The organism is Vagococcus fluvialis bH819 (assembly GCF_900163795.1).
Lineage (GTDB): Bacteria > Bacillota > Bacilli > Lactobacillales > Vagococcaceae > Vagococcus > Vagococcus fluvialis_A.
On record NZ_FWFD01000013.1, the window covers coordinates 1 to 208,849 of the forward strand.

192 protein-coding genes, 1 tRNA gene, 1 pseudogene, 2 riboswitches and 1 other annotated feature are annotated in these 208,849 nt (G+C 32.4%); of the genes and pseudogenes, 161 read left to right on the forward strand and 33 right to left on the reverse strand.

The window, feature by feature from the left end; translation table 11 throughout:
• Positions 1 to 133 precede the first annotated feature (133 nt).
• Entirely contained in the window at positions 134 to 1,192 is a 1,059-nt protein-coding gene (tnpC, locus tag FM121_RS08275; RefSeq protein WP_086951698.1) for an IS66 family transposase, read from the forward strand.
• Between the two features lie 60 nt (positions 1,193 to 1,252).
• On the opposite strand, the pseudogene FM121_RS14765 reads toward tnpC, so the two are convergent.
• From FM121_RS14765 to FM121_RS08285, 3 genes and pseudogenes are all read right to left on the reverse strand, one after another.
• Positions 1,253 to 1,321 (reverse strand): annotated as a pseudogene (locus FM121_RS14765) (transposase); the annotation flags it as partial.
• Between the two features lie 379 nt (positions 1,322 to 1,700).
• Entirely contained in the window at positions 1,701 to 2,015 is a 315-nt protein-coding gene (locus FM121_RS08280; protein ID WP_086951699.1) for a transposase family protein, read from the reverse strand.
• 67 nt (positions 2,016 to 2,082) lie between these two features.
• Positions 2,083 to 2,643: a hypothetical protein gene (locus FM121_RS08285; protein ID WP_086951700.1), complete on the reverse strand. Its 561-nt coding sequence runs from the start codon at positions 2,641 to 2,643 to the stop codon at positions 2,083 to 2,085.
• A gap of 265 nt (positions 2,644 to 2,908) precedes the next feature.
• Here FM121_RS08285 and FM121_RS08290 point away from each other — a divergent pair, with 265 nt between their 5' ends.
• The gene (locus FM121_RS08290; protein ID WP_086951701.1) at positions 2,909 to 3,382 is read left to right on the forward strand and encodes an Rrf2 family transcriptional regulator; all 474 of its coding nucleotides are present in this window, start codon (positions 2,909 to 2,911) and stop codon (positions 3,380 to 3,382) included.
• A 14-nt stretch (positions 3,383 to 3,396) separates the two neighbouring features.
• Positions 3,397 to 6,030, forward strand: coding sequence for a YhgE/Pip domain-containing protein (locus tag FM121_RS08295; protein ID WP_086951702.1), 2,634 nt, complete (start codon positions 3,397 to 3,399; stop codon positions 6,028 to 6,030).
• Between the two features lie 94 nt (positions 6,031 to 6,124).
• Here FM121_RS08295 and dhaS read toward each other — a convergent pair whose 3' ends face one another.
• The gene (gene dhaS / locus FM121_RS08300) at positions 6,125 to 6,640 is read right to left on the reverse strand and encodes a dihydroxyacetone kinase transcriptional activator DhaS (RefSeq protein WP_086951703.1); all 516 of its coding nucleotides are present in this window, start codon (positions 6,638 to 6,640) and stop codon (positions 6,125 to 6,127) included.
• A gap of 168 nt (positions 6,641 to 6,808) precedes the next feature.
• Here dhaS and dhaK point away from each other — a divergent pair, with 168 nt between their 5' ends.
• The 6 genes from dhaK (at position 6,809) to FM121_RS08330 (ending at position 14,349) form a co-directional block, all read left to right on the forward strand.
• Positions 6,809 to 7,795 carry a dihydroxyacetone kinase subunit DhaK gene (dhaK, locus tag FM121_RS08305; RefSeq protein WP_086951704.1) on the forward strand — a complete coding sequence of 329 codons (987 nt, stop codon included), beginning with the start codon at positions 6,809 to 6,811 and terminating at the stop codon, positions 7,793 to 7,795.
• Positions 7,796 to 7,809: 14 nt separating this feature from the next.
• Positions 7,810 to 8,391 carry a dihydroxyacetone kinase subunit DhaL gene (gene dhaL / locus FM121_RS08310; protein ID WP_086951705.1) on the forward strand — a complete coding sequence of 194 codons (582 nt, stop codon included), beginning with the start codon at positions 7,810 to 7,812 and terminating at the stop codon, positions 8,389 to 8,391.
• A complete protein-coding gene (gene dhaM, locus FM121_RS08315; protein WP_086951706.1) occupies positions 8,391 to 8,759 on the forward strand; it encodes a dihydroxyacetone kinase phosphoryl donor subunit DhaM in 369 nt (122 codons plus the stop codon). Before dhaL ends, dhaM begins: the two co-directional genes overlap by 1 nt.
• Before the next feature lie 30 nt (positions 8,760 to 8,789).
• On the forward strand, positions 8,790 to 9,917 hold the full coding sequence (locus tag FM121_RS08320) for a glycerol dehydrogenase (protein ID WP_086951707.1): 1,128 nt from the start codon (positions 8,790 to 8,792) through the stop codon (positions 9,915 to 9,917).
• Between the two features lie 142 nt (positions 9,918 to 10,059).
• Positions 10,060 to 11,049 carry a DhaKLM operon coactivator DhaQ gene (dhaQ, locus tag FM121_RS08325; protein ID WP_086951708.1) on the forward strand — a complete coding sequence of 330 codons (990 nt, stop codon included), beginning with the start codon at positions 10,060 to 10,062 and terminating at the stop codon, positions 11,047 to 11,049.
• A 219-nt stretch (positions 11,050 to 11,268) separates the two neighbouring features.
• A complete protein-coding gene (locus FM121_RS08330) occupies positions 11,269 to 14,349 on the forward strand; it encodes a bifunctional metallophosphatase/5'-nucleotidase (RefSeq protein ID WP_179203830.1) in 3,081 nt (1,026 codons plus the stop codon).
• A gap of 69 nt (positions 14,350 to 14,418) precedes the next feature.
• Here FM121_RS08330 and FM121_RS08335 read toward each other — a convergent pair whose 3' ends face one another.
• Positions 14,419 to 15,213 (reverse strand): hypothetical protein, encoded by a 795-nt coding sequence (locus tag FM121_RS08335; protein WP_143597072.1) that lies wholly within the window; start codon positions 15,211 to 15,213, stop codon positions 14,419 to 14,421.
• A 172-nt stretch (positions 15,214 to 15,385) separates the two neighbouring features.
• Here FM121_RS08335 and FM121_RS08340 point away from each other — a divergent pair, with 172 nt between their 5' ends.
• From FM121_RS08340 to FM121_RS08350, 3 genes are read left to right on the forward strand one after another with little or no spacing between them, the layout of a single operon-like run.
• Positions 15,386 to 15,577 carry a helix-turn-helix transcriptional regulator gene (locus FM121_RS08340; RefSeq protein ID WP_086951710.1) on the forward strand — a complete coding sequence of 64 codons (192 nt, stop codon included), beginning with the start codon at positions 15,386 to 15,388 and terminating at the stop codon, positions 15,575 to 15,577.
• The gene (locus tag FM121_RS08345) at positions 15,577 to 16,065 is read left to right on the forward strand and encodes a DUF3278 domain-containing protein (RefSeq protein ID WP_086951711.1); all 489 of its coding nucleotides are present in this window, start codon (positions 15,577 to 15,579) and stop codon (positions 16,063 to 16,065) included. Before FM121_RS08340 ends, FM121_RS08345 begins: the two co-directional genes overlap by 1 nt.
• A gap of 20 nt (positions 16,066 to 16,085) precedes the next feature.
• Positions 16,086 to 16,595 (forward strand): DUF3278 domain-containing protein, encoded by a 510-nt coding sequence (locus FM121_RS08350; protein WP_086951712.1) that lies wholly within the window; start codon positions 16,086 to 16,088, stop codon positions 16,593 to 16,595.
• A gap of 81 nt (positions 16,596 to 16,676) precedes the next feature.
• On the opposite strand, the gene FM121_RS08355 is transcribed toward FM121_RS08350, so the two are convergent.
• On the reverse strand, positions 16,677 to 17,321 hold the full coding sequence (locus tag FM121_RS08355; protein ID WP_179203831.1) for a pentapeptide repeat-containing protein: 645 nt from the start codon (positions 17,319 to 17,321) through the stop codon (positions 16,677 to 16,679).
• A gap of 142 nt (positions 17,322 to 17,463) precedes the next feature.
• Positions 17,464 to 17,605, forward strand: a sequence feature (ribosomal protein L20 leader region).
• Between the two features lie 22 nt (positions 17,606 to 17,627).
• Between FM121_RS08355 and infC the strand changes: the two genes are divergently transcribed.
• The 13 genes from infC to nrdG all read left to right on the forward strand — a co-directional run bounded on the left by infC (position 17,628) and on the right by nrdG (position 29,743).
• A complete protein-coding gene (infC, locus tag FM121_RS08360) occupies positions 17,628 to 18,149 on the forward strand; it encodes a translation initiation factor IF-3 (protein WP_086951714.1) in 522 nt (173 codons plus the stop codon).
• A 24-nt stretch (positions 18,150 to 18,173) separates the two neighbouring features.
• Entirely contained in the window at positions 18,174 to 18,374 is a 201-nt protein-coding gene (gene rpmI, locus FM121_RS08365) for a 50S ribosomal protein L35 (RefSeq protein ID WP_086951715.1), read from the forward strand.
• A gap of 63 nt (positions 18,375 to 18,437) precedes the next feature.
• The gene (rplT, locus tag FM121_RS08370; protein ID WP_086951716.1) at positions 18,438 to 18,797 is read left to right on the forward strand and encodes a 50S ribosomal protein L20; all 360 of its coding nucleotides are present in this window, start codon (positions 18,438 to 18,440) and stop codon (positions 18,795 to 18,797) included.
• A 249-nt stretch (positions 18,798 to 19,046) separates the two neighbouring features.
• Positions 19,047 to 20,234, forward strand: coding sequence for a hypothetical protein (locus FM121_RS08375; protein WP_086951717.1), 1,188 nt, complete (start codon positions 19,047 to 19,049; stop codon positions 20,232 to 20,234).
• 565 nt (positions 20,235 to 20,799) lie between these two features.
• Positions 20,800 to 21,192, forward strand: coding sequence for a tautomerase family protein (locus FM121_RS08380; RefSeq protein ID WP_086951718.1), 393 nt, complete (start codon positions 20,800 to 20,802; stop codon positions 21,190 to 21,192).
• 40 nt (positions 21,193 to 21,232) lie between these two features.
• On the forward strand, positions 21,233 to 22,150 hold the full coding sequence (locus tag FM121_RS08385; protein ID WP_086951719.1) for an AEC family transporter: 918 nt from the start codon (positions 21,233 to 21,235) through the stop codon (positions 22,148 to 22,150).
• Positions 22,151 to 22,360: 210 nt separating this feature from the next.
• Positions 22,361 to 22,801, forward strand: coding sequence for a hypothetical protein (locus tag FM121_RS08390; RefSeq protein ID WP_306298135.1), 441 nt, complete (start codon positions 22,361 to 22,363; stop codon positions 22,799 to 22,801).
• Between the two features lie 219 nt (positions 22,802 to 23,020).
• On the forward strand, positions 23,021 to 24,052 hold the full coding sequence (locus FM121_RS08395) for a lipoate--protein ligase (RefSeq protein WP_086951720.1): 1,032 nt from the start codon (positions 23,021 to 23,023) through the stop codon (positions 24,050 to 24,052).
• The gene (locus tag FM121_RS08400) at positions 24,045 to 24,767 is read left to right on the forward strand and encodes an ATP-binding cassette domain-containing protein (protein WP_086951721.1); all 723 of its coding nucleotides are present in this window, start codon (positions 24,045 to 24,047) and stop codon (positions 24,765 to 24,767) included. Before FM121_RS08395 ends, FM121_RS08400 begins: the two co-directional genes overlap by 8 nt.
• Positions 24,764 to 25,435, forward strand: coding sequence for a methionine ABC transporter permease (locus tag FM121_RS08405; RefSeq protein ID WP_086951722.1), 672 nt, complete (start codon positions 24,764 to 24,766; stop codon positions 25,433 to 25,435). The genes FM121_RS08400 and FM121_RS08405 overlap by 4 nt, the downstream gene beginning before the upstream one ends.
• On the forward strand, positions 25,432 to 26,268 hold the full coding sequence (locus FM121_RS08410) for a MetQ/NlpA family ABC transporter substrate-binding protein (protein WP_086951723.1): 837 nt from the start codon (positions 25,432 to 25,434) through the stop codon (positions 26,266 to 26,268). The genes FM121_RS08405 and FM121_RS08410 overlap by 4 nt, the downstream gene beginning before the upstream one ends.
• A 652-nt stretch (positions 26,269 to 26,920) precedes the next feature.
• Entirely contained in the window at positions 26,921 to 29,104 is a 2,184-nt protein-coding gene (nrdD, locus tag FM121_RS08415) for an anaerobic ribonucleoside-triphosphate reductase (protein ID WP_086951724.1), read from the forward strand.
• Between the two features lie 57 nt (positions 29,105 to 29,161).
• The gene (nrdG, locus tag FM121_RS08420; RefSeq protein ID WP_086951725.1) at positions 29,162 to 29,743 is read left to right on the forward strand and encodes an anaerobic ribonucleoside-triphosphate reductase activating protein; all 582 of its coding nucleotides are present in this window, start codon (positions 29,162 to 29,164) and stop codon (positions 29,741 to 29,743) included.
• Positions 29,744 to 29,851: 108 nt separating this feature from the next.
• Here the strand turns inward: nrdG and FM121_RS08425 are convergent, their stop codons facing one another.
• Complete coding sequence (locus FM121_RS08425) at positions 29,852 to 30,625, reverse strand: hypothetical protein (RefSeq protein WP_086951726.1); 774 nt, start codon at positions 30,623 to 30,625, stop codon at positions 29,852 to 29,854.
• Positions 30,626 to 30,752: 127 nt separating this feature from the next.
• Here FM121_RS08425 and FM121_RS08430 point away from each other — a divergent pair, with 127 nt between their 5' ends.
• The gene (locus FM121_RS08430) at positions 30,753 to 31,079 is read left to right on the forward strand and encodes a DMT family transporter (RefSeq protein ID WP_086951727.1); all 327 of its coding nucleotides are present in this window, start codon (positions 30,753 to 30,755) and stop codon (positions 31,077 to 31,079) included.
• A 47-nt stretch (positions 31,080 to 31,126) separates the two neighbouring features.
• Here FM121_RS08430 and FM121_RS08435 read toward each other — a convergent pair whose 3' ends face one another.
• Both FM121_RS08435 and FM121_RS08440 read right to left on the reverse strand, forming a co-directional pair.
• Complete coding sequence (locus tag FM121_RS08435; RefSeq protein WP_086951728.1) at positions 31,127 to 32,167, reverse strand: sensor histidine kinase; 1,041 nt, start codon at positions 32,165 to 32,167, stop codon at positions 31,127 to 31,129.
• Positions 32,168 to 32,172: 5 nt separating this feature from the next.
• A complete protein-coding gene (locus FM121_RS08440) occupies positions 32,173 to 32,847 on the reverse strand; it encodes a response regulator transcription factor (protein WP_086951729.1) in 675 nt (224 codons plus the stop codon).
• A 202-nt stretch (positions 32,848 to 33,049) separates the two neighbouring features.
• Here FM121_RS08440 and FM121_RS08445 point away from each other — a divergent pair, with 202 nt between their 5' ends.
• From FM121_RS08445 to FM121_RS08465, 5 genes are all read left to right on the forward strand, one after another.
• On the forward strand, positions 33,050 to 33,556 hold the full coding sequence (locus FM121_RS08445; RefSeq protein ID WP_086951730.1) for a hypothetical protein: 507 nt from the start codon (positions 33,050 to 33,052) through the stop codon (positions 33,554 to 33,556).
• Between the two features lie 163 nt (positions 33,557 to 33,719).
• The gene (locus FM121_RS08450; RefSeq protein WP_086951731.1) at positions 33,720 to 34,487 is read left to right on the forward strand and encodes an ABC transporter ATP-binding protein; all 768 of its coding nucleotides are present in this window, start codon (positions 33,720 to 33,722) and stop codon (positions 34,485 to 34,487) included.
• A complete protein-coding gene (locus tag FM121_RS08455; protein WP_086951732.1) occupies positions 34,474 to 36,540 on the forward strand; it encodes an ABC transporter permease in 2,067 nt (688 codons plus the stop codon). The genes FM121_RS08450 and FM121_RS08455 overlap by 14 nt, the downstream gene beginning before the upstream one ends.
• 165 nt (positions 36,541 to 36,705) lie before the next feature.
• The gene (locus FM121_RS08460; protein ID WP_086951733.1) at positions 36,706 to 39,318 is read left to right on the forward strand and encodes a YfhO family protein; all 2,613 of its coding nucleotides are present in this window, start codon (positions 36,706 to 36,708) and stop codon (positions 39,316 to 39,318) included.
• Between the two features lie 5 nt (positions 39,319 to 39,323).
• A complete protein-coding gene (locus FM121_RS08465; protein WP_086951734.1) occupies positions 39,324 to 40,409 on the forward strand; it encodes a M42 family metallopeptidase in 1,086 nt (361 codons plus the stop codon).
• A 201-nt stretch (positions 40,410 to 40,610) separates the two neighbouring features.
• Here FM121_RS08465 and FM121_RS08470 read toward each other — a convergent pair whose 3' ends face one another.
• From FM121_RS08470 to FM121_RS08495, 6 genes are all read right to left on the reverse strand, one after another.
• Complete coding sequence (locus tag FM121_RS08470) at positions 40,611 to 41,597, reverse strand: ABC transporter ATP-binding protein (RefSeq protein ID WP_086951735.1); 987 nt, start codon at positions 41,595 to 41,597, stop codon at positions 40,611 to 40,613.
• Positions 41,578 to 42,369: an ABC transporter permease gene (locus FM121_RS08475; protein ID WP_086951736.1), complete on the reverse strand. Its 792-nt coding sequence runs from the start codon at positions 42,367 to 42,369 to the stop codon at positions 41,578 to 41,580. The genes FM121_RS08470 and FM121_RS08475 overlap by 20 nt, the downstream gene beginning before the upstream one ends.
• Before the next feature lie 3 nt (positions 42,370 to 42,372).
• Positions 42,373 to 43,176, reverse strand: coding sequence for an ABC transporter permease (locus tag FM121_RS08480; protein ID WP_086951737.1), 804 nt, complete (start codon positions 43,174 to 43,176; stop codon positions 42,373 to 42,375).
• A gap of 165 nt (positions 43,177 to 43,341) precedes the next feature.
• Positions 43,342 to 43,938, reverse strand: a complete 597-nt coding sequence (locus FM121_RS08485) for a TetR/AcrR family transcriptional regulator (protein ID WP_086951738.1) — start codon at positions 43,936 to 43,938, stop codon at positions 43,342 to 43,344.
• A 78-nt stretch (positions 43,939 to 44,016) separates the two neighbouring features.
• Positions 44,017 to 44,697, reverse strand: a complete 681-nt coding sequence (locus tag FM121_RS08490; RefSeq protein ID WP_086951739.1) for an ABC transporter ATP-binding protein — start codon at positions 44,695 to 44,697, stop codon at positions 44,017 to 44,019.
• A gap of 4 nt (positions 44,698 to 44,701) precedes the next feature.
• Positions 44,702 to 45,778: an ABC transporter permease gene (locus tag FM121_RS08495; protein WP_086951740.1), complete on the reverse strand. Its 1,077-nt coding sequence runs from the start codon at positions 45,776 to 45,778 to the stop codon at positions 44,702 to 44,704.
• Positions 45,779 to 46,055: 277 nt separating this feature from the next.
• Between FM121_RS08495 and FM121_RS08500 the strand changes: the two genes are divergently transcribed.
• Together FM121_RS08500 and FM121_RS08505 are read left to right on the forward strand one after the other, a co-directional pair.
• Positions 46,056 to 46,793, forward strand: a complete 738-nt coding sequence (locus FM121_RS08500; RefSeq protein WP_086951741.1) for an MBL fold metallo-hydrolase — start codon at positions 46,056 to 46,058, stop codon at positions 46,791 to 46,793.
• Positions 46,794 to 46,804: 11 nt separating this feature from the next.
• Entirely contained in the window at positions 46,805 to 47,812 is a 1,008-nt protein-coding gene (locus tag FM121_RS08505) for a lipoate--protein ligase (RefSeq protein WP_086951742.1), read from the forward strand.
• 184 nt (positions 47,813 to 47,996) lie between these two features.
• On the opposite strand, the gene FM121_RS08510 is transcribed toward FM121_RS08505, so the two are convergent.
• Together FM121_RS08510 and trpS are read right to left on the reverse strand one after the other, a co-directional pair.
• Positions 47,997 to 48,566, reverse strand: a complete 570-nt coding sequence (locus FM121_RS08510) for an ATP-dependent Clp protease proteolytic subunit (RefSeq protein ID WP_086951743.1) — start codon at positions 48,564 to 48,566, stop codon at positions 47,997 to 47,999.
• 63 nt (positions 48,567 to 48,629) lie between these two features.
• Positions 48,630 to 49,643, reverse strand: coding sequence for a tryptophan--tRNA ligase (trpS, locus tag FM121_RS08515; RefSeq protein ID WP_086951744.1), 1,014 nt, complete (start codon positions 49,641 to 49,643; stop codon positions 48,630 to 48,632).
• A 356-nt stretch (positions 49,644 to 49,999) separates the two neighbouring features.
• Here trpS and spxA point away from each other — a divergent pair, with 356 nt between their 5' ends.
• The 3 genes from spxA (at position 50,000) to FM121_RS08530 (ending at position 51,892) form a co-directional block, all read left to right on the forward strand.
• Complete coding sequence (gene spxA / locus FM121_RS08520) at positions 50,000 to 50,398, forward strand: transcriptional regulator SpxA (protein WP_086951745.1); 399 nt, start codon at positions 50,000 to 50,002, stop codon at positions 50,396 to 50,398.
• A gap of 201 nt (positions 50,399 to 50,599) precedes the next feature.
• Positions 50,600 to 51,289, forward strand: coding sequence for an adaptor protein MecA (locus FM121_RS08525; protein ID WP_086951746.1), 690 nt, complete (start codon positions 50,600 to 50,602; stop codon positions 51,287 to 51,289).
• An 87-nt stretch (positions 51,290 to 51,376) separates the two neighbouring features.
• Positions 51,377 to 51,892 (forward strand): GtrA family protein, encoded by a 516-nt coding sequence (locus FM121_RS08530; RefSeq protein ID WP_179203832.1) that lies wholly within the window; start codon positions 51,377 to 51,379, stop codon positions 51,890 to 51,892.
• Positions 51,893 to 52,019: 127 nt separating this feature from the next.
• On the opposite strand, the gene nrdF is transcribed toward FM121_RS08530, so the two are convergent.
• From nrdF to nrdH, 4 genes are read right to left on the reverse strand one after another with little or no spacing between them, the layout of a single operon-like run.
• Complete coding sequence (gene nrdF / locus FM121_RS08535; RefSeq protein WP_086951748.1) at positions 52,020 to 52,982, reverse strand: class 1b ribonucleoside-diphosphate reductase subunit beta; 963 nt, start codon at positions 52,980 to 52,982, stop codon at positions 52,020 to 52,022.
• Positions 52,983 to 52,996: 14 nt separating this feature from the next.
• Positions 52,997 to 55,159: a class 1b ribonucleoside-diphosphate reductase subunit alpha gene (gene nrdE, locus FM121_RS08540; RefSeq protein WP_086951749.1), complete on the reverse strand. Its 2,163-nt coding sequence runs from the start codon at positions 55,157 to 55,159 to the stop codon at positions 52,997 to 52,999.
• Complete coding sequence (gene nrdI / locus FM121_RS08545) at positions 55,140 to 55,526, reverse strand: class Ib ribonucleoside-diphosphate reductase assembly flavoprotein NrdI (RefSeq protein WP_086951750.1); 387 nt, start codon at positions 55,524 to 55,526, stop codon at positions 55,140 to 55,142. Before nrdI ends, nrdE begins: the two co-directional genes overlap by 20 nt.
• Position 55,527: 1 nt before the next feature.
• Positions 55,528 to 55,761, reverse strand: a complete 234-nt coding sequence (gene nrdH / locus FM121_RS08550; protein WP_086951751.1) for a glutaredoxin-like protein NrdH — start codon at positions 55,759 to 55,761, stop codon at positions 55,528 to 55,530.
• Positions 55,762 to 56,234: 473 nt separating this feature from the next.
• On the opposite strand from nrdH, the gene FM121_RS08555 reads away from it, so the two are divergent.
• The 11 genes from FM121_RS08555 to FM121_RS08600 all read left to right on the forward strand — a co-directional run bounded on the left by FM121_RS08555 (position 56,235) and on the right by FM121_RS08600 (position 70,283).
• Positions 56,235 to 56,711 carry a FeoA family protein gene (locus FM121_RS08555; protein WP_086951752.1) on the forward strand — a complete coding sequence of 159 codons (477 nt, stop codon included), beginning with the start codon at positions 56,235 to 56,237 and terminating at the stop codon, positions 56,709 to 56,711.
• On the forward strand, positions 56,711 to 58,861 hold the full coding sequence (feoB, locus tag FM121_RS08560; RefSeq protein ID WP_086951753.1) for a ferrous iron transport protein B: 2,151 nt from the start codon (positions 56,711 to 56,713) through the stop codon (positions 58,859 to 58,861). Before FM121_RS08555 ends, feoB begins: the two co-directional genes overlap by 1 nt.
• 9 nt (positions 58,862 to 58,870) lie before the next feature.
• Positions 58,871 to 58,996: a FeoB-associated Cys-rich membrane protein gene (locus tag FM121_RS14355; RefSeq protein WP_143597073.1), complete on the forward strand. Its 126-nt coding sequence runs from the start codon at positions 58,871 to 58,873 to the stop codon at positions 58,994 to 58,996.
• Positions 58,997 to 59,274: 278 nt separating this feature from the next.
• A complete protein-coding gene (locus FM121_RS08565) occupies positions 59,275 to 59,814 on the forward strand; it encodes a hypothetical protein (RefSeq protein WP_086951754.1) in 540 nt (179 codons plus the stop codon).
• A gap of 95 nt (positions 59,815 to 59,909) precedes the next feature.
• Positions 59,910 to 59,982 (forward strand) — tRNA-Lys (locus FM121_RS08570).
• Positions 59,983 to 60,169: 187 nt separating this feature from the next.
• Complete coding sequence (locus tag FM121_RS08575; protein WP_086951755.1) at positions 60,170 to 64,360, forward strand: bacterial Ig-like domain-containing protein; 4,191 nt, start codon at positions 60,170 to 60,172, stop codon at positions 64,358 to 64,360.
• A gap of 405 nt (positions 64,361 to 64,765) precedes the next feature.
• Positions 64,766 to 65,470, forward strand: coding sequence for a response regulator YycF (gene yycF, locus FM121_RS08580; RefSeq protein WP_086951756.1), 705 nt, complete (start codon positions 64,766 to 64,768; stop codon positions 65,468 to 65,470).
• 13 nt (positions 65,471 to 65,483) lie between these two features.
• Positions 65,484 to 67,310 (forward strand): cell wall metabolism sensor histidine kinase WalK, encoded by a 1,827-nt coding sequence (gene walK / locus FM121_RS08585; protein WP_086951757.1) that lies wholly within the window; start codon positions 65,484 to 65,486, stop codon positions 67,308 to 67,310.
• Positions 67,310 to 68,593 carry a YycH family regulatory protein gene (locus FM121_RS08590; RefSeq protein ID WP_086951758.1) on the forward strand — a complete coding sequence of 428 codons (1,284 nt, stop codon included), beginning with the start codon at positions 67,310 to 67,312 and terminating at the stop codon, positions 68,591 to 68,593. The genes walK and FM121_RS08590 overlap by 1 nt, the downstream gene beginning before the upstream one ends.
• The gene (locus FM121_RS08595) at positions 68,593 to 69,417 is read left to right on the forward strand and encodes a two-component system regulatory protein YycI (protein WP_086951759.1); all 825 of its coding nucleotides are present in this window, start codon (positions 68,593 to 68,595) and stop codon (positions 69,415 to 69,417) included. The genes FM121_RS08590 and FM121_RS08595 overlap by 1 nt, the downstream gene beginning before the upstream one ends.
• A gap of 62 nt (positions 69,418 to 69,479) precedes the next feature.
• Complete coding sequence (locus FM121_RS08600) at positions 69,480 to 70,283, forward strand: MBL fold metallo-hydrolase (protein WP_086951760.1); 804 nt, start codon at positions 69,480 to 69,482, stop codon at positions 70,281 to 70,283.
• Positions 70,284 to 70,526: 243 nt separating this feature from the next.
• On the opposite strand, the gene FM121_RS08605 is transcribed toward FM121_RS08600, so the two are convergent.
• The gene (locus tag FM121_RS08605) at positions 70,527 to 71,900 is read right to left on the reverse strand and encodes a S1C family serine protease (RefSeq protein ID WP_373385077.1); all 1,374 of its coding nucleotides are present in this window, start codon (positions 71,898 to 71,900) and stop codon (positions 70,527 to 70,529) included.
• Positions 71,901 to 72,217: 317 nt separating this feature from the next.
• Here FM121_RS08605 and rlmH point away from each other — a divergent pair, with 317 nt between their 5' ends.
• From rlmH to FM121_RS14360, 12 genes are all read left to right on the forward strand, one after another.
• A complete protein-coding gene (gene rlmH, locus FM121_RS08610; RefSeq protein WP_086951762.1) occupies positions 72,218 to 72,697 on the forward strand; it encodes a 23S rRNA (pseudouridine(1915)-N(3))-methyltransferase RlmH in 480 nt (159 codons plus the stop codon).
• Between the two features lie 64 nt (positions 72,698 to 72,761).
• Positions 72,762 to 73,706, forward strand: a complete 945-nt coding sequence (locus FM121_RS08615; protein ID WP_086951875.1) for an EcsC family protein — start codon at positions 72,762 to 72,764, stop codon at positions 73,704 to 73,706.
• A 173-nt stretch (positions 73,707 to 73,879) separates the two neighbouring features.
• Positions 73,880 to 75,703, forward strand: a complete 1,824-nt coding sequence (locus FM121_RS08620; RefSeq protein WP_086951763.1) for an ATP-dependent nuclease — start codon at positions 73,880 to 73,882, stop codon at positions 75,701 to 75,703.
• Positions 75,704 to 75,824: 121 nt separating this feature from the next.
• A complete protein-coding gene (locus tag FM121_RS14450) occupies positions 75,825 to 75,986 on the forward strand; it encodes a hypothetical protein (protein ID WP_179203833.1) in 162 nt (53 codons plus the stop codon).
• Between the two features lie 147 nt (positions 75,987 to 76,133).
• Complete coding sequence (locus FM121_RS08625) at positions 76,134 to 78,521, forward strand: glycoside hydrolase (RefSeq protein ID WP_086951764.1); 2,388 nt, start codon at positions 76,134 to 76,136, stop codon at positions 78,519 to 78,521.
• Positions 78,522 to 78,942: 421 nt separating this feature from the next.
• Complete coding sequence (locus FM121_RS08630; protein WP_086951765.1) at positions 78,943 to 80,172, forward strand: PASTA domain-containing protein; 1,230 nt, start codon at positions 78,943 to 78,945, stop codon at positions 80,170 to 80,172.
• A 27-nt stretch (positions 80,173 to 80,199) separates the two neighbouring features.
• Positions 80,200 to 82,395, forward strand: a complete 2,196-nt coding sequence (locus FM121_RS08635) for a transglycosylase domain-containing protein (RefSeq protein WP_086951766.1) — start codon at positions 80,200 to 80,202, stop codon at positions 82,393 to 82,395.
• 14 nt (positions 82,396 to 82,409) lie between these two features.
• Complete coding sequence (locus FM121_RS08640) at positions 82,410 to 83,339, forward strand: helix-turn-helix transcriptional regulator (RefSeq protein ID WP_086951767.1); 930 nt, start codon at positions 82,410 to 82,412, stop codon at positions 83,337 to 83,339.
• Positions 83,340 to 83,431: 92 nt separating this feature from the next.
• The gene (locus tag FM121_RS08645) at positions 83,432 to 84,364 is read left to right on the forward strand and encodes an alpha/beta fold hydrolase (RefSeq protein WP_086951768.1); all 933 of its coding nucleotides are present in this window, start codon (positions 83,432 to 83,434) and stop codon (positions 84,362 to 84,364) included.
• The gene (locus tag FM121_RS08650; RefSeq protein ID WP_086951769.1) at positions 84,361 to 84,918 is read left to right on the forward strand and encodes a YdeI/OmpD-associated family protein; all 558 of its coding nucleotides are present in this window, start codon (positions 84,361 to 84,363) and stop codon (positions 84,916 to 84,918) included. Before FM121_RS08645 ends, FM121_RS08650 begins: the two co-directional genes overlap by 4 nt.
• An 82-nt stretch (positions 84,919 to 85,000) precedes the next feature.
• Positions 85,001 to 85,774 (forward strand): type 1 glutamine amidotransferase domain-containing protein, encoded by a 774-nt coding sequence (locus tag FM121_RS08655; RefSeq protein WP_086951770.1) that lies wholly within the window; start codon positions 85,001 to 85,003, stop codon positions 85,772 to 85,774.
• Between the two features lie 854 nt (positions 85,775 to 86,628).
• Positions 86,629 to 92,838 (forward strand): DUF1542 domain-containing protein, encoded by a 6,210-nt coding sequence (locus FM121_RS14360; protein ID WP_143597074.1) that lies wholly within the window; start codon positions 86,629 to 86,631, stop codon positions 92,836 to 92,838.
• 181 nt (positions 92,839 to 93,019) lie between these two features.
• Here FM121_RS14360 and FM121_RS08715 read toward each other — a convergent pair whose 3' ends face one another.
• Positions 93,020 to 94,831, reverse strand: coding sequence for an alpha/beta fold hydrolase (locus FM121_RS08715; protein ID WP_086951771.1), 1,812 nt, complete (start codon positions 94,829 to 94,831; stop codon positions 93,020 to 93,022).
• Positions 94,832 to 94,887: 56 nt separating this feature from the next.
• Complete coding sequence (locus FM121_RS08720; protein ID WP_086951772.1) at positions 94,888 to 95,472, reverse strand: TetR/AcrR family transcriptional regulator; 585 nt, start codon at positions 95,470 to 95,472, stop codon at positions 94,888 to 94,890.
• Positions 95,473 to 95,596: 124 nt separating this feature from the next.
• Here FM121_RS08720 and FM121_RS08725 point away from each other — a divergent pair, with 124 nt between their 5' ends.
• Entirely contained in the window at positions 95,597 to 96,424 is an 828-nt protein-coding gene (locus FM121_RS08725; RefSeq protein ID WP_086951773.1) for a DUF4767 domain-containing protein, read from the forward strand.
• Positions 96,425 to 96,459: 35 nt separating this feature from the next.
• Here the strand turns inward: FM121_RS08725 and FM121_RS08730 are convergent, their stop codons facing one another.
• Positions 96,460 to 97,362 (reverse strand): LysR family transcriptional regulator, encoded by a 903-nt coding sequence (locus tag FM121_RS08730; protein ID WP_086951774.1) that lies wholly within the window; start codon positions 97,360 to 97,362, stop codon positions 96,460 to 96,462.
• 119 nt (positions 97,363 to 97,481) lie between these two features.
• On the opposite strand from FM121_RS08730, the gene FM121_RS08735 reads away from it, so the two are divergent.
• From FM121_RS08735 to FM121_RS08750, 4 genes are all read left to right on the forward strand, one after another.
• Positions 97,482 to 98,048 (forward strand): DapH/DapD/GlmU-related protein, encoded by a 567-nt coding sequence (locus FM121_RS08735; RefSeq protein WP_086951775.1) that lies wholly within the window; start codon positions 97,482 to 97,484, stop codon positions 98,046 to 98,048.
• Positions 98,049 to 98,158: 110 nt separating this feature from the next.
• Positions 98,159 to 98,866, forward strand: a complete 708-nt coding sequence (rluF, locus tag FM121_RS08740) for a 23S rRNA pseudouridine(2604) synthase RluF (protein WP_086951776.1) — start codon at positions 98,159 to 98,161, stop codon at positions 98,864 to 98,866.
• A 115-nt stretch (positions 98,867 to 98,981) separates the two neighbouring features.
• The gene (locus FM121_RS08745; protein WP_086951777.1) at positions 98,982 to 99,449 is read left to right on the forward strand and encodes a MarR family transcriptional regulator; all 468 of its coding nucleotides are present in this window, start codon (positions 98,982 to 98,984) and stop codon (positions 99,447 to 99,449) included.
• Positions 99,450 to 99,540: 91 nt separating this feature from the next.
• Positions 99,541 to 100,767 (forward strand): MFS transporter, encoded by a 1,227-nt coding sequence (locus FM121_RS08750; RefSeq protein ID WP_086951778.1) that lies wholly within the window; start codon positions 99,541 to 99,543, stop codon positions 100,765 to 100,767.
• Positions 100,768 to 100,772: 5 nt separating this feature from the next.
• Here FM121_RS08750 and FM121_RS08755 read toward each other — a convergent pair whose 3' ends face one another.
• Positions 100,773 to 101,684: a PocR ligand-binding domain-containing protein gene (locus tag FM121_RS08755; protein WP_086951779.1), complete on the reverse strand. Its 912-nt coding sequence runs from the start codon at positions 101,682 to 101,684 to the stop codon at positions 100,773 to 100,775.
• A gap of 164 nt (positions 101,685 to 101,848) precedes the next feature.
• On the opposite strand from FM121_RS08755, the gene FM121_RS08760 reads away from it, so the two are divergent.
• From FM121_RS08760 to FM121_RS08780, 5 genes are all read left to right on the forward strand, one after another.
• A complete protein-coding gene (locus FM121_RS08760) occupies positions 101,849 to 103,015 on the forward strand; it encodes an iron-containing alcohol dehydrogenase (protein ID WP_086951780.1) in 1,167 nt (388 codons plus the stop codon).
• A gap of 176 nt (positions 103,016 to 103,191) precedes the next feature.
• On the forward strand, positions 103,192 to 104,052 hold the full coding sequence (locus FM121_RS08765; protein ID WP_086951781.1) for an AraC family transcriptional regulator: 861 nt from the start codon (positions 103,192 to 103,194) through the stop codon (positions 104,050 to 104,052).
• Between the two features lie 102 nt (positions 104,053 to 104,154).
• Entirely contained in the window at positions 104,155 to 106,077 is a 1,923-nt protein-coding gene (locus FM121_RS08770) for an FAD-dependent oxidoreductase (protein ID WP_179203834.1), read from the forward strand.
• Between the two features lie 190 nt (positions 106,078 to 106,267).
• Positions 106,268 to 106,858, forward strand: coding sequence for a hypothetical protein (locus FM121_RS08775; RefSeq protein WP_086951783.1), 591 nt, complete (start codon positions 106,268 to 106,270; stop codon positions 106,856 to 106,858).
• A 121-nt stretch (positions 106,859 to 106,979) separates the two neighbouring features.
• Complete coding sequence (locus FM121_RS08780; protein WP_256958435.1) at positions 106,980 to 107,762, forward strand: aminoglycoside N(3)-acetyltransferase; 783 nt, start codon at positions 106,980 to 106,982, stop codon at positions 107,760 to 107,762.
• Between the two features lie 297 nt (positions 107,763 to 108,059).
• Here the strand turns inward: FM121_RS08780 and FM121_RS08785 are convergent, their stop codons facing one another.
• Complete coding sequence (locus tag FM121_RS08785) at positions 108,060 to 110,585, reverse strand: phosphatidylglycerol lysyltransferase domain-containing protein (RefSeq protein ID WP_086951785.1); 2,526 nt, start codon at positions 110,583 to 110,585, stop codon at positions 108,060 to 108,062.
• A 232-nt stretch (positions 110,586 to 110,817) separates the two neighbouring features.
• On the opposite strand from FM121_RS08785, the gene FM121_RS08790 reads away from it, so the two are divergent.
• From FM121_RS08790 to FM121_RS08805, 4 genes are all read left to right on the forward strand, one after another.
• On the forward strand, positions 110,818 to 111,636 hold the full coding sequence (locus FM121_RS08790) for a GNAT family N-acetyltransferase (RefSeq protein WP_086951786.1): 819 nt from the start codon (positions 110,818 to 110,820) through the stop codon (positions 111,634 to 111,636).
• Positions 111,637 to 111,897: 261 nt separating this feature from the next.
• Entirely contained in the window at positions 111,898 to 114,567 is a 2,670-nt protein-coding gene (locus FM121_RS08795; protein WP_086951787.1) for a cation-translocating P-type ATPase, read from the forward strand.
• 270 nt (positions 114,568 to 114,837) lie between these two features.
• The gene (locus FM121_RS08800) at positions 114,838 to 115,230 is read left to right on the forward strand and encodes a RidA family protein (RefSeq protein ID WP_086951788.1); all 393 of its coding nucleotides are present in this window, start codon (positions 114,838 to 114,840) and stop codon (positions 115,228 to 115,230) included.
• A gap of 247 nt (positions 115,231 to 115,477) precedes the next feature.
• Positions 115,478 to 117,190 carry an acyltransferase family protein gene (locus tag FM121_RS08805; RefSeq protein ID WP_179203835.1) on the forward strand — a complete coding sequence of 571 codons (1,713 nt, stop codon included), beginning with the start codon at positions 115,478 to 115,480 and terminating at the stop codon, positions 117,188 to 117,190.
• 73 nt (positions 117,191 to 117,263) lie between these two features.
• Here the strand turns inward: FM121_RS08805 and FM121_RS08810 are convergent, their stop codons facing one another.
• Complete coding sequence (locus FM121_RS08810; RefSeq protein ID WP_179203836.1) at positions 117,264 to 118,646, reverse strand: HAMP domain-containing sensor histidine kinase; 1,383 nt, start codon at positions 118,644 to 118,646, stop codon at positions 117,264 to 117,266.
• 8 nt (positions 118,647 to 118,654) lie between these two features.
• A complete protein-coding gene (locus FM121_RS08815; RefSeq protein WP_086951791.1) occupies positions 118,655 to 119,314 on the reverse strand; it encodes a response regulator transcription factor in 660 nt (219 codons plus the stop codon).
• Positions 119,315 to 119,477: 163 nt separating this feature from the next.
• On the opposite strand from FM121_RS08815, the gene FM121_RS08820 reads away from it, so the two are divergent.
• From FM121_RS08820 to FM121_RS08980, 33 genes are all read left to right on the forward strand, one after another.
• Entirely contained in the window at positions 119,478 to 121,424 is a 1,947-nt protein-coding gene (locus FM121_RS08820; protein ID WP_179203837.1) for an ABC transporter ATP-binding protein/permease, read from the forward strand.
• Positions 121,425 to 121,441: 17 nt separating this feature from the next.
• Positions 121,442 to 122,941 (forward strand): hypothetical protein, encoded by a 1,500-nt coding sequence (locus FM121_RS08825; RefSeq protein ID WP_086951793.1) that lies wholly within the window; start codon positions 121,442 to 121,444, stop codon positions 122,939 to 122,941.
• A gap of 318 nt (positions 122,942 to 123,259) precedes the next feature.
• A complete protein-coding gene (locus tag FM121_RS08830; RefSeq protein ID WP_256958436.1) occupies positions 123,260 to 124,519 on the forward strand; it encodes an MFS transporter in 1,260 nt (419 codons plus the stop codon).
• 58 nt (positions 124,520 to 124,577) lie between these two features.
• Positions 124,578 to 125,780, forward strand: a complete 1,203-nt coding sequence (locus FM121_RS08835; RefSeq protein WP_086951795.1) for an amidohydrolase — start codon at positions 124,578 to 124,580, stop codon at positions 125,778 to 125,780.
• A 151-nt stretch (positions 125,781 to 125,931) separates the two neighbouring features.
• Positions 125,932 to 126,903 (forward strand): polysaccharide biosynthesis protein, encoded by a 972-nt coding sequence (locus tag FM121_RS08840; protein WP_179203838.1) that lies wholly within the window; start codon positions 125,932 to 125,934, stop codon positions 126,901 to 126,903.
• 1 nt (position 126,904) lies between these two features.
• A complete protein-coding gene (locus FM121_RS08845; RefSeq protein ID WP_086951797.1) occupies positions 126,905 to 127,951 on the forward strand; it encodes a UDP-N-acetylglucosamine--N-acetylmuramyl-(pentapeptide) pyrophosphoryl-undecaprenol N-acetylglucosamine transferase in 1,047 nt (348 codons plus the stop codon).
• Positions 127,952 to 128,124: 173 nt separating this feature from the next.
• A complete protein-coding gene (locus tag FM121_RS08850; RefSeq protein ID WP_256958437.1) occupies positions 128,125 to 128,985 on the forward strand; it encodes a metallophosphoesterase in 861 nt (286 codons plus the stop codon).
• Positions 128,986 to 128,997: 12 nt separating this feature from the next.
• Positions 128,998 to 129,642, forward strand: coding sequence for a response regulator transcription factor (locus FM121_RS08855; RefSeq protein WP_086951798.1), 645 nt, complete (start codon positions 128,998 to 129,000; stop codon positions 129,640 to 129,642).
• Positions 129,642 to 131,009, forward strand: a complete 1,368-nt coding sequence (locus FM121_RS08860; protein WP_086951799.1) for a sensor histidine kinase — start codon at positions 129,642 to 129,644, stop codon at positions 131,007 to 131,009. Before FM121_RS08855 ends, FM121_RS08860 begins: the two co-directional genes overlap by 1 nt.
• Positions 131,010 to 131,028: 19 nt before the next feature.
• Positions 131,029 to 131,781 (forward strand): NAD-dependent epimerase/dehydratase family protein, encoded by a 753-nt coding sequence (locus FM121_RS08865; protein WP_179203839.1) that lies wholly within the window; start codon positions 131,029 to 131,031, stop codon positions 131,779 to 131,781.
• Between the two features lie 233 nt (positions 131,782 to 132,014).
• Positions 132,015 to 132,539 (forward strand): RNA polymerase sigma factor, encoded by a 525-nt coding sequence (locus FM121_RS08870; protein ID WP_179203840.1) that lies wholly within the window; start codon positions 132,015 to 132,017, stop codon positions 132,537 to 132,539.
• On the forward strand, positions 132,532 to 133,938 hold the full coding sequence (locus FM121_RS08875) for a hypothetical protein (RefSeq protein ID WP_086951802.1): 1,407 nt from the start codon (positions 132,532 to 132,534) through the stop codon (positions 133,936 to 133,938). Before FM121_RS08870 ends, FM121_RS08875 begins: the two co-directional genes overlap by 8 nt.
• Before the next feature lie 725 nt (positions 133,939 to 134,663).
• On the forward strand, positions 134,664 to 135,044 hold the full coding sequence (locus FM121_RS08885; protein WP_086951804.1) for a GrdX family protein: 381 nt from the start codon (positions 134,664 to 134,666) through the stop codon (positions 135,042 to 135,044).
• 101 nt (positions 135,045 to 135,145) lie between these two features.
• Positions 135,146 to 136,432, forward strand: coding sequence for a glycine/sarcosine/betaine reductase component B subunit (locus FM121_RS08890; protein ID WP_086951805.1), 1,287 nt, complete (start codon positions 135,146 to 135,148; stop codon positions 136,430 to 136,432).
• 27 nt (positions 136,433 to 136,459) lie between these two features.
• Complete coding sequence (gene grdA, locus FM121_RS08895; protein WP_086951806.1) at positions 136,460 to 136,927, forward strand: glycine/sarcosine/betaine reductase complex selenoprotein A; 468 nt, start codon at positions 136,460 to 136,462, stop codon at positions 136,925 to 136,927.
• A gap of 83 nt (positions 136,928 to 137,010) precedes the next feature.
• A complete protein-coding gene (gene grdB, locus FM121_RS08900; protein ID WP_086951807.1) occupies positions 137,011 to 138,312 on the forward strand; it encodes a glycine reductase complex selenoprotein B in 1,302 nt (433 codons plus the stop codon).
• Positions 138,313 to 138,345: 33 nt separating this feature from the next.
• Positions 138,346 to 139,308, forward strand: a complete 963-nt coding sequence (locus FM121_RS08905; protein ID WP_179203841.1) for an NAD(P)/FAD-dependent oxidoreductase — start codon at positions 138,346 to 138,348, stop codon at positions 139,306 to 139,308.
• 20 nt (positions 139,309 to 139,328) lie between these two features.
• On the forward strand, positions 139,329 to 139,652 hold the full coding sequence (gene trxA / locus FM121_RS08910) for a thioredoxin TrxA (protein WP_086951808.1): 324 nt from the start codon (positions 139,329 to 139,331) through the stop codon (positions 139,650 to 139,652).
• A gap of 16 nt (positions 139,653 to 139,668) precedes the next feature.
• Positions 139,669 to 140,136: a glycine/sarcosine/betaine reductase complex selenoprotein A gene (grdA, locus tag FM121_RS08915; RefSeq protein WP_086951809.1), complete on the forward strand. Its 468-nt coding sequence runs from the start codon at positions 139,669 to 139,671 to the stop codon at positions 140,134 to 140,136.
• Positions 140,137 to 140,321: 185 nt separating this feature from the next.
• Positions 140,322 to 141,857, forward strand: coding sequence for a glycine/sarcosine/betaine reductase complex component C subunit beta (gene grdC / locus FM121_RS08920; RefSeq protein ID WP_086951810.1), 1,536 nt, complete (start codon positions 140,322 to 140,324; stop codon positions 141,855 to 141,857).
• An 11-nt stretch (positions 141,858 to 141,868) separates the two neighbouring features.
• On the forward strand, positions 141,869 to 143,026 hold the full coding sequence (grdD, locus tag FM121_RS08925; RefSeq protein WP_218778629.1) for a glycine/sarcosine/betaine reductase complex component C subunit alpha: 1,158 nt from the start codon (positions 141,869 to 141,871) through the stop codon (positions 143,024 to 143,026).
• Positions 143,027 to 143,538: 512 nt separating this feature from the next.
• Positions 143,539 to 144,672: a tyrosine-type recombinase/integrase gene (locus FM121_RS08930; protein WP_086951811.1), complete on the forward strand. Its 1,134-nt coding sequence runs from the start codon at positions 143,539 to 143,541 to the stop codon at positions 144,670 to 144,672.
• Between the two features lie 352 nt (positions 144,673 to 145,024).
• Positions 145,025 to 148,117 (forward strand): SpaA isopeptide-forming pilin-related protein, encoded by a 3,093-nt coding sequence (locus FM121_RS08935; protein ID WP_179203842.1) that lies wholly within the window; start codon positions 145,025 to 145,027, stop codon positions 148,115 to 148,117.
• Entirely contained in the window at positions 148,114 to 148,791 is a 678-nt protein-coding gene (locus tag FM121_RS08940) for an LPXTG cell wall anchor domain-containing protein (RefSeq protein ID WP_086951813.1), read from the forward strand. The genes FM121_RS08935 and FM121_RS08940 overlap by 4 nt, the downstream gene beginning before the upstream one ends.
• 29 nt (positions 148,792 to 148,820) lie before the next feature.
• Positions 148,821 to 150,410, forward strand: a complete 1,590-nt coding sequence (locus FM121_RS08945) for a SpaH/EbpB family LPXTG-anchored major pilin (protein ID WP_256958438.1) — start codon at positions 148,821 to 148,823, stop codon at positions 150,408 to 150,410.
• Positions 150,411 to 150,552: 142 nt separating this feature from the next.
• Positions 150,553 to 151,722 (forward strand): class C sortase, encoded by a 1,170-nt coding sequence (locus FM121_RS08950; protein WP_256958439.1) that lies wholly within the window; start codon positions 150,553 to 150,555, stop codon positions 151,720 to 151,722.
• Positions 151,704 to 152,831 carry a class C sortase gene (locus FM121_RS08955; RefSeq protein WP_086951814.1) on the forward strand — a complete coding sequence of 376 codons (1,128 nt, stop codon included), beginning with the start codon at positions 151,704 to 151,706 and terminating at the stop codon, positions 152,829 to 152,831. Before FM121_RS08950 ends, FM121_RS08955 begins: the two co-directional genes overlap by 19 nt.
• A gap of 357 nt (positions 152,832 to 153,188) precedes the next feature.
• Complete coding sequence (locus FM121_RS08960; protein WP_086951815.1) at positions 153,189 to 154,946, forward strand: flavocytochrome c; 1,758 nt, start codon at positions 153,189 to 153,191, stop codon at positions 154,944 to 154,946.
• A 162-nt stretch (positions 154,947 to 155,108) separates the two neighbouring features.
• On the forward strand, positions 155,109 to 155,429 hold the full coding sequence (locus FM121_RS08965; RefSeq protein ID WP_086951816.1) for a DsrE/DsrF/TusD sulfur relay family protein: 321 nt from the start codon (positions 155,109 to 155,111) through the stop codon (positions 155,427 to 155,429).
• A gap of 199 nt (positions 155,430 to 155,628) precedes the next feature.
• Positions 155,629 to 156,345, forward strand: coding sequence for a YebC/PmpR family DNA-binding transcriptional regulator (locus tag FM121_RS08970; RefSeq protein ID WP_086951817.1), 717 nt, complete (start codon positions 155,629 to 155,631; stop codon positions 156,343 to 156,345).
• 193 nt (positions 156,346 to 156,538) lie between these two features.
• Entirely contained in the window at positions 156,539 to 156,688 is a 150-nt protein-coding gene (locus FM121_RS14455) for a hypothetical protein (RefSeq protein WP_179203843.1), read from the forward strand.
• A 180-nt stretch (positions 156,689 to 156,868) separates the two neighbouring features.
• A complete protein-coding gene (locus tag FM121_RS08975) occupies positions 156,869 to 157,846 on the forward strand; it encodes an NADPH:quinone reductase (protein ID WP_086951818.1) in 978 nt (325 codons plus the stop codon).
• Between the two features lie 3 nt (positions 157,847 to 157,849).
• Positions 157,850 to 158,173 carry a hypothetical protein gene (locus FM121_RS08980; RefSeq protein WP_086951819.1) on the forward strand — a complete coding sequence of 108 codons (324 nt, stop codon included), beginning with the start codon at positions 157,850 to 157,852 and terminating at the stop codon, positions 158,171 to 158,173.
• A 68-nt stretch (positions 158,174 to 158,241) separates the two neighbouring features.
• Here the strand turns inward: FM121_RS08980 and FM121_RS08985 are convergent, their stop codons facing one another.
• From FM121_RS08985 to FM121_RS08995, 3 genes are all read right to left on the reverse strand, one after another.
• Positions 158,242 to 159,981: an ABC transporter ATP-binding protein gene (locus FM121_RS08985; protein WP_086951820.1), complete on the reverse strand. Its 1,740-nt coding sequence runs from the start codon at positions 159,979 to 159,981 to the stop codon at positions 158,242 to 158,244.
• Positions 159,982 to 160,122: 141 nt separating this feature from the next.
• Complete coding sequence (locus FM121_RS08990) at positions 160,123 to 160,677, reverse strand: BMC domain-containing protein (protein ID WP_086951821.1); 555 nt, start codon at positions 160,675 to 160,677, stop codon at positions 160,123 to 160,125.
• A 2-nt stretch (positions 160,678 to 160,679) separates the two neighbouring features.
• The gene (locus FM121_RS08995) at positions 160,680 to 162,032 is read right to left on the reverse strand and encodes a 4Fe-4S dicluster domain-containing protein (protein WP_086951822.1); all 1,353 of its coding nucleotides are present in this window, start codon (positions 162,030 to 162,032) and stop codon (positions 160,680 to 160,682) included.
• A gap of 289 nt (positions 162,033 to 162,321) precedes the next feature.
• Between FM121_RS08995 and FM121_RS09000 the strand changes: the two genes are divergently transcribed.
• From FM121_RS09000 to FM121_RS09270, 55 genes are all read left to right on the forward strand, one after another.
• Positions 162,322 to 163,434: an oxidoreductase gene (locus FM121_RS09000; RefSeq protein WP_086951823.1), complete on the forward strand. Its 1,113-nt coding sequence runs from the start codon at positions 162,322 to 162,324 to the stop codon at positions 163,432 to 163,434.
• 40 nt (positions 163,435 to 163,474) lie between these two features.
• Entirely contained in the window at positions 163,475 to 163,819 is a 345-nt protein-coding gene (locus tag FM121_RS09005) for a BMC domain-containing protein (protein WP_086951824.1), read from the forward strand.
• Between the two features lie 19 nt (positions 163,820 to 163,838).
• A complete protein-coding gene (locus FM121_RS09010; protein ID WP_086951825.1) occupies positions 163,839 to 164,279 on the forward strand; it encodes a EutP/PduV family microcompartment system protein in 441 nt (146 codons plus the stop codon).
• A gap of 2 nt (positions 164,280 to 164,281) precedes the next feature.
• On the forward strand, positions 164,282 to 164,845 hold the full coding sequence (locus tag FM121_RS09015) for a cob(I)yrinic acid a,c-diamide adenosyltransferase (protein WP_086951826.1): 564 nt from the start codon (positions 164,282 to 164,284) through the stop codon (positions 164,843 to 164,845).
• A 64-nt stretch (positions 164,846 to 164,909) separates the two neighbouring features.
• Positions 164,910 to 165,058, forward strand: a riboswitch (adenosylcobalamin (AdoCbl) riboswitch).
• Between the two features lie 274 nt (positions 165,059 to 165,332).
• Positions 165,333 to 166,445, forward strand: a complete 1,113-nt coding sequence (locus FM121_RS09020; protein WP_086951827.1) for a 1-propanol dehydrogenase PduQ — start codon at positions 165,333 to 165,335, stop codon at positions 166,443 to 166,445.
• Positions 166,446 to 166,511: 66 nt separating this feature from the next.
• Complete coding sequence (locus FM121_RS09025; protein ID WP_296746054.1) at positions 166,512 to 166,856, forward strand: BMC domain-containing protein; 345 nt, start codon at positions 166,512 to 166,514, stop codon at positions 166,854 to 166,856.
• Between the two features lie 44 nt (positions 166,857 to 166,900).
• Complete coding sequence (locus FM121_RS09030) at positions 166,901 to 167,473, forward strand: ANTAR domain-containing response regulator (protein ID WP_086951829.1); 573 nt, start codon at positions 166,901 to 166,903, stop codon at positions 167,471 to 167,473.
• Entirely contained in the window at positions 167,466 to 168,881 is a 1,416-nt protein-coding gene (locus FM121_RS09035; protein ID WP_086951830.1) for a sensor histidine kinase, read from the forward strand. Before FM121_RS09030 ends, FM121_RS09035 begins: the two co-directional genes overlap by 8 nt.
• A 117-nt stretch (positions 168,882 to 168,998) precedes the next feature.
• Positions 168,999 to 170,432 carry an ethanolamine ammonia-lyase reactivating factor EutA gene (gene eutA / locus FM121_RS09040; RefSeq protein WP_218778630.1) on the forward strand — a complete coding sequence of 478 codons (1,434 nt, stop codon included), beginning with the start codon at positions 168,999 to 169,001 and terminating at the stop codon, positions 170,430 to 170,432.
• 50 nt (positions 170,433 to 170,482) lie between these two features.
• A complete protein-coding gene (locus tag FM121_RS09045) occupies positions 170,483 to 171,850 on the forward strand; it encodes an ethanolamine ammonia-lyase subunit EutB (RefSeq protein WP_086951831.1) in 1,368 nt (455 codons plus the stop codon).
• An 18-nt stretch (positions 171,851 to 171,868) separates the two neighbouring features.
• Positions 171,869 to 172,777 carry an ethanolamine ammonia-lyase subunit EutC gene (gene eutC / locus FM121_RS09050; protein WP_086951832.1) on the forward strand — a complete coding sequence of 303 codons (909 nt, stop codon included), beginning with the start codon at positions 171,869 to 171,871 and terminating at the stop codon, positions 172,775 to 172,777.
• 30 nt (positions 172,778 to 172,807) lie between these two features.
• Positions 172,808 to 173,464 (forward strand): ethanolamine utilization microcompartment protein EutL, encoded by a 657-nt coding sequence (gene eutL / locus FM121_RS09055; RefSeq protein ID WP_086951833.1) that lies wholly within the window; start codon positions 172,808 to 172,810, stop codon positions 173,462 to 173,464.
• Between the two features lie 33 nt (positions 173,465 to 173,497).
• A complete protein-coding gene (locus FM121_RS14770; protein WP_218778631.1) occupies positions 173,498 to 173,959 on the forward strand; it encodes a BMC domain-containing protein in 462 nt (153 codons plus the stop codon).
• Between the two features lie 14 nt (positions 173,960 to 173,973).
• Complete coding sequence (locus FM121_RS09065) at positions 173,974 to 175,452, forward strand: acetaldehyde dehydrogenase (acetylating) (protein ID WP_086951834.1); 1,479 nt, start codon at positions 173,974 to 173,976, stop codon at positions 175,450 to 175,452.
• Positions 175,453 to 175,510: 58 nt separating this feature from the next.
• The gene (eutM, locus tag FM121_RS09070; RefSeq protein WP_218778632.1) at positions 175,511 to 175,789 is read left to right on the forward strand and encodes an ethanolamine utilization microcompartment protein EutM; all 279 of its coding nucleotides are present in this window, start codon (positions 175,511 to 175,513) and stop codon (positions 175,787 to 175,789) included.
• Between the two features lie 53 nt (positions 175,790 to 175,842).
• Positions 175,843 to 176,499, forward strand: a complete 657-nt coding sequence (locus tag FM121_RS09075) for a hypothetical protein (RefSeq protein ID WP_143597075.1) — start codon at positions 175,843 to 175,845, stop codon at positions 176,497 to 176,499.
• Between the two features lie 57 nt (positions 176,500 to 176,556).
• Positions 176,557 to 177,189: an ethanolamine utilization phosphate acetyltransferase EutD gene (gene eutD, locus FM121_RS09080; RefSeq protein ID WP_373385078.1), complete on the forward strand. Its 633-nt coding sequence runs from the start codon at positions 176,557 to 176,559 to the stop codon at positions 177,187 to 177,189.
• Positions 177,182 to 177,787 (forward strand): hypothetical protein, encoded by a 606-nt coding sequence (locus FM121_RS09085; protein WP_086951837.1) that lies wholly within the window; start codon positions 177,182 to 177,184, stop codon positions 177,785 to 177,787. The genes eutD and FM121_RS09085 overlap by 8 nt, the downstream gene beginning before the upstream one ends.
• Positions 177,788 to 177,789: 2 nt before the next feature.
• Positions 177,790 to 178,059, forward strand: coding sequence for a EutN/CcmL family microcompartment protein (locus tag FM121_RS09090; RefSeq protein WP_086951838.1), 270 nt, complete (start codon positions 177,790 to 177,792; stop codon positions 178,057 to 178,059).
• Positions 178,060 to 178,100: 41 nt separating this feature from the next.
• The gene (gene eutH, locus FM121_RS09095) at positions 178,101 to 179,207 is read left to right on the forward strand and encodes an ethanolamine utilization protein EutH (protein ID WP_086951839.1); all 1,107 of its coding nucleotides are present in this window, start codon (positions 178,101 to 178,103) and stop codon (positions 179,205 to 179,207) included.
• Between the two features lie 2 nt (positions 179,208 to 179,209).
• Positions 179,210 to 179,665: a cupin domain-containing protein gene (locus FM121_RS09100; protein WP_086951840.1), complete on the forward strand. Its 456-nt coding sequence runs from the start codon at positions 179,210 to 179,212 to the stop codon at positions 179,663 to 179,665.
• Positions 179,666 to 179,682: 17 nt separating this feature from the next.
• The gene (eutJ, locus tag FM121_RS09105) at positions 179,683 to 180,516 is read left to right on the forward strand and encodes an ethanolamine utilization protein EutJ (protein ID WP_086951841.1); all 834 of its coding nucleotides are present in this window, start codon (positions 179,683 to 179,685) and stop codon (positions 180,514 to 180,516) included.
• Positions 180,517 to 180,532: 16 nt separating this feature from the next.
• Positions 180,533 to 180,994, forward strand: a complete 462-nt coding sequence (locus tag FM121_RS09110; protein WP_086951842.1) for a GNAT family N-acetyltransferase — start codon at positions 180,533 to 180,535, stop codon at positions 180,992 to 180,994.
• A 106-nt stretch (positions 180,995 to 181,100) separates the two neighbouring features.
• Positions 181,101 to 181,279, forward strand: a riboswitch (cobalamin riboswitch).
• 154 nt (positions 181,280 to 181,433) lie between these two features.
• Positions 181,434 to 181,949 (forward strand): ECF transporter S component, encoded by a 516-nt coding sequence (locus tag FM121_RS09115; protein WP_086951843.1) that lies wholly within the window; start codon positions 181,434 to 181,436, stop codon positions 181,947 to 181,949.
• Positions 181,950 to 181,951: 2 nt separating this feature from the next.
• Positions 181,952 to 183,034, forward strand: a complete 1,083-nt coding sequence (gene cobD, locus FM121_RS09120; RefSeq protein WP_086951844.1) for a threonine-phosphate decarboxylase CobD — start codon at positions 181,952 to 181,954, stop codon at positions 183,032 to 183,034.
• Positions 183,015 to 183,902, forward strand: a complete 888-nt coding sequence (locus FM121_RS09125) for a GHMP family kinase ATP-binding protein (RefSeq protein WP_086951845.1) — start codon at positions 183,015 to 183,017, stop codon at positions 183,900 to 183,902. Before cobD ends, FM121_RS09125 begins: the two co-directional genes overlap by 20 nt.
• A gap of 3 nt (positions 183,903 to 183,905) precedes the next feature.
• On the forward strand, positions 183,906 to 185,279 hold the full coding sequence (locus FM121_RS09130) for a cobyrinate a,c-diamide synthase (protein WP_086951846.1): 1,374 nt from the start codon (positions 183,906 to 183,908) through the stop codon (positions 185,277 to 185,279).
• On the forward strand, positions 185,276 to 186,226 hold the full coding sequence (gene cbiB / locus FM121_RS09135; RefSeq protein WP_086951847.1) for an adenosylcobinamide-phosphate synthase CbiB: 951 nt from the start codon (positions 185,276 to 185,278) through the stop codon (positions 186,224 to 186,226). Before FM121_RS09130 ends, cbiB begins: the two co-directional genes overlap by 4 nt.
• A 33-nt stretch (positions 186,227 to 186,259) precedes the next feature.
• Positions 186,260 to 186,904: a cobalt-precorrin-8 methylmutase gene (locus FM121_RS09140; protein WP_086951885.1), complete on the forward strand. Its 645-nt coding sequence runs from the start codon at positions 186,260 to 186,262 to the stop codon at positions 186,902 to 186,904.
• Between the two features lie 2 nt (positions 186,905 to 186,906).
• A complete protein-coding gene (cbiD, locus tag FM121_RS09145) occupies positions 186,907 to 188,031 on the forward strand; it encodes a cobalt-precorrin-5B (C(1))-methyltransferase CbiD (protein ID WP_086951848.1) in 1,125 nt (374 codons plus the stop codon).
• Positions 188,028 to 188,636, forward strand: coding sequence for a cobalt-precorrin-7 (C(5))-methyltransferase (locus FM121_RS09150; RefSeq protein WP_179203844.1), 609 nt, complete (start codon positions 188,028 to 188,030; stop codon positions 188,634 to 188,636). Before cbiD ends, FM121_RS09150 begins: the two co-directional genes overlap by 4 nt.
• Complete coding sequence (locus tag FM121_RS09155) at positions 188,626 to 189,183, forward strand: decarboxylating cobalt-precorrin-6B (C(15))-methyltransferase (RefSeq protein WP_086951850.1); 558 nt, start codon at positions 188,626 to 188,628, stop codon at positions 189,181 to 189,183. Before FM121_RS09150 ends, FM121_RS09155 begins: the two co-directional genes overlap by 11 nt.
• Entirely contained in the window at positions 189,184 to 189,942 is a 759-nt protein-coding gene (locus tag FM121_RS09160) for a cobalt-precorrin-4 methyltransferase (RefSeq protein WP_086951851.1), read from the forward strand.
• Positions 189,942 to 190,991: a cobalt-precorrin 5A hydrolase gene (locus tag FM121_RS09165; protein WP_086951852.1), complete on the forward strand. Its 1,050-nt coding sequence runs from the start codon at positions 189,942 to 189,944 to the stop codon at positions 190,989 to 190,991. The genes FM121_RS09160 and FM121_RS09165 overlap by 1 nt, the downstream gene beginning before the upstream one ends.
• Before the next feature lie 4 nt (positions 190,992 to 190,995).
• Positions 190,996 to 191,721 carry a precorrin-3B C(17)-methyltransferase gene (cobJ, locus tag FM121_RS09170; RefSeq protein ID WP_086951853.1) on the forward strand — a complete coding sequence of 242 codons (726 nt, stop codon included), beginning with the start codon at positions 190,996 to 190,998 and terminating at the stop codon, positions 191,719 to 191,721.
• On the forward strand, positions 191,718 to 192,467 hold the full coding sequence (gene cobK, locus FM121_RS09175; RefSeq protein ID WP_086951854.1) for a precorrin-6A reductase: 750 nt from the start codon (positions 191,718 to 191,720) through the stop codon (positions 192,465 to 192,467). Before cobJ ends, cobK begins: the two co-directional genes overlap by 4 nt.
• Entirely contained in the window at positions 192,464 to 193,891 is a 1,428-nt protein-coding gene (gene cobA / locus FM121_RS09180; protein WP_086951855.1) for a uroporphyrinogen-III C-methyltransferase, read from the forward strand. The genes cobK and cobA overlap by 4 nt, the downstream gene beginning before the upstream one ends.
• A complete protein-coding gene (locus FM121_RS09185; protein WP_086951856.1) occupies positions 193,891 to 194,667 on the forward strand; it encodes a sirohydrochlorin cobaltochelatase in 777 nt (258 codons plus the stop codon). Before cobA ends, FM121_RS09185 begins: the two co-directional genes overlap by 1 nt.
• Positions 194,668 to 195,372: a cobalt-factor II C(20)-methyltransferase gene (locus FM121_RS09190; protein WP_086951857.1), complete on the forward strand. Its 705-nt coding sequence runs from the start codon at positions 194,668 to 194,670 to the stop codon at positions 195,370 to 195,372. It begins immediately after the preceding gene.
• A gap of 15 nt (positions 195,373 to 195,387) precedes the next feature.
• The gene (locus tag FM121_RS09195; protein WP_086951858.1) at positions 195,388 to 196,122 is read left to right on the forward strand and encodes an energy-coupling factor ABC transporter permease; all 735 of its coding nucleotides are present in this window, start codon (positions 195,388 to 195,390) and stop codon (positions 196,120 to 196,122) included.
• A complete protein-coding gene (locus tag FM121_RS09200; RefSeq protein WP_086951859.1) occupies positions 196,119 to 196,415 on the forward strand; it encodes an energy-coupling factor ABC transporter substrate-binding protein in 297 nt (98 codons plus the stop codon). The genes FM121_RS09195 and FM121_RS09200 overlap by 4 nt, the downstream gene beginning before the upstream one ends.
• Positions 196,402 to 197,082, forward strand: a complete 681-nt coding sequence (gene cbiQ, locus FM121_RS09205) for a cobalt ECF transporter T component CbiQ (RefSeq protein WP_086951860.1) — start codon at positions 196,402 to 196,404, stop codon at positions 197,080 to 197,082. The genes FM121_RS09200 and cbiQ overlap by 14 nt, the downstream gene beginning before the upstream one ends.
• 14 nt (positions 197,083 to 197,096) lie before the next feature.
• Positions 197,097 to 197,900, forward strand: coding sequence for an energy-coupling factor ABC transporter ATP-binding protein (locus FM121_RS09210; protein ID WP_086951861.1), 804 nt, complete (start codon positions 197,097 to 197,099; stop codon positions 197,898 to 197,900).
• A 6-nt stretch (positions 197,901 to 197,906) separates the two neighbouring features.
• The gene (locus tag FM121_RS09215) at positions 197,907 to 199,412 is read left to right on the forward strand and encodes a cobyric acid synthase (protein ID WP_086951862.1); all 1,506 of its coding nucleotides are present in this window, start codon (positions 197,907 to 197,909) and stop codon (positions 199,410 to 199,412) included.
• A complete protein-coding gene (locus tag FM121_RS09220; protein ID WP_086951863.1) occupies positions 199,413 to 200,006 on the forward strand; it encodes a cob(I)yrinic acid a,c-diamide adenosyltransferase in 594 nt (197 codons plus the stop codon).
• Entirely contained in the window at positions 199,987 to 200,427 is a 441-nt protein-coding gene (locus tag FM121_RS09225; protein WP_179203845.1) for a precorrin-2 dehydrogenase/sirohydrochlorin ferrochelatase family protein, read from the forward strand. The genes FM121_RS09220 and FM121_RS09225 overlap by 20 nt, the downstream gene beginning before the upstream one ends.
• A gap of 6 nt (positions 200,428 to 200,433) precedes the next feature.
• Positions 200,434 to 201,708 (forward strand): glutamyl-tRNA reductase, encoded by a 1,275-nt coding sequence (hemA, locus tag FM121_RS09230; RefSeq protein ID WP_086951865.1) that lies wholly within the window; start codon positions 200,434 to 200,436, stop codon positions 201,706 to 201,708.
• Position 201,709: 1 nt separating this feature from the next.
• Complete coding sequence (gene hemC / locus FM121_RS09235) at positions 201,710 to 202,687, forward strand: hydroxymethylbilane synthase (protein ID WP_256958440.1); 978 nt, start codon at positions 201,710 to 201,712, stop codon at positions 202,685 to 202,687.
• On the forward strand, positions 202,635 to 203,369 hold the full coding sequence (locus FM121_RS09240; RefSeq protein WP_086951867.1) for a uroporphyrinogen-III synthase: 735 nt from the start codon (positions 202,635 to 202,637) through the stop codon (positions 203,367 to 203,369). Before hemC ends, FM121_RS09240 begins: the two co-directional genes overlap by 53 nt.
• On the forward strand, positions 203,347 to 204,324 hold the full coding sequence (hemB, locus tag FM121_RS09245; protein ID WP_086951868.1) for a porphobilinogen synthase: 978 nt from the start codon (positions 203,347 to 203,349) through the stop codon (positions 204,322 to 204,324). Before FM121_RS09240 ends, hemB begins: the two co-directional genes overlap by 23 nt.
• Position 204,325: 1 nt before the next feature.
• The gene (gene hemL, locus FM121_RS09250; protein WP_086951886.1) at positions 204,326 to 205,639 is read left to right on the forward strand and encodes a glutamate-1-semialdehyde 2,1-aminomutase; all 1,314 of its coding nucleotides are present in this window, start codon (positions 204,326 to 204,328) and stop codon (positions 205,637 to 205,639) included.
• The gene (locus FM121_RS09255; RefSeq protein ID WP_086951869.1) at positions 205,626 to 206,360 is read left to right on the forward strand and encodes an AIR synthase related protein; all 735 of its coding nucleotides are present in this window, start codon (positions 205,626 to 205,628) and stop codon (positions 206,358 to 206,360) included. The genes hemL and FM121_RS09255 overlap by 14 nt, the downstream gene beginning before the upstream one ends.
• A gap of 15 nt (positions 206,361 to 206,375) precedes the next feature.
• Entirely contained in the window at positions 206,376 to 206,969 is a 594-nt protein-coding gene (gene cobU, locus FM121_RS09260; RefSeq protein ID WP_086951870.1) for a bifunctional adenosylcobinamide kinase/adenosylcobinamide-phosphate guanylyltransferase, read from the forward strand.
• Positions 206,966 to 207,724: an adenosylcobinamide-GDP ribazoletransferase gene (cobS, locus tag FM121_RS09265; RefSeq protein WP_086951871.1), complete on the forward strand. Its 759-nt coding sequence runs from the start codon at positions 206,966 to 206,968 to the stop codon at positions 207,722 to 207,724. The genes cobU and cobS overlap by 4 nt, the downstream gene beginning before the upstream one ends.
• Positions 207,721 to 208,272: a histidine phosphatase family protein gene (locus FM121_RS09270; RefSeq protein ID WP_179203846.1), complete on the forward strand. Its 552-nt coding sequence runs from the start codon at positions 207,721 to 207,723 to the stop codon at positions 208,270 to 208,272. Before cobS ends, FM121_RS09270 begins: the two co-directional genes overlap by 4 nt.
• Positions 208,273 to 208,305: 33 nt before the next feature.
• Here the strand turns inward: FM121_RS09270 and FM121_RS09275 are convergent.
• A partial coding sequence (locus FM121_RS09275) for an LPXTG cell wall anchor domain-containing protein (protein ID WP_143597076.1) occupies positions 208,306 to 208,849 on the reverse strand: 544 nt, incomplete at its 5' end.

A 208,849-nucleotide genomic window follows, 5' to 3' on the forward strand; every position in this document is an offset into this window, starting at 1 on the left:
TCGTCTTTTAATCTAGCAGAGACAACTGAAGAAAAAACCGTCTTTGAGGAAATTAGTTATCAACGGAAAAAGAAAAAGGGCTACAAAGCAGCCCTCACAAAAGATTTACCTATAAAAGAAGTTCATTGTCAGCTTGGAGGAGAAGATTGCACTTGTGATTGGTGTTGTTCCTAAACAGCCAATTACTCATAGCTTGGCGTCCGCTTCAATCTTAGCTCACTTATTTCATCAAAAAATAGAAATGAGTTTGCCTTTTTATCGACAAGAAAAGGAGTGGGAATCTTATGGATTACGAGTGCCACGTCGCACACAAGCAAACTGGTTCATTACCTCATGTGAAAAATGCTTAACACCTATTTGGAAGGAACTCAAAAAGAAACTAGTTAAAGAAGAGCTCATCCATGCGGATGAAACTTACTATAATGTTTTATCCAGTGAGAAACAAAAGTCTTACTTTTGGCTCTTTCGAACCATCGAACAAGCAGAGCATCCAATTATCTTATATTATCATGATCTCAGTCGTAAAAGTAGTGTCGCACAACAATTTTTAGCTGAATTCTCAGGCTATTTACATTGTGACGGTTACTCGGCTTATAAATCCATTGAGAAGACAACATTGGTTAATTGTTGGGCTCATGTCAGAAGGAAATTCTTTGAAGCTAAAGATTCCTCTTCTAAAAACACTCCAGCGAGCCAAGGGGGTGCCTATTGCGATCAACTCTTTCATATCGAAAAAGAAATGAAAGAATTAAGCCATCAAGAAAAATATGATTTACGGTTGGCAAAAAGCCAACCCATTCTTAATGAATTTTGGCAATGGATCGCTTCTTTTAATGCTCTTCCAGGTTCGAAACTAGGAAAAGCGGTTAACTATGCGCTTAACATGAAGGCAGGTTTGATGAATTTTCTGAAGGATGGACGGTGTGCGTTGTCTAATCATTTAGCTGAGCGAAGTATTCGCCCAACAACGATTGGCAGAAAGAATTGGCATTTTTCTGCGAGTGAACGGGGAGCTACAGCTAACGGGATAGCTTATTCTATCATTGAAACGGCTAAAGCCAACGACTTAGTTCCTGTGAAGTACTTAGAATATTTGTTTATTCATCTTCCTAATTTAGAAGATAATTCAACTTCTAACGCTCTCGAGGTTTATTTACCTTGGTCAGAACAAGTTCAAGCTACGTGTCGATAAAAAATAAGGAACCACTTATCATAGTATGACATAGCGATTCCTTATTTGGCATATACTCGATTACCTCCCGCTTACATTACGATAGCCATATGCTACTCGTTTTATTACATTAATTTTTTTATTAATACCTTATTAGGAAACACTTTTTTAATAGTTGATCATAACTGGCATTCATATCCATGACTAAAAATTTTACCTTTAATCACGATGCTCTTGAATACTTCATGAAATATTCGATTAATAATTGAAGTCTTCTATCAGGTAAAATATCAATTATTTTTTTAGATTGTGTGTCAGCACAAATAAAACTCATTCTTGTATGACAACTAGAAGTAAAGTTAAATTCACCCACACAAAGTGCCGTAGGCAAGAAATGAAAATTAGGTCGACAACTATTAGTAAATGAGAGTAACACACGTTGAATAGTATTCTCGGAAACGTGAAGAGATTGAGCGATTTCTTTACGTGTCCTGTTTTCTTTTAAATTAAAAGCGATTTGATACTTTAACTATTTAGAAATCTGACAATAATCATCAACTAAAGAAGTGGTAGCGCTAGAAGTGGCGCCACAATTTTTACAAAGATATCGTTCTTTTTTTAATTTTAAATAAGTCGGTTGACGATTAATTTCAGGTAATTGACTAATGGTTTGGTAAGTTTCATTTTTAAAACATTGAGAAAAGCCACAATGCGGGCATTTCTTTTCTTTACCGCTTATCATATTGACTGAACGATTGCGTCTGGCTTCAATAGATAACCAATTTTCTTCAAAAATTAAGGATTCATCTGTTAATTTAAGTGATTTTCTAGTATTATTTTCCATAGGGCATTCTCCTTTGTAATTTTGGTTGGTGTATACCCCATAAATGACAAAGCAAATTATCGCTGTTTTATCTTTCTTTTTTGGCTTTTTTTATTTTGTGGAAGTAAAGATCAGAACCAGACGTATAAATACTAAAAATAAGCCAGAAAGTAATAATCAGCCAATTAAACTCTTGCGTAAAAAGAAAAGTTATTGAGATTAAACTAATCATCAATAGAACGGTCTCAGATAGAAATAAGATGAGATTGGAAGCGTTGGGCAGTTTTTTTCTAACCCATTTAAAAATTCTGTCCTCTTCGACTTTATTCTTTCTTCCGTGAGCGATAATAAGAGTAAATAGTCCAGAAAAAAAGAGTGAAAAAATTCCTGTTAACAAGTAACTTGTCCAATCCACCATCGAAGCAGGGTCACTAAAACTCATCCATATAAACCAAGTCAGAAACAAAATAAGAAAGAGACTCCAGTTAGGTAGCTTAGTTTTATACCCAATGGAATTAATAAGTAAAAAAGGTAGTAACGCCGATAAGTTTTCAAAAAGATTAAACTCTGGATTAGTAAGAAATTGAAACAGTACCAAAATAAGCAATAATATTGAGAAAAATAAGCCATCGCAAACTTCTTTTTTCATAGGAATCCTCCTTTTTTTTGTTCATAAAGCTGCTGTTTTCTATAAAAATAAACTTTGTATTGAAACTATACCAAATGTTTTTATTTATAAACAAAGTATGTATAATAAAAGTGTATCATACGTTATACACCAATACCAATTTGTGGTAAAAACTTTTTTAGACAATTTTTTTAAAGTAAACAAATAATTCCGGTTAAATCAATTGCTTTGTGGATAAAAAAAGTCTATAATAGCTATTTGAAGTAGAGAAAGGAATGAAACTTTCATGAAATTAACGAATGCAACTGAGCAAGCATTGGCTATCATGGCTATCTTAGCGACACAAGATGAAGATGTTCCTGCTTCTTCCCAAGCTATTTATCAAAAATTATCAGTTTCTCAGTCCTATGTCAAAAAACTATTAAGAAAATTAGTCGTCTCTAAATTGATAGAAGGTGTTTCAGGAAACAATGGTGGTTTTTATATAGAAAGAGACTTGAATGAAATTTCTTTATTAGATATAGTAGAAGCTATTGAAGGTCCACTTCATTCATTTCCTCATATCGGCGTTTTAGAGCAAGCTTTTTTTGATTTTAATGAAATTGCTCAAAACGGTAATGAAAAAATCACTCAAGTTTTTACGCAAGCTGATTTAGCATGGGATGAAGAATTAAGAAAAGTAACAATTCAAGCAGTACTAACAAATGTTTTCGAACATTATGGAGAAATTCCTAGAAAAGATTGGAATCAAATCGTGTAAGGTGGGATAAAATAATGAAAAGAAGAATAAAGAACGTTTTAGAGTTGTTCAAATTAGATTGGACACGGATTTACAAAAATAAATTAACCTTTGTATTAATCATTGCGTTAATGTTTATCCCGTCACTATATGCTTGGTTTAATATTGCGGCATTATGGGATCCTTATTCCAATACAAGTGATATCAAAATTGCCATTTACTCAGATGATAAAACAGCTGAGGTGATGGGGGAGGAAGTCAACATTGGGGATAAGATTGTTGATAACCTAAAAGATAATAAAAATATGGGCTGGCAATTTGTTAAGTCAAAAGCTGAATTAGATAAAGGTGTTGAAAGTGGAAAATTTTATGCAGGTATTTATTTACCTGAGAATTTTTCGGAAAATTTGGTTAGCTTTGTCAGTGGTGATATCAAACACCCAGAAATTGATTATAGTGTGAATCAAAAGATTAATGCTATTGCACCTAAAATTTCAGATAAGGGTGCAGGAACGATTAAAGACACAATTTCAGATGAATTTGTGACGACAGTTAGTAAAACGTTAATGGAGATTTTAAATGAGATTGGTTTTGACTTAGATAGTAATCTTCCTTCTATTAGAAAGATGACGAGTAAGGTTTTAGAAATCGATGATCATTTAGATGAAATTGATGGCTATACAAAAGAAGTTGTCGATCTTAATAAAAAAATGCCTGAATTAAAAGGTAAATTAAATCAAGCCAATGAATTTGTTGATATGATTCCTGAATTCAATCAAATGACGAAAAAAGTTATTTCACTAAATGAAAAAATGCCGGAAATTGAAAAATATGGTGGAATGGTTTATCAAGTACAAGATAAAATACCACAAATAAAAGATGCAGGCCGTCAAATTAATCAAGTGGATCAAGATTTTGATCAAGTTGTTCAAATGATGGATGATGCAATTAATGAGGCTAAAAAAGGTTTAGGAATTATTTCAGATGCTCTACCTAGTATCGCTAGTGGTGTTAATTCAGGAATAACGATTGTCCAAGTTGTTTCAAATGAAACGATCGTTATTACAGATGGATTAATCAAAATTATTGGTGACAATGAGCTTTCAGCAGATGAAAAAGCACAGTTAAAAAATGAATTAGTTTCTTTATCTAATCGTTTAGGTGGGCAAAGTGAAATGATTCAAGGTATTATCGAGTTACTTCAAAACTTGCAAGCTTTAACTGGATCTAATCGTTTAGATGGTGTCATTGCGAAATTACAATCAGCCAAAGTAGCAGTAGACGGTGCTAAATCCAGAGTGGATAATGTGATTGCCAATTTTGATACTTTAGCAGAGAGTCCAGAACAATTAAAACAAGCACTTAATGATATCAGAAATGAAGCAGTAAATATTAATAACATTGTAAGTAGCATTGATGTGAACGCTATTCAAGCAGATGTTGATGTGTTAATTAAAGAAGCACAAGATGTCTTAACAAAAGCAGGTAATATTACCAATTCTGTGATTTCAGATGATTTAATTAATCGCTTAGATAGTCTAATGACAAGTACATCAAAAACAATCACACAAGCGATTGGATTCTTAGAATCATACCAACAAGAATTACCAGCCATTCAAGCGGAAATTCATTCAGCTAATGAGTTATTAAATGGCAATATGGACTTAATTGTCGGTGGTATTAATAACGGGGCAGCATTCTTTACAAATGATTTCCCAGTACTTAAAAATAAATTAAATAAAGCCTCAGATTTTATTCAAAAAGATTTACCTGGCGTTGAATCAGACGTCCAAAAAACAATGAAGATGGTTAATGAAAAAGCGCCAAAATTCGAAAGTGCATTAGCGTCTGGTGTGGATTTAATTAATAACGACTGGCCAAAAATCAAAGAAAGTATTGGTAAGGCAAGTAAATTAATTAGAGATGGACAAAAAGATGTTAACTTAGAAGAGATAATTAAATATCTTAAGAATGATGCAAATAAAGAAAGTAGTTTTATTTCTAGTCCAGTTAAATTAAAACAAACAGATGTGTATCCTGTTCCTAATTATGGTTCAGCCAGCACACCGTTCTATACAGCCCTTTGTTTATGGGTAGGAGCTGTTCTATTTTCAAGTATCGCTTCAACTAAATTCCATTTAGATGAAGAACAAAAGAAAAAATATACTAAACGTGAACAATTTTTAGGACGGATGATGACTTATTTAACAGTCGGTTTCTTCCAAGCATTAATCGTAGTCTTGGGAAATCAATGGTTACTAGGTGCTTATACAAAACATCCTGTCTGGAATATCTTATTTGCTTTATTAATTGATTTTGCCTTTATGATGATGGTGTATGTTCTAGTCGCTTTGTTTGATAATCTCGGTAAGGGAATCGCGATTATCATCCTAGTGCTCTCCATATCAGCAGGTGGAGGTAACTTCCCAATTGAAATGTCTGGTCCGTTCTTTAGAGCAATTCATCCGTTTATTCCATTTACTCATGCGGTGAATTTACTAAGAGAATCAGTTGGAGGTATTTATTGGCCTTCAGCAATTAAAGCTATTTCAATATTGGTAGGTGTAACAATCGGCTTCTTTGTCGCTGGTTATATTCTATACCCTAAAGCAGATCGTTTATTCAGAAAAGTAAACGAAAACTTATCAAAAGGACGCATATTACATTAAACTAAAAAAATGAGTTGTTCTCCAAAAGTGGAGTTCAACTCATTTTTTAGTTTACCTCCATCCATTTGGAGCTAAATGCTATTTTTTTATCATTCTAGCCTTCTGAAAGGGATAGGATCATCTTATTAAGTGATGCTGCTAATTCTGTTTCATCTTGAATACAGTCAGTCATCAACCATTCTTTTATATAACCAGCCACTCCAAATGAAAGAAATTTGATCGTTTCATTTGGAATATCTTCATCAATATTTTTCAAAATCAATTGAATTTGACTGACAAAGTAAGTTTCAAATCCGATAGGTTCGGGCAATAATAGTATTTTTTGGTAAAATAATTGATTTTTTTTTAAGTAAGATAGCAGTCGTAGAATAATTTTTTGCCAGTGTTCATATTGTAAAAGATGTTCAGTGACCTCTTTGATATCTTGTTGATAACACCACTCTAAAAGCTCATATTTATCTACAAAATGGTCATAAAAAGTTTGTCTTCGGTAATCAGCATGACTCATTATTTCTTTGATTGATATTTTTTGAAAGTCTTTTGTCTTCATTAAGTCTTTGAATGAATACGCAATAACTTTTTTAGTGATTAAAGAGCCAGTTGATACCATCTTTTCACATCCTTTAACTGTACCTATTAAGAATAACAAGGAATATCTCAAATGACAAATAAAAATAAAGCGGACACATTTAAAAATTTGTCCATTACATAGAAAAGGTTTTCATTCTATACTGTAAGAGTAGATGAGAACGTTACCAAAAGAAAGGAAGAATATATAATGAAAAAAATAATTAACCAACCAGAAGAGATTTTGAATCAAATGCTTGAAGGTTTGACGTATGCTTATAGCGATTTAGTTGAACGTGTGAATGAAACCGATGTCATTGTAAGAAAAGACTTAGGAAAAGGTAAAGTTGGTTTGGTCAGTGGTGGTGGTAGTGGTCATGAACCTTCTCATGCTGGTTTTGTTGGTCGTGGTATGTTGAGTGCAGCTGTTTGTGGCGAAATATTTACTTCTCCAACACCTGATCAAGTCCTTGAAGGAATTAAAGCGGCTGATACTGGTGCAGGTGTGATGTTAATTATTAAAAATTATTCTGGTGACGTCATGAACTTTGAAATGGCTAAAGACATGGCTGAGATGGAAGGCATCGAAGTTGAAACAATCATTGTTGACGATGATATTGCTGTTGAAGATAGTACGTATACAGCTGGTCGTCGTGGGGTTGCAGGAACTGTCTTGGTACATAAAATTTTAGGAGCTTACGCAGATCAAGGTAAATCATTAGCTGAAGTGAAAGAAATAGCAGACAAATTAATCCCTAATATTAAAACAATCGGAGTTGCTTTAACTGGTGCAACTGTTCCAGCAGTTGGAAAACCTGGATTTGTTTTAGAAGATAACGAAATTGAGTACGGTGTAGGGATTCATGGAGAACCTGGTTACCGTAAAGAAGAGTTAAAACCTTCAAAAGGATTAGCAAAAGAATTAGTTGAAAAATTAAAAGCTGAATTTAAATGGCAAGCAGGAGACCAATTTGGTGTTTTAGTGAACGGTTTAGGAAGTACGCCTTTAATGGAACAATTTATCTTTATGAATGATGTGAAAGAATTATTAGCTGAAGAAAATCTAACCATTGAATTCAAAAAAGTCGGAGATTTAATGACTGCTATTGATATGTCAGGTCTTTCATTAACAATGATTAAATTAGAAGATGAATGGACAGAGCAATTAAATTATCCAGTAACAACAATTGCTTGGTAAGAGGAGGAAATATAATGACAAACGAACAATTAAAACAGTGGTTACAACTGTTTACAGATAAAGTGGTAGAAAACAAACAATATTTAAGTGATTTAGATACGCCAATTGGCGACGGAGATCATGGCGCTAATATGGCTCGTGGAACAACTGAGATGATGAAAGCTATCACAGAAAAAAATCCAGAGACAGTCACAGACACATTGAAATTATCAGCTATGACGCTTATTAGTAAAGTCGGGGGTGCATCAGGTCCACTTTATGGTTCTGCTTTTATGGGTATGACGAAAGCATCTATGAAATCTGAGGACATTGTGGAAATTTTAGAAGCTGGTTTAGCAGATATTCAAAAACGTGGGAAAGCAGAAATTGGTGAAAAAACGATGGTTGACACTTGGGCTCCAACTATTGACGCCTTAAAAAATAATGAATTAACTGTCGAAAAAATTCAAGGATTTACGGAAGCAACGAAAGAGATTAAAGCATCAAAAGGTAGAGCATCCTATCTAGGAGATCGTTCAATTGGTCATATTGATCCGGGCTCAATGTCAAGTGCGTACCTATTTGAAACAATGATTGAAGCAGGGGTGATTAAATAATGAGTTTAGGAATTGTGATGGTTTCCCACGTATCTGATGTGGTGAAAGGAATCCAACGTTTAATTAATGAAGTAGCTAAAGATGTATCGGTTACAACAGCCGGTGGTACAGAAGAAAACGGTGTGGGAACAAGTTTTGAAAAAATATTAGCCGCTTTTGAAGAAAATGAATCCGATAAAATATTAGCCTTCTATGATTTAGGGAGCGCTAAAATGAATTTAGAAATGGCAATTGAAATGACAGACAAGGAAGTCATTTTATATGATACAGCCCTTTTAGAAAGTAGTTATACTGCAGCTGCCTTAATTCAAGCTGGAGCGGATTTGTCAGCAATAGAAGAACAATTAGCACCATTAAAAATCAAATAGTAAATAAAAGAAACCAGGAGAGTGTCAGTCATGAGAAAAGCATTTATTTGTCCAACTAAATACGTACAAGGTGAAGATGAAATTTTGAACTTAGGTTATTTTGTTAAAACATTTGGAAAATCAGCTTTATTAATAGCTCACCAAGATGATATTAACCGTGTTCAAAAACAATTAGATGAAACAGCTGAAAAATTTGGTATTGAAATCGTAGCCAGTCATTTTAATGGTGAATGTTCTCGCCAAGAAGTTGCTAGACTTCAAGCAGTAGCCAAAGAAAAACAAACAGACTGTGTGATTGGTCTTGGTGGTGGTAAAGCCATTGACACATCTAAATGTGTGGCAGAAGGTGAAGCTTTAATCATTGTTCCAACGATTGCCGCAACAGATGCTCCAACATCACATTCAGCCGTTCTTTATACTGAAGAGGGTGAATTTGATGATTATGCTTATTTCAAACAAAGCCCAAGTGTGGTTATGGTGGATACAAAAATCATCGCTAATGCACCGACACGTTTCTTAGTAGCAGGTATGGGAGATGCTTTATCGACTCTTTTTGAAGCTCGTGCCACATCTCGTTCTTTCTCAAATGTTAATGCAGGACTTCCAAATGGTTACCAAACCAAAGAAACATTACCAGCTAAAAATACCATTGCAGCTTATACCTTAGCTAAAGTTTGTTATGAAACATTATTAGAAAATGGTTATAATGCTAAGATTGCTTGTGATAACAATGTGGTAACACCAGCTTTAGAAAATATTGTTGAAACGAATATTTTATTATCAGGTTTAGGCTTTGAAAGTAGTGGTTTAGCAGCAATTCATGCCATTCATGATGGATTAACAGCTTTAGAAGGAACGCACCATTATTTCCACGGTGAAAAAGTAGCCTTTAGTGTGATTTGTCAATTAGTGTTAGAAAATGCACCAGTTGAAGAATTACATGAAGTACTAGATTTTAGTTTATCAATTGGCTTACCAGTTTGTTTAGCTGATATCGGAGTTGAATCGATTACCTTTGAAGAAGCAATGGAAGTGGCTGAAAAAGCCTGTATTCCAGAAGAATCAATCCATTCAATGCCATTCCCAATCGTTGTTGAAGAAGTAGCGCAAGCAATTATGGCTGCTGATAAAATTGGTCGTGACTATAAAAATAAATAAATAATAGTCTAGGGGAGACAGATGATTTACTTTTTCGATTGAGAAAGTAGATCATCGTTTCTCTTTTTTATTTGACTCAATCTATTGTAAATGAAGGGTTTATGTTACACTAAATAAAGTTGAATCTGGAGGCAGAAGAATTATGACCCAAATTATTAATAAACCAAAAGACACTGTTTCTCAAGTATTAAATGGTGTAGCATTTATTCATCAAGAGAAATTGGTGAGAATAAAAGATACTGGAATTATCAAAAAAAAGAATAATGAAACTGATTGTGTGGCTCTAATTAGTGGTGGGGGAAGTGGACACGAACCCGCTCATTTTGGATATGTAGGCAGTGGCATGTTGAGTGCTAGTGTGAGTGGACCTATTTTTATCCCACCAAAAACCAGTGATATTTTAGAAGCGATTAAACAAGTGGCAACCCCTAGAGGAGTTCTATTAATTATAAAAAACTTCGAAGCTGATGTGAGTAACTTTTTAGAAGCTGAGAAACAAGCAAAAATGTCAGGAATACTAGTAGACCATGTGATTGTAAACGATGATTGTTCTATTGAAGAAGGCAGCTACAAAAAAAGACGTCGTGGCGTGGCGGGGACGATTTTTGTTCATAAAATATTAGGAGCAGCAGCTAGAGACGGCTTATCATTAACGGAGCTAAAAGAACTAGGTGAAGAGGTTATTTTAGCGACTAACACATTAGGAGTTGCCTTAGAAAGTGGTAAAACAATTGGTAGCGAAAAAGCAATTTTTGAATTAGAAAAAGGGCAAATTTCGTATGGCATTGGAATACATGGAGAATCTGGTTACCGCGAAGAACCTTTTTATTCTTCCGAATATCTGGCCAATGAATTGATCAATAAATTATTAATTCAGTATGATCATGGTCATTCTACTTCATTTGCAGTCATGATCAATGGCTTAGGTGCAACAACAATAATGGAGCAATATATCTTTGCTAATGATGTGAAACGTTTATTGCAATTGGAAGATATAGAAGTTGTGTTTCAAAAAAGTGGCAATTTTATGACTTCAACGAATATGGCAGGGATATCTTTAACTTTTTTAGAAGTAAAAAAGGAGTCTTGGTTAAATTATTTAAAAGAAAAAACAGATGCATTTGCTTGGTAATAAAAGTACTTTTTACTAAAAGTTATAGTGAAAAGTACTTTTATTTATTTGTTTTAATAAAAACTGTCCGCAAAGTATGAGTAGTATTGTTTAAAAAGGCTATTTTAAAAACATTTTATATATATAAAATGTTTTTTTTAATCAAAATTCAGCTTGAATAGTTTTATCTTTAGAGGTAAAATGATAACGATTACATTAATAATAAGGAGGAGAAATAGAGTGAAAAGTAAAAATTCATTGTTTATTGCATTATCATTATTGTGCCCACTAACGTTGTCAGCTACTCATGTAATCGCAGAAGAGGCAGCAACAACTAGTTCGAGTAACGGGGTACAAATAACAGAATCAACAAAAGAAGCAGAAGCTAATAAAAATATTCCTGTTCAAATGTTAGGTGTCAATGATTTCCATGGCGCCTTAAACACAACTGGTACCGCTTATTTAGAAAATGGTAAGTTTACTAATGTGGGTAGAGCATCAGTTTTAGCAGCATATCTAGATCAAGCTCAAAATGAATTTAAAACTAGTACAGGTTCAACTCATACAGAACGTGTTCAAGCAGGGGATTTAGTTGGAGCAAGTCCCGCTAATTCAGCTCTTTTAAGAGATGAACCAACGATGCGTGTCTTTAATGAGATGAACTTTACAATTGGTACATTAGGTAATCATGAATTTGATAAAGGATTAGGCGAGTATGTTCGCATTCTTAAAGGTGAAAAACCATCAAGAGAAGCAATGGGCAGTATTAGTGATGAACTTTGGGAAGCTATCAATGGTTATCCTAGAGAAAAAAGCACTCAAGATGTAGCAATTGCTAATATTACCAATAAAGTAGATGGCCCTCAAGGTAAAGCAGGTGCGCAACCGTATGATTTACCACCTTACATTGTTAAAACATATGGTGAAGGAACTGAGGCTGTTAAAGTTGGTTATATTGGTGTGGTAACAAAAGAATTTCCAAACCTAGTTTTAGCAGAGCATACAAAAGATTTTAATGTTATTGACGAAGGTGAAGCTGTAGCAAAATATACAAAAGAATTACGTGAAGATCACGATATCAATGCTGTAGTAGTCGTTTCACACGTTGCAGCAACAAGTAAAGATGATCTTGTCCAAGGCGAAGTTGTTGAAATGATGAAAACTGTTGATAACTTAGATCCAGAAAATGGTGTCGACGTTGTTTTTGCAGGTCACAATCACCAATATACTAACGGTTTAATTAAACGTGAAGGTAAAAAAGATGTTCGTGTGGTTCAAAGTACATCACAAGGTAAAGCGTATATCGATTTACAAGGTGAGTTAGACCCAGTAACAAAAGACTTTAAAGAAACACCAAAAGCTGAGATTATTCCAACTGACGGAAGCAAAATTACTCCAGATGGAAAAATTCAAGAAATTGTAGACGAAGCATCAGATTTGATTAAACCAATTACTAATGCTTCAATTGCTAAAGCAGACTTAGATAAAGTATCTGAAGTAGATGGTAAAAAAATGATTACTCGTGGTACAAATGAACATGATGAGTCTGAACTTGGTAATTTGATTACAGACGGTCAATTGTATATGGCGAATAACTCTGATTTAAAAGATGCTAAAGGAAATGCAGTTAAAGCAGACTTTGCTATGACTAACTCAGGTGGTATCCGTGCTGACTTATTATTAGACGGCGAAGGTAATATTACATGGGGGGCTGCTCAAACAGTTCAACCATTTGGTAATATTTTACAAGTTGTTGATATGACAGGAAAAGATATCAAAGAAGCATTAAATCAACAATACAATAACGGTAAAACAGGTTATACGTTACAAGTTTCAGGTTTAAAATATGACTATGCTGGTACTGCAAAAACTGGTGATGGCACATTTAAAGTAGAAAACGTAAGATCTGATATTGATGGAATGTTATTATCAGATGAAAAACACTATAACGTTATCATCAATGATTTCTTATTTGGTGGTGGTGATGGATTTACAGCCTTTACTAATGGTAAGTTAGTAACTGCTATGGATACTGATACAAATACATTTGTTAATTATTTTGAAGCTAAAACAGCTAAAAAAGAATTAATCGAAGCACCAAAAGTTGATCGCAAAACTAAATATGTGATATCAGCGGACGAATTAAAAGCAGCCTCAAAAGTTAACCCAATTAAAAAAGGTGATACTGTTATTTCAGGTGTGACAGCACCAGAAGCTTTAGTTGGATTTACTAAAACTGATAATACTGTTTTAGGAAAAGCTCAAGCAGATAAAGAGGGTAAATTTGAAGTTAAATTATCTGAAAAAGTAAGTGAATCAGTTGTTAATTTCCATGCTGCTTTAGGTTTAACTAGATTGGAAGAATCTATTTCTGTAACACTTCCACAAGGTCCATATATTGAATATGGTAAATACGTTAAAGTTGTGAAGAAAAATTACAGCCTATGGTCAAATTTTGATTGGAAAGAAAGAAATAAATCTAATAACGTATTAAATGAAGTATTCACTGCACGTGGTAAATATAATCATGACAATGGTGCTACTTACTTATCTCTTTACGATAACAAAGGTAAATGGCAAGGATATATCAATGAAAATGCAACTGAGTTAGTGAAAGACCCACAAGGACCATATATTAAAGATGGTCGTTATGTAACAATTAACCGCACTGGTTATAGTACATGGTCAAACTTTGATTGGAAAGAAAGAAATACAACAGATAAATTAGTTGGTCAAACATACCAAGCTAAAGGTCATTATAAACATGCTAATGGCGCAACCTACTTATCATTATATGATGGAAATGGAAAATGGCATGGTTATGTAAATAAAAATGCTGTTAAATTTGGTGAAGGTGCGCAAGGTGCTTACATTACTGATGGAAGTTATGTAACTATCTCTAAAGATAACTATGATGTATGGTCAAACTTCAATTGGAAAAAACGTAATACAAGTAAAAAATTAATGAATCAAACATACCAAGCTAAAGGTCGCTACCAACATATTAATGGCGCAACTTACTATTCACTTTATGATAATAAAGGTAAATGGCAAGGATACATTAATGCTAACGCAGTTAAAGTTGGAAATGGTAAACAAGGTGCTTATATCAACTATGGCAAAAAAGTAACAATCGCTAAAAAAGGCTATAGCACTTGGTCAAATTTTGGTTGGAAAGAAATGAACACAACTGATAAAATAATGGGTGAAACATTTACAGCTCGTGGTCAATACAACCATTACAATGGCGCAACATATTATTCATTGTTCGATGCAGAGGGAACTTGGCATGGTTACGTGAATAAAAATGCTGTAAAATAAAATCAAATTTTAAAAAGCTTCATGAAACAAAATCTTACTAGATTTTGTTCATGAAGCTTTTTTATTTTTTTACTCTACAACTGTCCACTCATTCAACGTCTTACCTTCTGGATCAATCATTTCAAGCCAGCTGTTAGTTCCGGCAAAATAAAGAAATAAACCAACTTCATTGACACTTTTCAAGATAATATCTTCAGTTGTGACAAAATTATTGAATTGCTCTTTATGATCTATTCTAATTTTATCGCCCATTTTGGCAGAAAAACCGACAGAACCATCTTTATTAAGAGGAGCTTCTTTCATCATAGTTGCCCCTTTTTTTATCAGCATTTGATTTCGTTTAATCCACATAACACAAGCTTTACTGTCTCTTGTATCAATATAAAATTCCTTTTCACTCACTTCTTTCGTCCATTTATGACGAGCCTTGGCAGGTTTGCTTTTTTTATTTTCTGCTTTATCAAAAGAATAGTTCATATTTTTTAAAATAAGGAGTATTGTTTCTTTAAAATCCTCAAGTTGATTTAAGATATTTTGTGGAATAATTAATTCTGAGCCACTGACGAGTTCACTCCCTTTTTCAAGAGCATGATTAACAAATAAACGCTCAATGTAATCCAATTCAATATCCTGCTCTGTTGATACTTCAATTAAATCAGTAAAAATTGGGAATTTAAGTGCTGTTAAGGCTTTTTCTTGACCGATAAAAATTAATTGCTTATCTGCATATAGAAAAAATATAGCAGTATTTGTTAGTTTTTTAGGAATAGCTTTAGTTTGTTTGATGGAAATCGTTAAGGCGTTGTCTGTAGTTGTAATGGTTGTTTTATTTTTAGAAAAAGTAACATCAGTTTTAATGGTCATCATAGTACCTCCAAAAGTAATTTTCTTTATTATAATCTGAAAGTTAAATTGCATACTAGAAAGATGCTTAAATTAAGTGAAAAAAAACATAGTGTCATATATAGTTGACACTACTCTCGATATGGTATACACTTTTTATGTAATATATATATGACATTAAGAAGAGGATAATATGAATAGAGTAAAAAAGTTTCGAACAGAAAAAAAATTATCCCAATTGGAATTAGCCAAGCGAGTCGGTGTTGCTAGACAAACTATTAACTTAATTGAAAATGGTAAGTACAATCCGTCCCTTGATTTATGTATTAAACTAGCTAAAGAATTGGACACAGATTTAAATAGTTTGTTTTGGGAGGAATCGTAATGGAGAAGGAAAAATTAGGGGTTAGGTTGATTAAAAGAGTTTACGGAATTAGTGGGGTATTGGATGAATACAAACGAGCTGAAATTAATCGGATTGGCAATAATGCGTTTATGTTTTTATGGGGATATTTTCTGGTAGCCAATATGATTGCAGTGATTGCTGCCTTAAATTTTAATCCTGAAGTTGTTTTATGGGTTTTATTAATTACAAGTTTTTTAATGATTATTGGCATTGGCTTATACATGATGTATGAAGTAGAATGCGCTGAGTTAGCTAATGATGAAGTTGAAGAAAAAGACTTTATGGTAGTAAAAAAGAAAATGAAAAGAAACGCTATTTTGGGAGGTTTATTTTTTTCAGGCATTCAGTTAATCGGAAGTGATTATTCGATTAAGTCGATTATTATCTATTTAGCCGTTGGTCTCTTTTTTGGAAGTGCGATGTATGGTATTGGTGTAACGAATATTAAGAAAGTTAAGAATGACTGAACTTTGGAGGCGTGGAAATAATGAAAGAAGAAAAGGTTGTTGTAAAACTAATCAAGCATATTTATGGGATCACAGGTGTGTTGGATGAATACAAACGAGCTGAAATTAATCGGATTGGAAATAATGCTTTTATGGCTACTTGGCTAGTTTCTTTTTCTGCGATGATTATTTGTTTGGTGCTTGCTATGTATATTAATCCAGCTACTATTTTTTGGGTATATTTGAGTATTAATATGGCAAGTATTTTTATAACGATGTGCTATATCAGTTATCAAGTGGATTGTTTGGGTCTAGGTGATTATGATAAAGAAGAGATAAACTATGTAAAAGAGAAGAAGATATTGCTTCGAAGAATGGTTATTTCGGGAATTTTTTTTACAACCTATACATTTGTGATGAGTCCTGGAGATCTTTCAATGAAAAGATTAGCAAGTAGTATTGTTAGCGGAATTATTTTTGTATCAATAATATCGATAGCCAGTCTTTTTCAATTAAAGAGGGCACGAAGATCAAAGATAAAACGAGATTGATATCTACTCAACCTCGTTTTATTTTTTTATGAGTATTTCTTCCAGTTGCTTGGAGTTAATCGCTTTTTTCACCACATTGGTTTACCTTGGTTCGTCTAAAACGAGTCCTAATGTTAATCCGACAGTAATCATTTGTTCGTAGTTAATAATCAAGCCTCTGATTAAATCTGGTGATAAACTAATAGTTTCAAATTGACAAGAAGAAAGATTTAATTTGTTTAGAGCTGTATTAACCCAAGTTGTTTTATTGAGTTGGCACTGATGTATTTCTAAATTATTCCACTTTATATCGTTAAACTCAGAGTAATCTAAGTGGCAATCACTAAAATAAACTCGTTTTAATTGAGTAAAATTAAAAGAAGCATAAGGAATATTACAATCAATGAATTGACAATTTTGGAGTAAACTTTCTGCAAAATTTGCTCCAGTGAGTTTACAATTTTTGAAGATACAGCGATGAAATGAAGCACCAATCCATTCAATATTAGAGAAATCACAAGATTCAAATAAACAATCGACCACTTCAAAACGCTGGAAAAAATTACTAGAAAAATCAACTTTATAAAAATGACTTTTTTCAAAAACGAGACTGGCATAAGAACCATCAGAAAGGGATGTTTCTCTAATTAAGTTCTGTTGGATCATTAATTCATCCTCTAAATATTCAGGTAGTATCTCTTCTAGGTGACTACTTAGTCTGGGCTGTTCTAATTTAAAATCAGGCATATTTTTAGTACTCCTTACTATAAGTATCTCTTTCTTTGAGCATATCATAATCAACAGTGAAAATATATAAAGATAACAGTGAAAATATATAAAGAAAATAGTTGACACCTTTCATGGTTATAAGATATACTAATGGAGTTGAGAAATTAAGAAGAAGCACCCGCTTCTCGCCTGAGTGATGTTTATGACTGGGCTAGATAGTCAAATTATCCTTATTTAAGTAAGGTTGATTTATTAGGTGCGGGACTTTTAAATTTTAAAAGGACTCGTTTTTTTTCGTCTTTTCTCTAAAAATTATGGAGGTGAATGACCATAGCAAAAGATATTATGGTAAACGACGGCATTCGTGCAAAAGAAGTACGTTTAATCTCGGCAGACGGCGAACAGTTAGGTGTTAAAAGTAAAGTTGAAGCATTGAGAATTGCTGAGAGTGCAAACTTAGACTTAGTTTTAGTGGCACCCACTGCAAAACCACCCGTTGCAAAAGTAATGGATCACGGTAAATTCCGTTTTGAGCAACAGAAAAAAGAACGTGAAGCTCGTAAAAAACAAAAAGTAATCAATGTTAAAGAAGTACGTTTAAGTCCAACAATCGACGTAAATGATTTTAATACAAAACTTCGTAACGCTCGTAAATTCCTTGAAAAAGGTGATAAAGTGAAAGCTTCTATCCGTTTCAAAGGTCGCGCGATTACTCATAAAGAAATTGGTCAGAACGTCTTGAACCGTTTAGCTGAAGAAACTGCTGACATTGCGACAGTAGAACAAAAAGCAAAAATGGATGGTAGAAGCATGTTTCTAGTGCTTGCACCAAAAGCAGATAAGTAACAAGAATTTGAGGAGGAAAACAAAATGCCAAAAATGAAAACTCACCGCGGACTAGCTAAACGTGTTAAACGTACAGGTGGTGGCGGATTAAAAAGATATCGCGCGTTTACAAGTCACCGTTTCCACGGTAAAACTAAAAAACAACGTCGTCAATTACGTCGTCCAAGAATGGTATCAAAAGGCGATTACAAACGTATCCGTCAAATGTTGACAGGAATGAGATAAGTTTTTTAGTTTTTGATAATGACTAAAAAATAACAAATTTAAGAACCCCAAGGAGGAATTATCATGGCACGTGTAAAAGGTGGAACAGTAACTCGCCAACGTCGTAAAAAAGTGCTTAAGTTAGCTAAAGGCTACTATGGCTCAAAACACACATTATTCAAAACAGCAAAAGAACAAGTGATGAAATCTCACACTTATGCTTTTAGAGATCGTAAACAAACTAAACGTAACTTCCGTAAATTATGGATCGCTCGTATCAACGCTGGCGCTCGTATGAACGGTTTAAGCTACAGCAAAATGATGCACGGCTTGAAATTAGCTGAAATCGACATCAACCGTAAAATGTTATCTGAATTAGCTATCCATGATGCAGAAGCTTTCACAGCTCTTGCTGAAACAGCTAAAACAGAATTAGCTAAATAATTTTTAATGTTATTTTAACATGTTAAACCCACTTTCTGAGAGTGGGTTTTTTTGTTATTTTAAAATCAAATATCATCCATGAAATTAGCGAATTTAGGGCTAATTGTTGATAACTGCTTTTTTATTGTGCTTTAAAATACTCTTTATTTCAGTTAAATATTTTTGATTTTGATTTTATTTGATGTTTTAAAACAAATATCAATTAATGTGTTAAACTTATATGTGATTAAATAAAAAAGGAGTTCTAAAATGAAGAAAAATGTATTTAAAAAATTGATGGTTATGGGAGTTATGTTAGGTAGCTTTGCTTTTGGCATGAAGGTAGAATCAGCTAATCAAGGACCTTATATTAAAGACGGAAGTATCGTTCAAATAACAAAAAATAATTATGAAATATGGCAAAATTTTAATTGGAAACTAAAAAATAATACCAACACTGTCTATAATAAAACATTCGAAGCTAGAGGGAGATATAAACATCAAAATGGTTCAACTTACTATTCTTTATTTGATAATAAAGGAAATTGGCAAGGTTATTTAAACGCAAACGCCACTAAAAAAACAGGTAAACAAGGTAACTATATCTCAGATGGAAGCTATGTCAAAGTCTCTAAAGGAAATTACGAGATTTGGCAAAATTTTGGTTGGCAACAAAGAAATAATACTAATAATCTATACAATCAGACGTTTCAAGCAAGAGGACGTTATGAACATTTTAATGGCTCAACCTACTACTCTTTATATGATGGACGGGGAAATTGGCAAGGATACCTAAATGCTGGGGCTACTCAAAAAAATAACGCTCAGGGGAATTATATTTCTGATGGACGATATGTGGAAATAGCAAAAAATTATGAGCTATGGCAAAATTTTAATTGGCAGAAAAAAGGAAATGGTGCTAGTCATTATAATAAATCTTTACAAGCTAAAGGACGCTATGAACATTTTAATGGTTCTACCTACTATTCTTTATTCGAAGCTAATGGTAACTGGATAGGTTATATCAATACGACAGCGACAAGACCGTATAAATCTAAGAAAACACAATCGACAAAAATTATTAATAAAGATACGAATGGTAAAATGTTAGCTTCAACAAATGGATACACTTATGTAACGGAAAGTACAGACGGTGGAGTAACTACAACTTCTCTAAATGGAGATACTCACACAGTATTTACTAAAACAGTTGTATGGGAAAAAGATGCACCAGTAAACCCAACAAACCCTTACATGGGACAAGCAATGTCAAACAGTGGTTTAGACATGAGCTTTAACGGTGGAAAAGGAATTGGTAACTCAGGTATGGTATGGGAAGATAAACGAACAGCTTCATTATGGGCAAATGAAGAAATCGGTTTTGAAACAGGCTCATACTTAGTATGGGAAGTTAAATTAAAAACAGGCGAAATTATGTGGACAGCCCACTTAGTTTAATACAATAACTAAACAAAAAGAACTCTTTCCAAAAGATTGAGTTCTTTTTCTATCTATTTTTACCTATCCAAATCCCTCAGAACATCTAAAATCTCTTCTGAGGGATTTGGATACCATAATTGGATATTTATATCATATCATCTTAAATTTCTCAGGAGTTAAATATGAGCTTATGAGAGTGATATTGAATAAAAAATTTTGTTATTGAATTTTTCTATGTATAGCAATTTAACATTCCATACGTATAGGTTTTTATAATTTTTTACATAGTTCACGTTGTTATATTAAATGACTAATTTGGAATTAGTAATATTCATTATGGCTCCTTGGTATCCGTCCATATTTTGACACCTGATACGTTTACTTTCCATAAATAGATAATCATACTTAAAATATTAGAATCTTTTAGAATACAATTTAGGGTGTTTGGTTGAATACGTATCTATTTTTGATTATTCAAACATATAACCAAAACTTAATCATTTGACAGAGTAGTTAAAGACCTATATCATAGAAAATGTAATCATGAAATACTCATAAAGTGACCAAAGAAGGAGCGTATAAAATGCCATTATTTAAAATAGATATTTTAGAACATTACTCAAAGGAAAAAACATCAGAATTATTAAAAATCATCCATTATAATGCCGTTGCAGCATTTGATATTCCAGAAGGTGATCGTTATCAAATTGTGACACGACACCAATCAGAAGACATGATTTTAGAGGATACAGGACTAGGTTTTGTTCGGACAGAGGACAAGGTAGCGATTCAAATATTTAGTAGAAAAAGAGAAAAAGCAATGAAGTTATTATTTTATAAACAATTAGTATCTGATTTACATGAAAAAATGGGACTTAATAAAAAAGACATTTTAATTTCATTTTTTGAGAATGAAGATGAAGATTGGTCATTTGCAGATGGGGAAGCACAATTTATTACAGGTGAACTTTCTTGAAATTAGATTGTATCTCAAAAAAGAAAGTTGAGAAAAATAAATGTTTTTGTTGATTTTAGAACAAAATGTAATGCTATTTGTCTATCTTTCAGTTGGTTATTATTTAGCAAAGATTGGTAAAATTAGTGAGCAAGGATTAAAAGAAGCAGGCTTTTTTTTATCAAATTTTGCTTTAACATGTGCTATTTTTAATAGTTTTCAAACACCTTATACAGATGAAAAATTCCGATTAATTAAGGACTCATTACTTGTAGCGTTGATTTTAATTATATTTTTAATCTTACTCAGTTTTATACTAACAAGACTCTTTAAAATTGATTCAGAAAAAAAAGAAACGTGGCGTGCTTGTTGTATTTTCTCGAATATATTATTTATTGGGATTCCAATTGTTGATTCTTTATATGGAGAAGTTGGATTAATTGTCTTAGTTTCTTTTAACACTATTTTTAATCTATTTTTGTTTAGTATAGGAGAATCAATCTTTTCTGGAACCTTGATAGTTTCAGTAAAAAAAGTTCTTAGAACACCTGCAATTTTAAGTATGGCTTTGGGAATGTTATTATTTGTCTTGGATATTAGGCTGCCGATATTTCTAGGTACACCAATACAGGTATTGGCTTCCTTTACAGCACCCTTAGCAATGATAGTTAATGGGGCGATGTTCTATGGAACATCTATTAAAAAATTAATTAAGAACAAAGAGATTATATTATTTTGTTTGGTTCGTCTGATTTTGATACCTATTTTAGCTATGCTTATCTTTAGACCATTTATTTCTAATGAAATGGTATTTGCTTTGTTAGTTTTAGTTGCAGCCATGCCTTCTGGTTCACTTAATTCAGTATTTGCCGAAATGTATCAAGGCAAAGGACAGCTAGCCTCAAATTACATCATTTTATCAACATTAGTCAGTTTAATCACAGTTCCACTGATGATTACTCTGAGTCAAATATTATAAGAAATTAGAGTAGATAAAAAATCGTTTAGCTCCAAACGACTGGAATAATTTATAAACAAGACAGAAGTTGACAATTAGGTCAGCTTTTTTCGTTTTTTTGTCTAAAAAGTAAATAAGTAGTTTTTTATTGATATTAAAATGGCTATTTTATAATAATGTAACAAAAATAACCATTTAATGTTAAAATTAAAAGAAAAGGAGGGATCCAGTATGACTATTTGCCCAGAATGTTATAGTGATAAAAATCGTGTGACACCTATGTATAAACCGTATGAATGTTTAAGTGAGCATACCCAATATATTTGTGGGACGTGTCATCGGTGTATTTGCATTGAAAAAGATCAGACAAGAGGGCTGTATCGCTGGAATTTCCCTTTTAAATCTTTAGAAGATGCTAAACTGTATTTTAGAACTGCAGAGTACATATTAAAACAACCTTGCGCTATTTATGAGCTCAAACCAGATAAAAACAGAAGTATATTTAAAATATTTCGAGATAAGGTAGAATTAATAAATTACTTAAAAAGAAATAAAACAACTAAATGTCATAAAATTCCTATCTTTAAAACTGATAACTATCAAGAATATCCAAATACTGAAATCAGAAAATTAACTGATGAAGAAGTTCTTTTTTATATGAATAATCGTTAGAATAAACCTAAATTAGGTTTATTTTTTTTTGCCAATAAAACAAAATTGTGTTTTAAGTAGATTGAAATAAATTTATAAAAGCGCTTGATATCAATAGATAGTCTCTATTTTATTAAAATAATAAAAAATCCTATTTTATGAAAAGAATAAATAAATTGATACGGAACAAATAAATGGTTAGACTCAATTCGTTGAGTTGGAAAGGAGGTTTTTTAGGCAATGCTTTTTCACAGAATGGAAAGTCGTGATATTAGAATAAATTTGGCTACAGAAGATTATTTAATGAATACAGTCGAAATAGATGAGCCTATTCTTTTAATGTATATCCAACACCCTTGTCTCATTGTAGGAAAACATCAAAATATTTATGAAGAGATAGCTGTTGATCAGGCGATGAAAGATGGTGTTATCATAACGAGACGGTTATCTGGTGGTGGCACTGTTTTTGATGATTTAGGAAATATTAGTTTTAGTTTTATTATCAGAAAAGGTCAGGTGAAATTTGGTGATTATCCAACGATAACTCAGCCGATTGTGGATGCATTAAAAGCAATGGGTGTTGATAATATATCGGTTAATGGTCGAAATGATATTTTTATTGATGGTAAAAAAATATCGGGAAATGCGATGTATACAAAAAATCAAAGTATGTTTTCTCATGGGACATTGCTTTTTGATGTTGATTTAAACAGGATGGAAAAATATTTAATCGTTTCAAAAGAAAAAATTAAAACAACTCATATTCAGTCGGTCGAATCTAGAGTGACAAATATTAAACCATACTTAAATAAGAGTTATCAAAAGCTAACAATAGAAGGCTTTCGTGATGAATTAATTAGGCGAATTTTTAAGGTAGATAGTATAGAGGAAATTTCTTCTCAAGAAATTATTTTGTCTCAATTTGATCAAGAGCAGATTCAGCAAAGTGTTTCTGAGGTGTATAGTAATGATGATTGGGTCTATGGTCATCATCAAATTTTTGATATTAAAAGAAATGCATACATTAAAAATGTTGGTTTGATTGAAGTTGCTTTTACTGTGGAGAAAGGTAAAATTGGAGAAATTTCTTTTTCTGGTGATTACTTTAGCCAAAAAAACCAGCAAGAAGTTTGTGAAAAATTAAAAGGTAAACGATTGATTTTTAATGAATTAATGAGTGACTTAACAGATAGTGAGATTGATTTATGTTTCAGTGGATTAGATAAAGAAAGTTTGATATTACTTTTGCTAGGAGAATTAGTCAATGATTGAGTTGAGAAATGTTTCTAAACAGTATGATGGTTTTCAGGTCTTAAATTCAATTAATCTAAAAATTGAAAAGCAAGAAATAGTAGGGATTGTTGGCGAAAGTGGTTCAGGAAAATCAACTCTCCTTCGAATCATTCAATTAATGGAAAACTTCTCTGCAGGTGACTTATTATTAGATAACCATTTGATTAAAAATTTAAGTAAATCTGAGATAAGAGAACAGCAAAGAAAAATGAGTTTGTTATTTCAACAGTTCAATTTATTAAACAATTTAACCGTCATTGATAATGTTCATCTGCCATTAAAGTTACAAGGAAAAAAAGAGATAAAAAAAGCGAAGAAGTTATTAAATTTTGTCGGTTTAGCAGAGAAAATAAACGACTATCCGTCATCTCTTAGTGGAGGTCAGAAACAACGTGTAGCTCTTGCACGAGCGTTAATCACAAATCCTAAGGTATTACTTCTGGATGAAGCAACAAGCGCTTTAGATGAGCAGACAACCCGAGAAATGATTATGTTAATAGAAAAAGTTCATCAAGAATTTTTACCAACTATTGTTTTTGTCAGTCATGATTTAAATGCCATTAAGCACTGTTGTGATCGTGTCTTTGTAATGGAACAAGGTAAAGTAGTTTCTAATCTAGATATTAAAAGACAATCTTTTGTAACCCATGATGAAAGCTATCCAGAAAAAGCGAAGCGAGTGCTGAGCCAATGAATCAAGTTATGTACTATTTACCAGATATGTTAAAGGCATTACGAGAAACAAGTATTATGTTAGGTATTTCTTTATTATTAGGGTTAATTTTTGGTTTAGTTGTTGGAATTAGTTTATTTTTATTCCGTTCAGAGGGGAGAAATTCCAATAAATTACTAATGTTTATTTTAAATTGCTACGTCAATATTATTAGGTCCTTCCCATTTCTCTTATTAGTTGTAGCAATTATCCCCGTGACTAGATATATTTTTGGAACAGCATTTGGTCCAGTTGCTGCCTCATTTCCATTAAGCTTAGTTGCCATTGCTATCTTTGGTCGTTTAGTGGAACAAGTTTTATTAGATTTACCAAAAGAAGTAGAGGAACTTGCTAATTCACTAGGTGTTACTAACTTTCAGTATGTTTATTATTTTCTACTGAAAGAGGCTAGAAGTGGTTTAGTTCTTAGTTTTACATCAATAACGATTAGTCTGATGTCTTATTCAACTATTATGGGAGTTGTTGGTGGCGGAGGAATTGGTGACTTTGCCATTCGTTTTGGCTATCAGCGCTATGAGTATGAAGTAATGTATGCGACGATTGTATTAATGATCATCATTGTTGGTAGTATTCAATTATTAGGAACATTTATTAGTAAAAAATTAGATAAAAGGGAGTCAGTCAAATGAAAAAATTAATCGTAACATTCAGTTTAGTAGGTTTAGTTTTAGCCATGACAGCATGTGGAGGAAAAGCACAAGAAGGAACAAAAGAAACTGTGCAAAAGAATAAGGATGAAAAAATAATCAAAGTTGCTTCACAAACAACACCAATGACCGACGTGGTAGAAGTGGCTGCTAAAGAAGCAGAAAAAGATGGTTGGAAAATCGAACTTATTCAAGTCAATGATAATATTCAATACAATGAATTATTAAAAAATAAAGAAGTTGACGCGAATTTTGCCCAACATGAACCTTATATGAAAAAATTTAACCAAGAGAAAAAAGCCAAACTAGTTGCTATTCAAAAAATTTATAATGCTAAAGTTGGATTTTATTCAAAAGACTACAAAAAAATTGAAGATATTCCAGATGGAGCCAAAGTTGCTATCCCTAATGATATCTCTAATGAAGGACGAGCACTAGCAATTCTGGCGGAAGAAGGGTTAATTACGCTTAAAGAAGGTGTTGGGTTTGAGGGAACACTAAAAGATATCGAAAAAAATGATAAAAATTTAGAATTTGTTTCAATTGATTTGCTTAACTTAGCAGAAGCTTATAATGAAAAAGATGTCGCTTTAGTTTATAATTATCCAACTTATATTGCTAAAATTGGGTTGAAACCAACAGATGCATTATTCTTAGAAAAAACAGTTGATGAAAGATTTGCTATTTCTCTAGTTGCAAGAGAAGATAATAAAGAGTCTGAAAGTATCAAAGAACTTAAAAAAGTAATGACAAGCGACTCTGTAAAACAATTTTTAGAAAAAGAACACAGTGAAACCCTAGTACCAGCCTTTTAAACAAAGGTGATGAAACAGACGTTTAGCTCCAAGCAACTGGAGGAACTGGTAACCAATCCACGCATTTGGGATTAATTACCAGTTTTGAAGTTGTCGAAGGAGTTGTCTTTTGAATCCCAATAAAACAAAGGTGATGAAACAGACGTTTAGCTCCAAGCAACTGGAGGAACTGGTAACCAATCCACGCATTTGGGATTGATTACCAGTTTTGAAGTTGTCGAAGGAGTTGTCTTTTGAATCCCGATAAAACAAAGGTGATGAAACAGACGCTTAGCTCCAAGCAACTGGAGGAACTGAAGAGCTGGGTTGATTATCCACTAACTATTAAAGATTGATTACAAAATAAGAAAGAGGCTGACATATTTTTGTGTCAGCTTCTTCTTTTGGTTTTAAATGTGAAAAAGACATCAATAGATTAAAAATAATAAAAATCATCCATTTTATAAAAAAACGAAAGTGAAAAATAAAACTTTTTAATAAAACCGATGTTTAATAAAAATAATTTAAAAAAACAATAAAAGAAAGCGTTTAGGTATCACTATATGTAGTTGTCAATAGTTTTATTAAAAATAATTAACACTATATATAGTTGAATTATTAAAAAAACTAGGCTATTATATATTAGAAATCGAAATAAAGGGGATAGATATCAATGATAGAAATCAACGAAAAAACACTCATATATAGTTCTGGTTTGAACAAAGTGAAAGTTGTGAAAAGAGATGGACGTAGTGTTGAGTTTAATGAAGCTAAAATCACAAATGCGTTGTTAAAAGCAGAGAAAAAGATAAATGGTACGATTGAAGTTCATTCTGAAGAACGTATTCAAGAGTTAGTTGGTTTAATTATTGAGGAAATTAGTCAACGATTCCATAATAATGTTAAAATTTATGAAATTCAAAATATTGTGGAACATATTTTACTAGACAACTGCGAGTATGATTTAGCAAAAGAATATATAAATTATCGAACAAGTCGTGACTTTGAAAGAACTCGTGCGACAGATATTAATTTTACAATTGGTAAATTATTAAATAAAGATAGTCAGTTGGTTAATGAAAATGCTAATAAAGATAGTGATGTCTTTAATACACAAAGAGATTTAACAGCAGGTATTGTTGGAAAATCAATTGGTCTAAAATTATTGCCTTCTCATGTGGCAAATGCCCATCAAAAGGGAGACATTCATTATCATGACTTAGATTATCATCCATATTCACCAATGACTAACTGTTGCCTGATTGATTTTAAAGGCATGTTAAATAATGGTTTCAAAATCGGAAATGCAGAAGTAGAAGCACCAAAATCAATTCAAACAGCAACTGCTCAAATCTCTCAAATTATAGCTAATGTGGCTTCAAGCCAGTATGGTGGTTGTTCTGCTGACAGAATTGATGAATTTTTAGCGCCCTTTGCTGAGAAAAATTATGATAAACATTTAGAAGATGCTAAAAATTGGATTGAAGATACTAGTCGTCATGATGAATACGCAAAATCCAAAACGCAAAAAGATATTTATGATGCGATGCAGAGTTTAGAGTATGAAATTAACACCCTGTTTACTTCCAACGGACAAACACCTTTTACATCTTTAGGATTTGGTTTAGGAACTAACTGGTTTGAACGTGAAATTCAACGAGCTATTTTTTTAAATCGTATTAAAGGTTTAGGAGAAGAACACCGTACAGCCATTTTCCCTAAATTAATTTTCACAGTGAGAGAAGGCGTTAACCGTCAACCATCAGATCCAAACTACGATATCAAAGAGCTTGCTTTAGAGTGTGCCACTAAGAGAATGTATCCAGATATTTTAAACTATGACAAGATTGTTGAATTAACAGGTAGTTTTAAAGTACCGATGGGTTGTCGCTCTTTCTTACAAGGATGGAAAGACGAAAATGGGAAAGAAGTTAATGCAGGACGTATGAATTTAGGTGTTGTGACGCTTAATTTACCAAGAATTGCTTTAGAAGCTGCTGGTGATAAAGTAAAATTCTGGTCACTTCTTGAGGAACGATTGAATATCCTTAAAGATGCGTTAGTCTTTAGGATTAATCGTTGTAAAGAAGCAACACCAGCCAATGCACCGATACTTTATATGCATGGCGCTTTTGGTGAAAAATTACAAAAAACGGATTCTGTGGATGAATTGTTTAAGAATAAACGAGCAACTGTCTCAATGGGATATATAGGACTTTATGAAGTAGCTGCTAGTTTTTATGGCGGAGAATGGGAAACAAATGGCGAAGCAAAAGAATTTACTCTAGATATTCTCCGCGCACTTAAAGAACATACAGATGATTGGGGTAATGAATTAGGGTATCACTTTAGTGTCTATTCAACACCAAGCGAAAGTCTAACTGACCGTTTTTGTCGTTTAGATCGTGAAAAATTTGGTGAGATTGATAACATTACAGATAAAGACTATTATACTAATAGTTTTCATTATGATGTCAGAAAAAATCCAACGCCTTTTGAAAAATTAGATTTTGAAAAAGATTATCCAGAGTATTGTTCTGGTGGTTTTATTCATTACTGTGAGTACCCAGTTTTACAACAAAACAGAAAAGCGCTAGAAGCTGTTTGGGATTATTCATATGATAGAATTGGTTATTTAGGAACTAATACACCAATTGATCACTGCTATGATTGTGATTTTGAGGGAGATTTTAATCCAACAGAACGTGGTTTTGAGTGTCCACAATGCGGCAATAAAGACCCAAAAACATGTGATGTTGTCAAGAGAACATGTGGCTATCTAGGCAATCCACAAGCTCGTCCAATGGTACATGGACGTCATAAAGAGATATCGTCACGCGTTAAACATATGAAATAACGATTCAGAGAAAGAACGAGTGAAAGTTCTTTCTCTTTATTTTAGGGAGATGACAAGATGAAAAATCCTAAACCAAAAGAATGGACTGCAGATAAATGGAGTAAAGGCTATATTGCTGATTACAAGCCCTTCATGTTTGTAGATGGCGAGGGTGTTAGATGTAGTATTTATGTGAGTGGTTGCCTATTTGCTTGCGAAGGCTGTTTTAATAAAGCTATCCAAAATTTTAAATACGGTAAACCATATACACCAGAATTAGAAGATCAAATAATGTCAGATTTAAGCCAAGATTACGTTCAAGGATTAACGCTTTTAGGCGGGGAACCTTTTTTAAATACACAGGTTTGTTTACAATTAGTCAATCGTTTTAGAGAACAGTTTGGTAATTCAAAGGATATTTGGTCTTGGTCAGGCTATACTTTTGAAGAATTATTATTAGATACAGAGGATAAGTTAGAATTGCTTTCTAAAATCGATGTGTTGGTCGATGGAAGATTTGAATTAACGCGTCGAGACTTAACCCTTCAATTTCGAGGAAGTAGTAATCAGCGTATTATTGATGTGAAACAATCTTTAGCCAAAAAAGAAGTCGTTATTTGGCAAAAATGTTTGGATGCCGAACGTTACTACGGGAAATAATGGTGAGACTGATAAGATGTCGGGGCTTGATTCCTACAAAAAAACGATCCACCACAAAATTGTTGGGTTTTGTGGTGGATCGTTTTTTTGCATAGGTTTAACTTGAAACTAGTTTTGTCTTTTAGCAGAAAAATAACTTTTTGAAGATAAAAAAAGGACAATTAAAATGATAAGAGTGATTAAACTGATGGTTGTTCGTTTGCTTCGATGTTCCCCAATGACATCCAAAGATTGTTGATTATGCTTTGTTTTATTATAGGAAACAGCCGTATGTTTTAATGTTTTTTGGCTAATGTCGCCACTTTTTAAAGTCAAAATATATTCATCACTATAATCTCCATCATCATTAAATGAAATCAATTTAATAGATGTAGGCATTTCATGGGGATTATATTTTCCTTTAAAAAAGCCATTGTTATCTGTTGGACAAGTGTAAATTTTACCATCAGAAAGCATATAAACATCAGTAGAACGATTAGATGTTTTAAATGATAGCTGATTATTTCTAGTATTATAAGAAATATCGTCAATAGAAATAGTTGGTTTTTCCTTTTCAATCAAATAAGGTAACTTCTCTTGATAGGAATCTCCCGAAGTTGTAGTGAAATCTAACTCAGTTTTTAATATACCACTTGTCATTGTGTTAGCTCGATGGTTTTTAGAAAACGAAATATCCTTAATTTTAATTTGATATTCCTCTTCAATTGCCGGTATAAAATCAGCAGGCTCTAAATTTTTGCCTCCTTTAGTTAAGGCATAAACGACTTCTGTTGTCTTTGACTCTGGTAATTTTTTCTGTTTAGTCGTTTCAGCATGAAAAGCAGTGGGAATTGTGAGTAAAATAAAAAAACTAAATAAAATAATAGCGTTAATTTTTTTCATTGTCTCTCCTCCTAATACAATTATTGTACAACTACCAAATACGGAGTTCAAGTGATATTAAAAACTCTGTCCTAACTCTTATAATATGATAAAATAAACTGAATTTACTTTGAAAGGACATTAAATGATGAAAGGTTATATATTTTTATTGGTTGCCATTTTAGGGGAGGTTGTAGGAACAAATCTCTTAAAAGCGACTGATGGTTTTACTAAATTAGCACCAACTTTGTACACTATTGTAGCCTATGTTATTTCGTTTTATTTTTTATCACTATCATTTAAAACAATTCCAATTGCTGTCGCATATGCAATATGGGGAGCAATTGGAATTATTTTAATAACGCTATTTTCAGTACTAATATGGAAAGAGCCACTTAATCTAATGACAGTAGTAGGGCTTATATTAATTATTTTAGGAACAATTATTGTTAATGTTTATGGCACAGGACATTAATAATAGATGGGTTATTTTTGAAGAATTAAGAGAGGGAAGAGTTTGTTTTAAAGCATAAATTTTTCATCTTTATCTGCATAGTAATTAAGATGAGGAAATAATATTCGAAAAGAAGTTCCCTTATCTACACAGGATTCAACATAGAGATGATGGCCTAATTTTTCGGCTAAACTTTTTGCTAAGTAAAGTCCTAAACCTGTTGATTTAGTTTCTTCATTTCGACCATTTTTTCCCGTAAATCCTTTATCAAAAATTCGCTGTAAATCTTCAGTAGGGATGCCAATACCATCATCTGAAATAGTTAACCAAACGCCACGGTCGTTTTTAGAAAAGGTAAGAGCGATTTTACCACCATTCGGAGTATATTTAATAGCATTACTAATGATTTGATTTAAAATAAATTGAAGCCATTTCTCATCTGTCAGAACAAAATACTCTTCACCTTCAAGTACTAAACTTAGATTATTCACAATAAAATAATCTGCAGACTGTTTTATTGTAGACTGAACCAGTTTTTTTAAGGAATAAGAGTTGATTAAATAATCTTTTGAAAAAGAGTCTAGTCTAGAATAGTAGAGAACCTGCTCAACATAATCATCCATTCTTTTTAAATTACTTCTTAATTGATTAAATCTTTTTTCTGAGATGTCATCTTCTATTGATTCAGTAATCAAATTTAGAGATGCTAGAGGGATTTTAATTTCATGAACCCAACTATCAATATAATCTTTTTGTTCTTCTGTTTGTTGTTTAACTTCATTTAATAATAAAAAATGTTCTCTGTGCATCTCGTTAAAATACTCTTGGTAAATAAGTTCTTCTTTCGTAGAAGCGCCTACTAGCTCTGGAGTATCTATAGCATATTCAGAATTTATTTCTAATTGTTGCCACCAATTCTTTTTTTTATTATAGTCAAAACTTAAATAGAAAATTAATAAGACAAGTCCAATCAAAAAAATATAAATTAAAGAAGGCAAATTAAATTGAACTTCCGGTGTTAACCATAAAATGAAACCTGTTAAGGCAATGAAGCTAAACCAAAGTAATATTAAGCGAATCTGATCTTGTAAATAATTAATAAATATCATATTTTTTAGGGGATCATATAGCCTTGTCCAACTTTTGTTTCGATAAAGTTAGAAATCCCAGCTCCTTCAATTTTTTTTCGTAGCCGATTAATATTTACCGTTAATGTATTATCATCAACAAAACGCTCATCATCCCAAAGAGCACGCAGCAATTTTTCTCGGCTAACTATTTTCCCGTTATTTTTCATTAATATTAATAGTAATTGAAATTCATTTTTACTTAGTTCAACACTTTCATCTTGAATAATCATCGTACTATTTTCCATATTTAACTTTAATTGATTGTGTTCTAAATAATTACCTTCTGCTTTTGAATAGTCATAGGTCCTTCTAAGAAGAGCGTTAACTTTGGCAATCAGAATATCCATTGAGAAAGGCTTGTTTACATAATCATCTCCTCCCATATTCATAGACATAATAGAATCGACATTAGTATTTCTGCTTGAAATAAAAATAATTGGAATTTTAGAGATTTCTCTAATTTTTTGACACCAGTAATAGCCATCATAGACAGGTAAATTGATGTCTAACAAAACAAGGTGAGGTTCTTCCTGCTTGAAAATATCAAAAACAAGATTAAAATTTGTAACTTCAATTGTTTCAAATCCCCATTTCTCTAGAGACTCAGAGACGAGTTCTCTAACTGTTTCGTCATCTTCAACGATCATTATTTTCATCATTTTGAGTATTCCTCCTTCAAGTATTACTTATAATTATACCTAAAAATAAAGAATGATGCTTGAAACTTATCAGAAAAATAAGATAAGAATCTGTTTAAGACATTACTCAAACGCATTAAGAATTTTTTCGTTAAAAATAGACATTAAACGTAATGAGTGTTGTATAATATAAATAAGGAATAAAATGAGAGGCGACGATAATATGAAGAAACTTTTATTTATTATTTTCATTAGTGTGTTTTTATTATTAGGAACAAGTTGCAGATCTCAAAAAGAATATGATGAATACAATAATACGACAAGAGCCTTAAATTTAATGAATAATTACAACTATGAAACATTAAATAGTCGCTCATTTACGCTCAATAAGTTATCAGCAGATATGGAGTTTTCAGGAATTGATACTTTATGGGAATTAGATTGTTTAACTGATGATATGATTAAAATGAATTATCACTCTAAAAATGATTCAGGTGAGTTTAAAGTTCTATTGGTAACTGCTGATGAAAAAGTGAGAACTATCTTTGAAAATTCTGATGAGGGTATTTTTAAATATAAAATACCTAAAGGGAAGAATTACATCCGAATTGTAGGTAACTTGAGTAATGTTGCTTTTTTTTTAGACTATGAAGTAGGACAAGAGACAAAAATTTTGATGAATGATGTCATAGAAGATCATCCTGGTTCATTGATGAAAAAATTTTTTTAAATGATAACAAAAATATAAGATGACAGCAGAGCTTAATTTAGTTATGTTGGCATCTTATATTTTTTATATGACAAATATGTAAGTTAGATTTAAGAGTTTTAGATGTTAGTGATAGTGATTTATTGGTAAGATAGTTTTATAAATAAGACGGGGGATTAAGGATATGGAGAGAATAGTGGAAGTTGATTATCTATCAAAAATTTACGGGAAAAAGAGTAATCCAATAAAAGTTCTAGAAAATATATCCTTAAATGTAGATAAAGGTGAATTTGTTGGAATTATGGGACCCAGTGGTGCTGGGAAAACAACTCTTTTAAATATGGTATCAACAATTGATCGACCAACTGTTGGAAGTATAAAAATTGGTGGACAAGATATTACTCGGATGAAGGAAAGACAGTTAAGTGATTTTAGAAGAAAAGAATTAGGGTTTATCTTTCAAGATTTTAATTTAATGAATTCATTAACAGTTAAAGATAATATCTTATTACCTCTTGCATTAGACCGTGTTCCAGTTAAAGAAATGGAAGATAGATTGAGTCATGTCGTTACTATTTTAGGAATTAAAGAACAATTGAATGCGTATCCTTCAGATATATCAATTGGACAGAAGCAAAGAGTGGCTGCAGCAAGAGCTATTATAACCAACCCTAAATTAATTTTAGCAGATGAGCCTACAGGATCTTTGGATTCTAAATCAGCTACAGAATTACTGCATTACTTATCAGAATTAAATAAAAAAGAAAAAGCAACTATCATTATGGTGACGCATGATGCCTTTACCGCAAGTTATTGTCATAGAATTTTATTCATTAAAGATGGCGCAATTTTTTCTGAAATAGTAAGACAAGGAAATCGAAAGGATTTTTTTCAAAAAGTAATTGATATGCAAGCAGCTATTGGGGGCGGAGTAAGTCATGATGTTATCTAAATTAGCTGTTAAAAATGTAAAAACACAGTTTAAATACTATTTTATGTATTTTGTAAGTATGGTTTTTTCTGTCATGGTTTATTATAGTTTTGTTTCCATGAGCTTTGATGAAGAACTTATAAAACGAGCAGCAAGTGATATGAGAATCGATACTGGCCTTAGAGCTGGAAGTATCATGATAATTTTGTTTATTATTATTTTTATGTTTTCAGCCAATACTTTTTTTGTCAAAAGGCGGAAAAGAGAAATTGGTTTATATAATTTACTTGGTATGCGAAAAAGTCAAATTGGCACATTGTTTTTTGTGGAAAATATGATATTAGGAATTCTATCCTTAATATCAGGTATTATTTTAGGTATTATTTTTTCTAAATTATTTGCAATGTTACTCTTAAAGGCAATTCAAGTACCTGTTTCTAGTCATTTTATTTTTTCCTTTAAGGCACTTATTAATACTGTCGTTGTTTTTTTAGTTATCTTAGCACTTGTTTCTGTTAGAACAGCAGCCACAGTTTACAGGTATAAATTAATTACGTTATTTAAAGCTGAACAACAGAGTGAAGGTAGCTTAGTAATCAGATGGTATAATTGGTTATTCGGATTATCCGGTGTACTACTCTTAATTACAGGTTATTTTCTTGCTAATAATTTTTTTAGATTAATGGTATGGTCTGAAGAAGAAATTTCGTTAAATGGTATGGGGATTTTGATTTTTCCGTTAGTTATTTTATTTATTTGTGTTTTTGGCACTTACTTATTTTTTGGCCATTTTTTAGGAATTATGCTTAATTTAACTCAAAAAATAAAAAGTCATTACTACAAAGACCTGAATATGATAACAACAGGAAATTTAAGTTTTCATCTGAAAAAAAATGCGATGACTTTTGCGACAATTGCAGTCCTTTCAGGAACAGCATTAGCTTCTATTGGTGGAGCTGCAAGTGTTCAGTCTTTTTCATTAGGATTAGCAGATGCTGCCAACCCAACAACCTATAGTGTCGATGACGCATATTATGAAAAACTCAAACAGTTTCTAAAAAATGAAAATCAGATAATCTCTGATGAAAATTATGTTGAGTTTAAGTATGTGGGGGGAAAGTTTAACTATAAAAATAATAGTGATAAAAATAATGAGGCTACTTTCTATAATGTGATGTCATTAAGTCGTTATGAAAGTATTCAAAAAATGATTCCAACCATGGAATCACTAAAAATTAATAAAGAAAAAGATGTTTCTCTACTAATGATGAGTATTAATCAAGCTTATATTGAAAGTGATACATTTTTTGAACATCAGGGAATTCTGGGAAATATAGGAATAGTAAATGTGACTGATGTTCAATCAGACTTCATAGGTAATAGCAGAGATATGCGCCTACCTTACAATGTTGTGGTGGTGACTGATGAATTATATAAAAAAATCGAAAGCAACTATACCTATCGTTATCATATAATTAATGTTAAAAATGCAGATAAAAATGAAGCGTTAGCGCAAGCCTCTCTCAAAGAGTTTGGATCTGTGTTAGAGGAAAAAAAGACGTTTATTGCAGCAACACAAGAAATAGATGGCAAGATGGTAGATACATTTGATGTGTTAAAAGAACCTGTAAACAAAGACAAACAGAGAGAGTATCGTACTCAAAATAGGATGAGTATTCGGTATCCGTATTATAGTAGTTTAGTGAAAAGTACTGGTTTGTTAATCTATGTAGCCGTTTTTCTAGGGGTAATTTTTATGATCGCTACTGGTAGTATTATTACATTGAAACAACTCTCAGAAGCAGAAGAAGAAAGTGATCGTTATGATATGTTAAGAAAATTGGGAACACCAAGAGCTATGATTAAAAAAAGTATCTATAAACAGAATTTTATAATCTTTTTTGCTCCATTATTTATCAGTTTATTGCATACTTATTTTGCTTTGAAAGTTTTATTTGTATTGATTGGTGTTCCTAAGTTACTTTTAACGTATGTCTCTGTAGTCTTCTTAATTATTATCTATATCATTTTTTATTTTGCAACATCCTCTTCTTATAATAAAATAGTGAGTTAATTTTTATTTACTATTTTTAATTTTGTAAAAAAAATAGAGCCTGACTTAATTAATTGAGTTAGACTTTATTTTTTTTAGATAGAATTGCATTTTGTCTCAATTATCGGTAAGCTTAAGGATAGCTTTAAGAATAAATAAGACTTTTAAGATTGATATGGTGAAAAAATGACTATTAGAAAAAAAATAATTCCTTATACAATAAGTTTTATCTTACCAATGCTGATATTGTGTGTGGTATGGGCAGCATTGAACTTAGCTCCTTTTGGAGAATTAAATTTAATGGTGAGTGATTTAGGCTCACAATATTTACCTTTTTTAAATGCTTTCAAACGATTTTTTACAGAAGGTGGGGAGAATTTATATTCCTTTGCTAATGGAATAGGAGGTCCGATGGAAGCAACAATTGCTTACTATTTGATGAGTCCGTTTAATTTTATTTCGTTATTATTTCCTTATACGATGATGCCAATGGTGGTACTGCTGATTATAACACTAAAAATTTCTAGTATGAGTTTAACGATGTATACTTATCTAGATCTGCACTATAAACAGACCAATTGGATGACACATGCTTTTGCTTTAGCTTACAGTCTTTGTGGCTTTGTAGTTGTCTATCTATTAAATTTTATGTGGCTAGATGTTTTAATTCTTTTTCCATTACTTGTATTAGGGTTAGAGAGAGTGTGGCATGAAAAAAAATATGGCCTATATTGCCTTACTTTATTTTTGTCAATTTTAACCAATTATTATTTAGGTTACATGGTATGTATTTTTGCAGTAGTTTATAGTGTTTATATTTACTACTTAAAATTTGAAAGAAAACCAGCTGGAAAAAATATCAAGTTATTATTAAGTAGATGGCAACTATTTTTTGTCACCTCATTATTATCAGGTTTAGCAACTGCCTTTATGTTAGTACCAGCGATTTTGGGAATGCTTCAAACAGGTAAATCAAGTTTTCATATGCAGGATTTTTTATTAAAACCTCGCTTTGGTTTGGAAGTTTTTTCTCAGATGGGATTAGGGACTGTTAATTATGATATTAGATTAGACCATTTACCTATGATTTATTCGGGTGTTTTTGTTTGGTTGCTTGCCTTTTTGTATTTTACTTTACCAATTGTACCAAAAAGAAAAAAAAGAGCTATGGCGTGCCTTTTAGTAGCTATTTATTTTAGTTTCTTTTTTGAAATTTTTAACACAGTTTGGCATATGTTTCAAAGTCCAGCAGGTTTCCCTTATCGAAATGCATTTATTTTCAGTTTTATATTAATTAAATTGGCATATGAAACGTATCTATATTCTCGATTAACTGAGGATAAAGAAATAATTAAAAAACGCCTTATTCTAGCAGGTGCCACTTTTTCTATCTTACTAACGATCGGTCAGTTCTTTTTAGTTAATCAAGCCAAAGAAGAATATCTATTGTCAAATAAATACTTTCTATTGAATATAGTGATTGTCTGGCTAATTGTCTTCATTTTAACTATAAAAATAAATAAACCAACTGTAACTTGGCGTGTGATAATGATTTTATGTGTCTCACTAGAGTTAGGTGGGAATTTATGGATTTCAATGAAGGACATCCCATTTGGTGATCAAAATAAATATGCCAAAATGTATGAGGAACAAGAAGTTTTATTGAAACAACTATGTTCTGGTCGAGAGGACTTATTCCGTATTAATCAAAAAATTGAAACAGAACAAATGGGATATAAAGAAATAAATAATGGGTACAATAATCCAGTATTATTTGGTTATGCGGGTGTCTCTAGTTACACGTCCACTTTAGATTCTAAGGTTCAAAATACACTAACTGACTTAGGCTTGTATTCGAAAAATGAACGGCGCTTTTCTTATGTAGACGAGTCTCAAGTAGCTAACTTACTACTCGATGTTAATTACACGGTTAATCCTAAAAAAATCTCTCATAAAGATGCTGAACTTTTAGAAGAACAAGAAATAGCTAATATCTATAAAAATAAAGAAGCAATAGGAAGTGCTTTCTTAGCTTATCCAGAGCTTGGAAAAATAAAATTAAAATCAGGAGCAGTGATTGAAAATCAAGAAAATATTTTACAAAGTATCAGACCATTAACAAATGAAAATTATTTTAACCCAGTAGACAATAGACACTTAACAAAAGAAATTGACCATTATGAAATGAAAGGTAAGACTAGTGTTGAAGGCATAAATTACCTTTACATGCCAAATGCTATTTGGGATAATGTGACATATTTTTCAGTCAATGGTAAAGAAGTAAAAACTGATTTACTGATAATAACTAATCAATTGTTTAATCTAGGTCATTTTGATGAAGATGAAGAAATAAAACTTGAATTTAGATTAAATGATAAATTAGAAACAACTGACATGAAATGGGTAAGTCTAGATCAATCCCAATTTGATCAACTTATAGCTTCTCAAAAAGAAGAAGGAATTTCTTTAGATAAAGGGAAGTTGGGTAGTTTAAGCACGCAGGTAAATGTAGATTCTAAAAAAGAATTACTGTATGTTTCAATACCTTATGACAAAAATTGGCAAATTAAGGTAGATGGAAAAAAAATAGAACCTAAGAGAATCGTAGGTGATTTTATTGGGATTGAACTTAAACAAGGTAAGCATGAAATTAACTTTAATTACCAATCTAAATCGTTTATTTTGGGATTAATGATCAGCATTGTAACTATTACTATCTCAGTAGTGCTGATTTGGATTGATCAAAGGAAAAAAAATAAGATAAGTGATATACTAAGTAATATAAAAAATGAGAGGTGATGTTGATGTTAGAAAAAAATGAAGAATTATTTTTAAAAGAATTAACAGATGCTAAAGGAGTTCCGGGAAATGAGGAACAAGTTCGCAATATTTTTAAAAAATATGCAGAGCCTCATTCAGATAAAATTTTCTACGATGGCTTAGGTGGGATCAATGCACGTCATATTGGGGATAAAGAAGGTCCAAAAGTATTAATCTCAGGACATATGGACGAAGTTGGCTTTATGGTTACAAAAATTACTGAAAAAGGATTCCTAGAATTCCAAACTTTAGGCGGCTGGTGGGGGCAAGTAATGCTTGCCCAACAAGTAACGATTACAACTGGATCGGGACAAGAAATCCACGGGGTGATTGGTTCAAAACCACCTCATGTTTTAACTGCAGAAGCACGTAAAAAACCGTATGAAATTACTGATATGTTTATTGATATCGGTGCGGCAAGCGAAAAAGAAGCAAGTGAGTGGGGCATTAAACCAGGTGATATGGTAACACCATATATTGAGTACCAACGTTTAAATGGCTCTAAATACTTATTAGCTAAAGCTTGGGATAATCGTATTGGGACAGCTGTTTCATTGAAAGTTTTAGAAAACTTAGCTAAAGAAGGTCATCCAAACATTCTTTTTGCAGGGAGCAACGTCCAAGAAGAAGTTGGTTTACGTGGGGCAAGAACAAGTACTCACTTAGTGAATCCTGATATTGCCTTTGCCCTTGATACAGGTACAGCAGGGGATACTCCAGGGATGACACCTAAAGAAGCGGATTCAGTTCTAGGAAAAGGACCTCAAATTATTATTTTTGATGCTTCAATGATTCCGCATAAAAAATTACGTGATTTTGTGATTGGGATTGCTGAAGAATTAGAGATTCCTTTCCAGTATACGGTTATTACAGGTGGCGGAACAGATGCAGGGATGCAACATCTAACAAGAGATGGGATTCCTTCTCTAGCAATTACCGTATCAACACGTTACTTACATTCACATACATCAGTTATTCATGAAGATGATTACTTGAATACGGTGAAACTAGTAACAGAAGTTGTAAAACGTTTAGATGCTGATAAAGTAAAAGAATTAAGAGAGTATTAAAAAAGAGCGATTCGTTCCAAGAGACTGGGAGGAATCGTTCTTTTACTTTCTTTAATTGCTTGGAGCAAAACGCCTTTTTCATCACGCTTTTGTAGTCCGGAATAAAAAATCTGCTCCCGCGACAACTTCAAAAATTAAAATCAATTCAAAAAGCACGAATTATTTTTTATTTCCTCCAGTTGCTTGGAGCAAAACGATTTTTTATTCACTCTGTGTATATATACTCCTCACTACATCTTGGACAGTGGTTCTTGCGACTGCCATTTTATTGATACTAAATTGGCGGTATAATTTACTTAAAATTTCTTTTTCGTTTTGTTCTTCTTGATTAATGGTGATAGACATGGTAACGCCTTCTAAGGAATGATTTAAATCATATTCACTTAAGAAGTGTTCAAGCTCAGATAGTTCTTCAAGTTCAATATCAAATTGAATAGTGGTATTGCTTGAAAAGTGATTTAACATGGCTTCTTTTGAGCCATCATAAATAATGTGCCCCTCTTCGATGATAATAATTCTATCACATAATAACTCAATTTCATTTAAGTCATGGGTTGTTAAAATAATGGTGACATTCTCTTGTTGATTAATTAGTTTTAATGTTTTTAAAATTTTATCTTTGATCATAATATCAAGACCAATTGTAGGCTCATCTAAGTAAATAACTTTAGGAGAATGGATTAATGCTATAGCAATATCCATTAAAACGCGTTGTCCTAAAGAAAGGGATCTAACTTGCTGAATCCAAAGTTTTTTGATACCCATATGTTCTTCTAAAAGTTTTAATTGTCGCTCAAAATCTTCATCAGATACATCATAAATTTCTTTTAATAACTTAAAATTATCTTCCACAGTTAAATCCCAATTCATTTGAGTTCTTTGTCCAAAAACGACACTAATATTTTTAGCGTTTTTAATGCGTGATTCATAAGGAGTAATGCCATTAACCTGACAACTTCCAGCAGTTGGTGTTAAAATGCCTGTCATCATTTTTATAGTGGTTGATTTACCGGCTCCATTTGTCCCGATAAAACCGACAATTTCTCCTGGATAGATATCAAAACTAGCCTCTTGAACAGCATATTTAGGTATTTTTTTTGATTTGAAAATACCTGTTTTTTGTCTTAAGTAGAACGTTTTTGAAATATTTTTAACTGAAATAACAGGGTTAGTTTCCGGCACTTTCATAAATTTTAACTCCTTTTTTCCAGATAGTAGAAGCAAGTAATGTAAAAATAATAGTCACTCCCAAAATGGTAATAGTTGTTTGATTCAATAAAGTAGAAGTAAAAATTAATTCTGATGGGACTGCCGCTACGATACCAAAGGGGATTAAGTAAGTGAAAAAACCTCTAACAACAGGTGGATAAATAGATAAAGGATATTTGGTTAAATCACTTAGTCCATAAATAGAACGTAGAACATTCATACTTTTTTTCATCCAGAAAGCAAGAGACGCACCAATGGTTTTAATAGCAGTATAAATGATACAGCCTGTAATTAAATAAATAATTCCAAGAAAGATAGAGATGATTGGATTCGGGAAATTAATCCCTGTAATAGCATAAACAGTAATAACTATACCAACAAAAATTTCACCTAAAGCATCAAACTGAACGCGTTCGCAGATAACTTGAAAATAAGGACTAACCGGTCGGACTAAATAACGATCAAATTCTCCTTTAACCACACTTTGTCTTGCAAAAATCCATAAATAGTCACTGTATAAATGATCTAATCCTCTAGGAATTTGAGAAAAGCCATAGATAAATAAAACTTGGTAAAAATTATAGCCATTTACAGAAGGAATTCGTCCAAAGGTTACCTTTAAAAACAATAAAGCAGATACTTGGATAGCTAAAAAAGCTGTGAAACCAATAACAAAATTTGCAGTCGACATTTTTAAAATTTTAAAAGAATTATTGAGATAAACTTTGTATAGCTTTAAATAACGTTTCATTTTTTAGCCTCCATTGATTGTAATATTCTTAATAGCATGACGCCAAAAAAATAGACAAAGACCTGCAAAAATCCCTAGCCAAACTATTTGGATAGTTAAGTTAGTTATAATTTCTTCAGTAGATAATTTACCCAAAAAAACCATCGTTGGAAAATACGATAAATATTGAAATGGTGTTTTTAAAAAGAAGCCCCGAATTGATTCTGGAAGCATGGCTAAAGGGAATAAGGCACCGGAAAGAAGGCTAATGAAACTTCCTTTAAAAAGTAAAAATCCCCAAGAATAATTTAGATAAAAAGCAGAATAACCAAAAAGTAAATTAACACAAAACATTAAGCCAACGCTGATTGAAATGATTAATAAAAATAGCAAAGCACGTATAATTGCTACAGAAAATGCTTCTTGTTGAGTAATATAAAAAATGACACCTATCATTGTGGGGATACCAATAATAAGAATACTAGTGGTCGCACGAGCAAGACCTTGAAAAAATAGTTTCCAAATATAAGAGACTGGTCGAACAAGTTCATAAGCTAAATTACCATCTTGGATGTCTCCAGCAACTTGAAAATCATTATCTAATTCCATAAATTGTGTGGCAATCATTGAAATAATCGTGTAAAGAATGATTTCTTGATAAGTTAAGCCTTCAATAACACCATCGTCAGTAGATGAGTAGACCAGATTCCAAATAAATAAAACTGCAACTAATTGTATGAAACCACGTAATAGATAAGATATAAAATTAATCCGATACTGCGCTTCTGATTTTAAGAAGAAGCGATAATAAGCAAGCCCTTTTTTCATCTAAACCTCCATTGTATTATCTCTATTGAAAATGATAGCGTAATCATTATATATTTTTAAGAGACACATAGATACATGTTACCGTTAACAAAAATAATCTAAAATAGTATTTATAGTCTTTTAACATAAAAAAACAGACATTATAAAAATGTCTGTTTAACCGGATCATAAAACACCCTGTGTGATCCATTTAGTTCTAAATCGATAATCTTTAACGAGTTCTTCTGTAGACCAGTCATTAGCAATATAACCTGTTAAGGAATTCATAACAAGTTCCATAATAAAGAAGAGAAAGCTAACCGATTCATCATGATTTTCAATGTGAATATGACTGGCAGTTAAAATGTCAGTCCACTGAGTAATCAGAGGATTACCTGGTGCCATGGGAAAACGTTTATAAGCGGATAAATCATTTGATTCAGAGAGCAGGCGAAGGCTCTTCCAATATTCACTTTCATGATCAAGCTTACTACACCATATTAGGTATTTTTCAATGCCAATAAAAAATTGATTTTTATCTTCTTGAATATATTTAATGATATCTTGATGGATAACAATAGAATACTTATTGATAATATAAGTATAAGCATCTTCTAGATCATCAAAATATTTATAAAAAGCACCACGGGACATATGCATCTTGCTAACAATTTCAGATACTTTGACCTGGCTAATAGGTTGATCAAAAAAAACATTTAGTAAAACATGATCTATATTTTTTTTCTTTTCATCGGATAAGTTTAAAAAAGTTTCGTGTGGCATGTCCTTAAACTCCTTCTATGTTCATATGAATGATTTCACACTTATTTTAACATAGAAGTTCAAAGAAAAGGGAAGCTTTTAAAAGTCTTTCACTTCAACGAGTTCACCGTCACGCATTTCAAAGACGCGATCGCTCCATTTAATCATTCGATGATCATGAGTTACCATAACTGTCGCCTTTTGTTTTTCATGTGCTTCTTTAACAAGTAACTTAACAACATCATAAGCGTGTTCTGTATCAATACTTGCTGTTGGTTCGTCTGCCAGTATTAAATGAGGTTCATTGAAAAGAGCTCGCCCAATAGCAACTCTTTGTCTTTCACCACCAGATAAATCTTTAGGAAACTTATCTTTTAAATCATAAATATCAAGTGATTTTAATAATGTCTCAATTTTTTCATCTTGTTTCTTTGCTTTATTAACTTTATCAACTAAATAAAATTGTTCTTTAATAGTTAAAAAAGGAATCAAGTTAGAGGCTTGCAAAATAAAACCGATTTCTTGAAATCTAAGTTTTGAACGTTCTTTTTCTGACAAGTTTGTAAAAGAAATATCATTAATTCTAATATCTCCATTAGTTGGCTGTTGAAGGCCACCAGAAATAGTTAAAAAAGTACTTTTTCCAGATCCAGAAGGCCCAATAATACTAATGAACTCACCTTGTTTAACTGTAAAATTAATTTTCTTAAGGGCATGAATTTCTTCTTTCCCTTGTTTAAATGTTTTCGTAATGTCTTTCATAACGAGCATGTCTTTCATCTTTCTAACCTCCAATTGCTTTCATCGGATCTACTTTAGTCACGGTTCCAATTGAGAAGAGACTACCAATAATCGTCACAACAAGAAGCACCAAACTATAAATACTCCATAAATTTAGAGCAACATTAAACGGTATTGCTTCAGGTAAAATTAAACTAGTTCCATAAGCTAGCCCAAAACCAAGGGCAATCCCAAAGACACCAATGATAAATGATTGTTTCACGATTGAATCAATAATAAATTTACTAGAAATTCCTTGCGCTTTCATGACACCAAAGATACTTGTTTTTTGTAGCGTCATGACGTACATAAAAATACCGATAATCGCTGTGACGATAAAGAATAAAAAGTAAATCATTGAATTAAGAGTTAAGTTTTGAGCGGAGTAGCCAGGTAAACTTTCAATAAAATCATCTGTTTTTAGTACATCTAACTTAGGTTTAGCCTCTTTTGAGGCTGTGGCATCTTGACTGTTTGTTACAACGGCATTTAATGGTAAACCATCTGGTGAGGCTTTAAAGTTTTTTCCATATTTCACATGAGCAGCGTCGTCTAAAGATGAGTAAATGACAGGTGTGACTGTATAGAAAGTTTCTGGTGAGATACCAACAATTTTCATCTTAATGTTGTCACTGCCAACTTCAATCTTATCTCCAACACTGTACCCTTTAGTTGCTAGATTTTTTGAGATGATTACTTCATTTTTATTTTTAAACATAGAGCCTTCTAACAATTCTGGCAAGAGAAAAGCATCATTTTGTGTTCCGAATAAAGTAATGTTTGTTTTTTCTTTTTTATTACCAATCGCACCGTTATAAATGAGGATAGGTGCTTTTTTATCCGACGTAACATCTGCTAAGTTTTTTTCTGTTAGCTGAGAAGCGGAAAGATTTTTGTTACTATCCTCAGATAGAATAACAGTCTGGCTATTCCAATCAATAATGACTTGTTTAAATTCTTGCGCTAGTCCATTAGCTAATCCTGATAGCATAAAGACTGCATAAGAAATCAATACGATAATGCCGACAATGAGTGTATATCTTAATTTTGAATAACTCATTTCTTTAAGCGCTAGAAACATATTCATTCTCCTTTAATTTTCAAAATTTAATAAGTGACGTTTTGTCACTAAAAGAAGTATAAAACAAAAGTGACAATTTGTCACTTTAAAAACATTGAAGATTTTATGAACTTATTTTTCATAAATTTTAAATGACTCTAAAAAACACAAAATTGTTTTAAAAGATGTTAAAAAGGAAGTGTAAGTATAAAAAAGTATGAAATTAAGCGTTATTTATTGTTAAATATTACTAACCAAAGTAAAGTGTAGATAGGTTAATTTTTGAAGGAGCGATACCATGAAAGTAACAGTCTTAGGATTTTGGGGTGGATTTCCTCATAATGGAGAAGGAACGACATCCTACCTAGTAGAATCAAAGGGGTTTTCTTTATTACTTGATGCGGGGAGTTCAACTTTAATTCAATTAGAGAAAAAAATAGACCCATTAAAATTAGATGCCGTTATTCTGACTCATTATCATCATGATCATATTGCCGATTTAGGTGTATTACAGTATTTAAGGCAATTAAAACCAAAAGAGCCGGTATCAATTTTACCAATTTATGGACATGAAGATGACCAAGAACATTTTCAACAATTAAGTATGACAGGCATTTCAGAAGGTTTTGCTTATAATCCAAATGAGAAACTAGAAATAGGTCCATTTGAAATATCTTTCATTCAAACAATTCATCCAGTAACTTGTTATGCTATGAGAATAGAAGAAAAAGAAACAGGTAAAATTTTTGTTTTTACTGCAGATACAGGTTATTTTGATGGATTAGTTGAGTTTTGCAGAGAGGCTGATCTTTTGATTACAGATACTTACTTCTTAGAAGGAACTGAGAATCATCATGCGCACTTGAGTTCTAAGGAAACGGGAGTGCTAGCAAAAGAAGCAGGGGTAAAAAAATTAGTTTTAAGTCATTTGAGACAAGAGATTGATTTAAATCAATTAAAAGAGCAAACAGAAAAATACCATAATAATAGTGTGGAAACAATTTTAGCTTCAACGCTATTAAATTTAACAGTATAGGAGAATAAAAAATGATTTTTGTATCCAATGAGGAAATAACAGACCCACGAATTAACTTAGCAATTGAAACTTATTTAGTTCAAGAAATGCCGATTGATGAGCCAATTCTTTTATTTTATGTCAATGAGCCTTCAATTATTATTGGCCGTAATCAAAATACGATTGAAGAAATTAACACGGATTATGTAGAGAAACAAGGTATTCATGTGGTTCGTCGTCTAAGTGGTGGAGGTGCTGTGTATCACGATGCAGGTAATCTTAATTTTAGTTTTATCATGCCAGATGATGGTGAATCATTTAGAAACTTTGGTAAAGTAACGCAACCGATTATTGACGCTTTACATGATATGGGAGTTGATGGTGCAGAGCTTAAGGGACGTAATGATTTAATCATTGATGGGAAAAAATTCTCAGGCAATGCCATGTATTCAACGAATGGTCGTATGTTTGCCCATGGAACATTAATGTTTGATAGTGATGTTAACGAAGTAGTAAATGCTTTAAAAGTGAGAAAAGACAAGATTGAATCTAAAGGTATCAAATCGATTCGCTCACGAGTAACCAATATTAAACCATATTTAACCGATACCCACCAAAATATGTCCACAGAAGACTTTAGACAAGAAATCTTATTGAAAATTTTTGAAACAGATAACCTAGATGATGTTAACGTTTATAAATTAACAGAAGAAGATTGGAAAAAAATCAATGCCATCTCTGAAAAATTATATCGTAATTGGGATTGGAACTACGGTCGTTCACCTGAGTTTGATTTAGTGAGAAGAAATCGTTTTGGCATTGGTTCAATTGAAGCTAAGATGAATGTATCAGAAGGTGAAATTAAAGAAATTAAAATTTTTGGTGATTTTTTTGGACTGGGTGAAATTTCAGATGTGGAAAATGCATTAAGAGGTATTAAATATGAAAAAGCAGCAATAATTGAAGCAGTAGAAAAAATTGATGTAAAAAAATATTTTGGAAATATTGAAACAGAAGACCTAAGTAACTTGTTGTATTAAAATAGGGTGAATAAAAAATCGTTTTGCTCCGAGTAACTGGAGGTAATAACGAACAATTGGTACTTTCAATTGATCGATATTAGTGAAGTTACCGAAGGAGTAGATTTTTAATTCCTAACTAAAATAGGGTAGTGAAAAAAGCGATTATCTCCATTTATTTGAAGATAATCGCTTTTTTTCTATGCTATTTTACTTGTTTTGATTTGTCGATAATTTTACCAACAATTCCGTAGCTTGATGCTTCTTCAGCACTCATCCAGAAGTTACGATCAGTGTCTTCTGAAACTTTTTCATAACTTTGTCCCGTTGCTTTAGCAATTAGACGGTTAATTCTTTCACGCATTTTTACGATTTCTTTTGCTTCAATTTGGATTTCAGTACTTTGACCCTGAACGCCACCAGCTGGTTGATGGATCATAAAGCGAGTATTTGGTAAAGAGTAACGATCTTTTTTATTTGCTGCTAAGAAAATAGTAATCCCAGCACTTGCTACCCAACCGGTTCCAACAATTTTAACAGCAGGTTTCACAAATTTAATCATGTCGTGAATAGTGTCTCCAGCTTCTACGTGTCCACCTTGACTATTGATAAAAATAGTAATAGGGTCTTCACTGATTGAAGCTAAAAGTAGCAATTGAGTACTGACTTCTTTGGCTAAATCTTGATTGATCTCACCGTAAATTAAAATAGTTCTATTATCAATCATTTTTTGTGTTAATAGTGAATTTGAATCTTGTTTTTTATTTTCTTCCATGGTTAAAAAACCTCCCATAATCTATAGATACTAGTTTAACATAGTTTAAAAAATAGTGAGTTGTTAGCGTCTTGGTTTTCGACCTAAACCAACGGCATTTTTCATTTTTTGTAATGTTTTATTAGCGACTTTTTGAGCAGACAATGCGCCTTCATCTAAAATAGAATGTAATTCTTCTGAATTAAGGATAGCATGATATCTTTCGTGAATAGGCTCAATCCAAGTAACGACAGCTTCAGCTAAATCTGTTTTAAATTCAGCATAGCAACTATCTTTATATTTATCGGCTAATTCTTCAATTGAGTAATCAGTTACAGCAGAATAAATAACTAACAAATTAGAAATTCCAGGTTTTTCTTCAGGATCATATTCAATAATACCACTAGAATCAGTTACAGCAGAACGAATTTTTTTGCTAATCACATTTGGTTCATCTAACATTGAGATAAACCCTTTGGCATTACTATCTGATTTACTCATTTTTTTAGTAGGTTCTTGAAGACTCATAATACGACCGCCATTATTTTTTTCAGGAATTTTAACTTCTGGAGTAGCTAAAATTTCTTGATTTTTACCAGCATAGCGTGAATTAAAACGATCAACAAAATCTCTAGTTAATTCTAAATGTTGCTTTTGGTCTTCTCCAACTGGGACTAAATTTGTGTTATAAAGAATAATATCAGCTACCATTAATGGTGGATAAGTTAATAGTCCAGCAGTTACAGATTCTTGTTTTTGGGATTTATCTTTAAACTGTGTCATACGCTCTAATTCACCAAGAGAAGTGTTACATTGGACAATCCAAGCAGCTTCTGAATGAGCGGGAACTTCTGATTGAATAAAGATTGAAGCTTGTTTAGGATCGATTCCTACAGCTAAATAAAGAGCGGCTAGTTGTAAAATTTGCTCTCTTAATTTAAGTCGATCTTGTGGAACTGTGATAGCGTGTTGGTCAACAATACAAAAATAGCATTGATACTCTTTTTGTAAATCAACGAATTGCTTCATTGCTCCAATGTAATTTCCGATTGTTGGGATACCACTAGGTTGAATCCCAGAAAAAATAATTTCCTTCATTTATTTTCCACCTTCATAAAATAGTCATAAACCTATTATACTAAAAACTTAAGAGAAAGACAGAAAATCATAGTTAAATGGTAAAATTATTTCAGGTAACTAAAATATAGTAGTACACAATTTTAATCTGTATTATTTTTTTTTATAATATGAATAATTTATGAATATGTTTAAAATTGTCTTAAGAAATTTTGAGAATCCCTTTATATAAAGCTTTACAAAGAATTTACTATAAGAATTTGTTAGATAAATATCAGATTTAATCTAGTAATTTAAATCGTGTTATAGTATAATTACGTTATAGTGGGAGCAGTAAAAAACTGTTATTCTCTAAACTTTGAAAGGGAGTGAATCGTATGTTGAAATTATATACTTCACCTAGTTGCACATCTTGTCGGAAAGCACGAGCATGGTTGCAAGAGCATCAAATTCCCTTCGTAGAAAGAAATATTTTTTCAGAACCTTTAATTCAAGATGAATTAAAAGAAATCTTACGTATGACCGAAGATGGTACGGAAGAAATTATTTCTACACGTTCAAAAGTATTTCAAAAGTTGGATGTTGATTTGGATGAACTGTCACTTCCTGAATTATTAAAATTGGTACAAGAAAATCCAGGATTGTTACGTCGTCCGATTATGGTGGATGACAAGCGCCTCCAAGTTGGCTTCAATGAAGACGAAATCCGTCGCTTTTTACCAAGAGAAGTTAGAGCTATTGAATTAAAACATGCTCAAATGATGGCAGGCATCTAAGAGTAAAATTTTTAGAAATATCGATCTTCAGCATGTTGACCAGCTGTCAAACATGCTGTTTTTTCATTTTTATTTAAAATTTTTTTTTAAGCCAACAATTTAAGCCAACAATAAAAGGATAGTTGTGTTCCCTTTACTTTTTTGTATTTTTCGTTACAATAAAGCTAACAATAAAATTTAAGAGAAACGAGGTGTAGCGGTATGGAGATGGAGAGAATTAATGAAAATACAATTCGTGTTTCGATAGATAATGATGATTTAGCAGAAAGAGGTATTACTTTTCTAGATTTATTAGGTAATCAAAAACAAATAGAAACTTTCTTTTATAGCATTTTAGAAGAAGTTGATGTGGATGAACAATTTCAAGAAACCGATTCTGTGACATTCCAAGTGCTACCCAATCATGATGGTTTAGAATTATTCATTAGCAAAAATTTACCAATGGATAATATGGATGATGTCAACGACTTAGATATGATGAAGGGCGATATGTTAAGTGATGATTTTACAGATTTTTTAAAAGAACATATTTCAGATCAAGAAGCAAAGTTATCAGAAGAAATTGATGAAGAAATCGATTTACTAAATAATCCAAAAGGAAATACAATGGATGTTATTTTTCGCTTGGATGATTTTGAGATGATGATTTCATTAGCTAAAAACATAAAATTACACAATGTTTTAACTTATTTATATAAGTTTAAAGACGATTATTTTTTCAGAGTATCCTTTGTTTTAGAAGAAAGTAATGATGCTCAGATTAAAAATGATATCTCTCAGTTATATGAGTATACGCATATAACGAATATTACGACGGATATTTTAGAGGAATATGGGGATGTCGTAATGGAACGTAATGCACTTGAGTTAACAAGATATTATTTTAAGTAAAGATAAAACGATACCCTTAATTATAGAAAAATAAAAAGGCTGGCATTTGAGTCAGTCTTTTGTTTTGTAGAAAAGGAGGTGGAGCATTTGATTAGAAGAAAAGAGTTTTTACTATATAGTATTGCTGGAACCATAGGAACATTTATTTATTTCTTTGCTAGATTTACGATGAAGAAATTTACTGACAGTGTGATGCTACCAGTTTTAGTTGGTCAAATGTGTGCCATTGTTTTTTCCTTTTTTGCTAATAAGTACTTTGTTTTTAAAGATAAGGGGACAGACTTAAAAAAAACCTGTCATCAGTTTTTTGAATTTTGTCTTGGACGTGGCTTTGTGATCCTACTAGACATCGGGATTGCCCATTTCTTTGTCGCAAAATATGGTCAATTTTGGATTAGAATACTAAACTTAAGATCAATTAATTTTCAAAATGCTTTCTTTTCTAACCCAATGTTTTTTAGGTTTATTGGCAATGAATATTTATTAAATGAATTTATCTTCACTGTTATTTCACAAACGCTAGCAACTATTATTAATTATGTTATTTCGAAAAGAATTGTCTTTAAAATCAAAAAGAGCCAAGAAGCAACGTTAGCTTCTTAGCTCTTTTTTAGTCTAGATTCAAAAGGCAACTCCTGCGGCAACTTCAAAAATAAAAATTAATTCGAAAACGCGTGAATTATTTTTTATTTCCTCCAGTTGCTTGGAGCTAAGCGCCTTTTTCATCATGCTACATTCCGATTAAATAATCATCATCGCTCATGGCTTCTACTGTTCCTAGTAAGTAACCATTACCTACTTGTGAGAAGAAGTCATGATTGCTTGTTCCTGTTGATAAACCGTTCATAACGATTGGATTTACGTCATTGGCTGTATCTGGGAACAATGGATCTAATCCTAAGTTCATTAAGGCTTTATTAGCGTTGTAGCGTAAGAAAGTTTTTACTTCTTCTGTCCAACCTAATTTGTCATAAAGAAGTTCAGTGTATTTTTCTTCATTTTCATACAAAGTAAAGAGTAAATCATACATCCAATCCTTCATTTCTTCTTGCTCTTTTTCAGTTAATTCATTAAATCCTACTTGGAATTTATAGCCAATGTAAGTTCCGTGAACAGATTCGTCACGGATAATTAATTTAATAATCTCAGCTACGTTAGCTAGCTTGTTGTTACCCAAATAGTAAAGTGGGGCATAGAAACCTGAGTAGAAAAGGAAGGTTTCAGCATAAACACTGGCTACTTTCTTTTGAAGACCAGTCCCATTTAAGTAAATTTCATTAATAATCTCAGCTTTTTTTTGTAAATGTTCATTGGTATTGGTCCATTCAAAAATTTCTTCAATTTCAGATTTTGTATTAAGTGTACTAAAGATTGAAGAGTAACTTTTCGCATGAACAGATTCCATGAATTGGATGTTGTTTAAAACAGCTTCTTCATGAGGTGTTCTAACATCAGGACGTAGTGCATCAATGGCACTCTCTGATTGAATCGTATCAAGTAAGGTCAGTCCACCGAATACAAGACCAATGTTTTCTTTTTGATCTTCTGATAAAGTACGCCAATCATCTAAATCATTTGATAAAGGGATACGTGTGTCTAACCAAAATTGTTCTGTTAGCTTTTCCCAAGTTGATTTGTCAATAATATCTTCAACGGCGTTCCAGTTTATCGCCTTGTAGTAACTATTTGTCACAGTGATTTCCTCCCTTAAATAACACAACTTTCACATTGATTACTGCCAATTTCACCTGAATCATCTGTAAATGTTCGAACATAATAAATTGATTTAATACCTTGGTTAAAAGCGTAGTGACGTAAGATATTCAAGTCACGTGTTGTTTGTTTATTGGTTTCAGTTTTCCATTCGTATAGACCTTCAGGCATTTCAGAACGCATGAAGAGTGTCATACTCATTCCTTGATCCACATGTTTTTGAGCAGTAGCGTACACATCAATTACTTTACGCATATCCATGTCATAAGCAGATGTATAGTAAGGCATACTATCATTGTTTAAATGAGGCGCTGGGTAGTAAATCTTTCCAATTTTTTTCTCTTGCCGTTCTTCAATCAAGCGCGTAATTGGATGAATACTGGCACTGGTATCATTAATGTATGAAATTGAGCCGTTTGGAGCAACTGCTAAACGGTTTTGGTGATATAAGCCGTACTCTTTGATTGAATCTTTAAGAAGAGTCCAATCTTCAGCAGTAGGAATCTCAATCGTATTAAATAAAGCTTTAATTTTATCAGACTTAGCTAGAACTGGTTCATTGATATAAGTCTCAAAGTAAGAACCATTTGCATAATCAGATTTTTCAAAATTATGGAATGTTTCACCACGCTCTTTAGCAATATTATTACTTTCAACAAGTGTCCAGTAATTTAGTAGCATAAAGTAAACATCAGTGAATTCTAATGATTCTTCTGAACCGTATTCCATTTGATTTTTAGCAAAATAAGTATGTAACCCCATAGCTCCCAAACCGATTGTATGGTTCAAACGATTACCGTTTCTAATAGAAGGAACAACCGCAATATCAGAGGCATCCGTAATAAATGTTAAGGCACGTGTCATCGCACGAACTGATTTACCAAAATCAGGACTATCCATTAAGTTAACGATATTAGTTGAACCTAAGTTACATGAAATATCAGTTCCAAGTTCATCGTATCCTTGTTGATCGTTAATCATTGATGGTTCTTGGACTTGTAGTATTTCAGAACACAAGTTACTCATAATGATTTTTCCGTAAACTGGATTAGCACGGTTAGCTGTATCAATGTTAATGATATAAGGGTAACCAGATTCTTGTTGTAGTTTACTAATTTCATTTTCTAAGTAACGAGCGCTGATTTTTTGTTTACGAATTTTAGGATTATTCACTAGATTATCGTATTCTTTCGTAATATCTAAGTAAGAGAAAGGAACACCATATTCACGTTCTACGCTATATGGACTGAATAAATACATATCTTCATTATTACGAGCTAATTCATAGAATTTATCAGGAACAACTAATCCTAGAGAAAGAGTCTTCACACGGATTTTTTCATCGGCATTTTCTTTTTTAGTCGATAAGAACATTTCGATGTCTGGATGGAAGACGTTCAAGTAAACCACACCAGCACCTTGACGTTGACCTAATTGATTACTATAACTAAAGCTATCTTCAAATAATTTCATAACTGGAACCACACCACTAGCAGCGCCTTCGTACCCTTTAATTGGAGAGCCAGCTTCACGTAAGTTAGAGAGTGTAATTCCAACCCCACCACCAATACGTGAAAGTTGTAAGGCACTGTTAATCGAGCGTCCAATGCTATTCATATCATCAGTCACTTGAACTAGGAAACAAGAAACCAGTTCCCCGCGGCGCTTACGTCCTGCATTTAAAAAGGACGGTGTTGCTGGTTGATAACGTTGATAAATCATTTCCTCAGCTAAGCTAAGAGCTAATTCTTCATTACCATCAGCATAATACAAAGCATTAAATGCTACACGATCTTCATAGCGTTCTAAATATGCCGTGCCGTCATTTGTTTTTAAAGCATATTGAGAGTAAAATTTGTATGCTGCCATAAATGATTTAAAGGTAAAGTGTTGCTCGTCTAGATATTTATATAATGATTCGATAAATTCAATAGAATAGTTACTAATAAATTCAGATTCTAAATAATTTTCATTCATTAAAAAATTAAGTTTTTCTTCAATAGAAGAAAATGTTTTTGTATAAGGTTCCACATTTTCTTTAAAGAAAGCAGTTAAAGCTTCTTTATCTTTGTATAAAGGAATTTGATCGTCGACAGGACGATTAATTTGATTGTTTAATTTAAAATAAGTTACATCTTCAAGATTTTTTAGACTCAAGGTTATCCACTACTTTCTTAAAATTTTTAACATCTTCTAGTGTACCATTAAATTCAAAACTAAAAAGCAAAGGGACTTGGTAGTCTCTTGCAATATCCTTAGCAGTAAAAATAAAAAGGTCCGCAAAGTTACGATTTCCTCCACCGACAACACCAAGCATATTCTGTTGATTTGTTTTGTACTCAATAAAATCGTTCACTACTTCAGTGACTTCTGCGTCATAAGTAGGAACGATTAAAATGTAAGGTTCATTGATTTCATGAAAAGGATTGTTAGAATCAATTTCATGAGCTTGGGTGGCGGGAAGGTCTAGTTTTTTGATGAATCGTCTTGTTTGCCCAGTTAAAGAAAAAAAGACTAGTTTCATACTAAACAGCCAACGTTCTTAATTGATCAGGACGGAAGCCGACAATAGTAACTCTTTCATCTGCTGTTGTAATAACAGGCACACTTCTAAATCCTTGTTCTTTTAATGAATCTATATATTGTGGTTCAGTATCAATATTTATTTCTTCAAAGTTTAGGTTTTTATCAGCTAAAAATTTCTTAGTCATTTTGCATTGTGGACAGTTATCTTTTGTATATAAAGTTATCGTATTCATTTAAATCACTCCAATTGGTCTTTAATTTCTATAAATATTAGTATAGCTTTTTATAGCAAAAAGTCAATGAAAAAACACAATATATAGTGTTTGTTTAAAATGTAAGCACAATCTTTAGTGATTAATTATTTCACAAAACAATATTATCAAGCTTTCATTTCTTTTTCAATGAAGAAAATTTTATAAAAAATCCCAGTAATTTGTTTTTGAACAAGAGTGATGAAAAAGGTGATCAGTTTCAAGCAACTGGAAGAAATAAAAAATAATCCGAGGGTTTGGGATTTTTTATTATTTTTGAAGTTGTTGTAGAAGTTACCTTTTTGAATCACGGCTAAAGAAAAAGAGTATCTGGTTTAATGTGTATTAATTCACATTAAATGATTGACTTAATGTGAACAGGGATTTAAAATAAATAGTAATGAGAATCGTTATCATTTTGATGACTGGCACAGGAGAAAAGGAGTGATTGTTTAATGAAAAATCTGATGGATTGTCAAATCAATCAAGTTTATCGTTTTGAACAATTTAAAGGCGAGAAAGAATATGAACGCCATTTAGTTAATTTAGGCTTAGTTAAAGGGGTCGATCTATATGTCGTGTCTAAGGAAAAAGGGCAACCTGTCATTTTAGTATTTAAAGAAACGAGAATAGGTTTAGATGAAATGATTGCTAAGGGTATATATATAGTAGAAAAAGAAAATGATAATGAAAAAATCATGAAATCTTTAGATAATTTAGTTATTAATGAGATAGGGATAATCACTAAAATATTAGGAACAGGTCCTCTTAAAAGGCATTTAATGGATATGGGATTAACTAGAGGAACGAAAGTCCAAATTACTAAGTATGCACCATTGGGAGATCCGATTGAGATTAAAGTACGTAATTATGAATTGACACTAAGAAAAAAAGAAGCCGAAATGATTCTAATAGAAAGTGAGCTTGATTAATGAAGACTCAAAAACATGTAGCGTTAGTCGGAAATCCTAATAGTGGTAAAACAAGTTTATTTAACGAACTAACAGGAACGAATCAATCTGTGGGAAATTGGCCCGGTGTAACAGTAGAACGAAAAAGTGGACGTTTAAAAGAAGACAATCTAGTGATACTTCAAGATTTACCAGGTATCTATTCTTTATCACCTTACTCACCAGAAGAAGGGGTCGCTAGAGACTATTTACTGCATGAACATCCTGAGAGATTATTAAATATTGTAGATGGAACGAATCTAGAACGCAACTTATACTTAACAACGCAGTTATTAGAGCTAGGGATTCCAATGGATTTAGCCGTTAATATGATGGATGTTGTCAGTAAAGAAGGAACGATCATTAATTGTGAAAAATTAGCTTATGGTTTAGGGATTTCTGTTTATCCGATTAGTGTTATCAAGAGAGATGGTTTAGATAAAATCAAGGAACAAATCACTGCTGATTTCACATTATCAGAAAAAAATGATAATTATCCAGTCTATGATGATCGTTTAGAAGTGGCATTAAGTGAAATTAAAGAATTAATCCATGTTTTTGTTCCAGCGCATCAATTAAGATGGTTTACCATTAAGCTTTTTGAAAGAGATGTTAAGGTATTAACACAGTTGTCTTGTTCAGAAGAAATTAAAGCAGAAATTGAAGAAATTATTCAAATAACTGAAAAAATTTTAGATGAAGACAGCGAAAGTATTATTATAAATGAGCGTTATGAATTCATAAGTCAGCTAGTGGCTTTGAGTACAGTTAAATCTAAAGATTTTAAAATGACGTTAAGTGATAAGATTGATCGGATAGTTACTAATAGATGGTTAGCTTTGCCGATTTTTGCGTTGATTATGTGGGCAGTTTATTATTTATCTATTCAGACAGTTGGAACGATGGGGACAGATTGGATTAATGATGTTTTATTTGGAGAATGGGTGCCCAATCACGTCACTAAATTACTAAATAGTTGGCAGATAGATTCTTGGTTACAGTCTTTAATCTTAGATGGAATTATTGCCGGAGTTGGAGCTGTACTAGGCTTCTTACCTCAGCTAATGGTCCTATTCTTATGTCTTTCTTTACTAGAAGATTGTGGCTATATGGCAAGAATTGCGTTTGTTATGGATCGTTTGTTTAGGCGATTTGGACTCTCTGGAAAATCATTTATTCCTATGCTAATCGCAACTGGATGCGGTGTTCCTGGTGTTATGGCCAGTCGAACAATTGAAAATGAAAAAGATCGTCGAATGACGATTATGACAACGACCTTTATGCCTTGTTCAGCTAAACTACCTATCATTGGTTTAATTGCTGGCGCTTTTTTCCCAACAAGTAGTTGGGTCGCTCCTTCTGCTTATTTTATTGGCATTGGAACTATTGTTTTATCCGGGATCATGTTGAAGAAAACAAGTCTTTTTAGTGGTAAAACAGCTCCTTTTATTATGGAGATGCCGACATATCATTTACCAAGATTTAAAAATAGTGTCCGTCAAATGATGGATCGCTCTTTATCCTTTGTAAAAAAAGCAGGAACGATTATCTTCGCCAGTTCTGTCATTATTTGGTTTTTAAATACATTTAATTTTAGTTTTCAAATGGTTGAAACAGAGGATAGTATACTGGCTTCACTTGGCAGAGGTATTGCGTTTATATTTGCTCCTTTAGGTTGGGGAAATTGGCAGACAACAGTTGCTACTATCACAGGTTTAATTGCTAAGGAAAATGTTGTAGGGACTTTTGGGATTTTATATGGTCATCAAGAATTAGCTTCAGAAGTAGGAAAAGAATATTGGCCACTTTTTAGAGCAAGTTTAACACCAATTGCAGGCTATTCCTTTTTAGTATTTAATTTATTGTGTGCTCCTTGTTTTGCTGCTATAGGGGCGATTAGGCGGGAGATGAATGATTGGAAATGGACAACATTAGCTATTTCTTATCAATGTTTTATTGCGTATATTGCAAGTTTTATTATTTATCAATTAGGAAGCTTTTTGTTTGAAAATCATTCTTTTGGAATAGGTCAAAGTATTGCCATTGGCTTTGTTTTATTTATTATCTTTTTCCTAGTAAAAAAACCAGTGAAAAAACAAGAAATAGTTGCTAAAGGGATTGAAATTTTATAGGAGGTCATTATGGGGACTTATATTTTAGCAGGAATTATATTTCTAGGTGTGGGGATTGTTATTTATAAATATGGAATAAAAAAAGAAAAAACGTGTGACTGCTCTTCAGTTGATTGTCCAGTTAAGAAAAAATGATCATCAAATTAGATAAATAATGTATGAGAAAAACCTTAAAAAGTTAGTTTAACAGACTAGTTTTTTGAGGTTTTTTAATTTGAAAAAATAAAATGAAGGTGAATCGAGAGATTATTGTCGTGTTATTAGACTAAAATCAAAAATAAAGAGTCGGGAATCTATCGTATAATTTAGCTATCAAAAAAATATAGACACTTCAAGCCTATTAAGGTATATTAAGTGAATCAAAATAAAAAACGTGCTTTAAATAAAATGATAAAAGAGAGGAAATGATACAGATGATGGAGGAAAAATATAATCAAAACGAAGTAGAAGAGCTTTTTAATGATGTTATGTTGGAAATAGAAATAGTAGAAAAAATATTTTCAAAAAGTTTGTACTATAAACAACTTAGTTATAAAGAGCAAAAATCTTCCCAAGATATTATTTATTATTTAGGGGAATTTATGTTTGATTATCATTTAGAATCAGTAAATACTTGGAGTGAAATAGCAATAACTGATGTTTTAATCTCTGTATTCCCTTCTAAAATAGTCGCTAATAGTGAGTTTTTTAATAATGTGGAAGCTGTTTTAGTTAAATTCTTAGAATTTTTATATTATTCAGAAAAACAAGTAAACTGTCTTGTTTTAGCTGAAAAAGTGAAACAGTTATCTGTATTAATGTTAAATGAGGTAGAAGTGAAATTAAAAGGTAGCAATGAAGAAAAAATGTTTGGTCTAGGTGAGGAGTTGGGCTTAGATATGTCAGATTTAAGTGATTTAGACCGTCTTTATAAATTGGTTGATTTATTTGAAACACCTAAAAAAAAAGACTGAATTCAGATAAAATAATCTATCTATGTCATTACCAAAAAATAAAATAATATTAGTTATTGAAATCACAATTAGCTAGTGCTATAATGACCTAGTCAGGGCTGTTAGCTCAGTTGGTAGAGCAACGGACTCTTAATCCGTGGGTCGTGGGTTCGAGCCCCACACAACCCATAAGACTGACCAAGAAGGAATACTTAAACGTTTGTACATCATGGATGTATGAGTGTTTAAGTATTTTTTTGTCTTTCTAAAATTTTAAAAAATTAATTTTGTTATAAAAAAAGCTTAAATTTTTATAATAAACTGCCGAATATAATATATGAAGAATTAATTTAGTAGGAAAAGAGGACGTTATTTAATGAATACAAGAAAAATAATGGTTTGTCTTAGTGTGGCAACATTGTTTATTTCTCCTGGTGTTGCTATGGCAGAAGAATTAATAAATAAAGAACAAGTTAAGCAGATAGGACAATCTGAAGAAAATAATGTAAATACAGTAGAATCAAGCGAAATAGAAAATGAGATGACTAAACCCAATGTTAAACCAATTATCCCAGAAACAACAAATGGTGAATCAGCTGGTGTCCAACCAATAATAAACGAATCAATTATTTTACCTTCAAAAGAAACAGTAACACCATTGATTAAAAAAGAAAAAGGAACGTATGGAACAAGTGCTTGGAAGTTAGATAAAAAAGGTGTTCTCCATGTTTATTCAGGTGAATTACCAGATACCCCAAGTAAAAGTCCTTGGATATCTTTGCGATCTGATATTAACAAAGTTAGTCTAGAAGGTTCTATATTAGCTTCTGAAAATGCTAAACAAGCTTTTTTAGAGTTATTTCAAGGACTACGTGTTGATAAGTTAGACCGCTTAAAAGTAAAAAATAATTTACCAGTTCCAACTAATACGTTAATTGATAATTCAAATGGTCAAACTGGTCAATCAAAAACTAAAAAGAATAGCCCCAGTAAAAACCAAAATTCTAATATAATTGGAAGTTCAAAAAATGAAGTGAAAAACAAAGTGTCATCTAAAGTTCCACATTTGTCAGATAGCAGAGAAAGTATTCGGTTAGTTGACAAGAAAATTGAAACTGATAAAGTTCGGGCAGAAACACGGGCAGAAGAAGGAATTCACCTGAAAGAGTCGTCAATAATAGTAAAACAAGGAGAAGTATGGGATCCAAGAGATAATTTAGAATCTGCTTATTATGAAGAAGGTGCTGAATTAAAAGATGTAACGGCGGATGTTATAATCACTGATCAGGATGGAAAAGAAGTAACTGGAACGATGGGCAAAGAATCTGGGGAATTCGTAATTACTTATTCTTACAAAGACTTGGAACCAAAAAATGTTACAGTAGATGTCCGTGTGCGCACAGTAGACCTTCAACTAAAAGCAGAAACAATTACTCCAGGTAGTGAGTGGAAACCAGAAGCTAACATTGCTTCAGCAACTGATGAAGACGGTAAAGATGTATCTAGTCAAGTAAAAGTCAAAGAAGTGTTTTATGAAGATGATATATTTGTGGATACTGTGAATACAAGTGTGCCAGGTGTTTACACTGTAGTATACGAGTATTCAGATGAGTATGTAACTGTCGAAAAAAGCATAAAAGTAACTGTTGATTTTTACCCTGTTGTTTTAGAATCTATTTCAACAAAACCTGATAAGCCTCTTAAATTTGGTAGCCAGTGGGATCCTGCCGATAACTTTGGTGGCGGAACAGATAAGATGGGTAAAGACATTGATTTTTATGAAGATGGCGTAACGTATACGATTTCTTATAATCAAAAGAAAGTTGAGACAGTAGATACAACAAAACCAGGAGTTTACAACGTAACATATGCACATCAAGGTAAAAAATCAGCAGTTGCTAAGGTTATTGTAGATGTTCGTCGAGTAGAATTAGTGGTGAAAGATTCTCAAATTGGCATGGGTGAAGATTGGGATCCAATTGACAACATCGTTTCTTGTACAGATAAAGACGGCGTTTATGTCAATCCTAAAAATGTAAAATCAAGTGGAACAGTAGATACGACAAAACAAGGAGTTTATAAAATTACCTACACTTACGATGGTGTTAGTGAAGTCGCTCAAGTCACAGTCACTGAACAACTAGATGGTAATTTGGGATCTAGTACATGGTACGTTCGAGACAAGGTACTACACATTGGAACAAAAAGTAAACCTCAAAGTTTTCCAAATACAACAGGTGAAAGTCCTTGGGGAGTACATAATAAACGAATTAGCAAGATTGTCTTTGATGGACAAGTTGTTGCTAATGAAAGCTTAAAAGGTTTATTCAGTGGTCTGGATAATGTCACAAGTATTGAAGGATTTGAAAACTTTGATACAACGAATACGACAGATATGAGTTCAATGTTCAAAGATTGCCGTAACCTGACGGATCTTAATAATTTTACATATCTTTACACAGGAAAAGTAACGAACATGAATTCTATGTTCAGTGGCACAAGCAGTCTAAAAGAAGTTGATCTATCTAACTTCCATACTGAAGAAGTAACTGATATGGGATCAATGTTTAGTGGTAATACAAATTTAGCTTCACTTGATTTATCAGAATTTGACACAAGTAAGGTAAGTCGAAGTGTGGGAATGTTTTCTAATACTAATTTAGGAACAGTTGATTTTGGGAAACACTTTAAGGTAAAAGAAGATCCAAAATTGGGAAAACCAGCCAGACAACAAGGTGGGATTGACTATTGGATTCCAGTCAGTGCACCTAAAGCTGGTTCAAATGATCCAATTTATACAGTTAAAGAAATGAATAGTGGCTTAATCGCTGGGTCAATGAAAGATAAATATCAAGGTGCTTTAGAACCAGTTATTAATGCGCATGATATTGAACTGTATGCAGGGGAAAAATGGGATAAAAAAGATAATTTTGATAATGCAACAGATTATCGTGGAAATAAATTAGGTGTGAATAATCTAAAATTTGAGGGGAAAGTTGATACTAAGTTACCAGGTGAATATCCAATTAGTTACACTTACGGAGATACGCAAAAAGGAGCTGCAACTACAAAAGAAGTTAACGTAGTCGTTAAGCAGAACCAAGCAGCTTTAGTCGTTCATGATTCAGATATTATTGTGGGTGATAAATGGAAAGCAGAAGACAATATCGATCTTGAGAGAAGTTTAGATAAAGAAGGAAATGCTCTTCAAACAATGGACAATGTGAAAGTTGAAGGAACGGTTAATACTGATAAAGCTGGAACTTACACAGTTAAATATAGTCATCCTGATTTAGTGAAAACAGAATCAGTAAAAGTAGTAGTTAAAGCAGATCAGACAGCTGTGAATGTCCATAACTCTGATCTTTATTTAGGAGCAGATTGGAAAGCTGAAGACAATTTTGATAGTGCTATCGACAGAAAAGGTGAAAAAATTCCTTTTGAAGAAGTAGAAGTTAAAGGTGACGAGAATGTTAATACTGACAAAGTGGGTGAATATAAAGTAAGTTATACGTATAGTGGTAAAACTGAAACAGCAGTCATCAAGGTGAAAGAAAAAGAAAATAAAACAGCACTTCATGTTCATGATTCGACATTGATTATAGGTGAGACAACTTCTTGGAAACCAATTGATAATTTTGATGGATGTTCTGATAAGGATGGTAATAGAGTTAGCTTTGATCAAGTAACTGTTGTTGGAAAAGTTGACGTAAAAGAAGCTGATGTTTATGAAGTAACTTATAGTTATGGAGATGTGAGTGAAATTGTACGTGTGACAGTTAAAGAAAAAGAGTATCCAATCGAAATTAACGTTCATGATTCGACTGTATTTGTCGGTAGTAATTGGGAAGCTGAACATAATTTTGATAGCTGTTATGATATACATGGAACAGAAGTTGAATATGATCAGGTTAGAGTAAACAGTAAGGTAGATATAGAGAATCCTGGTACATACAAAGTGAAGTATACTTTTGAGGGTGTTTCTAAAGAGGCTACAGTAAATGTTGTTGAACGGATTGATAAGTCAGAAATTAATGTCCATGATTCTAAAATAAATATTGGAGATGATTGGTTTCCAAAACAAAATTTTGATAGTGCTATAGACAAAGATGGTAAAAATGTTACTTTTGATAAAATAACGGTTGAGGGTCAGGTTGACACTGATAAAAAAGGAACTTATGAAGTAAAATATAAATATGGAACAGAAGTAAATGCTGCTTATATAACCGTTGCAGCTAAAGAAATAGATAAAGATGATAAAAAAGATCCAGACAAAGATCCGGATAAGGATAAGGACAAAGAGGACAAAAAAGATCCAGCTAAAGAATCTGATAAGAAAGATCCAGCAGGTACAAACAATTCAAATGCCAAAAACAATGGAGCTGCTGGTAATAATGCAGGAACAAACGCTGGTGCTGGTGGAGCAGTGGATGAGAAAACAAATCCAATTGATAAGTTAGCAGCTGGTTTACCACAAACAGGTGAATTAAAAAATTATTCATTTGGTATTTTAGGTGGGGTAATTTCAAGTATTACAGGTTATCTGTTTTATAAAAAGAGAAAATAATTAAATAGCCAAAAAAAGTAGAAACCAAAGTTTCTACTTTTTTTGTTTCGGTACAAGTAAGGTTTTGTAAGGGAAGGGGAAAACAAAACTTGTACCTCAATTATTAGCCGAATAAATTAAATAAATTAATTTATACATTAAGCTTAAAGCATAACTTGATAACTGACAACAAAAAAAGACATATATTTAAAGAATGCCGTTTCAATGACTTGGAAAGATTGATAGAATAAGGTTTTTGCATATCAATATGCATAAAATGGTAAAAAAGGTGATAAAAATACATATTTATAAAATTGTGCAGTCTAAATTATGGAGTAGAAAGAAATATTTTTGATAGAATGAAAAATGTTGTATAATGGTTAGTGATACAAGTAAAATGAATTTTTAATTCAAGGAGGTCCAACATTGAAAAAAATATTAGTAGTAGATGATGAAAAACCAATTTCAGATATTGTTAAATTTAATTTAAGTAAAGAAGGCTATGAAGTTTTTACAGCTTTTGACGGAGAAGAAGCTGTTGAGATGGTAAGTGAAGTTGAACCAGATTTAATTTTACTTGATTTGATGTTACCCAAAAAAGATGGCTTGGAAGTCTGTCGTGAGGTCAGAAAGAATTACGACACACCAATTATTATGGTAACAGCAAAAGATTCAGAGATAGATAAAGTCTTAGGCTTAGAATTAGGGGCAGATGATTACGTTACCAAACCTTTTTCTAACCGTGAACTGGTAGCACGCGTGAAAGCAAACCTACGCCGTCATGGAAATACTGCAGCTAAAGTTGAGGAAGATAACAACAATGAATTAAATATTGGTGCTTTAACGATTCATCCAGATGCTTATATAGTATCAAAACGTGGTGAAACGATTGAATTGACACACAGAGAATTTGAGTTACTCCATTATTTAGGAAAGCATATTGGTCAAGTAATGACTCGAGAGCATTTACTTCAAACAGTTTGGGGATATGATTATTTCGGAGATGTTAGAACGGTAGATGTAACAGTTCGACGTTTACGCGAAAAAATCGAAGATAATCCAAGTCATCCAACGTGGTTAGTTACTCGCCGTGGTGTGGGTTATTATTTACGTAACCCGGAACAAGATTAGGAGTTTTTGCTAAATGAAACAACAAAAATTACGTTTTTTTTCTTCAGTTCATTTTAAAATAGCTTTGGTTTTTGTTTTGCTTTTGATGATTTCCATTCAAATTATCGGAGCTATTTTTATTCGTGAGTTAGAATCTTCAACGATTCAATCTTTTGAAGAAAGTATAACATTACAAGTAGATTCTTTGGCTACTAATTTAAGCAGTGATTTAACGAAGCATCAAGAAAATCCTAAAGAAAATAATTTGAAAAGAACACTTGTTGAATTTGCTAAGAGTGATATTTTAGAAGCCCGTTTAGTGGATGATAAGGGGATTGTTATTGCGACAAGTGACCCCAATCTTCAAGGTGATGTGGGAAAAAAGAATGATTATGAATCTTTTAATTCTTTCACACAAAAGAAAGAAGAGCGAAAAGACCCGGTAACTGGTGATCGTGTGTATGTGAATATCCAACAAGTGTATTCACCCACAGGTAACGCAGTCATCGGTTTTCTTTATGTGAAAAGTGATATTGAAAGTAGATATCGTCAAGTAAGTGATATTGCGTTAATTTTCTTTTATGCGTCTATGATTGCTCTTGTATTTTCATTAATTATTGCCTTACTTGTGGCTAGAACGATTACAAAACCAATTGGTGAGATGAAGCAACAAGCAGTTCGGATTGCCAACGGAGATTACTCGAGACAAGTTGAAGTTTACGGCAAGGATGAGTTAGGTCAATTAGGTGAAACTTTTAATGAGTTGTCAGCACGGATTGAAGAAGCACAAGAGACTATGGATGCTGAACGGAGACGATTAGACAGCGTTCTATCTCATATGACCGATGGGGTTATTGGGACAGATCGTCGAGGAAATATTATCTTAATTAATGAAACAGCTTTGAATTTACTCCAAGTTCAAATGCAAGATGTTTTAGGTGAGTCAATTCTTTCATTACTTGATATTGAAGATGACTATACCTTTAGGGCGCTGTTGGAAGAACAAGATGAAATTTTGATTGATTTTTCTGAAAAATTAGATGAGGCGATGATGTTGAGAGCTGAGTTTTCAATGATTAGACGTGAATCTGGTTTTATTAGTGGTTTGGTGTGTGTGCTTCATGATGTAACTGAAAAAGAAAAAGATGAAGAAGAGCGTCGCCAATTTGTTTCGAATGTTTCTCATGAATTGAGAACGCCTCTAACAAGTATGAGAAGCTATATTGAGGCTCTTAATGATGGCGCATGGCAAGATCCAGAAGTGGCACCTGCCTTTTTAAAGGTTACGCAAGAAGAAACCAATCGTATGATTCGTATGATTAACGATTTATTACAACTGTCAAGAATGGATTCGAATAAGATTGAATTAAAATTAGAATTAGTTAACTTAAATGAATTATTTAATTATGTGATTGATCGTTTTGATATGTTAATTAAAGATAGTGAAAAAAATTATGTTATCAAACGAGAGTTTACTAAGCGTTCTATTTGGGTGGAAATTGATACGGATCGGATGATTCAAGTGTTTGATAATATCTTAAATAATGCGATGAAATACTCTCCTGCTGGTGGAACAATAACATGTCGCTTATTAGAAACTCACAAAAACGTTATTTTAAGTATCTCAGATGAAGGCTTAGGGATACCTAAACAAAATTTAGGTAAAGTTTTTGATCGATTTTATCGAGTGGACAAGGCAAGATCAAGAGAAATGGGTGGTTCTGGATTAGGGCTAGCTATTTCAAAAGAATCAGTTAAAGCTCATGGAGGAAATATTTGGGTTGAAAGTGAAGAGGATAGAGGGTCAACATTCTTTATTTCTTTACCATATGAACCATACGAGGAGGATCTTTGGGAATAATGAATCAATTAATCGATCGAGTAATTAAAACAAGCTTAATCATGATGATTTTACTTAGTTTATTCCTGTCGTGGAAAATATGGACCAAACCTGCCAATCGTTCAGTTTCTGAAAAAGAAAATAATTCAGAATTAGTTCAAATGAAAAAAATGTCAGAAGTCTATGTTCCGACTAAGCTTTTTTATCATAAGAGTAAAAATGAGTTTTTGACGTCAAGCAAGGAAAATACATTGCTTGATATTCATAACAAGTTAATTAAGTTTGAAATGAAAAACAGTAAAATTGTTGATGAAAAAAGTATCAAGGATAGATTATTTTCTGAGAATACCTTTAATCTTTTGTATCCTAATGAATTACCATTATCAGTTTATAAAGACATTTATAGACTAGAACTAGAGGTACCAAAAGATTTTGAAGATTTTAGGTTTAATCGTTTAATTTATTCTTTTGAAAAAGAGGAAATTTATTTTGTTAATTCTAAGTTAACGACTGGAATTAAATTTAGTACTAAGGGTGATAGTAATTCGATCAAAGAACTAGTTAAAAATGAGAAAAAGAATAACTATTCACCGGTTAAACTATCAGAAGAAAATATTGCAGGAATTTATTATCTAACAGATGATGTTAAACTAAAGACATTTAGTTATATGGTAGCCACGCAGTCTTTTACAACCTTCTCAAAAGCATTTTTTGAACAATCCAATGATCTATACTCAAATGATACTGAGAATGTTAATTTGTCTAATGGTGAGGGTGAATCTTTAACAATCCAATCTGAAACTGGTGAAGTAAACTATGTTGGAAAATTAAATTCAACCAGTGCTGGGACTAATAAACTGTATCAAGACACATTTCAATATGTAGAAAATTTAGGGAATGCTTTAGGAACGCTACGATATTTTGATGATAAAGAAGGTAATATAACTTATCGTAATTATGTAGATGGATTTCCAGTTTTTGGTAATGATATTAAGGGACGACTAGAGATTATGGTTCAAAATAGAAGAGTTCTGGTTAGAACTAATCAAGAAGCAATTCAAATTCCAATTCCATCTGATGAGACAGTGACATTATTGTCTACAGACAAGATGTTGAATAATTTAGTTGAAAATGGTGTAGATATCTCTTTAATCGAAGATGCCCAAATTGGATATGAGTGGCAAACGAACCAAGAAACAAAGCAAGCTGTTGATCTAGTACCTACGTGGTATGTTAAATATAAGAATATTTGGTACTCTGATGATAAATTAATTAAAGATATAGAAAAAGGGGGCGCTGATTAATGGATTTTAAGCGTGTTGAAGGAATTTTTTTAGCAGTATTCCTCTTTTTGAATATGTTTTTGTTTTATGTGTACCAAGAAGGTAAACCTAAACAAGATACAAGTTCTTCAAGAAGTATCTCTGAAAATATTGAAGAACGGTTAAAAGCAGATGAAATCAGTTTGCCACATTCTTTATCATCTAAAAGCAAGCAAGGTTATTACTTATCAGCTGAAGAAAGTGAACTAGTTGTTGAAGCTAAGGAAAGTCTAAAAAATCAAGAATGGCAAGTTAATAATTCGAAGTTGTTTAGTCAATTACCACGTAGAAATGACATTGATGTTTCTGATAAGGATGAAGTCAAAAAAGTTAAAGCCTTTATTGCCCAAAAGCAAAATGTTATAAAGGGCGATGAGTATGTTATGAATGCTCATGAAAGTAGTTCAAATAAAAAGTATGTCTTTTCACAAGTATGGGAAGATATCCCCTTCTATGATGAAACGTCACAATTAGCTATCTATCTTTCTAAAAATGAAGGCAATCGTCTTATGGTGGATAGTTATGAACAAACTTACTTGAATAACATTGAACCTTTGAGAGATCAACAGGCAATTGTTTCTGAAAGAGAAGCAGTTATTAGTCTATATACCAATAATAGTTTACAGCCTGGTAGTAAAATTAAGTGGATAGATTTGGGCTACACACGAATTTTTACGATTCGTGGAAAAAATGTGTATGTACCGGCTTGGTTCATTGCCGTTGAATCTAGTAAAAATTCAGTGAAAACTGAACGGGTTGATGCTTTTTCTGGCTCAATTATTTCTTCAAATGTTTCTGAAAGATGAAAAATTTAAAGAAATGTTATATACTTATTAGCAGTAAAACGTATTAGGAAGGAAGAGCTTTTGTGGAGAATAATGGATTCAAGGTGAGTGTTCTAGCAAGTGGTAGTTCTGGAAATTCACTTTATGTTGAAACAGGACAAAAGCGAATACTGGTTGATGCGGGCTTAAGTGGTAAAAAAATTACTGGCTTACTCGAACAAATTGGCAGAAAACCAGATGATTTGGATGCTATTTTAGTAACTCATGAGCATCGTGATCATATCCATGGTGTTGGTGTTTTAGCTAGAAAATACAAGCTAGATGTCTACGCTAATGAAAAAACATGGCAAGCGATGGATCCACTAATTGGTGATGTAAGCTTTGAACAAAAAAATATTTTTAATATGGGACAAGTGATGACATTAGGTGATATCGACATTGAGAGTTTTGGGGTATCACATGATGCTGCAGATCCTCAATTTTATCAATTTCATAAAGATAATAAATCTTTTGTGGTCTTAACGGATACAGGGTACTGTAGTGACCGAGTTCGTGGTATCATCAAAAATGCAGATGGTTATCTTATGGAAAGTAATCATGATCTAGCTATGCTCCGAATGGGAAAATACCCATGGAGTACGAAGCAACGTATTTTAAGTGACAAAGGTCATTTGTCAAATGAAGATGGGGCTTCGGTTGCCATCGATGTGATTGGTAATAAAACTAAAAGAATCTATCTAGGCCATTTGAGCAAGGAAAATAATTTAAAAGAAATTGCCCATATGACGATGACAGATACTTTAATTAAAAATGATGTAGATACTTTTACACAAGTTAAAATAATGGATACTGATCCAGAAAAAGCTTGTTCATTGTTTGCAATATAGATCAGAGTGGTGAAAAAAATCGTTTTGCTCTGAGTAACTGGAGCAGATTTTTGAACCCGGACTAGATCAGAGTGAATAAAAAGACGTTTTGCTCCAAGCAACTGGAGGAACTACAAAAAAATCCGCTTTTTGGATTTATTTATAGGTTTGAAGTTGTCGAAGGAGTAGTCTTTTTATTCCGGACTAGATCAGAGCCATAAAAAAGCAGATTCCTTTAATTGGGAATCTGCTTTTTTTATGACCTTATTGTTGGTAACTGCTATTTTCTAGTGTTTTTTCTTTTTGTTGTTGTTTTTCTAATAACTTACTAGAGTCTTGGTCTAATTTAATTTTTGTAGATGCTTTTTTACCGTTACGGTAGTAAGTGATTTCCATATCATCACCGATTTTCTTGTTATATAGCGTGGACTGTAGTTCGGTACTGCTAGAAACATCTTTTCCATCTAATTGAGTGATGACGTCGTATTTCTTTAATCCACCTTTTTCAGCAGGTGAATCTTTTTCTACTGAAACAATAACAATACCACCAGTTACTTCATCAGGTTTAAGTTTTAGGACACTTTCTCGCTCTTCAGGGCTGATAAGATCTAAGTTTCTCATCGAAACACCAAGCATTGGACGAGCAATTGGTTTACCAGTTTCTAATTGATTGATAATTTTTACGACATCATTACTTGGAATCGCAAAGCCCATCCCTTCAGCAGATACACCTGAAGCAGCTTGTGCAATCTTACTTGAGTTGATTCCGATAACTTGCCCACTTGAATTTACTAAGGCACCACCAGAGTTACCTGGGTTAATTGCAGCGTCTGTCTGAATGGCATTGCTACTAATAATCGAGCCATCTTCTGCTTGGTTAGTAATCATACGGTCTTTGGCAGAGACGATACCTTGTGAAACAGAATTTGAGAAGGATGAACCAAGTGGAGATCCCATAGCAAGGGCAGCTTCACCAACTTGAACATCATTTGAATCTGCAAATTCAGCAACATTGGTTACATCTTTTGATGAAATTTCAAGAACTGCTAAATCGCTATAAACATCCGTTCCTACAACTTTTGCTGCTGCTTTTTTTCCATTGCTAAAAGTAATGTTCACTGCATCTGAACCAGTTACTACGTGATTATTAGTAACGATATAAGCTTTATCACCATCTTTTCGATAAATAACGCCACTACCTTCACTGGCTTCAGCAAGTTCTCCTTCACTTTTATTATTATCAGAAGGTCCAAATATTTTTTCTAAATCAGATAATTGAGATTGTTGTTTTTTCATGGTTGTGACAGAAACTACGGCATTTTCCATTTTTTTAACAGCACCAGTTACGTCATTTGGAGCACTTGTTTTTGTGTTTTGAACTTTTGTTTTACCAGTATCGTTGACTTCTTCTTTTGTTAGTGTGCGTGTGTTTGAGACGTTTGAAGCGTTATTATCTTTATTAATAACGGTATAACCGCCAACAACAAGTAATCCGCCTAATGCACCGGCTAATAATGATACACCGATTTGTTTAAAATACGCGTTGTTTTTTTTGTTTTTTGGATGTTTTAATACCTTTTCCTCATTTGTATCTTTTCTGGACTCTTTATTTTCTGGGGTTACGTCTTTTCTCATTATGTTCGGTGTAAAAACACCTTTCCTCCTTTATACTCTTGTATATAAACATTATATTTTGTTTGATGTAATAAGTCTAACCTTCAATTTTGAATAAAAAGTGAAGAACTTGGGATCAATTTCATTTTTTTTAAGAAAAAGAATGAATTTATTCGGAAAAAATGAGAAAATAAAGAACGAAATATAAAATTTTTTCCACATGACTTACCCACAACGATGTGGATAAGGTAGTTGATAACTTAATTATTGGCCATTTAGCTGTGTATAAAACTGTGGATAGATGTGGATAACTTTTAAATATGAATTAAAGGAAGAAATAAATGAAAATAAAAATTATTGCTGTTGGTAAATTAAAAGAAAAATATTTAAAACAAGGTATCGCTGAATACCAAAAAAGATTAGGTAAATACTGTAAACTTGAAATAATCGAAGTTCCCGATGAAAAGGCACCAGAAAATCTAAGTGACACAGAGATGCTACAAGTTAAAGAGAAGGAAGGTCAAAAAATTCTATCAAAAATTTCTGATAATGACTATGTCTTTGCGCTGGCGATTCAAGGGAAAGAAATCACCTCAGAAGATTTTGCAGAACAGATTGATTATTTAAGTACGAGAGGAACGAGTTCTTTTGCCTTTGTGATTGGTGGCTCATTGGGATTGTCTGATGAAGTAATGAAGAGAAGTGATGCTCAGATCTCTTTTGGCAGGTTGACATATCCTCATCAATTGATGCGACTGATTTTGACGGAGCAGGTTTATCGATGTTTTAGGATAATAAAGGGAGAACCGTATCATAAATAAATGATGAGGTTAGTTTGAATAACAAATATTTATAAGAATAAGTTAGATTGGAGAACTATTTATGATGAGCGATAATGAAGAGTGTTTGGCTTTAAATGTTATAAATGAATCATTGAAGTTACCTTTTGTAAAAGTTAATAGAGATGAGTTTTTAGTTAGAGTATTTGGAAATGACATAGAGGATAAGAACAGATTACTAGATGTAGGACCACAAGTTCTTTTTACAAAAGAAGAGTTAGACAAGAAAGCTCAGAATCGTATCAATTACTTAACAACTCAATCTAGTGCTGTGTCTTTTGCAACTGGAATACCTGGTGGATTTGCAATGGCAGCTACTATACCTGCTGATGTAGCACAGTTTTATGGTTATTCTTTAAAATTAGCTCAAGAAATTTCATATATTTATGGTTACGATGATATTTGGACTGATCAGGGCGAATTAAGTGAGGAGGCTAAAAATACACTTATTTTATATTTGGGAATAATGCTGGGAGTATCTTCTGCGGGTTCAATCACAAGGATATTATCTTCTAAGTTGTCTACACAAGCCTTGAAGAAGATACCGCAAAAAGCTCTAACAAAAACTTTTTATTATCCAATTATAAAAAAAGTACTAGCGGTGTTTGGAACTAAATTAACTAAAACGTCTTTTGCAAAAGGAGTTTCTAAAATCATACCTGTCGTAGGCGGAGTTATCTCAGGCGGCTTAAATTACGCTTCAATGAAACCTATGGCTAATAGATTAAAAAATGAGTTGAGTCAGTCTATTAATTATACAGAGTCAGATTTGGAGAAGGACTTAAAATTATTACAAAAAGAGGATGTTGTTATAGACTCAGGTGAGCCAATAGACATAATGAACTCATCCAATAATAATGATAACATAGTAACTTTTAATGAAAAATCTGTCTATGAGCGAATTGAAAAAGCGTATCAATTGTTTGAAAAAAATATAATAACTGAGGAAGAATTTTCAGAATTGAAGAAAAATTTACTCTTAAAAATATAATTAATAAGGTATGTGTCCAATGAAATTAAATGTATTCTAAATGAAAATAATAGGGAACTATTAGATAGTTAAAAAGAAAAGAATATATCAGAACTAGGAATTTTTATGACTATATTCTTATTATGTGTTATGACAATAGAGTAAAATATGTAGATTGATTCGGGGAGAATAGGATGAAACCAATAAAGTTTAGAATTCAGAATTATAAATCAATTGTTGATAGTGGTGAATGCTACTTTGAAGATGGATATACAGTACTTGCTGGCAAGAATGAAAGTGGAAAAACTACTATTTTAGAAGCGTTGAGAGATTTTGATAAAAATCAAGAGATAGATGATATAGCAATACCTCTAGGTAGAGAGGAAGTAAATACAAAAATAAGTGTATGGTTTGAAATTGACAAATTAGAAATAGAGGATATCAATGCTAAATTTGATTATTCATTAAAAAAAGTAAATACTAAAAATTTAATTAAGATAACTAAAGAAATTAATAATGAAGAATATCTATATAACTGTGATTTTACAGCAATAGAACATGAAAAAATAGAGAATTACTGGAAAAAAAATATAAATCCTTTTATTATTGAATTCAAAGAAGAAATAGGTATGACTAGCTATCTAACTTATTTAATAAATGGTGATGTAAAGAAAAAAATAGAATACCTTAATAGAATTTTAGATGAAGAAGAAATTTTTACGATAGAAAGAGAGATTGTAGAAATTAGTGTAGAAGAAGATGAAATATTATCTAAAATGAAAAAAACACTGGAATTATATAAAGAATCTATGGATGTAACAGATTTGTTAGTAAAGAAACTAATTAATTGTTATATGCCAAATTTTGTGTTTTATTCTTCTTTTAATGATACATTTCCAGATGTTATTAGAGTTGAAGATATAAAAAATAGTGAATTTGCACAAGACTTAGAAAAAATAAGTAAATTTGACATTGATGCTATAATCGATAAAAATAAACAAACTCAATCTAACCATCAAAGATCAGTAAATACAGAATTCACTGATATATTTAAAAAATATTGGACTCAGGATAATATAAAATTGGTAGTTGAAAAAGATGGAGAAAATGTTCATTTTTGGATTGAAGAAAATAGTATGATGTTTAAGCCATCACAAAGAAGTCAAGGACAACAATGGTTTTTAAGTTTTTACATAAAAGTAGTAGCGAGAATGAAAGAAAATAATCCTAATGTGATATTGATTGATGAACCAGGTTTATTTTTACATGCTAAAGCTCAAAAAAATATGTTGAAAACGTTAGAAGAGCAATTTAAAGAGAATTTAATTTTGTTTTCTACACATTCACCCTATTTGATAGAAGAAAATAAAATAAATCAAATAAGATTAATTGAAAAAGAAAATAATGAAACAGTTATTCATTCTAAAACTTGGGCTAAAATAAAAGACACTGAGACTTTAACACCAATTTTAACAGCTATTGGTTTAGGATTAGGAGATGGTATTACTGATAGAGGAAGAAATAATATTATTTGTGAAGGAGTAGAAGATGTTTTTTATTTAAGAGCATTTAAAAAAATTATAGATTCTAAATTAGATATTAATTTTATTAATGGAGATGGAGCAGCTAAACTTCAATTTATAGGTAGAATACTTGAAGCATGGCAATGTAGTGTGATGTATATTTTAGACAATGATAAAGCAGGTCATCAAGCAAAAAAGAAATTAGTAAAAAAAGAATTTGTGGAAGCTAAAGATATTATTATGGTCACAGATAAAGAAAATTCATCGACTGTAGATTTACTTAGCATTGAGGATTTTAAAAAATATATTTTAGAGGAATCTTTAGATATAGAAGTTATAAAAAATTCTGATTATATTTCTTCAAAAAAATTGGAAAAAGCATTACTTGCCAGAAAATTTTTAATGGAATCATCAAAAATTAAATTAAATCAAGAAAGTATGAATAATATAGAAAATTTGTTTAAAAAAATTGATGTAGTACTTAAATCATTATAGAAAATCTAAGTACTGAGTCTATAGATTTGATAAATTTGGTTAAAAAAAGTCATATTTTAATATTTTTAATTAATTTTTATTCTTCTGTAATACACAAGAGATCAATTGGAGGAACGCATCTATGACTGAAAAAGAAGAAGTAAAAAAAATTGTGGATAAGTATAATCAAAGTATTATGCAGTTATTAGAAAATGGAACTATTCAGGAAGCAAAAACGATTTTTAAACACATAGCTGATGAATCCAATCGGAAACAGAGAGAATTATTAGGGTTAGAAGATTAGCTATTTGTTAGATTGCCAAAGAACTTATTATAGAAATAGATTTTTTATCGCCAAATTTTATTCTAGTCACTTCGATGTCACATCATACAGTTAGACTCTTCTTAGTAATAAAAGAAGAGCCTTTTTTGGCTGATTGGAGACCTTAAAATGAAAAGAAAAAAAGAAAGTTTTAAAAAAGAAATAGTGATGACAATAATAATTTGTGTCATCCTTGTTAGTATTGTTATTGGAATTATTTTTTTACCTAAATTATTTTTTAATAACAAAAGTGGTTCAAATAAAAATTATGGAGACAGTAAAAAGATAACAGAAAAAATGTTAAAGGATAACGAAAAGTATGGTTCTAAGGACATCGAAATAAAAGTTGATCCTGAAACGTTAAGTTTAGAGTTACAAGATGCGGATAAAAAAGTTGATTTACCAGGAACATTTAATGAAAAAGTTGAAAACTTAAAAGAAGATAAAAATACTAAAAGTTGGAGCTATCCTGAAAAAGGCGTGGATGTTGTAGTTGAAAATCAGAAAGAATATGTTGATGTTTCATTCAAGTCGACTAAAGAAAGTTCTTTAAAATTAAATTGGCCTAAACTTGAGGGTGAGCATTACTATCTACCAATTGGAGAGGGGAAAAGCATACCGTCTAATGATAATCTTTGGAAGCAGTATTTTGAAGAAAACAACGAATTAGATTTGAATGAAGCTTTTTCGATGTCTTTTGTTTCAGTGGTTCAAAATAATAGTTCAGCCGTCATTGTTATGGAAAATAATTTTGATAAGCAACTAATTAAAAAAAATAGTAAAGAACAGAATTTGTCATTTGAAGTTGAATCTAGCTTTAATCAATTTAATCAAAAAATGCCTCTTAAATTTCGTATCTATTTAGCAGGTAATAACCCAGTTTCAGCGGCTAAATTATATCAAACAGATAGAATTAAAGAAGATAAATTTATGACACTATCTGAAAAAGCAGCAGACAATAAGAATATTGAAAAGTTATATGGAGCGCCACATATTTATTTTTGGCAAAATAGAATTTTAACGGATAAAGATGTCAATTGGCAAAAAATGACTGAAGGAAGCGATCAATTCTTTACACATATTGGCGATTTATTAGAGAAGCATTATGAAGATGGACGTAGTGAATTCGATCAAGCAATAGTTACTTTAAAGAATAATGAAGCGTATAAATATGAAAAAAATACGATTCTTACAGGTATTAATACAGTTCTTGTCTACCCAGATTTTTATGATAATACACTATTCAAAAAAATGGATGAAGAAAAAGCATTATTTTTAGAGAAAAATGAAAATGAGTTGCCTACTGAAAAAAGAATCGGAATTAATAAAATGATTTTAAAAGATTTTTTAGGAGATTCAGTTGGTTCAATTGAGAGTTGGGGGCAAACGACAACGACTGATGTTATTAAAGAGATGAAAAAATCTGGAATTGAAAATGCTTGGGTTGGTCTAGCAAATTGGAATCAAGGTCTGATTAATCCGTCATTTGTGAAGGAAGCAGTAGACTCTAATTATTTGATAGGACCATATGATTCGTATCAATCCATTCATTCTAATCCATCAATTGATTGGAACACTGCAGGCTTTAGAAATAATGAAGAAGTTTATAATTCTAAAACAATTATGAAACCGGATGGAGAATATATTTCTGGATTTCTTGGTAAAGGTCGAAAAGTCAATCAAACACTTATTAAAGATGAGGCAGAGTACCGTTTAGATAAAGTGTTAACGAAAAAAGTTCCTTTTAATACATGGTTTGTCGATACAGATGCTGCGGGTGAAATCTATAATGATTATAGTCCAGAACATCAAACAGGTATTCAACAAGATATTGATGCAAGAATTGAACGAACAAAATTATGGAATGGTAAGGGATTAGTAGTCGGAACCGAAACAGGTAATGACTATTTTAACAAAGGGATGGTATTTGCCCACGGACTTGAAACGCCAGTGATTGCCTGGAGCGATGAAGACATGCGAAAAAATAAAGAAAGTGAATACTATATAGGTGGATATGCTTCTATGAATGACACTATTCCTGGGAGGTATTCAAAACAAGTGCCTATAAAGGATGAATATAAAAAATTGTATCTTAACCCAGCCTATAATGTTCCATTGTATAAATTAGTTTATAACCAATCTGTTATAACGACGCATCATTGGGAATGGGACAGCTATAAAATTAAAGATGAAGTTGAGAGTAGGAGATTAACGGAATATTTATACAATGTTCCGCCATTAATTCATTTAGATAGTAATACTTGGAATGAAAGAAAAAGTGATATTGTAAAAAATGTTGAAATTTGGAGTCAATTTCAAAAAGAAGCATTACTTAATGAAATGACCGAATTTAACTATTTATCAGAAAATAAGCTAATTCAAAAAACGAGTTATGGAGATAATATTTCAGTGACCGTTAATTATTCTGATGAAAAATTCAAAAAAGACGATATTGAATTAGCTCCCCAAACTGGTCTTATCGAAATGAATGGGAAGCACTATCCGATTAATAGTTAAAGAAATAATCAAACAATTGCCTTTTCTCACTACAATAATATTTCTGCTCAATTGCCTATTGATGTAGTAACTAGAGCCCTCATTTCAGGTAGAATTAAAGAGCAAACGGCATAATATTTAGCTCATATCCAAACAATTATTGAAAGTGTCGATCATTCGATGGCTGAGATCGATACGACTTTTAAAGGATTATTCCCAGAAGGCACACCACCGATAAAATAATTTGTTTGAATACCTAAAGTCCAACGACAATCAGTGTCGTTGGGCTTTTTCTATGTGCCAACCTAAATTGAGGACTATTAGTAACATAAAATATTCAAAAACTGTTACCCAAGTCTAACCCGTTATCGTGTATACTTAAAGATAGAGTGACTTAGAAATGATATAAAATATGAATAAAAAGATTAACAGAGGGTAAAAAATGAAAAGTAAAAAAGCAAAAAAAAATAGAAAGAAAACAAGTCGAGGACAGAAGGTTGTCTATGTCGTTTATCTAGTCATCGCTTCTTTGAGCTGTTTTTTCTTCTTTAAAGCCTATCAGTATATTAGTAACATACCAAAGGCAAATAATATGACGCAAGAGGAAATATACGATGTGACTCGAATTGGAGAATCAGATATTAAGTTGGTGAGAGCTTTAAAGAATGATGCATTTGATTCGTGGCTTTATGAAGCCAATAGTGACAAAGTTAAACAGTTACAAAAAATGCAAGGTGTTATATCAAGTGTTACAGAAGGAAAAGTTAAGGTTTCAGAAATTGATCAAGTTATCTCAGGCTTAAAAAAAGAGATTGATACAATCAATGATTCTGATGTTGAGGAATTATATGTTTTATATTATAAAACAGTTTTACCGAAGCATTATGAAAAAGCAGATAGTGTTTTTCAGAATATGACAGTTGATGATCCAAGAGATGATTACCAGGATATATTTGCATTATTGGATTTATTAAATAAAATATATAACCAAAAAGGAATGTTGGCGGTTACTAATGATGACATGTTTAATAAATCAGCTGTTTTATTAGAAGAAGTAAATAATAATTTTCAAGAAGTGAACCAAATAAAATCAATGTTTATTAATTATGAACTATTAAAAGAACCAATACCTGAACCAAAAACAAGACTGGGAATGGAACTAGATGGATATGTGTATAAGGCTAATGATTATTTACAAGCCGAGATAATGGTGGCAGAATTTGAGGAAAAATATAAAGAACTTCAAACTAATTTATCAACGAATAAACAGTTAATCAAAAAATCGGTAGAAATGCCTGATTTGGTGGGAATGACTATTGAGCAGGCGCAAAGGGAATTAAGTAAATTGAAACTAAATTCTACTGTGTATGGTTATACTAATAATTTGTATAGAAATGGTGACATAGTTCCTGAAAGTAAGAGAAACTTAGAAACGTGGGATGATGATAAGCAAGATAAGATTACTAGCCAAGAACCTTCTCGCTTAGATTATGAATACATTGTCGAAGGCTCTATGATTAAAATAACTGTAGAAAATAAAGCGATTGAGAAGCCTAAAGAGACAACATCACCAAGTAGTTCAAGTACATCTGATTCATCAACAAGCAAATCAGGTAGTACAGATGTGACATCTAGTACTACTATAAGTAGTTATGATGATAATAGAGAGTAAAAACTAGAAAGGAAAAGGAGTTTTCAAATGGTTAGTAAGAAAAAAATCAAGAAGAAACGCAAACAATCTAATAAACGGCGCCGTTTGATATTGAATATTCTGGGAATGCTGGCGCTAGTGATGATGTTATCTGTGTCAATTGGCGGGTATATCATTAGTAAGCGATATAGTCCTTATAGTTCTCTTCTTGAAATTCAAGATATCAATCAAAAAATTACCCAGTCTTTTGTAATCTTAGATAAAAATGATCAACCTCTAGATGAAAATACGGTGGTTGTTAAGTTTGATCCTATCCAACATGAACCGACTTGGAATATTGATAAGTTATACTTGGATACGCTTCTAGCTGTTGAAGACAATTCTTTTTATACTAGAAAAACAAATGGATACTCGATTAAAGGAACAACAGGAGCAGTCGTTTCTCAAGTGAAAAGGAAGTTAGGAAAAAATGTAGTCTCAAGAGGTGGGTCGACCATTGAACAGCAATTGGTCAAACTTATGGTGTTTGGCACAAATAACAAAAACACAGTGTCTGACAAAATTATTCAATTAATTGATGCCAGAAAACTTGCGCTGAAGTACGATCGAGAGGATATTTTGAAAGCTTATCTAAATGAATTACGTTTAACACCGAACACAGTGGGCGTAAAAGCTGCGTCCATTGAGTTATTTGGGGATGATATGTCGAAAATTGATTCAAAAGACCCAAAACAAGTAGCTCAAGTAGCTTTTATGGCTGGGCTTGGACAATCTCCATCGACTTATATTCAGGACTTTAATAAAAGTGGCAAAGCCCGTACAAGAACGATTCTTTCTATTATGAAGGAAAATACTTTGATTGGTGAGGATGTGTACCAGGAAGCACTTGCTGTTGTTGATAGTGAAAAGGAAGAATTTACTTTAAAAAGTTATAAACAAAAAGGGACGCCAAAAGAATATCAAGCTTATGTTTCTAAAGTAAAAGATGAGTTGAGTCAATTGAATTTGCCAAAAAATGTGAAGATTACAGTAAAAACTTATGCAGATGCTAATCAGTTAAAAGAACTACACAAGATAGCTATGGGAACTTACCCCCAAGATGATCGACTGCCTAATGGGTATATCGAACACAAAGAAAGTTTAACCGCCCTTTCTGTGATTGAGACGAAAACTGGGCATATCACCGGACTAGCGACTAACTCAGATAACCCATTAATTCCTTATACGGCAACCAGATCATCAGGTTCTACGATTAAGCCATTATTAGACTATGCGCCAGCTGTTGAATATGCAGGGCTTACCCCTGATACGATTCAAAATGGCTCATCTTTTACTGTAGGAGAGTGGAAGGTTAAAAATTACGGTAATCAAAATTACGGTAACGTAAGAGCGTCATTTGCTTTGGGGTTGTCCCTTAATTCAGCGGCTGTAGAAGCCTTTCAAATGACGAATAATCAACAAAAAAATAGCATGATGGAACCTTTTGGCTTGAATTCTTATAATCAGAATGGAGCGAGTTATAATCCTGAACAATCTATTAATTACCCAACTAATGTTTTAGCGCTATCATCAGCGTTTAGTACGTTTGGAAATGATGGGGTCAGAGTGGAACCTACCACCGTTAAAAGTATTCAAACAGATTCAGGACCAATCAAATTATCAGAAGCTGAAAGTAAACGGGCGATGAGTTCCTCAACTGCTAAAACAATGGTTAGTATGTTGAAAGAAGTAACAGGTGCTAATGGTTCAGAACCTTATGCTGGTCCTAAATATACAGGCTTTAATCAGGAAACCTATGTGATGAAATCAGGATTAAGTAATTTTGAGGGGACTGTTCCAAATAGTAATAATAAATCACCAGATGCGCTTCTTGCCATGGCTTCACCAGAACTATCAATTGCGACATGGCTAGGTAGCCCTTCTTACGTCGACGCGACTTATGCACCGACGAGTTTTCCTCATGATACGGCTAATCAAGGAAGAGTTTACTTAATGAATAGCGCATTCAAAGTAATGATGGAAGGTAGAGAATCTAAAAAATTTAAATTTGGTAATGAAAAATTGATACGTGATAGCCAAACCACACCTCTCATACCTGAACTTGATAAGATGTCAGATGATGATCTAGATGATATCACCATTAAAAATAAAGAGATAGATAAAAAAGAGTCAGAGAAGTACGATTCACTTGAAAAAGAATATTTAAAAACGATAGATAAGATTAATCGAACTTATCAAGAGTGAGAAAGGAGCTAAAGATGAAAATAGAACGAATGTTAACGATCATTGTGATGCTACTAAACAGAAAACGTGTCACAGCCAATGAATTGGCAGAAAAATTTGAAGTTTCAGTTCGAACAATTTACCGAGATATTGAGACTATCAATCTAGCAGGAATTCCGATTATCTCCCATTCTGGAAATAATGGTGGTTTCAGCATTTATGAAAATTATAAACTTAATCATCAAGTCTTAACGCTTAATAATTTATCTTCTCTTCTTTCTATTCTAAAAGATATTAACACGACAGTTGATGACATTGAATTAGAATCATCTATCGAAAAATTACAGAATATTGTGCCTGAAAATAAGCTAGCCGAATTAAAACTGCAGTCAGAACAAATCATCATCGACTTACATCCTTATGGTGATTCTCCTAAGCAAAAAGAGCTAGTAAAAACAATCCGACAAGCTATTACACAAACCCGGTTACTAACGATTGATTATAGAAATTATGATAGTGAGGTGAGCACACGACAAATAGAACCGATGTCACTAATCTTTAAAAACTATACGTGGTATTTATTTGCATATTGTCAATTAAAAGAAGATTTTAGATTATTTAGAGTATCTCGTATTAAGGACTGCCAATTAGAAGGGCAAACATTTGAAAGACAAGAGACATCCTATCATGAAATGACTGCACAAGAATTTGAACAAGCTGAAATGATAACGTTGGTTTTAAAAGTTGCGCCCAATATGAAGTCTCGTGTGGAGGATATTTTTAATCAAGAAGATATCGAAATTTTAGAAACAGGTGAGTTTCTGATTACAGCTATGTTTCCTGATAAAGACTGGTTATTTTCCCTTGTCTTTAGTTTCGGGGAACATGTAGAAGTCTTGGAACCAAAGAAACTACGTGAGTCTGTTGCGAATAGACTGAAATTAATGGCTGATAAATATAATTAAATTTGTTTCTCAAAGCTGACAGACTGTTGTCAAAGGACCATGATAAGATTGTTTTTGTAAGACACTTTTATATTAACTAGGGGGAAAATTAAATGACAAACACTATTAAATTACCAAAACCAACACTTATTTCAGTAAACGATGTGACATTAGAAGTTTTTGAAGCGGGACAAGAAAATAAAGGAAATCCTATTATTTTATGTCATGGTTGGCCAGAACACGCCTTTTCTTGGAGATATCAAGTGGAGCCGTTAGTTAAAGCAGGTTATCATGTGATTGTTCCAAATCAACGTGGATATGGCAACTCAACGTGCCCAAAAGAAGTGACAAAATATGATATAGAACATTTAACAGGTGATCTGGTTGCTTTACTAGATCATTATGAGTATGAAAAAGCAATCTTTATGGGACATGATTGGGGAGCAAGCATTGTTTGGAGTATGAGTTTGCTACATCCAGAGCGTGTCGATAAAATGATCAACTTATGTTTACCTTATCAAGTGCGTGGAGAAAAACCTTGGATTGAGTTTATGGAGGAATTCTTAGGAGAAGATTATTACTTTGTCCACTTTAATAAACAACCAGGTGTGGCAGATGAGATATTAGATGAGAATGTGACGCAATTTATGCAGAATCTATATCGAAAAAATGTACCCGCTCAAGCTCCTGGTGAGGGAATGGAAATGATTAATTTAGCGAAATCACCGGTAGCATTAGGTGAACCTGTCATGAGTGATGAGGATCTTTCTGTTTATATTTCAGGCTTCCAGAAAAACGGGTTCACACCTAGTATTAATTGGTATAGAAATTTAGATCGTAACTGGCATTTATTAGGCGAGGTCTCGCCAATTGTTGATCAGAAAACACTAATGGTTTATGGTGAAAAAGACGTGATACCACCATTACCTAATATTAAAGATTTTGTACCTAATATTGATGTTAAGAGTCTTGATGCAGGTCATTGGGTTCAAGAAGAAAGACCAGAAGAACTCAACGAAATGATTTTAAACTGGCTAGGAAAATGAGCGACATCCTCTATTTTAGAAATCAAAGAGAATTTATTGAGTGGTTAGAAGTGAATCATCAGACAACAACTGAGATTTGGCTAGGCTTTTTTAAGAAAAAGGCGAATAAAGAAGGTTTTACCTGGTCTGAATCTGTAGATTGTGCGTTGATGTTTGGCTGGATTGACGGGATACGAAAGACAGTGGATGAGGATAGCTATAAAATTCGCTTTACGCCACGTAAACTCAATAGTGTTTGGAGTAAAGTGAATGTCCAAAAGGTTGAAAAACTAATTGAATTGGATAAAATGAAACCAGAAGGATTAACAGTTTTTAATCAAAGAAAAGATCAAACAGGTTATTCAGCCGTTAGTCGAAACGTTGAACTGAGTAAGAAAAATGAAGAGTTAATCAGACAAAATTCAAGTGCTTGGGAATTTTTTAATCAATTACCAGCTTCTTATAAAAGAGATTCCATCTGGTGGGTAATGAGTGCGAAAAAAGAAGAAACTCAGTTAAGAAGGCTGAATCGATTAATTGAGGCGTGGGAAAAAGGTGATATGTTAAGACCTTAAATTTAGTGGAGTATTTCATATCTATCTTTTTAGGAATATAATAAAATTAGATAGATAGGCACTAATGAAAGGAAGTATATTCATGATTTTGATTCCATTACCTAGTTATGGTTTTGATCCGACAGAAGTAGCAGTTCCTTGGTTCTTTCTAATAAACAAAAAAGAAAAAATAGTTTTTGCGACGCCAGATGGAAATATAGCAAGAGGTGATCAACGTTTATTAACAGGAGATAGCTTTGGTTTATTAAAAAAAATGTTAATGACTGAATCAAAAATAATAGAAATATATGAGACGATGATAAAATCGATTGAGTTTCTCAATCCAATAAAATATAGTGAAATCAAGTGTGAAGAGTTTGAAGGACTTATTTTACCTGGTGGTCATGATCCCGGCATGAAAAGTTATTTAGAAAGTGAAGTATTGCAAAAAAAAGTAGCCTCTTTTTATAAGGTAAAAAAACCTATTGGTGCGATTTGCCATGGAGTTGTTCTTGCAGCAAGAAGTAAAACCAAAAATACTGGCAAATCTGTGTTGTATTCGTATAAGACAACGGCATTGTTAAAAAAGCAGGAAATGAGTGCTTATTACTTAACGTGTCTATGGCTAAAAAGCTATTATCGAACATATTCAACTTCGGTTCAAGAAGAAGTAATTTCCGTATTAAAGAATAAGCAGCAATTTTGTTCTGGGAAAATAACAACTAAAAGAGATAGTATTGATAATACAGATTGTTCATTTGTTGTAAAAGATCGGCATTATGTATCTGCACGGTGGCCGGGAGATGCTAATCTATTTATCCAAACCTTTTATCAGGTGCTTATTGATTGGCGAGAAAATGAAGCTATTAAAAATTAGAAAATACGATAACTATGAATGTTGTCGCAGGAGCAGGTTTTTGGTCTCCTGATTGTTAAAATTATTTATATAGACAAGAAAGAAGTTGACTAAAATAGTTAACTTCTTTTTTTATATTTTAAAAAAGAAGTGGTTATTAAATGCTCAAAAGGAAAGGGAACAACAGAGTGGTAAAAAGTCGTTTTGCTCATAAACAAGCAATCATTCTTTTTTAGTCAACCTCTACGGGAGATCAAGAAAATATATTGGTGAATGGTTGTTTTGACTTCAATAGAGGGGCTAAAAAAATAAGTATTATCCATTAAAATTAATAAATAAAAAGTATGAATAAATTAGTTTAAAAAAATAATCAAATTATAAAATATTGTTAGAATTATTGACTAAATATAGAAATGAAATATTTTTATTCAACTTGTTTTAAATTGAACTTGTTATTTAATTCAGGTATATAAAAAATAAGAGAAAAATTTGAGCATTTTCTTATCCTAAATTTTCAAAAATATGATAGTATGTCTCTAAAGTAATTTTTTTTCACAAAATCTGTTACTCGTTTTATTATTTTTATCTATATTTTTTTAAAAAGTCAGTAAACGCTTACTTTTAAATGGTTTTCAGTGTTCTTGTTTATTTTATAGTATGTGAAAAAATATGGCGATTTAATTTTCACATCTATCTAATATTGGTATTTAAATCTTTGTTTATACATATTTTTAAAACTTTTTAATGTTTTGTGTTGTTAAAATAAATTTATAGTCTTTTCATGAGACTAAAAACGTGATTATGATATTGTTTTTTTAAGTTATTCTATTGGAGAGCAAGAAAAGAAAAAATAAAATAGAAAAAGGAGATTTCTTATGAAAAATAAAAATATTCAAAGTCCAAAATATGATACAAAGTACCGAGGTAAGGGAAGATTAGTTAAGAAAAATAAGGTATTGATTAGTGTATTAACAACATCTGCATTTTTATTACCGGTATTTTCTGCATCAGCAGAATCAGTTAGTACTAGTGGAGGCAGATTAAACTCATTCCCCTCGATGAATTTTCTAGATAATAATAATTTATTAACTGGTGAAACGACTGAAGGTAATATGACTATTAAAGATAATATCAACAATCCGAATAATGCTCCGTTACTTTCAGATGATAAATATTATCCAATCAGAGTGTATAGCAATGCCTCAGGAACAGTGATGTATTCTATTGCAATTTCTAGAACAACAAAAGATTTAAAAGTACAAATATTTGAAAAAAAGGGTACTGAGTTTGAAGGTAAGGAATCTATAGTGATTCAGCCAGGAAAAGTGGGTGTTATTCGACAAAAAGAGTTCACTCTGAAAAAATCAGGCAATTTTTATGCGTTTTTCAGTAAAGATGGAGAGAAGTTACATATACCTTATAACTGGAATGCTGGATTAAATGGTAAGCCTTTCGATTATACGACACCTTGGGGAGAAAATGGGGCAAGAGATGTTAATGATGATTCAGGAATTTATATTCCTGGAGAAGTAAAAGTAACTGCTAATTTTAAAGATAGTTCTGGAAAGCGAATGACAGACGTTTCAGGTGCTGAAATTTCAGAGGAAGTTTACAGAATGTATAAAGGTCAAACGTATACTTATAATATTGATAATGTGCCTAAAATTCCAGGATACAAGGTGAAAGTACCTGATAATGTTTCGGGGACTCCGCATGAACAAAATGTAAATGAAGAAAAAGTTGTGTTTGTATACGAATTTGATAAAGAAGCACATAAACCTGAATTTAAACTTGTTTTAGAAGGTAGAAATGAAGTAAATGGAACAGGAATACCGGGTGATAAGATTGTTATTAAAGATAGTAAAGGTAATAAATTAGGTGAAGGCGTTGTGGATGCGAACAGTGAGTTCAAAATAGTAACATCCCGTCCATTAGTTAAAGATGAAATTTTAACAGCTACTCCTAACACAGGTAAAGAAGAAGGAACATCTAATACAGTTCCGGTTCAAGAAGATATTTATACAAAAGAACTTGAAAAAGTAGCAGCAGAAACTAAAAAAATAATCAACGATGATCCGTTATTAACAACAGAAGAAAAGAAAGAACAACAAAAAGCTGTTGATAAAATTTTAGAAAAGGAAAAGGAAAATCTTTCCAAAGCAATAACGGAAGAAGAGTTATCAGAAGTTGTGACTGAAGGTACAAAAAATATTGAACAGGAATATAAACAAGGAAAAACTTTAGATGAGCAACAAAAAGCAGCTAAAGAAACTCTTGATAAAGTAATCAAAGAGACCAAAGAGGCAATAGAAAACGATGGAACTTTAACGACAGCTGAAAAAGAAACACAGAGTAAAGCTGTTGATACAGCGGGTAAAACTGCAAAAGACGTTATTGATGCTACTAATACAGCCGATGATCTTAAAGTGGCACTTGAAACTGGAACAAGTAATGTAAAGGCTGAACATAAACCAGGTACGTCAGTAGAGGATCAAAAAAATCAAGCCAAAGAATCCCTTGATAAAGTAATTAAAGAAACGAAAAAAGCAATAGAAAATGATCCAACTTTAACGAATGTTGAAAAAGAAGCACAAAGTAAAGCTGTGGATGAAGCAGGTACATTAGCCAAAAAAGAACTGGAAGATGCAGCCAATGCAGAGGATCTTAAAACAGCACTTGAAACTGGAACAACTAATATTAAAGTAGAATATAAACCAGGTACGTCAGTAGAAGAACAAAAAAATCAAGCCAGAGCAACTCTTGATAAAGTGATAAAAGAAACGAAAGAAGCGATAGAAAACGATCCAACCTTAACGGCAGCTGAAAAAGAAACACAAAAGAATGCTGTGAATGAAACAGGAAAAGCAGCAAAAGAGACAATGGATAAGGCTAATGCAGCAGAAGATCTTAAAATAGCGACAGAATCAGGTACAACTGCAGTTATTAAAGAGCATGTTCCTGGTAGTGGTTTAAATGTTAGAAAAGAAACAGCCAAAGATTTAATTGATCAAGAAGTAGCCGCTACTAAAAAAGCGATAGAAAACGATCCAACATTAACTACATCGGAAAAAGAAAAACAAAGTGAAGCAGCTGTTAACGAAGGTGAAATAGCTAAAAAAGCGATTGACGTAGCGATTGATGCTGATGGAATTAACAATGAGACTGCTAAAGGGATTGAAACAGTTGCGAATCAACATAAATCTGGTGATGCTGTAGATATTAGAAAAGAAGACGCTAAAAAAGCAATTGATGAAGAAGCAAAAGTAATAAAAGAAAAAATTACAAACGATCCGACCTTAACAAAAGAAGAAAAAGAACGTCAAAGTGGTAAAGTCGATCAAGAAGCGACAACAGCTAAAAAAGCGATTGACACAGCTAAAACTGCAGATGGTGTGGATGAAGCCAAAGGCAAAGGAATTGAATTAATCGATAATCAGTACCAACCAGGAAATTCATTAGTTGCTCGTAAGGAAGATGCTAAAAAAGTAATCGATCAAGAAGCAAAAGTAATAAAGGAAAAAATCACAAGTGATCCAACCTTAACAAAAGAAGAAAAAGCACTTCAAAGTAGCAAGGTGGATGAAGAAGCGAAAACGGCTAAAACAGCAATAGATACAGCAACTACCGCGGATGGTGTAGATGAAGCAAAAGGTAAAGGGATTGAATTAATCGATAATCAATACCGACCAGGAAGTACATTAGATAGCCGTAAAGAATCTGCCAAAAAGGCAATTGAACAAGAAGCAATACTAACAAAAGAACAAATTATGAATGATCCAACCCTAACAGATGAAGAAAAAGCAGAACAAGCTGGTAAAGTCGATCAAGAAGCGAAAACGGCTAAAACAGCAATAGATACAGCTAAAACTGCAGATGGTGTGGATGAAGCAAAAGGTAAAGGAATTGAACTAATTGATAATCAATACCAACCAGGAAATTCATTAGTTGCTCGTAAGGAAGATGCTAAAAAAGTAATCGATCAAGAAGCAGCATTAATTAAAGATCGTATTAACAATGATCCAACGTTAACAAATGAAGAAAAAGTAGAACAAGCTGGTAGAGTGGATCAAGAAGCAGAACATGCTAAAGCAAATATTGATACAGCGACAGATGCAAGCGGAGTAGATAGTGCAAAGGGTAAGGGAATTGAACTAATTAATAATCAATATCAAACAGGTGACTCTTTGGTTAGCCGTAAAGAATCAGCAAAAGATGCTATTGATAGAGAAGCAACCTTTACTAAAGAGCAAATTAGTAACGATGCAACATTAACAGAAGCCGAAAAATTAAATCAAATTAACGGAGTCGATCAAGAAGCAACAACTGCTAAGGCAGCGATTGATGCGGCAACGAATGCAAGTGAAGTAGATAGCGCAAAAGGCAAGGGAATTGAGTTAATCGATAACCAATACCAACCTGGCATTTCAATAATTGATCGTCAAAATGCAGCCAAAGATGCGATTGATCAAGAAGCCAGCTCAACGAAAGAACGGATTACTAATGATCCAACCTTAACAGAGGAAGAAAAAATAGAACAAAGCAATCGAGTGGACCAAGCAGCAGAAACTGCTAAAATAGCCATTGATGCAGCAACAGACGCTAATGGTGTGGATGGTTCTAAGGGTCAAGGTGTGACAAATATTGATAATCAATACCAAACAAGTCAACCGCTAGAAGAGCGCAAAGAAGCAGCTAAAGTAAGAATTGATGAAGCAGCAAGTGATGCGAAAAATCGAATTACGAATGATCCAACTCTGACGGATGAAGAAAAAGCGATTCAAAGTGCGGGTGTTGATCAAGCTGCGGCAATCGCTAAATCAGAAATCGATGCAGCGACAGATGCAAGTGGCGTGGATAGAGAAAAAGGTCAAGGAATCACGAATATTGACAATAATTATCAGCCAGGAACTTCTTTAGATGGACGTAAAGAAACAGCAAAAGCAGGAATTGATCAAGCAGCTCAGGAAGCAAAAGAAAAAATTGCTAATGATCCAACTTTAACAGCAGAAGAGAAAGCAAATCAAAGCAATGGTGTGGCTGAAGCAGCGACAAAAGCCAAAGAAGCAATTGATGCAGCAACAGATGCAAGTGGCGTGGATAGAGAAAAAGGTCAAGGGATTACGAATATTGACAATAACTATCAACCAGGAAGTGGACTTGATACACGTAAAGATTTAGCTAAGTTTGATATCGATGAAGCGGCAAAAGCAACAAAAGAAAAAATTACGAATGATTCAACACTAACAACTGAAGAAAAAGCAAAACAAAGTAACGGTGTAGATGAAGCAGCGACAAAAGCCAAAGAAGCAATTGACGCAGCAACTGATGCAAATGGTGTAGACAGTGCGAAGGGTCAAGGAATCACAACGATTGACAATAACTATCAACCTGGTAACCCATTAGATTTACGTAAAGAAACTGCTAAGGCAGGTATTGATGCTGAGGCTAAAGCTATTAAAGAAAAAATCAACAATGATTCTACATTAACGAAAGAAGAAAAAGCAAAACAAAGTGCTGGTGTAGATGAAGCAGCAACAAAAGCTAAAGAAGCGATTGATACAGCAACCGATGCAAGTGGTGTAGACAGTGCGAAGGGTCAAGGCATCACAACTATCAATAAAGAGTATCAGCCAGGAAGTGCTTTAGATAGTAGGAAAGAAGATGCTAAAAAAGCAATCGATAACGAAGCAAAATTAATTAAAGAAAAGATTAATAATGATTCTACCCTAACAAAAGCAGAAAAAGAAAAACAAAGTAAAGGTGTAGATGAAGCAGCAACAGACGCTAAAAAAGCAATTGATGCGGCTAAAAATGCTGATGGTGTAGATAGTGCCAAAGGACAAGGCATTACGAATGTTGACAATAACTATCAACCAGGAAATCAGTTAGACGGTCGTAAAGAAGAAGCTAAGAAAGCAATTGATGAAGCAGCAAAGGCAACAAAAGAAAAAATTACGAATGATTCTACCTTAACAAAAGCTGAAAAAGAAAAACAAAGTAAAGGCGTAGATGAAGCAGCAACAGACGCTAAAAAAGCAATTGATGCGGCTAAGAATGCTGATGGCGTAGACAATGCGAAAGGTCAAGGAATTACAAGTATCGATAAGGAATATAAAACTGGTAATGTTTTAGACACACGTAAATCTGAGGCTAAAAAAGCAATAGACGAAGCTGAAAAAGCAACGAAAGCAGCAATTGCAAAAGATTCAACATTAACTGAAAAAGAAAAAGCAGCACAAACTAAAGCAGTCGAAACAGAAGCTAAGAAAGCTAAAGAAGCGATTGATGCAGCCAAAACTGCAGATGATGTAGATAGTGCTAAAGGGCAAGGAATCTCCGATATCACTAAGCAACATGAATCAGGAAAAGCTGTAGAATCACAAAAAGAAGCGGCTAAAAAAGCCTTGGACGAAGCAGCAAAGGCAACAAAAGAAGCAATTAGCAAGGATTCAAGTTTAACTGCAAAAGAAAAAGAAACACAAACAAAAGCAGTTGATAAAGCCTTAGAAGAAGCAGTGAAAGCAATTGATACAGCAAAAACTGTTGATGAAGTAAATAATGCAAAAGATAAGGGAACAAAAGAAATTGCTAAAAAACATGTCCCTGGTAAAAAATTAGAAACACAAAAAGAAGAAGCCAAAAAAGAAATTGAGAAAGTTGCAGAAAAAACGAGAGAAGCAATCAATAAAGATACAAGTTTAACTGCAAAAGAAAAAGCAGCGCAAATCAAAGCAGTTGATAAAGCCTTAGAAGAAGCAATAAAAGCGATTAGTGAGGCTAAAGATGCGGATGCGATTGAAAAAGTTAAAGTGGATGCTGTAGAATCTGTTGAAAATCAACATAAACCAGGCAAAAAAATACCTGGAAAAACTGGTGGTAACGGAATTAATGGAACTAATACCGGAGGAAAAGGAACATCTTCAGGTGGCGGTTATACATCAGGAACATCTGGCAATACAGGACGCTCTACTTTACCTAAGACAGGTAGCGAAGAAACTGGCTACTTGGCAGGATTGATTGGCTTTGCTCTATCAGGATTAGCGTTGTTAGGATTTAGAAAAAGACGTAACACTGAAGAAGAGTAAAAGCTGAGTAAAAGAAGATACATAGATTTAAAATTACTGGTTCTACTTAAATAACTATTGATACAGGGTGGACAAAAGTCATACAACCTTTGACTATTAAAAATATTTGTGTAAAAAACAGAGACTGATATTTCGATCAGCCTCTGTTTTTTTGTTGAGTGAAGGTCTATAAATAATTGTTTCAAATCAAACTAGAAATGATTTTTGCTGTTTCTACAGGTTGACTAATTGGAAAATGGTGCCCATAAGGTAAAATTTCTTTAATATCAAAGTTTTCAGGTTGTTTGTAACTGCTATCTTTTGAACCCCAGATACTCGGTATTAAGTTAATTTCTGGTTTATTAAAAATCATTTTATGTAGAATCTCATTTATAAGCAGATTTGTATTTAAAATCCTCGGAGAACTGAAGCTGTTTTTTACTTTTTCAAAATAAATTTCAGATAGTTTTTCTTCTTTTGAGAAAAATCCTTTTTTCATAAAATATTGTTTTAATTGTTGGGTACTAACTGATTTTAATAAGATTTTACTCAACCATCGGGGTGGATTTTTTTTAATTTTAAGAATGGGAGGTTGTAGTAAAACAAGTTGCTGACTACTTGATAAAATATCTCTTTGAAGACCTTCCAATAAAAGGGCAGCACCGAAAGAGTGACCAACAAAAGTTGCTTCGTTGTTAGTTTCTTGTTGAATCATTTGAATGATTTTTAGGTAAGGTTCAAGCACCTCTTTATTTGGTCGAAAAGGTGAGCGTCCAAACCCAGGTAAGTCAATTATCCAAATAGGACGATTAGTTTGCTTATTTAATTCACGTCCTAAAGGAAATAAATCTGAACCATCACTAAATAAACCGTGAATTAAAACAATAGGTTTTCCATTTCCTTCCAGTTGATAAAGGGTTGTTTGGTTAAGTGTTGTTCGAATGAAAGAATTGGTACCTATTTTTCCAAAAGTAAGTGTGTAATCAATATCAGCAACAACTAAAGCAAGTGAGTTATTAACAGATAATTCATCAATTAAGTGAAATGGAAAATCTTTTTTAACCTGTTGATTCTCAAACTCTCTATCAGTTATAAAATTTAGACTGGATTTAGAAACACCAGTAATCTGACTACCACCTAAAGACATAATAGCCTTTAGAAAAGGCATAGGTGCTATTATTTTCGGTATTTTCATATTCATCGATTGAGAAATAAGAGTCATTAATTGTGGTAAATTTAAATCTTCTTTTTTATCTTGTACTAGCGTGTAAGTAGCCGTTTTTTTAGGTTTGGAAAATAAAGCTCTCACTACAAAATTAACAAAGATATCGTTATGAATAACAGGTAATCGATAATTTTTTCCACCAGGAATAACAGGCAAAAGCCCTTGTCTAATAATCTTCATAAATAATCCGAACCCAGCTAGTTGCTCTGTTGCACCTGTGTGTTTTGTACCAATAACAGTGGGTGGGTTAATAACTGTCAATGGAAAATTTTCTTGTAAGGCAATTTGGCGAATCAAGATATCAGCTTGAAACTTCATTTGCTCATAGTAAGAATCATTGACTAATAAAGGGTGCATCTTATTAAAAACATCATAGTTCAACCAATCTTTTTGTTTATCATTAAAGGGACTCATGTAGCCGACAATATGAATTAGTTGTTGTAGTCCCCTTTTTTTATGAATTTCTGTAGCTAATTCAGAGACATGCTTCGCACCGTTTAGAAATGCTGTTTTAGCAGCATCTTTTGGGAGTGCTATATCCATTGGTCCTCCGCAGTGAATGATTGAATCACAAGAAAGAGCGATTTTTTTGTCATCACTATTTAAACCTAAGCTAGGTAAGGTTAAATCCCCAGTGATCAGCTGAATCTTTGAGTCATTAAGCATTTTTAGATAGTGAGCTTTTTCTTTATTTCTAACTAGTAATGTCAAATTAATATTTTTTTTAGCAAGCTGGGTAACAAGTTCACTACCAATAAATCCTGTGGCACCAATAATTAATACGTTCATAAGTTATTCTCCTTTTTAGTACCGTTCAGTACTAATTAGATTTAAAAAAATTACTCTTAAACGAGTAATTTAAATAATTGTTTAGCTGTTGTTGTGATAATCCGGTTGTCTTTTTGAATTTCTGCAAGAAATAGTGCGCCTTCTAAATTGGTAATAAATAGTTGAGAAATCTCTGCTGGGTTAAGACCTTGCTTGAATTCTTTTGTTTCAATCCCTTCTTGAATAAGGCGTTCGCAGACAAAAGTTAAATTCGCAAAAAATTGAGCGATTTTTTCTTTGACAATCGTTGTATTATTTGGTGCTTGAATGGCTAAGGTGATAAAAGGACAACCTCCTTGATAGTCCCGATTCTTTATACCTATAGAAAGATTGTCTAAAAATAGTAAGGTTCTTTTCTCTACAGAGAGATTAATTTGAGAGAGAGCTATCTCAAGGTTTCTTTGATATAATTCAATCCAAAAATCAATCACTGCAACTAAAAGTTCATCCTTATTAGAAAAATGATAGTACACATTTGATTTTGAAACATTACTAACGCGGACAATTTCATCCATACTCGTATAAACAAAACCTTTTTCAAAAAATAGTTTAGCGGCCGTTTCAACAACATGGTCTTTATTAATTTTTTTATGATTTGTCATACTAGAACTATATAGTACTAGTATGACAAATGCAATCTTTTTTTATTAATCTTAGAAGATTAATATAAAAAATGATTAAAATGAGATAGAATGAAGTAAATAGAAAATTATTGGAGGAGCAGAAATGAAAAAAATCACGAAAATAATTTCAGTAGCAATGCTATCAATCATTTTAGCATCTTGCAGCAATAATAAAAATTTTGACCAATCCATGCAAAAAACTAAAGAAGCTATTATCGAACAAAAGTTTGAACAAGCAGAAGGTTTTGTAGAGATGGCGTTAGAAAGCAAACCGAAAGATCCAACAGCTAAAAATTATCAAAGTCAAATTCAGTTTTACAATGAAGCGATGAGTTTTAAAGAGAAAAAGGAAACTAAAAATGCACTCGTAAAATTAGATAATGTGATCGAAATTAAAGATGGTTCAGAAAAATTGGTTGAGTATGCAAAAAAAGATAAAGAGGAGTTAGCGTCTCAAAAAGAAGAACCAGAAGAAACAGCTAAAAAAGAAGAAAAAAAAGAAACGAAGACTATTTGGAATGCGGATAAGAAAAATAAACTACGTGGTTTTATGGCAGATTTTAGCGTGACGATGGATCAAAGCTATAAAGAATACAATCAAACGAGTGATGTGGATCTTTATGGTGTAGGATTGCCTAGTGCACTTCTTAACGGAAATTGGACAATGGCAATCAATAATCAGCCAGTTCCATTGGAGTGGTCCGAAACGGGTGAAGGAGCTGCTACTTATCAATTAGTCGCCGTTTATTCAGATGCAGACACGCAGCCGTATTTAAAAAAACATGTCTACTTTTTCATTATAGAAAATGGCGTACCTAAAGTCTATGTGACCCAACAAAATCAAGGAAATGAAGAAAATTATCTACATTTTAAAGTAACTGAAAATAATGAGTTGAATAACGGATTTAGTAGAATTGTGAATGAAAAATAAATTCTAGAAATATTAATTTAAAAGCTGGCAAATCTTTACTCATAAGATTTGTCAGCTTTTTCTAAACACTCAATTTTAATTTTCAGATTTTTTAGAAATAAATTAGAAATGTTGGATAGTACGACATCTTTTTTCCAAATAAGATAAACAGGTGATGTCATTTTTGGAAATAATTCAATGAATTTGAGGTTCGTACCTGCTGTGTTGATAATACCATCAATGCAAAGGACGGCTATATTTCCAACGTCGCTTAATAACGAGGCATTGTATAGTAAGTTATAATGCCCTGTAATGTTTAAGTGATTCTTCTTATTACCAAACCAATTATAAAGTTGATGATTCATTAAAGATTGATTGGAGCTAAATAGCGGCACATTGAATAAGTCGTTAGCAGTAATATAAGATTTATTAGCTAAAGAATGGTTTTTATTAACTAGAATTCCCCAAGTATCTGAATAGGGAAGTTGAAGAGACTCATATTTGAGTTTTTCAACAGGATCAATGACTAAGGCAAAATCTAATAACCCTCGGTCTATTTTTTCGGAAATATCATCAAAATTTCCGCTATACAGCTGTGTGTTGATATCGGGATAGATTGCTAATAGTTCATCAACAACTTCGGCAATCAATTTAAAAAGAATGGTTTCTCCACCTCCAATAGAAAGAGTTCCACCAATAATATCATTAATTTTAAGATTTGATTCTGTTTGACTGACTAAGGAAAGGATCTCTTCACTTCTTTTCTTTAAGTAAACACCGCTCTCAGTTAGAGTAATATAGCGATTTCCGCGAATAAATAGGGTGACGCCTAATTCTGTTTCCAATTCATTTAATTGCTTACTCAAAGTGGGTTGTGATACATGTAAAACTTCGGCAGCTCGACTGATATTTTTTTCTCTGACAACAGTTAAAAAATAATTTAAAACACGTAATTCCAAAGTAACACTTCCTTTCTATATTTAAAAGTTATAGTTGGCTATTCAGTATAAGTATTAGTTATTATGATTCTAACAAGTTATAGTGAAAGTAACAAATAGTTGAAAGGGAAGATGAGAAAATGAATAAACAATTATTAAATAAAATTATTGATAAAAAAATTCTACCATTGTCAAAAGAATACGATGAGATTCACGCGATGAAAAAAAATAACGAGCAATTAGTTATGGAATTAAATAGTTGTTACCGAAATTCTAAAGAAGTTAATCAACTTGTAGGGCAAATCATTGACCAATCTATTGAGGATACTGTAAAAATTTCATTACCATTTTATACTGATTTTGGAAAGCACATAGAATTAGGCAAAAACATATTCATTAATCAAAACGTTACTTTTGTTGATTTAGGTGGAATTACAATTGAAGATGATGTTTTAATCGGTCCAATGAGTCGACTAGTTACTGTTAATCATTTGATAAAACCATCTGAAAGAAGAGGACTTCAAGTTAAGCCAATTCATATTAAAAAAAATGCTTGGCTAGGAGCTAATGTTACTATTCTTCCGGGAGTGACTGTTGGAGAGAACAGTATTGTTTCCGCTGATTCAACAGTGACTAAAAATGTACCTGATAATGTGATTGTTGCTGGGACACCTGCCAAAATTCTGAAAGTGATTAAAGAAGAATAAGAATAAGGGTTAACTTATTTTTTATCAAAAATTTTACTTGTTTTCACCTCCAAATAACGTATAGTAGAGAAAGAAGAAATGACTATCAAGAGATAAAGGAAGTGAGTAACATGCGTTTAAATAAATTTATCAGTGAAGCAGGCAAAGCCTCAAGACGAGGTGCGGATAAACTGATCGAAGAAGGCCGTGTAAAAGTTAATGGTAAAAAGGCAAAAGTCGGTAGCCAAGTTAATCCAGGAGATGACGTTGTTGTTGATGGTAATCAACTTTATGTTGCCCGAGATAATGTTTATATTGCCTTGAATAAACCAGTGGGAATTACAAGTACGACTGAAAAAGGTGTTAAAGGAAACATAGTCGATTTAGTTAATCACTCTACTCGAGTATTCCACATTGGGCGATTAGATAAAGATTCAGAAGGTCTGATTTTACTAACAAATGATGGCGATATCGTTAATGAGATTTTGCGTTCAGAGAACAAACATGAAAAAGAATATGTTGTGTCAGTCGATCGCCCTATCAATCCTGAGTTTATTAAAAGCATGTCAGAAGGCGTTAATATTTTGGGAACAAAGACATTGCCTTGTAAAGTAGAACAGTTGTCAAAATATGATTTCAATATTACTTTAACTCAAGGCTTAAATCGTCAAATTAGACGGATGTGTGAGGAACTTGGTTACCAAGTTTGTCGCCTACAAAGATTACGTATTATGAGTATCGAACTAGGAACATTGCCAATAGGACAATGGCGCTATTTATCTAAGAAGGAAAAAGCACGATTATTCAGAGAATTGGATTATGAAGAAAAAGAATGGTAGAAATAAATTAAGTGACCTTTTGAAAGTTGGATGAAATCTTACTTTCGGGAGGTTATTTATTTTGGATAAAAATCAGTGCTATAATAAAGGTAAATATATTTTTTGGAGGAACAAGATGAATGAGCTAGATAACATGTTTGATGATATTCGAATTGTTTATGAAAAAATGGCTTGGCTTAATGGTGAAAAAATGAAAAAAGCACTAAAAGGCTATTCAGCTTCAGAGGTTCATTGGCTAGAATTCATTGGAAATACACCAGATGTTAATGTAACTAAATTATCTGATAATTTTTTTATGACTCGTGGTGCAATGAGCAAAGCTACTAAAAAATTGATGACAAAAGGCGTGATTCGTAGTTTTAAAAAAGAATCAAACAAAAAAGAAATATACTTTGAATTAACAGAAGAAGGAAAAAAAATTTACGACATTCACAAGAAATTACATCAAGAATTTAAAGAACGTGATAAAGCTGTATTTGATACAATAAAACCAGAAATGTTAAAAGAGTTAAGCCTATTCTTAACCAAGTACGACCAGCATTTGACAGAAATGATTGATAAACAGGACTTGAAACAACAATGAATTATTTTAGAGCCTCGGCTCTTTTTTTGTTGACAAAGAAACAAAAAATCTATATTATTTTGTTGAACAAGAAACAAAAAGGAGAGTTTGAATGAATAATATTAATTTTAAACAGTCAAAATTTTTTCATCAATTAATTTTTGGTCTGATTGCTACTTTTTTATGTGGACTAGGTTTCAGCATTGTCATGCCTGTTACGCCATTTTTAGTAGAACCTTATGTGACTAGTGATAACCAACAAGCATTGGTTGTGACACTATTAATGTCAACTTATGCTGTATGTGTCTTTATTTCAGCACCGATTATCGGTTTTATGAGTGATCGATTTGGTAGAAGACCCGTATTGCTAATATCGTTACTAGGAGCAACTGTTGGTTTTTTGATATTTGGTATAGGTGGTTCATTAAAGATGTTATTTTTAGGTCGAATTATTGAAGGAATAACAGGAGGAAGTATTGCGACGATATTCGCCTATTTTGCAGATATTACACCGGAGAAAGATTGGACGAAATATTTCGGATGGATTAGTGCTATGGCAGGATTTGGAACTATCATGGGACCAACAATTGGTGGTATATTAACTAGATACGGTAATGCAACACCTCTATTCTTTGGAGCAGCTATCTCATTTACTAATTTTATTTTGGGCTACTTGATTATGGAAGAAACGCTCACAAAAGAAAAACAAGCAGAGAAAATAAATCTATTAAAATTAAACCCACTGAGTCAGATAAAAGAAATTTTAGCAGTCAGTGGTGTTCGAAGTATTTTAATCTTAGGTTTTCTATTGTGGTTACCAAATGGAGCTCTTCAATCGATTCTTTCTCAATTTTCAATTGATACGTTTCTGTTAGTACCTAGTCAGATTGGTTTAGTCTTTTCGATTATTGGTTTTCAAGATATATTATCTCAAGCTTTTATTATGCCAATACTCTTAAAGAAATATTCTGATCATCATATTATATCAATGGGGATTTTCTTTCAATTATTAGCCTATGTTTTTTTAACATGCTCTCAACTCTTCCTTAATTTTCCACTATTTATAATAGGAATATTGATTTTTGGCTTCGGTGAGTCAATTTTTAGTCCTGCTTTTAATGGTATGTTATCAAAATCAGTTTCCAATAAAGAACAAGGTAAAATCCAAGGTGCCAGTCAGTCAATACAGTCATTAGCTAGAGTCGTAGGTCCGATAGTAGGTGGACAATTATATATCCATTTGGGACATTACTCTCCTTCTGCAATGGGGATTGTATTTTCTTTAGGAGGTTTATTAATAGCCTTTAGAATAGTATTATCGAGCCGCAAAAGTTACTGATTTTTTCACATCTTTTTCTGATATTTAAGGGGTGATATTCCTTCAAATTTTTTAAAACTTCTAATGAAGTAACTTACATCTAAAAAGCCTAATGCTTCACTTATTTCAGTTATATTTTTATCAGAATTTTCTAGTAATTTTTTCGCCCATTCAATTTTTAAGCGAGGATAAAATTTGTTGAATGGCTCACTAAATTCTTTTTTTAATAAGCGACTTAAGTAACTAAGACTGATATGAAAGGTTTCTGACAATTCATTTAATGTGTACATATATTGCTTATTTTCAAAAAGTAAATCAATAATAGGTTGGAGTGTGTGATCTTTAGTCTGATAAGAGTTACCAGATAAATCACTAGAAAGTTTATTAATGATTAACTTATTATCAATGGATTTAACAAGGTATTCGTGATTTGCGACTTCAGTTAATAGATATTGACAAAGTTGGTTGATCATATTCGCTGATTTTTCTAATTCATTAATGGTTAAAGTAGGGATAGAGTTATAGTGATTTAGATAAAATGCAACATATTGATTTACATTATCAATGCTTAATAATTGTTCTAATGTTTCTTTCTCATCGGTAATTTTTATTTGTCCAGCCATAATAGCACCTAGATACTGATCATCCATGATGATAGGGATGGCCATATCAACTAGATTAAAATGACAGCGATAGACGAATGGTTCTCCTTGTCTCACAGCTTCCAAAGCACCTCTGGCATCACATTTCTCACAATATTTTGCTAGCTTAGGATTAGAACGAACATTTGAGCAAAATTTTTGAATATTACTATGCTTGCCAATCGGATGCCCTTTATAGTCGACTAATATAATGGCTAATTTAGTTACTTCTGCAATAGTATCTTGTAATTTTTCCCATTCTTTCATGTTAAGAATATCTTCTATTTTTAAATTCAAAATTTCTCCTCCTTTTTCACAAAAAGCAAATAAAGACTATTTTACAAATGAGTACTACCTTAATGTGAAATATATCACGATTAATATCTAATGTAAATAGTTGAGAAAAGTTTTATACTGTAAATAGAAGTAATTGATCAATAAAAAGTAAAGGATGATAGATAATGAAAGAAAATTATGATTTTATGATGCCAAGTGTTAACTTTTTTGGTCCTGGTGTGATTGAAAAAATAGGTGATCGTGCAGAAATGCTTAATATGAAAAAAGTGCTAATTGTAACAGATAATTTTTTAAAAAATATGGTAGATGGTCCTGTTAAACAGACAGAAACAAGTTTAAAAAATGCTGGTGTTGATTATGTCATTTTTGATGAAGTAGAACCAAATCCCAAATTGCGTAATGTAAAATCTGGTGTCTCTTTCTATAATGACAATCATTGTGATAGTATTATTTCAGTTGGTGGTGGATCGGCCCATGATTGTGCTAAGGGAATTGGGATTGCGTTAACTAATGGAGGAGATATCACTAAATTAGCAGGTATTGAAACACTTAGTAATCCATTACCACCGCTTATGGCAGTTAATACGACAGCTGGAACAGCTTCCGAAATAACACGTCATGCTGTGTTAACTAATGAAGATACACATTTAAAATTTGTGGTTGTATCATGGCGTAATGTGCCACTTGTTTCTTTCAATGATCCATTGTTAATGCTTGAAGTACCAACTAAACTAACTGCAGCTACTGGGATGGATGCTTTGTGTCACTGTGTGGAGTCTTATGTTTCTGAAAATAGCAATCCAATTACAGATGCTCAAGCTATTCAAGGGATAAAACTAATTAATGAAAATTTACGCCGTGCAGTTGCTAATGGTCATGATATTGAAGCTAGAACTAATATGGCCTATGCATCATTATTAGCAGGTATGGCTTTTAATAATGCTGATTTAGGTTATGTTCATGCGATGGCTCATCAACTTGGTGGACAATACGATGCGCCTCATGGTGTATGTTGTGCTGTTTTAATGCCGACTGTTGAGAGATGGAATATGATTTCTAATCCAGAACGCTTTAAAGATATTGCTGTATTATTAGGTGAAAACGTAGATGGTTTATCAAAAATGGAAGCTGCTGAAAGAGGCATTAAAGCTCTAGAGAGAATTTCGGAAGATGTCGGTATTCCAACAAATATTAAATCAATTGGTGCTAAAGAAGAAGATTTTGAATTAATGGCAGAAAATGCTTTAAAAGATGGTAATGCTTTTTCAAATCCACGTAAAGGAAATAAAGAAGACATTATCGAGTTATTTAGACAAGCTTATGAAGCGTAGTTACACATAATACTTAAACCTAAAGGGGCTGACTACAACTGTCAGTCTCTTTTTTATTTATATTGATAATTTTTAATAGTCTGCGATTAAAAAGAGTGATTGTCCACTTTTTCTTTTACAAATTTATATGTTAATATATGTATAAAAAATTATGACTATTTTGTTAGGAGTAAATAATGAATATCGAAAATTTGAAACAGCATATGTCAGGCTATCCAGAAATATTTGATGTTGATTTTTCAGGTATAAATGTTTTACAAATTCAAAAAAATAAAAATAAATCTTATTATCATTTTGCAACTTACTTTACAGTAATTCATATCTTTTCGGGAAACAGTAGTGTGATATTAAACGACGAATCTCACGAGTTAAAAGAAGGTGGGATTTTTTTAGTTAACCTTGATATACCATTTGAAATAATTAATAAAGATCAAGCGCTCATCAGTTTATTATTGATTCCTCAAAAATATCTAATTGAAAGAATAATTGAAAAAGTAAATGATAAAAGTCAATTATTAGAACATTTTAAAAATAAGGAAGAAACAAATTATCTAAGTTTTAATACGACTTTAATGGAAGATCCTTCCTATATTATTGATCGTATTTTATGTGAATATTATGATAATTGGAGATTATCTGATGTGCTAGTTGAATCATTATTGATATCTTTAGTCGTTGAGTTAGAACGATTTTACAATCAAAAAATCTTACACAAAAAAGCATTAACATCTGTTCAAAGTTTTATGGCATATATTAAGAGAAATTACAGAGATCATTCTTTGGAACAAATGGCAGATTTTTTTAATTACCATCCTAATTATTTATCTGCTCGATTAAAGCAAGAAACAGGACAAAGTTATTTAGAACTGATACAAGCTCAAAGGCTGAAAGTTGCCAAGGGTCTATTAGAAAATTCTAATCTTTCGGTTGAACAAATTTCCTATGAATGTGGCTATAGCTCAAGTTCTTTTTTTTATAAGAAATTCAAGAAATTTTTTAATGTTACACCAGTAGAATTTAAAAAATCTTTGAAATGAGCAGTATAATAGTTGGAAATATCCTTACTTAATGAAACACCTATTGATATAGTTTATTGTGAAAAACTTATCAATAAGAGTTTTTTTATGAGGGAGGATAATATGAAAAAGAAAAAAATAGTAATAGGGTTAGTAGCATTAATTTTATTAGGTGGTTGCCAATCTAATAAAAATAGTGATTTTAAGGCAGGAACATACACAGGAACAGGATCAGGTAAAAATGGAGATGTAAAGGTAGAAGTAAAATTATCTGATAAAAAAATCGAAAGTGTCAAAGTAAAAGAACATTCTGAGACAGCTGATATTGTAGCGCCAGCTGTTGAAAAAATACCAAAAGAAATTGTTAATAAGCAAAGTGTAGATGTGGATGTTGTCTCAGGCGCGACTTTAATTTCCGATGCTATAATAGATGGTGCAACTGAGGCTTTAAAGTCAGCTGATGTCAATGTTGAAGAACTAGCCAAAAATGCTGAAAAAAACGTAAAAAAAGTGGCTGATCAAGAAATAGAGGCTGATATTGTCGTTGTTGGTGCAGGAGCAGCAGGCTCAGCAGCTGCAATGTCGGCCCTTCAAAATGGTTCCAGTGTTGCTTTATTAGAAAAAACAGCTAAACCGATGGGGGCAGGTACCTTAGCAGGTGGGATGTTTGCGGCTGATAGTAAGCAACAAAAAGAAAGTAATCAAACGGTTGATAAAAAATGGTTATATGATCAATACATGGAAGCTTCACAAGGTAGCATGAACTCTATTTTAGTGAGAAAAATTATTGATGAATCTGGTTCGACAGTAGATTGGCTGAATGAAAATGGTGTTAAATTAAAGTTAGCAGATGCTGGAACAGGTGGCGGTTATGAGCATATTGGTCATCCCGCAACACTTCATGGCTACCAAGAAGGTGGGAGTAAAGCGATAACTAATTTAGTTAGTAACTTTGAAAAAGCAGGAGGAAAAGTTTATTTTAATTCACCAGTAAATCAATTAATTCTTGATAAAAGTGGTAAAGTAACAGGGGTTAAATCAAAACAAGAAGATGGCAGTACACTCAGAGTCAATGCTAAGTCTGTTATTATTGCAACAGGTGGTTTTGGTGGTAATGAAGATATGTTAAATGAATACATTGGAACCCCTAATACGAAAGGTGAAATTGAGCAAAATAAAGGTGAAGGGATTCAAATGGCTTGGGCAGCTGGAGCTGGAAAAAGTGGGACAGATGTTACTCAATATTTCTGGGAAAAATTTGATCCCAATGCTGTAGCTGAGATACCAAAAGAAGTTGGTGAAGAATGGAATGCGTTAACGACTTTTTCTAAATACCCAAATTTGCGAGTTAATATAGATGGAAAACGATTTAGTGATGAAACTAAAGCAACACTTTATTCTGTTCATGGTGCAGAAATAGCAGCGCAGCCACAACAATCAGAGTACGTTGTGGTAGATTCAGCTATGTTAAACAAGATAAAAAAATCAGGAACACAAGCCATTGAATCGCAGTTTGGAAAATGGAAAGGTGATCGTCAGTATTTTATGGAATTTAATGAACCTAATGATACAGACGAATTTTTAAAAGAAGAAGAAACACCTTATGATTTTGCGAAATTACTAGATTCAATGGTTTCAACGCCAATGGTATTTAAAGGTGAAACGGTGGATGAATTAGCAAAATCAATGAAGGTTGACTCTAAAGTATTAAATCAATCAGTAAATCAGTACAATGAAGCGATAAAATCTGGTAAAGATACCCAATATTTTGCAGACACGAAACGTCTCATTAAAGTAGAAGAAGGTCCTTACTATGCCATTAAATTTGTAGCAAGAAATTTAGGAACTTTAGGTGGCGTTAGAATTGATGAAAATATTCAAGCTTTGACGGATAGCGGAGAGAAAATACCTAACCTGTATATTGCAGGGGCAGATGCTGGAGGCATGTATGGTAAAGTCTATGTAAATTTTGAAGGAGCTACGCTAGGATTTGCTTACACATCGGGTAGATTAGCAGGTATTAATGCGAGTAATGAAATTAAGTAAAAATAATAGCTATATGCAGACTGTGTATAAAAAACTATAAATAATGTTGTTGTTAATTTTAATGTCTTCGTTTTTATAATTCTTTATTTTTATATGAAGATTACTAGTACATATTCAAAACATAAAATTTTGGAACAAAGTTAAATAGGAGTATAATTACTATAGAATTTTTAAAAAGGAGAAATCAGTCATGTTTGTAAGCAAAAAAAAATATCGTAGTTTAGAGATGATGAGAGAAAAAGAAAAATCAGATTATTTAGGAATAATGGGCGAGATGAGGCAAGAAGCAAAAAAAGAGAGAGCTTCGCTGGAGGAATCTCTAGTTGGTAAAGATTTATTGATTGAATTGAACGAAGTCTTGGATAAAAAAAATTATAGTATTTTAGGAATTGAAATCAACGAATTTAGTGTTCCAGTAGTTGTCGCTTCAACAAGAAGTATGGAACCAAATGAGCTTATTCTTTATAGCCTAAGGAATAATAAATATCAAGGCGAAAATATGCAACCAAAAGTCGTTGTATCATCTAACCAAGAAAATCAAAAGCTAATAATTGAAGATATTTTTTCTATGGAGGATGAAGATAAAAGCGGTAACGGCTCTATTCTTTTAACTTATCTAATTAAAGAAGCTAGAAGATGGGGGTTTAGTAATATTGTTGGAAAGTTAGCACCAAGTGATTCGACTGAATTAAAAAAATTAGAGAATTTTTATAGTAAAAATAATTTTGAAGTCATTTATGATAAAGAAAATAAAGTTCTAGATGTCAAAATAGAAATATAATAAAAATGTGGTATCTAATAGTAGAATAACCTATACTTGAAGGGAATAAAACCTGAATAGTTTAGGTTTTTTTGTAACTGATAACTAAAAAATATAATTAATATTAAAAAGGAAGATTATAGTGATCCTAACAAAAGAAAAAATAGTGAAAACTTTAGAAGAGATTGGTGTGGTAAAAGGAGATCTAATCATTGTTCACACCTCTTTAAGCAGTTTTGGAAGAGTTGTCTCAGGAGGAGCACAAACTATTATAGAAAGTTTATTAGAAGCGATAGGATCTGAAGGAACAATCGTTATGCCTACTCAAAGTTGGAAAAATTTAGATCCAGAAACGGGAGTTCATGGGGAAGTGTCTAAAGAAGATGCTGAAGTGATTCGTCAAACTTGGCCTGCTTATAACAAAAATATTACTCCAACAAATACGATGGGGAGCGTAGCTGAGATGTTTAGACTATATCCTGGTTCACATCGAAGCGATCATCCGGCAAGATCATTTGCAGCTAATGGGAAACTAGCTGAGTACATCATAAGTAATCATGATTTATCAGATATTTTTGGCGCGACATCACCTCTAAATAAACTATATAATAAGCAAGCTAAAATCTTATTAATAGGTGTTGATTACGATAAGAACACATCAATACATTTAGCTGATGAATTAGCTGATTATCCATCAAAACATACCGAAACTCACTTTAGCTCGATATTGGAAAATGGAAAACGAGTTTGGAAGAAGTATGAGACATTGTATGTTGACGGTGAAGACTTTGGAAAAATAGGTGAAGAATTTGAAATAAAATATCCAGTTAATAGTATGAAACTAGGAGAATCTACACTGAGACTAATGTCGCAAAGAAATTTAGTTGATTTTTCAGTTGAATGGATTGAGGCAAATAGAGGATAGATATATTTTATTTTTTTGTAAGTAGGATGGAAAATATTATTTTTTGTTTAATAAATTGATTTCATATCTGTAGCTGATTTTTTATTAATTTTATAAATAATCAGAGATCTTAATATTATCTAGTAATATTAGAACTGATGTACCTGTTAAAAATTATGAAGAATGTGAAAGCATAATCAATCCAGTACTTTCTACAGCAGTCGCTCACTATAAATTAGGCGGGAAGAGAAAGAGCATATAAACTAAATAAGAAAGAGCGACTGACAATTGAGTAATCGCTCTTTCTTATTAATTTTTCTATTCTTTAATTTTGGGATGAATTGTTCGGTAACTTTGAATCAATGCTTGAGATACTAGTAATCTTCTTGGATAAACTAAATAACGTGGTTGCCAATTTGGTTTAAATTTATTTTTATAATTTCTTAAACCTTTAAAGGAATAAAGGCTAGAAGAGTTATGATAGATACTTGTTGTTACCGTACTTAGTAAACTGTTTGATCTTTCAAATGTACTAGATAGTGGCGCCATACCTAAGTTAAAGATAGTATACTCCTGCTCCTTTGCCCAAAGAATGAGATTTAGATAAAGTAAATCCATCATTTGAATCGTATTATGCTCTTTCCATCTAATCAAGTCGACAGAAATTTTACCTTCTATGTAGGCAGGCATCATTGAAGCAAAGGCAATAATGTGCCCATTTTTATCACGGATAGTTGCTACATTTTGTTTCATTAAATACTCGGAATTAAAATTTCCAAGTGAAAAACTCATTTCCTTACGATCACCTAACCACTCATCAGATACTGGTTTTAACTCATTAATTAGATCAGTAGAAGCTTTTTCAATTTGGAAAGATAGCTCTTCTTGTTCTTGTTTATTCAGAAGTTGTCTAAAGACCTTTCCTTTATTACCAGAAGTTTTAAACCAAGTTACATCCATTTCTCCTTCCTCACCTAAATTAAATAGTGTGTAATTTAACTCGGTGTAGATATGGATATTGTCTGTGGTTGTTTGGTAAAAGATAATTTCTTTACCAATACTTGCCGCGTACTCATGGATGTCTTTAACAAATGGGAAAAAATTTTCTTTATTTCCAATAGGATCACCTAATACTAAGATGTAGTAGGCTTTTTCTTGATAGATAATACTTGTTCCTAGATCTTTATTAATCAAGAGATTGTTAGAAGATAAGAAGCCGAGATTAGCTAAGTTACTACCTTGATAAGTCTCTAAAATATTTTCAAAATCTGATATATCGTTACTCATAAACTCATTTTTAGCTTGTAAATCAAAAGTATATTTATGTCGTAAACGATAACGGTTGAAAAAGATATAACCTAACCAAAGAATAGTCGTAATAAAAATACAAGAGTAGATACTTTTCATAATATTCAATTCAAAGTACTCAGCATTAAAAGCAATTAAATCTGAAATATAGAATAGGAGAATCAAAGAAAGAACCCACAATAATCGCTCTCTTTTATATCTAATAGCAATAGTTAAAGGGAAATTTCTTTTAGCAATAAATAAAACACATAGTAAGACTACTGAAAAGATAATGCCTTCAAAAAACATGGATTGATTTAATAAGATTAACTGGCAAGTTAATATAATCAGTAATTGTATAAAGGTGTTAGTATAAGCTTCTTTTGAACCAAAAGCTAAACCAACAAAATTGGGAATAATTAAGACGGTTGTTACCATATAAAGAACCCCAATAAATATAAAGAATATATTAGCTTTTAATTGTGAAAGCATAACCAAACTAAAGAGAGTATCTTGTAGGAAGAATAAAGTACCGAAAGAAATCAAACAAATAATGACCCATCTAATCATAGTTTGAACTCTTTTTTTAGTAATATCGACAAAAATAGTGCCAAATTCTCTAGAGAAGATAACAAAGTTATTATCTGAATTGATTTTATCTTTAACAAGAAGCTGTAATTCACTGATAGATAATATCAAACCAAGGAAAAAAGGTAAAATATAGTAAGCTAGACGATAAAAAACAAGTGCCAAAAGGACCGGGCCTTCTTTAATATCAAACTGATGAGTCATACCTAATAAGAAAATAACATCGAAAGCGCCTAAGCCCCCAGGAACCATACTGATTAACCCAGCAATAGTCGCAATGATAAAGACGCTTTCCATTTCCCAGAAGCTAACATGAACACCAACAAATTTTAAAGATAAGTGCATGACCACTCCAACAAACAGATAGTCCATAACAGAAACTAATGTATACTTTAAGCTTAGTAGACGATCATTTTTGACTGGTGGTTTGATAAGAGTAACGATTAGAAAGATAGGTAGTAAAGCGGCCAAAACAAATAACCCAATTTTTAAGAATGGTTTTTGATCTAATAAAAAAGAAGCAGAGAAAACATTACTAACGACAAGGATGGATAAAACACCAATTCCAGTTATCATAGAAAGTAAAAGTAGGGAAATACTCTTTTTTAAATTATTTTTCTCTTTCTCTGTGGAAGTATAATTTTGAAAATAGTTATACCTAATAGTAGAACCTATAATACCTCCAAATCCAATGAGTGTATTGAGAGAGTTAATAATCCAACTCATTTTAATTGTTTTTAGTAGAGGAACTTTTAATTTTTGAGACTTAACAAGAACTAAATCATATAGACTAAGAATCCAAATACCTAATAAACTAACGAGTATTAAAATCATGATAGATGAAATAGACCTGTTTTGAATAATGTGATAAACATCTTTAAAATTAATAGAAGCAAGTTCAGTTTTTAATTTCCAAAACGAAATTAGAAAAATCGAAAAGGCGATAAAAAACTTGATAAATTTTTTCATTCATAACATCTCCTTTGTATTTTTTGTTTATACACTAATAATAACAGTCTAATAATTCCAGGTAAATAAAAATCAATTTATTTAACTAGTGTTAAAAAATAACGTGTTATATGTATTAAATGAGAGTTTTATAAGAAAATATAAGTAATAAATTTTTTTATTTGAAAAAAATAAAGCAATCATGTTAAAATTCGACTTTGTTAGAAAAGATAAAATGAAAGAAGGGATATAAATGATAAAATCATATAAACAAGTATCTTCAAAAGAGAGGACGAAAATTTGGAATGAAAGTTTTTCTGGCTATCAAACGTCAATGAGTATGACTGAGGAACAGCTAGATAATCGCTTGAAACATTTACAACTTTGTGAAGATTCTTCTTTCATTATGTATGAAAATAACAAACCAGCAGGAATTACTCTTTACGGTGAAAAAATAATAAAAAATCAAAAAATTGCTTGGGTAGGTGGATTAGCGGTACATCCCAATTTCAGAAAAAATGGCATAGGTGTTTTATTACTTAATCAAGTTGAAAATATTGCCAAAAATTCTGGTGTCTCTACTATTACTCTGGAAGTGATTACTGAAAATATAGGAGCTTTAAAGTTGTATGAACGCAATGGATATCAAGCTAAAAGAAAAGTATCTGTGTTTGAAGGTGAGTTGCCAACCGGTGATAATAACCGATTATTTTTTAAGCAAGTAGAAAATCAACTGATAAATGATCATGTAACAATTCCTTGGCAAAATAGAAGAAATCATGAGCATCAAGTATTTCAAATTGAAGCTAAAAACCAAGGAATTGTAGGTGAAATTGTCTGTGATTTTGATGTTGCTGCTGATATGGTTATTATTTATCAGTTAACATTATTGGAGACAAAACGTTTTAAAGAAGTTTTAATTGCTTTAAAGCAAACTTTTGAAATAAAATATTTTAAGGCTTTAAATTTACATACTGATTCTTACGAAGTAAATTTAATCAAAGAACAAGGATTTGAAGTTATGATGGAACGATACCAAATGGAGAAAATTTTATCAGAAAAGATATCCTGATTTTATGTTTCAAAAAAAATTAAAATAAAATAGTTGCTAAATATAAAATAATTTGTTACTATTGTTCTACAATATTAAAACTCTTAGGGGAGTAACCGGTGGCTAGACTAATAGGTAGCTGCGCTAATGTCAACAGTAAGTTAACAGAAATGTTTTCTGGTATTAGATGAAATGGTGAGACTTAAGACAAGTAAAACACTTGTCTTAAGTCTCTTTTTTTTTGGTAATCCTCTAAGAAAAAGAGAAAGGGAAGGATATTGATTGGGAAAAAAAGTATACCAAGAAAGTACCGAGGAAATAATGATAGGAGTTAGATCTCAGAAAGAAGGATTATCTTATCAAGAAGCTAAAGATAGATTAGAAAAAAATGGTTATAATCAATTAAAGGAAGCACCTAAAAAAACAAGTTTTGCGTTATTTTTAGAAACATTTAAGGATGCTATGGTTATTGTATTGTTAGTTGTTGCAGTTATCCAAATGATCATGGGTTCTTATATAGAATCATTAGTAATCTTTGCTGTTCTTTTAATGAATTCTGTTGTGAGTGTCATTCAAACAAAGAAAGCAGAAGGCTCTCTAGATGCTTTAAAAAGCTTATCAGCACCAGACGCAAAGGTAATTCGTAATGGAAAAGAAATGAGCATTCCTGCCAAAGAAATCGTAGTTGGAGATGTGGTTATTTTAGAGGCAGGTGATTATGTTCCTGCGGATGGTCGTTTACTCGAAGCAGGCTCTTTAAAAGTAGATGAGGGGATGCTAACAGGTGAGTCAGTACCAGCTGAAAAGAATTTAGATATCATTTCAGAAATAGTTCCGATTGGGGATCGTAACAATATGGTTTTTAGTGGAACGATAGTGACTTACGGTCGTGGTTTATACCTTGTTACTGACATCGGAAATGATACCGAAATTGGACAAGTTGCTACATTGTTAGAAAGTACTGTGGATCAAAAAACACCACTTCAAAGAGGTTTAGATAGTTTTAGTAAAAAATTAAGCCTAGCAATTTTAGTGTTATCGTTGGTTATTTTAGGTGTTCAAGTGGTTAGGATTATGATAAATGGTGGCTCAGGAGATATGACAGCTGACTTTTTAAATGCTTTTATGTTTGCTGTTGCTGTTGCTGTTGCTGCAATTCCAGAAGCTCTTCAATCAATTGTAACCATTGTTTTATCCATCGGAACTAAGCAAATGGCCAGTCAACATGCCATCATTCGTAAATTGCCGGCTGTAGAAACACTAGGTTCAGCAAGTGTGGTCTGTACAGATAAAACAGGAACATTAACTCAAAATAAAATGACAATTGTTGATTTTTATTTACCAATAGAACAAGTTAAGGTTGAATTGACTGATCACCAAAAATGGACTAGTTCATTCAAACGATTAATTGAAATTAGCTTACTTGCTAATGACGCAACGATTAATGATGATAATCAGAAACTAGGTGACCCAACAGAGATTGCCTTTCTAGATTATAGCGAAAAATTAAATCAACCATATCGTGAAGTAAGACAAAATTATCCACGTCTTCAAGAATTACCTTTTGATTCAGATCGCAAGTTAATGTCAACATTGCATTTAATTGATACTGATTATTTATTGTTAACAAAAGGTGGACCTGACATTGTATTAGAGCGTAGTTCAAAAATTATGTTAAACAATGAAATAGTTCCGTTAACAGAAGATATATTAACTAAAATACAAGAACAGAATGAAGCTTTCTCAAATCGAGCATTACGTGTGTTAGCATTTGCTTATAAACCTTTAGAAAACAGAGAATTAGCTTTAGAAGATGAAAATGATTTGATTTTTGTTGGACTAATGGCAATGATTGATCCTCCTAGAGAAACAGTAACTCAAGCAGTCCGTGAAGCTAAAAACGCTGGAATTAAAACGGTTATGATTACCGGAGATCACAAGACAACAGCGGTTGCAATTGCTCGTGAAATTGGTATCTCTGAACAAAATGACTTAGCATTAACAGGAACAGAACTGGATATTTTATCTGAAGATGAGCTAATGGGTAAATTAGAAAAAATTTCAGTTTATGCACGTGTTTCTCCAGAAAATAAAATCCGTATTGTTAAAGCGTGGCAGGCTAAAGGTCATGTATCGGCAATGACTGGTGATGGTGTTAATGATGCACCAGCATTAAAACAAGCAGATATCGGTATTGCGATGGGAACAGGAACGGACGTAGCAAAAGATGCTTCTGCTTTGATTTTAACAGATGATAACTTTGCTTCAATTATTAGTGCAGTCAAAGTTGGTCGTAACGTTTTTGATAACATTCAAAAAGCAATTTCCTATCTTTTTTCAGGTAACTTAGGCGCAATTATTGCAATCCTATTTGCTTTGGTGATGGATTGGACTAATCCCTTTACGGCATTACAATTATTATTTATTAATTTGGTGAATGATTCTTTACCTGCTATTGCATTAGGTATGGAAAAAGCAGAACCAACTATCATGAAACGCTCCCCTCGCAACCCTAAGGAAGGGATCTTTACAGGAAAAACATTAACATCTGTCACTTATCGTGGCGTAATTATTGCCATTGTGGTTATCTTTGCTCAATGGTTAGGTATGAAAGAATCACCAGAATTAGGTGTTGCAATGGCATTTTCAACATTAATTTGGAGCCGAACACTACAAACTCTACCAGCAAGATCAAATAGTGAGACAGCGCTAAAAGCTGGCTTATTCTCTAATAAAATGGTAATGGTATCAATTCTAGTCTGTACAGTATTATATAGTGTGACATTAATACCAGGCGTTCGCCAAGTGTTTTCGTTACCATCATCATTCTCAATGAATGATATTGCCATATCAATAGGACTAGCTATCATTGCAACAGCTATGATGGAAATTACTAAGTTAGTCATTGTTGGTCTTCAGAAAAAAACATTAAGTAAAAAGAAAATAGGATAGTTAGAAGAAAAAAGTTGGTGATAAGCCAACTTTTTTTTATTTTTAATAGATTAAAAATAAAGATGATTTTATTTACAAAAAGTTATAAATTTGTTATTGTGTTTGAAAAGAAGGAGGAAGTAGCCAATGAAAAAAAGAATATTATCTTATTTGCCTTTAGGCATTGGTTATCAAACTGCTGTTTTCTTCTAAAATTGTCTAACTTCAGGTGAAGAGGTCACTTGATAAAATTTATCGAAAGTTAGACTAAAAAGAATAGAGGAAAATAAAATGAATCAAATTATTCGTAAAAACCCCAAAACGGTACCAACACCTGTCGGAGATTATAGTCATGTGACAGTGATTCCTCCAAATAGCACTTTGTACACATTTTCTGGCCAAATAGGAATTGATTCAAATGGAGAAATCCCCCTAAGTCATCAGAAACAAGTTGAGAATACTTTTAAAAATATTGAAAAAGTACTGGCTTCGGAAAATTTGACAGAAAAAAATATTACAAAAGTGAATGTGTGGTCTGTTGAAGAAATTAATTGGGATCATTTTTATGCAATTTGGCAACATTTTTTTGTAGTTAATCCGTCTATGACAATTGCTTATGTTTCAGCATTAGGATTACCTGAAATAAAAATTGAAATAGAAATTTTTGCAGCAAAACCAGAATAGCAAATGTAAATATCTCGTCAGAAATTAGTGGAAAATCTAATTTTTGGCGAGATTTTTTTATTGTTTATATTATAAATAGTGAATACTAATTTAATTTTAATAATATGATTATAATAACAATCTTATTAGCTGTTTTATTGCCATTATTTTTGTTTTGGTATATTATCAAAAGGGTTACAATTTTTTTGAAATAGTATTCTTATATATTACTAGTAACAAAAGCAATGTAGTTAGGAAGGAAATACAGTTGAAAAAATATTATCATGGTTTAGACGGTTTACGGACAATTGCGATAATTGGTGTTATTTTATATCATTTATTACCTGATATTTTTAGAGGGGGCTTCTTAGGAGTACCATTATTTTTTTCAATTTCAGGTTTTTTAATAACAGCACCTTTAATTGAAGAAAAAACAAAGTCTAATTGTGTCAACTATAAAAGTTTCTACTTAAAAAGAATCAAAAGAATTTATCCTTCGCTTTTGGTAATGATAATTATAGTAGGACTAATAGCTATCCTGATCGAAAAAGATTATAAGTATCTGATGGAAGCGGGAAGTTCTTTACTAGGAGTAAATAATCTTTGGCAATTAAGTAATAAAGTTTCTTATTTTGAACAATTTAAAGATCTTAATTTATTAAAACATTTATGGTCTCTATCAGTGGAATTACAATTTTATTTAATGATGCCATTTATTGTTCAATATTTAGTTAATAAAAAAAATGGTGTGACTCGTCTTAGGGAATTCTTGGTTATTGCCACTTTATTATCATGGTTAATTATGATGTCTGTCTTTTTATTTAAAGGAAATTCAACCGTTTATTATTTATTTACAGCAAGATTTTTTTCTTTTAGTATGGGGTCATTAGTGAGTATTTTATATTTTAATTTTGACTTAAAAAGAACTTTTTCTAGGAGTATAATTACTATTATTCTTATGCTGGGGTGTTTTGTACTTATTTCGGATTATAAAGCGTCAACCTACCTAATAGGCATGTTTATTTTTAGTTTATTAGGTTCACTTGTAATCTGGGCAGTCGTCTCACAGCCGAAAATAGATCAATTATTATCCAACAAATTTTTTGAATTTATTGGAATTAGAAGTTATGACATCTTTTTATGGTATTATCCTGTTTTGGCTCTATATCAGAAATATGCTAAGTGGGATGGTAGCTTACCAGTGTTTCATATCAGTTTGCAATTATTGATTATTTTAGTTTTGAGTAATTTTACTTACTATCTGTCTCAATACATGGTTGGAAAAAGAGGGAAAAAAAATAATTTTAAATTAATCATTGCCCTAGAATGTTTATTTTTAGTTGGAATGGTAGTTGTTACTAGCAACTTTATGCTAAATAACTTAAAAGAAACACAACTAAAAACAATTACAAATTCTACAGAAAAAGAAGTAGTTAAGGAAAAAAATCGGGAAATAGTAACCAAAGAAACCACTCAATTTTCTACAACAGAAAAAGTCGAATCCAAAAAAGAAGTAAATAATTTATTATTTTTAGGCGATTCTGTTATGTTAGGAGCAGAAGAAAAAATTAGTGAAATTTTTAATGGTAAAAATATAGCAATCAAAGCTCGAGTGGGCAAACAACCTTATGAGATTGTCACAGATCTGGAAGAAACAGATTTAACTCAGTATGAAATAGTTATTATTGGTGTGGGAAATAATGGCTTAGTTCGAAAAAACGAATTTGATCAAATCGTCAAAGAATTAGATAATAAGCAGATCATCTTTATAACAACAGCTGTTGAGTTGGCCTGGAAAGTACCTAGTAATAATCTATTGAAAGAGTATGATAAAAATAATAAGAACATCAGTATATTTGATTGGGATATATATGTTAATCAGCACCCTAACGACGGTTTATTAGAAGAAGATGGGATTCATTTAACGCTTAAAGGACAAGAGGAGTATACACAGCTACTGAAAGAAGTAATAGAGAAGTAATGATGTTTATACGATAATAATTATGATTAAAAGGCTGCTAATACAAGTATATATACTTATATTAGGGCCTTTTTTATTTCAATTTAATTTCAAATATCATACCATTATTTTCTTTGTTTGATTCGAATCGTAGCTGATAGTCATGAAAATCAGCGAGTTGTTTAACAAAAAACAGACCTAAACCCGAGCCACCATCGTTTCTATTACGAGAAAAATCCGGGCGGAAAAATGGCTCAAATATTTTAGAAAGAACCTCTGATGTCAAAGGTGGGCATTTATTCTCAACAGAGATGATTTTTTCATGGTAAGTAATACTGATAGAGCTGGAATCATTTGAATAACGATAAGCATTACTTATAATATTAGATAGAATTCGAGTTAAATCTTCTTGATCAGCCAAAATAGGTATATCTGAAAGATTAAGTAAGAAACGTTTTTTATGTTGATCAGTTAATAGCTCATAGGGTGTTATAAGTGCTTGGATTATTTCGTTAATTTGAATTTTTTTTAGGGTATGTTTTTTTCGCATATTTTCAGATATCTCATAAGCAGAAGTTATTTCTCTTATTAATGAAGTTTGCTGTTCTAATAATTCCTGACACTTATGTAAGTAGGTTTTGTGATCTTGGTATTTACCAATATTTAAACGCATACCTTCAACCAGACCGGCCATGATTGCAACAGGTGTTTTTAATTCATGAGCGGCACTCTGAACGAAATAAGCTTTATTTTTCTCTAATTCTTTTCTTTTAGAAATTTCTCCTTCCAACGAATAAATGGCTTGTTTCAAGGTATCATTTAAAGCGTTAATGTCATTGGCAAGATCACTTATTTCATCATGACCATTAATCTGACACACAACATCTTGATCAAAATCAAGCATTTTTCGAGTGGTATCAGAAACGGATCGAATTCGTTTAGTCGATAACTTAGAGTAGAAAAGTGCCGCAATCATCCCCAATGTTAAAGCAATCCCAATGATATACGGAGCTAAATCTAGCAAAATCATTTTTGCATCTGAAATAGGTTGAGAGTAAATTTCAGTAATTAAAGTGTAATAATTACCATCTTTATCTTTAAATATCTTTTTTTGAGTAATTAAACCAGGGAAAATGGATGTTATGTCTTTTTCTGTAAATTCATTCGTTAAATCTTCTGGGTTCTTTTGGTTATCATATAAGAAAAAAGTACTAGTATTAGGGAAAGATTCAGTCATTAATTTTCCTTGCTGATCTAGTAATTTATAAGTATAGTTAAAATCTATAGATGTTTCAATTTTACGCTTAATTTCTTTTAAGGAATTATGTTCAAAAGACTGAATTAATTCTTCTGTTTTTACAGTAGCTTCTGATTTCAGCTTATTTTCATAGTAACTTGGCATCCATAAATACAGAGTCAGCAGAGTAACAAGAGATACAATTGCAATAATAACTGATGTATAAAAGAAATTTTTCATCCATATTCTCATAAAGGCACCTCTAACTTATATCCAATGCCAGTTACTGTCTGAATGTTAATTTCGGGGATTTTTTTTCGGATATTTTTAAAGTGATTATCTAAAAGGCGATTGTCTAAATTATCTTGATATCCCCAAACAATATAAATAATTTGGCCACGTGGAATCACTATATTTGGTCGTTTAGTTAGACAAGCTAAAATTTCAAATTCTTTTTTAGTTAAATCAATGAGATGACCTTGATAGGATACTTGATAGTTTTCATATGAAATAAACAAATCACCTAAATCTTTTGTTTCAGTGACTTGTTGACATCTTCTAAGAACTGTCTCAATTCGTTTAACTAGAATGGATGGTGAAAAAGGTTTCGTAATATAATCATCGATTTCTTGATTAAAGCTAGCAAGTTGTGTGTATTCATCATCTAAAGCAGTCATCATGATAATCGGAACATTACTTAACTTTCGGATCTTTTTTAGAACATCTAAGCCACTAATCTTTGGAAGCATAATATCAAGTAAGACTAAATCTATTATTTGTTCATTAAATTTATTTAATCCCTCTTCACCATCTATAGCAATAGTCACTTCAAAGCCAGCATCTACCAAAAACTCAGATACAATCTCACTTAACATTTCTTCATCTTCTACTAATAAAATATGAACCATAATAAAACTCCTATTCTGTTTCTTTTCATTCTTATTGTATCAAAAATGTATGTACTAATTTTCTATTTTTCAAAAAAACAGATAAAAAACAGATGCAACATACATGATACAGAGATGCGTTTTATATGATAGTCCTATCAACAAATTGAGAGGACGACAAGACATGCTTGAAATAAAAAATATAGCCAAAATATACAACCCACAACATGCACAACCACTACAAGCTTTGAAAGGAATTAACTTAACCTTTAATGCAGGAGAATTTATCTGTATTTTGGGGAAATCAGGATCAGGAAAATCAACATTGCTAAATATTTTAGCAGGATTTGACCAACCAACATCTGGTGAGGTTTTATTGGACGGGAAAAATATATCTCAATTTTCAGGTATTGAGATGGCTGATTATCGCAAAGATAAAATCGGTTTTGTTTTTCAAGACTTCCAATTATTAGATCATTTAAGTGTTTTTGAGAATGTCAAAATTGGTTTAGCAATGGAAGCGAGTATTCCTCAAACAGAGAAAGATACTTTAGTGAACGATATTCTTTACAAAGTTGGTTTGACTAAACATGCTGATCACAAACCGTCTGAATTATCAGGGGGGCAAAAGCAACGTGTATCGATTGCAAGAGCATTAGTTAAAGAACCAGATATCTTAATTGCTGATGAACCAACTGGAGCGCTAGACAGTGAAACATCTGTTGAAATTATGAATTTATTAAAACAGATATCTCAATCAGGAAAACTTGTTATCGTAGTTACCCATGATGAAGAGTATGCTCATATGGCAACGGCAGTCGTGACGCTCGTTGATGGCGATGTTATCAAAATAGAGCACACTGAAAATTTGCCTACAGTTGTTGATGAGGCGACAATTAAAGGTAAATCACATAAACGTTCTTTCGAAAAGAAAATGATTTTTAAATTAACCGCTCAAAAAATGCGTGAAAATCGTTGGCGATATTTACTAGTTAGTATTGGTTTAATTATTGGGATAGCATCATTATCGATTGCTTTTGGCTTGAATAATGGTTTGAAATCTTACGTGGATTACATCAATACAAAAATTGTAGATGAAAAGAAAATTGTTATTACTAAAAATGATGAAATCAGTTCTGAGGATATTTTTAAGTTAAAGCAAAATAAAAATGTGGTTTTAGCCCAAGATGAATACACGATGACAGCAAAAGACGCTAAATCAAATGAATTAGGTAAAGATTCTGAGTTCAATGTAAAATCCATCGTACCAAAAGAATACCAAGATAAGTTTGCAAAACCTAGTGTGACAACTGGTAAATTACCTGAGGATGGCAAAAAAGAGATCGTTTTACCGATGAGTATGGCAAAAAAACTAGCCAAAGATAAATCAGCAAACTCCTTAATAGGTCAAAAGATCAATTTGAAATTTCTAGCCAAAGATGAAGTGAATCAATATCCATCAAGATGGGATAATCAGGATTTTAAAGTGACGGGGATTACTGAGAAAGCGTTAGTCGGAGAAGATTTTGCTTATATTCCTTACGATACGCATAAAGAAATTGTCAAACGCTCACGCTTCTTAGGTAAAGAAGCAGATATTCCAACGGATAACATGAGTGTATATGTAAAAAATAAAGAAGCAGTTGAGTCAGTTTATGATGCGTTTAAAAAGGATTATAAAGTAACGAGACCATCAGATGTTTTAAAAGAATTAACCACTGTCTTTAAAAATTTAAATACGATCGTGTTAATCGCTGCGATTTTAATTTTAATTATTTCAGCGATCATGATTGGGATTATTTTATTCATTAGTGTCTTAGAAAGAAGACGGGAGATTGGACTATTTATCTCAGTAGGTGCAACAAAACAAGATATTAAAAAATTATTTTTATCTGAAGCTTTATTTATTGGAACGCTAGCTTCTGTTTCAGGTGTTGTTCTTTCAGTTATTCTTAAGTTTTTAATTAATCCATTAGTTATTAAAATGATGAACTACCCAGTTTTTGAACCAAGTATTATTACATGTAGTGCAGCGATTGTTTTTGGTGTGACTGTCAGTGTACTAGCAAGCTTCATTCCAGCAACTAAAGCAGCCAATCTATTACCAATTGATTTACTTAGAAGAAATTAGAAAAGAGGAAAATAAAAATGAAGAAGAAATTAGTCTTAATGACACTATCAGCGGTGATTCTAGGAAATATGGCAGCTTGCCAGTCTAAACCTAAGAAAGAAGAAACAAAAACAAGTCAAACAGAACAGGTAGCAACAGAAGATAACAAAGTAACAGGTCAACAGCAACCACCTACTAGAGAAGAAGTTGTATCGTTAATGCCAGATATTGCTAAAAAATCAAAAAAAATAATGATTGATAACAGTGAAAAAATTCATCCAAAATTTAATATGAAAGATAAACAAATTTTAATTGTAAGTAACATAGGTAAAACTGCTTATTTAGTGAATAGTCAAGATGAAAAATACGGAAAAAAAGACGATGTTGTAGAGTATTCAACAGATACTATTACTAATAAAGATATTATGACCGGTGCCTTTGGGGAGACAGAATTTAATGGTAAAAAAACTTATTTTTTAAATATTGATTCTCAAATGTTTATGCTAGAAGGAAATAAGGAGAAAAAAGTAAATGTGTTGGTTCAGACTATTCTACACGAATCTATTCATAAATACTTGCAGCCAAAACTTGAAAAAGGTGAATCTTTAGCTTCTTTAGAGAGTACAGCAAACGGAGTAAAACGTGCACTAACTTATCCGATTCCTTATGAAGAAAGAATTTATAGAGCGCAACAAACATTTTATTATAGAGAAGCTGTAAAAGCTAAAACAGAAGAAGAAAGAGTTTCTAATATAAAAAAAGGAAACTATTTTTATAAAAAATATTTAGAAGCTAACCCAGAAAATGAGAAAAAAGCAGTATATGATCGAATAGAAGGTCAACCAGCTTATTCAGAAGCTAGAGGAATAGCCACAACTTCTGAAAAAGCAAATGATGAAAAGTCCATTAACGATGAAACGATTAGTAATATATTAAAAGATAATCGAGTAAGTGACGAGATGATTCAAATGGGGATGGAAGACATGGAATATTATGCGGTTGGAGAGTTAGCTTATGCTAATGTTTTACAACTGAATCAGATGAAAGAAATTCAAGATGATAATCAAAATCCCGTTAAGTACCTTTATGAAAAATATGGTGTTGAAGAAAATAAAGGTAACGAAAAACTGTCAGCAGGTATAAAAGAACAATTTACAGCACAAAACAATCAATTAAAACAACAAGTAGAGGGTGTAGATGAAAAAGTAAAAAGCCCTGATTATGTAAAAGTGAAAGTTCGGATCACAGATGAACAATTAGGTTTTGAAATGCATACTGGTTCTGTGAATTATAAATTTAAAGAAAACGATGCTACCATCGAAACCATATCAAGAGAGGTAAAATTAGGTGAAAATCGCTTAAAGTTAACTCAATCTGAATTGATTAAAACAATGGAGGGCGACAAAGAAGTTAACTATCTAATGGTACCTAAAAAAGATGTAGAAATTAAAGGTGATAAAGTAAGTATCCAATCAAAAGATGTCCAAGTATTTGATCAAACCTTTAAGAAAGATCGAGACATACTAAAATTGAATTAATAAATAGGATAATATTATTGTAGGTAACTATAACCGCTAAAAATTTTTATTATTAATACTTAACGTTGATGTATACCTACAATAATTTTTAAGCAATATAATTATAACTTGCCGCATATCTAAGTATAGAAAAAATTTTATACATAAAGTTAAAATAGTTGAAATTTAGGTGATTAAAATAGACAAAAAAACTTTTATCACATGAAAACCTTTATTAATTAAAAGAAAACGGTTACAATGTAATTGTAATGTCAGTTTCATAATGTCTAAATTTTAGTCACTTTCCAGAATAATTTATCAATGTTGCTGGCGGATTTAATGAAGAGAATGCGAGGGGAAATGATGAAAAAGAACAAAATATTTTATGGTTGGTGGATTGTAGCAGGTGCAGTTTTAATTACTAGCACACTTGTGCCAAGTGTTGTTGCAATGGCGAATAAATTTTTAATTCCTGTGACGGAAGATATGGGGATTAGTAGAAGTGCGTTTACTTTAAGTAATACTATTTTACAAGCAATGGGAATATTTTTATCTCCCTTTATTGCCAAAAAAATAAGTAAAGGAAATCTAAAATCAATTCAGAGTATTGCTATTATTGTATTTTCTATATGTTATGCCTCTTATGGGTTAGCCAAAAGCCCAATTCATTTATACTTACTTTCTTTTATTATTGGGATTTGTTATCTATGTGCAACGATTATTCCAATTAGCATTATGATAACCAATTGGTTTGTGAAAAAAAGAGGGTTGGCTATGAGTATTGCAATGGCCGGAATCGGCTTAGGTGGTTTTATTTTTAGCCCACTTATCACATTATGGATCAGTAACTACGGTTGGCGTAAAACATATATGATTATGGGAATTATTTTATTAGTGGTGTCTTTACCTGTTTCGCTGTTCGTTTTTAAAAAGAAACCAGAAGATATGGGCTTAGTAGCTTATGGATCAGAAGAAAAACCAGATGAAGGAAAAGTAGTCCACAAAGTAACGACCATAAAATTAGAAACGAAAGCTATTTTTAAAAAACCATTTTTTATTTTGTTACTTGTCGGAATGATTCTTAACGGTATTATCAATAGTGGTGCACTAGGGCAATTTCCACCAGCTCTTGAAGGGTTACAATCACCTGCAATTGCGGCCACAATTATTTCATTATATTCATTGATTGGTATTGCCGGCAAATTAATTTTAGGTTGGGTTAATGATAAATGGGGTGTTATTGCCAGTTCAATTTTTGGCTGTTTAACATTTGGGTTAGCATTTATGTTTATGTTATTTGGTGAAAATCAGATTGCTCTTTATGCTTTAGCAATCACATTCGGATTAGGAATAGGTATTGGATCTGTTTCTCCACCATTAGTAACTTCATCTATTTTTAGTACAGAACAATACGGAGAAGTTTATGGATATGTAAGTAGTGCTATGCAAGTAGGTATGTCGGTTGGCTCACTATTAGTTGCTTCAATTTATGACAAATCAGGATCTTATCAAGTTGCTTGGATTTTATTATTAGTTTTAACAGTAGGAACTTTACTGAGTTGGATAGGATCTTATCTACAATCCAGAAAATATTGCTAAAAGGTAGGTTAAAAAAGTAATAAGGTTGGTCTCACAAATTTGAAAGGAGAAATAAATCATGAACGAATTACAAAAAAAATTAAGCAAACGATTATCAGAAAGAGAAGATGAAATTATCAAGTTACGTCGTCACATGCATGAGTACCCAGAATTATCTTTCCAAGAGGAAAAGACAGCTCAATATATTGCTGATTTTTATCGTGGAAAAGATTGTGTTGTTCAAACAAATTTTGGTGATGGTTACGGTATATTAGTTGATATTCAAGGTGGTATGCCTGGTCCAAGCTTAGCGATTCGTGCTGATTTTGATGCTCTTCCAATTCAAGAAGAAGCCGAGGTATCATTTGCTTCAAAAAATCCAGGCGTGATGCATGCGTGTGGTCATGATGCTCATACAGCATATATGTTAGTATTGGCGGATACGTTGATAGAGCTAAAGAATGAGTTACCAGGTCGAGTGAGAATTATTCATCAACCAGCAGAAGAGACACCACCAGGCGGCGCTTTAGGAATGGTGAAAGCTGGTTGTCTAGAAGGTTATGACCATGTTATCGGGGCACATGTTCTTACGTCATTTGAGACTGGAAAAGTTGCATACCGAGAAGGTGAAGTCATGAGTGGCAGAACAACCTTTAAAGTAGTTCTACATGGAAAAAGTGGGCACGGATCTATGCCCCATGACGCCAATGATACGATTGTTGCTGCTTCACAATTTGTAACAGCTCTTCAAACGATTGTTAGTCGTCGAGTTAACCCATTTGATATGGTTGCTGTCACAATTGGTTCATTTGATGGTAAAGGATCAGCTAATGTGATTAAAGATACAGTTGAACTTGTTGGGGACGTTAGAATAATGACAGAAGATTCTCGTGAATTAGTAGATCGTGAATTTAAGAAATTACTTGCAGGAATTTGTGATGCATTTGGAATAACATATGAATTAGACTATGTCCATGATTATCCAGTGTTGGTTAATGATTCAGCACTAACAGAAATGATAGCAAGAGCAACCAGAGAGGCTAATTTTGATAGAGTAACGGAAGTATTCCGCTGTGATCAGCTAACACCTTCTGAAGATTTTGCTTATTATGCAGAGGAAAAACCAAGTAGCTTTATTTTTATAGGAGCAACTAAAAAAGGAAATGATTTCTATCCACATCATCATCCAAAATTTGTCATAGATGAAGAATGTTTATTGATTTCTGCCCAAGTTATGGGGAATGCAGCATTACATTATTTATTTAATGGTGTTGATAACTAATTAGTTAATAGTAAAAAAGGTTGTTATGACTTAATTTTGTCATAACAGCCTTTTTTATTTATGGATTTTTAATAACTTGTCACGTTTTTGTCACATTGTTTTTTTACACTTCATTTGTAATTAAGAAAAGACAATAATGGAGGAAAAAAATATGAATAACAAAAATATATTAATAATTGGTGGAACTGGTTCTTTTGGAAAAGGCTTAATCAAAGAGTTACTAAACAAAGAAGTTTCAAGTATTAAGGTATTTGCTAGAAATGAATTTAGGATGTTTTCCATGATCCAGCAATTTGAATCTAGTAAAATAAAAATGGTCATTGGCGATATTAGAGATAAGGAAGCTATTTCTAAAGCATCTCGAGGAATAGATCTTGTTTTTCATTTAGCTGCTTTAAAGCATGTCCCAATATGTGAGAAAATGCCAAATGAGGTAATTGCTACTAATATTTTAGGAACTAAGCATGTGATAGATGCTGCGATTGAAAATAATGTCCAAAAAGTTATTTTTTCATCCACAGATAAGGCAGTTAATCCAGATTGTACGTATGGTACATCAAAATTGATGGGTGAAAAACTGATATTATCAGCAAATGAGCAACAAACAGCTACTAAATTTATTGTTTTTAGAGGTGGTAATCTATTAAATAGTGCGGGCAGTGTTATCCCGATTTTTAATCAGCAAATTTCAGAAACAAGTCAGGTAACTTTGACAGATGATAAAATGAATCGTTTTTTTGTTAGTATTGAAACGGCCGCTAAAATGCTAATTGAAATTGCTGAAAAAGCAGCTGGCAATGAAATATTTATACCAAAGATGCCATCTGTAAAAATTGAGTATATTGCAAAGTACTTATTAACAAAAAAACATTTATCTAACTCAAATATTTCTATTATTGGCTTACGTCCTGGAGAAAAAATTAGTGAACAAATAATTTCCGAAAATGAACGTCAAAATTTGTTTGAATTTTCGGAAGAACTGTATGTTATTTTAAAAGATGATGCCCATAGCTGGCAAGCTAATAAAGTTGTTAAAGCTTTAGATAGTGTTCACTGTACATCTAATGAATATATATTGACTTACGACCAAACTGCTCAATTTTTAGAAGTAGCAGGCATTTAGGATGAAAGTGATTTTTACAGGTGGTGGAACAGCAGGACATGCGATGGTTAATAGTATTTTGATTCCTTATATACAAAAAAAGGGAATGGAAGCAAGCTATGTTGGTTCAATTAATGGTATCGAAAAACAGATGATTGAAAAGCTGGATCAGGTGACTTATTTTCCTATTAAATCAGGAAAACTTAGACGTTATTTTAGTTTGAAAAATGTAACAGATTTATTTAATATCATATTTGGTTTTTTTCAAGTTTACTTTTTACTAAAAAAAGAAAAAGCTGATTTGGTTTATTCATCAGGTGGCTATGTATCAGTTCCAGTAGTCTGGGCAGCTTATTTTAGAAGAATTCCAGTCGTTATCAGAGAAACAGATTATAGTATTGGATTGGCTAATAAATTGTGTATACCCTTTGCGTCCGAGTTATTTTTAACTTTTCCAGAAACGGATACTAGTATCTATGAAATTCCTTGTCATTATGATGGTATGATTATTAGACCTGAATTGTTTGAAAAAGAAGAAAATGAGGAAGCTATATCTAAAGTTAAACCAGTTTGTTTAGTATTAGGTGGAAGTCAGGGAGCAGAACAAATAAATAAGCTGATTTGGAAAAATTTAGAGCAACTAACAAAAGAATATACAGTCATTCATGCAACGGGTAAAGGTAAAAAAAGAGAGCAAATTAAAAATACATCGTGTTATCAACAAATCGAATTTATAGATGATATGAGGTATTACTATAATCAAGCGGATATTGTTATGACGAGATCTGGTTCAAATGTTGTTTCAGAATGCCTTTTATTAGGGAAAAAAATGATTTGTATTCCTTTAACAGTATCTCAAAGCAGAGGAGAGCAAATGCTAAATGCTTTGTTTGCAAAAAAAAATGGGAATGCGATTATTTTAGAAAATAGTAATATCCAACAAGACGAATTGTTGAATGCTCTATTAGAATTACAAGAGCAAAAAGTAAATTCGAGTTATCTAATTAATAAGGAAGAAGTTCTTAGAAGAATTGAAAATCAGGCTACTTTTATTAAAAACAAACATTAGGAAAATAGGCTGTGCATTCGTTTACTCAGATATAATAATTTGAAATAGGCAAATGTTACAGCTTATTTTTTTCTTTTGACTTTAATGTGTACAAATTAAATTAAGTTGTCACATGAATGTCACAGGTGAAAATTATACTCTTATTAAGATAATAATTTCGGAGGAAATGAAAAATGAAAAAAATGAATTTATTAAAAATAAGTATTTTTGTCATCATATTTTTGATTGGACTATTTGGTTTACTTGTCTTTTATGCAGTCAAGATAGAACCGTACCAATTAAAAGTGAAAGAGTATATTTCAGTTAAAAATAAAGATTCGGATACAGAGGTAAGAATTGTGCAATTTTCAGACGTCCATATTAAAGAAGAGTTTACTTTTAAGAATTTATCAAAAGTAGTCGAAAAAATAAATCAACAAAATCCTGATTTTGTAGTGTTTACAGGTGATCTCTATGATAATTATTCGATTTATCATGATGATCAGAATATTATTAATGAATTGAGTAAAATAAAGGCTAATTATGGAAAAATTGCTATTTGGGGAAATCGTGATTATGGTGGCGGAGCGGGGCAGCATTACACTAGAATCGTCCAAGAAGCTGGATTTATGTTATTATCAAATCAAACAGAAATATATACAACAAATAATGATAAAAGTATCGCCTTTACGGGAATTGATGATATGTTATTGGGAAATCCAAGTACTGAACTAGGACAAGAAAAAATAACCGCAGATTATTCAGTTTTTTTAACCCATGAACCGGATTATGTAAAGAATTATTCAGTAGAAGATTACGATATAATTTTATCAGGACATAGCCATGGAGGGCAAATAAATATTCCGTTTATCCCGTCAATTAATGAAACGGGATTGTCTTTTCATTCTCATTCTAAAGATTATCGTAGTGGTTTTTATGATTTAGAAAAAGAAGATGACCGTAAAATTTATGTTAATTCTGGCATTGGTACGACACATATTTCTGCAAGATTTGGTGTGACTCCAGAAATAACTTTATTCAGAATAGGAATTTAGGAGTGAAATAAAATGAAGATTTTACTAGCCGAAGATGATAAGCAAATGCAAAAAATATTAAAAATATACTTGGAAAATGAAGGCTATGAGGTGAGAGTGGCTTCTAATGGAGAAGAAGGTCTCGGTTTTGTAACTGAAGAAGAATTTGATTTAGTTATTCTAGATTGGATGATGCCGAAGATGGATGGTGTAACATTATGTCGAGAGATTAGACAAATGAATTTACCAGTAAAAATTATCATGTTAACAGCAAAAAATTCATCCACAGATGAATTGCGTGGTTTGGTAGCTGGAGCAGATGATTACATCTCGAAACCTTTTGATATAGCGGTTCTCTTAGTTAGAATTAAAAAAATGATTAAATCAGAAAAAATATTAGCTTTTGATCAACTAACACTAAATCCTGAAACTCATGAAGTTAAAGTAACCAGTGACCTCATTAGTCTGACTAAAAAAGAATATAATCTACTTTATTATTTTATGCAAAATAAAAATATTATCCTAAGTCGAGAGCAATTATTAGCAAATGTTTGGGGAATGAATTATGAAGGGGATATACGAACTGTTGATACTCATGTGAAAAGACTTCGCCAAAAAATTGGGAATCATTATATAGCAACTAAGGTAGGGATTGGTTATCTGATGGGTGAAAAATAATGACTAAACTCTCGAAAAAATTTATGATTGGAATTGGTCTGATTTTAATAATTACAGGATTATCAGCTGTTTTAATTAATAAAAACTATGTTGCGAAGTATTACGTTAATCAGAAAAAAAATGAATTGAATGAGGTATCTGATGAATTTGTTTCTAAAATAGCAAAAACTAATGTAGCAGAGGCCATTCAAACAATCGAAAATGATGAAAAAGTGATTATTGTCGAAACAGTAAAAGATGATGATAACGAAAAAGTTAATAATGAGATAAGAGACTTATTTAATAAAAAAGGTATTGGCTTTAAAAAATTATGGTTATGGGATCAAGATTATGAGGATGTTATTAGTGGGATTGATCGCATTAGGTTATATGAACAAGAGAAATTAAACTACAGCGTGCTAGTTAAGTATCTTTCTCTAGATGAAGAAATATACGCCATTGCCATGATTGTTCCGAATATTGAAGATTCTTTTAGTATTGTGAATACTTTTTTTGCGATAACCATTGGTATTATGCTGGTACTATCTATGATATTTATTATTATTTTAGTTAGAAGAATAATTAAACCTTTAAATGAATTTGAACAATTTGCTAAAAATATGGGAAATGGTCATTTTATAGCATTAAACATAGAAACAAAAGATGAATTAGAAGAGGTTGCCAATACTTTAAACAAAATGGGACAAGATGTTGTTTCTTATCAGGAAGAATTAACAGAAAAGAAACAGCAAATGGAAGATCTTTTGAATAATGTCGCTCATGATTTAAAAACACCAGTATCTTTAATTAAATTATACTCTGAGGGGATAAAAGATAATTTAGATGATGGGACGTTTGTTGAGACGATCATTGATCAAAGTACAGAGATGAATACGATGATTGAAAAAATATTACTAATTTCAAAAGTTGAAAAAATGACGATTGAGAAAATCAATTTTAATTTTTCAGAACAAATTAATAGAGTAGTGAAAGAACATCTCTTTTTAATGAATGAGCGTCAAATTACTTTGGTGAGTGACTTAGAAAAAAATATTATGATTAATAGTAATGAAGAATGGCTAAATTCAATTCTTTCTAATTTGATTTCTAATAGTATAAAATATACTTCAAAAGATGAAATAAGCATAAATTTAGTTCAAATTAAAAATAATGTTATTTTTGAGATTTCTAATGAAGTAGCAAATACTGATTTAGATTTAAAACGTATTTGGACTCCGTACTATGTAGGGGAACAGTCAAGAAGTAAGGAACTATCTGGAACAGGGCTAGGATTATACCAAGTCAAAAAAATGGTGGATCAGTTAGGTTTTGAGATTAATGTTAAACTTGAGGGAAATAAAATTACCTTTAGATTAATTATTAGATAATACTGAGAGGATGAAAAAAATGAAAATTTTAATAACAGGAGCAAGCGGAAATATTGGTTTAAATTTAACGAGCTATTTAGCACGACAACATGAAGTGATTGCTACAGATATTAACTTAATGCCCTTAACAGAAATGTTTTCTCAAACTGAAAATATTGAAATCAAAAAATTAGATATTACTAATCAGGAAAGCTGTTTGTCTTTAATAGATGATACTGTGGATTGGGTGATTCATTTAGGCGGTATTCCACATCCAGATAGCGCATTTGAGGACTTACTAGATTTGAATATAAAGGGTAGTTATCATGTTTTGAAATCGCTTGTGGGTAATAAAAAAACAAAAGTTATTGTGGCATCCAGTGCTCAAGTAAATGAAGGGCATCCTGTTGATGTTCAAACAAATGAAAACATGTTAACTGCTCCTAAAAATTTGTATGGTGTTTCTAAAACTTATTTAGAGCAGCTAAGTCACTATTATGTTCATCAAAAAGGATTAACTGTTTTTGCTTTAAGAATAGGTGCATATGATGAAATTAAAAGAACAAATCAAAGTTTAAATCGCAGAGATTTGAGTGCGTATCTTGATCCAGAAGATTTTAATCATATGATAGATTGCTTACTGAATAATACAGTTGGTAAAAAATACGGTGTTTATAATTGTATTTCAGATAATACTTACAAACGCTTAGATATCACAAAAGCGCGAGAAGAACTTAATTATTCTCCAAAATTTGATGCGTTTAAATTAGCAAATTATCAATTTAGAGATTAATAAGATCACATCATATTTTCTAGATTTTGTTTCATTTTTTGAAGAATTAGATCATATGTAGTTAATAACTTTTTTGGATAAATTGTTTTAATATTTCCACCATATCCTAATAAATTATCGAGAAGAGGCTGACATTTTTTAGTCAGCCTCTTCTTTTTTTATTTCAAAAAAATGTCCCTAAAACAGATGCTGAAACGTTATATAGAGTATAGAGCAACGAAAGGATGTGTCATATGAAGAAAAAAAGGTTGTTTTTTGAGCGTCTCTATGAAGAGTACGAACAAAAAATATATCAAGTTGCTTTTTCAATTTTACATAATGAAGAACAATCAGAGGATGCTACTCAAGATGTATTTGAAGAATTGTATATCTGTATTGATAAAATAATTAATTTTGAAGCAATCGATTTGAAAAAATTTATTTTAAGAATATCAAAAAATAAGGCAATTGATATGTATAGAAAAAATAAAACACAAATAAAATATTTTAATGATTTTAAAGAACAAAAAGTAGAAGAGTATTCAGAATCAAATGTTGAAGAAAAATTAGAGGAATTAATAACGAAGGATCAATTTAAGGAAATAGTAACATTACTTTCTAAAAAATCAGCGAAGTCATTTATTTATGTTGTTTATTATGGACTAACATTAAAAGAAGTAGCATTAATTTTAGATGAAAAAGAAGAAACAATAAAAAAAAGAGTCCAACGTGCAAAAGAAAAACTAAAAAATGTAATGGGAGGTTACTTAAGTGAGTAAAGATGATCAAAAAATAATAGAAGAATTTGCTGAAAAATTATCTTTAGAAGAATTTGATAACGTACAAGACAGTCATCAGTTTTCAATAAAATACCAACATAAAAAAAATAAACTAAAAAAAAGAGTAGCTAAAAAAGGTCGTTTTACAGAATGGTCCACTCACAAAATAGCGGTAGCTGCCATATTTATTATAGTTATTCCTACCACAGCCTATGGGGCGAAAAATTGGTATGAATGGTTAATTAATAAGAATAAACATGAGCTAACAATTAGTTTAAAAAATAATGTAGAGAAAAATAATGAAAAAAAATATTATCAATTGAGTTTACCAGTTATCCCTAAAGAGATGATACAAGAAGATAACCATTTAAAGTATAAAAATAAAGCAAATGAAGATAGTATAATTTTTAATTTATGGAGAATTCGTAAAGAGATTAATTTTCAAGAGTTGTTCACTGAGTCTTATGAGAAAAAAAATATATCTGGACATAAAAGTATTATTCTCAAAAAGGCTGATGAGGAATTTAGTAATTTTAATCGAACGGTTTATATGGTATTTGACAAGGAACAAATTTTAGTCGAAGCAACTGTTTCTAAAAATATGACAAATGACGAATTATTAAAAATATTAGAGAGTACTAGTCTGAAAGAAGTCTCAAAAGAAGAAAGTAACTATATATTTGATGAAGGTGATTTTGAAAAAAGAGTAGTAGATTCTAATTCAGTAAAAGAAGAATTAGTTAAGGGATTACCAAAAAGTAGTAAAAATTTATATCTATCTGATGAAAAAATTACTTATCATAATAAACAAAAGAAACAAAAACTATCATTTAAATTAAATAAAATAGAAGTGCTAGATAATATTAAGCGTGTTTTAGATCAAAAACAGTTTAATCCAGAATCTCTAGAACACGTTAGAGCATTGAATATGCTAGATGAAAATGGTCAGTTAAATGAATATAAACAAACAGTATATGAATTAGGTGATGGTGTAGACGAATTAAATAAAGTCGTAGAAGAAAAAGAAATTAAACCTAAATTTATTTACTTAACAGCGAGTGTGACTAATTTATCAAATAAAACAATAAAAGATTTATATATGACAGGACCTATTGTCTATTTTGAAGAAAAGATGAATAAATGGAACTATATAGATGATAAAAATAAAATGTTTCTGCCTCAATCTCAAACTTTAAACATTGACTATTTTGACGATGGTAAAGGCTCGTCACAAGAATTTTTAACTATAGAACCTAAAGAAACAATAACTTACCGCTTTGGCTTTTTTGTGGATGAAGACAAGCTAGATAAAATGTTTTTACCTATAGTTCCGTATGACCATGAATATGATGCAATGAACTTAGATGACAATAGAATTTGGATGGATATAAGACAGTAAAGAAATATTTTAGGAGATGATAAAAATGAAAATTATTTTATCTTTTATTAAAGAAAATGATGATTACCTACTTGTTGCACTAATTTGTCTGAGTACTTTTTTCATGATTTCTGTAGATAGAGACTTACTAATTATTCTAATTTTTCTAAGCATTATTTTATTGCCGACTATTATTTTATGGAGTCTATTCAAATTCATAAAGAAATAATTAGGAAAATTTTTCTATTGTTAATTATTGAGCTCATAATGATGGACGTAATATTTTTTTGATCAGTTCAAAGATGTTTTTTTATTAAAATATCTTTGAACTTTTTTAGGGATTGACGACTCAATAAGAAGTGAGTATGTTTTTATTTTAAGATAAATATGAACAATTGACTCAAGTAATTAATTAATGTACTGAAAATAATAATTTTATTAAAATTTGACTTGAAAGTAGTTATTTTTTAAGAATATGAAGAGAATTTTTTAATAAAACTTTCTAACTCACGTAATTGTGATAATATGAACATATAAAAGAAAACGATTACATGAAAAGGGAGAGGTGATTATAATGTGGACATATTTTACATGACAAAGAACAAAAAAAGGACAAGGTTGTTCGATGGAACAATTAAATAGGATGAAACAGTCAGAGAAACAAGATGACTTTTTGTGCATTTTTACGTCAGTGAAAGCATGAAAAGCCAATTTGTTTGTCTGACTATTTTTTTGGAGGTGAATGGATGATTTTAATAACGAATAACCCAAAAGTAAACGAGAAAATAAAAGATGTTCCGATGAGTTATTTGGAAGTAGAGTATGGAGGGGTTTTTGAAGAAGTAAAACGTCTTATTATAGAGGAAAAGATGGTCCTGTTGACACATCCTTTAAGTGGAAGTATAAAACCCAATGAAACCTACTACAAATCAGTCGTATTAAAAAAAGGTCTGACAGGAGCTATTGATATAGAAAGTTTAGATTATATTGATCAGGGTATTGAAGTCTATCAAAAGTTTATGAAAAACAAGATGCGACCTAATTGGACAGAAAAAGTCTTAGAGGATTTTGCTTTTGTTGACTACTATTTGATTAAGGACACCTTAACAAGAATACCTGTTTATTAGTTTATTAACTCCCACATATGTGGTTGTCATAAATATTTATGGAAAGGAAGTGCCATTTGTTGTCGTTGTTTTAACTAAATAAATACTATAGAGGTGAGAGAATGAAGTTAGAATTAGGAAACATTAATATTAATAAAATTATTAAAAGTGATGAAAATAAAATAGCTGATCATACTCTTTATATTAATGAACAAAAAATCATTGATTTTGTTTTAGAAGATGATCGTATCAGTAAATGTACTATCGAAATTGCTAATCCTGGAGATAAAACACGAATCACACCAGTTAAAGATGTGATTGAACCTAGATGTAAAGTAGATTCAACAGCTGAAATTTTCCCAGGTGTGATAGGGAAAATGAGTGGTGTTGGTGAAGGTCGTACTCATGTCTTAAAAGGATGTGCAGTGATGACAGTTGGTAAGATAGTTGGTTTCCAAGAAGGAATTGTAGATATGTCTGGACCTGGGGCAGAGCAAACACCCTTCTCAAAATTACATAATATTTGTTTAGTATTAGAACCTATAGAAGGATTAGATCCTCATATTTACGAAGAGGCCGCACGATTTGCTGGTCTTAAAGTGGGTAGTCTTTTAGGTAAATTAGGTGAAACAATTGAACCTGATGATATGACAACATATGAAACACAACCCTTATTAAAACAAATTGAACAATACCCAGATTTACCAAAAGTAGGCTATGTTTATATGCTACAAACACAAGGACTATTACATGATACCTACGTTTACGGAGCAGATGCGAAGCATATTATTCCAACGATCCTTTATCCAACTGAAGTAATGGATGGTGCTATTTTAAGCGGAAATTGTGTATCAGCGTGTGATAAAAATACAACGTACCATCATTTAAATAATCCGGTTATTCATGATTTATATAGTCGTCACGGAAAAGACATTAACTTTATGGGCGTTATTATTACGAATGAAACCGTTTATTTAGCAGACAAAGTAAGATCAAGTGATTTCTCGTCTAAAATAGCAGAATATCTTGGTCTAGATGGTGTCATTATCACTCAAGAAGGTTTTGGAAATCCAGATACAGACTTAATTATGAATTGTAAAAAAATTGAAGAAAAACAAATTAAAACAGTTATCGTGACGGATGAATACGCAGGACGTGATGGTGCTAGTCAGTCATTAGCGGATGCTGATCCATTAGCAGACGCAGTTGTAACTGGTGGAAATGCGAATGAAGTGATTGTCTTACCGCCAATGGAAAAATTAATTGGTCAATTAGATTATGTAGATGTCATAGCTGGTGGTTTTGACGGTAGTTTACGTGAAGATGGCAGTATCGAAGTTGAACTTCAGGCAATTACAGGAGCGACAAATGAAATTGGTTTTAACTTAACATCAGCAAAAGGTTATTAAAAAATAAAATAATAAGGAGGCAATACTATGTCTTTAGATAATAAAAAAATCGTGGTCATTGGTGACCGTGATGGCATCCCAGGACTTGCTATTGAAACCTGTTTAGAAGGCACAACGACTGAAGTCGTTTTCTCTTCAACAGAATGCTTTGTCTGAACGGCAGCAGGTGCAATGGACTTAGAGAATCAACGTCGAGTGAAAGAAGCAGCTGAAAAATATGGTGCAGAAAATGTCGCCGTATTAATCGGAGCAGCAGAAGGCGAAGCAGCAGGATTAGCTGCAGAAACTGTCACAAACGGAGATCCAACTTACGCAGGTCCATTAACCAATCAACAGCTAGGTTTAGCTGTATACCATGTAGTAGAACCAGAATTCAAAGCATTTGTAGACGAAACAATATACGAAGACCAAATCGGCATGATGGAAATGGTTTTAGATGTAGACGATATCATTGAAGAAGTATCGAGTATTAGGAAAGAATATTCGAAATATTAATTAAAGTAGTGAAAAAATCGTTTTGCTCTGAGCAACTGGAGGAGCTAAATTTAAAAGAATTAAGATTTTTAAGGAGGAAGAAGATGGCTAAATATAGAGTAGTTCATTATATCAATCAATTCTATGCTGGAATTGGTGGAGAAGAAAAAGCAGATATTAAACCAAGCACAAAAGCTGAAATCGTTGGACCTGGGATTGCTTTTAAAGGCGCTTTAGGTGAAGACGTAGAAATCGTTGGAACAGTTATTTGTGGGGATAGTTATTTTAATGAAAATTTAGACTCAGCGTTAAAAGAAGTCATGGAAATGATTGCTTCATATAAACCAGATTTAGTAATTGCAGGGCCTGGATTTAATGCAGGTCGCTACGGAATGGCTTGTGGAGCAGTTGCCAAAGCAGTCATGGAAGAGATGAATATTCCAGCTGTAACAGGTCTTTATGAAGAAAATCCTGGAACTGATATGTATAAAAAAGATGCGTACATCGTTCAAGTCGGAAATAGTGCGGCAACTATGCGGAAAGCTGTTCCAATTATCTCTAAATTAGGACTTAAATTATTAAATAAAGAAGCTGTGACTCCAGAAGAAGACAGCTATTTTGTACGTGGACGTAAAAATTATGAAACGTCATTCAGAGGATCTAAGCGTGCTGTAGATATGTTAGTAAGCAAACTAAAAGGTGAAGAGTTTGTGACAGAGTATCCGATGCCTGTTTTTGATAATGTTGAACCAGGTCAACCAGTTAAAGATATGAAACATGCCAAAATAGCTTTAGTAACATCTGGTGGTATTGTACCTAAAGGCAACCCGGATCATATTGAATCAAGTAGTGCTTCTAAATTTGGTAAGTATGACATTTCTAGTGTGACAGATTTAACAGAAAGTACCTACGAAACAGCACATGGTGGTTATGATCCAGTTTATGCGAATCAAAATGCAGACCGTGTTCTACCAGTAGACGTGTTACGTGAATTAGAACAAGCAGGCGAAATAGGTGAGATTTATCCATATTTCTATACAACTGTTGGTAATGGAACTTCTGTTGCCAATGCCAAAAAATATGCGGCTGAAATTGCAAAAGATTTAGTGGCAGACGGGGTAGATGCCGTTATATTAACATCCACCTGAGGTACCTGTACTCGTTGCGGTGCAACGATGGTAAAAGAGATTGAAAAAACAGGTATTCCAGTGGTTCATATTTGTACAGTCGTGCCAATTTCCCTAACAGTTGGAGCTAATAGAATTGTGCCAGCTATTGCGATTCCTCATCCACTTGGTAACCCAAGCCTGGATGAAAAAGAAGAGAAAAAACTTCGGATGAAATTGGTTAAAAAAGCTTTAAAAGCTTTAGAAACGCCAGTTGAAGAGCAAACTGTTTTTGAATAATTAGGCATTTGATAAGTTGAAGGAGTGATTATTTTGGAAGAAATCTATGATGTAGTGATTATTGGTGGTGGTCCATCTGGTTTAACGGCTGCTTTATACAATGCTCGTGCAAGATTAAAAGTTTTAGTTTTAGAAAAAACCAAATTAGGTGGGCAAATTGCTTTAACTCATGAAATTGCTAACTTCCCAGGCTCAGTTATGGGAGCAGATGATAAAGAGCCTTCTGGACCACAATTGATCAAACGAATGGCAGATCAAGCAACAACTTATGGTGCTGAGATTTTAATTGGAAAAGATGTCGTGTCTCTTGATTTAGAAGGAACAATTAAGCGCGTAATCTGTGGAGATGGAACAGCCTATGATGCACGAGCTGTAATTTGTTCTAATGGAGCAACTCCAAGACCGATTGGCTGTCATGGTGAAAAAGAACTTCAAGGTAAGGGCGTATCTTATTGTGCGACTTGTGATGGAGCCTTCTTCGAGGATTTGGAAGTTTATGTTGTTGGTGGCGGAAATTCTGCTGTAGAAGAAGCTGAATTTATTACAAGTTTTGCGAGAAAAGTAACGATTCTCCAAAATTTAGGTCACTTAACAGCAGACGAAATTGCCATTGAACAGGCCAAGAAAAATTCAAAAATTGAGTATAAATTCAATACCGTTATTGAAGAAATTCATGGAGATGGATTGGTAGAATCAATGGTGATTAAAAATACTGAAACAGGAGAAACAACTGAAATTGTAGCAGATGAGGATGACGGAACATTTGGTATCTTTGTTTTTATTGGCTATATTCCTAAAACAGACCTTTATAAAGGGGTGCTTGATTTAGATCAATGGGGTTATATCAAAACTAAAGAAGATATGTCAACGTCACTTACTGGCGTATTTGCAGCAGGCGACATTAGACCTAAAACTTTACGTCAAGTAATTACGGCAGCAGGTGATGGAGCAATTGCTGCTCACTCTGCTCAAAAATATATTGAATCAATAAACTAATAAGTAAAGGAGCTAGAAAAATGATTGAATTGACTGTAGATAATTTCGAAGAAGAAGTGTTAAAAAAAGACAAACCAGTTCTTGTGGATTGGTGGGGGGAAACATGTGAAAACTGTTTAGCTATTATGCCAACAGTTGAAGAATTATCACAAACTTATGCTGATAAAATTTATTTCACCAAATTTAATACTTCTCAAAAGAAAGTACGCCGTTTCTGTATTCAACATAAAATAATGGGATTACCTGTTATTTCAATTTATCAAAATGGTGAAAAAATTGATGAAGTAGCTAAAGATGATTGTACAAAAGAAAATATCGAAGCAATGATTAAAAAATATATTTAATAAAGGAGGCAATACTATGTCTTTAGATAATAAAAAAATCGTGGTCATCGGCGACCGTGATGGCATCCCAGGACTTGCTATTGAAACCTGTTTAGAAGGCACAACGACTGAAGTCATTTTCTCTTCAACAGAATGCTTTGTCTGAACGGCAGCAGGTGCAATGGACTTAGAGAATCAACGTCGAGTGAAAGAAGCAGCTGAAAAATACGGTGCAGAAAATGTCGCCGTATTAATCGGAGCAGCAGAAGGCGAAGCAGCAGGATTAGCTGCAGAAACTGTCACAAACGGAGATCCAACTTACGCAGGTCCATTAACCAATCAACAGCTAGGTTTAGCTGTATACCATGTAGTAGAACCAGAATTCAAAGCATTTGTAGACGAAACAATATACGAAGACCAAATCGGCATGATGGAAATGGTTTTAGATGTAGACGACATCATTGAAGAAGTATCAAGTATCAGAAAAGAATACACGAAATACTAAACATGGTAGTGAAAAAGTCGTTTTGCTCTGAGTAACTGGAGGAATTCATAAACAATCCATAGTTTTCGGATTGATTATGAATTGTGAAGTTACCGAAGGAGTTACCTTTTGAACTCAAATTATAAAAAAATAAGAGAGGCTGACATGATAGTCAACCTCTTTCTTTCAAGGAAGGAGCTTAAAGAATGAACTTCCCAGTCTTAAAAGCAAGCAGTTATGTTCTAGTTCATACACCGGATATGATTGAACACAATGGGACAACTCAAACAACAGAAAAAATAACTAATCCAGAGAGTGAATATCTAAGAACACTCTACGATAATATGAGAACTTATGATGAGGTAGTGAATTATGGACCTAATCAAACATTTATTGGTAATTTAAATTATAAAGAATTAAAAGAGATGGAGCAACCTTGGATAAATAATAAAACGATTGAAGGGCAAAGATATAGTGATAAAGGCGAGATTATGCCTGAACTAGAATTTTACGGCTTATTACAGATTTGTGATGTTTTTGAATTAGTTCATTTAGAAAAAGACTTTGCCAATGATGTAAGAGAATCGTTATCTAATCATAAGTTATTTAAAGAAGATGTAGCCAAAATTAAAGAAGGTACAACTCAAGACTGGCTACAAGAGCAACTAAATGAGCATGAAGCAGAAGGCTTATACTATAACCAAAAATTAGTAGGCTGTGTGACTCGTGCCCATGAAATTGATGTGAATTTGAACGCTCATGTAATGTTGGAAAATCTTTCAGTTAAAGCAAGTGGCGTTTTAGCATTACGTCATTTATTAAATGAAAAAGGAATGAATCCAAGCGATATTGATTATGTGATTGAATGTAGCGAAGAAGCTTGTGGAGATATGAATCAACGTGGTGGAGGCAACTTTGCTAAGTCAATTGCTGAAATGTGTGGCTGTGTGAATGCGACTGGTAGTGATTTAAGAAGTTTTTGTGCTGCGCCAACACATGCACTTATTTCAGCCTCTTCCTTAGTTAAGGCTGAGATATTTAAAAATGTAGTGATTGTAGCTGGTGGGGCAATTGCGAAATTAGGGATGAATGGTAAATCCCATGTAGCAAAAGGATTGCCTATTATAGAAGATGTTCTGGGAGGATTTGCGACACTTATTAGTGAGAACGACGGCATACATCCAATTATTCGAACAGATTACGTGGGTCGTCATACTGTTTCTAGTGGCTCTAGCCCTCAAGCAGTGACGAGTGCTTTAATTGCGGACCCATTATTAAAAGCAGGTTTAACAGTTAAGGACGTAGATGTATATTCTGTTGAGATGCAAAATCCAGATATTACCAAACCAGCCGGAGCAGGGGACGTACCTTTAGCCAATCTAAAAATGATTGGTGCAATCGGCGTTTTGAAGAAACAATTAGAGAAAAAAGATTTAATGACTTTTGTGAATGAAAAATCAATTCCAGGATGGGCACCAACTCAAGGACACATTCCTAGTGGTGTACCTTATCTAGGATTTGCTGTGGAAGATTTAACAACTGGCGATAAGAATAGAGCGATGATTGTTGGTAAAGGTTCTTTATTCTTAGGTCGTATGACTAATTTATTTGATGGTGTATCGATTATTATAGAAAGAAATACTGGTAAAATTAACACAGATAATGGATCGATGAAAGAAACAGTAAAATCTGAAATCGCAGAAGTCTTACGAGATTTTGCTAAAAAATTATCAGAGGATTAGAGGTGAAGTGAGTGTCTAGTTCAGTAAAAGAAGTTATGAGTGAAATTTTAGTAGAAATGGCTGAAAAATTAGAATCTGATCGCTATTACGATGATATCAAGATTGGCTTAACTATCGATGGTAGTGAACATGGTTCAGCTGTCATGAAAGAAGCACTTAGACTCATTCAAAATAAAGCAATGTTTAAAATCGTATTAATTGGAACGAAAGTAGATTGGGCTGGAAATTTTGAGTATTATGAAACGAAATGTGACGCCGATAATCATCAGAAAATGGAAGAGCTATTATCTAATGGAACTATTCAAGGGTGTGTAACACTTCACTATAATTTTCCAATAGGTGTTTCAACAGTTGGACGAGTGATTGTACCAAGTACAGGTAAAGAGATGTATATTGCCACCACAACTGGAACGACCAGTTCTAATCGCATCGAAGCCATGGTGAAAAATACAGTTAATGGTGTTATTGCAGCAAAAACATGTGGCATTAAAGAACCAACAGTTGGTATTTTAAATATTGATGGCGCTAATTCTGTGGAACGAGTGCTGAAAGAGTTAAAAACTAATGGCTATGATTTAACTTTCTCTAAAAGTCAGCGGGCAGATGGTACGATTACCATGAGAGGGAATGATCTGTTAATGGGAACGCCTGATGTAATGGTTTGTGATAGCTTAACAGGGAATCTTTTGATGAAAATTTTTTCAGCGTATCAAACAGGTGGTAACTATGAAGCAGTTGGTTATGGTTATGGACCAGGTATAGGAGATAGTGAGATCCAAAATGTTTGTATTATATCAAGGGCAAGTGGTGCTCCTGTTATTGCTAATGCTCTTCAATATGCTTACGAGCTTGCTAAAGGTCATTTAAAAGATGTGACTAAAAAAGAATACACACAAGCTAAAAAAGCACAGTTATTAGAGTTATGTGACGAATTGAGTCAAAAACAGAAAAATCCTATTTCAGAAGAACAAGTGAGTATTCCTAAAAAAGAAATTGTCACAAAAGAGATTTCGGGAATTGATGTTCTTGATTTAGATGATGCGTTGATTGTTTTGTGGAAAGAAAACATCTATGCTGAAAGCGGTATGGGGTGTACAGGACCGATTATTCTTGTAAATGAAAAGAATATTGAAAAGGCGAAGACGTTATTAGTGAAAAAATATTTATAAATATTCCTCTTTTGATTCAATAATGAAGAAAACATTTTAAATTAGAGAACTTATCAAAGTTTATGATGAAAATCATTTGATGAGTTCTTCCATTTTTATACAATAAAAACGAGATAAAATGTATGGAAAACATGACATTTCATCTCGTTTTATTGTATCAAAGGTTGATGTTTAGCTAAAGTTAGTGGATAATAGTATATAATACTTTTAAATGTTAAAAAAACAATTAAAAGAACAGGAAAATCAATATATATGTGTACTATAAAAGATGGTTGTTTCTTGGAATATCTTATTCCAAGAAAATAAACAAAAATCAATCCCTATTATGGATAATATACAATACAAAAATTTTTTTATCAACTAAATATGTATTTTTTATAAAAAATACATAACTATTTAATTGATATATGTTTAATAAACCTATGTTTGTGGTTGATAATCATAATAATTATTGATTTTTGGTGAAAGCCGTCAAGAAAGCCGTCAAATTTTATAAAAAAAGGATATTTTATATGTCAAGACGAGGGGAAAATATTTATAAAAGAAAAGATGGTAGATGGGAAGGTCGTTATAAAAAAGGAAGAAAAGATAATGGCAAATTAAAATACGGATATGTTTATGGTAAAACATATAAAGAAACAAAAATAAAATTAAATGAACTAAAATATAATTATCAAAAAAATAATTATCAAAAAGATTATTATTATGGTACAGTCGAGAATTGGCTATCTTTATGGATGCTAGAAAATGTAGAGAACAGAGTTAAGTTATCAACTTATGCAAGTTATCAGTATAAATTAAATAGATATATAATTCCTTATATTGGTACAAAAGAATTACTTGATTTAACAACAAATGATATTGAAAATTTAATTAAAGTTTTAGAAAAAAAAGAGTTATCAGCTAGTACAATTAATGTAAGTATTGGGATTGTCAAAAAGAGTCTTAAACACGCATTTAATAATAATTATATTCCTAAAGATATTAGTTTGAATATTAGAAGTTTGAGCAACAAAATTAAAAAAATAAGGGCACTTTCAATGAGTGAACAAAAATTATTAGAAACCATAGCAAATCATGATGAACATGGACTACCATGCTTAATTGCGTTATATACAGGATTAAGAATTGGTGAAATTTCAGGTTTGAAATGGTCGAATATTGATTTTGAAAAAAACATTATAAAAGTTCAATATACTTATCAAAGAGTACCTATTATGGGACTTGGTAGTAAATCAAAACTAGTCTTAAGTGATACTAAAACAATTGGCTCAAATCGTATTGTACCTATAGGAAAAGATACTAAAAAAAGATTACTAAAATGGTTCAAAATAAAAGGACATCAAAAATTTGTTTTTGAAGTTAATGGTCGACCAGTGGAGCCAAGATTACTAGGATATCGCTTTAAAAGAATGATTGATAATACAGAATTGAAAAATGTTCATTTCCATCAACTCAGACATACTTTTGCAACGAGATGTTTAGAGGCTCAAGAAAATATAAGTGTTATCTCTTCTATTTTGGGGCATCAGTCAGTGAAAATGACGTTAGATATTTATACTGATGCTTTGGTTGGACAAAAGAGAATAATGATCCATCAAATGGAAAAAAGACAAATGGAATACTATGAAAAAAAGATTATTTGATCTATTTAAATTGAAATATAGAATCAATAAAAATAAAAAAACAATGCAAAATTAAACTTATTTTGCGTTGTTTTTTTATTTTTTAAGCCGTCAACTGACCGTCAAATAGATTAATATATGTGATTAAGTCTTTGTTAAACAAGTGATTTCTTGGAATAAGATATTCCAAGAAGATAGTCTTCACAGACTACTAAAAGATAATATCAAAAAAATATGAATTTTTATCGATTTTTTGAAAAAAATTTAGTAGCAATCCTAAAAAAAGAAAGGAGGAAAAAAATTATTAAATTTCAATTTGTGATTCAATAATTGAAGAGAGAGTTAAAGAAGATCTAAAGAAAGGAGGATGACATTGGCTAATAAAAGAATTAATTGGATGATCTTTCTTGTTATTTTTTTAACAATCACTACTCAATTTTTTGGAATCAAAAAAGTTAATGCTGTGAATAGTACTAGAGAAAATCAACAAACAATTGAAAGTCCCGAATTATATATGGAAACGAATGTTGAAAAAGTTAATGATCAGTATACTTGGCATGTGTTTTTCAATAAAAAGAAGCAAGAAAAATCAAACGAATATCAAATGAAATTCAAAATAAAATCAGATGGAGAACACGTTGAATATAATTCTGAACTACATTTTGATAGCAATTTTTATAAAGGTGATTTGAGTTTAATAGAAGTGAATAGTAGTGAGCCGGATGGTTCAGTTGATTTTATTACTGATAATCCCAATATCAGTATTGAAATTCAAATGGACCATAAAAATATCGAAAGCGAAAGCATAAATAAAGATATTCTAAAAAAAAACATTGAAGGTCCACACTACTTAACCTTTAATGACATTGATAATATAAAGGAACAGATTACGTTTCAAAAAGAAAACAAAAAAACAAACAAAATGGAAATAAATAATTTGAGAACTATTCAGGACCCCTTTGAGTATCAAAATAATCAATTAGGTAATTATATCAATCACTCTACGAACCAATATATTGGTGGTTTAACTAATCAACAATTAATTAATTTTAATTTTGGATTTGAAAATACTGAAGGTAATCAAAAAGTAACTAATGTCATAAATAAGGGGACTGGCTTTGATCGAGGCTATCACGACTACGGTAACGCGCTATTAAAAAAAACAGTGATGCCTTCTAATGAAGAAAATCAATTTAAGATTCAGTTAGATCTTCTAAGTGGCGTCGAAATAGAAAAAAAACCGCTTGATATTGTCTTAGTTTTAGATAAATCTTCTAGTATGAAAAATAATAATCGAAATAATAATATGATCGCTGCTGTAGAGGAATTTACAAAAGAACTATTTGAAGAAAAAGACGGCGATAATATCCGCGTTGCATTAGCGAACTACTGGGGAATGCCGGAGAGCGAACGAGGAACTACAAAAGAAATTCAATCTGAAGTATCCAAATTTAAAAATGGAGCTTTTAGTTCCGATCCAAAAGAAATAAATTCGAGTAAGGTTTTAACAAGGGATCCAGTATCTGGGACACCGATAACAATGGGCTTGAAAGCTGGATCGGATGTTCTATACAATACTGATTTTGATTATGGAGCAAGACCGGAAGCAGAAAAAATTATGGTCGTTTTAACAGATGGTGCTCCTTATACTGCAATTAAGGAAAAAAGAAATGATCATAAAGTTCAAGTTAATGAGAAGAGTAAAGACCACTATGTTTTAACTTATTCTCAAAAAAGCTATGAAAATAAAGATCGATTTTATGAAAATAAGGGCAGCCAAGAAGTAGCCGATGCAACAGTACATTATTCGAATAAATTAAAATCTGATTATCCAGATATCAGTGTTTACTCAATTGGATTTGGTATAAAAGGTGTAACCAATGCTATCAATACGATGGAAAGAATTGCTTCTAGCGCGGATAAATTTTATTTAGCAGACGATGGGACCAGCGAAATTGTAGAAGTATTTAAAGATATTGCAATTTCTTTTACTAGGCCTTTGTTAAATGCAGAAGTCATTGATCCAATGAGTCAATATGTTGACTACAAAGGAAATTTAAAGTCTTATGCCTTAATGGTAAAAGATGGAGATATTAAAGTTATTTCTCCCAATGCAGCTAACTTCCCAAAATATGCTAAAAATATAATAACTGAAGAAAATGATTCAGAACTTCATTTATCCAATATTACGATGGGAAATTCATTGAAACAATTAGATGGGTATCGTATCGAATATGAAGTTGAGTTGAAGCCAGAGTATAAAGACGGGAAATTTTACCCAACAAATGGGTCAACTTATGTTTTTAATAAGAGAAAAGATTATTATCACTATGCTGTGCCTTCAATAAAACATCCAGTTTCTCAAATGAGTATTCCGTTTGAAAAAAAATGGATAGATGGCGAAAATCAGTGGAATTTAAGAAAAGATATAAGTTTTCAGCTCCAAAGAAAAAATAATCAAGGTATTTGGACAGATGTTCCAGGACAATTGAAGAACATAAAAAAAGAGTCCAGTGGTGAAAATCTAAAAGGGCAATTTGAAAAGGTACCTATTGAAGAATTCGGAAAATTAATTTCTTACAGAATTATTGAAATATCGGATGGCAAGCAACATGTTTATGGCTATTCTAATCCCAAGATATCAAAAGATAGTGTAGACGGAAGTATGAAGGATAAAAATATAGTAATCACTAATAAATTATTAACAACAGATTTAATGCTAGAAAAAGTAAATGAAGCTAATCAAGTAATTCCAGGTGTTGAATTTACTTTATTTAGGAAAAATCCAGAAGAACAATTGATAGATAAAATAACTTCTGATCAGCAAGGAAAAATAAATTTTTTGAATCTCCCGGTAGGAAATTATGTATTAAAAGAGACAAAACCAGCCTTAGGATATAAGAAGCATAAAGAAATCACTTTCGAAATAGTCGAAAAAGAAATGAATAAGCTTAGTATTGAAGGATTACCAAAAGATAACAAAATAGTAAATGAGTTAGAAGATTTTAATTTAACTGTTGAAAAAATAGACAATTTCAATAGACCAGTTTCCAATGTCATATTCAAATTATCAGGTAAAAATTTTTTAGGTGAGTCTTATGAAGTTGAAAAAGAATCTGATAACCCAAATAGTAATATTTTTACTTTTAAAAATTTAAGGCCTGGAAATTATCAATTGGAAGAAACATTAAGTCCAAATGAGTATGTAGGTTTAGAAAAACCGATTAGTGTAGTAATAACTAAAGAAGGGATTGTAACTGTAGATGGAGAAGAACAATCTAAAGTTATAACAGAGATGGGGAACAATATATCGATTCAAGTAGTGAATCAAAGAAAAGGTATATTACCACATACAGGTGGAACTAAAAACCCAATTCGTAGAAATTTAATATACGCTATTTCATTACTAGTTTTAATTTTGGGAGTTTTTTATTTGTATTATAATCGAAAGGAGAAGTTAGTATGAAAATAAAAAAAAGATATTTTTTATTAATAATATTAGTTCTTTCTTTCACAATAGGTTTTTCAAATAAAAAAAATAGTTATGCAGAAAATAATTCCTCCAAAATACAATTTATCTTGCATAAGTCGACCTCTCAAGAAGAAAAAAATGAAATACAGCAAAAATTAGATGATATTAGTTTTGAGGTTTATGATGTAACACTATACGTAGAAAAGCAAAATAATAAAGAAAAAACGATGAGTCGTGTAATGAATATGCCAAAAGAGCAAATTCAAAAAGAAATATTAAGTGAAGCGAAGTTTATTAGAGAAATTAGAGCAGATGAATTTGCTGGTGAAACAGGTGTTGCAGAACTATCTTTGTCAAATACGTTTGATGGACAGTCTATTTTATTTATTGAAAAAGGGAATCGAAAAATAAAATATTATCAAACAATGTTAGTTATACTACCAGTTGAGAATCCAGTAAAAGCCAATGAGTATCTTTCGACAATACACTTGTATCCTAAAAAAGTAAACGATGAAAAAGAAAAATTAAAAGAAAAAGATCCACCGACTTTAAAGAAAAACCATAAGAATCTCCCAAAAACTGGTGAAGAAAAATCAGTTTTTGTATTTTTAGGATTTTTATTAATGTCGTCTTCATTTTATTTTAAAATGAAAAAACAAAGTAATTAAAAAAGTATCGGAAAGTTGAGGAATATGAAATGAAAAAAATGAGAAAAGTTTGGAATTTAATTTTTTCAATGGTTGTCTTTTTACCATTATTAACAAGTCTATTTGGAGGTATAACGGCTAATGCTGCTGATATTCCTGACAACGTTGATGTAACAATACATAAGAGAATATACAAAGAAGGAGATACTAAACCAGAAGGAAAAGACGCTCAAAATACAGGTAATTTAATGGAGTTTGGTGGTAAGCCTTTTGAGGGAGTTGAATTTACTGTTTATGATATTTCAAAAGAATATTATGATTTAATGAAAGTTGAGAATGCTAATCAAGAAGATGTAAGTAAAGAATTAAGTAATAAGTATGTTACTCCAGATGCAGGTGCAACTAACAAAATCACATCAATTATAACTGATGCTGAAGGCTTAGCTGTATTTTCTAAATTGCCAACAAAATCAGCGGAGCTATCTGATGATAAGCAAAAAATAGATGCTGTCTATGTTTTTGTAGAAACAAAAACTCCAGATTCAATTACAATCAGTAAAAAATCAGCACCAATCGTTTTATCAATGCCAGTTTTTGCATTTGAAAATGATACTTATGATACAGAAAATCCGTTAGAAAATGTTCATTTATATCCAAAAAATGAGACTACTACAGATAAAAAAACTGTTAGTAATTTAGATCAATTTGATAAAGTTGAAGTTGGTGGTAAAACATTTTGGAATTTAGTAACTGGATCAGTTATTGAATTTGATTTAGATTTAGCTTTACCAGCTGATATGACAAAAACAGAAAGTTATTCAGTATTAGATACACCTTCTGAAGGATTAGAGTTTATTGAAACACCATTTGTAGTATCAGGAATTAACAATGAAGGTGAGTCAAAAGACCTAATTGCTGGGACAGATTATAATGTTAAAAAAGAAGGAAATGGTTTCCAATTTGATTTAATTATGACAAGTGATACAGTTAAAAGTTTAAATGGTGGTAAATTAAAAATTAGTTATAGCATGAAATTAACTGCTGAAGTAAGACCAGATGAGCTTCAAAACAACAGCGCAACTGTTTCTGTTGACAATAAACCACAACCATCAATTACACCAAAAGATCCAGAAGTACCGGTTGTCTTTGGAACAGGTGGTAAGAAATTTATCAAAACAGATTCTCACAATGGTGATGGCTTAGAAGGCGCAGAATTTATCGTGAAAAAAGGTAATGAATTTGCTGAATTTGAAGTAAACAAAAAAGGCGAATATGCGTTTGTTAAATGGACAAATGAAAAAAATGAAGCTACAAAAATTGTTTCTGCAGCAAAAAATAACAAATATGATTTAACAGTTGGTAGTTTTTCAGTTATTGGTCTTAAACAGGGCGGATATCAATTGGAAGAGGTAAAAGCACCTTCTGATAAATATGTTAAATTAACTAAAGATGTGACATTTGATGTTGTTCAAGGATCATATGAGGGAACTAAGAATTTAGGCGAAGTAAAAAATACACCTAAAGGAATCTTACCATCAACTGGTGGTAACGGAATTTATGCCTTTTTAGCAATTGGTTCATTAATGATGGCTTCAGCTTATTTTTGGTTCAAAAAAGCAAATAATACAAAAAGAGCATAGAATAAACAAATAAATAAAAGTAAATAAAAAGATGAGGGGCGATGACGATACTGTTGGTATTTATGTCATAGCCTCTTAATTTATATTAGTTTTTTTTGAGGTGATTAAAATAATTAGGAAAAATAAAAATGAAAGAATTAATGTGGTTTTACAATCTTCAATGATGATATTATTTGTATTAGGAGCGATTATATTTAGTTATCCTTTCATTGCAGATTCAATTAATAATTATTATGATCAAAAAAATCTAGAAAAATTTCAAGATGCAAATAATAAAGAATCAGATAATATTAGAAAAGAGCGATTAAAAGAACTAGAAGAAGAAAATAAAAAAGAAAAATTAGAAAAAGGTATTTTAAAAGATCCTTTCAAAGAAATAAATTTAGAAGAAAAAAATATTGATAAAAACTATTTAAAAAAACATCAAATTGGAGCGATTTATATCCCCACTATTAATGTAAGTTTACCGCTTTTTGATGAAACGAATAGTGAATTATTAGAAGTAGGGGCAACGGTTCTTCAAGGCACCTCGTATCCAATTGGAGGTATGAATACTCACTCAGCAATTACTGGGCATAGTGGTTTGAGTAATAAAAAGTTATTTACTGATGTTGAAAAATTAAAAAAGAAAAATGAATTCATAGTAGATGTTTATGGACAGAAAAACGCATATGAAATTTTTGATATAAAAGTTGTTAAGCCAGATGCTATTGATAAGTTAGATATTCAAAAGGGCAAAGAGTTAGTTACATTAGTTACGTGTACCCCTTATGCTGTTAATACTCATCGCCTGTTAGTCACTGGGAAAAGAGTACCTATTAAAAAAAATGAAATAAGTCAACAAATTAAAAAAGCTGAAAATTATCATAAACGAAAATTTTATTCTTTTTTTGTAGGGATACCAATTATTTTATCGTTAATCATTTATTGGTTTTGGTGGAAAATAAGATTTTATAAAAGTACAAAAAAATTGTATGAATTATCTTTTTATATAATGGAAAATAAAAAACCTATTAAAGGTGTGGTCTTTCAATTGGTTCATAAAAACAATAAATATTCAGAAAAAAATCGTCAAGTAAAAAGTAATAAAAAAGGATTAGTCAAATTTAAAAAAGTATTTGGTGGAAAATATGACATTGTAGTAGTTAATGAAGAAAATATCCCTAAAATAAAAGCTAGAAGTTATAGGTTATCAGATAAAAATTTTGTTATTGTTTCACCTAAAAGTTTGCTATCTGTAAGAAAAAAAAGAAATAGAATTTATACTATTGACCTTAAATCAAAGGAGAAAAAATGGCTAAGAAGAATGTGAAGTCACAACTATTAATTAGAATCATTTTTTTCACAGGAACGCTTGTTATGTTTTATCCATTTTATATTAATTCTTTAAATAATTTTATTGATTCAATTAGAATCGAGAACTACCAAGAGAAAAGTAAACAAGAATTAAAAAAGCAAAGAGAGGAGTTAGTTGAGAAGAATAAAAAAATTGCGGAGTCGGGAATGACAATGACAGAAGATGTTTTTAATCAGCCTAGTACTAAAAATGATAATCGAGATGACATATATTTGAAAAAGCATTACCTTGGAAAAGTAAATATACCAAAAATCAGAATAGAAGTACCTTTGTTTGATACAACAAACTCTAGAACACTTGATGTAGGAGCAACAGTTGTTGATGGAACATCCTATCCTGTTGGAGAAAAAAATAACCATGCTGTTATTTCTGCACATAGAGGGCTACCTAATAGAGAATTATTTACGCATCTTCCTAAATTGAAAAAAAAGGATATTTTTTTATTAGAACTTCCTGATGAAACCTTAGCATATGAGGTTAAAAATATTAGTGTGGTTGAACCAAATGAAACAAGCTCATTATTGATAGTTGATAATCAAGATTTGGTTACATTAGTTACATGCACACCTTATATGATTAACTCTCATCGCTTACTTGTGACTGGTAAGAGGGTGCCATATCAAAATAAGGTTAAAAAAGATAAAAAAAAACAGGATAAATTTCGAAAGTTAAAAGAAATATTGATCATTATTTTGTCAATTGGTTTTATTTTATTTTTTATTTTTAATTTGGTTAATTTTTTTAAACGGATCAATTTGAGTAAAAGAAAATTTAAGCTGACTATTAAAGTAACTGGCGCTTGTTTAAATGACAAAGTAGATTTATATATAACTAATAAAAAAATAAAAAAGACTGGAAATAGAATAGGGAAAAATAATAAACGGATATTAAAGTATTCAAACTTGTCAAGTGATGAACTTGAATTAAATTTAAATAATAGTTTACTTTTAAAGATAAGAGTAAAAAATAAAAAAGGTGATTTTAAAATATATAAAGTAGATCAAAAAGCTTTAAAATATAGTTACAATAATAATAAAAATGAAATTAAAATAAATTTGCGATAATTTTTACAATCTTTTTTGTCTGGGTATTTTCGTTTACCTAATAAGTTAATTAATTATTTAAGGTATCAGAGTACATTATATATATAAATAGTATGTTTATTATAACAAATGGATATATTTTAAAGAAAAGATACTGAAATAATTTTTTTTGGAAAATAAATTATATAATTTTTATAATACACAAATAACTTGAAATATGTTTAATAATATAATTGGGAGACTAATATAGTGTTGATGTTCACAAGCGTTGACACTATTTTTTTATGAGCAAAAATAATACGGTTACATCAAAGATTGATTTTGTGAAATTTATAACTTATAATAGTCGAGTTAACAAATTTAGGAGGAAGATTTTTTATGAGAAAGACGTTACAAAGGTTATTTGTCGGTATTCTTTTATTCACATTAGTGGCTTGCTCGTCTGGTAGTTCAAAGGATGGTAAGTTTGTTGGTGAAGCAAAAGGAGCTAACGGTCCAATCAAAGTTGAAGTGACTGTTAAAAAAGACGCAATTGAGAACATTAAAGTCATTGAAAGTAGTGAGACCGATGGGGTTTCAGATTTGGCTTTAAAACAAATTCCTGATGCAATTATTAAAGATCAGGGATTAGACGTGGATGCTGTGACAGGAGCTTCGTCAACAAGTAAAGCAGTTGTTGATGCAGTAAAAAATGCTCTTGAAAAATCAAGTGTCGATATTGCGGCAATGTCAAAAGTGAAAGCTAACTTACCTAAAGCAAAAGAAGTTAGTAAAACAGATTATGATGTTGTAGTCATTGGTGGTGGTGGTGCGGGGCTTTCAGCTGCTATTACTGCTGCAGAAAAAGGAAGCGAAGTTGTATTACTAGAAAAACTACCAGTTCTCGGTGGAAACACGATGATTTCAGGCGGTGAAATGGCGGCTCCTGGTAACTGGTTACAAAAAGAACAAAATATTAAAGATAGTAATGATCAGTTTTATGAAGATATTATCAAAGGTGGGGACGCTGAAAATGATCCTGAATTGGTTCGTGTTTTAGCGGATAATGCTTTATCAGCTGCAGAATGGCTAAGAGATGATGTAAAAGTTGAATTTGAAGATTATTTATTATTCTTTGGTGGTCATTCCGTTAAGAGAAGTTTAGTTCCAAAAAATGCTTCAGGTGCCGAATTAGTTAAGAAATTAGAGAAAAAAGCAAAAGATAGCGGTGTAACGTTATTAACTAACGCAGACGCTAAAAAAATTACTGCTAAAGACGGTAAAGATGATTTCAACCAAGTAGAAGCAAAAGTAAATGATAAAGATGTTACTTTCTCAGCTAAAAAGGGAATAGTTGTCGCTTCTGGTGGATTTGGTGCTAACTTAGAAATGCGTAAAAAATATAATAAAGATATGGATGAAAAAATTCTGTCAACAACAAGTACAGGTAGTATGGGAGACGGGATTGTGATTGGTGAAGACATTGGTGCTGGTACAACAGATATGGAATATATCCAAACATACCCAACCTGTGATCCTGAAACTGGTCGTTTATTATATGTGGGTGACGTTCGTATGGAAGGTTTATCAATTTTAGTTAACAAAGAAGGTAAACGTTTTGTGGAAGAATTAGAACGTCGTGATGTGATTTCAAAAGCTGTGACAAAACAATCTGACGGACATTCATATATGTTCTGGGATCAAGCAGCAATGGATAAATCTAAAGTAGATAAAACACATAAAAAAGAATACGAAAGTTTAATCAATCGTGGTCTTTTAGTAAAAGCAGATACAGTTGAAGAAGCAGCAAAACATTTTGAAATTGATGCTAAGGAACTACAAAAAACGGTAGATACTTACAATCAATATGCAAAAGATGGAAAAGATAAAGACTTCAACAAACGTGGTGAGTTAGTTGCCTTTGGTGAAGGTCCATACTATATCATGAAATCAATTCCAGCTGTTCACCATACAATGGGTGGATTAACAATTAATACTAAAGCGCAATTAGTTGATGGTGATAAAAAAGTGATTCCTCACGTTTATGCAGCAGGAGAAGTAACAGGTGACGTACATGGTACAAACCGTTTAGGCTCTGATGCAATTGCTGATATTATTGTTTTTGGACGCATTGCAGGGGAAGAAGTAACAAAATAATAAATAGTTTAAGAGGGTGACCAAAAAGTCATCCTCTTTATTATTTATACGAATAATATTTGATAGTCAGGGGATAAAAAGTTGCTTGGAGCAAAACGACTTTTGACCCACCCTATTTCTATGTTAAACTGATAGTGTATAAATTCACGAGGAGGAGAAAATATGAGATTTGGTATTATTCTAGAAACAAAGGAGCATGAAAAAGCGTGGAATGCAGTACGTTTTTGTGTGACCTCTCTAAAACAAGGACACAAAGTTAAATTATTTCTAATGGGAGAAGCTGTTGAGATTGAATCAATTATAGATGAACAGTATGATGTTGTGGAGCAGTTGACAAAATTTACGGAATTAAAAGGTGAATTATTAGCTTGTGGTACATGTTTAATTTCACGTCATTTAGATAAAGAAACAGCTTGTCCAATTTCAACGATGATTGATTGTGTGGAGATGGTTGAGTGGGCAGATAAAGTCATTACTTTTTAGCATAATAAAAAGTTGCCTTTACAATGTAATTTCATTTTAGGATAGTAAAAAAGGAAATAACTAAAAGAATAAATTCACGATATTTTGATTTTTTATTGATAAAACACTAGGATAATTACGTTAATGCGAGTATAATGAAGCAGGATATTTTGAAAAAAATAGGCAACTAAAAAAGAATATAAGAAAGTGAAGTGAAATTATGGGACGTAAATGGGCAAATATTGTCGCTAAGAAAACGGCTAAGGACGCTAATAACAGTAAAATTTATGCAAAATTCGGTATTGAGATTTATGCAGCAGCAAAATCAGGTGAACCTGATCCGCATTCTAACCAAAAATTACGTTTCGTTATTGAGCGTGCTAAAACTTATAATGTACCAAAACACATTATTGATCGTGCAATCGAAAAAGCTAAGGGCTCTGGAGATGAAACTTATTCTGAATTACGTTATGAAGGGTTCGGTCCTAATGGTTCAATGGTTATCGTAGATACTTTAACCAATAACGTGAATCGTACTGTAGCAGATGTTCGCTCTGCCTTCAATAAAAATGGTGGTAATATGGGCGTTTCTGGAGCTGTTGCTTATATGTTTGATAACACAGCTATCTTTGGTTTTGCAGGAACTGACGTGGATGAAATTTTTGAATTCTTAATGGAAAAAGAAATTGATGTTCGTGATGTTTTTGAAGAAGAAGGTCAAATCATCGTTTATGGTGATTCTATAGATTTTCATGCGATTCAAGAAGCGTTAAAAGAAAAAGGGATTGAAGAATTTTCAGTAGCTGAAATCCAAATGTTAGCCCAAAGTGAAGTTGAGTTAACTGGAGATGACTTAGCTAATTTTGAAAAAATGATGGATGCTTTAGATGATTTAGAAGACGTACAAAGTATATATCATAATGTAGAACTAGACTAGAACGAAAGGCGATTAGATTGGGGGTGACTCAATCTAATCGTTTTTTAACATAGTTCAATAAACGAAACTTAGTAATAAAATGATTATTCCATAATAATAGTTGTTCAAACTTAATATAAAATTAAAAATAAACATACTAATCTTACCAAGTTCTTAACCTTTAATTGATACAATGAAACAAAGGAGGGGTACTATGGGATTTTGGATAATGATTTCTCTATTATGTTTAGGTTTAGTTTCATATTTTGTTGGAAATAAAGTGAATAAACGGTTTAATGTATTTTTTAAATTGGCTGGTGGTCTTTGTTTGTTAGTTTCTTTATGGCTAGCACTTCCTAGGTAAGGTATAGTCCGTTTGTTGTAAATTTAAAGCGATTAGATGTAATCATTCAATCTAATCGTTTTTCACTGCATGTTTATATTTAAATTAAGGCTAAAATTCTCTTCATGGCAAATGTTCTCTTTCCATGTTTTCCCCTTGTTAGTATATAATAACCATATCAATTAAAAAAGGACGGATGACATGAAAGGTATTTTAGTTTCAGAATTTGGTAGTAGTGATGTTTTAACCTATACACAATTAGAAGAAGTCGCTGTTGGTGATAAAGAAGTAAAAATATCTTTAAGATCAATAGGAATTAATCCGGTTGAAACCTATATTCGCCAGGGTACCTATAGTCTTTTACCAGAGTTACCGTATACGCCAGGGAAAGATGGGGCAGGAATTATTGAGGAAGTCGGGAAAGAAGTCTCTAATTTTAAAATCGGTGATCGAGTGTTTGTTTCAGTAAATGGAAATAACCGACGGGGTACATATGCTGAAGAAATTATTTGTAGTACTGACTTTATTTATCCATTACCTGATAATTTAAATTTTGAAGAAGGGGCGGCACTTGGAACAACGGGAATGACTGCTGTTCATGCTCTTCATCAAAAAGGAAAAATAAAACCTGGGGAGTTTGTTTTAATCCACGGTGCAACTGGTGGTGTGGGAAATATAGCAGTTCAACTAGCCAAATTACATGGAGCGATTGTGATTGCAACAGCTGGAAGTAGTAACGGAATGGCGATGCTTAAAAAATTAGATGTGGACTTTGTACTGAATCATCGAGATGAAAACTATCTGTCAGTCATTGAAAAAATCACGAATCATCATGGGATTGATGTGATTATTGAAATGTTGGCTAATGTCAATTTAGGTAAAGATTTAGAAGTCATGGCATTAAATGGACGAGTAGTCATTGTGGGGAATCGTGGTGAAGTAACGATTAACCCTCGATTGATGATGAGTAAAGATGTTCAGGTGATGGGCTTTATTTCAGCTAACATGACAGAAAAAGAACGTAAGGAAAATAGTTATCAACTTGTGGCAGCTTTAAAATCAGGAGTTAAACCAGTCATTGAACAGAGTTTTTCACTTAAAGAAGTTGACAAAGCACAAGATTTTGTTATGAGTGAGCGCCAAGCACTAGGTAAAATTGTGATGAAGGTGGATGAGTAAACAATGAAAGATAGTTTATTAAAGGAATTACAGCAACATATTACTTCTGATAAAACCTATCTAGGTAATGGTTACTACCGAATCAGAGAATTATCGGACACAGAAGTTGAACTAGCTTTTCTTTTAATGGATCCTTGTGGTGGAAGTGTGGTCAATCCTCAAATTACATTAAAAAAAGAAAATAATAATTGGCAACCAATCCAATTAATTGATTTAGGAGTTACTCCAACAGAAATGTATGAAGTAAGCGAGGAAACAGGCGAAAAAATTCAAGTAAGACTTAATGAATTGATTGGAAAATTTCAACAGGCAATTAGCTCCAAGTAATAGATGACTAGTTAAAATAAAGACTCAGAAAAACAGGAGATGTTGATCTTGTTTTTCTGAGTCCTTTTTTAGGTAAACTGAGCATCATAAAGCTTTTGATATCTACCGGATTTGTTTAATAATGTTTCGTGAGTCCCAATTTCAACAACTTGTCCATCTTCCATGACAATAATTTGATCCGCTTTTTGAATCGTTGACAAACGGTGGGCGATGACTAAAGAGGTTCGATGACTTAATAAAGAATCCAATGAAGCCTGGATATAGCGTTCTGATTCATTATCTAACGAAGCGGTTGCCTCATCTAAGATAAGCAGGGGGGCATTTTTCAAAAAGGTTCTAGCAATGGCAATTCGTTGTTTTTGCCCACCAGAAAGTTTAATGCCTCGCTCTCCAACTTCAGTATGAATGTTATCTGGTAGAGAACTAATAAAATCTGCTAATTTCGCAGCTTTTACGGCATGTTCCACCTCAATTTCTGTTTTTCCTTCTGATCCATAAAGAATGTTTTCTAAAATAGTACCGTCAATAAGCTCAATGTCTTGGGTGACTAGACTAATATGTTGCCTAAGAGAAGTCAAAGTATAGTCTTGAATAGGCTGACTATCAATTAGAATACAACCACTGGTCACATCATATAATCTTTCAATCAGTTTAGTAATTGTTGTTTTTCCTGATCCAGATACGCCAACAAGAGCCGTCATTTTTCCTTGTTTGATTTCAAAAGAAACATTTTTTAAAATAGGTTGTCCGTTTGAATAGCTGAAATTAACTTGATCAAATATAATGCCTTCTTTTATTTGAGATAAGCGCAAAGGTGATTTGGTCTCAATTACAGTTGGCTTTACGTCATAGAGCTCGACAATTCTGTTATAAGAGACTACAGCTTGTTGAAAACGACTGACCATTTGAGTAAATGAGCGAATAGGTGTTTGAAGCATTTTTAAATAGGCTAGATAAGCCACTAATTCACCAATTGTTTGTTTACCTTGTGTTATGGAATATCCTGAGTATAGTAGGACAATTGCCATTCCTAGATAGTTAACTAAATCAATACTTGGAGCAAAAATAGTTTGATAAGACATTGCCTCTATATAATTGTCCTTATTTCTATCATTTAATTCTTTAAATGTTTGGCTTTCGTTTTTTTCGTTAACAAAGGTTTTAATTAATAAAATAGAAGTTAAACTATTTTGTAAATGATTATTGATTTCTGAAGTTGATGCTCTGACTTTGCGAAAGGCTTGCTTAATGTGTTTACTAAAAAATAAATTTAACAGGTAGAGTAGTGGAAAAGTTATGGTAATCAGTAATGTTAAGATGACATCTTGAAACAACATAAATCCGTAAATAAAAATAAATGTGAATAAATTAGAAATTAATTTTAAACTTTGAGGTGAAATTAAATCCTGAAGTGTTTTAACATCACTCGTTAATCGAGTCATTAAGTCTCCAGTTTTAGCATTTTCAAAAAAAGAAAAATCCAGACGTAATAAATGTTGATATAAATCATTGCGTAATTGTGTGATCATGCTTTGACTTAAACGACTCATGATCATAGTTGAAGCATAAGTAAGACAGCTTAGGAAAAAAGCACAAATTAATAATAATCCGACTTGATAACCAATGAGTGACATCGATTTTTGTGGAATGGCCTGATCAATAATCTTTTGAGTAATTTGAGGAATATTGAATTCAAAAAAAGAAATACCTAATAGTAAAATGAAGCTGATAAAAAGTTTCATTTTATCTTCTTTTAATGAGCGAGCTAAAAAACGAAGCATGCTTAAAATATTATCATTTTTATCCATAAAGTTCGCCTCCTTCTAGTAAGAGTTTCTCATTAAAATAACCATATTCTCGTTTCATCAAAAAGTCAATTTAATCCATAAAAAACACTCTTAAAGTTAAGGGTATTTTCTTACTTTAAGAGTGTTTTAGTTTTTAGTTAATTAAAATACTAGACTATTAATTAATTCTTTTCTTGGATTAGGTAAAACAATATGGTTGATAATCATAGCCTCATCCTTAGCGCCTTCAATTCCAGCTTCAACAGCAGCTTTAACAGCATCCACATCACCTGTTATAACAACAAATGATTTTCCAGCAATTCCTGTAGCGAGCTGTAAACTAATTAAATCAACATTAGCTGCCTTTACAGCGAAATCAGCAGCCACAATTGAGCCGGCTGCAGAGTAATACTCAATCGCACCAATGGCTTTTGTATTTTCAGGGATATGAGTCATATTAATCGCACGAATAACTTGTGGATCAATTCTAGGTATGATTAATTTACCAACCACGTGCATTCCACCAATCCTAGCGCCTTCTTCGATAGACTGACTAATAGAGTCAACTCGTCCGGAGATTAAAATATAATATTTACCAGGACAACTTGCTTTGGCAGAAATTAACTCACATTCGGCAGCTTTTAACATATAATCAACTGCTTCAATTCCTTTAGCAATACTATTTAATTCTAAAAAACCTAATGTATCAATTGCCATAACTAAGCCACATCCTTTTTAATTTGAATTAATGAGTCACTTGTACAAATAATCGTACCTGAAATACTGGCATGGATAGGTGCACCTAATTTGCCGTCTTCCATTTCAGCAATTAATTGTCCTTTAATTACTTGGTCACCTTTTTTTACAAGTGGCTGACAAGGAGCACCAATATGCATTTTTAATGGGATAAAGACTTCATCAGGTTCAAATGTAATCAACTGACTTAAATCATTATCAACATATTGTTCTAAGCCCATTTTCAAAAGAATATTTTTAGGTGGTGTTTTTTGATACTCACGCATTGGTTGAGGAATTAATTCTTCACCGTTGTACTCATAACGAATGCCTTTTTCAGCAAGTCGTTGCTTAACATAAATATTAACTTGTCTTGGAGAAAGAGCCATTGGACAAGCAATCACTTCACAAATACCACACTCACAACAAAGAATTGCTTGCTTCCAAACCGGATCATCATCGATATCATCTGGAACATCACTAGTAGCGAGATGTCTCATGACTTGATGGGGATGTAAAGGAATCCCTATCTGAAAACGAGGACATAATTGTGTACATAATCGACACTGGATACATGCAGCTTTTGCTTGGGTAATGATTTGACTCATTTGACGTTCATGTAAAGAGTAGAGATATTCTTTTTCTTCCAAAATAATAATACCAGAAGTTGTTTTTGTGACGACTTGATCATGAAAGTTGTTATGATTGCCAATTTTTCCCATCATTGGTCCACCATTTAAAAAGATAAACTGTTTAAGTGGTGTGCCACCAGCTAATTCAAGACAAGTGGAAAAAGAGGTGCCAATTGGAACAAGAATCATGGTAGGTTTATTAACAGCCCCAGTGATAGTAACTAGTTTTTCAGTTACTGGTTTTTCATGCTCCATTGCTTCATAAATATTTAGCATTGTTGTAATGTTTGAAACGATACAACCAACTTGTAAAGGAATCCCAGTTGGTGGAACAGTCCGTCCAGTGACTTCGAAAACCATAACTTGTTCGTCTCCAGCAGGATAAAAATTTTCCATTTTATGAATGGTGATGGGAGCGTTTTGTTCTGAAATTGCTGCTTCTAAACAGGCAATTTCTTCATGATAATAATTTTTTGTTGCAATGACGATATTTTCACATTCTACAATTTTTCCGACTTCTGTAATGGCTTGGATACATTCTTTGGCAAAATGCTTCATCACATAGTGGTCAGTTTTAAGGAGAGGCTCACATTCAGCGGCATTGATGATGAGATACTCAGCTTTAGCATTTAATTTTTTAGAAGTTGGAAAGCCAGCACCACCAGCACCGACAATTCCAGAATTGTGAATTTTTTCTAATAGCATTTAATCACCTACACTTTTTATTTTTTATGTAGAGGTCGTTGTCACGTTCAATTGTAAGCTCTTAACTTTTTAAAATCAATCTTAATTAATAAAAATGTCTATAACTGAAAATGATAATCATAATCATTTTGTGAAAACTTCTCTAAGGTAGACGCATTATTTAAATTTTGCTATAATGATGACAATAATTAGTACAAATAGGAATGGATTTACGAAGAAGTAAATTCGACTTGCAAAGGCGCAAAAAGATGAAAGTTCTTTTTGCGTCTTTTTTGTTAGGAGGAAAAGCATGAAGGTAGTAGAAAAATATAAGTTACCATCAGGAGTTGAGTTGAAAAACAGACTTTTTTTTGCACCAATTTCAACGATGGAGGATGCCTTAGATGGAAAAATAACAGAAAATGAATTGGCCTTTTTTAGACAAAGAACGGGTAAAGTTGGTGCGATAGTCGTGGCATCAGCTTATGTATCACAAAATGGTCGTGGCTATGGAAATAATATTAGTATCAGCCATGATCGGTTTATTCCAAGTTTAAGTAAAATTGCTCAGACTATCCAAAAAAATGAAACGAAGGCCATTTTACAAATTTATCATGGAGGAGCCAATGCTAAAAGAAGAGATAATACGGATCTTCTTTACTGTGTAAGTCATCAATCAACTTATTTAGAAGGAAGTAATGACTATCATGAATTGACTGAGACGGAGATTCAAAAAAATATTTCTGATTACTCTAAGGCAATTCTAAGAGCAGTAAAAGCAGGTTTTGACGGTGTTGAACTTCACGTTGCTAATTCTTATCTACCTAATCAGTTTTTATTACCAAATTGGAATTTACGGAATGATCAATGGGGTGGGAGTCTTAGAAAAAGAGTGAAATTTACTGAAGAGATTATCAAAGCATCACTCAGGGTTATTCAAGAGAATAAAGAGACACCTTTTGCATTAGGTATTCGTTTTTCACTTGAAGATACGATGTTAATGGAGGATAATGAAAGAGAGAAATCTTTTAAAGAATCATTAGCCATTTTAAAAATCCTTGATCAACTAGGGTTAGACTACATTCATTTGACGAGTTCTGATTGTTTAGCCAAAAAAGAGTTAAATAATAATTCCTTTGATTTGTTAGAAATTATCAAACAAGTAGTAATCAAGACGCCTGTAATTAGCTCTGGAAATTTACTGCAATCAGAATCAGTTGAGCAAGCTTTACAGCATACCGAATTAGCATCAGCATGTAGACCCTTTATTTTTGTTCCGAATTGGGCTGAAAAAATTGTGAATCAAGAAGAAGTTATATTACCAGAAAAATTATTAACTGGAGAAACCAGGCAAACTTACAATATTCCAAGAAACTTATGGCGAGGTATTTTAGAAACACCAGATTGGTATTTATATCGCTAAAGTAGATAAAAAATAGAAATGAAGTTAAGAGGAAATTAAAATGTCAGAAAAAATGAGAGTTATTCAAGAATCAGTACCAGGTCGTCAAATAACCATCGCGCATGTAATCGCTAGTCCAGACCAAAGAGTCTATGAAAAAATAGGCCTTTTTGATTGTGAAAGAGAAGCTTTAGGTATTTTAACTATAACGCCAGGAGAAGCAGCTATTGTCGCAGCAGATGTGGCTTCAAAGGCAGCTGCAGTTAAGGTAGCTTTTATGGATCGATTTAGCGGGACGGTTGTCTTAGCAGGTGATGTGACTGCAGTTGAAGCAAGTATGGAAATGGTCAATCAAACATTGAATGAGTTGTTACACATTTCAAGTACACCTGTTACAAAATCATAAAAAGTAAGTGGGACTAATCATGAAAAAAATTATGTTTATAGGTGCGGTTGGCACAGGAAAAACAACTTTGACCCAAAGAATCCAAGGTCATGATATTACATATCAGAAAACCCAAGCAATTGAAGCAAGTAAGTTTATAGTGGATACACCAGGTGAGTTCGTTCAAAGAAGACAATTTTATAGTGCACTACAAGTAACATCAAGTAGTGTGGATTGTATCGGAATTCTCCAAAGTGTAGATGAAAAATTTAATACTTTTCCACCGGGTTTTGGCTCAATGTTTTCAAAACCGGTTATTGGAATCATTACTAAAATGGATAAAACAGATGATCCAGAGTTAATCAAAAGAGCGGAACAATCGCTAAGAAATTCAGGAGCAAGACAAATTTTTAGAGTGTCTTCTGTTGAGGACGAAGGTATGGAGGAACTCTTAGCTTATTTGGAATATGAGGAGGAATAGGAATGGCTAAAATATATACTAAAACTGGTGACAAAGGTGAAACTAGCATTATAGGTGGCGAAAAGATGGCTAAATGCTCTAACAGAGTAGAAGCATATGGAACGATTGATGAACTTAATTCCTTTATTGGCATTGTTGTCAGTCACATGAAAAATAGCCAAGACGTAAAGAAAGATTTAGCTGAAATTCAACAAATTTTATTTGATTGTGGTACAGATATGGCCACACCTAATAGTACAAAAGGTTATCGAACAGCAAAAGAATCAACAACTTGGTTAGAAGAATGTATTGATAAGTATCTAATCTCACCACCACCAATTACTGAATTTATTATCCCAGGAGGAGATCCAGTAGCAAGTGAACTTCATTTTGCTAGAACGATTGCCCGAAGAGCTGAAAGAATCGTTGTTGCAACAAGTTTAGAAGCAGAAATTAACCCAGAAGTTTTAAAATTTTTAAATCGTCTATCAGATTATTTCTTTGCAGCAGCTCGCTTAATTAATTATCGAGAAAATCGTTCAGATGTTAGTTATCGAAGAAATAGCCAAGTATTTTATAATGATTAATGAATCGGTTACATTTTTACTTCAAAAGTATTGTCACGAGTAGAGTAATATGTTAATATCTACACATAGATTAAAATTTTCCTCTCTAAATGGAACTTTGGTGAAAATCCAAGACGGTCCCGCCACTGTAATAAGCATAATGCTTTAAGTCAGGTCTTTTTAGAAAGTTAAAAATTGGTACTTACTGTTTCGTGGTAGAACAGTGGGAGTTAGAAGACCAAAACGTAACGTATTCTAACATTTAGCCGCTTGTTTTATTGACAGTGCGTACCAATAGTCGATACTGAAAAAAACACAATGAATCGTGTTTTTAATAAAACAGCAGGCAAATGGAGAAACTTACTTCTGGTAGGTTGTAGCACAAAGGGGTGCTATCCTTGCCTTTTTTGTTTTCTAATTAATATAATAGTTGGCAATGATGCTACCGAAAACTCCTTGTTAAGAAGGTATTTTTCTGGTGGTTTTTTTTATTATCGGAGGTGGAAATATGAAACAGATAAAATTTGGAACAGAGATTTATATTGGTAGTGATGCACTAAGCTTCTTGCAAACATTTGAAAATGAACGCTTATGTATCGTAACAGATAAGTTTATGGTTGAATCTGATATCATTAAATATGTAACAAATGAAATCAATGATACCAATACTTATGAAATTTTTACAGATATTGTACCAGATCCAACAATTGAAAACGTCGTGAGTGGTGTTGAAAAATTAGCACAGTTTAAACCAAGCCAAGTGATAGCGTTTGGTGGCGGATCAGCTATTGATGCAGCTAAAGCAATTAAATTAATGGGGATTGAGTTAAACCTGATTAACGCTGCTAAATTAATCATTATTCCAACAACAAGTGGGACAGGCTCAGAAGTGACTAATTTCTCAGTAATTACTAACAAAAAAGAAAATTTGAAGTACCCTTTAGTGGATGAGAGACTTCAACCGGATGTGGCAATACTAGATCCGCGCCTAGTAAAAACAGCTCCCCCAGTGATTACAGCAGATACTGGTATGGATGTCTTAACACATGCTCTAGAAGCTTATGTTTCCACAGAAGCGACTGTTTTCTCAGATGCTTTAGCAGAAAAAGCTGTAGAATTGATTTTCGATTACTTAGTCCGAGCTTATAAAAATGGTGACGATTTGGAAGCTAGAGAGCAAGTTCATTATGCGTCATGTTTGGCAGGACTTGCGTTTAATCAAGCCTCATTAGGTTTATGCCATGGAATTGCTCATACAATTGGTGGAAAATTGCATCTAGCTCACGGTCGAATCAATGGCGTGTTATTACCGTCAATTGTTCAATACAATGGTAATGAAAGTCAAAGAGCGTTAGAAAGATATGCTCATTTAGCCAAAAAACAAGGGCTGTCTAATTCAAAAGGTAAAATGGGTGTTAGAAACTTAATAAACGAAATTGTTGATTTGAGATCTAAGCTAAATATGCCTAGTAACTTTATTGAAGCAGGACTTACAAAAGAAGATATTGCACCAATTATAGGTCAAGTGAGTGAGCAAGCATTATTGGACCCAACAACTAAAACAAATCCAAAAGCACCAACAGCAGAAGATGTTAGAAAGATTGTAACAAATTTATTTTGATAATTAGGTGATTTTGGGGGTATAATACTTTTATAGAGAGAAGTAAAAGTAGAAAGGATGAGCGGCTTGGAAGAAAAACAACGATTGATTCAAGAATATGTTCCGGGTAAACAGATAACGATGGCTCATATTATCGCTAATCCAACTCAAGATAGTTATGATAAGCTAGGTTTGGCTAATGAAGGCTACAGCTCAATTGGTATTTTAACCATTTCACCAAGCGAGGCTACCATTATAGCAGTTGATTGTGCTTTAAAATCAGGAGATGTTGAGATTGGTTTTATCGATCGATTTAGTGGAACGGTTATTCTAACAGGAGATTTGTCTTCAATGGAATCCGCGTTCTCTGATACTCTTAGATTTTTAGAAGAAACTTTAGATTTTGCTAGTACTGTTGTCACCAAAACATAGATGTTTTGATAAAAGTAAAATGATAAAAGCTAGGAGTGAAGCTCGTGAAAGGAAAAATTATCATTGTCGATGATGAACCTCTTACAAGAGTAGACTTAAGAGACATGTTAGAAATAGAAAACTATGATGTTGTCGGTGAGGCTGCAGATGGTTTTGAGGCAATTGAATTAGCGAAGAAATATCGCCCTGATTTAATTATTATGGATGTTCAAATGCCTTTACTTGATGGCTTAAGTGCTGGGAAAAAAATTATGACAGAAAGATTAGCTAGCTCCATATTAATGTTAACTGCCTACAGCGATGTCAATAATCGTCAAAAAGCAATGGCATTTGGTGCAGCCGGATATCTAGTAAAACCGCTAGATGAAAAGTCATTTATACCGATGGTTGAGATGGCTATCACTAAGGGAAATCAAGTTGAAAGACTTGAAAAAAATGTCGATAAACTATCTGAAAAATTAGAACAGCGTAAGTTGATTGAAAAAGCTAAAGGTATTTTGATGGCCAAGCAATCACTTAGTGAAGAAGATGCGTATCAACAAATACGTAAATTAAGTATGGATAAAAGATGTCCAATGATCGATGTAGCAGAGATGCTTGTGCTAGCTAATGATTGAATCAAGAATTCGTGAATTAAGCCAAAAATACTCTAGTCTAAGCGAATCAGATATTGATGAGTTAATCAAAGAAGCCAATCGAATTGAAGAAACGATGAAATATCGTGAAGAGGATGTTTTTATTGATATATTGTCTGATGTAACGGATGAAGCGGTCGTTGTCTACCATCGCAAACCATGTGTAAACGAGTCAATATACAGTGAAGATGTTGTTGGAAAAATCGCAAAAAGACTTAATGAACCTGGGGTATATCGTACCTTTGAAACAGCTCTAATCACAGAAGGACTTCTTGCAAAGACGCAAGAGAATCATTGGATTAGACAAAAAGTTTTTCCTTTACGTAATAATAAAGAAACAATTGGTGTTCTGATCGTAGAATTTCCAGTCAAGGAAATCAGAGGTGAGACTATCACTGAAAATTCTCAAAAAAGTCTGGGATGTGTAGATGCTAGTACATTGTTTTACAAATCATTAATGGATAATTTAGATGAAGCTATTTTGATATTTGACGCGAATGGTTATCTAGAGATGAATAATGAAGTAGCTAATAGCTATTATTTTCACTTTGGTTATATGGAAAAAATAATTGGACTTCATTATGATAATTTATCCTTAGATACCTCTACTTTTGAACAACTAATTTATTTAAAGGGAACAGATAAATGGAATAGTATTTCAAAAAAAGAGATAGTTTTTGGTAGTTCACATTTTCAAATGAAACGATTTTTTGATGAAAAATCCGGCATGTTCACAATGATTTTACACGATAAGACAGAAATTTATAACCGTGAAGTTGAAATTGTGGAAAAATCAGTGGCGATTAAAGAAATTCATCACCGAGTAAAAAATAACTTACAAAGTGTTGTATCACTTTTGAGGATTCAATCAAGAAGATCGGATAATCAAGAAGTTGTTAAGGTACTTAGAGAGAGTGAGTACCGAATATTAGCTATTGCTGCGACTCATGAGTTACTGTCAAAAAAAATTGATAATGATATCAGTTTAGCAGAAGTATTAGACGTAACTATTTCTAATTGTTATCGTGCATTTTTAGACAACAAAAAAGTGATTATTGAAAAAAAAATTGACCCAAGTGTTATTCTAGATAGTGATAAGACGGTAACTGTGGCACTGATAACAAATGAGTTATTACAAAATAGTTTTGAACATGGTTTTCTAACAGAAAATAAAACAAATAAAATTAAAGTTGAAGTTACTCGATTGGGTGACAATATGGTGTCTGTATCTGTGAAAGATAATGGTGTAGGATATCATACTGGTACTAATAATAAAAGTAGCTTAGGACTAAAAATTGTCACAAGTTATGTCAAAGATAAATTAAGAGGTAAGTTAAAAATTGTTTCTAGCCATGCTGGAACTTCAACTTACTTTAGTTTTAAAATTTAATATACTTTAAACAATGTTGTTTGGAGATAAAGCAAAGGTGCTTAAGATAATTCTAATTTAATTAGGGTTATTTTGAGCACTTTTAGTTTATAAAAAAATATAGGGAGGAGGAATAAAGTGTCAGAAGAAATAGTATTAAGTGTTGGGATTGATTTAGGGACGTCAACGACGCAAATGATCATTTCAAAACTGTATATCAAGAATATGGCATCTTCATTTACAATTCCAAGAATTACCATCACGGATAAAGAAGTCGTCTTTAAAAGTGATATTATGTTCACTCCTATTTTAGAAAATAATTTAATAGATGCTAAAGCAATTGAAAAATTTGTTAAAACTCAGTATGAACGAGCCAATATAAGTAAAGATGACATTCAAATTGGTGCTGTTATCATAACTGGAGAAACAGCCAGAAAAGAGAATTCGAGCAATGTTCTACAAGCATTGAGTGGTTATGCTGGTGATTTTGTAGTCGCAACTGCTGGTCCTGATTTAGAAAGTATTATTGCAGGACGAGGTGCTGGCGCCCAAACGTATTCAAAAGAGAAACACACAACTGTAGTCAATTTAGATATTGGTGGCGGTACAACAAATTTAGCCCTGTTTTATGATGATGAAGTTTTTGATACTGGATGTTTAGATATTGGTGGACGTTTAATCAAAGTCAATAAACAAACACAAGAAATCCAGTATATTGCCCCAAAAATTAAAGAAATTATATCCAAAGAAAAATTAGGTATAACAGTTGGCCAAAAGACATCACCAGAAAAATTACAACCGATTATTAAAATAATGGTGAATGTATTAGAGAACAGTGTTGATATTGGAACCAAAAGCCCATACTATGACAGGATTATTACTAACAAAGGGTTATCCTTTGGTCGAAAAATAGAATCTATTTCATTTTCTGGAGGAGTTGCAGATTGCATCACGAAAGAAAAATTACAGGATCCATTTAGATATGGAGATATTGGCTTACTACTGGGACAAGAAATAGCAAATTCAGTTCTTATGACTGAATTTGAGGTAATCGAATCTGTTGAAACAATTAGAGCGACTGTTGTTGGTGCAGGGTCACATACAGCTGACATAAGTGGTAGCACGATTACTTATAAGAAAGAGATTCTACCAATTAAAAACATGCCTATTTTGAAACTTTCTAGTCAGGATGAAAAAGGTCAAAAATCCGATATAGCTGATTCTATTAGGCAGAAAATGAAATGGTATCAGCTAGAAAATGAATTCCAAACAATCGCATTAGGAATTGAAGGAGAACAAAATCCAACATTCCAAAGAGTGTTAGATTATGCAGAAGCGATTGTTGAAGGTTTAGATGCAATTATTCAAAGACGAGAACCACTTGTTATAAGTGTTCAACAAGATATGGCTAAAGCGCTAGGACAATGTTTATTCAGTACTTTGCCAAAGGATTATCCTTTTGTTTGTATTGATAGCGTCAAAGTTGAAAACGGTGATTATATTGATATCGGAATGCCTGTAGCTAATGGAAATGTGTTACCAGTAGTAGTAAAAACATTGATTTTTAATTAGTTCAAAAGAACTAAATGAAATAAATAGTTAAATGAGGAGGAAATTAAAAGATGATTTTAAAAACTAGACTTTTTGGCAAGACGTATGCATTTAACTCAGTTAAAGAAGTGCTTGCTAAAGCTAATGAAGTAAAATCAGGAGATACCTTAGCGAGAGTAGCGGCTGGTTCTGCTGAAGAAAGAGTAGCAGCTAAGGTTGTTTTAGCTCAATTACAATTAAAAGATTTATTCAATAACCCTGTGGTACCTTATGAAGATGATGAGGTGACACGTATTATCATCGATGATGTAAACAAGAGAATGTACGAGCAAATTAAACATTGGACAGTAGAAGAACTAAGAGAATATATTTTAGATTTCAAAACAAACGATTATGAAATTAAACAAATCGCTCGTGGATTGACTTCAGAAATGGTTGCTGCGGTAACAAAATTAATGTCAAATATGGATTTGGTTTATGCAGCACAAAAAATTGTTGTTATCAAAACTGCTAACACAACAATCGGTGAACCTGGTCGTTTGTCGGCTCGTTTACAACCAAATCATACAACAGATGATATTGATGGTATTACAGCGTCGTTATTAGAAGGTTTGTCATATGGTATTGGAGATGCAGTATTAGGACTTAATCCAGTTGATGATTCAACTGAAAGTGTTGTTCGTATCTTAAATAAATTTGAAGAAATAAAAAATGAATGGGAAATCCCAACACAAACTTGTGTACTAGCTCATGTTAAAACACAAATGGAAGCTATGCGAAAAGGTGCACCTACAGGCCTGGTTTTCCAATCAATTGCAGGTTCTCAAAAAGGAAATACAGCCTTTGGTTTTGATGCTAATGACTTAGCAGAAGCAAAAGCTTTAGCATTAGAAACAGGAGCCGTAGCTGGGCCAAATGTGATGTATTTTGAAACGGGTCAAGGATCTGAACTATCATCAGACGCTCATTACGGAGCCGATCAAGTAACAATGGAAGCTCGTTGTTATGGATTTGCAAAACGTTATGATCCGTTTATCGTAAATACTGTAGTAGGATTCATTGGACCTGAGTATCTATATGACTCTAAACAAGTTATCAGAGCTGGTTTAGAAGATCATTTTATGGGTAAACTTTCAGGTATCTCAATGGGCTGTGACGTATGTTACACCAACCATATGAAAGCTGACCAAAATGATGCAGAAAACTTAGCAGTTCTTTTAAATCAAGCAAATGTTAACTTCATTATGGGAATTCCTCATGCTGATGATATTATGTTAAATTATCAAACAACAGGTTACCATGAAACAGCAACATTACGTCATTTAATGAACAAACGTCCAACACGTGAATTTGAAACTTGGATGGAAAAAATGGGACTTATGGAAGATGGTCGTCTTACAGAAATCGCTGGTGACGCATCAATTTTCTTGAAAAAGTAAAGGAGGTCAAACAATACAATGGTAGATGAAAAAAATCTAAAAGCACTAATTGAAACAATTTTGGCTGAAATGTCAGGTCAAGAAGGTCAAACAACGACAGAAGAAGTTGTTTCTAGTGTTCAAAGTCAATTATCACAAGAATCTTCAGATGTTGAAGAGGGATGTATTCCAGATATTACCGAAGTCGATATTAGAAAACAATTTTTAGTACCAAACGCACATGATGAAGAAGGGTACTTGAGAATGAAGTCATTCACGCCAGCTCGTCTTGGATTATGGCGCTCAGGTCCACGTTATAAAACACAATCAATGTTACGTTTTAGAGCAGACCATGCAGCCGCTCAAGATGCAGTGTTCTCTGATGTGTCAGAAGACTTAGTTAAAGAAATGGGATTTGTTTCGGTTATTACTAAATGCCAAGATAAAGATGAGTACGTAACTCGTCCGGATTTAGGCCGTCAATTTGACGCTGAAAATCAAGAAATCATCAAAAGCAATACAACTAAAGGCGCTAAAGTTCAAATCGTTATAGGTGATGGCTTAAGTTCAGCAGCTGTTGAAGCGAATGTAAAAGAAATTTTACCATCAATCAAACAAGGGTTGAAAATGTTTAACCTTGATTTTGATACACCTGTTTTTGTTAAATACTCACGTGTTGGGGCAATGGATGAAATTGGTGAATTAACGGATGCTGACTGTGTTTGTATGTTGATTGGTGAAAGACCTGGATTAGTAACAGCAGAATCAATGAGTGCTTATTTAGCTTATAAGCCAACTATAGGCATGCCTGAAGCAAGACGTACAGTCATTTCAAACATTCATAGAGGTGGAACGCCAGCCGTTGAAGCTGGGGCGTATATTGCTGAAATTATTAAAAATATTGTAGATAAGAAAAAATCAGGTATTGATTTAAAAGAATCAGAATAACCTTTTAAAACAAACGAGGAGGAAATGTTAATGATTAATGATTCATTAGGAGCTAACGTATTAAGCTCGAAAATTATTTCTAATATTGATCCAGGACTAGCAAAAGCATTAAACTTGGATCCAGTTAAACATCGTAGTTTAGGTTTAGTTACTGGAGATTGTGATGATGTCACTTATGTTGCATTAGATGAAGCAACAAAAAAAGCAATGGTTGATGTTGTCTATGCTCGCAGTCTTTACGCTGGTGCGGGAAGTGCTAGCACAAAACTTGCTGGTGAGGTTATTGGAATTATTGCCGGACCTAATCCTGCTGAAGTTAAAAGCGGCCTAGATGTTGTTGTTTATGAAATTGAAAATAGCCCAGGATTTGTAAGTGCTAATGAGGATGATAGTATTCCTTACTACGCTCATTTAGTATCTCGTACTGGAACTCATTTATCTAAAGAAGCAGGTATCAAAGAAGGTGAATCTTTGGCTTACTTAATAGCTCCACCGATTGAAGCCATGTATGCTTTAGATGCAGCAATTAAAGCAGCAGACGTTGAAGTAGCAGCCTTTTATGGGCCACCATCTGAAACAAACTTCGCAGGTGGGTTATTGACAGGTAGTCAATCAGCCTGTCAAGCAGCTTGTGATGCTTTTGCTCAAGCAGTTCAATCAGTAGCGGCTAATCCAAAATCATATTAAGCGTTTAATTAATAATAAAGGGAGGTAGCCACTTTGAAAATAGAATCACTAGGTTTAATTGAAGTTAAAGGATTTTTAGGTGCAATCGCAGCAGCGGATGCTGCTTTAAAAACAGCAGATGTAGCACTTTTAAATGCAGAAGTAATTAAAGGTGGACAAACAACAATTCAGTTAGCTGGAGATGTAGCAGCAGTAAAAGTTGCTGTAGAAGCAGGTAGTTTATCAGCAGAAAGTTTAAATTGTTTAATCTCTAGCCATGTTATACCAAGAATGGCAGAAGATACAGCTAAAATGGTAATGGCAAGCATTGAAGAAAAAAAACAAAAAAATAAAGTTGAAAAAGAACTTGTTGAAGCTGTCGTTGTAGAAGAAGTTGTTCTTAAAGAAGAACCTAAAGTGGTAACGACAACTGCTAAAAAAATACCTAAAATTGATTTGAAAAAATCAGAAAATACATCAAAAGATACAAAAACAACAAAACCAAAAAAGAAATAAGGAGGGAATAAATTTTGGTAAACGTAATAGATAAAGATTTAGTATCAATTCAAGAAGTACGTAATCTCCTTAAAGATGCGACAGAAGCGCAAAAAGAATTAGCTACTTTTTCACAAGAAAAGATAGATAATATCTGTAAAGCAATGACAATGGCAGCATATGATAATCGAGTGAAATTAGCTAAAATGGCCAATGAAGAAACCGGCTTTGGTATTTGGCAAGACAAAGTAGTTAAAAATTCATTCGCTTCTAAAGCTGTTTGGGAAAACATGAAAGACATGAAAACAGTTGGCGTGATTAATGAAGATAAAATGAATAAAGTCATGGACATTGCAGTTCCAGTAGGAGTTGTTGCAGGTTTAATTCCATCAACTAACCCAACATCAACTGTAATCTACAAAGCACTTATTTCATTAAAAGCAGGTAATAGTATCGTCTTTTCACCACACCCAACTGCTCTAAAATGTATTACTGAAACAGTAGATATTATTAGAAATGCAGCTGTAAGAGAAGGCTGTCCAGCCGGTGCAATTAGTGTGATGACAACACCAACTATGCAAGGTACTGCTGAATTAATGAAACATGATTTAACTAAACTGATCTTAGCAACAGGTGGGTCAGCAATGGTTAAAGCAGCGTATTCATCAGGAACACCTGCAATCGGTGTTGGACCAGGTAATGGCCCTGCTTTTATCGAAAAAACAGCTAATATTCCTTTAGCAGTTAAACACATTATGGATTCAAAAACATTTGATAATGGTACAATTTGTGCTTCTGAACAATCAGTTGTTGTTGAAGAAGTAAGTAAACAAGCAGTGATGAATGAATTCAAAAAACAAGGAGCTTACTTCTTAACTAAAGAAGAAGCTGCTCAATTAGAAAAATTCATCATGCGCGCTAATGGCACAATGAATCCACAGATTGTAGGGAAATCGATTGATACAATCAGTAAATTAACTGGTTTAACTTTCCCACAAGGGACACGTGTCTTAATTGCTGAAGAAAATAGAGTGGGAATGAAAGTTCCATATTCTAGAGAAAAATTAGCACCAATTTTAGCTTTTTATACAACAAAAGACTGGGAAGATGCTTGTCAGTTATGTATTGAAATCTTAACTAATGAAGGTGCAGGACACACAATGGTGATCCATACCGAAGATGATAACGTTGTAAGAGAATTTGGCTTGAAAAAACCTGTCTCTCGTTTATTAGTTAATACTCCAGGAACTTTAGGCGGTATTGGCGCATCAACAAATATTAATCCAGCTTTAACATTAGGTTGTGGTGCTGTAGGTGGAAGTTCAACTTCAGACAATATCAGCCCAGAAAACTTATTCAACTTAAGAAAAGTCGCTTACGGAGTTCGTGAATTAGATGAATTACGTGGTGAGGATCTTAATCTAGTTGATAGTAAAGTTGAAACATGTTCAACTACAGATTCAAAAGATGAACTAATCAACAAGATTGTGGCAGCAGTGCTAGAAAAACTTTAAATTTGGTTTTAATTATATTAAAATAAATTATACATAAAATATTAGGAGGAACATTATTATGAACGCAAACGCATTAGGAATGATCGAAACAAAAGGTTTAGTAGGAGCTATTGAAGCAGCAGACGCAATGGTGAAAGCAGCTAACGTAACATTGATTGGTAAAGAACAAGTAGGTGGCGGATTAGTAACAGTTATGGTTCGTGGTGACGTAGGTGCTGTTAAAGCAGCAACTGACGCTGGAGCAGCAGCAGCTGAACGTGTAGGAGAATTATTATCAGTTCACGTAATTCCTCGTCCACATTCAGAAGTTGACGAAATTTTACCAAAAATGGGTTAATTCTTTAACTTAAAATAAGAAAAAAATAAAGAGTCTGAAGGGTATATGTCTATATGAATATACCCTTTTCTCAAAGAGAAGGGTGTGTTATCGTGGCCGTTTTAACTGAATCTGACGTTCGAAATAGATTAAAAAAAGAACGTCTAACGGAAATGATAATAACAAAAGGAACCATTGTAACGCCTTCAGCTAAAAGTTTTTTGAATGATAAGGGAATATCTGTAGTCTTTGAATCAGAAGAAATAAAAATAGACGAATCGGTTGAAAGAGAATCAGCTAAAAAAATTGAAGTGAAAGAAACTGATATAGTTAATGAGCCAAGTTTTATATTGAAAAAAAATAGAATTCAGTGGTCATTATTAAAAGTAGAATTTATTAAGTTTCAACAAAATTTAACAGAAGAAAAAGCAGTTGATTTCCAAGATTCTTTAAGCTTGATTTTAAAAATAATAGATGATGTCATATTAGGCATTGGTCAAACAAACTGGATTAATACCGGCTATTTATCTTGTGAAGAGCAGACAAAAGAGCTTGAAGTTTCCGTTGAAATGAGTGACTATCAGTTGGATTTATATCGGTTAATGTTACTCTGTGAAGATGCTTGTTGTGAGTTAGTAGAGTCTTATAGGGATCGTTTTGGTATTTGTACAAGAGAAGATTTACTTGAACTAGAAGTAAAATTCCCTCTATTTATTAAGTCATTAATATAGTCATCTTTTATTCTAAATGAAGGAGGTTATAAAACAGTGGAAATAACAAATGAGAATATTGATGAAATAATTAAAGAAGTTGTCTCAAGATTACAGCCTAAACGTGATTTTGAAGTGGAAGCAAGTGGTCGTCACGTCCATTTATCTCGCAAAGATATTGATACATTATTTGGAAAAGGCTATCAATTAACTAAATTAAAAGATCTTTCTCAGCCAGGTCAATTTGCGTGTAAGGAACGAATTAATTTAGTTGGTCCCAAAGGTGTATTAAAAAATGTTGTCATTTTAGGACCTGAACGAAAAGAGTCTCAAGCTGAAATATCAGGAACAGATGCCTTAACATTGGGTGTGAAAGTACCTGTTAGAGAAAGTGGCGATATTGTCGGAACACCAGGAATTTTATTAATGAGTGGTATGACAAGTCTACAATTATCTAAAGGATTAATTATTGCTAAACGTCACGTCCATTTAACTGAGGAAGATGCTTGGCGCTTTAAAGTGAAACAAGGTGAAATCGTTCAAGTTAAGATTGATGGTGAGCGACCACTTATTTTCGACGATGTGGTAATCCGTGTTAGTCCTAAGTTTGCAACATATATGCATATTGATTATGATGAAGCCAATGCTTGTGGCTTTAAAAAAGGGACTAGAGGAACGATCATCAAGAAATTAGGTAATTGGAATGGATAATTTCGAAGAATTAGTACAGATTGTGACACAAAAAGTGTTAGAAGCTTTAGGGAAAGAAAGTGGCATTTATCAGGATACTTCTAATAGATTAGGTGTATATGGTGAAAAAACAGCCGATTTGGCACAATTTTTTAAAGACACTGACTACTCTGGTGATAAATTAGATGGTTCATCTCAAGGGGTGGTTGTTTCACAATTATCTTTAGAAAGTTTAATGAGAATATCGGAAATGTTACCTTCAACTGAAGGAGAAAAGCACATATTTGAAGCATTAATGACTAAGAAAAAAGTTTATGTTCTAAATAGTGGTAAAGAATATACGTCACTTATGAAGAAAAGTCCTTATAGTGCCAAAGCACATGTTTTAAAAGCTGAAAATCAGTGGGAAAAATATGGGGCTGAGTTTATCAATGTTAAAGCGAATGTGTCTAAAAACAAGACAACATCCAGAGTATGGACAAAAGAATTATTACAAAAAGAAATGAATCAAGGTATTACAGAATGGACAGTAACAGAGTCAACGATTGTAACTCCTTTAGCAAAAGATTTTATTAGAGAAAAACAATTAAAGCTTAATTATGTAAGAGAAGAGGAATAATCATGTTAATTGGAACAGTATCAGGGAGTCTATGGGCAACTCGAAAAAATGAACATTTAAATGGTTTAAAATTTTTATTAGTGGACATTGAAGAAACGTCTCAAGAAACGCCTAAAAGAACAATCGTAGCAGCTGATAATGAAGGTGCTGGATTTGGAGACGTGGTTTTGGTGACAACAGGTGGTTCTGCTAGAGTAGCACTGGGCTCTTCTGAAGTTCCGGTTGATGCAACGATTGTTGGTATTATTGATTCTGTTGAAAGAAATCAATAATATTATTATAAGTAAAAAAGGATATTAGGAGGTAGCAATCAATGAGTATTAATGAAATTATTATGTATATTATCGCTTTCTTTATGGTTGTAGGTGGAATTGATTATATTTTAGGTAATAAATTTAATTTAGGTAATCAATTTGAAGAAGGTATTATGGCAATGGGGTCTCTTACGTTATCAATGGTAGGGATTATCACACTTGCCCCAATTTTAGCCAATATATTAAAACCAATTGTTGTTCCAATTTATACAGCTTTAGGAGCAGATCCAGCAATGTTTGCAACAACTCTTTTGGCAAATGATATGGGTGGTTATACATTAGCAATGGAAATGGCTCAAACACCGGAAGCTGGTCTTTTTGCAGGAACAATTCTAGGAGCTATGATGGGTCCTACGATTGTATTTACAATTCCAGTTGCATTAGGAATTATCAAAAAAGAAGATCAAAAATATTTAGCAACAGGTGTTTTATCAGGAATGGTAACTATTCCGATTGGTGCATTTGTTGGCGGTTTAGTAGCAGGATTTGACGTTATGATGATTATTAAAAATTTAATTCCAATCGTTATCGTAGCAGCGTTAGTTATGGTGGGATTACTATTAATTCCAGATGGCATGATTAAAGGCTTTACTTATTTTGGTAAAGGCGTTGTTGTTATTGCTATTATTGGTTTAATTTTAGGTGCTTTACAACAACTAGTTGGAATTACAGTAATTGAAGGAATTGCGCCAGTCTCTGAAGGGATTGAAGTAGTTGGTGGTATTGCTCTAACATTAGCAGGAGCGTTTGTATTAGTTCAAGTGATTACTCGAGTATTTAAGAAACCATTATTAGGCTTAGGTAAAATCTTAGGCATGAATGAAACATCAGCAGCTGGTTTAGTAGCAACTTTAGCTAACAATATCGCTATGTTCCAAACAATGAAAGACATGGACGAACGTGGAAAAATTATTAACGTTGCCTTTGCAGTATCAGCTTCATTTGTTTTAGGAGACCACTTAGGCTTTACAGCAGGAGTAGAAAAAGCAATGATTTTCCCAATGATCGTTGGAAAATTAGTTGGTGGTATTACTGCAATTTTAGTGGCAATTTTTGTTGCTAATAAAACAATGAAAAAAGCAGAATCAGTTAAAGAGGTGGCATAATCATGGATGATAATCAAAAAAGTATTATTGAAAATGTTGTTCGCCAAGTGCTAATGGAAAAAATGAGCGGATTGTCTCAATTAACAAAAACAGTAGATCCGAGTGGTGTTTTATCTGTAAAATTACCTCTTCTAGAAGTGGATGAAAATGATCGACTAGATACAGGTGTTGCAGGAGATGTTGTTTATTGCAAAGATTTAGTTACTTTAGAAGAAAGTCCTCGTCTAGGCTGTGGATTAATGGTTATGAAGGACACAACATTTGATTGGACTCTTGAGTATGATGAAGTAGATTACATTATTGAAGGAACATTAACTGTCATTGTTGATGGTCGAAGAATTAGTGCGGGACCAGGAGAAATTATATTTGTTCCTAAGAGTAGCAGCATTCAATTCTCAGTAGAAGGTGATGCTCGATTTGTTTATGTCACTTATCCAGCAGACTGGGCGTCACAATAATTTTTTAGGAGGATATTATGGTTGATTTAAAGCAAGTGAATAACATATTACAAGAATTTAATGAAATCGTAAATACTAAAAAATGTCGTTCTTTTGCGAAGGATGAACAATTGAAGGTAGGAGTCGATTTAGGAACTTCTTCCATCGTTTTAGCTATTCTAGATGAAAGCAATAAACCAATCTATGGTAGTTTTGAATACGCTGAAGTTGTTCGTGACGGGCTTGTGGTAAATTATATAGAAGCTGTTCAAATCGTCTCTAAATTAGTTAAAGAAGCAGAAGAAATCCTTGGAGTAGAATTAACTGATGCTGCAACAGCAGTACCACCAGGAACTTTAGGTAATGACTATAAAGTTGTTTCTAATGTATTAGAATCTGCAGGTTTAAATGTAACGACTATTGTTGATGAACCATCAGCAGCAGCTCGTTTATTAGAACTAGAAAAAGGTGCTGTAATTGATGTTGGTGGTGGAACGACAGGGATTAGTATTATTGAAGATTACACCGTAGTTAAGACGATTGATGAGCCGACTGGAGGCACTCATATGTCTTTAGTTTTAGCTGGTTATCATAAAATATCTGTTCCAGAAGCTGAATTAATAAAACGTGATAAAGAACAAGAACAAGAAACCTTTATGATTATTAAACCAGTTATTGATAAAATGGCAAACATTACAAAACAGTTTCTTGAGGCGTATCCAATAGAACCGTTATTTGTGGTTGGGGGAGCTAGTTATTTTGAAGATTTTGCTAAGGTATTTTCTAAGTATCTTGGAAAAGATGTGGCAAGACCAGATTATCCTCAATTTGTAACACCTTTAGGAATTGCTATTGCAAGTGTAAAAGAGTAAAAAAGGCGTGAATATCATGATTTCAGAGGTAAATAAATTATTAAAATCTGATTTAAATGAATGTATGGAAACTTTTAGAGAATCGTCGTTAAATCAAGCATATGATGGACAAGTTCTAGACTGGATAAAAACTGGATTACAGCGTAATGAATTATGGGGGGCTAAAACCAGTTCAGGAGAAATTGTCGCAATCATGTGGGTTGAAGAAAATGGCTTTTTTCATGAATACCCATACCTTGCATTAATTTGTGTTAAAAACACTTATCAAGGTCAAGGTATAGGCACATTTTTATTAACTATTTATGAAGCGATTGCTAGATCATTAGGTAAGAAAAAAATAACGCTTATGGTTGGTGATTTCAATATAAATGCTAAAAAGTTGTATGAACGTATGGGTTACAAAGAAGTTGGTAAAGTAGAAGCAGCATACATGCCTGAAATAGCAGAATATATTATGTTAAAAGAATTAGCTGATTAAAACTAATCATGATTAATTAAGTTCAAATTAGTGAATGATTAAACTTTCACAATATAGTCAAAAGCTATTGAAAATGAGGCACAGGTGTTATATTATTAAAAATGAAGCAATAATGACAATTTAATAAAAACATTCTAGTGATGGGAAATGAGGTGTGACTCCTCAACAGACCCTTTCTACTGTAATGCGGACGAAATTCTTAATAAACCACTGTCGAAAGATTTGGAAGGTGAGAAAAGTAGGAAGAGGCTAAGTCAGGATATCCAAGCTAAGATGAGAAAAAATAATTCTATCGGGAAGTTGTTTTTTTTGGTCTGTTAGCAACTTCTTTTTACTAAAAAAGATTTCTGACAAAGGATACTATACAAAAAAAACAAACTATCGTTCTGATTGAATGATGGTTTGTTTTTTTATATAAAAATTAAGAAGGAGAGAAAAAATGAACCAAAAAACAAAAGAAATAACACTAGTAGCTTTAATGATAGCCCTGAGTGTATTAGGCGCTAACATCAAACTGTTAGGATCAATTGCATTAGACTCGTTTCCAGCATTTATTTCAACAATTATTCTAGGTCCAGGTGTCGGTATATTAGTTGCATTTTTTGGTCACATGGTTTCAGCAATGTTATCTGGCTTTCCTAATACATTGCCTATCCATTTGATGATAGCAACCTTGATGATGGTTTGTGTATTTGTATACGGTTTCATAAGACGGAAATATAATAAATACCCTGTACTATCAAAAATTATTTCAATAGTTGTGGCATTTATAATTAACGTTCCTTTAGATTTGCTTTTATTGTATCCATTCTTGGGAGATGTTGTTTTTGTTTTATTTGTCCCATTAACTATAGCAACATTGGCTAATTTATTCTTAACAGAAGTAGTATACGCTTGTTTACCTTCAAAAATAAAAAATTATTCTAAAATTCAACAGGATATGAAAGGACACTAAAAATGGTAGGAACTCATGGTGGGAATATTAAAGAGTTAACAGAGTTGTACCAGTTATCAGAAAAAAAGATAGTTGATTTTAGTGCCAATATTAATCCATTGGGAGTCTCTAAACGTCTCAAAGCAGAGCTTTACAATAATTTTGACCAAATTCTTCATTATCCTGATTTAAGATATAAAAATTTAAAGCACGACATAGCAAACTATCATAAATTAAATGAGAACTATGTCTTTTTGGGAAATGGTGCAGCAGAAGTGATTTATGGATTAGCTAGCGTATTAGAAGTGGAAAAGTTATTAGTGTTAGCTCCCACATTCTCTGAATACGAAGACGCTTTTGCTCATAAATTAACAGGTATTTATTACTTTGAAATAGAATCTTCAGCTTTTGAAGTAAATATCAATGAATTAATATTAGCTGTGGAAAAAAATAATGTGGACACCATTTGTTTGTGTAACCCTAATAATCCTACAGGAAAAATAGTGAAAAAAAATGAAATGAAGCAGTTATTAGCTTATTGTCAAGCAAAAAAAATTCGTTTAATTGTTGATGAAGCTTTCATGGACTTTTTACCTCAAGAGGAGTCTTTGGATACGGAAATAGTAGCTAATAAAAATTTATTTATTGTTCGGTCATTGACTAAAATATTTGCTATTCCAGGCTTAAGACTAGGTTACTTGTTAACAAGCAATCAAGAAGTAATGCTAGAGCTCAATAAGAGAGCTGTTCCTTGGAGAATAAATTGCTTTGCTGAAATAGCGGGGAAAGTATCCTTGCAAGATTCGGAATATTTAACTGAGAGTATTGCTAATATTGAAATAGAACGAATCTTTCTAGAAAAGAAGCTAAATGAAATTTCAGCATTAAAATTATTTAGCAGTACTGTTAATTTTATTTTTTTTAGTTGTTCAAGTCCTAAAAATATTCAAAAAGAGTTATTAGAAAAAGGGATTCTAATCCGAGATTGTTCTAATTATAAAGGTTTATCTGGGAATTATTACCGAATTGCGGTCAGAAGCCATACTGAAAATGAAATGTTAATAAAAGTATTCGAGGAGTATTTTAATGGAGGAAATTACAGTTAGTTGTCCTGGTAGTTGTGGTGAGCTGATTCAAGGATATGTAAATGACATACCCTATCTAGTTAGTTGTGGCATTCGGTTGTTTTCCTATGTGACTGTTCAACCTTATTCAAGTAAAAAAAAACTAGTCGGTCAAAAAGCAAGACGTGCCATAAAATTAGTTGAAGATTATTTAAATATTCCAAATGAGTATCGAAATATGTTGGAAATAGATATACAGTCTGAATTGTCTTTGTCAAAAGGAATGGCGAGTAGTACAGCTGATGTAGCGGCAACTATATACGGGATAGCTTTATATTATGGTAAAAATCTCACTGAAAAAGAAATCGCTTTCCTATGTGTTCAAATTGAGCCGACAGATAGTGTGTTTTTTAACTCAATGACTGAATTTGATTTAAAATCAGCAACGGTTGCAAAAAAATCTTTTTGGTATCCTCATTTTTTTGTTCTAATGTTAGAACCAGAAACTAATATAGAAACGCAAAAATATCATACAAAAGAAAATGAAACGTTAGCTAAAGAACAAGCGGGCTTATTTAAAGGAGTATACGAAGAGTATAGTCATGCAGTTAGTGAAAAAAATTTGGATAAATTAGGGGAAGCGGCAACTAAAAGTGCTTGTCTAAGTCAAAAAATATTACCAAAAGTTCATTTTGAAGAAATACTTCTATTAAAGGAAAATCATCAATCAATATTTGGCGTCAATGTTGCCCACAGTGGAACTGTAATAGGTATTCTATTGAAAAATTTAACAGAAGTAAAAGAGATTCAAAAAAAAGTTTCTAAGTTGGACGTTAATGATTTTTATAAAAAATCAGGAGTCTATCAATCTTATTTTGAAGGATTAAAGCAAGTAGTAGGCGAGGGATAAAAAATGAAAAAAATGATGATTAGTGCAGCTTCTAGTGGATCTGGGAAAACGACAGTTACGTTAGGATTATTAGAAGTTTTAAAGCGAAAAAAAATAGTTGTCCAGCCATTTAAAGTCGGACCTGATTATGTGGATACCAAATATCATAGTCGAATTACTCAAAAAACATCAAGGAACTTGGATTCTTTTTTAGTCCCAAATCAAGAAACTATCCAATATTTATTTAATAAGAATGCTATTAATTCTGATATAGCAATTATTGAAGGTGTTATGGGGTTATTTGACGGTTTTGGAATAGATAAAGATTCTTGCTCAAGTTCAGCTATGGCTAAACAATTAAATTGTCCTGTATTACTTGTTGTAGATGGAAAGTCAGCTTCTACTTCAATTGCGGCTATTGTTAAGGGATTTGCAGAATTTGATACTGATTTAACCATTCAAGGTGTCATTATTAATAACATTGCTTCTGACAATCACTTTAATCTTGTAAGGGGAGCAATAGAGAAGTATACGAATACAACTGTATATGGTTATTTAGGTAAAAATCCAGCTTTTTCTTTGCCGTCTAGGCAGTTAGGTTTAGTACCAGATAATGAAATTGATAATGTAATGGAGATTATCAGTTTAATCGCTGATAGCTTAGAGAAAACCGTTGATATTGATCGCTTACTTTCAGATTTGAAAGATGAGGCCTTAAATCAATCAGAACTAGCTTTCATAGCGTCACCAACATACAGAAATGTAAAAATTGCGATTGCTAAAGATGCTGCTTTTCATTTTTATTATCCAGATAACATAGAATTATTAGAGGCCTTAGGAGCTAAAATTATCGAATTTAGTCCGATGACGGACACCTCACTGCCAGAAGCTGATTTGTATTATTTTGGTGGAGGTTATCCGGAAGAATTTGCTGTGGAATTGTCTGGAAATCAAGAGATGTTGGCTTCTGTTTTATCAGCGCATAAAAAAAGAAAGCATATTCTTGCTGAATGTGGCGGCTTAATGTATCTGGGTTCTTCGTTAAAGATAGCAGATGAAGTATTTCCGATGGTTGGGATTTTTGAAGGTGAAAGCCACATGACTTCACGGTTGAAACGGTTTGGATATTGCTATGGCATTCTAAAAAAAGATAGCTTAATTGGTAAAGCCGGTACTAAAGTATTTGGGCACGAATTTCATCATTCGATTTTTGAGACGACAGAAAAAACGATGATGTTGATGGAAAAAAACAGAGATGGTGTTATTGTTTCAACTTGGGAGGGTGGTTACCAAAAGGAAAATACGTTTGCTAGTTATTTACATTTACATTTCTTTCAAAATGAGAATTTTATCCATCAATTAATGAGTAAATTAACCACACAGGAGGCTAAGGGATGACGATCACTTTGTTATTTTCGGCATTTATTTTGGATTTAATATTAGGCGATCCTTATACTTGGCCCCATCCTGTGAAAGTCATCGGAAACTATATTAGTTTTTTTCAAAAACATCTCATAAAGCCTTTATTTTCTATCAAAATGAACTATTTTATGGGAGGGATTTTATGGCTCAGCACCGTGATAATATCTTATGTGTTTACTTGGTTAATACTTTTTATAGCATTTAGAATTAATAATTATCTAGGATATGCAGTTTTCATTTATTTAGCTTATACGACATTAGCAACAAAAAGCTTAGCCAAAGAAGGTAAAAAAATAGCAGAAATACTGGAAACTGGAACAATAGAGGAAGCAAGGCAGCAAGTCGCGATGATTGTTGGAAGGGATACAAGCCAACTAACAAAAGAAGAGATTACAAAAGCGACAGTGGAAACAATAGCTGAAAATACCTCTGATGGTGTTATTGCTCCGATGATTTACTTGTTTATTGGCGGACCACCCCTTGCTATGGCATATAAAGCAGTTAATACTCTGGATTCAATGGTTGGTTACTTGACACCTAAATATAAAGAAATTGGTTATGTTTCAGCCAAAATGGATGATTTATGGAATTTGATTCCTGCCAGAATTAGTTTTTTGCTTTTGTGTTTAAGCAGTCTCTTACTTAATATGAATCCTAAAAATACATTTAAAATTGGCATTAGAGATCGTAAAAATCACAAAAGTCCTAATGGTGGCTACTTAGAAGCCCCATCATCTGGAGCTTTAGGAATTCAGCTTGGGGGAAGTCATAGCTATCACGGTGTTGAAATTTATAAACCAACAATCGGAGATTCACTTAAAGTGGCAGATAGTCGTGATATTTTAAAGATGAACTCACTATTATATTGTTCTTCTTGTCTAGGTCTGATTTTATTTTCAATCATTTTATTTATGATTCAATAATATAAAAAAACAAAAAAGGAATGTGAAGCCATGATGAATTATATGAAAGATCCAAAAGGAATTGAAGTTGAAAGCTTTGTTATTATTCAAGATACGATTGATGAGATTAATCCAGGATATCAATTTAATAATAAAATGGAAGAAATGATTATTAAGCGAGCAATTCATACGAGTGCGGATTTTGATTATCTAGAAAATTTACAATTTACTCATGATGTTGTTGAAAAAATGAAAGAATTTTTTATACAAGGTAATGGAACTATTTATACGGATACAACCATGGCGTTGAGCGGAATTAACAAACGTGTTTTAGATAAACTAAATATTTCTTATAAATGTTTTATTTCTGATCCTGAAATCGTAAAAATTGCAAAAGAAAAACAAATAACTCGCTCAATGGCAGCTATTGAACATGCTAGTACACTTAGCGGGGATAAAATTTTTGTTATCGGTAATGCACCAACTGCTATTTATAAAATTTTAGAAATGGTTCATTCGAAAGATCTAAATGTTAAAGCAGTTGTTGGTGCACCAGTTGGTTTTGTAGGAGCTGCAGAATCTAAAGAAGCTTTATTTGAGAGTGATATTCCAGCAATCGTTGCTAGAGGCCGAAAAGGTGGGAGTAATGTAGCTGCTGCAATTATTAATGCTATTATTTATCAATTGGACGTGGAATAAACATGGAAGAATTTGTTTATGTTAATGGAAAAAAGTTGAAAAAAGGTTACACAACAGGTTCTTGTGCAACAGCGGCTTCAGTTGCAGCTGCTCATCTTTTATTAAACTCTGAAGAGTGTGAAGAAGTAGTGGTTATATCTCCAGTGGATAAAGAAATACGAATTCCAATTGTTTCCTTAAAAAGAACGGATGAAAAGACAGTAATCGCCGCAGTGAGAAAAAATGGTGGTGATGATGCTGATGCTACTCATGGTATGTTGATCTATTCTAAAGTTATTTTGCGAGAAGATTCTGAAATAATCATAGAAGGTGGGGAAGGTATAGGCCGAGTGACTCAAGAAGGACTCCTTGTTCCGATTGGGCAACCGGCAATTAACCCTAAGCCAAGAAAAATGATTCAAGATAATGTGAGGAAAATAATCGGTGATAATCAGGGAGCTGATATTCAGATTTTTGCACCTGAAGGGTATGAAATAGCCAAACAAACAATGAATCGTAACTTAGGAATTATTGGTGGAATTTCAATATTAGGAACAACTGGAATTGTAACACCTATGTCAGAAGACAGTTGGAAGGCAGCCATTTCGATTGAACTTGAGATGAAGAAGAAACAAGGTTTTGAGAGAATTATTTTAAGTCCGGGAAACTACGGGGAAGATTTTGCGGTTAATAAAATGATGCTTGATGAAAATAAGATTGTCTCTATGAGTAATTTTGTTGGATATGTTTTAAAAGAAGTTCAGCGAATCGGTTTTAAAGAAGTCTTGATGATTGGCCATTTAGGTAAGTTAATCAAAGTTTCTGCGGGAATTTTTTCTACGCATAGTAAGGATGCGGATGCTAGAGCTGAAATATTAGTAGCCAATTTAGCTTTAATGGGGATGTCAGTACCAGATTTAGAAAGGATTTCTAATTGCCTCACAACAGAGGCTGCTGGTGATATTATTAGTGAAACGGGTTACGAAGGTGTGTATAAAATTATTGCCGATAAAATTAAGTTTCGTAGTGAAAAATTATTGAAATTTAGAGAGCCAAAAGTGAAAGTTGATGTCGTTATTTTTTCATCTAAAACGGGATTACTATCTTCTACAAAACCAATTAAAGAATTAATGGAGGAATGGCAATGATAACAGTTACTGGTATTGGTCCAGGGGAAGTTTCTCTTTTATTGAATCGAGTGTTAGATGAAATTGAACAATCGGATATCGTCATTGGAAGTAGTAGACAATTAGATGTTGTTCCAGTTACGTTCACTGGAGTAAAAAAAGAATTACCTAAAAAGCTACTAGAGCTAGAAGTATTTTTACAAAAGGAAAAAGATAAAAAAGTTGTTATTTTAGCATCGGGTGAACCATTACTTTATGGAATAGGTAACTGGATGATGACAAAGTTTGAAGCAAAAGATATCCAAATCATACCAGGTATTAGTTCTATGCAATATATGTTCAGTCAATTGAAATTATCAATGAACGATACTTACTTTACGAGTAGTCATGGTAAAGAACCAAATTATGATTTGATTTTCTCTTTATCAAAAGTAGCACTTGTGACTGACGAAAAAACTGGACCCTATCAGTTGGCAGAAGAAATTCGTCGTCGAGGTTTAAAACGAACTATTTTTATTGGTGAAAATTTAAGCTATCCAAATGAAAATATTAGAAAATTTGATGAATCAAATGTCCCAAATGAAGTATTTAATATGAATGTGGTGGTGTTGTTAGATGAAGGATAGTTTATTCGTAAGGTCAAAAGTCCCGATGACCAAAGAAGAAATTAGAACAATTAGTTTGGCAAAATTAAATTTAAAACATGCAAAACGCTTTTTAGATGTAGGAGCTGGTACTGGTAGTATCTCAATTGAAGCATGTGTCGAGTATCCTAATTTAGAAGTGACAGCTATTGAAACAAAGGACGTAGCTGTTGATTTAATTCTAGAAAATAAAGAAAAATTCGGTGTTGAGAATTTAGAAGTCATACAAGGAAAAGCGCCAATTGAGTTAGAAAAAAAATTTGACAGTATTTTTGTTGGAGGCAGTGGGGGCAATTTAGAAGATATTTTAAATTGGAGTTTTGAACATTTGAATCCAGGCGGCTCTTTAGTTTTGAATTTTATTTTACTAGAAAATGCTACAGTCGCATTTAAATGGCTTGAAGAACAAAATATGGCTTATGATACGGTTCAAATTCAAGTAGGTAATGGAACAAAACTGGGATCAGGACATTATTTTAAACCACTGAATCCAGTGATTATTATTGAAACAAAGAAAGAGGGAAAATAAATGGTAAAAGTACATTTTGTTGGGGCAGGACCTGGAGCAACAGATTTAATCACATTAAAAGGCTATCGCTTATTACAAGAAGCGGGGATGGTAATTTATGCAGGTTCATTAGTTAATCCTGAATTATTAACTTATTGTAGCGAAGATTGTGAAATTTTAGATAGTGCATCCATGACTTTAAAAGAAATTATTGACGCGATGGAACGTGGAATTAAATCAGATAAAGAAGTTGTTCGCTTGCAAACAGGAGATTTTTCAATTTATGGTTCAATTAGAGAACAGATTGAAGAGATGAATAAACGTGATCTTCCCTTTACCTGTACACCAGGAGTTAGCTCATTTCTTGGAGCGGCATCTAGTCTAGGGGCAGAATATACAGTCCCTGAGGTTTCTCAAAGCGTGATTATTACACGGATGGCAGGTAGAACGCCAGTCCCAGATCGAGAAAGTATTCGTTCATATGCACAACATAGAACATCTATGGTTATTTTCTTATCTGTTCAATCAGTGGATCAAGTAGTAGCTGAATTAGTGGCAGGCGGTTATCCAGAAACGACTCCAACAGCCGTTATTTACAAAGCAACATGGCCAGAAGAGAAAAAAGTAGTGGGAACATTAGCTGATATTGCTGATAAAGTAATTGAAGCAGAAATTACTAAAACGGCTTTAATTATGGTAGGCGACTTTTTAGGGGAAGAATTTTATTATTCAAAACTTTATGCAGCAGAATTTCAGCATGAATATCGTGATGCTAAATAATGACTGGTAGCATCGCTATTTTGACCTTAACAAAGACAAGTTATCAATTAGGAAAAAAACTAAAAAAGTGCTTAGCAGAGAATGAAGTAGAAGTAGTCCATTTATATGGTTTGGAAAAGTATGTGGAAGAGAAAAAAGAAGAGTACCAAAATCATCAATTTAAAAGTGGTTTTTCTGAAATTTTCAATTCTTATGATCATTTGGTTTGTATTATGGCGACAGGTATTGTTGTTAGGCATCTGGCACCCTTAATTCAGGATAAACAAAAAGATCCTGCTGTTATTGTTATGGATGAAAAAAGTCAATTTGTGATTAGTTTATTATCTGGACATGTTGGTGGAGGCAATGCCTTAACAAGAGAAATTGCAGAATTAATGGAAGCTCAAGCGGTCATCACGACTGCAACTGATGTTCAAAATGTAACAGCGATTGATAGTTTAAGCCAGTCGATCAATGGTTGGTATCCTGATTTTAAAGAGACGACAAAAAAAATGAATAGTTTGTTAGCTGCGCACAAAAAGGTAGCTCTTCTAGATGAAGAAAATATTGTTTCTGATACAAGAGGATTAACAGTGATTAATAATTTAGCTAATGATGTTATTAAGCAATATGAGGCAACTATAGTAGTCTCTTTCAGACAGTTAGCAAATTTACCAAGGGCTTGTTATCAAGTAGTACCAAGGCAATTTGTTTTAGGGATGGGTGCTAAGAAAAATACTCCCTTATCAGTTATTGAAAAGGAATTTGAAATATTTTGCGGATTGCATGATATTCATTCTAGAAGTATAAAAAAAATTGTCAGTATTGATTTGAAAAAAGAAGAACCTGGCATTATTGCATTTGCTAATCAGTTAGAAGTGCCATTTGAAACATTTAAAAAAGAAGAATTAGAAGCCTCGTCATTGAAATATCCACAATCAGATTTTGTTAAATCAATTGTTGGCATTGGAAATGTAGCTTTATCTGCAGCAGATTTTGCTACCAATGGCAAAGTAATGACTGATCGATATGGACATAATGGCGTGACATTCGCATTAGGAAAGGATTGAAAATATGTTATATGTTGTAGGATTAGGGCCCGGAGGAAGTGAACAACTATCATTTGAGGCAAAAGAAGCGATTTTAAATTCAGACGTTATTGTTGGTTATGTGACGTATATGAAACTAGTCAAAGATTTAGTTAAAGGTAAGGAGCTTGTACACAACGGTATGCGTCAAGAAGTTGAACGCTGCCAAAAAGCAATCGATATTGCGATTGATGGAAAAGATGTTGCGGTTATTTCCAGTGGGGATGCAGGCGTTTATGGCATGGCAGGACTTATTTTAGAATTAATTCATACCCAAAAGATTGATATTCCAGTAAAAGTCATTCCTGGAATTACTGCTAGTATCGGTGGAGCTGCGCTTTTAGGAGCACCATTGATGAATGATTTTTGTCATATTAGTTTAAGTGATTTGATGACACCGTGGGAAATGATTGAAAAAAGACTTCATGCAGCTTCGGATGCTGATTTTGTTATTTGCTTGTACAATCCAAGAAGTAAAGGTCGTCCGCATCACCTGAAAACATCACTTGATATTATGAAACAGTACAAAGGTGAAGATACGGTTGTTGGAATTGCTAAAGATGTCGGTCGTGCAAAAGAGGAAATTATTTTAACAACAATTAAAGATTTAGATGAAAATTTAGTTGATATGACAACTGTTGTTATCGTTGGGAATAAAGAAACATATGTATCGAATGGCCGAATGGTCACACCTAGAGGCTATACTCTATGATTCTTGTGCTAGGCGGCACGTCAGATAGTTTGAGAATAGCCGAAACACTTGAAAAAAAAGGCTATGACATTTGTTTTTCAGTTGTCACAGATTACGGAGAACAACTAGCTGAAAAAAAAGTTGCTAAAATAGTCAAAGGTCGTATGGATCAAGAGCAGATGGAGAAATTTGTTCTTGAACATAATGTTTCCCTTATCTTAGATGGGACTCATCCCTTTGCAGCTATTGTTTCAAAAACAGCCATTGAGGTATCTAAAAATAGCACAACAGATTATATTCGTTATGAGCGCCCAAGAGTTGATTTGAAAGAGGCAGTTAAAGTAAGTAGCAATTTAGAAGCTTGTCAATGGGTATCAGAACATGTATCAGGCATGATTTATCTAACAACTGGCAGTAAAACGTTAAGCTTTTTTAGAGATAATTTACCGCTAGAAAACATAGTTGCACGTGTATTACCAACAGCTGAAGTTTTAACTGAGACTGAAAAATTAGGCTTTCAAGCACATCAAATTGAGGGAATTAAGGGTCCTTTTTCTGTAGACATGAATAAAGAGTTATTACTTAAAAATGATGCTAAAGTTATGATTACTAAAGAGAGCGGCTTGGCGGGTGGTATCTTAGAAAAAATGGAAGCCTGTCGTCAGTTAGACATCCCATGTGTGGTTATTGCTAGAGAAGATATTACTTATCCAAAGTTATTCAATGAAACAGCAGAACTTTATAAAAGTTTGGAGGAATATAAGTGAGAGGACAGATAACACTTATCGGAGCTGGACCTGGTGAGCCCGAACTATTGACAGTTAAAGCAGTTAGAAAATTACAAGAAGCTGATGCTGTATTTTATGATCGTTTAATTAATCAAGATTTACTTAATTATTGTTCTAATGAATGTGAAATGATCGATGTGGGAAAAAAACCAAAACAACATAAAGTGCCTCAATCAGAAATTGAAAATTTGATTATTGAAAAAGCTAAAGAAGGTAAGAGAGTTGTTCGCTTAAAAAGTGGTGATCCTTATGTTTTTGGTCGCGGTGGTGAAGAAGGTCGCAAAATAAAAGAAAATGACCTAGAGTTTGAAGTTATTCCCGGAATAACTTCTGCTATTGGTGGATTAGCTTATGCGGGAATCCCGATTACTCACCGTGATTTTGCTTCAAGTTTTCATGTTATAACGGGTCATTTAAAGACTGAAGACAACCAATTGGATTGGGAAAATTTAGCTAAAACGGAAGGTACTTTAGTTTTTTTAATGGGTATGTCTGAATTGGAAACAATTACTAGTCAATTAATGAAACATAAAAAATCAGTTGAAACACCAGTTGCTATTGTTCGTTGGGCAACTAGAAAAGAACAAAAAACTGTGACTGGTACGTTAGAAACTATCTGTGATATTGCAGAAAAAGCTAAAATGACCTCGCCAAGTTTAATCGTCATGGGGGACGTTGTAACACAAAGAGAACACTTAAATTTCTATGAAAATCGTCCGCTGTTTGGAAAACGTGTCATGATTCCTTATACAGAAAAAAAGGGTATGACACATCATTTAATTGATGCTGGAGCATCTGTTTTAGAATTACCCAAATTAACAAAAAAAATAACTAAAAAAACCTTAAAATTAAAAAATACTCAAAAAATTGTGTTTTTGGATGCTGAGAGTGTGACCCATTTTATAGAAGAAATAAAAAGTAATAAACAAGACATACGTCACTTTCAACTTGTTGATTTTGTCACAATAGGACATCATACAGAACTTGCTCTTAATAATTTAGGGATTTTACCTAGTGAGACTTACGCAACTGTTTCAGATTACGATTTAACTCAAAAAGAATTGAATAATGTGCTATTTATTGGTGAAAAGAGTTACGTAGATCAGCTGAAAGAGCAGAATGATAGGATTCATTCTTGGACTCCTTATGAAACATATAGTAAAAAAATAGAAAATGCAGCCTTAGAAGAAGTTGATTATCTTTATTTACCAAGTTCGAAAGCAGCTTATTATTTTATAAAAGATTTAACAGATGAACAATTAGAAAGATTAAAAACTAAAAAAATTATGGTTATGGGTGAAGTAACGAAAAAAGTTTTTACAACAAAAAACATTCCAGTCATTCAATCTGAAAAGCCAAGTTTTGAAAGTGTACTAACAAAAATGATCGAGGAGGATATGTAATGAAAAAAGCACTAATTATTGTGAGTTTTGGTACGAGTTATAAAGAAACAAGAGAAAAAACTATTGAGGCTGTAGAAAAAAGAATGACTGAAAATTTTCCAGAATGTGATGTTTATAGAGCCTTTACTTCAAACATGGTAATTAAAAAAATTAAAGAAAAAGAAGGTATTAAAGTTCCGACTGTTAATCAATTGATGTTGGAACTAAAAGAAAAAGGGTATAAGGAAGTTTATGTTCAACCACTTCATGTAATTAATGGCAATGAATATTCAAAAGCTGCCCATCAAGCACATCATTTTAAAAAGGATTTTGATGTTATCAAGGTAGGCAAACCACTAATGACAGAATTTGAAGACTATGAAGAAATTGTTGAATGGTTGAAAGATTTAGCACAACCTTTAGAAAAAAATGAAGGTGTTGTATTAATGGGGCACGGGACACAACATGCTGCATTCACAGCATATGCTTGCTTAGATCATATGTTAAATAAAGAGCCAATTTTTATTTGTGCAGTAGAAAGTTACCCTTCAGTAGAGACCGTTGTGGAAAAATTAAAGGAACGAAATATTGAAAAAGTTTATTTACATCCATTTATGTTAGTTGCTGGAGATCATGCAACGAATGATATGGCATCTGATGAAGAAGATTCATGGAAATCTCAATTAACAAAAGCAGGATTTATAGTTGAGCCAATTTTAAAAGGAATGGGAGAATACCCTAAAATTCAAAATTTATTCTTATCACATGCTGAAAAAGTAGTAGAAAGAGGCGAGTAGATGGCAAAATTTTACGGGATTGGAACTGGACCAGGTGACTCTGATTTATTAACGATTAGAGGGAAAAAAGTATTAGAAAAGATTGATTATTTGTATACTCCAGAACCTAAGAAAAAAGGAAAAAGTTTGGCATTATCAATTGTATCACCTTACCTTCCAGAAACTCTGGAAATCAAGCAACGTCATTTTCCAATGGTGACTGATTTATCTGTAAAAGAAGAAGCTTGGGATTTAGTGGCTCAAGAGATTTTAGAAGATGTTAGATCTGGCAAAAATGTCGGTTTTGTAACTTTAGGTGATCCTATGGTTTACAGTACTTATAGTTATTTACTTGAGCGTTTATCAGATGTAATAGAAACTGAAACAATACCTGGAATATCATCATTTTCTAGCATGTCTAATATTCTTCAAATTCCTCTTGTAATGGATGAAGAAACCTATTCAGTTGTCCCAGCAACAGCGAATGAAGAGGTTATCAAGACTGCTTTAGAAACATTTTCAACTGTTATTATTATGAAGGTTTCAGTAGAATTACCTAAAATTAAAAGAATGCTTGAAGAACAAGATTTGTTAGATTCTGCTGTTTTAATTAGTAATGCTTCTATGGAAAATGAGGTAATTATGATGGGACTAGAGTCTTTAGATGAAACAAAAAGGATATCTTATTTTTCAACAATCATTGTTTATAAAACCAGAAAAATATAAAGGAGAATAAAGAAAATGAAAAAAATATTGAAAAAACTAGGATTAGGAATTGCTCTTGTGGGTATTTTAATGACAATTTTACCTCAAGAAGCACATGCAATGCATATTATGGAAGGCTTTTTACCAGTTGGTTGGAGTATTTTTTGGTACGTTGCTTTTGCTCCATTTTTTATTTATGGTTTAATGCAAATGAAGAAAATTGTTGAAGCAGACAAACAAAATAAAATTTTATTAGCTTTAAGTGGTGCACTTATTTTTGTTTTATCAGCATTAAAAATTCCGTCAGTAACGGGTTCTACGTCTCATCCAACAGGTGTTGGTTTAGGAACTGCCATTTTTGGGCCAGCAGTTATCAGTGTTTTAGGAACTATTTGTTTATTATTTCAAGCATTATTTTTAGCACACGGTGGTATTACAACTTTAGGAGCTAATGCTTTTTCAATGGCGGTTGTTGGTCCATTTGTAGGATATGGTGTTTATAAATTATGTACAAAAATGAAACTTAACACATCTATTAGTTTATTCGCTTGTGCTTTTCTAGCAGATATCGCGACTTACTTAATGACATCTATTCAATTAGGTATAGTTTTCCCTGATCCTAGTACTGGTATTATGGGTGCTATTGTTAAATTTATGGGTGTCTTCTTATTCACACAAATCCCAATTGGAATTGCAGAAGGTTTATTAACAGTTGTTGTGTACAATTTATTATCATCTAGCTTGAAAGAACAAGGAGGTATCTTACGATGAAAAAAGGGAATAAAACAAAAGTTAATCTTATTATGGTAGTAGCAATTGTTGTATTGGTTATTAGTGCATTATTATTACAACCAAAAGGCGAATTTGAAGGGTCAGATGGCGCAGCAGAAGCCATGATCACTGAAATTAAACCTGACTATGAACCTTGGTTCGAGCCATTAATTGAACCAAAAAGTGGTGAAATTGAAAGTTTATTATTTACATTACAAGGAAGTATCGGAGCAGCTATTATCGCTTATGTTATAGGTTTCAATAAAGGCAAGAATAAACATGTTATTGATTGATAAAATCGCTTATGAAAGTCGATTAAAAAGTGTCTCTCCTATTTTAAAAACAATCGGTTACCTTTTCTTACTTGTTTATATGTTTGCGTCATCACCGGTATTTCAAGGAATTGGCATTATTGTTTTAGGAGCTATTACCATTTACACTTCACGAATTTCAGTTGTCAGATACATTAAGTGGTTGTTAGTGCCATTGCCATTTTTATTGATTAGTTTTATTACTATTATTTTGACGATTTCTACTTCTCAAAGTGAGTTGATTTTTTCAACTCATCTTTTTGGGAGGTATATAGGAACAACGTCATCGTCTTTACTAATGGGATATCAATTATTTTTTAGGTCATTAGGCTGTTTAGTGTGTACTTATTTTTATGCGATGAGTGTGCCTTTTAATCAAATTTTATATGTCTTAAATAGATGTCATTTACCGAGCTATTTAATTGAAATTACGATGTTAATGTATCGTTTTATTTTTATTTTAATTGACGAAATGTTGTTAATTCATCAATCTCAAAGTATGCGTTTTGGCTATCAAACAATCAGAACAAGCTATCATTCATTAGGACTGTTATTAAGAGTTCTATTTATCCAAAGTATGGCAAGGTACAACAAAATGATGATTGCCTTAGAGATGAAATTTTTTAACGGTGATTTTCCCTTGAATTGAAAGAAGGTTTAAAAATGTTAAGAATTGAAAATGTTTGTGTTTCTTATGATAAAAAGAATCAAATTTTAAATGATATTTGTATGGATTTTAAAGAAAATACACCGATTGGTATTATTGGTGCAAATGGTTCTGGAAAATCAACCTTATTTCAAACAATAGTTGGATTATTAAAGCCAACAAAGGGAAATATTTATTTCTACGATCAAAAGTTGTCATATAAAAAAAAACAATTAACAGAATTTAGAAAAAAAGTTGGCATTGTATTTCAAGAACCAGAACAGCAAATGTTTTATTCAATCGTGGAGGATGATGTAGCATTTGCATTAAAGAACTTAGGAGTTTCAGAAAGTGAAATTGTTAAGAGAATGAATAAAGCATTTGATTTGTTAGAGATTCAACATCTTAGAGAAAAGCCGATTCAGTATCTAAGTTATGGTCAAAAAAAGCGCGTAGCAATTGCTAGTGTGATTGTTTTAGAAACAGAGTGGTTATTATTAGATGAACCAACAGCAGGTTTAGATCCAGCTGGTCGAGGACATATGATTGAAATTATAAAGCGACTGATTTTAGAAAATAAAAAAGTGGTTTTATCAAGCCATGATATGGATTTAATGTATGAGGTTTGTCGCTATTTTTACGTTCTTAAAGAAGGATCGGTGATTCTTGAAGGAGAAAAAGAAGCTATTTTTCTAGATCGAGATCTCTTATTGGATGCAAAGCTGGAACAACCTTGGTTAGTAAAGATGCATCAACAATTAGAAATACCTTTATATCCAGATGAAGAAACGTTTTATAAAAATACAAGAGTTAGGGGATAAGTAATAATGGTGAAAAGTATAATGGTTCAAGGAACCGCCTCAGACGTAGGAAAAAGTATCTTAGTAGCAGGCTTGTGTCGTATTTTGGCTCAAGATGGTTATGCCTGTGTGCCGTTTAAATCTCAGAATATGGCTTTAAATTCTTATATTACATTAACTGGCCATGAAATGGGAAGAGCTCAAGTTTTTCAATCTGAAGCAGCAGGCAAAGAACCAGATGTTCGAATGAATCCAGTCCTCTTAAAGCCGACATCAGATCGTAAATCTCAAGTCATTTTTAATGGGAAAGTTTTATCTAATATGGATGCTGTGGAGTATCATGAATTTAAACCAACTCTTAGTCAAAAAATCTCAGAAATATATGAAGAACTAGGTGCTAAAAATGATGTTGTTGTGATTGAGGGAGCAGGAAGTCCAGCTGAAATTAATTTAAATAGCCGAGATATTGCTAACATGGGAATGGCAAAAATAGCAGACGCACCTGTTATTTTAGTGGCAGATATTGATCGAGGTGGAGTTTTTGCTTCGATTTATGGCACAGTAGAATTACTCGAAAAAGAAGAAAGAGCTCGAGTAAAAGGCGTTATTATTAATAAATTCAGGGGTGATAAAGCCCTACTTGATCCAGGCCTTGAGATGATTGAAAATTTGACTAATATTCCTGTTTTAGGTGTTGTTCCCTATGAACACTTTAAAATTGAAGATGAGGATAGCGTTGCTTTAAAAAATGTGAATCGCTTCTTTGATTCAAATAAAAAAATTGATGTTGCGGTGATTTCTTTAAGTAAAATGTCAAATTTCACTGATTTTAATAGTTTAGAATTAGAACCAGATGTTTCTGTTAGATATGTCTTTTCTGGAGATAAAATTGGTCAGCCAGATGTTTTAATTATTCCAGGTAGCAAAAATACCTTAGAAGATAGTGTGTTTTTACAAGAGAGTGGTTTAGCTAAGCAAATTCAAGCATTAAGAAAAAGCGAAACTTATATTTTTGGTATTTGTGGTGGTTATCAGTTGCTTGGAGAGACATTACATGATCCTAAACAAATGGAATCCACGACTGGTACAGTAAACGGTCTAGGTCTATTACCGGTAGAAACAACGATTCAAGACATTAAAGTAACTGCCCAAGTAGAAGGTAAAAGGAATCAGTTAAATGTTTCTGGTTATGAAATCCATATGGGAGAAACTATTTTAAAAAAAGGCCAACCTTTTGCTAGAATTTTAAAAGAGAATAATCAAGAAGTAGATCGACTAGATGGCGCTGTGAGTGAAGATGGAAAAGTATATGGAACGTATCTGCATGGTATTTTTGATGGGAGCGACTTTAGACATGATTTCTTTAATCAAGTCAGACAAACTAAAGGAATAGCACCTTTAAAAGAAAAGACCCAAGAATATAAAGTGTTTAAAGAAGAGCAGTATGATAAATTAGCAGATTGCTTACGTCAAAACTTAGATATGAAAAAAATATATGAAATTATTAACCAGTCTGATAAAGGAAGTGATTAGATGGCGGTGTACACACGAACAGGTGATCAGGGTTCAACTAAATTAGTAGGTGGTGTGAAAGTTAGAAAATATCACCCTCGCGTTGAAGCGTATGGAACGACAGATGAGTTATGTTCTTTATTAGGGCACAGCCTATCACTCTTAGCAATTGAAGATGATGAATTCAAACCTGAGTTAGTTAAAATACAACAATTTATTTTTGATTGCTCTAGTGATTTAGCTGTGCCTAATGAGGGGATGAGACCTTATAAAGTAACGAAAGAAAGTCATTTGTGGCTAGAAAAAAGAATCGATGCTTATTGGAAAGAATGTCCTAAAATTAATAAATTTATATTACCAGGAGGCACACCATTTGCTAGTTCTTTACAAGTGGCAAGAACTGTTACAAGACGTTCAGAACGATGTGTTGTATTTTTAATGGATGAAGGAGAAGCTATTAATCAAGAGGTGCTTGTCTTTTTAAATCGATTATCAGACTATTTTTTTGTCTTAGCACGCTTAATTAATTATCGCGCTGGAGAATTAGAATTAGACTACGAAAATAGCCCACAAGTATTTTCTAGGAGGAAGAAAAGTGTATCCGATAACGGTTAATTTAAAAAACAAACAAGTGTTGATTATTGGTGGCGGTAAAATTGCGGCACGAAAAATAAAAGGACTATTAGGTGAAGGCGCTCATATTACAATAGTCTCACCTTCACTACATAGTGAAATTGATGAAAAATGTGTGACGTGGCTAAAAAAAGAATACGAATCTACGGATATCACACCAAAAATTCAGCTAATTTTCGCTTGTACAGATGATAAAGTCTTAAACGAACAAGTCTTAAATGATGCGCTACCATCTCAATTAGTTAATGTGGTTAGTAATAAAGAGACATCAGATTTTTATAATATGTCGATGATTAAGCATCAAGGTTTAAAAATTGGGATTTCAACAGAAGGAGCTTCTCCTCTAGTTGCTAAAGAGACAAGAATAAAACTACAAGAATGGTTAAAGAATAAAGAGGAGTAATGCGTAATGCATATTTTATATGTGGGATTAACTTATAAAAACACGCCGGTTAGATTAAGAGAACGAGCGACATTTTTAAATCAAGATATTCAATCAGCTAATCAGCAATTATTTAGAACAAAGAGTATTCTTGAAAATGTGATTATTTCAACGTGTAATCGAACAGAGCTATATGTGGTGGTGGATCAGTTACATACCGGGAAATACTATACCAAACACTTTTTAGCAGATTTTTTTAACTTGCCAGTTGAAGAATTAGAGAACTACTTAACGTTTAAAGAAGACCATGAAGCGTTGGTTCATGCATTTAGATTGGGGTGTGGTTTAGATTCAGCAGTACTAGGTGAAACACAAATATTAGGGCAATTAAAAACCAGTTTTTTAGAATCGCAAAAATCAGGAACAACTGGGACAATATTTAATAAACTATTTAATGAGATGATTTGTTTTTCAAAAAAAATGCATAGCTCATATAAATTTAATGAGACATCCGCTTCATTAAGCCAATCAGCTTTACAAATTGCCAATGAAGAATATCACGATTTATCTGATAAACATTTATTTGTCATTGGCGCAGGGCAAATGAGCGAGTTGGTTATCAAAAATTTACAAAATTTTGATTTAAAAAAGATTAGTATTTTCAATCGTACCTTAGAAAATGCTAAAAAATTAAGTCAATTTTCTCAAGTTGAGATGAATTACTATCCGCTAGAAGAGTTGACTGAAAAATTGGAACAAGCAGATTTAGTTATCTCAGCTATTTCAACGCCACAAACGTTGATTACTAAAACAATGCTTCATGAAGCTGAATTAAGTAAAAAAATTTTACTATTTGATTTGGGCTTACCAAGAAATATTAATCCTCACTGTCAATTGGTTGAACATGTTACACTTTACAATGTAGATAGTATCGGTGAGCGTATTAATCAAGGTGCTAAAAAACGTCAAGAATTGATGATTAAGGTTGCTAAAGAAGTGGATGTATCTGTTGCAGATTTTGAAGAGTGGGAAAAACAATTAGGCATTATCCCAGTGATCACAGAACTGAGAATTAAAACATTAGAGGCAGAAGAAAGTGCACTTAAAAGTCTACAAAGTAAATTGCCAGATTTGTCTGAAAGAGAAGTTAAAATTATAAGAAAACACATGAAAAGCATTGTGAATCAATCGTTAAGAACACCCATTAGAGAAATTAAAGAATTATCAACGGAAGAAAATGCTGTTTATGATATCCAGTTATTTAAACGAATATTTGGGATTGAACTTGAAAAGGAGAATTAGAGTGGAACGAATAATTCGAGTTGGAACAAGAGGGAGCCAACTAGCAACAACACAAACCAAACAAGCAATGGCAGAGATCAAAGAAAGATATCCAAATATTCAATTAGAACTAATTGAAATTGTGACTAAAGGTGATCGATTAAAAGATCATAGTTTAACAACAATTGGTGGTCAAGGGGCTTTTGTTAAGGAAATTGAACATCAGTTGCTTGCTAAAGAAATTGATATAGCAATTCATAGCTTAAAAGATCTACCAACCGTTATTCCGAATGAATTAGAAATTGGCTGTACGTTGAAACGAAAAAGTCCTTATGACTGCTTAATTGTGAAAGATAAACACTACAATTTAGAAACTTTACCAAAAGGAGCTAAAGTTGGAACAAGTAGCTTAAGAAGGCAATCTCAGTTGTTAAAGATAAGACCAGATTTAGACATATTACCGTTAAGAGGAAATATTGATACACGTATCAAACGTTTAGTTGAAGGTCATTATGATGCGATTATGTTGGCACATGCCGGAATACAACGATTAGCAGTTTCAGAAGATGACGTCTTTTTTAATGTTTTAACCAGCAAAGAGTGTTTACCTGCTATCGGTCAAGGTGCATTAGCACTTCAATGCCGAAAAGAAGATATGGAAGTATTAAAACTTCTTAATAGTATGGAGGACAAAGAGACAAGGCAAGCAGTTGAAGCAGAACGAGCTTTTCTTCGAACAATGGATGGTAGTTGTACCTTTCCAATCGGGGGATTTGCTAGAATTGAAAGTAAACAAGTTATTGTTGAAGGAATGATATCTAACTATAATGGAACTGAAATGATTAGAGAAATCTGTCGTCATGAAGATCCCATTGAAGCGGGGCGTTTATTAGGTGAAAAGCTATTAAACCAAGGCGCTGAAAGACTTATTAGGGAGTGTCAATCTTATGTTAAGAACAATCCTTTACACACGGGAAGACTCATGCCCGGAAGCTATTAAAAAAGAATTCCAAGAAGTTCAAGTTAATATTATAGAGGTACCAATGATTAAAACAGTGGGACTAGCACACGAATTACCCACAGAAACGATTGATTGGATTTTTTTTACAAGCCCTAATACAATAAGATATCTTAATCAAGGATTGGATTTAAAAAAAATTAAAGTAGCTTCAATCGGGAAAAAAACAAGTGATGCTTTAAGAAAAAAAGGAATTTTAATTGATTTTGAGCCCACAGAAGCAGTTGCAGAAGTAATGAGTCTAGAATGGCTGGCAACACAGTCAAAAAAACAAACAGTTTTTCTACCCAATAGCACGTTAGCTAGAGAGATAATACCAAAAATGTTAGAAAATGAAGCACACAGAGTAATAGAGAAACATGTATATCAAACATTTTTTCCAAGTGAGTCAAAGGCTAAATTAAAAGAAGTTTTTCGTAAAAAAGAAATCATGTCTGGAATATTTGCTAGCCCAAGCGCTTGGCATCATTTTAAGCAAGTGGCAGATGAGGAGCAAGTGGATTTAAGTGAGTGGTCATTTTATTCAATTGGTACTATCACTACACAAGCGATTGAAAAAACAGGCGAAGTTGTATCAAAGCAAAGTACGATTTATGATATGTCACATTTATATGAAGTTATTTTAAAGGAGATCAAAAACAATGGAAAAATTCATGCGTCATAGAAGACTAAGACAATCAAATTATATGAGAGACATGGTCAGAGAAAATCAGTTAATTTTAGATGATTTAATCTATCCAATGTTTGTAGTAGAAAGCGGTCAAACAAAAGAAATCAGCTCCATGCCAGGAATCTATCAATATACATTAACCGATTTTAGTACTGAATTAGATGAATTAAATCAATTAGGTATCAAGGCAATTCTTTTATTTGGTATTCCTGAATGCAAAGATGCTGTGGGAACAGGAGCGTATCATAATCACGGAATTGTTCAAGAAGCTATTAGAATTTGCAAAAAGAAATATCCTGAAATATTAGTTATTGCAGATACATGTCTTTGTGAATACACAGATCATGGTCATTGTGGTGTTGTTGAAGATGGTTACGTAAAAAATGATGAAAGTTTAGAATTACTTGTTCAAACAGCTGTTAGTCAGGCAAAAAGTGGGGCTGATATTATTGCACCATCTAATGCGATGGATGGGTTTGTTTATGCGATTAGAAAAGGTTTAGATGAAGCTGGATTTACGAATATACCAATTATGTCTTACGCTGTGAAGTATGCCTCAAGTTTTTATGGTCCATTTAGGGAAGCCGCAGGAAGTGCACCACAATTTGGTGACCGTAAAACGTATCAAATGGATCCTGCTAATGGACGTGAAGCAATGAGGGAGCTGGAAAGTGATATTGCAGAAGGTGCTGATATGTTTATTATTAAACCAAGTATGTCTTTCTTAGATGTGGTGAAAGAAGCTCGTGGAAAAACAGACGCACCAATTATTTGTTACAATGTAAGTGGTGAATATTCAATGGTTAAAGCAGCTAGTCAAAATGGTTGGATTGATGAAGAGCGCGTGGTTAATGAAATGCTAATCTCTATGAAACGAGCAGGAGCCGATATGATTATGACTTATTTTGCCAAAGATATTGCCAAAAGAATGAAAGAAGTTGAAAAATAAAATGAGACAAACAACTAAATCAGAATTAGAATTTAAACAATCAAATAACGTTTTTCCAGGTGGAGTAAATAGTCCAGTTAGAGCATTTGGCTCAGTGGGAGGAACACCTTTATTTATTGATAAAGCCAAGGGTTCTCATATTTATGATGTAGATGGAAATGACTATGTGGATTATGTTTTGTCGTGGGGACCAATGATTTTAGGTCATGCCCAAGATAAAGTGGTCAAATCAGTGATGGAAACAGCACAAAAAGGGACAAGTTTTGGAGCACCATCTCCTTTAGAAACAGAACTGGCAAGTTGGGTTAAGAAAAGAGTGCCTTCAATCGAAACCATGAGAATGGTTAACTCTGGTACCGAAGCGACAATGAGTGCGATTCGTTTAGCAAGAGGTTACACTAAAAGAGAAAAATTTATTAAATTTAATGGCTGTTATCACGGTCATAGTGATTCCTTTTTAGTGAATGCAGGTTCTGGTGTAGCAACATTTGAATTAGAAGATTCACCTGGTGTTCCTAAAGAGCTAATCAAAGCAACGCTAAGTTTGGATTTTAATGATTTAGAAGCAGTAGAAGAAGCATTCAAGAGATACCCAGAAGAAATTGCAGCAGTTATTATCGAACCAATTGCTGGAAATATGGGCTTGATTCCAGCTAAACCTGAATTTCTTAAAGGCATTAGAAGATTAACAAAAGAGTATGGCGCATTATTTATTTTTGATGAAGTAATGACAGGTTTCAGATGTGATTATGATTCTGCCCAAGGTCTATATGGAATTGATCCAGATTTAACTACGTTAGGTAAAGTGGTTGGAGGAGGACTTCCGGCAGCAGTCTTTGGTGGTAAGAAAAAATATATGGATCAGATAGCACCAGTGGGAGCTGTTTATCAAGCAGGAACGTTATCAGGTAATCCTTTGGCGATGGCAGCAGGAATCGCTACTTTGGAGCAATTAACAAAAGAAGATTATGAAGAGATGAATAAAAAAGTTCTTCGATTAACTGATGGCATTAAAGAAATCGCCAATCAACATCACATTCCGATTCAAGTTTCAGCAAGAGGAACGATGTGGGGCTTCTTCTTTAACGAAAGTCCAGTGATTGATTTTAAAACTTCTAAGGCAAGTGATCAACATTTCTTCTCTCATTTCCATAAAGAGATGTTGAATCAAGGTATTTATTTATCACCTTCCCAGTTTGAAACGAATTTTATGTCAACCGCTCATACAAATGAAGACATAGAAAAAACGCTTCAAGCTTTTAATGAAACGTTTGAAGCTTTAGCTAAAAAAGGTATTGTTTATGAAGGTAAGTAGTTACAGAGACTTAACAATTATGACAGTCACTCATGGTTTACAATTAGTTGTGGCTTGTGATAGTAGTGCTAGTATTGGCCATAAAGAGTATGATGCCGTTAAGATTGATCCAGAAATAGTAGCAGCTTGTTGTTTAAGAGTGCCGCTATTTGAGTTGATATGTGTCGGAGCAAAACCTAACTTAGTAGTGGATATGATAGGTAATGAGTATGATACAACAGGGAAAAAAATGATTTCAGGCATTCAATCAGAACTCAAAAAAGCAGAACTAGAAAATCTCCCGATAAATGGAAGTACGGAAGAAAATATGTTAACACAAATGTCTTCACTTGGTATTACTGTGATTGGTGAAATAGAGGGTAAGTTTATACAACCTATCATTCATAAAAATGATTATTTGTACCAACTAGGGCAACCTTATGTGGGGAATGAAGTGATCGCTAATTTAGATTCGTTGTGTGATTATAATGATCTCTATCAACTAAAATCAGATTTTAGTGTGATAGATATGTTACCGGTTGGCTCAAAAGGGATCAAGTATGAGAGTCAAATTTTAGCTAGGGATAATGAGTTAGAAATTGAATTTTATCATCCAAACGATGAAACATTAAAAAGATCAGCAGGTCCATCAACAGTTGTTTTAGTTGTTGTCCTGGAAAAAGAACGAGAAAAATTTAACTTAAATCATACAAATGTTGTTGAAATTGGGCAATTTAAATAGGAGTGAACAGTCTGAATGGGGAAAATAATTTTAGTAATTGGCGGTGCTAGAAGTGGTAAATCTACTTTTGCAGAAGCCAAATTACAAGAGAAATCATCAGTGTGCTATTTAGCCACAAGCTTGGTAGATTCAGAGGATACTGAAATGGTTGAACGTGTTAGAAAACATAGAAAACAAAGACCTAGCACATGGCACACAGAAGAAAGATATCGTAATATAGGCGATTATCTTTCTAAGAATAAAAATTATGATGGTTATTTATTAGATTGTGCGACGACTCTTTCCATGAATTATTTTTATGCCATGATGACGGATCAATACGGAAAGAACTATGAGATGATTGATCAGATAATAGCTCAATTTACAGAAGACGAAAAAGATAAAATCGAGAGCCAAATTATGAATGAATGGCAACATATATTAAGGGAAGTTAAAAGTGTCGAAGGTGATATCTACATAGTGTCTAATGAAGTGGGGTTAGGAATCGTACCAGAAAATTCTTTCACGAGATGGTTTCGAGATGTCTATGGACGTGTTAATCAATTGTTAGGAAAGGAATCAGATAATGTGTACTTAGTTGTGGCTGGGATTCCGGTGATGATTAAATGATAAAAAGTCTGATTCTCTATTTTCAATTTTTCACTCAAATTCCTATTCCGATTGGAGTCGATAATCCAACTGAAAAAATGAGAACGGGAATAAAATATTTTTCCTTTTTTGGTTTGTTAGTTGGGATAATTGAGGGACTTATTTTTTTGATTAGTACACAAGTAATGAGTTTGTCGATGGCTTGGCTAGTAGTCCTCTTTGCGGATATTATTTTAACGGGTGGCTTTCATTTGGATGCTGTAGCTGACATGGCAGATGGTTTATTTTCTTCTCGAAAAAAAGAACGAATGCTAGAGATAATGAAAGATAGCCGAGTAGGTAGTAATGGTGTTTTAGTTTTAATATTTTATTACTTAATTTGTTTTGTTTCATTCTTTGAAATAGCTTCAAGTTTAGACGTTAAAACAGGAATTTATCTTGTCATTGCTTTTAATCTTATTGGAAAAATGAGTATTTCACTTTTATTTTATAGAATGACTTATTCTGGAAGTAATCCTAAGGGGTTAGGCACTGTTTTTGTTGGTGTAAAATTAATAGATATCTTGATTGCTCAAGTATCTGGTTTGGTTATTCTTTTTTTGATGTTTGATTATCAAGGTTTAATCGTTTATGTTGCGGTATTTCTTTTTGTTTTACTTTATAAAAAATTTGTCTATAAAAAAATTGATGGTTTAAATGGAGATACGTTGGGTGCGGCATCACCATTGAGTCAAATCGTTTTTATGTTGTTTATTAGATGGATGTTAAAATTATGACCCGTAAAATTTATCTTATCAGACATGGTGAAACTGATTTAAATAAGGCAAAATGTTTTTATGGTAGTTTGGATGTTTCAATTAATAACACAGGAAAACGTCAAGCCCTGAGCTTAAAAGAAGCTTTTCTAGAAATAAATCCAAATAATATTTTTATTAGTGGAAAAAAAAGAACAAAGGAAACAGCTGATATAGTATTTCCGAAGCAAGCTAAGATTATTGAAGAACGTTTTGCGGAAAAAGGATTTGGTGAGTGGGAGGGTCTTGATGCAAATGCCATAGAAAAATCATATCCCGAAGAATGGCAAAAATGGCTAGATGCCCCTTTCGATTACACACCACCAGAAGCGGAAAATTTTAGTGATTTTAAAAAAAGAGTATTAACTGCGTTTCAGGAGATGATTGAAACCACAACCGACAATGTGGTGATCATTAGTCATTTAGGTGTAATCAGAACAATAGTTAGTTATGTATCAAGCATAGATGATTTTTGGTCAATTAATTTAGAGCAGGATGCATGGCTTGAATTAGAAATAAAAACAATCTAAAGTACCTAGAAGAGGTGACTTTAGATTGTTTTTTTAGATTTTTTTCAGACGAGTAATTATGATTATCCCAGAAAAAAGAGTCATCATAGTACCAAGAGTAACAATTAACCAATTATTTTTAGAACTAGTTTTTGGTAAAGTTCTTTGCGTAGTAGTTGGTAATATTTCGCTATTGTTTGGTATATCTAGTTCCTCTGAATTGATAACAACTAGAGATTCTTTAGTTGTCTGATCTATTCTAGGTGTTTTTTCTAGTGTGATTTCTTTTTTAGCTTCTTCTGTTTTACCTAGTGTTTCTTTAATTGGTTTGACAACTTTAATTTCAGGTTGAGTCGATTTTACGTCTTTTGGCTCAATTAATTCATTTTTCTCAACCTCAGTTTTAGGTGTTTCTGGTTGGATGGACTCGATATCAGTAATAGATTCCTCTTCGACAACAGACTCAGATTCTCCGACTTTAATTTCAGGTTGAGTCGATTTTACGTCTTTTGGCTCAATTAATTCATTTTTCTCAACCTCAGTTTTAGGTGTTTCTGGTTGGATGGACTCGATATCAGTAATAGCTTCCTCTTCGACA

What these genes read in the sequence shown, in the direction of transcription:
- FM121_RS08280 (WP_086951699.1), bottom strand. Translation starts at nt 2,015, where the DNA reads ATGGAAAATAATACTAGAAAATCACTTAAATTAACAGATGAATCCTTA.
- FM121_RS08285 (WP_086951700.1), bottom strand. Translation starts at nt 2,643, where the DNA reads ATGAAAAAAGAAGTTTGCGATGGCTTATTTTTCTCAATATTATTGCTT.
- FM121_RS08290 (WP_086951701.1), top strand. Translation starts at nt 2,909, where the DNA reads ATGAAATTAACGAATGCAACTGAGCAAGCATTGGCTATCATGGCTATC.
- FM121_RS08295 (WP_086951702.1), top strand. Translation starts at nt 3,397, where the DNA reads ATGAAAAGAAGAATAAAGAACGTTTTAGAGTTGTTCAAATTAGATTGG.
- dhaS (WP_086951703.1), bottom strand. Translation starts at nt 6,640, where the DNA reads ATGGTATCAACTGGCTCTTTAATCACTAAAAAAGTTATTGCGTATTCA.
- dhaK (WP_086951704.1), top strand. Translation starts at nt 6,809, where the DNA reads ATGAAAAAAATAATTAACCAACCAGAAGAGATTTTGAATCAAATGCTT.
- dhaL (WP_086951705.1), top strand. Translation starts at nt 7,810, where the DNA reads ATGACAAACGAACAATTAAAACAGTGGTTACAACTGTTTACAGATAAA.
- dhaM (WP_086951706.1), top strand. Translation starts at nt 8,391, where the DNA reads ATGAGTTTAGGAATTGTGATGGTTTCCCACGTATCTGATGTGGTGAAA.
- FM121_RS08320 (WP_086951707.1), top strand. Translation starts at nt 8,790, where the DNA reads ATGAGAAAAGCATTTATTTGTCCAACTAAATACGTACAAGGTGAAGAT.
- dhaQ (WP_086951708.1), top strand. Translation starts at nt 10,060, where the DNA reads ATGACCCAAATTATTAATAAACCAAAAGACACTGTTTCTCAAGTATTA.
- FM121_RS08335 (WP_143597072.1), bottom strand. Translation starts at nt 15,213, where the DNA reads ATGACCATTAAAACTGATGTTACTTTTTCTAAAAATAAAACAACCATT.
- FM121_RS08340 (WP_086951710.1), top strand. Translation starts at nt 15,386, where the DNA reads ATGAATAGAGTAAAAAAGTTTCGAACAGAAAAAAAATTATCCCAATTG.
- FM121_RS08345 (WP_086951711.1), top strand. Translation starts at nt 15,577, where the DNA reads ATGGAGAAGGAAAAATTAGGGGTTAGGTTGATTAAAAGAGTTTACGGA.
- FM121_RS08350 (WP_086951712.1), top strand. Translation starts at nt 16,086, where the DNA reads ATGAAAGAAGAAAAGGTTGTTGTAAAACTAATCAAGCATATTTATGGG.
- FM121_RS08355 (WP_179203831.1), bottom strand. Translation starts at nt 17,321, where the DNA reads ATGCCTGATTTTAAATTAGAACAGCCCAGACTAAGTAGTCACCTAGAA.
- infC (WP_086951714.1), top strand. Translation starts at nt 17,628, where the DNA reads ATGACCATAGCAAAAGATATTATGGTAAACGACGGCATTCGTGCAAAA.
- rpmI (WP_086951715.1), top strand. Translation starts at nt 18,174, where the DNA reads ATGCCAAAAATGAAAACTCACCGCGGACTAGCTAAACGTGTTAAACGT.
- rplT (WP_086951716.1), top strand. Translation starts at nt 18,438, where the DNA reads ATGGCACGTGTAAAAGGTGGAACAGTAACTCGCCAACGTCGTAAAAAA.
- FM121_RS08375 (WP_086951717.1), top strand. Translation starts at nt 19,047, where the DNA reads ATGAAGAAAAATGTATTTAAAAAATTGATGGTTATGGGAGTTATGTTA.
- FM121_RS08380 (WP_086951718.1), top strand. Translation starts at nt 20,800, where the DNA reads ATGCCATTATTTAAAATAGATATTTTAGAACATTACTCAAAGGAAAAA.
- FM121_RS08385 (WP_086951719.1), top strand. Translation starts at nt 21,233, where the DNA reads ATGTTTTTGTTGATTTTAGAACAAAATGTAATGCTATTTGTCTATCTT.
- FM121_RS08390 (WP_306298135.1), top strand. Translation starts at nt 22,361, where the DNA reads ATGACTATTTGCCCAGAATGTTATAGTGATAAAAATCGTGTGACACCT.
- FM121_RS08395 (WP_086951720.1), top strand. Translation starts at nt 23,021, where the DNA reads ATGCTTTTTCACAGAATGGAAAGTCGTGATATTAGAATAAATTTGGCT.
- FM121_RS08400 (WP_086951721.1), top strand. Translation starts at nt 24,045, where the DNA reads ATGATTGAGTTGAGAAATGTTTCTAAACAGTATGATGGTTTTCAGGTC.
- FM121_RS08405 (WP_086951722.1), top strand. Translation starts at nt 24,764, where the DNA reads ATGAATCAAGTTATGTACTATTTACCAGATATGTTAAAGGCATTACGA.
- FM121_RS08410 (WP_086951723.1), top strand. Translation starts at nt 25,432, where the DNA reads ATGAAAAAATTAATCGTAACATTCAGTTTAGTAGGTTTAGTTTTAGCC.
- nrdD (WP_086951724.1), top strand. Translation starts at nt 26,921, where the DNA reads ATGATAGAAATCAACGAAAAAACACTCATATATAGTTCTGGTTTGAAC.
- nrdG (WP_086951725.1), top strand. Translation starts at nt 29,162, where the DNA reads ATGAAAAATCCTAAACCAAAAGAATGGACTGCAGATAAATGGAGTAAA.
- FM121_RS08425 (WP_086951726.1), bottom strand. Translation starts at nt 30,625, where the DNA reads ATGAAAAAAATTAACGCTATTATTTTATTTAGTTTTTTTATTTTACTC.
- FM121_RS08430 (WP_086951727.1), top strand. Translation starts at nt 30,753, where the DNA reads ATGAAAGGTTATATATTTTTATTGGTTGCCATTTTAGGGGAGGTTGTA.
- FM121_RS08435 (WP_086951728.1), bottom strand. Translation starts at nt 32,167, where the DNA reads ATGATATTTATTAATTATTTACAAGATCAGATTCGCTTAATATTACTT.
- FM121_RS08440 (WP_086951729.1), bottom strand. Translation starts at nt 32,847, where the DNA reads ATGATGAAAATAATGATCGTTGAAGATGACGAAACAGTTAGAGAACTC.
- FM121_RS08445 (WP_086951730.1), top strand. Translation starts at nt 33,050, where the DNA reads ATGAAGAAACTTTTATTTATTATTTTCATTAGTGTGTTTTTATTATTA.
- FM121_RS08450 (WP_086951731.1), top strand. Translation starts at nt 33,720, where the DNA reads ATGGAGAGAATAGTGGAAGTTGATTATCTATCAAAAATTTACGGGAAA.
- FM121_RS08455 (WP_086951732.1), top strand. Translation starts at nt 34,474, where the DNA reads ATGATGTTATCTAAATTAGCTGTTAAAAATGTAAAAACACAGTTTAAA.
- FM121_RS08460 (WP_086951733.1), top strand. Translation starts at nt 36,706, where the DNA reads ATGACTATTAGAAAAAAAATAATTCCTTATACAATAAGTTTTATCTTA.
- FM121_RS08465 (WP_086951734.1), top strand. Translation starts at nt 39,324, where the DNA reads ATGTTAGAAAAAAATGAAGAATTATTTTTAAAAGAATTAACAGATGCT.
- FM121_RS08470 (WP_086951735.1), bottom strand. Translation starts at nt 41,597, where the DNA reads ATGAAAGTGCCGGAAACTAACCCTGTTATTTCAGTTAAAAATATTTCA.
- FM121_RS08475 (WP_086951736.1), bottom strand. Translation starts at nt 42,369, where the DNA reads ATGAAACGTTATTTAAAGCTATACAAAGTTTATCTCAATAATTCTTTT.
- FM121_RS08480 (WP_086951737.1), bottom strand. Translation starts at nt 43,176, where the DNA reads ATGAAAAAAGGGCTTGCTTATTATCGCTTCTTCTTAAAATCAGAAGCG.
- FM121_RS08485 (WP_086951738.1), bottom strand. Translation starts at nt 43,938, where the DNA reads ATGCCACACGAAACTTTTTTAAACTTATCCGATGAAAAGAAAAAAAAT.
- FM121_RS08490 (WP_086951739.1), bottom strand. Translation starts at nt 44,697, where the DNA reads ATGAAAGACATGCTCGTTATGAAAGACATTACGAAAACATTTAAACAA.
- FM121_RS08495 (WP_086951740.1), bottom strand. Translation starts at nt 45,778, where the DNA reads ATGTTTCTAGCGCTTAAAGAAATGAGTTATTCAAAATTAAGATATACA.
- FM121_RS08500 (WP_086951741.1), top strand. Translation starts at nt 46,056, where the DNA reads ATGAAAGTAACAGTCTTAGGATTTTGGGGTGGATTTCCTCATAATGGA.
- FM121_RS08505 (WP_086951742.1), top strand. Translation starts at nt 46,805, where the DNA reads ATGATTTTTGTATCCAATGAGGAAATAACAGACCCACGAATTAACTTA.
- FM121_RS08510 (WP_086951743.1), bottom strand. Translation starts at nt 48,566, where the DNA reads ATGGAAGAAAATAAAAAACAAGATTCAAATTCACTATTAACACAAAAA.
- trpS (WP_086951744.1), bottom strand. Translation starts at nt 49,643, where the DNA reads ATGAAGGAAATTATTTTTTCTGGGATTCAACCTAGTGGTATCCCAACA.
- spxA (WP_086951745.1), top strand. Translation starts at nt 50,000, where the DNA reads ATGTTGAAATTATATACTTCACCTAGTTGCACATCTTGTCGGAAAGCA.
- FM121_RS08525 (WP_086951746.1), top strand. Translation starts at nt 50,600, where the DNA reads ATGGAGATGGAGAGAATTAATGAAAATACAATTCGTGTTTCGATAGAT.
- nrdI (WP_086951750.1), bottom strand. Translation starts at nt 55,526, where the DNA reads ATGAAACTAGTCTTTTTTTCTTTAACTGGGCAAACAAGACGATTCATC.
- nrdH (WP_086951751.1), bottom strand. Translation starts at nt 55,761, where the DNA reads ATGAATACGATAACTTTATATACAAAAGATAACTGTCCACAATGCAAA.
- FM121_RS08555 (WP_086951752.1), top strand. Translation starts at nt 56,235, where the DNA reads ATGAAAAATCTGATGGATTGTCAAATCAATCAAGTTTATCGTTTTGAA.
- feoB (WP_086951753.1), top strand. Translation starts at nt 56,711, where the DNA reads ATGAAGACTCAAAAACATGTAGCGTTAGTCGGAAATCCTAATAGTGGT.
- FM121_RS14355 (WP_143597073.1), top strand. Translation starts at nt 58,871, where the DNA reads ATGGGGACTTATATTTTAGCAGGAATTATATTTCTAGGTGTGGGGATT.
- FM121_RS08565 (WP_086951754.1), top strand. Translation starts at nt 59,275, where the DNA reads ATGATGGAGGAAAAATATAATCAAAACGAAGTAGAAGAGCTTTTTAAT.
- FM121_RS08575 (WP_086951755.1), top strand. Translation starts at nt 60,170, where the DNA reads ATGAATACAAGAAAAATAATGGTTTGTCTTAGTGTGGCAACATTGTTT.
- walK (WP_086951757.1), top strand. Translation starts at nt 65,484, where the DNA reads ATGAAACAACAAAAATTACGTTTTTTTTCTTCAGTTCATTTTAAAATA.
- FM121_RS08590 (WP_086951758.1), top strand. Translation starts at nt 67,310, where the DNA reads ATGAATCAATTAATCGATCGAGTAATTAAAACAAGCTTAATCATGATG.
- FM121_RS08595 (WP_086951759.1), top strand. Translation starts at nt 68,593, where the DNA reads ATGGATTTTAAGCGTGTTGAAGGAATTTTTTTAGCAGTATTCCTCTTT.
- rlmH (WP_086951762.1), top strand. Translation starts at nt 72,218, where the DNA reads ATGAAAATAAAAATTATTGCTGTTGGTAAATTAAAAGAAAAATATTTA.
- FM121_RS08615 (WP_086951875.1), top strand. Translation starts at nt 72,762, where the DNA reads ATGAGCGATAATGAAGAGTGTTTGGCTTTAAATGTTATAAATGAATCA.
- FM121_RS08620 (WP_086951763.1), top strand. Translation starts at nt 73,880, where the DNA reads ATGAAACCAATAAAGTTTAGAATTCAGAATTATAAATCAATTGTTGAT.
- FM121_RS14450 (WP_179203833.1), top strand. Translation starts at nt 75,825, where the DNA reads ATGACTGAAAAAGAAGAAGTAAAAAAAATTGTGGATAAGTATAATCAA.
- FM121_RS08625 (WP_086951764.1), top strand. Translation starts at nt 76,134, where the DNA reads ATGAAAAGAAAAAAAGAAAGTTTTAAAAAAGAAATAGTGATGACAATA.
- FM121_RS08630 (WP_086951765.1), top strand. Translation starts at nt 78,943, where the DNA reads ATGAAAAGTAAAAAAGCAAAAAAAAATAGAAAGAAAACAAGTCGAGGA.
- FM121_RS08635 (WP_086951766.1), top strand. Translation starts at nt 80,200, where the DNA reads ATGGTTAGTAAGAAAAAAATCAAGAAGAAACGCAAACAATCTAATAAA.
- FM121_RS08640 (WP_086951767.1), top strand. Translation starts at nt 82,410, where the DNA reads ATGAAAATAGAACGAATGTTAACGATCATTGTGATGCTACTAAACAGA.
- FM121_RS08645 (WP_086951768.1), top strand. Translation starts at nt 83,432, where the DNA reads ATGACAAACACTATTAAATTACCAAAACCAACACTTATTTCAGTAAAC.
- FM121_RS08650 (WP_086951769.1), top strand. Translation starts at nt 84,361, where the DNA reads ATGAGCGACATCCTCTATTTTAGAAATCAAAGAGAATTTATTGAGTGG.
- FM121_RS08655 (WP_086951770.1), top strand. Translation starts at nt 85,001, where the DNA reads ATGATTTTGATTCCATTACCTAGTTATGGTTTTGATCCGACAGAAGTA.
- FM121_RS14360 (WP_143597074.1), top strand. Translation starts at nt 86,629, where the DNA reads ATGAAAAATAAAAATATTCAAAGTCCAAAATATGATACAAAGTACCGA.
- FM121_RS08715 (WP_086951771.1), bottom strand. Translation starts at nt 94,831, where the DNA reads ATGAACGTATTAATTATTGGTGCCACAGGATTTATTGGTAGTGAACTT.
- FM121_RS08720 (WP_086951772.1), bottom strand. Translation starts at nt 95,472, where the DNA reads ATGACAAATCATAAAAAAATTAATAAAGACCATGTTGTTGAAACGGCC.
- FM121_RS08725 (WP_086951773.1), top strand. Translation starts at nt 95,597, where the DNA reads ATGAAAAAAATCACGAAAATAATTTCAGTAGCAATGCTATCAATCATT.
- FM121_RS08735 (WP_086951775.1), top strand. Translation starts at nt 97,482, where the DNA reads ATGAATAAACAATTATTAAATAAAATTATTGATAAAAAAATTCTACCA.
- rluF (WP_086951776.1), top strand. Translation starts at nt 98,159, where the DNA reads ATGCGTTTAAATAAATTTATCAGTGAAGCAGGCAAAGCCTCAAGACGA.
- FM121_RS08745 (WP_086951777.1), top strand. Translation starts at nt 98,982, where the DNA reads ATGAATGAGCTAGATAACATGTTTGATGATATTCGAATTGTTTATGAA.
- FM121_RS08750 (WP_086951778.1), top strand. Translation starts at nt 99,541, where the DNA reads ATGAATAATATTAATTTTAAACAGTCAAAATTTTTTCATCAATTAATT.
- FM121_RS08760 (WP_086951780.1), top strand. Translation starts at nt 101,849, where the DNA reads ATGAAAGAAAATTATGATTTTATGATGCCAAGTGTTAACTTTTTTGGT.
- FM121_RS08765 (WP_086951781.1), top strand. Translation starts at nt 103,192, where the DNA reads ATGAATATCGAAAATTTGAAACAGCATATGTCAGGCTATCCAGAAATA.
- FM121_RS08770 (WP_179203834.1), top strand. Translation starts at nt 104,155, where the DNA reads ATGAAAAAGAAAAAAATAGTAATAGGGTTAGTAGCATTAATTTTATTA.
- FM121_RS08775 (WP_086951783.1), top strand. Translation starts at nt 106,268, where the DNA reads ATGTTTGTAAGCAAAAAAAAATATCGTAGTTTAGAGATGATGAGAGAA.
- FM121_RS08785 (WP_086951785.1), bottom strand. Translation starts at nt 110,585, where the DNA reads ATGAAAAAATTTATCAAGTTTTTTATCGCCTTTTCGATTTTTCTAATT.
- FM121_RS08790 (WP_086951786.1), top strand. Translation starts at nt 110,818, where the DNA reads ATGATAAAATCATATAAACAAGTATCTTCAAAAGAGAGGACGAAAATT.
- FM121_RS08800 (WP_086951788.1), top strand. Translation starts at nt 114,838, where the DNA reads ATGAATCAAATTATTCGTAAAAACCCCAAAACGGTACCAACACCTGTC.
- FM121_RS08810 (WP_179203836.1), bottom strand. Translation starts at nt 118,646, where the DNA reads ATGAAAAATTTCTTTTATACATCAGTTATTATTGCAATTGTATCTCTT.
- FM121_RS08815 (WP_086951791.1), bottom strand. Translation starts at nt 119,314, where the DNA reads ATGGTTCATATTTTATTAGTAGAAGATGAAGAAATGTTAAGTGAGATT.
- FM121_RS08820 (WP_179203837.1), top strand. Translation starts at nt 119,478, where the DNA reads ATGCTTGAAATAAAAAATATAGCCAAAATATACAACCCACAACATGCA.
- FM121_RS08825 (WP_086951793.1), top strand. Translation starts at nt 121,442, where the DNA reads ATGAAGAAGAAATTAGTCTTAATGACACTATCAGCGGTGATTCTAGGA.
- FM121_RS08830 (WP_256958436.1), top strand. Translation starts at nt 123,260, where the DNA reads ATGAAGAGAATGCGAGGGGAAATGATGAAAAAGAACAAAATATTTTAT.
- FM121_RS08835 (WP_086951795.1), top strand. Translation starts at nt 124,578, where the DNA reads ATGAACGAATTACAAAAAAAATTAAGCAAACGATTATCAGAAAGAGAA.
- FM121_RS08840 (WP_179203838.1), top strand. Translation starts at nt 125,932, where the DNA reads ATGAATAACAAAAATATATTAATAATTGGTGGAACTGGTTCTTTTGGA.
- FM121_RS08845 (WP_086951797.1), top strand. Translation starts at nt 126,905, where the DNA reads ATGAAAGTGATTTTTACAGGTGGTGGAACAGCAGGACATGCGATGGTT.
- FM121_RS08850 (WP_256958437.1), top strand. Translation starts at nt 128,125, where the DNA reads ATGAAAAAAATGAATTTATTAAAAATAAGTATTTTTGTCATCATATTT.
- FM121_RS08855 (WP_086951798.1), top strand. Translation starts at nt 128,998, where the DNA reads ATGAAGATTTTACTAGCCGAAGATGATAAGCAAATGCAAAAAATATTA.
- FM121_RS08860 (WP_086951799.1), top strand. Translation starts at nt 129,642, where the DNA reads ATGACTAAACTCTCGAAAAAATTTATGATTGGAATTGGTCTGATTTTA.
- FM121_RS08865 (WP_179203839.1), top strand. Translation starts at nt 131,029, where the DNA reads ATGAAAATTTTAATAACAGGAGCAAGCGGAAATATTGGTTTAAATTTA.
- FM121_RS08870 (WP_179203840.1), top strand. Translation starts at nt 132,015, where the DNA reads ATGAAGAAAAAAAGGTTGTTTTTTGAGCGTCTCTATGAAGAGTACGAA.
- FM121_RS08885 (WP_086951804.1), top strand. Translation starts at nt 134,664, where the DNA reads ATGATTTTAATAACGAATAACCCAAAAGTAAACGAGAAAATAAAAGAT.
- FM121_RS08890 (WP_086951805.1), top strand. Translation starts at nt 135,146, where the DNA reads ATGAAGTTAGAATTAGGAAACATTAATATTAATAAAATTATTAAAAGT.
- trxA (WP_086951808.1), top strand. Translation starts at nt 139,329, where the DNA reads ATGATTGAATTGACTGTAGATAATTTCGAAGAAGAAGTGTTAAAAAAA.
- grdC (WP_086951810.1), top strand. Translation starts at nt 140,322, where the DNA reads ATGAACTTCCCAGTCTTAAAAGCAAGCAGTTATGTTCTAGTTCATACA.
- FM121_RS08930 (WP_086951811.1), top strand. Translation starts at nt 143,539, where the DNA reads ATGTCAAGACGAGGGGAAAATATTTATAAAAGAAAAGATGGTAGATGG.
- FM121_RS08940 (WP_086951813.1), top strand. Translation starts at nt 148,114, where the DNA reads ATGAAAATAAAAAAAAGATATTTTTTATTAATAATATTAGTTCTTTCT.
- FM121_RS08945 (WP_256958438.1), top strand. Translation starts at nt 148,821, where the DNA reads ATGAAAAAAATGAGAAAAGTTTGGAATTTAATTTTTTCAATGGTTGTC.
- FM121_RS08955 (WP_086951814.1), top strand. Translation starts at nt 151,704, where the DNA reads ATGGCTAAGAAGAATGTGAAGTCACAACTATTAATTAGAATCATTTTT.
- FM121_RS08960 (WP_086951815.1), top strand. Translation starts at nt 153,189, where the DNA reads ATGAGAAAGACGTTACAAAGGTTATTTGTCGGTATTCTTTTATTCACA.
- FM121_RS08965 (WP_086951816.1), top strand. Translation starts at nt 155,109, where the DNA reads ATGAGATTTGGTATTATTCTAGAAACAAAGGAGCATGAAAAAGCGTGG.
- FM121_RS08970 (WP_086951817.1), top strand. Translation starts at nt 155,629, where the DNA reads ATGGGACGTAAATGGGCAAATATTGTCGCTAAGAAAACGGCTAAGGAC.
- FM121_RS14455 (WP_179203843.1), top strand. Translation starts at nt 156,539, where the DNA reads ATGGGATTTTGGATAATGATTTCTCTATTATGTTTAGGTTTAGTTTCA.
- FM121_RS08975 (WP_086951818.1), top strand. Translation starts at nt 156,869, where the DNA reads ATGAAAGGTATTTTAGTTTCAGAATTTGGTAGTAGTGATGTTTTAACC.
- FM121_RS08980 (WP_086951819.1), top strand. Translation starts at nt 157,850, where the DNA reads ATGAAAGATAGTTTATTAAAGGAATTACAGCAACATATTACTTCTGAT.
- FM121_RS08985 (WP_086951820.1), bottom strand. Translation starts at nt 159,981, where the DNA reads ATGGATAAAAATGATAATATTTTAAGCATGCTTCGTTTTTTAGCTCGC.
- FM121_RS08990 (WP_086951821.1), bottom strand. Translation starts at nt 160,677, where the DNA reads ATGGCAATTGATACATTAGGTTTTTTAGAATTAAATAGTATTGCTAAA.
- FM121_RS08995 (WP_086951822.1), bottom strand. Translation starts at nt 162,032, where the DNA reads ATGCTATTAGAAAAAATTCACAATTCTGGAATTGTCGGTGCTGGTGGT.
- FM121_RS09000 (WP_086951823.1), top strand. Translation starts at nt 162,322, where the DNA reads ATGAAGGTAGTAGAAAAATATAAGTTACCATCAGGAGTTGAGTTGAAA.
- FM121_RS09005 (WP_086951824.1), top strand. Translation starts at nt 163,475, where the DNA reads ATGTCAGAAAAAATGAGAGTTATTCAAGAATCAGTACCAGGTCGTCAA.
- FM121_RS09010 (WP_086951825.1), top strand. Translation starts at nt 163,839, where the DNA reads ATGAAAAAAATTATGTTTATAGGTGCGGTTGGCACAGGAAAAACAACT.
- FM121_RS09015 (WP_086951826.1), top strand. Translation starts at nt 164,282, where the DNA reads ATGGCTAAAATATATACTAAAACTGGTGACAAAGGTGAAACTAGCATT.
- FM121_RS09020 (WP_086951827.1), top strand. Translation starts at nt 165,333, where the DNA reads ATGAAACAGATAAAATTTGGAACAGAGATTTATATTGGTAGTGATGCA.
- FM121_RS09035 (WP_086951830.1), top strand. Translation starts at nt 167,466, where the DNA reads ATGATTGAATCAAGAATTCGTGAATTAAGCCAAAAATACTCTAGTCTA.
- FM121_RS09045 (WP_086951831.1), top strand. Translation starts at nt 170,483, where the DNA reads ATGATTTTAAAAACTAGACTTTTTGGCAAGACGTATGCATTTAACTCA.
- eutC (WP_086951832.1), top strand. Translation starts at nt 171,869, where the DNA reads ATGGTAGATGAAAAAAATCTAAAAGCACTAATTGAAACAATTTTGGCT.
- eutL (WP_086951833.1), top strand. Translation starts at nt 172,808, where the DNA reads ATGATTAATGATTCATTAGGAGCTAACGTATTAAGCTCGAAAATTATT.
- eutM (WP_218778632.1), top strand. Translation starts at nt 175,511, where the DNA reads ATGAACGCAAACGCATTAGGAATGATCGAAACAAAAGGTTTAGTAGGA.
- FM121_RS09075 (WP_143597075.1), top strand. Translation starts at nt 175,843, where the DNA reads ATGAATATACCCTTTTCTCAAAGAGAAGGGTGTGTTATCGTGGCCGTT.
- FM121_RS09085 (WP_086951837.1), top strand. Translation starts at nt 177,182, where the DNA reads ATGGATAATTTCGAAGAATTAGTACAGATTGTGACACAAAAAGTGTTA.
- FM121_RS09090 (WP_086951838.1), top strand. Translation starts at nt 177,790, where the DNA reads ATGTTAATTGGAACAGTATCAGGGAGTCTATGGGCAACTCGAAAAAAT.
- eutH (WP_086951839.1), top strand. Translation starts at nt 178,101, where the DNA reads ATGAGTATTAATGAAATTATTATGTATATTATCGCTTTCTTTATGGTT.
- FM121_RS09100 (WP_086951840.1), top strand. Translation starts at nt 179,210, where the DNA reads ATGGATGATAATCAAAAAAGTATTATTGAAAATGTTGTTCGCCAAGTG.
- eutJ (WP_086951841.1), top strand. Translation starts at nt 179,683, where the DNA reads ATGGTTGATTTAAAGCAAGTGAATAACATATTACAAGAATTTAATGAA.
- FM121_RS09110 (WP_086951842.1), top strand. Translation starts at nt 180,533, where the DNA reads ATGATTTCAGAGGTAAATAAATTATTAAAATCTGATTTAAATGAATGT.
- FM121_RS09115 (WP_086951843.1), top strand. Translation starts at nt 181,434, where the DNA reads ATGAACCAAAAAACAAAAGAAATAACACTAGTAGCTTTAATGATAGCC.
- cobD (WP_086951844.1), top strand. Translation starts at nt 181,952, where the DNA reads ATGGTAGGAACTCATGGTGGGAATATTAAAGAGTTAACAGAGTTGTAC.
- FM121_RS09125 (WP_086951845.1), top strand. Translation starts at nt 183,015, where the DNA reads ATGGAGGAAATTACAGTTAGTTGTCCTGGTAGTTGTGGTGAGCTGATT.
- FM121_RS09130 (WP_086951846.1), top strand. Translation starts at nt 183,906, where the DNA reads ATGAAAAAAATGATGATTAGTGCAGCTTCTAGTGGATCTGGGAAAACG.
- cbiB (WP_086951847.1), top strand. Translation starts at nt 185,276, where the DNA reads ATGACGATCACTTTGTTATTTTCGGCATTTATTTTGGATTTAATATTA.
- FM121_RS09140 (WP_086951885.1), top strand. Translation starts at nt 186,260, where the DNA reads ATGAATTATATGAAAGATCCAAAAGGAATTGAAGTTGAAAGCTTTGTT.
- cbiD (WP_086951848.1), top strand. Translation starts at nt 186,907, where the DNA reads ATGGAAGAATTTGTTTATGTTAATGGAAAAAAGTTGAAAAAAGGTTAC.
- FM121_RS09150 (WP_179203844.1), top strand. Translation starts at nt 188,028, where the DNA reads ATGATAACAGTTACTGGTATTGGTCCAGGGGAAGTTTCTCTTTTATTG.
- FM121_RS09155 (WP_086951850.1), top strand. Translation starts at nt 188,626, where the DNA reads ATGAAGGATAGTTTATTCGTAAGGTCAAAAGTCCCGATGACCAAAGAA.
- FM121_RS09160 (WP_086951851.1), top strand. Translation starts at nt 189,184, where the DNA reads ATGGTAAAAGTACATTTTGTTGGGGCAGGACCTGGAGCAACAGATTTA.
- FM121_RS09165 (WP_086951852.1), top strand. Translation starts at nt 189,942, where the DNA reads ATGACTGGTAGCATCGCTATTTTGACCTTAACAAAGACAAGTTATCAA.
- cobJ (WP_086951853.1), top strand. Translation starts at nt 190,996, where the DNA reads ATGTTATATGTTGTAGGATTAGGGCCCGGAGGAAGTGAACAACTATCA.
- cobK (WP_086951854.1), top strand. Translation starts at nt 191,718, where the DNA reads ATGATTCTTGTGCTAGGCGGCACGTCAGATAGTTTGAGAATAGCCGAA.
- FM121_RS09185 (WP_086951856.1), top strand. Translation starts at nt 193,891, where the DNA reads ATGAAAAAAGCACTAATTATTGTGAGTTTTGGTACGAGTTATAAAGAA.
- FM121_RS09190 (WP_086951857.1), top strand. Translation starts at nt 194,668, where the DNA reads ATGGCAAAATTTTACGGGATTGGAACTGGACCAGGTGACTCTGATTTA.
- FM121_RS09195 (WP_086951858.1), top strand. Translation starts at nt 195,388, where the DNA reads ATGAAAAAAATATTGAAAAAACTAGGATTAGGAATTGCTCTTGTGGGT.
- FM121_RS09200 (WP_086951859.1), top strand. Translation starts at nt 196,119, where the DNA reads ATGAAAAAAGGGAATAAAACAAAAGTTAATCTTATTATGGTAGTAGCA.
- cbiQ (WP_086951860.1), top strand. Translation starts at nt 196,402, where the DNA reads ATGTTATTGATTGATAAAATCGCTTATGAAAGTCGATTAAAAAGTGTC.
- FM121_RS09210 (WP_086951861.1), top strand. Translation starts at nt 197,097, where the DNA reads ATGTTAAGAATTGAAAATGTTTGTGTTTCTTATGATAAAAAGAATCAA.
- FM121_RS09215 (WP_086951862.1), top strand. Translation starts at nt 197,907, where the DNA reads ATGGTGAAAAGTATAATGGTTCAAGGAACCGCCTCAGACGTAGGAAAA.
- FM121_RS09220 (WP_086951863.1), top strand. Translation starts at nt 199,413, where the DNA reads ATGGCGGTGTACACACGAACAGGTGATCAGGGTTCAACTAAATTAGTA.
- hemA (WP_086951865.1), top strand. Translation starts at nt 200,434, where the DNA reads ATGCATATTTTATATGTGGGATTAACTTATAAAAACACGCCGGTTAGA.
- FM121_RS09240 (WP_086951867.1), top strand. Translation starts at nt 202,635, where the DNA reads ATGTTAAGAACAATCCTTTACACACGGGAAGACTCATGCCCGGAAGCT.
- hemB (WP_086951868.1), top strand. Translation starts at nt 203,347, where the DNA reads ATGGAAAAATTCATGCGTCATAGAAGACTAAGACAATCAAATTATATG.
- hemL (WP_086951886.1), top strand. Translation starts at nt 204,326, where the DNA reads ATGAGACAAACAACTAAATCAGAATTAGAATTTAAACAATCAAATAAC.
- FM121_RS09255 (WP_086951869.1), top strand. Translation starts at nt 205,626, where the DNA reads ATGAAGGTAAGTAGTTACAGAGACTTAACAATTATGACAGTCACTCAT.
- cobU (WP_086951870.1), top strand. Translation starts at nt 206,376, where the DNA reads ATGGGGAAAATAATTTTAGTAATTGGCGGTGCTAGAAGTGGTAAATCT.
- cobS (WP_086951871.1), top strand. Translation starts at nt 206,966, where the DNA reads ATGATAAAAAGTCTGATTCTCTATTTTCAATTTTTCACTCAAATTCCT.
- FM121_RS09270 (WP_179203846.1), top strand. Translation starts at nt 207,721, where the DNA reads ATGACCCGTAAAATTTATCTTATCAGACATGGTGAAACTGATTTAAAT.